At 63.1% G+C, this 229,336-nt stretch carries 208 protein-coding genes, 1 tRNA gene and 1 pseudogene (2 of these 210 cut by a window edge); 99 read left to right on the top strand and 111 right to left on the bottom strand.

Annotated elements, in window-relative coordinates; translation table 11 throughout:
• Together M4J39_RS02045 and M4J39_RS02040 are read right to left on the bottom strand one after the other, a co-directional pair.
• A protein-coding gene (locus M4J39_RS02045; protein ID WP_251726068.1) for a hypothetical protein crosses the window boundary here: on the bottom strand, nt 1-1,754 show its 5' portion. Its footprint begins 430 nt before the window's first position; 1,754 of the gene's 2,184 nt are visible here — the first part of the coding sequence; it begins with the start codon at nt 1,752-1,754; its stop codon lies beyond the left edge, outside the window.
• 134 nt (nt 1,755-1,888) lie between these two features.
• Nucleotides 1,889-3,058, bottom strand: a complete 1,170-nt coding sequence (locus M4J39_RS02040; RefSeq protein WP_251726066.1) for a hypothetical protein — start codon at nt 3,056-3,058, stop codon at nt 1,889-1,891.
• A 286-nt stretch (nt 3,059-3,344) separates the two neighbouring features.
• Here M4J39_RS02040 and M4J39_RS02035 point away from each other — a divergent pair, with 286 nt between their 5' ends.
• Complete coding sequence (locus tag M4J39_RS02035) at nt 3,345-5,003, top strand: EAL domain-containing protein (RefSeq protein WP_371875364.1); 1,659 nt, start codon at nt 3,345-3,347, stop codon at nt 5,001-5,003.
• A gap of 29 nt (nt 5,004-5,032) precedes the next feature.
• Here M4J39_RS02035 and M4J39_RS02030 read toward each other — a convergent pair whose 3' ends face one another.
• The 4 genes from M4J39_RS02030 to M4J39_RS02015 all read right to left on the bottom strand — a co-directional run bounded on the left by M4J39_RS02030 (nt 5,033) and on the right by M4J39_RS02015 (nt 9,393).
• The gene (locus M4J39_RS02030) at nt 5,033-5,317 is read right to left on the bottom strand and encodes a DUF6455 family protein (protein WP_251726062.1); all 285 of its coding nucleotides are present in this window, start codon (nt 5,315-5,317) and stop codon (nt 5,033-5,035) included.
• A 308-nt stretch (nt 5,318-5,625) separates the two neighbouring features.
• Nucleotides 5,626-7,113 carry a glycerol kinase GlpK gene (gene glpK / locus M4J39_RS02025; protein ID WP_251726060.1) on the bottom strand — a complete coding sequence of 496 codons (1,488 nt, stop codon included), beginning with the start codon at nt 7,111-7,113 and terminating at the stop codon, nt 5,626-5,628.
• Between the two features lie 85 nt (nt 7,114-7,198).
• Complete coding sequence (glpD, locus tag M4J39_RS02020; protein WP_251726058.1) at nt 7,199-8,692, bottom strand: glycerol-3-phosphate dehydrogenase; 1,494 nt, start codon at nt 8,690-8,692, stop codon at nt 7,199-7,201.
• A gap of 233 nt (nt 8,693-8,925) precedes the next feature.
• Nucleotides 8,926-9,393 (bottom strand): Lrp/AsnC family transcriptional regulator, encoded by a 468-nt coding sequence (locus tag M4J39_RS02015; RefSeq protein WP_251726056.1) that lies wholly within the window; start codon nt 9,391-9,393, stop codon nt 8,926-8,928.
• Between the two features lie 163 nt (nt 9,394-9,556).
• Here M4J39_RS02015 and M4J39_RS02010 point away from each other — a divergent pair, with 163 nt between their 5' ends.
• The 3 genes from M4J39_RS02010 to M4J39_RS02000 all read left to right on the top strand — a co-directional run bounded on the left by M4J39_RS02010 (nt 9,557) and on the right by M4J39_RS02000 (nt 13,079).
• A complete protein-coding gene (locus M4J39_RS02010) occupies nt 9,557-10,729 on the top strand; it encodes an amino acid aminotransferase (protein WP_251726054.1) in 1,173 nt (390 codons plus the stop codon).
• A gap of 27 nt (nt 10,730-10,756) precedes the next feature.
• A complete protein-coding gene (locus M4J39_RS02005; RefSeq protein ID WP_251726052.1) occupies nt 10,757-12,427 on the top strand; it encodes a thiamine pyrophosphate-dependent enzyme in 1,671 nt (556 codons plus the stop codon).
• A 220-nt stretch (nt 12,428-12,647) separates the two neighbouring features.
• The gene (locus M4J39_RS02000) at nt 12,648-13,079 is read left to right on the top strand and encodes a hypothetical protein (protein ID WP_251726051.1); all 432 of its coding nucleotides are present in this window, start codon (nt 12,648-12,650) and stop codon (nt 13,077-13,079) included.
• 524 nt (nt 13,080-13,603) lie between these two features.
• Here M4J39_RS02000 and M4J39_RS01995 read toward each other — a convergent pair.
• Nucleotides 13,604-14,473, bottom strand: coding sequence for a DMT family transporter (locus M4J39_RS01995; protein WP_251726049.1), 870 nt, complete (start codon nt 14,471-14,473; stop codon nt 13,604-13,606).
• A 339-nt stretch (nt 14,474-14,812) separates the two neighbouring features.
• On the opposite strand from M4J39_RS01995, the gene M4J39_RS01990 reads away from it, so the two are divergent.
• Nucleotides 14,813-15,604 carry an IclR family transcriptional regulator gene (locus M4J39_RS01990; RefSeq protein ID WP_251726047.1) on the top strand — a complete coding sequence of 264 codons (792 nt, stop codon included), beginning with the start codon at nt 14,813-14,815 and terminating at the stop codon, nt 15,602-15,604.
• Nucleotides 15,605-15,606: 2 nt separating this feature from the next.
• Here M4J39_RS01990 and M4J39_RS01985 read toward each other — a convergent pair whose 3' ends face one another.
• Together M4J39_RS01985 and M4J39_RS01980 are read right to left on the bottom strand one after the other, a co-directional pair.
• Nucleotides 15,607-16,032, bottom strand: coding sequence for an AlpA family transcriptional regulator (locus M4J39_RS01985; protein ID WP_251726045.1), 426 nt, complete (start codon nt 16,030-16,032; stop codon nt 15,607-15,609).
• Nucleotides 16,033-16,170: 138 nt separating this feature from the next.
• Nucleotides 16,171-17,127 (bottom strand): phosphoribosylaminoimidazolesuccinocarboxamide synthase, encoded by a 957-nt coding sequence (locus tag M4J39_RS01980; RefSeq protein WP_251726044.1) that lies wholly within the window; start codon nt 17,125-17,127, stop codon nt 16,171-16,173.
• Between the two features lie 153 nt (nt 17,128-17,280).
• Here M4J39_RS01980 and M4J39_RS01975 point away from each other — a divergent pair, with 153 nt between their 5' ends.
• Nucleotides 17,281-17,832, top strand: a complete 552-nt coding sequence (locus tag M4J39_RS01975) for a hypothetical protein (RefSeq protein ID WP_251726042.1) — start codon at nt 17,281-17,283, stop codon at nt 17,830-17,832.
• Between the two features lie 7 nt (nt 17,833-17,839).
• On the opposite strand, the gene M4J39_RS01970 is transcribed toward M4J39_RS01975, so the two are convergent.
• On the bottom strand, nt 17,840-18,433 hold the full coding sequence (locus tag M4J39_RS01970; RefSeq protein WP_251726040.1) for a DUF2585 family protein: 594 nt from the start codon (nt 18,431-18,433) through the stop codon (nt 17,840-17,842).
• A gap of 140 nt (nt 18,434-18,573) precedes the next feature.
• Here M4J39_RS01970 and M4J39_RS01965 point away from each other — a divergent pair, with 140 nt between their 5' ends.
• Nucleotides 18,574-19,068: a GNAT family N-acetyltransferase gene (locus tag M4J39_RS01965; protein WP_251726038.1), complete on the top strand. Its 495-nt coding sequence runs from the start codon at nt 18,574-18,576 to the stop codon at nt 19,066-19,068.
• 144 nt (nt 19,069-19,212) lie between these two features.
• Here the strand turns inward: M4J39_RS01965 and ygiD are convergent, their stop codons facing one another.
• The 8 genes from ygiD to rpoZ form a co-directional block, all read right to left on the bottom strand.
• Nucleotides 19,213-20,025, bottom strand: a complete 813-nt coding sequence (ygiD, locus tag M4J39_RS01960) for a 4,5-DOPA dioxygenase extradiol (protein WP_251726036.1) — start codon at nt 20,023-20,025, stop codon at nt 19,213-19,215.
• A 288-nt stretch (nt 20,026-20,313) separates the two neighbouring features.
• Nucleotides 20,314-21,336 (bottom strand): LacI family DNA-binding transcriptional regulator, encoded by a 1,023-nt coding sequence (locus tag M4J39_RS01955; RefSeq protein ID WP_251726034.1) that lies wholly within the window; start codon nt 21,334-21,336, stop codon nt 20,314-20,316.
• Between the two features lie 273 nt (nt 21,337-21,609).
• The gene (gene era, locus M4J39_RS01950; protein WP_251726032.1) at nt 21,610-22,536 is read right to left on the bottom strand and encodes a GTPase Era; all 927 of its coding nucleotides are present in this window, start codon (nt 22,534-22,536) and stop codon (nt 21,610-21,612) included.
• Nucleotides 22,537-22,657: 121 nt separating this feature from the next.
• Nucleotides 22,658-23,353 (bottom strand): ribonuclease III, encoded by a 696-nt coding sequence (gene rnc, locus M4J39_RS01945; protein WP_251726030.1) that lies wholly within the window; start codon nt 23,351-23,353, stop codon nt 22,658-22,660.
• A gap of 3 nt (nt 23,354-23,356) precedes the next feature.
• Nucleotides 23,357-24,112, bottom strand: a complete 756-nt coding sequence (gene lepB / locus M4J39_RS01940; RefSeq protein ID WP_251726028.1) for a signal peptidase I — start codon at nt 24,110-24,112, stop codon at nt 23,357-23,359.
• A gap of 148 nt (nt 24,113-24,260) precedes the next feature.
• Complete coding sequence (gene acpS, locus M4J39_RS01935; RefSeq protein ID WP_251726026.1) at nt 24,261-24,683, bottom strand: holo-ACP synthase; 423 nt, start codon at nt 24,681-24,683, stop codon at nt 24,261-24,263.
• Nucleotides 24,684-24,686: 3 nt separating this feature from the next.
• Nucleotides 24,687-26,897, bottom strand: coding sequence for a bifunctional (p)ppGpp synthetase/guanosine-3',5'-bis(diphosphate) 3'-pyrophosphohydrolase (locus tag M4J39_RS01930; protein ID WP_251726024.1), 2,211 nt, complete (start codon nt 26,895-26,897; stop codon nt 24,687-24,689).
• A gap of 210 nt (nt 26,898-27,107) precedes the next feature.
• Complete coding sequence (gene rpoZ, locus M4J39_RS01925) at nt 27,108-27,491, bottom strand: DNA-directed RNA polymerase subunit omega (protein WP_251726022.1); 384 nt, start codon at nt 27,489-27,491, stop codon at nt 27,108-27,110.
• A gap of 515 nt (nt 27,492-28,006) precedes the next feature.
• Between rpoZ and M4J39_RS01920 the strand changes: the two genes are divergently transcribed.
• Together M4J39_RS01920 and M4J39_RS01915 are read left to right on the top strand one after the other, a co-directional pair.
• Nucleotides 28,007-28,585 carry an NYN domain-containing protein gene (locus M4J39_RS01920; protein ID WP_251726021.1) on the top strand — a complete coding sequence of 193 codons (579 nt, stop codon included), beginning with the start codon at nt 28,007-28,009 and terminating at the stop codon, nt 28,583-28,585.
• A 193-nt stretch (nt 28,586-28,778) separates the two neighbouring features.
• The gene (locus M4J39_RS01915; RefSeq protein WP_251726019.1) at nt 28,779-29,459 is read left to right on the top strand and encodes a uracil-DNA glycosylase; all 681 of its coding nucleotides are present in this window, start codon (nt 28,779-28,781) and stop codon (nt 29,457-29,459) included.
• A gap of 24 nt (nt 29,460-29,483) precedes the next feature.
• Here the strand turns inward: M4J39_RS01915 and dnaE are convergent, their stop codons facing one another.
• Nucleotides 29,484-32,936 carry a DNA polymerase III subunit alpha gene (dnaE, locus tag M4J39_RS01910; RefSeq protein WP_251726017.1) on the bottom strand — a complete coding sequence of 1,151 codons (3,453 nt, stop codon included), beginning with the start codon at nt 32,934-32,936 and terminating at the stop codon, nt 29,484-29,486.
• A 137-nt stretch (nt 32,937-33,073) separates the two neighbouring features.
• Nucleotides 33,074-33,223 carry a hypothetical protein gene (locus M4J39_RS01905; protein ID WP_251726016.1) on the bottom strand — a complete coding sequence of 50 codons (150 nt, stop codon included), beginning with the start codon at nt 33,221-33,223 and terminating at the stop codon, nt 33,074-33,076.
• A gap of 331 nt (nt 33,224-33,554) precedes the next feature.
• Between M4J39_RS01905 and xth the strand changes: the two genes are divergently transcribed.
• Nucleotides 33,555-34,337, top strand: a complete 783-nt coding sequence (gene xth, locus M4J39_RS01900) for an exodeoxyribonuclease III (protein WP_251726014.1) — start codon at nt 33,555-33,557, stop codon at nt 34,335-34,337.
• Nucleotides 34,338-34,415: 78 nt separating this feature from the next.
• Here the strand turns inward: xth and M4J39_RS01895 are convergent, their stop codons facing one another.
• Nucleotides 34,416-35,309 carry a tetratricopeptide repeat protein gene (locus M4J39_RS01895; protein ID WP_251726012.1) on the bottom strand — a complete coding sequence of 298 codons (894 nt, stop codon included), beginning with the start codon at nt 35,307-35,309 and terminating at the stop codon, nt 34,416-34,418.
• 773 nt (nt 35,310-36,082) lie between these two features.
• Here M4J39_RS01895 and M4J39_RS01890 point away from each other — a divergent pair.
• On the top strand, nt 36,083-37,561 hold the full coding sequence (locus M4J39_RS01890) for a YdiU family protein (protein WP_251726010.1): 1,479 nt from the start codon (nt 36,083-36,085) through the stop codon (nt 37,559-37,561).
• Between the two features lie 18 nt (nt 37,562-37,579).
• On the opposite strand, the gene M4J39_RS01885 is transcribed toward M4J39_RS01890, so the two are convergent.
• On the bottom strand, nt 37,580-37,951 hold the full coding sequence (locus M4J39_RS01885; RefSeq protein ID WP_251726008.1) for an arsenate reductase: 372 nt from the start codon (nt 37,949-37,951) through the stop codon (nt 37,580-37,582).
• Between the two features lie 289 nt (nt 37,952-38,240).
• Here M4J39_RS01885 and M4J39_RS01880 point away from each other — a divergent pair, with 289 nt between their 5' ends.
• The 23 genes from M4J39_RS01880 (at nt 38,241) to M4J39_RS01770 (ending at nt 60,159) form a co-directional block, all read left to right on the top strand.
• Nucleotides 38,241-39,338 (top strand): hydrogenase small subunit, encoded by a 1,098-nt coding sequence (locus M4J39_RS01880; protein WP_251726006.1) that lies wholly within the window; start codon nt 38,241-38,243, stop codon nt 39,336-39,338.
• A 60-nt stretch (nt 39,339-39,398) separates the two neighbouring features.
• Nucleotides 39,399-41,189: a nickel-dependent hydrogenase large subunit gene (locus M4J39_RS01875; protein WP_251726005.1), complete on the top strand. Its 1,791-nt coding sequence runs from the start codon at nt 39,399-39,401 to the stop codon at nt 41,187-41,189.
• A gap of 28 nt (nt 41,190-41,217) precedes the next feature.
• Nucleotides 41,218-41,931: a Ni/Fe-hydrogenase, b-type cytochrome subunit gene (gene cybH, locus M4J39_RS01870; protein WP_251726774.1), complete on the top strand. Its 714-nt coding sequence runs from the start codon at nt 41,218-41,220 to the stop codon at nt 41,929-41,931.
• Nucleotides 41,932-41,936: 5 nt separating this feature from the next.
• Nucleotides 41,937-42,500, top strand: coding sequence for a HyaD/HybD family hydrogenase maturation endopeptidase (locus tag M4J39_RS01865; RefSeq protein ID WP_251726003.1), 564 nt, complete (start codon nt 41,937-41,939; stop codon nt 42,498-42,500).
• A gap of 12 nt (nt 42,501-42,512) precedes the next feature.
• Nucleotides 42,513-42,806: a HypC/HybG/HupF family hydrogenase formation chaperone gene (gene hypC, locus M4J39_RS01860; protein WP_251726001.1), complete on the top strand. Its 294-nt coding sequence runs from the start codon at nt 42,513-42,515 to the stop codon at nt 42,804-42,806.
• Nucleotides 42,807-42,898: 92 nt separating this feature from the next.
• The gene (locus tag M4J39_RS01855; protein WP_251726000.1) at nt 42,899-43,723 is read left to right on the top strand and encodes a glycosyltransferase; all 825 of its coding nucleotides are present in this window, start codon (nt 42,899-42,901) and stop codon (nt 43,721-43,723) included.
• A gap of 10 nt (nt 43,724-43,733) precedes the next feature.
• The gene (locus M4J39_RS01850; RefSeq protein ID WP_251725998.1) at nt 43,734-44,174 is read left to right on the top strand and encodes a hydrogenase accessory protein; all 441 of its coding nucleotides are present in this window, start codon (nt 43,734-43,736) and stop codon (nt 44,172-44,174) included.
• Complete coding sequence (locus M4J39_RS01845) at nt 44,171-44,974, top strand: hydrogenase expression/formation protein (protein WP_251725996.1); 804 nt, start codon at nt 44,171-44,173, stop codon at nt 44,972-44,974. The genes M4J39_RS01850 and M4J39_RS01845 overlap by 4 nt, the downstream gene beginning before the upstream one ends.
• Nucleotides 44,971-45,156 carry a rubredoxin gene (locus M4J39_RS01840; RefSeq protein WP_251725994.1) on the top strand — a complete coding sequence of 62 codons (186 nt, stop codon included), beginning with the start codon at nt 44,971-44,973 and terminating at the stop codon, nt 45,154-45,156. Before M4J39_RS01845 ends, M4J39_RS01840 begins: the two co-directional genes overlap by 4 nt.
• Nucleotides 45,146-45,634 (top strand): [NiFe]-hydrogenase assembly chaperone HybE, encoded by a 489-nt coding sequence (gene hybE / locus M4J39_RS01835; RefSeq protein ID WP_251725992.1) that lies wholly within the window; start codon nt 45,146-45,148, stop codon nt 45,632-45,634. Before M4J39_RS01840 ends, hybE begins: the two co-directional genes overlap by 11 nt.
• A gap of 11 nt (nt 45,635-45,645) precedes the next feature.
• A complete protein-coding gene (locus M4J39_RS01830; RefSeq protein WP_251725990.1) occupies nt 45,646-46,629 on the top strand; it encodes a hypothetical protein in 984 nt (327 codons plus the stop codon).
• Complete coding sequence (hypA, locus tag M4J39_RS01825) at nt 46,622-46,963, top strand: hydrogenase maturation nickel metallochaperone HypA (RefSeq protein WP_251725988.1); 342 nt, start codon at nt 46,622-46,624, stop codon at nt 46,961-46,963. Before M4J39_RS01830 ends, hypA begins: the two co-directional genes overlap by 8 nt.
• Nucleotides 46,963-47,940 carry a hydrogenase nickel incorporation protein HypB gene (gene hypB / locus M4J39_RS01820; protein ID WP_251725986.1) on the top strand — a complete coding sequence of 326 codons (978 nt, stop codon included), beginning with the start codon at nt 46,963-46,965 and terminating at the stop codon, nt 47,938-47,940. The genes hypA and hypB overlap by 1 nt, the downstream gene beginning before the upstream one ends.
• 7 nt (nt 47,941-47,947) lie before the next feature.
• Nucleotides 47,948-50,212 carry a carbamoyltransferase HypF gene (gene hypF, locus M4J39_RS01815; protein ID WP_251725984.1) on the top strand — a complete coding sequence of 755 codons (2,265 nt, stop codon included), beginning with the start codon at nt 47,948-47,950 and terminating at the stop codon, nt 50,210-50,212.
• A 3-nt stretch (nt 50,213-50,215) separates the two neighbouring features.
• Nucleotides 50,216-50,458, top strand: a complete 243-nt coding sequence (locus M4J39_RS01810) for a HypC/HybG/HupF family hydrogenase formation chaperone (protein ID WP_251725982.1) — start codon at nt 50,216-50,218, stop codon at nt 50,456-50,458.
• On the top strand, nt 50,455-51,609 hold the full coding sequence (hypD, locus tag M4J39_RS01805) for a hydrogenase formation protein HypD (protein WP_251725980.1): 1,155 nt from the start codon (nt 50,455-50,457) through the stop codon (nt 51,607-51,609). The genes M4J39_RS01810 and hypD overlap by 4 nt, the downstream gene beginning before the upstream one ends.
• Nucleotides 51,606-52,652, top strand: a complete 1,047-nt coding sequence (gene hypE / locus M4J39_RS01800; protein WP_251725978.1) for a hydrogenase expression/formation protein HypE — start codon at nt 51,606-51,608, stop codon at nt 52,650-52,652. Before hypD ends, hypE begins: the two co-directional genes overlap by 4 nt.
• A 312-nt stretch (nt 52,653-52,964) precedes the next feature.
• Nucleotides 52,965-54,983, top strand: a complete 2,019-nt coding sequence (gene hyfB, locus M4J39_RS01795; protein ID WP_251725977.1) for a hydrogenase 4 subunit B — start codon at nt 52,965-52,967, stop codon at nt 54,981-54,983.
• A complete protein-coding gene (locus M4J39_RS01790; protein ID WP_251725975.1) occupies nt 54,974-55,927 on the top strand; it encodes a respiratory chain complex I subunit 1 family protein in 954 nt (317 codons plus the stop codon). Before hyfB ends, M4J39_RS01790 begins: the two co-directional genes overlap by 10 nt.
• The gene (locus tag M4J39_RS01785; RefSeq protein WP_251725974.1) at nt 55,927-56,589 is read left to right on the top strand and encodes a hydrogenase-4 component E; all 663 of its coding nucleotides are present in this window, start codon (nt 55,927-55,929) and stop codon (nt 56,587-56,589) included. The genes M4J39_RS01790 and M4J39_RS01785 overlap by 1 nt, the downstream gene beginning before the upstream one ends.
• Entirely contained in the window at nt 56,586-58,055 is a 1,470-nt protein-coding gene (locus M4J39_RS01780; RefSeq protein ID WP_251725972.1) for a hydrogenase 4 subunit F, read from the top strand. The genes M4J39_RS01785 and M4J39_RS01780 overlap by 4 nt, the downstream gene beginning before the upstream one ends.
• Nucleotides 58,056-58,059: 4 nt before the next feature.
• Complete coding sequence (locus M4J39_RS01775) at nt 58,060-59,622, top strand: NADH-quinone oxidoreductase subunit C (RefSeq protein ID WP_251725970.1); 1,563 nt, start codon at nt 58,060-58,062, stop codon at nt 59,620-59,622.
• A 15-nt stretch (nt 59,623-59,637) separates the two neighbouring features.
• On the top strand, nt 59,638-60,159 hold the full coding sequence (locus M4J39_RS01770; RefSeq protein WP_251725968.1) for an NADH-quinone oxidoreductase subunit B family protein: 522 nt from the start codon (nt 59,638-59,640) through the stop codon (nt 60,157-60,159).
• On the opposite strand, the gene M4J39_RS01765 is transcribed toward M4J39_RS01770, so the two are convergent.
• The 5 genes from M4J39_RS01765 to yajC all read right to left on the bottom strand — a co-directional run bounded on the left by M4J39_RS01765 (nt 60,156) and on the right by yajC (nt 64,453).
• Nucleotides 60,156-61,007: a phytoene/squalene synthase family protein gene (locus tag M4J39_RS01765; RefSeq protein ID WP_251725966.1), complete on the bottom strand. Its 852-nt coding sequence runs from the start codon at nt 61,005-61,007 to the stop codon at nt 60,156-60,158. The genes M4J39_RS01770 and M4J39_RS01765 overlap by 4 nt on opposite strands.
• The gene (locus tag M4J39_RS01760; protein WP_251725964.1) at nt 61,007-61,414 is read right to left on the bottom strand and encodes an Mth938-like domain-containing protein; all 408 of its coding nucleotides are present in this window, start codon (nt 61,412-61,414) and stop codon (nt 61,007-61,009) included. The genes M4J39_RS01765 and M4J39_RS01760 overlap by 1 nt, the downstream gene beginning before the upstream one ends.
• A gap of 31 nt (nt 61,415-61,445) precedes the next feature.
• Nucleotides 61,446-62,399 carry a protein translocase subunit SecF gene (gene secF / locus M4J39_RS01755; RefSeq protein WP_251725962.1) on the bottom strand — a complete coding sequence of 318 codons (954 nt, stop codon included), beginning with the start codon at nt 62,397-62,399 and terminating at the stop codon, nt 61,446-61,448.
• 21 nt (nt 62,400-62,420) lie between these two features.
• Nucleotides 62,421-64,031, bottom strand: a complete 1,611-nt coding sequence (gene secD / locus M4J39_RS01750; protein ID WP_251725961.1) for a protein translocase subunit SecD — start codon at nt 64,029-64,031, stop codon at nt 62,421-62,423.
• A gap of 74 nt (nt 64,032-64,105) precedes the next feature.
• Nucleotides 64,106-64,453, bottom strand: coding sequence for a preprotein translocase subunit YajC (gene yajC, locus M4J39_RS01745; RefSeq protein ID WP_251725959.1), 348 nt, complete (start codon nt 64,451-64,453; stop codon nt 64,106-64,108).
• A gap of 318 nt (nt 64,454-64,771) precedes the next feature.
• Between yajC and M4J39_RS01740 the strand changes: the two genes are divergently transcribed.
• Together M4J39_RS01740 and M4J39_RS01735 are read left to right on the top strand one after the other, a co-directional pair.
• A complete protein-coding gene (locus M4J39_RS01740; protein ID WP_251725957.1) occupies nt 64,772-65,650 on the top strand; it encodes a DUF815 domain-containing protein in 879 nt (292 codons plus the stop codon).
• 27 nt (nt 65,651-65,677) lie between these two features.
• Nucleotides 65,678-66,157 carry a hypothetical protein gene (locus M4J39_RS01735; protein ID WP_251725955.1) on the top strand — a complete coding sequence of 160 codons (480 nt, stop codon included), beginning with the start codon at nt 65,678-65,680 and terminating at the stop codon, nt 66,155-66,157.
• A gap of 84 nt (nt 66,158-66,241) precedes the next feature.
• Here M4J39_RS01735 and M4J39_RS01730 read toward each other — a convergent pair whose 3' ends face one another.
• The 13 genes from M4J39_RS01730 to M4J39_RS01670 form a co-directional block, all read right to left on the bottom strand.
• Entirely contained in the window at nt 66,242-67,525 is a 1,284-nt protein-coding gene (locus M4J39_RS01730; protein WP_251725953.1) for a M23 family metallopeptidase, read from the bottom strand.
• Nucleotides 67,526-67,688: 163 nt separating this feature from the next.
• Entirely contained in the window at nt 67,689-68,339 is a 651-nt protein-coding gene (locus M4J39_RS01725) for a protein-L-isoaspartate(D-aspartate) O-methyltransferase (RefSeq protein ID WP_251725952.1), read from the bottom strand.
• 103 nt (nt 68,340-68,442) lie between these two features.
• The gene (gene surE, locus M4J39_RS01720) at nt 68,443-69,198 is read right to left on the bottom strand and encodes a 5'/3'-nucleotidase SurE (RefSeq protein ID WP_251725950.1); all 756 of its coding nucleotides are present in this window, start codon (nt 69,196-69,198) and stop codon (nt 68,443-68,445) included.
• A gap of 22 nt (nt 69,199-69,220) precedes the next feature.
• Nucleotides 69,221-70,516 (bottom strand): serine--tRNA ligase, encoded by a 1,296-nt coding sequence (gene serS, locus M4J39_RS01715; RefSeq protein ID WP_251725949.1) that lies wholly within the window; start codon nt 70,514-70,516, stop codon nt 69,221-69,223.
• 39 nt (nt 70,517-70,555) lie between these two features.
• Nucleotides 70,556-71,356: a twin-arginine translocase subunit TatC gene (tatC, locus tag M4J39_RS01710; protein ID WP_251725948.1), complete on the bottom strand. Its 801-nt coding sequence runs from the start codon at nt 71,354-71,356 to the stop codon at nt 70,556-70,558.
• On the bottom strand, nt 71,353-71,856 hold the full coding sequence (gene tatB, locus M4J39_RS01705) for a Sec-independent protein translocase protein TatB (protein ID WP_254004740.1): 504 nt from the start codon (nt 71,854-71,856) through the stop codon (nt 71,353-71,355). Before tatB ends, tatC begins: the two co-directional genes overlap by 4 nt.
• Nucleotides 71,857-71,930: 74 nt before the next feature.
• The gene (locus tag M4J39_RS01700) at nt 71,931-72,128 is read right to left on the bottom strand and encodes a twin-arginine translocase TatA/TatE family subunit (protein ID WP_251725946.1); all 198 of its coding nucleotides are present in this window, start codon (nt 72,126-72,128) and stop codon (nt 71,931-71,933) included.
• A gap of 135 nt (nt 72,129-72,263) precedes the next feature.
• Entirely contained in the window at nt 72,264-72,896 is a 633-nt protein-coding gene (gene scpB / locus M4J39_RS01695) for an SMC-Scp complex subunit ScpB (protein WP_251726773.1), read from the bottom strand.
• Between the two features lie 86 nt (nt 72,897-72,982).
• Entirely contained in the window at nt 72,983-73,798 is an 816-nt protein-coding gene (locus tag M4J39_RS01690) for a ScpA family protein (protein ID WP_251725945.1), read from the bottom strand.
• A 30-nt stretch (nt 73,799-73,828) separates the two neighbouring features.
• Complete coding sequence (gene nagZ, locus M4J39_RS01685) at nt 73,829-74,845, bottom strand: beta-N-acetylhexosaminidase (protein WP_251725944.1); 1,017 nt, start codon at nt 74,843-74,845, stop codon at nt 73,829-73,831.
• Between the two features lie 76 nt (nt 74,846-74,921).
• Complete coding sequence (locus tag M4J39_RS01680; RefSeq protein WP_251725943.1) at nt 74,922-76,442, bottom strand: SPOR domain-containing protein; 1,521 nt, start codon at nt 76,440-76,442, stop codon at nt 74,922-74,924.
• Nucleotides 76,443-76,502: 60 nt separating this feature from the next.
• Nucleotides 76,503-78,254 (bottom strand): arginine--tRNA ligase, encoded by a 1,752-nt coding sequence (gene argS / locus M4J39_RS01675; protein ID WP_251725942.1) that lies wholly within the window; start codon nt 78,252-78,254, stop codon nt 76,503-76,505.
• A 45-nt stretch (nt 78,255-78,299) separates the two neighbouring features.
• Nucleotides 78,300-79,532 carry a deoxyguanosinetriphosphate triphosphohydrolase gene (locus M4J39_RS01670; protein ID WP_251726772.1) on the bottom strand — a complete coding sequence of 411 codons (1,233 nt, stop codon included), beginning with the start codon at nt 79,530-79,532 and terminating at the stop codon, nt 78,300-78,302.
• A gap of 150 nt (nt 79,533-79,682) precedes the next feature.
• Here M4J39_RS01670 and M4J39_RS01665 point away from each other — a divergent pair, with 150 nt between their 5' ends.
• Nucleotides 79,683-79,994, top strand: a complete 312-nt coding sequence (locus M4J39_RS01665) for a HesB/IscA family protein (protein ID WP_371875389.1) — start codon at nt 79,683-79,685, stop codon at nt 79,992-79,994.
• 8 nt (nt 79,995-80,002) lie between these two features.
• On the opposite strand, the gene M4J39_RS01660 is transcribed toward M4J39_RS01665, so the two are convergent.
• Entirely contained in the window at nt 80,003-80,980 is a 978-nt protein-coding gene (locus M4J39_RS01660; RefSeq protein WP_251725938.1) for a quinone oxidoreductase, read from the bottom strand.
• Nucleotides 80,981-81,006: 26 nt separating this feature from the next.
• On the bottom strand, nt 81,007-82,218 hold the full coding sequence (locus M4J39_RS01655) for an MFS transporter (protein WP_251725937.1): 1,212 nt from the start codon (nt 82,216-82,218) through the stop codon (nt 81,007-81,009).
• A 312-nt stretch (nt 82,219-82,530) separates the two neighbouring features.
• On the opposite strand from M4J39_RS01655, the gene M4J39_RS01650 reads away from it, so the two are divergent.
• Together M4J39_RS01650 and M4J39_RS01645 are read left to right on the top strand one after the other, a co-directional pair.
• Nucleotides 82,531-82,606 (top strand) — tRNA-Lys (locus M4J39_RS01650).
• Between the two features lie 191 nt (nt 82,607-82,797).
• The gene (locus M4J39_RS01645) at nt 82,798-83,286 is read left to right on the top strand and encodes a DUF421 domain-containing protein (RefSeq protein ID WP_251725935.1); all 489 of its coding nucleotides are present in this window, start codon (nt 82,798-82,800) and stop codon (nt 83,284-83,286) included.
• Between the two features lie 81 nt (nt 83,287-83,367).
• Here M4J39_RS01645 and M4J39_RS01640 read toward each other — a convergent pair whose 3' ends face one another.
• Entirely contained in the window at nt 83,368-83,520 is a 153-nt protein-coding gene (locus M4J39_RS01640; RefSeq protein ID WP_251725933.1) for a hypothetical protein, read from the bottom strand.
• 199 nt (nt 83,521-83,719) lie between these two features.
• On the opposite strand from M4J39_RS01640, the gene M4J39_RS01635 reads away from it, so the two are divergent.
• From M4J39_RS01635 to M4J39_RS01615, 5 genes are all read left to right on the top strand, one after another.
• Nucleotides 83,720-85,024 carry an MFS transporter gene (locus M4J39_RS01635; RefSeq protein ID WP_251725932.1) on the top strand — a complete coding sequence of 435 codons (1,305 nt, stop codon included), beginning with the start codon at nt 83,720-83,722 and terminating at the stop codon, nt 85,022-85,024.
• Nucleotides 85,025-85,318: 294 nt separating this feature from the next.
• On the top strand, nt 85,319-86,470 hold the full coding sequence (gene fucO / locus M4J39_RS01630) for a lactaldehyde reductase (protein WP_251725930.1): 1,152 nt from the start codon (nt 85,319-85,321) through the stop codon (nt 86,468-86,470).
• A gap of 141 nt (nt 86,471-86,611) precedes the next feature.
• Nucleotides 86,612-86,857 (top strand): DUF2249 domain-containing protein, encoded by a 246-nt coding sequence (locus M4J39_RS01625; protein WP_251725928.1) that lies wholly within the window; start codon nt 86,612-86,614, stop codon nt 86,855-86,857.
• 3 nt (nt 86,858-86,860) lie between these two features.
• Nucleotides 86,861-87,211: a metal-sulfur cluster assembly factor gene (locus M4J39_RS01620; protein WP_251725926.1), complete on the top strand. Its 351-nt coding sequence runs from the start codon at nt 86,861-86,863 to the stop codon at nt 87,209-87,211.
• 188 nt (nt 87,212-87,399) lie between these two features.
• Nucleotides 87,400-88,470, top strand: a complete 1,071-nt coding sequence (locus M4J39_RS01615) for a hypothetical protein (protein WP_251725925.1) — start codon at nt 87,400-87,402, stop codon at nt 88,468-88,470.
• A 13-nt stretch (nt 88,471-88,483) separates the two neighbouring features.
• On the opposite strand, the gene M4J39_RS01610 is transcribed toward M4J39_RS01615, so the two are convergent.
• Together M4J39_RS01610 and mfd are read right to left on the bottom strand one after the other, a co-directional pair.
• Nucleotides 88,484-89,692 (bottom strand): GGDEF domain-containing protein, encoded by a 1,209-nt coding sequence (locus tag M4J39_RS01610; RefSeq protein WP_251725923.1) that lies wholly within the window; start codon nt 89,690-89,692, stop codon nt 88,484-88,486.
• Nucleotides 89,693-89,815: 123 nt separating this feature from the next.
• The gene (gene mfd, locus M4J39_RS01605) at nt 89,816-93,451 is read right to left on the bottom strand and encodes a transcription-repair coupling factor (RefSeq protein WP_251725922.1); all 3,636 of its coding nucleotides are present in this window, start codon (nt 93,449-93,451) and stop codon (nt 89,816-89,818) included.
• Between the two features lie 321 nt (nt 93,452-93,772).
• Between mfd and M4J39_RS23005 the strand changes: the two genes are divergently transcribed.
• The gene (locus M4J39_RS23005; RefSeq protein WP_251725920.1) at nt 93,773-95,005 is read left to right on the top strand and encodes a diguanylate cyclase domain-containing protein; all 1,233 of its coding nucleotides are present in this window, start codon (nt 93,773-93,775) and stop codon (nt 95,003-95,005) included.
• A gap of 6 nt (nt 95,006-95,011) precedes the next feature.
• On the opposite strand, the gene M4J39_RS01595 is transcribed toward M4J39_RS23005, so the two are convergent.
• Complete coding sequence (locus M4J39_RS01595) at nt 95,012-95,305, bottom strand: succinate dehydrogenase assembly factor 2 (protein WP_251725919.1); 294 nt, start codon at nt 95,303-95,305, stop codon at nt 95,012-95,014.
• Nucleotides 95,306-95,482: 177 nt separating this feature from the next.
• Between M4J39_RS01595 and M4J39_RS01590 the strand changes: the two genes are divergently transcribed.
• On the top strand, nt 95,483-96,892 hold the full coding sequence (locus M4J39_RS01590) for an MFS transporter (RefSeq protein ID WP_251725917.1): 1,410 nt from the start codon (nt 95,483-95,485) through the stop codon (nt 96,890-96,892).
• 3 nt (nt 96,893-96,895) lie between these two features.
• Here M4J39_RS01590 and cysN read toward each other — a convergent pair whose 3' ends face one another.
• The 3 genes from cysN to M4J39_RS01575 form a co-directional block, all read right to left on the bottom strand.
• A complete protein-coding gene (gene cysN / locus M4J39_RS01585) occupies nt 96,896-98,824 on the bottom strand; it encodes a sulfate adenylyltransferase subunit CysN (protein ID WP_251725915.1) in 1,929 nt (642 codons plus the stop codon).
• Nucleotides 98,824-99,732, bottom strand: coding sequence for a sulfate adenylyltransferase subunit CysD (gene cysD, locus M4J39_RS01580; protein ID WP_251725914.1), 909 nt, complete (start codon nt 99,730-99,732; stop codon nt 98,824-98,826). The genes cysN and cysD overlap by 1 nt, the downstream gene beginning before the upstream one ends.
• A 249-nt stretch (nt 99,733-99,981) precedes the next feature.
• Nucleotides 99,982-101,007, bottom strand: coding sequence for a LacI family DNA-binding transcriptional regulator (locus M4J39_RS01575; RefSeq protein WP_251725912.1), 1,026 nt, complete (start codon nt 101,005-101,007; stop codon nt 99,982-99,984).
• 308 nt (nt 101,008-101,315) lie between these two features.
• On the opposite strand from M4J39_RS01575, the gene M4J39_RS01570 reads away from it, so the two are divergent.
• The 5 genes from M4J39_RS01570 to M4J39_RS01550 all read left to right on the top strand — a co-directional run bounded on the left by M4J39_RS01570 (nt 101,316) and on the right by M4J39_RS01550 (nt 107,635).
• Nucleotides 101,316-102,581 (top strand): ABC transporter substrate-binding protein, encoded by a 1,266-nt coding sequence (locus tag M4J39_RS01570; protein WP_251725911.1) that lies wholly within the window; start codon nt 101,316-101,318, stop codon nt 102,579-102,581.
• A gap of 246 nt (nt 102,582-102,827) precedes the next feature.
• Complete coding sequence (locus M4J39_RS01565; RefSeq protein ID WP_251725909.1) at nt 102,828-103,814, top strand: carbohydrate ABC transporter permease; 987 nt, start codon at nt 102,828-102,830, stop codon at nt 103,812-103,814.
• Complete coding sequence (locus tag M4J39_RS01560) at nt 103,814-104,644, top strand: carbohydrate ABC transporter permease (protein WP_251725908.1); 831 nt, start codon at nt 103,814-103,816, stop codon at nt 104,642-104,644. The genes M4J39_RS01565 and M4J39_RS01560 overlap by 1 nt, the downstream gene beginning before the upstream one ends.
• A gap of 125 nt (nt 104,645-104,769) precedes the next feature.
• Nucleotides 104,770-106,431, top strand: coding sequence for an alpha-glucosidase family protein (locus tag M4J39_RS01555; protein ID WP_251725906.1), 1,662 nt, complete (start codon nt 104,770-104,772; stop codon nt 106,429-106,431).
• A 94-nt stretch (nt 106,432-106,525) separates the two neighbouring features.
• Nucleotides 106,526-107,635 carry an ABC transporter ATP-binding protein gene (locus M4J39_RS01550; protein WP_251725905.1) on the top strand — a complete coding sequence of 370 codons (1,110 nt, stop codon included), beginning with the start codon at nt 106,526-106,528 and terminating at the stop codon, nt 107,633-107,635.
• A 37-nt stretch (nt 107,636-107,672) separates the two neighbouring features.
• Here the strand turns inward: M4J39_RS01550 and M4J39_RS01545 are convergent, their stop codons facing one another.
• A complete protein-coding gene (locus M4J39_RS01545; RefSeq protein ID WP_251725903.1) occupies nt 107,673-108,662 on the bottom strand; it encodes a transporter in 990 nt (329 codons plus the stop codon).
• Nucleotides 108,663-108,869: 207 nt separating this feature from the next.
• A complete protein-coding gene (locus M4J39_RS01540; RefSeq protein ID WP_251725902.1) occupies nt 108,870-109,220 on the bottom strand; it encodes a RidA family protein in 351 nt (116 codons plus the stop codon).
• Nucleotides 109,221-109,511: 291 nt separating this feature from the next.
• On the opposite strand from M4J39_RS01540, the gene M4J39_RS01535 reads away from it, so the two are divergent.
• Together M4J39_RS01535 and M4J39_RS01530 are read left to right on the top strand one after the other, a co-directional pair.
• Nucleotides 109,512-110,327 (top strand): YdcF family protein, encoded by an 816-nt coding sequence (locus M4J39_RS01535; RefSeq protein ID WP_251725901.1) that lies wholly within the window; start codon nt 109,512-109,514, stop codon nt 110,325-110,327.
• Nucleotides 110,328-110,629: 302 nt separating this feature from the next.
• On the top strand, nt 110,630-112,300 hold the full coding sequence (locus tag M4J39_RS01530) for an MFS transporter (protein ID WP_371875362.1): 1,671 nt from the start codon (nt 110,630-110,632) through the stop codon (nt 112,298-112,300).
• 59 nt (nt 112,301-112,359) lie between these two features.
• Here the strand turns inward: M4J39_RS01530 and M4J39_RS01525 are convergent, their stop codons facing one another.
• From M4J39_RS01525 to M4J39_RS01515, 3 genes are read right to left on the bottom strand one after another with little or no spacing between them, the layout of a single operon-like run.
• Nucleotides 112,360-114,027, bottom strand: a complete 1,668-nt coding sequence (locus tag M4J39_RS01525; RefSeq protein WP_251725900.1) for a thiamine pyrophosphate-binding protein — start codon at nt 114,025-114,027, stop codon at nt 112,360-112,362.
• A 58-nt stretch (nt 114,028-114,085) separates the two neighbouring features.
• Nucleotides 114,086-114,883, bottom strand: coding sequence for a 4-hydroxy-tetrahydrodipicolinate reductase (dapB, locus tag M4J39_RS01520; protein ID WP_251725899.1), 798 nt, complete (start codon nt 114,881-114,883; stop codon nt 114,086-114,088).
• A gap of 4 nt (nt 114,884-114,887) precedes the next feature.
• The gene (locus M4J39_RS01515) at nt 114,888-116,408 is read right to left on the bottom strand and encodes an aldehyde dehydrogenase family protein (protein ID WP_251725898.1); all 1,521 of its coding nucleotides are present in this window, start codon (nt 116,406-116,408) and stop codon (nt 114,888-114,890) included.
• A gap of 141 nt (nt 116,409-116,549) precedes the next feature.
• On the opposite strand from M4J39_RS01515, the gene M4J39_RS01510 reads away from it, so the two are divergent.
• From M4J39_RS01510 to M4J39_RS01500, 3 genes are all read left to right on the top strand, one after another.
• A complete protein-coding gene (locus tag M4J39_RS01510) occupies nt 116,550-117,464 on the top strand; it encodes a LysR family transcriptional regulator (RefSeq protein WP_251725897.1) in 915 nt (304 codons plus the stop codon).
• Between the two features lie 184 nt (nt 117,465-117,648).
• Nucleotides 117,649-118,539 (top strand): hypothetical protein, encoded by an 891-nt coding sequence (locus M4J39_RS01505; RefSeq protein ID WP_251725896.1) that lies wholly within the window; start codon nt 117,649-117,651, stop codon nt 118,537-118,539.
• 118 nt (nt 118,540-118,657) lie between these two features.
• The gene (locus tag M4J39_RS01500; RefSeq protein ID WP_251725894.1) at nt 118,658-119,365 is read left to right on the top strand and encodes a glutathione S-transferase family protein; all 708 of its coding nucleotides are present in this window, start codon (nt 118,658-118,660) and stop codon (nt 119,363-119,365) included.
• Between the two features lie 69 nt (nt 119,366-119,434).
• Here M4J39_RS01500 and M4J39_RS01495 read toward each other — a convergent pair whose 3' ends face one another.
• Nucleotides 119,435-119,830 (bottom strand): helix-turn-helix domain-containing protein, encoded by a 396-nt coding sequence (locus M4J39_RS01495; protein ID WP_251725893.1) that lies wholly within the window; start codon nt 119,828-119,830, stop codon nt 119,435-119,437.
• A 76-nt stretch (nt 119,831-119,906) separates the two neighbouring features.
• Between M4J39_RS01495 and M4J39_RS01490 the strand changes: the two genes are divergently transcribed.
• A complete protein-coding gene (locus M4J39_RS01490; RefSeq protein WP_254004739.1) occupies nt 119,907-120,230 on the top strand; it encodes a nuclear transport factor 2 family protein in 324 nt (107 codons plus the stop codon).
• A complete protein-coding gene (locus tag M4J39_RS01485; protein WP_251725891.1) occupies nt 120,227-121,009 on the top strand; it encodes an oxidoreductase in 783 nt (260 codons plus the stop codon). The genes M4J39_RS01490 and M4J39_RS01485 overlap by 4 nt, the downstream gene beginning before the upstream one ends.
• Nucleotides 121,010-121,048: 39 nt before the next feature.
• On the opposite strand, the gene M4J39_RS01480 is transcribed toward M4J39_RS01485, so the two are convergent.
• Entirely contained in the window at nt 121,049-121,915 is an 867-nt protein-coding gene (locus tag M4J39_RS01480; RefSeq protein ID WP_251725890.1) for an NAD(P)H-dependent oxidoreductase, read from the bottom strand.
• 93 nt (nt 121,916-122,008) lie between these two features.
• On the opposite strand from M4J39_RS01480, the gene M4J39_RS01475 reads away from it, so the two are divergent.
• From M4J39_RS01475 to M4J39_RS01465, 3 genes and pseudogenes are all read left to right on the top strand, one after another.
• Nucleotides 122,009-122,923, top strand: coding sequence for a LysR family transcriptional regulator (locus M4J39_RS01475; RefSeq protein WP_251725889.1), 915 nt, complete (start codon nt 122,009-122,011; stop codon nt 122,921-122,923).
• A 179-nt stretch (nt 122,924-123,102) separates the two neighbouring features.
• Nucleotides 123,103-123,822 carry a DUF4396 domain-containing protein gene (locus M4J39_RS01470; RefSeq protein ID WP_251725887.1) on the top strand — a complete coding sequence of 240 codons (720 nt, stop codon included), beginning with the start codon at nt 123,103-123,105 and terminating at the stop codon, nt 123,820-123,822.
• Nucleotides 123,823-123,837: 15 nt separating this feature from the next.
• Nucleotides 123,838-124,029 (top strand): annotated as a pseudogene (locus M4J39_RS01465) (LysR substrate-binding domain-containing protein); the annotation flags it as partial.
• Nucleotides 124,030-124,141: 112 nt separating this feature from the next.
• Here the strand turns inward: M4J39_RS01465 and M4J39_RS01460 are convergent.
• Nucleotides 124,142-125,161, bottom strand: coding sequence for an MBL fold metallo-hydrolase (locus M4J39_RS01460; RefSeq protein WP_251725885.1), 1,020 nt, complete (start codon nt 125,159-125,161; stop codon nt 124,142-124,144).
• A 421-nt stretch (nt 125,162-125,582) separates the two neighbouring features.
• Here M4J39_RS01460 and M4J39_RS01455 point away from each other — a divergent pair, with 421 nt between their 5' ends.
• Entirely contained in the window at nt 125,583-126,038 is a 456-nt protein-coding gene (locus M4J39_RS01455) for a MarR family winged helix-turn-helix transcriptional regulator (RefSeq protein WP_251725883.1), read from the top strand.
• Between the two features lie 191 nt (nt 126,039-126,229).
• Here M4J39_RS01455 and M4J39_RS01450 read toward each other — a convergent pair whose 3' ends face one another.
• Nucleotides 126,230-127,633, bottom strand: coding sequence for a DUF2254 domain-containing protein (locus M4J39_RS01450; RefSeq protein ID WP_251725881.1), 1,404 nt, complete (start codon nt 127,631-127,633; stop codon nt 126,230-126,232).
• A gap of 298 nt (nt 127,634-127,931) precedes the next feature.
• Between M4J39_RS01450 and recQ the strand changes: the two genes are divergently transcribed.
• Nucleotides 127,932-129,728, top strand: coding sequence for a DNA helicase RecQ (recQ, locus tag M4J39_RS01445; RefSeq protein ID WP_251725879.1), 1,797 nt, complete (start codon nt 127,932-127,934; stop codon nt 129,726-129,728).
• 15 nt (nt 129,729-129,743) lie between these two features.
• On the opposite strand, the gene M4J39_RS01440 is transcribed toward recQ, so the two are convergent.
• The 4 genes from M4J39_RS01440 to M4J39_RS01425 form a co-directional block, all read right to left on the bottom strand.
• Complete coding sequence (locus M4J39_RS01440; RefSeq protein ID WP_251725878.1) at nt 129,744-130,256, bottom strand: GNAT family N-acetyltransferase; 513 nt, start codon at nt 130,254-130,256, stop codon at nt 129,744-129,746.
• Nucleotides 130,257-130,351: 95 nt separating this feature from the next.
• Nucleotides 130,352-131,977, bottom strand: a complete 1,626-nt coding sequence (locus tag M4J39_RS01435) for an ABC-F family ATP-binding cassette domain-containing protein (protein WP_251725876.1) — start codon at nt 131,975-131,977, stop codon at nt 130,352-130,354.
• Nucleotides 131,978-132,159: 182 nt separating this feature from the next.
• Complete coding sequence (locus M4J39_RS01430; protein ID WP_251726769.1) at nt 132,160-133,941, bottom strand: SLC13 family permease; 1,782 nt, start codon at nt 133,939-133,941, stop codon at nt 132,160-132,162.
• A gap of 579 nt (nt 133,942-134,520) precedes the next feature.
• Nucleotides 134,521-135,417 (bottom strand): LysR family transcriptional regulator, encoded by an 897-nt coding sequence (locus M4J39_RS01425; protein WP_251725874.1) that lies wholly within the window; start codon nt 135,415-135,417, stop codon nt 134,521-134,523.
• A 72-nt stretch (nt 135,418-135,489) separates the two neighbouring features.
• On the opposite strand from M4J39_RS01425, the gene M4J39_RS01420 reads away from it, so the two are divergent.
• The 3 genes from M4J39_RS01420 (at nt 135,490) to M4J39_RS01410 (ending at nt 137,948) form a co-directional block, all read left to right on the top strand.
• On the top strand, nt 135,490-136,008 hold the full coding sequence (locus M4J39_RS01420) for a phenolic acid decarboxylase (RefSeq protein WP_305884113.1): 519 nt from the start codon (nt 135,490-135,492) through the stop codon (nt 136,006-136,008).
• A 45-nt stretch (nt 136,009-136,053) separates the two neighbouring features.
• Nucleotides 136,054-136,263: an SDR family NAD(P)-dependent oxidoreductase gene (locus M4J39_RS01415; RefSeq protein ID WP_251725873.1), complete on the top strand. Its 210-nt coding sequence runs from the start codon at nt 136,054-136,056 to the stop codon at nt 136,261-136,263.
• Nucleotides 136,264-136,391: 128 nt separating this feature from the next.
• A complete protein-coding gene (locus M4J39_RS01410) occupies nt 136,392-137,948 on the top strand; it encodes a carboxylesterase/lipase family protein (protein ID WP_251725871.1) in 1,557 nt (518 codons plus the stop codon).
• A gap of 980 nt (nt 137,949-138,928) precedes the next feature.
• On the opposite strand, the gene guaA is transcribed toward M4J39_RS01410, so the two are convergent.
• Nucleotides 138,929-140,503 (bottom strand): glutamine-hydrolyzing GMP synthase, encoded by a 1,575-nt coding sequence (gene guaA / locus M4J39_RS01400; protein ID WP_251725869.1) that lies wholly within the window; start codon nt 140,501-140,503, stop codon nt 138,929-138,931.
• 305 nt (nt 140,504-140,808) lie between these two features.
• On the bottom strand, nt 140,809-142,074 hold the full coding sequence (locus M4J39_RS01395) for a TIGR03808 family TAT-translocated repetitive protein (protein ID WP_251725868.1): 1,266 nt from the start codon (nt 142,072-142,074) through the stop codon (nt 140,809-140,811).
• Nucleotides 142,075-142,232: 158 nt separating this feature from the next.
• Between M4J39_RS01395 and M4J39_RS01390 the strand changes: the two genes are divergently transcribed.
• The 3 genes from M4J39_RS01390 to fba all read left to right on the top strand — a co-directional run bounded on the left by M4J39_RS01390 (nt 142,233) and on the right by fba (nt 144,999).
• A complete protein-coding gene (locus M4J39_RS01390; protein WP_251726767.1) occupies nt 142,233-142,655 on the top strand; it encodes a helix-turn-helix domain-containing protein in 423 nt (140 codons plus the stop codon).
• A 105-nt stretch (nt 142,656-142,760) separates the two neighbouring features.
• On the top strand, nt 142,761-143,717 hold the full coding sequence (gene pfkB / locus M4J39_RS01385; protein ID WP_251725867.1) for a 1-phosphofructokinase: 957 nt from the start codon (nt 142,761-142,763) through the stop codon (nt 143,715-143,717).
• A 217-nt stretch (nt 143,718-143,934) separates the two neighbouring features.
• On the top strand, nt 143,935-144,999 hold the full coding sequence (gene fba, locus M4J39_RS01380) for a class II fructose-bisphosphate aldolase (protein WP_251725866.1): 1,065 nt from the start codon (nt 143,935-143,937) through the stop codon (nt 144,997-144,999).
• A 79-nt stretch (nt 145,000-145,078) separates the two neighbouring features.
• Here fba and M4J39_RS22880 read toward each other — a convergent pair whose 3' ends face one another.
• Nucleotides 145,079-145,213 (bottom strand): hypothetical protein, encoded by a 135-nt coding sequence (locus M4J39_RS22880; protein ID WP_256469655.1) that lies wholly within the window; start codon nt 145,211-145,213, stop codon nt 145,079-145,081.
• A gap of 488 nt (nt 145,214-145,701) precedes the next feature.
• Between M4J39_RS22880 and M4J39_RS01375 the strand changes: the two genes are divergently transcribed.
• Together M4J39_RS01375 and M4J39_RS01370 are read left to right on the top strand one after the other, a co-directional pair.
• Nucleotides 145,702-146,163, top strand: coding sequence for a peroxiredoxin (locus M4J39_RS01375; protein ID WP_251725864.1), 462 nt, complete (start codon nt 145,702-145,704; stop codon nt 146,161-146,163).
• Between the two features lie 129 nt (nt 146,164-146,292).
• Nucleotides 146,293-147,594, top strand: coding sequence for a peptidoglycan DD-metalloendopeptidase family protein (locus M4J39_RS01370; RefSeq protein ID WP_251725863.1), 1,302 nt, complete (start codon nt 146,293-146,295; stop codon nt 147,592-147,594).
• A 93-nt stretch (nt 147,595-147,687) separates the two neighbouring features.
• On the opposite strand, the gene prfB is transcribed toward M4J39_RS01370, so the two are convergent.
• The 3 genes from prfB to M4J39_RS01355 all read right to left on the bottom strand — a co-directional run bounded on the left by prfB (nt 147,688) and on the right by M4J39_RS01355 (nt 152,926).
• A protein-coding gene (prfB, locus tag M4J39_RS01365; protein WP_251725862.1) for a peptide chain release factor 2 occupies nt 147,688-148,819 on the bottom strand; the annotation gives its coding sequence in 2 pieces (ribosomal slippage) (nt 147,688-148,749 and nt 148,751-148,819; 1,131 coding nt in all).
• 171 nt (nt 148,820-148,990) lie between these two features.
• Complete coding sequence (locus tag M4J39_RS01360; protein ID WP_251725861.1) at nt 148,991-151,468, bottom strand: penicillin-binding protein 1A; 2,478 nt, start codon at nt 151,466-151,468, stop codon at nt 148,991-148,993.
• 222 nt (nt 151,469-151,690) lie between these two features.
• Nucleotides 151,691-152,926, bottom strand: a complete 1,236-nt coding sequence (locus tag M4J39_RS01355) for an N-acetylmuramoyl-L-alanine amidase (RefSeq protein ID WP_251725860.1) — start codon at nt 152,924-152,926, stop codon at nt 151,691-151,693.
• An 832-nt stretch (nt 152,927-153,758) separates the two neighbouring features.
• Here M4J39_RS01355 and M4J39_RS01350 point away from each other — a divergent pair.
• Complete coding sequence (locus tag M4J39_RS01350; RefSeq protein WP_251725859.1) at nt 153,759-156,407, top strand: ribonuclease E/G; 2,649 nt, start codon at nt 153,759-153,761, stop codon at nt 156,405-156,407.
• 188 nt (nt 156,408-156,595) lie between these two features.
• On the opposite strand, the gene M4J39_RS01345 is transcribed toward M4J39_RS01350, so the two are convergent.
• A complete protein-coding gene (locus tag M4J39_RS01345) occupies nt 156,596-157,744 on the bottom strand; it encodes a pyridoxal phosphate-dependent aminotransferase (protein WP_251725858.1) in 1,149 nt (382 codons plus the stop codon).
• A gap of 148 nt (nt 157,745-157,892) precedes the next feature.
• Here M4J39_RS01345 and M4J39_RS01340 point away from each other — a divergent pair, with 148 nt between their 5' ends.
• From M4J39_RS01340 to accC, 5 genes are all read left to right on the top strand, one after another.
• On the top strand, nt 157,893-159,251 hold the full coding sequence (locus M4J39_RS01340; RefSeq protein WP_251725857.1) for a M48 family metalloprotease: 1,359 nt from the start codon (nt 157,893-157,895) through the stop codon (nt 159,249-159,251).
• Nucleotides 159,252-159,286: 35 nt separating this feature from the next.
• The gene (locus M4J39_RS01335) at nt 159,287-160,051 is read left to right on the top strand and encodes a DsbA family protein (RefSeq protein WP_251725855.1); all 765 of its coding nucleotides are present in this window, start codon (nt 159,287-159,289) and stop codon (nt 160,049-160,051) included.
• 157 nt (nt 160,052-160,208) lie between these two features.
• Nucleotides 160,209-160,652, top strand: coding sequence for a type II 3-dehydroquinate dehydratase (gene aroQ, locus M4J39_RS01330; protein WP_251725854.1), 444 nt, complete (start codon nt 160,209-160,211; stop codon nt 160,650-160,652).
• Nucleotides 160,653-160,678: 26 nt separating this feature from the next.
• On the top strand, nt 160,679-161,161 hold the full coding sequence (gene accB, locus M4J39_RS01325; RefSeq protein ID WP_251725853.1) for an acetyl-CoA carboxylase biotin carboxyl carrier protein: 483 nt from the start codon (nt 160,679-160,681) through the stop codon (nt 161,159-161,161).
• 8 nt (nt 161,162-161,169) lie between these two features.
• Nucleotides 161,170-162,522, top strand: coding sequence for an acetyl-CoA carboxylase biotin carboxylase subunit (gene accC, locus M4J39_RS01320; protein ID WP_251725851.1), 1,353 nt, complete (start codon nt 161,170-161,172; stop codon nt 162,520-162,522).
• A 76-nt stretch (nt 162,523-162,598) separates the two neighbouring features.
• Here accC and pncB read toward each other — a convergent pair whose 3' ends face one another.
• From pncB to M4J39_RS01290, 6 genes are all read right to left on the bottom strand, one after another.
• Nucleotides 162,599-163,903, bottom strand: a complete 1,305-nt coding sequence (pncB, locus tag M4J39_RS01315) for a nicotinate phosphoribosyltransferase (protein ID WP_251725849.1) — start codon at nt 163,901-163,903, stop codon at nt 162,599-162,601.
• Nucleotides 163,904-164,176: 273 nt separating this feature from the next.
• Nucleotides 164,177-164,899: a TerC family protein gene (locus M4J39_RS01310; protein ID WP_251725848.1), complete on the bottom strand. Its 723-nt coding sequence runs from the start codon at nt 164,897-164,899 to the stop codon at nt 164,177-164,179.
• Nucleotides 164,900-164,981: 82 nt separating this feature from the next.
• Nucleotides 164,982-165,698 carry a phosphatidylcholine/phosphatidylserine synthase gene (locus M4J39_RS01305; protein ID WP_251725846.1) on the bottom strand — a complete coding sequence of 239 codons (717 nt, stop codon included), beginning with the start codon at nt 165,696-165,698 and terminating at the stop codon, nt 164,982-164,984.
• 158 nt (nt 165,699-165,856) lie between these two features.
• Complete coding sequence (locus tag M4J39_RS01300; protein ID WP_251725845.1) at nt 165,857-166,594, bottom strand: DUF2182 domain-containing protein; 738 nt, start codon at nt 166,592-166,594, stop codon at nt 165,857-165,859.
• A gap of 87 nt (nt 166,595-166,681) precedes the next feature.
• Nucleotides 166,682-167,560, bottom strand: coding sequence for an OmpA family protein (locus M4J39_RS23000; protein ID WP_251726766.1), 879 nt, complete (start codon nt 167,558-167,560; stop codon nt 166,682-166,684).
• A gap of 1,181 nt (nt 167,561-168,741) precedes the next feature.
• Nucleotides 168,742-169,635 carry a lysophospholipid acyltransferase family protein gene (locus tag M4J39_RS01290; RefSeq protein WP_256469653.1) on the bottom strand — a complete coding sequence of 298 codons (894 nt, stop codon included), beginning with the start codon at nt 169,633-169,635 and terminating at the stop codon, nt 168,742-168,744.
• Nucleotides 169,636-169,784: 149 nt separating this feature from the next.
• Here M4J39_RS01290 and M4J39_RS01285 point away from each other — a divergent pair, with 149 nt between their 5' ends.
• On the top strand, nt 169,785-170,747 hold the full coding sequence (locus M4J39_RS01285) for an AEC family transporter (RefSeq protein WP_251725843.1): 963 nt from the start codon (nt 169,785-169,787) through the stop codon (nt 170,745-170,747).
• 4 nt (nt 170,748-170,751) lie between these two features.
• Here M4J39_RS01285 and M4J39_RS01280 read toward each other — a convergent pair whose 3' ends face one another.
• The 18 genes from M4J39_RS01280 to M4J39_RS01195 all read right to left on the bottom strand — a co-directional run bounded on the left by M4J39_RS01280 (nt 170,752) and on the right by M4J39_RS01195 (nt 190,084).
• The gene (locus M4J39_RS01280; RefSeq protein ID WP_251725841.1) at nt 170,752-172,116 is read right to left on the bottom strand and encodes a pilus assembly protein TadG-related protein; all 1,365 of its coding nucleotides are present in this window, start codon (nt 172,114-172,116) and stop codon (nt 170,752-170,754) included.
• Between the two features lie 52 nt (nt 172,117-172,168).
• On the bottom strand, nt 172,169-173,785 hold the full coding sequence (locus M4J39_RS01275) for a ribonuclease J (protein WP_251726764.1): 1,617 nt from the start codon (nt 173,783-173,785) through the stop codon (nt 172,169-172,171).
• Between the two features lie 220 nt (nt 173,786-174,005).
• A complete protein-coding gene (locus M4J39_RS01270; protein ID WP_251725839.1) occupies nt 174,006-174,767 on the bottom strand; it encodes a biotin--[acetyl-CoA-carboxylase] ligase in 762 nt (253 codons plus the stop codon).
• 13 nt (nt 174,768-174,780) lie between these two features.
• Nucleotides 174,781-176,208 carry an NADH-quinone oxidoreductase subunit NuoN gene (gene nuoN / locus M4J39_RS01265; protein WP_251725837.1) on the bottom strand — a complete coding sequence of 476 codons (1,428 nt, stop codon included), beginning with the start codon at nt 176,206-176,208 and terminating at the stop codon, nt 174,781-174,783.
• 11 nt (nt 176,209-176,219) lie between these two features.
• Nucleotides 176,220-177,746, bottom strand: a complete 1,527-nt coding sequence (locus tag M4J39_RS01260; RefSeq protein WP_251725836.1) for an NADH-quinone oxidoreductase subunit M — start codon at nt 177,744-177,746, stop codon at nt 176,220-176,222.
• A gap of 2 nt (nt 177,747-177,748) precedes the next feature.
• Nucleotides 177,749-179,845 (bottom strand): NADH-quinone oxidoreductase subunit L, encoded by a 2,097-nt coding sequence (gene nuoL, locus M4J39_RS01255; RefSeq protein WP_251725835.1) that lies wholly within the window; start codon nt 179,843-179,845, stop codon nt 177,749-177,751.
• Nucleotides 179,846-179,853: 8 nt separating this feature from the next.
• Nucleotides 179,854-180,162, bottom strand: coding sequence for an NADH-quinone oxidoreductase subunit NuoK (gene nuoK, locus M4J39_RS01250; protein ID WP_026783452.1), 309 nt, complete (start codon nt 180,160-180,162; stop codon nt 179,854-179,856).
• Between the two features lie 45 nt (nt 180,163-180,207).
• Nucleotides 180,208-180,819 (bottom strand): NADH-quinone oxidoreductase subunit J, encoded by a 612-nt coding sequence (locus M4J39_RS01245; RefSeq protein WP_251725833.1) that lies wholly within the window; start codon nt 180,817-180,819, stop codon nt 180,208-180,210.
• A gap of 66 nt (nt 180,820-180,885) precedes the next feature.
• Entirely contained in the window at nt 180,886-181,374 is a 489-nt protein-coding gene (gene nuoI, locus M4J39_RS01240) for an NADH-quinone oxidoreductase subunit NuoI (RefSeq protein ID WP_101288253.1), read from the bottom strand.
• Nucleotides 181,375-181,447: 73 nt separating this feature from the next.
• Nucleotides 181,448-181,693 carry a hypothetical protein gene (locus tag M4J39_RS01235; RefSeq protein ID WP_251725832.1) on the bottom strand — a complete coding sequence of 82 codons (246 nt, stop codon included), beginning with the start codon at nt 181,691-181,693 and terminating at the stop codon, nt 181,448-181,450.
• A 10-nt stretch (nt 181,694-181,703) separates the two neighbouring features.
• On the bottom strand, nt 181,704-182,750 hold the full coding sequence (nuoH, locus tag M4J39_RS01230) for an NADH-quinone oxidoreductase subunit NuoH (RefSeq protein WP_251725830.1): 1,047 nt from the start codon (nt 182,748-182,750) through the stop codon (nt 181,704-181,706).
• 10 nt (nt 182,751-182,760) lie between these two features.
• Complete coding sequence (nuoG, locus tag M4J39_RS01225; protein WP_251725829.1) at nt 182,761-184,857, bottom strand: NADH-quinone oxidoreductase subunit NuoG; 2,097 nt, start codon at nt 184,855-184,857, stop codon at nt 182,761-182,763.
• A gap of 75 nt (nt 184,858-184,932) precedes the next feature.
• Entirely contained in the window at nt 184,933-186,222 is a 1,290-nt protein-coding gene (gene nuoF, locus M4J39_RS01220) for an NADH-quinone oxidoreductase subunit NuoF (protein ID WP_251725827.1), read from the bottom strand.
• Nucleotides 186,223-186,253: 31 nt separating this feature from the next.
• A complete protein-coding gene (nuoE, locus tag M4J39_RS01215) occupies nt 186,254-187,312 on the bottom strand; it encodes an NADH-quinone oxidoreductase subunit NuoE (RefSeq protein ID WP_251725825.1) in 1,059 nt (352 codons plus the stop codon).
• The gene (locus tag M4J39_RS01210) at nt 187,312-188,496 is read right to left on the bottom strand and encodes an NADH-quinone oxidoreductase subunit D (protein ID WP_251725824.1); all 1,185 of its coding nucleotides are present in this window, start codon (nt 188,494-188,496) and stop codon (nt 187,312-187,314) included. Before M4J39_RS01210 ends, nuoE begins: the two co-directional genes overlap by 1 nt.
• A gap of 12 nt (nt 188,497-188,508) precedes the next feature.
• On the bottom strand, nt 188,509-189,126 hold the full coding sequence (locus M4J39_RS01205) for an NADH-quinone oxidoreductase subunit C (RefSeq protein WP_251725822.1): 618 nt from the start codon (nt 189,124-189,126) through the stop codon (nt 188,509-188,511).
• 23 nt (nt 189,127-189,149) lie between these two features.
• Nucleotides 189,150-189,728, bottom strand: a complete 579-nt coding sequence (locus M4J39_RS01200) for an NADH-quinone oxidoreductase subunit B family protein (protein ID WP_251725820.1) — start codon at nt 189,726-189,728, stop codon at nt 189,150-189,152.
• Complete coding sequence (locus tag M4J39_RS01195; protein WP_101288262.1) at nt 189,719-190,084, bottom strand: NADH-quinone oxidoreductase subunit A; 366 nt, start codon at nt 190,082-190,084, stop codon at nt 189,719-189,721. Before M4J39_RS01195 ends, M4J39_RS01200 begins: the two co-directional genes overlap by 10 nt.
• A gap of 269 nt (nt 190,085-190,353) precedes the next feature.
• Between M4J39_RS01195 and M4J39_RS01190 the strand changes: the two genes are divergently transcribed.
• The 6 genes from M4J39_RS01190 (at nt 190,354) to sseA (ending at nt 195,909) form a co-directional block, all read left to right on the top strand.
• On the top strand, nt 190,354-191,580 hold the full coding sequence (locus tag M4J39_RS01190; protein WP_251725818.1) for a threonine ammonia-lyase: 1,227 nt from the start codon (nt 190,354-190,356) through the stop codon (nt 191,578-191,580).
• Between the two features lie 80 nt (nt 191,581-191,660).
• The gene (locus tag M4J39_RS01185; RefSeq protein ID WP_251725816.1) at nt 191,661-192,134 is read left to right on the top strand and encodes an RDD family protein; all 474 of its coding nucleotides are present in this window, start codon (nt 191,661-191,663) and stop codon (nt 192,132-192,134) included.
• 192 nt (nt 192,135-192,326) lie between these two features.
• Nucleotides 192,327-193,100 carry an arginyltransferase gene (locus tag M4J39_RS01180; RefSeq protein ID WP_251725814.1) on the top strand — a complete coding sequence of 258 codons (774 nt, stop codon included), beginning with the start codon at nt 192,327-192,329 and terminating at the stop codon, nt 193,098-193,100.
• Between the two features lie 162 nt (nt 193,101-193,262).
• Nucleotides 193,263-194,294: a cysteine synthase A gene (locus tag M4J39_RS01175; RefSeq protein WP_251725813.1), complete on the top strand. Its 1,032-nt coding sequence runs from the start codon at nt 193,263-193,265 to the stop codon at nt 194,292-194,294.
• Nucleotides 194,295-194,307: 13 nt separating this feature from the next.
• Nucleotides 194,308-195,042 carry an alanyl-tRNA editing protein gene (locus M4J39_RS01170; RefSeq protein WP_251725812.1) on the top strand — a complete coding sequence of 245 codons (735 nt, stop codon included), beginning with the start codon at nt 194,308-194,310 and terminating at the stop codon, nt 195,040-195,042.
• A gap of 21 nt (nt 195,043-195,063) precedes the next feature.
• Nucleotides 195,064-195,909 carry a 3-mercaptopyruvate sulfurtransferase gene (sseA, locus tag M4J39_RS01165; protein ID WP_251725811.1) on the top strand — a complete coding sequence of 282 codons (846 nt, stop codon included), beginning with the start codon at nt 195,064-195,066 and terminating at the stop codon, nt 195,907-195,909.
• On the opposite strand, the gene M4J39_RS01160 is transcribed toward sseA, so the two are convergent.
• Complete coding sequence (locus M4J39_RS01160) at nt 195,849-196,565, bottom strand: DUF502 domain-containing protein (RefSeq protein ID WP_251725809.1); 717 nt, start codon at nt 196,563-196,565, stop codon at nt 195,849-195,851. The two genes, sseA and M4J39_RS01160, sit on opposite strands and share 61 nt — an antisense overlap.
• 244 nt (nt 196,566-196,809) lie before the next feature.
• Between M4J39_RS01160 and M4J39_RS01155 the strand changes: the two genes are divergently transcribed.
• Entirely contained in the window at nt 196,810-197,625 is an 816-nt protein-coding gene (locus M4J39_RS01155; protein ID WP_251725807.1) for a hypothetical protein, read from the top strand.
• Nucleotides 197,626-197,654: 29 nt separating this feature from the next.
• Here the strand turns inward: M4J39_RS01155 and M4J39_RS01150 are convergent, their stop codons facing one another.
• On the bottom strand, nt 197,655-198,041 hold the full coding sequence (locus tag M4J39_RS01150; protein WP_251725805.1) for a hypothetical protein: 387 nt from the start codon (nt 198,039-198,041) through the stop codon (nt 197,655-197,657).
• A 213-nt stretch (nt 198,042-198,254) separates the two neighbouring features.
• Here M4J39_RS01150 and rimO point away from each other — a divergent pair, with 213 nt between their 5' ends.
• Nucleotides 198,255-199,589, top strand: coding sequence for a 30S ribosomal protein S12 methylthiotransferase RimO (rimO, locus tag M4J39_RS01145; protein WP_251725803.1), 1,335 nt, complete (start codon nt 198,255-198,257; stop codon nt 199,587-199,589).
• A gap of 9 nt (nt 199,590-199,598) precedes the next feature.
• Here the strand turns inward: rimO and M4J39_RS01140 are convergent, their stop codons facing one another.
• Genes M4J39_RS01140 through nrdR form a run of 5 tightly spaced genes read right to left on the bottom strand, consistent with a single transcriptional unit; the run spans nt 199,599 to nt 204,302 of the window.
• Entirely contained in the window at nt 199,599-200,813 is a 1,215-nt protein-coding gene (locus M4J39_RS01140; protein WP_251725802.1) for an ArgE/DapE family deacylase, read from the bottom strand.
• Nucleotides 200,810-202,084 (bottom strand): allantoate amidohydrolase, encoded by a 1,275-nt coding sequence (locus tag M4J39_RS01135; RefSeq protein ID WP_251725800.1) that lies wholly within the window; start codon nt 202,082-202,084, stop codon nt 200,810-200,812. The genes M4J39_RS01140 and M4J39_RS01135 overlap by 4 nt, the downstream gene beginning before the upstream one ends.
• Nucleotides 202,081-202,590: a 2-oxo-4-hydroxy-4-carboxy-5-ureidoimidazoline decarboxylase gene (uraD, locus tag M4J39_RS01130; protein WP_251725799.1), complete on the bottom strand. Its 510-nt coding sequence runs from the start codon at nt 202,588-202,590 to the stop codon at nt 202,081-202,083. The genes M4J39_RS01135 and uraD overlap by 4 nt, the downstream gene beginning before the upstream one ends.
• Before the next feature lie 51 nt (nt 202,591-202,641).
• Complete coding sequence (ribD, locus tag M4J39_RS01125) at nt 202,642-203,835, bottom strand: bifunctional diaminohydroxyphosphoribosylaminopyrimidine deaminase/5-amino-6-(5-phosphoribosylamino)uracil reductase RibD (protein WP_251725798.1); 1,194 nt, start codon at nt 203,833-203,835, stop codon at nt 202,642-202,644.
• 8 nt (nt 203,836-203,843) lie between these two features.
• Nucleotides 203,844-204,302 carry a transcriptional regulator NrdR gene (nrdR, locus tag M4J39_RS01120; RefSeq protein ID WP_251725797.1) on the bottom strand — a complete coding sequence of 153 codons (459 nt, stop codon included), beginning with the start codon at nt 204,300-204,302 and terminating at the stop codon, nt 203,844-203,846.
• A gap of 57 nt (nt 204,303-204,359) precedes the next feature.
• Between nrdR and M4J39_RS01115 the strand changes: the two genes are divergently transcribed.
• Nucleotides 204,360-204,929 carry a GNAT family N-acetyltransferase gene (locus M4J39_RS01115; protein ID WP_251725796.1) on the top strand — a complete coding sequence of 190 codons (570 nt, stop codon included), beginning with the start codon at nt 204,360-204,362 and terminating at the stop codon, nt 204,927-204,929.
• Nucleotides 204,930-204,966: 37 nt separating this feature from the next.
• On the opposite strand, the gene wrbA is transcribed toward M4J39_RS01115, so the two are convergent.
• The gene (wrbA, locus tag M4J39_RS01110) at nt 204,967-205,566 is read right to left on the bottom strand and encodes an NAD(P)H:quinone oxidoreductase type IV (protein WP_251725794.1); all 600 of its coding nucleotides are present in this window, start codon (nt 205,564-205,566) and stop codon (nt 204,967-204,969) included.
• Nucleotides 205,567-205,783: 217 nt separating this feature from the next.
• Between wrbA and M4J39_RS01105 the strand changes: the two genes are divergently transcribed.
• Together M4J39_RS01105 and M4J39_RS01100 are read left to right on the top strand one after the other, a co-directional pair.
• On the top strand, nt 205,784-206,812 hold the full coding sequence (locus tag M4J39_RS01105) for an Atu2307/SP_0267 family LLM class monooxygenase (RefSeq protein WP_251725793.1): 1,029 nt from the start codon (nt 205,784-205,786) through the stop codon (nt 206,810-206,812).
• Between the two features lie 148 nt (nt 206,813-206,960).
• Nucleotides 206,961-207,149, top strand: a complete 189-nt coding sequence (locus M4J39_RS01100) for a hypothetical protein (RefSeq protein WP_251725791.1) — start codon at nt 206,961-206,963, stop codon at nt 207,147-207,149.
• A gap of 88 nt (nt 207,150-207,237) precedes the next feature.
• Here M4J39_RS01100 and M4J39_RS01095 read toward each other — a convergent pair whose 3' ends face one another.
• From M4J39_RS01095 to M4J39_RS01055, 9 genes are all read right to left on the bottom strand, one after another.
• Complete coding sequence (locus M4J39_RS01095) at nt 207,238-208,416, bottom strand: FAD-binding oxidoreductase (RefSeq protein ID WP_251725789.1); 1,179 nt, start codon at nt 208,414-208,416, stop codon at nt 207,238-207,240.
• A gap of 203 nt (nt 208,417-208,619) precedes the next feature.
• On the bottom strand, nt 208,620-210,164 hold the full coding sequence (metG, locus tag M4J39_RS01090; protein WP_251725788.1) for a methionine--tRNA ligase: 1,545 nt from the start codon (nt 210,162-210,164) through the stop codon (nt 208,620-208,622).
• An 87-nt stretch (nt 210,165-210,251) separates the two neighbouring features.
• A complete protein-coding gene (locus tag M4J39_RS01085; protein ID WP_251725787.1) occupies nt 210,252-211,304 on the bottom strand; it encodes a DNA polymerase III subunit delta' in 1,053 nt (350 codons plus the stop codon).
• Nucleotides 211,294-211,953 (bottom strand): dTMP kinase, encoded by a 660-nt coding sequence (gene tmk, locus M4J39_RS01080; protein WP_251725786.1) that lies wholly within the window; start codon nt 211,951-211,953, stop codon nt 211,294-211,296. Before tmk ends, M4J39_RS01085 begins: the two co-directional genes overlap by 11 nt.
• The gene (locus tag M4J39_RS01075; protein WP_251725784.1) at nt 211,934-213,109 is read right to left on the bottom strand and encodes a D-alanyl-D-alanine carboxypeptidase family protein; all 1,176 of its coding nucleotides are present in this window, start codon (nt 213,107-213,109) and stop codon (nt 211,934-211,936) included. Before M4J39_RS01075 ends, tmk begins: the two co-directional genes overlap by 20 nt.
• A gap of 109 nt (nt 213,110-213,218) precedes the next feature.
• Nucleotides 213,219-214,619 carry a septal ring lytic transglycosylase RlpA family protein gene (locus M4J39_RS01070; RefSeq protein WP_251725783.1) on the bottom strand — a complete coding sequence of 467 codons (1,401 nt, stop codon included), beginning with the start codon at nt 214,617-214,619 and terminating at the stop codon, nt 213,219-213,221.
• Between the two features lie 322 nt (nt 214,620-214,941).
• Nucleotides 214,942-217,203 (bottom strand): DNA topoisomerase IV subunit A, encoded by a 2,262-nt coding sequence (gene parC / locus M4J39_RS01065; RefSeq protein WP_251725782.1) that lies wholly within the window; start codon nt 217,201-217,203, stop codon nt 214,942-214,944.
• A gap of 89 nt (nt 217,204-217,292) precedes the next feature.
• Nucleotides 217,293-217,769: a Cys-tRNA(Pro) deacylase gene (ybaK, locus tag M4J39_RS01060; protein WP_251725781.1), complete on the bottom strand. Its 477-nt coding sequence runs from the start codon at nt 217,767-217,769 to the stop codon at nt 217,293-217,295.
• Nucleotides 217,770-217,796: 27 nt separating this feature from the next.
• Nucleotides 217,797-218,588: an alpha/beta fold hydrolase gene (locus tag M4J39_RS01055; RefSeq protein ID WP_251725780.1), complete on the bottom strand. Its 792-nt coding sequence runs from the start codon at nt 218,586-218,588 to the stop codon at nt 217,797-217,799.
• Nucleotides 218,589-218,745: 157 nt separating this feature from the next.
• On the opposite strand from M4J39_RS01055, the gene M4J39_RS01050 reads away from it, so the two are divergent.
• The 8 genes from M4J39_RS01050 to M4J39_RS01015 all read left to right on the top strand — a co-directional run bounded on the left by M4J39_RS01050 (nt 218,746) and on the right by M4J39_RS01015 (nt 224,533).
• A complete protein-coding gene (locus M4J39_RS01050) occupies nt 218,746-219,249 on the top strand; it encodes a hypothetical protein (protein ID WP_251725779.1) in 504 nt (167 codons plus the stop codon).
• Between the two features lies 1 nt (nt 219,250).
• Nucleotides 219,251-220,480, top strand: coding sequence for a DUF2325 domain-containing protein (locus tag M4J39_RS01045; RefSeq protein WP_251725778.1), 1,230 nt, complete (start codon nt 219,251-219,253; stop codon nt 220,478-220,480).
• An 85-nt stretch (nt 220,481-220,565) separates the two neighbouring features.
• Nucleotides 220,566-221,018, top strand: a complete 453-nt coding sequence (gene nikR / locus M4J39_RS01040) for a nickel-responsive transcriptional regulator NikR (protein ID WP_251725777.1) — start codon at nt 220,566-220,568, stop codon at nt 221,016-221,018.
• 96 nt (nt 221,019-221,114) lie between these two features.
• Nucleotides 221,115-221,876, top strand: coding sequence for a DUF4198 domain-containing protein (locus tag M4J39_RS01035; protein WP_251725776.1), 762 nt, complete (start codon nt 221,115-221,117; stop codon nt 221,874-221,876).
• Nucleotides 221,877-221,897: 21 nt separating this feature from the next.
• Entirely contained in the window at nt 221,898-222,524 is a 627-nt protein-coding gene (cbiM, locus tag M4J39_RS01030; RefSeq protein ID WP_251725774.1) for a cobalt transporter CbiM, read from the top strand.
• The gene (locus M4J39_RS01025) at nt 222,521-223,078 is read left to right on the top strand and encodes a carboxypeptidase-like regulatory domain-containing protein (RefSeq protein WP_251725773.1); all 558 of its coding nucleotides are present in this window, start codon (nt 222,521-222,523) and stop codon (nt 223,076-223,078) included. Before cbiM ends, M4J39_RS01025 begins: the two co-directional genes overlap by 4 nt.
• The gene (cbiQ, locus tag M4J39_RS01020) at nt 223,068-223,823 is read left to right on the top strand and encodes a cobalt ECF transporter T component CbiQ (protein WP_251725772.1); all 756 of its coding nucleotides are present in this window, start codon (nt 223,068-223,070) and stop codon (nt 223,821-223,823) included. Before M4J39_RS01025 ends, cbiQ begins: the two co-directional genes overlap by 11 nt.
• Nucleotides 223,823-224,533 carry an energy-coupling factor ABC transporter ATP-binding protein gene (locus M4J39_RS01015; protein ID WP_251725771.1) on the top strand — a complete coding sequence of 237 codons (711 nt, stop codon included), beginning with the start codon at nt 223,823-223,825 and terminating at the stop codon, nt 224,531-224,533. The genes cbiQ and M4J39_RS01015 overlap by 1 nt, the downstream gene beginning before the upstream one ends.
• On the opposite strand, the gene M4J39_RS01010 is transcribed toward M4J39_RS01015, so the two are convergent.
• Nucleotides 224,530-225,540, bottom strand: a complete 1,011-nt coding sequence (locus M4J39_RS01010) for a LacI family DNA-binding transcriptional regulator (protein ID WP_251725770.1) — start codon at nt 225,538-225,540, stop codon at nt 224,530-224,532. The genes M4J39_RS01015 and M4J39_RS01010 overlap by 4 nt on opposite strands.
• A gap of 459 nt (nt 225,541-225,999) precedes the next feature.
• Here M4J39_RS01010 and adhE point away from each other — a divergent pair, with 459 nt between their 5' ends.
• Nucleotides 226,000-228,675, top strand: a complete 2,676-nt coding sequence (adhE, locus tag M4J39_RS01005) for a bifunctional acetaldehyde-CoA/alcohol dehydrogenase (protein WP_251725769.1) — start codon at nt 226,000-226,002, stop codon at nt 228,673-228,675.
• A 208-nt stretch (nt 228,676-228,883) separates the two neighbouring features.
• Nucleotides 228,884-229,336, top strand: the 5' portion of a protein-coding gene (gap, locus tag M4J39_RS01000; protein ID WP_251725768.1) for a type I glyceraldehyde-3-phosphate dehydrogenase. Its footprint extends 558 nt past the window's final position; the window shows 453 of its 1,011 coding nt (coding positions 1-453); its start codon is at nt 228,884-228,886; its stop codon lies off the right edge, out of view.

The following is a 229,336-nucleotide window of genomic DNA, read 5'->3' as shown; positions in this document are numbered from 1 at the left end:
GCCTTGAGGGTCAAATCCTCCAGATGCAGATCGCCTTTGTCGGCATCCCAGGACAACGTCAGACCGCCGGATATGTCGAGGGTTTCGTACCCCATGCCGGTCATTTCGGAAACGACCGTCTCGTCGGACAGCAGGGCCACCGGCAGAGACAGTGAGGTGAACGTGAAATCGCCGCGTTGAGGCAGGGTACCCAGATAATCGCCGCTGGTCAGGGCGAGCGAGTCGAGCCCCACGGAGCCGAGCGGCGACTCGACCGACAGCGCACTGAGTTCGATGAAACCGACGGAGGTGCCGCCGTTGACGATGGCATCGCGCATCGCTTCGCCGGAGGGCTGTCCGCCCTCGGATGCGCTCTGCCCGAGCTTGAGAAGGGAGGCAAGCGAGCCGAAGCGGATATCCTGGAGGGTCAGCAGAGAAAGACCAAACTTCGTGGACGTCTCCTTGGCCGTAGCGCTGATGTCGCGCAAGGTGAACGCACCGATGCCGTTGCCGTTGATGTCGTTGCCATCGAAGCTGTTGATCGCAACGTCGACGCTGTCGTCGTCGGTCTTGACTTCAAGCTTGCTGGCCCGAACGAAATTCACGCCCATCAACTGCGTGTAGTTGGGCAGGACGGTAGAAATGAACGAGAAGGGATCGGCCTCGATCTGCTTGGGATCGTCGAGCGCTTCAAAGATCTGCTTTATCACCGGCTGGTCGGTCTGACGCAGATAAACATTGTTTGCCTCGATGTTGCCGATGCTCGCAGTCGCATTCTCGAATGTCAGGACAAGATTGTTGACGCCATACTGCGAGTAAACGACACGCTCCTTGCCGTCACCGATGCCATCGACATACCTGGAGGGATCGAGCGCTTCAAGCGCCTTGCCAAAGTCCGCGCCGATCACATACGTGCTGTCGATGGTCATCGATTTGAAGGGCGACGTCTCGTCTTTCGGCTTTTGTTCGGCCGAGTTGAGGCCGGCCCTTTCGACGCGACCATCGTGCATTCCCGACAGGTATGACAAGGAGTACGTCGAAACGGAGTCGCCTTCCTTCATTCCGCTTGTCTCGATGCGGACGCTGTTCATCTCGGCCCAGTCGGCTCGGATTCCCATCATCCAGTCGGCATAGCGGAACATGTTCTCGTAGATCGGCCGTCCCGAGGGCAAGCTCTTCGGCGGCGGCGGCAAGACAAGCCTTTCAACAAGAAAAGACTCGGCGGACATCGAATAATCCACTACAGGCGGCTGTGTCTTCTCTTCACCGGCCTCGGCGGTTGCTTCGGGTACGGCCTCTTCTTCGCCCGCCGGATCGGTGGCGCGGCTCTCTTGCATTTTCTTGACGGGTTTCTGTTTCGGAGTCGGCGATGTCTCCGTCTTGCCGATCTCCTCGCTCACGCCCGACTCCAGCGCGACCAAGCCCGGGAACCACTTGCCGACGTCGAAGTGGAGATCGACTGAGTAGTTCGTGGCGCGAACCGCGTGGGCGGCGAAGGCATCGCCCGGCGCAACGCGAGGATCCTCGACGGAGATCTCGTCGAAACGAACGGCGATCAAATCATCATCGAGGTCGCCGATGCTCACGTCAGACAGCGTCACGGTTTGCGTTGCCGGGTCGAAATTGCTCTTGCCAACGGTGACCGGCAGCCCGAAAGCCGTGGAGGCAAGCCACTGCCGCACCAGGGTCTCTCTGGGCGTCTCTGCATGGACAAGCGAAGGGCAAGCAAAGGCGGCAAGCGCCAAAGCCGCCCCAATCGAAGCGCTGGTTCTCATCGACGATCCTCCCGGATACGCGGTATCTGGGCCGGCTTGGCGGCCCGTCTTCTTGCTAGCGAAAAACACAAACAGTCGCGTCGGTGCGTAGCCATGAAAGGGTGACCCGGCCCGTTGGGAGGGCCGGGCCCCGATCAGTTCGCGTCGGTGCCTTCGCCCGCTTCGTCGTCTTCGGTTTCCGGCTGGTTGGCGATCACATCCGCCTTGAGAACGTCAGGCAGCGTCTGGGGAGCGGTCTGCGACGTGGAGAGGAGTTCCATCAGCGCGATCGGCGTTGCCGGCTTGGCGGTGATCGTCAGGTTCTTGGGGTCCTTCAGGAAGGTGGTCACGCCCTGGGCCAGCTTGTCCTGAAAAGGCTGGTTGCCAATCGACGACAGGAGCAGGGGCAGGGCGCCGGTGATCTGCCCCACGAAGGCAGCCGGCTCTTGTCCCATCTGCTTGGCCTGCTCGGCGATGACACGACCGGCCAGCGAGGCGTCGCCGTAGTAGACCGAAGCCTCCTTCAGCGTAACCTTGCCGAAAGCGTCCTGCGGCGGATTGGGCTGCTTGAGTTCCTTGATGACGTCGGCGGTAAGGCCGCCGAAGGTTCCGGCCAGCGTCACGGTGCCGAGGTCGGTTCCATCGACGGTGATCTCGTTCACGACGAGGTCACCGCTCGCTTCGTCGAGTGAACCGGAGCCATAGAATCCCAGGATCAGCTTGTCGTACCCCATGGCCTTCAGCTGGGCGCCAAGTTGCCCGCCGGCATCCATTGCCATCGGATCGACGTCGATCCCTTCGACGGAAATGTCGATGGCATGCGGCACGTCATTGGCAAAATCGGAGAGATCGACGTTGGCGCTGTCGATCGTTACGGGCACCTTACCGTCCTGCGTGATCGAAATATCCATGATGGAGACGGCGTCCATCCGGTTGCCCTCTTCCTTGCCGGTAAAAACGGGCGCGGTAAGCTCGAGGGAGGAAGCGGTAAAGTTGTCGCCCTTGTCGGTCGCGTTGATGTTCTCGGCCAACAAGGAGTCGGCACTCAACGTATCGCCTTCAACAGTGGGATTGGCAAAGGTCAACACTGCAATCTTGGTCTCGCCGCCGTCGGAGGACTTGATCGACACGTTGTTGTAGACGACTCCAGCATCCGACTGGGTCGGCTCTCCCAACGTGAAGGTCGCGCCCTTGTCTTCCGACAGAAGTTTGGTCAGGGCCGCGGTCACCTGCTCGGGCGTCGCCGCCGAGAAGGCAGGCCCCGCGAAGCCTGCGGTCAATGCAACGACAGCCACGGTAAGGGACCAGCGACTGGAAATCGTCATTTCATACTCCCAATAAGTCTTTATCGAAAAAGAGAGATAAGGCACGCTTTTCGAGACCGGCATTGTGGCTAAATGACGGTCGCCGCACAAGCCATGCCTCCGACCAATTTTGGCAGCCACGTCGGTGATCTCGCTCTCTCCAAAGAAAAGAACGGTCCGCTCGGTTTGGGAAACCATTTCTTCATCCAGCCCCAACAAGATGAATTATTGAAATGGCGGTATCTGTTTCCGCGAGCAAGAACACGGAGCCGTCGCGCGGCTGGGCTAAAGACCGAATGGAAGCGATGTGAAGTTCAGGTGGTTGAAATGGCTCAGGCTTCTTGCTTTGTCGGCGGTCGTCACGACCGTTCCGATCGCGGCCGCGGACTACGTTCTTTCCCAGCATGCCCTTTCGGTCGGACAGGCCGAGGCTGATTCCATGGCCGCGCGCTATCTGGCGCGTGCGGAGACGACCGTTGCCGAAGCGCTCCGGGTGCTTGCCGATCTCCGGACCAGCGGTCGCATCACCTGTGGCCTCGCCGATCGCACCGCATTCGGAATGACGGCCTTCAACTCGGAGTTCATCGTGCAGATCGGCCTGACCGACGAGGCAGGTACGCTGATCTGCGGCGAACCGATGGGTGCGCTCGCCGCTCCAGCCCGACTACCGGTGGCGGAGAAGGGCGATCCCTCGGTCATGCTGTCGGTGCTGAGCGACGGCAAGGACAAGCGGCAGGCTGTGGTTACGCTGCGTGTCGACGACCGCCTGCGTCTCGTGGCCCGTCTCGCTTCGCGATCGCTCGATATCGAGGCCGGCGCCAGCTATTTCGAGGACGCCAGCGTTACCTCCATCTATCTCGACGACGGTTCGGAATGGAGCAAGTTTTCCGGCAAGTGGACGGAGAGCGACCAGTCGGCGGCGCTGGTATCGACAATTTCCTCGGAACGCTACCCGATCAAGGTTCGGGTCGCGGTCGACGAGATGGCGGCCCAGAAGTCGATCGTCGGTCTTCGGGCTATCACCATCATCCTGTCGACGCTCGCCGGCCTCGGTGTGTTCATCATCGTGACCTGGTCGATGTGGCGCCAGTCCGATGGCGACAGTTTCTCCCGCGCCGTCGACAATCACGAGTTCATTCCTTACTACCAGCCCGTCTTCGACCTGATGACCGGCGAAATCCGCGGTTGCGAGGTGCTGGTCCGCTGGTTGCGTCCCGACGGAACGATGGTGGCGCCAGGCCAGTTCCTGCCCTATGCCGAGGCGACCGGCGCCATCCGGGACATAACCCGCCAGCTCATGACGCAGACAGTGGCTGACGTCTCCGACATCTACGACAAGAATCCAGGCCTCAAGCTGGCGATCAACCTGACGGCCATGCATTTCAACGACCTTGAGATCATGGACGACATCAAGCGGATCTATGGCAACTCGAAGATTCGCTACGAACAGCTCTGCTTCGAGGTCACCGAACAGCATCCGCTCAAGGACCTGGCGCTGTCGCGCGCCATCATCGGGCGTATCCAAGCGCTCGGCGCTTCGGTCGCGCTCGACGACGTCGGCACCGGGCACGGCGGTCTAGCCTATCTTCAGAAGCTGGGCGTCGACATCATCAAGATCGACAAGATGTTCATCGACCACATTGGCACCGACCATTCGTCCCAGACGATCGTCGACACCCTGGTCGAACTCGGCCATCAGCTCGGCCTCGGGATCGTCGCGGAAGGCGTCGAACGCCCGGACCAGGTCGAGCATCTCAAGTCGATCGGCGTTGTCCAGGCGCAAGGCTACATTTACTCGCCGCCCATCCCCGTGAAGGCCTTCCGCGAGTTCGCTCTCAAGTCGCTCGAGCGCTCCAAGTCAGGCCTCGGCGCCCGCACGGACAAGCCGGTCGAGGTGTCCGACAGTTTCGCCTCGCTGACCGTCTCGGTCGATGACGAGGGTGAAGACGAAGCCAGCGCGGCCTGATTGCCGCCTGCCTGTTATCGTATTCGACCTCAGAAGGACGAGTTGGCAGCGTCGTTGCTGATCTCTTCGAAGAGATCGGCATTTCGACAGAACTTCGGCGGATGCACGGCGCCGCGAATTGCCGTGATGTCCAACCACACCTTGCAGGCTTCAAGTTCGGTGCACTCATGGCACCGATCGGCGGCCAGCTTGCGCTCAATGCCTTGCAAGAACTGGTCGGAATCAAGCGTCACCGCCATGCGGCGCATGAGCTCCGGCTCCTGGTCGCAACCGCAACCGTCGCCGCCCGTCTTGGAGGACGATTTGTCGATCATTCTAACCTCCACGTTCACGCTATCCGATGCTTCATGATTAGCCTCAAGGCAAGTCTCGGCGATGACATGGATCAAAACTACGTGGATGTGATTGCCCAGGCACGATCCGGCCAAGTCGAATGCGCATCCGGTTGACGTCATCTAAAGGAAAGAACGTTCCGGCTGCTCGTGTTGACAATCAATCCCATCTCAGGCTCCGCGAAAATACTATAGGGAGATGAGCAAGAATTAGGCAGAGAGGGGCAAGCACGAAGCGCCGTCGCAAAGCGACCCGTCAAACTGTTCAAGGGTGACGGGCCGCTCCGTTTTCAGGTCGTCAGGGTCCGCTTCACGGCATCGGCCCAGCCGGCAAGCTTCCTCTGCCGCGCGGCTTCGTCCATCTGCGGGGTGAAGCGTCGGTTGCGTTTCCAGCTGGCCGAGAATCCCTGCATGTCGGGCCAGACCCCAGCTCTGTGTCCGGCCAACCAGGCGGCACCGAGGGCGGTCGTTTCCAGGACCAAAGGCCGATCGACCGGTGCGTTCAGAAGGTCGGCCAAGCGCTGCATGGTCCAATCGCTTGCCACCATTCCACCATCGACGCGCAGCACGGTCTCCGACGATCCCGTCCAGTCGCGTCGCATCGCCTCGAGCAGATCGTGCGTTTGATAACAGACCGCCTCCAGTGCCGCGCGGGCAATCTCGGCCGGGCCGGTGTTGCGCGTCATGCCAAAGAGCGCGCCGCGCGCTTCGGCATCCCACCAGGGAGCGCCAAGTCCTGTAAAGGCCGGCACCAGATATACGTTCTGGCTGGGATCGGCGTGGTCGGCCAAAGCGCCTGCCTGGTCCGAGCGCTCGAAGAAGCGCAGCCCGTCGCGAAGCCACTGCACCGTGGCGCCGGCCATGAATATCGAACCTTCCAGGGCATAGGTGACTTTCCCGTCAAGGCGATAGGCAATGGTCGAAAGCAGCCGGTTGGAAGACCTGACGATTTCGCTGCCCGTGTTGAGCAGCGCGAAACAACCGGTGCCGTAGGTCGACTTCAGCATGCCAGGTGAGAAGCAGGACTGACCGACCGTGGCGGCATGCTGATCTCCGGCAATACCCCGGATCGGAATGGCCACGCCAAAGAGATCGGGATCGGTTTCCCCGAAATCGGCGGCGCTGTCACGCACGTCGGGCAGAACGGACCGCGGCACACCGAAGAGGCGAAGGAGATCGTCGTCCCAGTCTCCGGCGGCGATATCGTAGAGGAGGGTGCGGGAGGCATTGGTGGCGTCCGTGGCATGCACCCGCCCCCCGGTCAGGCGCCAAAGCAAGAAGGTATCAACGGTGCCGAACGCCAATCGCCCGGCCTCGGCCGCCGCTCGGGCACCCTCGACGTTGTCGAGCAACCAGGCGATCTTGGTGCCTGAGAAATAGGGGTCTAGCAGCAGGCCGGTCTTCTCGCGCACCATGTCCTCGGCACCGTCGCCCCTCAGCTCAGCGCAGCGATCCGACGTACGGCGATCCTGCCAGACGATGGCGCGATGGATCGGTTTGCCGGTTTCGCGATCCCAGATCAGCGTTGTCTCGCGCTGGTTGGTGATCCCGATGGCCGCGATGTCCTGCGGCGAGACGGCGGCCCGGGCGAGGGCATACTGCATGGTTTCCAGCGTAGTGTGCCAGATGTCCTCCGGCTCATGCTCGACCCAGCCCGAATCTGGAAAGTGCTGCGGGAACTCCTGCTTGCCTACGCCTTTGACACGATATTCCTCGTCGAAAACGATGGCCCGCGTCGACGTGGTGCCTTGATCGATCGCGAGTACGAATGCGGCCATGGTCGGTCTCCTCCCGTCCCTTGGTTTGCTTGAGTTTTAGTTGCTTGCCGAGCCGGTGCAAGTGCGCCCTCGGCTCCTCCCCCGGTCAGCGCAGATTGGCGATGAAGGCGTCGATTTCCGCCGGCGCGGTCTCGGTCATGCGAAGACCGAGCTTGGTGCGCCGCCACAAGATGTCCTCGGCGCTCCTCGCCCACTCATTGCGGACGAGATATCGCACCTCCGCCTCCGTGAGTCCGGCACCGAAGTCGCGACCAAGATCGGCGGTGACGGCGACCCCCGCAAGGATCTCTTCGGTCTTGGTGCCATAGGTATGGACCAGTCGTTCGACCAGGCAGGGATCGATGCCTGGGCGGCTGGCGACGATACGCGCCCGGTAGGCGCCGATGTCGCCAGAGGGCACGTTGCCGCCCGGCAAAGTTGCCCCTTTCGTCCAGGGAGCGCCTCGCGCACCAAGTGCGCCTTCGATCAGAGTCAGCGCGCTTTCGGCGAGACGACGGTAGGTGGTGATCTTGCCTCCAAACACATTGAGCAGCTTTGGCTCGTTCTCCTCACCGGCAAGTTTCAGCACATAGTCACGCGTCGCCTCCTGTGCCTTCGAGGCCCCATCATCGTAAAGCGGCCGAATGCCAGAATAGGTCCAGACGATATCGGCCTCTGTAATCGGCGTCTTGAAGTACTCCGAGGCGGCAGCCGTGAGATAGGCGATCTCCTCGGCCGTGATGCGCACGTCGGTCGGATCGCCGGAGTAATCGCGGTCGGTGGTGCCGATCAAGGTGAAGTCGCCCTCATAGGGAATCGCGAAGATGATGCGCCCGTCGGCATTCTGGAAAATATAGGCGCGGTCGTGATCGTAGAGTTTCCGCACGATGATGTGAGAGCCCTGAACCAGGCGGACGTGTCGCGCTTCGGGCGTGCCGGCAGCCGATCGCAGGACCTCATCGATCCATGGCCCGGCGGCGTTGACCAGCAGACCTGCGGTCACCGTAGCGTCCTTTCCGGTTTCCACGTCTCTGAGCGTCACAATCCAGCAATCCTCGGCGCGAGCAACCGCCGTGACGCGCGTGCGGGTAAGGATGGTGGCGCCATGGGCTGCGGCATCGGAAGCGTTCAGCACGACGAGTCGGGCATCCTGTACCCAGCAGTCGGAGTATTCGAAACCGCGCTCGTATTCGCCTTGCAGCGGCTTTCCCGTTACGTCCGAGCGAAGATCCACCGATCGGGTGACCGGCAAACGTCGGCGTCCGCCGAGATGATCGTAAAGAAAGAGACCCAGCCGGAGCAGCCAGGCCGGCCTGAGACCTCTGTGATGCGGCAAGACGAAACGCAGTGGCCATATGATGTGAGGCGCCATGGCCCAAAGCACTTCGCGTTCCGTCAGTGCCTCCCGAACCAGGCGGAACTCGTAATGCTCAAGGTAACGGAGACCGCCATGAATCAGCTTTGTCGAAGCGGATGAGGTACCGGAGGCGAGATCGTTCATCTCGGCGAGCAGCACGGAGTAACCGCGCCCAACGGCGTCACGCGCAATGCCGCAGCCGTTGATGCCGCCACCAATTACCAGGATGTCCACATTCGCCATCGCCGTCTCCGCCAATCGCGTCCTTTTCGTAGACGCTTTCAATTGGTTGCGATGCTAGCAAATATACGAAATCATATGAAGATAAAACGAATGTCTCCGCATTGTTTTTGGGGTGGCGGGCTTGGAGCCGGAAAGCGCAGACAAAAGCACGCGCCAAGCCGCCCCGCGAGCTCTTGAGCAAGCGACGCCAAGGTTCATGGGCGGAACAGAATACAAGCGGGGTAGGGCGGATCTTACGCGCGGATAGGCACCGTCGTCGTACGCTTGATGGCCTTCAAGGCCACGAAGGAACGGAGCGAGGCGAAACCTCCGACGGCGGTGATCAGACGCTCAATGAGACTGGCCAGCTCACCCAGGTCCTTCACCATGATCTTCAAAAGGTAATCGGCGTCGCCCGTCTGCGACCAGCACTCCACAACCTCGTCGGCAGCGTCCACAAAGGCCCGGAACGCCTTGCCCGTTTCATCGTCGTGGTTGCGAAGCCCCACCAGCGTGTGCGCGATGATGTTGATGCCCAGTCTTTCCGGATCGAGGATCGCCACGATGTCGCGAACATAGCCGTCGCTCCTGAGGCGCTGCAGACGGCGGGCACACTGGGTAGGGGAGAGGTGCACGATTTCCGACAGTTCCGCCTGGGTCATGTCGCCTTTCGTCTGAATGGCGGCAAGAAGGCGCAGGTCGAACACATCCAACTCTTCCAAGGCGCGGAACTCCGAAAGCGACTGCGCAAGAAACATGCGTGAGCGGGCGGCATAATGCTGAAAATCTTCGCCGCGAGCAATTGCCTTTCAGGAAATCGCAGAGATATTTCCACCGAACCCCGATAAGGTGGATCCGTTCACCGCCAGCCGGATAGGCCCCAAAATGTTTGACACCCTTCCCGAACAGCCCGCCGACGCCTTGCTTGCCCTCATCGGACTTTACCGGGCCGATCCCCGTCCACAGAAGCTCGACCTCGGCGTCGGCGTCTACCGCGACGACAATGGTGTCACGCCGATCATGGCGGCGGTTAAGGCCGCCGAGAAGGTGCTTCTCGATACGCGAACCACCAAAGCCTATCTCGGGCCGGAAGGCGATCCGGCTTATACCGATCTCCTCAAGCCGATCGTCTTCGGCAAGGATCCGGGCGATTGCGTCGTCGGCATCCAGACCCCCGGAGGCACCGGCGCCGTTCGGCTTGCGGCGGATCTGGTGGCTTTGGCACGTCCCGACGCCAAGATCCTCTACGGCGCCCCGACCTGGCCGAACCATCTTCAGATTCTCAACGCCACGCGTCTCAAGGCGGTGCCGCATCCCTATTTCGACGTGAAGACGCAGACAGTGAACGTCGCCTCGCTGGTGGCGGCAATCGAGGGCGCGTCGGCTGGCGACATCGTTCTGCTTCACGGTTGCTGTCACAACCCGACAGGTGGCGAGTTGGAGCCAGAGGATTGGCGGACGGTGCTGAAGGCGCTGCAGGAAACCGGCGTGGTTCCGTTGATCGACTTCGCCTATCACGGCCTCGGCAAGGGACTCGAGGGCGATGCCTATGGCGTGCGTCTGCTGACGGATAACCTCGATGAGGTGATGGTTGCCTATTCCTGCGACAAGAACTTCGGCCTCTATCGCGAGCGCGTCGGCGCCCTTTATGTCAAGGCACGCGACGCCAAGACGGCCTCGGTGGTGATGTCCAATCTCGCCGCCTTCAGCCGGGTATCCTGGTCGATGCCGCCGGACCACGGCGCCGCCATCGTTCGCACCATTCTCGAAGATCCCGAACTGACACGCGTCTGGCGCGAGGAAATCGACCGCATGGGCGCGCGCGTTCGCGGCGTGCGCTCGGCGCTCGCGGCAGCCGGTCCGGGCCTCAAGGCTCACGAAACGCAGACCGGCATGTTTTCGACGCTGGCGCTCAGCACCGAACAGGTTCTTGCCCTCAGAAAGGACCATGCCGTTTACATGGCAGGTTCGGGTCGGATCAATGTCGCCGGTCTCCATGTTCGCGACATTCCATCCTTCGTGACGGCTCTCAAGGCCGTGGGTTACCCCGTCGACTGACCAACCGGCCCTTTCGGGAGGAAGACCATGCTGCAAGTCCGTGACGCCGTCTCCGGCGGTCGCGCGATCGTTGACGCGCTTATCGCCAATGGTGTGGACACCGTCTTCGGCCTGCCGGGTGCGCAGACCTATCCGCTTTTCGACGCGCTGGCGCTGTCGACGGACAAGATCCGCACCTACAGCGCCCGTCATGAACAGGCCTCAGGCTACATGGCCTTCGGTTACGCCCGCTCCACCGGTCGTCCCGGCGTGTTCTCCGTGGTTCCGGGGCCGGGCGTTCTGAACGCTGGCGCGGCTCTGATTACCGCTCTCGGTTGTTGCGCGCCGGTCCTGATGATCACCGGCAATGTTCCTTCGACCTTCGAGGGCAAGGGACGTGGGCATCTCCACGAGGTTCCCGATCAACTCGGCCTTCTGCGACGCATGACCAAATGGTCGGCTCGGATCGAGCGCGTCGAGGATGCGCCGGCGCTCGTCAATCAGGCTTTTCGAGAGATGCTGACAGGCCGTCCCGGTCCGGTTGCTCTCGAAATGGCATGGGACAGCATGGCGGCAACGGCGGTTACGGAGTTTCTTGGCGGTGCGATTCTGCCCTCGCCGACGGAACCCGAGGCTGCGGCGGTCGAAGCGGCGGCAAGGCTGCTCGTCGCGGCTCGTCGACCGATGATCATGACCGGCAGCGGCGCCCAGCATGCCGCGGAGGAGGTGAGGGCGCTCGCCACCCTACTTGATGCGCCCGTGACGGCCTTGCGTGGCGGTAGAGGCATCATGTCGGAAAGCGAGCCACTTGGCCTCTCATCGGCCGTCGCCCATCGCCTCTATCCGGAAACGGACGTCGTGCTGGGCATCGGCACGCGGCTGGAACTGCCGACCATGCGCTGGACCGGCATGATGACCTATCATGAGCGCCTGCCCGGCGGGCGCAAACTTGTCCGGATCGACGTTGACCCCGAGGAAATGATCCGCCTCAAGGCCGACGCATCCATAGTCGCCGATTCCAAGGTCGGAGCCCGGGCGCTGACTGATGCGATCCGTCGCCTCGCGATGGATGCTCACAGACGCGATGGCGCCGTCATTCGCACCGAGATCAGCGCCGCCAAGGAGACCGTGGAAGCCGAAGTTGCGCGAGTTCAGCCCGAAGTCGACTATCTCAAGGCGATTCGAGCGGCGTTACCGGACGATGGCTTCTTCCTGACCGAGCTCTGTCAGGTTGGTTTTGCGTCCTACTTCGCCTGGGACGCCCGGCTGCCTCGAACCTATGTCAGCGAGGGGTATCAGGGCACGCTCGGCTACGGTTTTCCGACGGCTCTCGGCGTCAAGGTCGCCAATCCCGATCGCAAAGTCATCACCGTCTGCGGCGACGGTGGGTTCATGTTTGGCGTGCAGGAGTTGGCAACCGCGGCACAGGAGGGAATAGGCGTGGTGACCGTGGTGTTCGACAATGGCGCCTACGGAAATGTCCGCCGGGACCAGAGGACCCGTTTCGAGGGGCGCTTCATCGCCTCGGAACTCCAGAACCCGGACTTTCTCAAGCTGGCCGAAGCTTTCGGCATCGAAGCGCATTCGGTCGAATCGCCGGCCGAGTTGGCCGCCATACTGCCCAGCGCGCTCGCAGCCGAGCGGACGGTGCTCGTCCGCGTCGTTGTGCCGCCCGACGGAGAAGCGTCTCCCTGGCCATTTATCCATCCCGCGCCTTGAAAGATGTCATTCGCATGCCGTTGATGACCCATTAACATCTTCTCTGGTTTAGTGGCCGCCGCCTGAAGATGGGAGCGGCCACGCTCAGACAAGTGGCGGCGACGATTGTCATGCACATCGTTAAAAATTTAACGATGGCAAGAACACTCCTTTCAGGTCCTCGAGATAGACTTCCTTCGATGATCCGGATCATCCGCTATCCGGCGCGAAAGGACAGATCATGGATATCGGGAGCGTAAAACCGGTCCTTACCGGTGTGACCTCGCCGGTGCCGAGAACGCCGACCGAGCAGAACCAGTCGACGACAACCGACCTCAGCGCGGAAAAGGCCGTCAAGGTTGCCGAGAAGACGGATGGCAACACCGTCGAGACGGCAACGGACAAGTCCGAAGGGCAGGGTACAGGCGCGGCTTCGGCCAACTCCTTGACCAAGGCGAACACCGTCAAGACCAGTCCACTCGATCAGGTATCCGGCTTCGAGGTGTTGATGTCGGATCAAAGCAAGGCGACGGAACAGCCTGTCGATTCGCCCGGGAATACCGCGGTTGTTCAGGACAGCCAGGAGTTCGCCATGCGCATGCAGGCGATGATCGAAGCCTGGGAGGGAACGGGCGGAACACCCCGGACCTCGGCTATCGACCGCACGCTCTGAACTTCGTTCGTTCAAATGAAATCGGCGCCTCATCAGGGCGCCGATTTTTTTCGTTCATTTCCAAGTAAGCCCTGGCTCAATGGTCAGTCGAGACAACGGACGTCAGGGTGTTGTGGCGGGCGGCGTGGCCGGAGCGGCCGGTGTCTCAGGCGTCGTCGGCGCCGGAGTTGCCGGCTCGGCAGGAGCAGCCGGAGTTTCGGGCGCAGGGGTCGCCGGAGTGGCGGGAGCAGCCGGAGTTTCAGGCGCAGTGGTCGCGGGAGCAGGCTCGGCGGGGGCCGCAGGTGCACTGGACGTGGCAGGCGGTGGAGGCGTGGTGGTGCCGGTGTTGCCCGAGAAGTAGACGATGGCGCCAATCACCACGATGACCGCAATGACGACCCAAATAATTGAAGATCTCTTCATAGGGTGTTCTCCTATCGCTTGCTGAAATCCGAAAGCACCGAAGAACAAGAGTCCGCCAGCGCCGCATACAACAAACGAAGATTGCGCATGATGGTTCCGCCCGGAAAAGGGGGCGCGGACCGCTATTGCACGGGTGGTGCCGGCATCGCAGGCATTCTCTGCCGGATCCGCTCGCGGTGAGCCGAATATAGGCCCGAGCCAGCAATCAACGCTGACCCTAGAAGGGTATAATAGCTCGGGAAATCGCCGAAGAACAGATAGGACAGAATACCGGCCGACACCAGTTGCACGTAGGTAATGGGCGCCAGCAGCGAGAGCGGCGCCAACTTCAAACCGGAAATGAACAGCATGTGGGCCAGCGTAAAGCTCAAGGAGCCACCGATTCCGTAGGCGAGCTCCCGGCCGGTGGGGATGTGAAACACGGGCAGGACCAAAAGCGTCGATACGCCAAGGCCGATCAGGCCGGTCCACATGAACGTGACTTCAGTTGGTTCGCTCTTCATGAGGCGCGTGAAAAGCGCCCCCAATGCCCAGGCCGTCGCCGATCCGAGCGGAAAGAGCGCTGCGAGTTGAAAACTGTCAGTGCCCGGACGAACGATCAGCAACACACCCGAGAACCCGACCACCGCCGCCAGCCAACGGCGAATCCCGACCATCTCCCCCAGAACGAAGATGGAAAGCACCATCACGATAATGGGCGAGATAAAATGGATAGCCGTGTTGGAGGGAACGTCGAGATAGGCCAAGCCCAAGATGAAAAAACTGGTGGAGGCCACGGCAGCGAGGCCGCGACCGATCTGCAAGAGATAGCTTGCCGGCCGAAACACAGACAGGCCGCGGGATGACAGGGCCCAGGGAAACGCCACCAGAAACAGCACGAAGTAGCGAAACCAAGTCGCGAGCTGGGCGGGTGCCGTTTCCTTCATCAGCTTGGCGCCAACGTCGCCCCCGGCGAAGAAGATCGTCGAGCCAACAACCAGCAGAATGGCCAACAAAGTCCGCTCCGTGTCCCGAGACGGCTGCGATGGCGCCTCTCCAGACGTTTCGGGAAGGGTTGGCATGGGCGGCTCCGGGGCTCAGACCGACGTTTCCACCGGACCGTTCAAACCCCTGACAGGAAGGAAAAGACAAGGCGGCAAGAAGCGGAACGATCGCCGGCTGCGTGGTTTGTGCAAGGAGTCGGTCTTTGGCGCAAGCGAATTTCCCGTCGTCATCCGGCATTGTCATTCAACGAATGCGACTTTTTATACATATCCACGTGTCGCCACGGATGGCCGGGTTTTCCGCACGTCGTAAGCTTGTCACCGATGACAATTCTATGAGGGCGGGCAATGGTCCGTGAAGAAGGTAAAGATACAGCCGCATCACGCCGCGCGGTTGCCGTTCCGTCATTGCGAAAGGCAGTGATGATTCTCGATCTGATCGGTCGTCGTGGCAGACTGGCTTTCTCGACGATTCAAAAGACGCTCGATCTCCCGAAGAGCACGACACATCAGCTTCTCAAGGCTCTTGTGGACATCAGCGCCGTCCAGCTTCAGGCCGATGGCCGATTCGTGCTGGGGCCGAAGATTTGCGAACTGGGATGTCTCGGCATCCGCCAGCGAACCATTGACAGCCTTTCGCTCAAGCATTTGGAATTGTTGGCCGGTCAGTCGGGATTCCGTTGCGAGATCGCCACATTCGAGGGACGGGACGCCGTGGTTCTCGCCAGTGCGCGCCCCGGAGGCGACGCTCGCTGCTCAGGATACGAAGGCATGCGCTGGCCCCTTAACCGAGCGGCAACGGGCAAGGCTTTATTGGCCTTCCTCGACGAAGCGGACAGAATGCGTCTGCTCGCCGATCTCGACTGGACGAAGGCGACACCACGCTCCATTGCATCGCCGGACGCCATGCGTCGGGAACTCGAGCTTATACGGCAGCGCGGCTGGGCTCTTGACGATCGTGAAGTCCTCGACGACACGTCCTGCATCGCTGCGCCGGTTTTCGATGGTCGTAATCGTGTGGTGGCTGCCATAGCCACCGTCGGTCAGGCAGATATGATCACGCCGGAGCGTTACGAGATGCTGGCCGGATTGGTCCGCAACGCCGCGAATGCCGTATCGCAAGACGTTCGGGAGGCTTGAACTCAGCCGCGTTCGGCGATGCGGGCACGCACCCAGGCGTGGATTTCGGCATCGACGAAAGCGATACGGCTCTCGCCAAGCCTGACCGGCTTGGGAAAGGTGCCGGCCGCCATCATGCGCTTGATCGATGACACCGAAAGCGTGGTCATGGCCGAGGCCTGCTTCATCGACAGGAGCGTTGGCGTGGCGGAGGTTGCCGGCTTTGCTTTCCGACCGGGAGCGGGCGTCGGCTCGGCGGCGTCCGACGATGCCGTTGCAAACGCCGCTTCCGTGGTCGCCTGCAGGGCGTGTACGGGGTTCTCGGTGGCGGTGGCACGCACCGGTTCGGGCTTCCGAAGCACCGAAGTCAGCTTTTCCAGTGTGTCGAGCGCTCTTTTCAGGCCCGGATTGTCATCGAGCGGAGTGGCCCCGCTGGCGATCTGCCCCATGATTCTGCCCCAACCCCAGTGTCGATACGGCGGCCCAAGCCGTATTAGTCAAATCTGACAGTAGCATAACCTTGGATTGGTTCACAGGAGGTTGCCAAGTGGCCCGCCCCGCCGACGGCCGCCGCCGCCCCATCTCGCTTAACGAACGAAATACGGGGCCAGGTTTGATCTCACCCGCTCGAGAGGCGTCTCGCCGGAAAGGTCCGGCACGAAACTCTCGCCTGTAATTGCCTCGAAAGCATCGATGTAGACCTTCGAGGTCTCGGCAATCAGGCTTTCGGGAATCTCGGGAATGGGGTCCTTGTAAGGATCGCAACGCGCTCCCACCCAGGCACGGATGAAATCCTTGTCGAAGCTCTTTGGACGGCGTCCTGCGGCGAAATCCTCGGCATAGGAGGCGGCAATCCAGTAGCGGCTCGAATCGGGGGTGTGGATCTCATCGGCCAGTACGATCGTGCCGTTGCCGTCGAGCCCGAACTCGTACTTGGTATCGGCCAGGATGAGGCCGTGAGCGGCGGCGATCTCGGCGCCACGCGCATATAGCTTCAGCGCATAGTCGGACACCGTGGCCCATTGCTCGGGCGTCAACAGCTTCTTGGCCACGATCTCCTCGCCGCTCAGCGGTTCGTCGTGGCCGCCGTCGAAGGCCTTGCTGGTGGGAGTCAGGATCGGGGAGGGCAGCTTCTCGTTGTCATGGAGGCCGTCGGGCAGCGTCAGTCCGTACATGTGTCGCTCGCCGGCCCGATACTTGGTCAGCACCGATGTGCTGGTGGTGCCGGCAAGATAGCCGCGCACGATCACTTCTACCGGCAGAATGTCGAGCCGCCGACCGATCACGACATTGGGGTCGGGGTAGGCGATGACATGATTGGGACAGATGTCGCCGGTCGCGTCGAACCAGAAACGCGCGGTCTGCGTCAGGACCTGCCCCTTGAAGGGAATGGCCGCCAGCACGCGGTCGAAGGCGCTGATGCGATCGGTGGCGATGATGATGCGGCTGCCATCCGGCAGGTCGTAATTCTCGCGCACCTTGCCTTTGTAGTAGTTCGGTAGTTCTGGAACAAAGGCGTCGGCGAGAACGCGATCGAGGGCCATCGGTGCCTCCTTGACGGACGGGGCCGCGAAGCGGCTGCCAGTGCTGGCCGCTCAATAGAACATCGCGGAAGAAACTTTAAGCCGAACTTGCATGCCGGGGCTCGCCAAGCATAGATTGATTCGATTCATACAATCGTCGCGAGGGAGAGGATCGTGAACCGCATTCGCGTCGCCGTCGACATGGACGAAGTCATCGCGGACACGTACGGTGCCATGCTGGGCTGGCTGATCGAGCGGCATGGACCGCGCTGGAGCCCGGAGACGCTCCATGGCCGACAGCTTTTCGACATGCTTGAGCTGGACGCCGCGGATGCGCTGAGGGAGGCCATGCATGACGGAGCCTTCTTTGCCGAGCTGCCGGTCATCGACGGCAGTCAGGAGGCGCTCTCGGCGATCGCGTCCCGTTGCGAGCTGTTCATCACCTCGGCGGCCATGGAGTTCCCCAACTCGCTCGGCCCGAAGTTTCTCTGGTTGAGGCGGCATTTCCCGTTCGTCGACCCGCTCAATATCGTCTTCTGCGGCGACAAGAGCGTCATCGCCGCCGATTGCCTGATCGACGACAACGCCCGCCATTTCCAGCGGTTCGGCGGGCAGGGGATCGTCTTCTCTTCGCCGCACAACGCGAACGTTACCGGCTATCCACGCATTCGCCATTGGAACGAAGCTATCGGGGTCTTGGCGGAGGTTTTTCCCGGCGCGCTGTGAAAGGGCCTTACTCCTGTGAGGGGGCGCCGTAGACGCCACCTTCCGCCTGCCATGCGGAGATCGCCTTGCTTGGCATGAGGAGCTGAACGACATTGAGCGTCAGATTGTCTCGGATCATCACGCCTGTGAACAGCTCGGCAGCGAGCGCTAATGCTATGCTTGCACGAACGGGCAGCCGGGCCGCGATCCAGAACCCGAGCAGCATGGCCAGGGTATCGGAGAGCGAGTTCAGGATGCTGTCGCCGGAGTAGCCCTGCGCCAGCGCCTGCTCGCGATAGCGGTCGATCACGGGCGGCGAATTCTCGATGAGCTCCCAAGCGACTTCGATGCCGAGCGCCAAGGCCACTGCGAGGACTGGAGACCAGTGCCCTCGAAATACCAGACGGCCGAAGGCGAAAAACAGCATGCCATGAATGACATGCGAAGGGGTGTACCAGTCGGTGAGCTGTTGCGAGTTCTCCTGGCTGAGAACGGTGCCGGTCCAAAGACGCACGGTGCCGCAGGCACAGATTGGCGGCTGCCCCATGACAAAGAGAATAGCTGCCTGCGCAACGAGGGCAATGGCGATAACGAGGAGAAGAATCCTGAGGGTCGGCGCCACGAACGTCTCCGATTTTCAAAGCCGGAGAGTTGCATATCGTACTTTCTTGCCTATCTCAACAAAAGCAAATAATCTATTGAAATTAAACTGTTTTAGTAGCGAGCGTGCCCGTGCTTGATAGAGAGTTTCTCATCCGTCCAATGTCGGTCGACGACGCGGCCGAGTTCAACCGGGTGGTCGGCGTCGTGGCCCGCGAGCGTCGCTATCTGAGATTCGTCGACGCGCCGCCAATGGACGGCACCATCGAGTTCCTGCGGGAGAGCCTCGGCGCCGGCAATCCGCACCTGGCTGTCGTCGTCGATGGAAAGCTGGTCGGCTGGTGCGACGTCTGCCGCAGTTCGTTCGAAATCGAGTCCCATGTCGGCAGGCTCGGCATCGGGCTGTTGCCTGCGTGGCGCGGCAAAGGCCTCGGCAAGGCGCTGCTCGATACGGCCATTGCCGCCGCCGAGCGGTCGGATTTCAGTCGGATCGAGCTCACGGTGTTTTCCGACAACCTCCGGGCAATAGCGCTCTATGAGGCGAGCGGGTTCATTTGCGAGGGCACAATGCGCGCGGCAGCCCGCTTTGGCGACGAGTACCGGGACGTCATACAGATGGCGCGGCTTGGATCAGCGCTACCAAAGCCCTGGGAGTAACCGGTTTTGCCGACATACTAGGTTCCATAATATCGATTATGCGAATCGCAGATCAGAGCAGTCTTCCAGCTCCCGGCTCTCCCCGCCTCGACGACCGGCCATTCCAGGTGCCATCGGTGGCAAAGGTTCGCTCGCACCGAGGCGTCACGCCAGCATGAACGACCGCATGGAGATCGAGCCGAGATCGATGCCCTCGTTGAAGAAGCTGAGCTCGTCGGCCTTGTCGGCAACGGCCAGAGGATAGAGAGCCGGGAAGAAATGTTCGAACGTCGGATGCGACAGCTGGGCTATGCGCCCCAGCTTCGGCGCGTCGACGACCGACTTGTAATCACCCTTGGCAATTGCTTCGGCCATGCGGGCGTCAAACGCCTCGGCCCAATCGTAAGCCGGCCCGCCTCCCCAGGCGATGGCCCGAAGATTGTGGACGAGGTTGCCGGAGCCGATGATCATCACGCCGCGCTCACGCAAGGCCTTGAGTTCTTCGGCCAGCCCGAAATGCGCCTCGGACGAACGGCTGAGATCGACCGACAACTGAAACACGGGAATGTCCGCTTTCGGGAACATCTGGATCAGCACCGACCAGGCGCCATGGTCCAGACCCCAGCGTTCATCCGGTTCGATGTGGTGGTTCTTCACGAGATCGATGGTCGCCTCGGCATATCCCGGAGCCCCTGGCGCCGGATAGCGCTGGGCGAACAGCTCATCCGGAAAGCCGCCGAAGTCGTGGATGGTAACGGGATGCTCCTTCACGTGCACCAACGTGACGCCGCGCGTCATCCAGTGGGCAGATACGACGAGGATCGCCTTGGGCACGGGCAAACGAGCGCCCAGCGCGCGCCAGGCGCGGCTATAAGGGGTGTCCTCGATGGCGTTCATCGGGCTGCCATGACCGATGAAAAGCGTCGGCATGCGGGGAGTCGTGGGAAGATCGGCAAAGTGGCGACCGAGACCAGCCATGATCGAGTTTTCCTTCCGGAGGCCTCCCCCCGCCAGCTGCCCGCGAGGTTTGCCGTTCTCACGGCGTACGGAGACACCGTGTTCGGCTAGAATTTAGAAACACTTCGAAACGGAAACAAGATCGTCTCTTGTGGCTATATTGTCTACCAAAACTGAACATTACGATCGCTGCTCGGTTTGTTTTCTACGTCACCAACGACCGCCTCAGCCGCGCTGAAATCGCCCAATTGTCCATGCGACGGTTCGAGCCAGGATTCGGCCGTTCGCGCGACCAGAGCGCACCGATCACTAGATTTGTCGACAGGAGTGCCGCTCGACAAGGGGACAGGGCACCAAAACCTGCGGAGGAACCGGCCCCTCGGATTCTCCATTGATCCGGGCGAGCAAATCCACGGCGGTGCGCCCGATCTCGAAATAGGGAAGCGCCACGGACGTCAGCATGGGTTTCAGCGTGTGGGTGATGATCGTCATGTCATCAAACCCCATGACCGACAGATCTTCGGGTACGGACAGTCCAAGCGATGCGGCTGCGGCATAAACCTGCACGGCGATCTGATCGTTTCCGCAGATGATGGCGGTGGGGCTTTCGGCGCGTCGCAGCAAGCCAAGCGACGCATCATAGGCGACGAGATCTTCTCCCCCGTCGGGCCGAGTGACGAAGCCCGGAACCTCCAAGGATGGATCGTAGAACAGTCCGCTCTCGGCGAACGCGGTGCGATAGCCGGCTCCCCTCAGCACCGTGGCACGCAAAACCGGGCTGAGCGAGACAATGCCAATGCGCCGATGGCCAAGCTCGATCAGATGGCGCGCCTGCATATAGCCCCCTCCCTCATCGTCAGGGACGACCGAGCAGTGACTACGCCTGGCCGAGTAGCAGTTGGCGAGCACAATACCCCGCTCGAAATCGGGAGCGCCAAGATCGACGGGCCTGTGATAAGTGGTGGCATAGACGGCACCGGCCACCTTGTGAGCCCTGAAAACCTTCCAATACTCATTTTCCTGCTTGGGATCGCCATCGGTATTGGCGATCAGCATGGTCCGCGCCTGTTCCCTCAGCCCCGATTGGGCGCCGCGGATGATATCGACCGAATATGGGGTGGTCGCCACCGCGTCCGTCATGACGCCAACGACCGAAGAGTGGGACATCCGCATCATACGCGCCGCATGGTCCGGGACGTAGTGCATCCGCTGAATGATTTCGGAAACGGCCTCGCGCGTCTTCACATTGACCGCCGGGTCGTCATTCACGACGCGTGACACGGTTTTCGGGGATACACCGGCCTCCCGAGCGACATCCTTGAGCGTAACCAACGTCCCCTCCCTCGGCCCGATTGACATCGCTGTCAGTTGCAATAGAAAACCAGGTTGTGACACCGATGTCAATCCACCCCTGATGCGACTATAGCCGAGTTCCCGCCAAAACGAGCCTTTGCCAACTCAGCTACGCCTTGTCCGTATGGACAGACAAATGTGAGATTTCTAGCGCCCCGAGACAACAGAGGACAATCGCAACTCGATGAGCGCAAAGCAGCGAGGCGAAAAAGCCGGGTCGGGTGGCAGTAACGTGCCCTCCCCGCCTTCCACTCAGTGGCGAGGGTAGTTTAGCCCCATTTCGCGATACCGCTCGGGATCTTCCGCCCAGTTCTCGCGTACCTTGACATAAATGAAGAGGTGAACCGGGCGCTCCAGGATTTCGGTCAGTTCCTTGCGAGCGGCCATCGAGATGGCCTTGACGGTTTCACCGCCCTTGCCGAGGACGATCTTCTTTTGGCTTTCGCGCTCCACGAAAATAGTCTGCTCGATCCGAGCGGACCCATCCTTCTGATCCTTCCACTGATCGGTCTCGACCGTCGAGGAATAGGGCAGTTCGTCGTGGAGACGCATGAACACCTTCTCACGGGTGATCTCGGCTGCCAGCATGCGCATCGGCAGATCGGACAGCTGATCTTCGGGATAGAGCCACGGTCCCTCCGGCACGCGCGATGCCAGATGGGCGAGCAGGTCGTCGGTGCCCGAACCATTCAGCGCCGATACCATGAAGGTCGCCTCGAAACCGACGCGGGCGTTGAGATCGGCAGCCAGGGCCAGCAGGCTCTCCCGCTTCACCGTATCGATCTTGTTGAGAATCAGAACCTTGGGATGCCGGAGCTCGCCGAGCTTCTCGACGACCTGCGTCACTTCCTCGGCCAAACCGCGCTTGGCGTCGACCAGTAGACAGACGACATCGGCGTCGGCCGCCCCCGACCAGGCGGTATCCACCATGGCTCGGTCGAGCCGGCGCTTCGGCGCAAAGATGCCCGGCGTATCGACAAAGACCACCTGCGACGAACCATGCATGGCGATGCCCCGCATGATGGCCCGCGTCGTCTGCACCTTGTGGCTGACGATCGACACTTTGGCGCCGACCAGACGATTGAGCAGCGTCGATTTGCCGGCGTTGGGCGCTCCGATCAACGCAACGAAGCCAGCGCGAGTGGGGGTATCGACGGACGGGGCGGCTTCATCGGTCATCGCGTCTCTCTCCGGAGGCGGAAGGTTGGCCAAGATTATGTCATTCCTTTTCAGCTGAATAGCGGACGGAAGGGCGGATCGGCCTCAAACGGACACACAGGCTACGGTCACGGCGACCGTCTCAACCCGCCCGTTTGGCCAGCGCCTCCGCAGCGGCGGCCTGTTCGGCATCGCGCTTCGACTTGCCTTGCCCCTCGCCCGCAGCTTCGCCGTCGATGGTGACCATGACGCGAAACGTTGGCGCATGGTCGGGACCGGAACGCTCGACGATCGAATAGCTTGGAAGCCCCTGCCCTCGCCCCTGCGCCCACTCCTGAAGGAGCGTCTTCGAGTCGCGCAACGGGCCGCTCAGGCTTTCCATTCGAGGCTTCCAGTTGCGCAGCACGAAGTCCTTTGCCGCGTCGAAGCCGCCGTCGAGGTAGATGGCGGCGATCACTGCCTCGGCCACATCGCCAAGGATCGCTTCCTTGCGGCGACCACCCGATTGGCGCTCGCCGGCGCCGAGCCGCACGACCGAGCCAAGATCAAGATCGGTGGCCACCTCGGCGCAGGTCTCGCGTCGAACCAACTGGTTCAATCGGCGAGCGAGATCACCCTCCTCTTCGCGCGGATAGGCGGAAAACAGCATTTCTGCCACCACCAGCGCCAGCACGCGGTCGCCGAGGAACTCGTGTCGCTGATAGCTCTCGTGGGCAACCTGATCGCCGGGCACGGAGCTGCGATGGGTAAGCGCTCGCACGAGGCCGGTGCGGTCCTTGAAACGATACTGGAGGCGCCCTTCGAGCGCCTCCAGAACTTGTGCCTGATGGTTGTTCATGGATCAGTTCAGCATGGAAAGCATGCGGTCGACCCGCACCGTCCAGGGCCAGGTCCAGACCATCCAGGGCTTGGCGCTTTGGTCGATGGAGAAGAAGATGACCTGCGCCTTGCCGACCAGATGGTCGAACGGCACATAACCGACGCCGGATCCGTCGATGCGACTGTCGGCGGAATTGTCGCGATTGTCGCCCATCATGAAGTAATGACCCGGCGGCACTTCGAACTCGCGGGTGTCGTCACCGGCAGTGGTGCCCATGTCGAGCGTATCGTAGGAGACGCCATTCGGCAGGGTCTCGCGCCAGATCTGCGCTTTGATTTCGTTGCCGAACGGCCCTTTCTCCATGAACTCGCCGGTGTTTTCCCGCTTCACGGGCTGCCCGTTGATGTGGAGAACGCCACCCTTCATCTGGATCTTGTCGCCCGGCAGGCCGACGACGCGCTTGATGTAGTCCGTCGAATGGTCGGCCGGCAGCTTGAAGACGACGATGTCGCCGGCCTTGGGAGCACTCGCCCAGATGCGTCCCTCGAAGGGAGCGAGGCCGAACGGGAATGAGTACTTGCTGTAGCCGTAGGAGTATTTCGACACGAACAGGTAGTCGCCGATGAGCAGGGTGTGCATCATCGACCCCGACGGAATCGAAAAGGGCTGAAACAGGAAGGTGCGCACCACAAGCGCAAGAAGCAGGGCCTCGACGATCACCTTGACCGTCTCCCAAAAACCGTCCTTGGATTCCGCGCGCTGTTTGGTCGCCGACATATGGCTGCCCTTCAATCGATGTCTCGGCCCGGCTCCCCGCGTCGGCGCCGAAGCAGCCGATCCGCGGCGGCCCGGATCTCGGCGCCTTTTATCGGAGCGGCACCGGCGACGCAACGAAAAGCCGAAAAGCAAGCCGAATTGTGGCGCCTCACGCACTGCTGCCGGTCGGCCAATCGGATGGCCAGGCCGAAATCACCACAAAGGCCTGCGCCAGGGGATAGTCGTCGGTGATGGTCACGTCGATGCGGGGGATGAGCCCCGTTGGCGTCAGCGCCGCCAGCCGCGCCGCCGCCGAGCCTTCGAGGCGCATGGTAGGCTGACCGGTCGGGAGATTGACGACCCCCATCTCGCGCCAGTTGACCCCCATGCGAATACCCGTTCCCAAGGCTTTGGAACAGGCTTCCTTCGCTGCGAAGCGCTTGGCATATGAAGCAGCTCGATTTGCCCGGCGGTCCGATCGCTCCCGCTCGACATCGGTAAAGACTCGCCGGACGAAACGGTCGCCGAAGCGTTCCAGCGTCTTCTCGACGCGACGAATGTCGATGAGGTCCGAACCGATACCGATGATCATGGGCTATCCGTTGACGCGATCGACCTTGCTGACGTTGTTCAGGACGCGCAGTTCATTGAGAATCTGGGTCAGGTGCTTGATATCCCACACCTCAAGATCCACGACGATCTCGTGAAAGTCGGGGGTGCGGCGCGCCATGCCGATGTTGTCGATGTTGCCGTCGCTGTCGGAGATCGCCTTGGCAATGCGGGCCAAAGAACCGGGCTCGTTGAACGACTGGATGGAGATCCGCGCCGGAAAGCGGATCGGGTCTTCGCTGTCGATATCCCAGCGCACGTCCAGCCAGCGGTCGGGCTTGTCTTCGAAGGCAACAAGCGCCGGGGACTGGATCGGATAGATGGTAATCCCGACATCCGGCTCGACGATACCGACGATGCGGTCGCCGGGCACGGCGCCGCCGTTGGGAGCGAACCGCACCGGCAGGTCGGCCGCCACCGTGCGGATCGGCAGGCCATGGGCGCGGATCGAGTCGGAATCGCCGTGAAACTTGACGCCGGCCTGGGCGGCGAAGGAGAACCACCCCCCCTCCTGCCGCTGCGTCGCCGTCTGCCGCGCCGCCCGCTCCTCGCGATAGTCGGGGAAACACGCCTTGAGCACATCGGTCGACGGCACTTCGGCACGACCGACCGCGGCGAGCAAATCTGGCACGGTGGGCTGCGAAAGCCGAGGCAGAGCCTGCTCAAGCAAAGCATCGGTGAGCTCTCTCCCCTCACGGGAGAAGACGCTTTCCAGCACCTGCCGACCAAGCGCGGCGAACTGCTTGCGCGTCGCCTCGCGCGTCGCCCGACGAATGGCGGCTCGTGCCTTGCCGGTAATGGCGATGGTCTCCCAAGTCGGCGGAGGCACCTGCGCCTTCGAACGGATGATCTCCACCTCGTCGCCGTTCTTCAGCTCTGTGACCAACGGTGTGATGCGGCCGTTGATCTTGCAGCCGACGCAGGTGTTGCCAATGTTGGTATGAACCGCATAGGCGAAGTCGATCGGGGTGGCGCCCCTCGGCAAGGCGATCAGCAGCCCCTTCGGCGTGAAACAGAATACCTGGTCCTGGAACAGCTCCAGCTTGGTATTCTCCAGGAACTCTTCGGGGCTCGCGCCTTCCGACAGCGCCTCCACGGTCTGGCGAAGCCAGGCATAGGCTGCCGTGTCGTCGGCAAGCTGCGGCAGATGGCCACCTTCGCTGATCTTGTCCTTGTACAGGGCATGGGCGGCGATGCCGTATTCGTTGACCTGCTGCATGTCGTGCGTGCGGAACTGCAGTTCGACGCGCTGACGGTGGGGGCCGACCACGGTCGTGTGTAGCGACTTGTAGCCGTTGGGTTTCGGCGTGGAGATATAGTCCTTGAAGCGCCCGGGCACGGTCCGCCACAGCTGATGGACGACACCCAAGGCCCGGTAGCAGGTGTCGACATCGTCCACGAGAACGCGGAACCCATAGATATCGCTAAGCTGTTCGAAGCCAAGCTGCTTGTCGATCATCTTTCGAAAGATCGAGTAAGGCTGCTTGCGACGCCCCTTGACGGTCGCGACGATGCCGCGCGCCTCGAGGTTCTCGTGAAGTTCCGTCTCGATGTCGGCGATGAGGTCCTTCTGCAAGGCCTCCATCTCGTCGAGGCGGGCCTGGATGGCACTGAAGGCGTCCGGGTGCAGAGTCTTGAAGGCGATATCCTCAAGCTCGTCACGCATGTCCTGCATGCCCATGCGGCCGGCGAGCGGCGCATAGATCTCCATCGTCTCCTCGGCGATGCGGCCGCGCTTGCCCTCCGGCGCAAAGTGCAGCGTCCGCATGTTGTGAAGACGGTCGGCGAGCTTGACCAGAAGGACGCGCAGGTCCTCGGCGATGGCAAGCAGCAGTTTCCTGAGATTTTCGGCCTGTGCCGTGCGCTTGGACACCAGATCGAGCTTCTGGAGCTTGGTGAGACCCTCGACAAGTTGACCGATCTCGACGCCGAACAGCTGGTCGATTTCCTGTCGCGTCGCGTCGGTGTCTTCGATCGTGTCGTGAAGAAGCGCGATGACGATCGTGGCGTCATCCACCTTGAGATCGGTCAGGATGGCCGCAACTTCGAGGGGATGGGAAAAATAAGGGTCGCCCGAGTCGCGTTTCTGCGTGCCGTGCTTCTGCATCGCATAGACGTAGGCGCGGTTGAGCAGACCCTCGTCGCAATTGGGGTTGTAACGTTGCACCCTTTCGACGAGTTCATACTGCCGCATCATCGGGGACGGTCACTCCTCTCTCCCGCGGACGCCCGAATCCAAACTCGGGCCAGCGTCAAAAACAAAGCTATAGCAACACCAAGCCGGAAAGTAGCTCATTCACTGGGGCATCGAAGGAAAAGCGCTACAAGGCTTTTCAATCCGTCGCCGACAAACAAAAACGGGCGAACCGCAACCGGTCCGCCCGCGAAAAACCGCCGTGAGAAGCAATCAGATCTCTTCGACCTTTTCGGGGGGAACCATGCTCTCAAGACCCCGGAGCAGATCCTCCTCGGACATCTGGTCGAAGACGATCTCGTCGTCATCCGCGCTATCACCAGGCGCGCCGATCAGGCCGGCCACAGGCTCCTGCTCCGGCTCGTCCACCTCGACGTACTTCTGAAGCGAATGGATCAGGTCTTCCTTGAGATCCTGCGGAGACACCGAAGACTCCGCGACCTCGCGCAGGGCGACGACCGGATTCTTGTCGTTATCGCGATCAACCGTCAAAGGGGAGCCGGACGATATCATGCGGGCGCGATGGCTGGCCAACAGCACCAGCTCGAAGCGGTTGTCCACCTTGTCGATGCAGTCCTCGACCGTGACGCGTGCCATAGTCCAACTCCAGATCTAGAAACGAAATTCGCTCGCACGGACGGCATCCCGTCCGGCAAGCGTCCAGATAGCGCAATTTCCGCCACCAGCAACACCACCCCAGCGACGCGAGGTAATGCAGCCGAACTCAAGGTGTAGATATGCGGAGGGGAGGCGAAAAGCAAGCGGAGATGCGCGCCAGCATCCGCCGCAGTTCACACGGCGAGCACTCACGGCAGCCTCAAAATTCGGTGATCCAATCTTTTTCGTTACAAAACAGGTCTGCCAATGCATCCGCCCTTGGTCGAATTGGCGACCTTTTCTGGCATTTTTCGTGGGAATCCTCCGGATGAACTCATTTTAACTTGGTTGTTTGGCCGAAACTTGCTAACAGGCGGACTAATGTGCCAATTCTAGCGGGCCGAAACGATGCGCGCTGATAGCGCGCTCTGATAAATTTCTTCGAACGCGCAAAAACAGATCAGCAGAACGAAGAGTTATAAACGACCGCCGGTTGTGAGGTAAGATAAAAACTAATGTTTGACGAACGCGAAAAAATAGCCCTCTTCATCGATGGTGCAAATCTTTACGCGACTGCCAAGGCTCTCGGATTTGATATTGACTACCGTAGGTTGCTAAAAGAGTTCAGTGCTAAAGGATACCTCCTGAGGGCACTGTATTACACCGCACTCGCTGAAGACCAGGAATATTCCTCTATCCGCCCATTGATCGACTGGCTCGATTACAATGGCTACAAAGTTGTGACCAAGCCGACCAAGGAGTTTTTCGATTCCACCGGCCGGCGCAAGGTCAAGGGTTCGATGGACATCGAACTCGCGGTCGACGCCATGGAACTCTCCGAGCACGTCGACCATATCGTGCTGTTTTCCGGTGATGGCGATTTCCGCTCTCTGGTGGAAGCCATCCAGCGGAAGGGCCGCAAGGTTTCGGTCGTCTCGACATTGCAGACACAGCCGGCAATGGTAGCCGACGAACTGCGCCGTCAGGCCGACCACTTCATCGACCTCGCCAATCTCTCGGGGCGTATCAGCCGGGATCCGACGGAGCGTCCGGTGCGAGCCTCCGATCGCCCCAGCGCGACCGACGAAGCCTGATATCGACCTGGAGTAGCCGGCCGTTGACCGGCTTTTCCGGGCGAGGTTGCTGCGCTCCCGGCAGGAGAGGCACGGCAGCCCGGAACTGCTCCCGGTTCATCAATGATCGCCGACATCTCAGAGCCGGGTTATCGTGCGCGCCGAGCAGGCGCCGCTCATTCGCGGCCATTCCCGGATGCCTTAGGAGAGTTGCATGTCAAGCCGACAGGCCCTCGTCGATTCCCTGGGACATCCGACCGAGCCTGACCGGGACTGTAGTCTCTGCCCTCGCCTCGTCGCTTTCCGGAATGCCCAGCGCCAAGCACATCCCGACTGGCACAATGCGCCGGTGCCGACTTTCGGAACCTCAGACGCTCGCCTGCTGATCGCCGGCCTCGCACCCGGCCTCCGGGGAGCCAACCGCACAGGACGCGCCTTCACCGGCGATTATGCCGGCGACCTCCTTTACGAAACGATGGGCGAATTCGGCTTTGCACGAGGCGTTTATCGAGCCGATCCCGATGATGGTTTCGAGCTGGTCGACGCCGCCATCAGCAACTCCGTGCGCTGCGTGCCGCCGGAGAACAAGCCGACCAATGACGAGATCAATACCTGCCGGCGTTTCTTTGCTGCGACGCTGGCCGGTTTCTCAAGGTTGTCGGCGATCATTGCCCTGGGCAAAATCGCTCACGACCAAATGCTGAAGACGCTCGGGGTGCCGCTCGTCCGCCACAAGTTCGCCCATGGCGCCGTGCATGAGCTCGAAAGCCTACCTGGTATTCGTCTGTATGACAGCTATCACTGCTCCCGCTACAACACCAACACGGGCGTGTTGACGCCGGACATGTTCCGAACCGTTTTCGCTGCCGTACGCCGGGACCTCGACAACCGCTAGACGCGTCGTCTCCGATGGCCGGTCCTACGCCAGCTCCACGTCCACAATGCCGTCGACGGCCCGAAGCGCACCGGCAAGCTGGGGCGACACCCGGTATCCGCCCGGCAGCTTGACCTCCACCTCCCCGCGCCCACCGTCACCCAGCACGATCAGCGATACGTCTCCCTCCCCGCCAGGCTTCAGCACGTCGCGAAGAGCCGGCAGCGGTTCGGCGTCACGCAGGAAAATGCGAAGCGCATTCTGCAGCTTGCCAGCCGCCTGATCGAGCGGCTCCACGGAATCGATGCGCACCGAGATGCCCTCAGGCTTGTCCTCGGCATTGACCAGCAGGATCACCGACTGACCGGGCTCCAGCAGGCTACGGAAATGGGCGAGCCCCTCCGAGAAAATGACCGCCTCATACTGGCCGGTGGGATCGGAGATGCCGATGATGCCCATCTTGTTGCCGGTGCGCGTCTTGCGCTCCTGCTTGGCGACGATGGTCCCGGCAAGCCGTCCGGCCGATGCTCCTCGCTTTACCGATGCCGAGAACTGCGCCCAGGTCTGCACCCTCAGGCGACCGAGCAGCGCTTCGTAGGCGTCGAGCGGATGGGCGGACAGATAGAAGCCGATGGCCGTGTGCTCGCGCTGCAGCTTCTCTTCAGGCAGCCAGTTGGGAACCGACGGCAGGCGGACCGGTTCCGGCTCACCTCCACCGCCAAAGAGCTCGTTCTGCCCGCTTTGCTGCTGCTCCAGCCTGTGGGCCGCGGCGGCCATTACCCCGTCGAGCCCTTGGAACATCCGGTTCCTGTTCGGTTCCAGACAATCGAAGGCGCCGGCCGAGGTGAGCGCCTCCAGAATGCGTTTGTTCATCGCCTTGGGATTGATGCGACTGGCGAAATCGGAGACCGACCGGAATGGCTTGTCCCCCCGCTGCTCGACAATATGCTCGACAGCCGCCTGACCGACGCCCTTCACGGCCGCAAGTGCGTAGAGGATGTGCTTGCCATCCACTTCGAACACCACGTCGGAGCGATTGACCGACGGTGGCTCGACGGTAATGCCGAGGCGGATTGCCTCGCGGCGGAAGTCGTTGAGCTTGTCGGTATTGGTCAGTTCGAGCGTCATCGACGCTGCCATGAACTCGACGGGATGGTTGGCCTTGAGATAGGCCGTCTGGTAGGCGACCAACGCGTAGGCGGCGGCATGGCTCTTGTTGAAGCCGTAGTCGGCGAACTTTGCCAACAGATCGAAGATGGTATCGGCGAGCGCCTTGTCGATACCGCGCTCGACGGCGCCATCGACGAAGCGAACCCGCTGCTTGTCCATTTCCGCCTTGATCTTCTTGCCCATGGCGCGTCGCAACAGGTCGGCTTCGCCGAGCGAGTAGCCCGAAAGGATCTGGGCGATCTGCATCACCTGTTCCTGGTAGACGATGATGCCGTATGTCTCCTTCAGCACCGGCTCGATGGAGTCATGCAGATAGTCCGGCTTTTCGAGGCCGAACTTGCGGGCGCCGTAAACCGGAATGTTGGCCATGGGACCGGGCCGGTAGAGCGCGACGAGAGCGATGATATCCTCGAAGCGGTCCGGCTTGATGTCGGAAATGGCCTTGCGCATGCCCATGCTTTCCAGCTGGAACACGCCGACCGTCTCGCCATGGGTCAACAGCTCGTAGGTCTTGGGATCGTCGAGCGGCAGCGCCGACAAGTCGATCTTCACGCCCTTGCGCTCGATGAGATCGACAGCACGCCTCAGGACCGTCAACGTCTTCAGGCCGAGGAAGTCGAACTTGATGAGGCCCGTGCTCTCCACCCATTTCATGTTGTACTGGGTGACCGGCATGTCCGAGCGCGGATCTCGATAGAGCGGCACCAATTGGTCGAGCGGGCGGTCGCCGATGACGATACCGGCGGCATGCGTCGATGCATGCCGGTACAAGCCCTCGAGCTTGATCGAAATGTCGATCAAGCGGTCGACGACCGGGTCCTCGCGTGCTTCCTTGAGCCTTGGCTCGTCCTCGAGCGCCTGCACCAGTGTCACCGGATGGGCCGGGTTCTGCGGCACCAGCTTGCAGAGCTTGTCGACCTGGCCGTAGGACATCTGCAGAACGCGACCGACGTCGCGCAGCACGGCGCGTGCCTGAAGCGAACCGAAGGTGATGATCTGCGCCACCTGCGCGCGACCGTACTTCCGTTGAACGTAGCGGATGACCTCTTCGCGGCGGTCCTGGCAGAAGTCGATGTCGAAGTCCGGCATCGAAACGCGCTCGGGATTGAGGAATCGCTCGAACAGGAGGGCGAACCGAAGGGGATCGAGGTCGGTGATGGTGAGCGAGAAGGCGACCAGCGAACCGGCGCCCGAACCACGGCCGGGCCCGACGGGAATGCCGTGCGCCTTGGCCCACTTGATGAAGTCGGCCACGATCAGGAAGTAGCCGGGGAACTTCATGCGGGTGATGATGCCGAGTTCGAACTCCAGACGCTTGTGATAGTCCTCGAGCGTCAGCCCCGGAGCGAGGCCATGGCTCTCGATGCGCCGGGCAAGTCCCTCCCAAGCCTGGCGAGCCAGTTCGTCCGCCTCCGCCGCCTCGGCCGCGGCGACATCGTCGACGTCGGCGCCAGCAAAGCGCGGCAGCAGAGGCTTGCGCTTCGGTGCCCTGACCGCGCAACGGCGGGCGATCTCGATCGTGTTCTCGAGCGCCTCCGGCAAATCGGCGAACAGCGTCTGCATTTCGGCGCGCGACTTGAAATAATGCTCCTCGGTCAAACGTCGGCGATCGTCCTCGGCGACCATGCGACCTTCGGAAATGGCGATTAGCGCGTCATGCGCCTCGTAGTCGGCACGCGCCGGGAAATAGCATTCGTTGGTGGCGACGAGAGGCAGACCGCGAGCATAGGCCAGTTCGACGAGTTGAGGCTCGACCATGATCTCTTCGGGCGTGCCATGTCGCTGCAGCTCGACATAAAGACGGTCGCCAAACAGCTCCTTGAGCAAAGCGAGGCGACTCTCTGCCTGGGGCATCAGGCCGGCGGCGATGGCCTTGTCCACCGGGCCGCCGGGGCCGCCGGTCAGCGCAATGATGCCACCGGTCAGCCCCTCGAACCGGCCGATCGGCAGATTGGCGGGCGCGCCCGGCTCCGATTCCAGGAAGGAGCGCGACATCAGCACGGTCAGGTTGGCAAATCCCTCCGACGTCGCCGCAATCAATACAAGCGACGGCAAGGCCGGTGCCAGACCGCCGGGACGGCGGCGATCAGGGCTGTCGTCACCGAAATCAACTGCGATCTGACATCCGATGATCGGCTGCAGCCCCTTCTCGATGGCCTTCTCCGAGAACTCCAAGGCGCAGAACAGATTACCAGTGTCGGTTATAGCCAGCGCCGGCTGATTGTCGGCCACGGCCAGCTTCAGCGCCTTGACCAGGGGGAGCGCCCCTTCGAGCAGCGAATAGGCGCTGTGAACGCGCAGGTGAATGAAGCCGACGTCGCCAATCATTACCATGTTCCGGTTGGAGGCCGACCCTCAAGACGGTCGGATCGGCGCCAACAGGCTATCCCATCCGGTCTGACGATCGGAGTGTTTTCCTGACGGAACAGCCACCTTGTGGAAAACCCCCACCCCGATCCAGCGGCTCACACCAGCATGTCGGCCGAACTCAGCACCAGCACCAGCATGGTGCCGAACAGGACCAGAGCGCCGAGGGCGGCCACGTCGCGGACGATTGCCGCCGAGGCGATTGCCGAAGCAAGACGCTCGTGCGGCGACCGCGTAAAATCGCGCACCGTTGGCGCTTCTTCTGGCGAGAATCCAGGCAAAATCCAGCCTGCACGCGGCAATGATCCCCTTTTGTTCTCACAACACGACACGTGGTTGTAGCGGATACCGACCGCACATTCGATCTCGCCGATGGAAACCCTGGCACTTATCACAGTCATCCTCGCCTCCACGTTCCGTGTTGGAACTCATATTGTTCTATATTTGTTCGCGAGTCAAGCGTGCCCTTAACCTAGATCAAAATACAATAGTTCTTGTAACGTTCACGGGCGTGTGAGAAGGATTCCCAAGGGCGCGGCGGTGGAGTCGGCGCCAAAACGGCGGGCCGGAGGAGTTCGAATGCGCGTTGCCACATGGAATATCAACGGTGTCCGGGCGCGTGTCGAAGCTGCTTCGGCCTGGCTGGAGAAGAGCCGGCCCGATATCGTCTGTCTTCAGGAGATCAAGTGCGTCGACGAGGCATTCCCGACGGAGGTGTTCGAACGGCTCGGCTACAACGTTGCCCTGCACGGCCAGAAAGGATTCAACGGCGTGGCGCTGCTGTCGCTTCTGCCGCTTGACGAGGTTCGGTGCGGTTTGCCGGGTGACGACGGCGACGTTCAGTCGCGCTACATCGAGGCGGTCGTATCCATCCCCACCGGCAGCCTGCGCGTCGCCTCGATCTACCTGCCCAACGGCAATCCTCCCGATACCGACAAGTATGTCTACAAGCTCGCCTGGATGGAGCGTCTCAGGCGCTACTCGGCAGCACTGCTCGCGCTTGAGGAGGCCACTCTGCTCTGCGGAGACTACAACATCATTCCCGAGCCGCGTGATTGCCACGACCCAGCTGTCTGGGCGGGCGATGCACTTTTCTTGCCGAAGAGCCGCGCCGCGTTCAGATCCATCGTCAACCTAGGCTGGACCGATGCCCTGCGAGCCGTCGACGATCGAGACGGCCGCTACACCTTCTGGGACTATCAGGCCGGCGCCCGCCAACGGAACTGGGGCATAAGGATCGACCATATCCTGGCGTCCCCCCAGGCCGCCGATCGAATCGCCGGCGTGGAAGTCGAGGATGAGGTTCGAGACTGGGAGAAGCCGTCCGATCACGTGCCGGTCGTCGTGGAACTCAGACTCTGACGTCGAAGTTCACTGCCAGAGCACCAAGCAAGAATCGTCACGGTGACGCGGCCGACGCCACTCCGGCCAAGGAAAGGCTCAGCGCGTTGCCGAAGCTTCGATCGGGCGTTCCGAAGGGGCGGCATAAGCCTGGGCAAAAGCGGCGTCGTTGTCCATCAGCCACTGATCGGCCAGAGCGATGGCCTTGCGGCGCTCATCCTCGCTCGCCAGCGAGAAGGCCTCTTCATGTGCGGCACGGATCGCCGCGTCGTCGTGATGCATGAGTTCGGCGCGCTTCAGGGCAATGGTCAGCCACATCAGGCCGTGCACCGGATTGGGCTCGATCTGGTCGCCCTTGACCAGCATCTCGCCGAGCTTGGCCTGAGCGTCGACCTGCCCCTTGCGCGCGGCAAGCAAGAACCATCGGGCGGCTTGACGAGGATCCTGATCCACACCGACACCGTCGAGATACATGGATCCGAGCTTCAACTGGGCAAGCGCGTCGCCGAAATAGGACGCGGCGTAGGTAAAGATCTCTCGGGCGCGATTGACGTTGGGAACGATAGCCGTGTCGGCTATTCCAGTCAGATAGTAGGACCCCACCTCGACGAAGGCGCTTGAAACGAAAGGCGCATCCGGAGAAGACGGCGAGTCCTCGCCGTGGGCCGAAATCAACTGGCTGAAGAACTCGAAGGCCTTCATGTCGTCTTCGGCGACGCCGTCACCCTTGGCGTACATGCGGCCGAGCTTCCACTGCGCGGCGGGGTGACCGCTCTGGGCCGCGGCGAGAAGGCCGGTGACCGCTTCGCGTTTGTCACCCGAGTAATAGGCCCGGGTCGCCTCGCGCAGCGTGGACATAGTGGCGGCATCGCAACACGCATCCTGCCTCGCGGCGGATTGCGGATCGAAGGCCAAGGCCTGCGAGCCGAACATCACGCCCAGAGACAGGGCGAGGGAAACCTTGCAGACGTTTCTGACACAGACACCCGACATGTTCACTCTCGGCGTTCCGCCCCGCCCGCTTTCCGGCCAGCGATGCCTGAGCATCGCGCCATCCACGAACCTTCCGTGGGACAAGGACGCTTGGCAACGGCTGCCACCCACGCTTTCCCACGCTTGTTATACAGCGATAAGGTCAGGTTCGTTTATGGCTGAATAGGGGCAATTTATGCCTAACGATTTCTGATTTCGCGAGTTTGATGGTCCTGTTGCGGATTCAACACAGCCGTCGCTACCCCAAGACTGTGGCTTGGCGCAATCGCGTAACCTTTCGGACCCGACTCCTCGGCTGGTCTCACATCTTGCCCCAGACAACGCCCAACCGCAGGATAACGATTCCGGCCAAGGCTCTTCCGCGCCTGGGCCAGAGAGCGGTGCAAGGATACGGAATCGGCTGCGAGGTGGGGTGGGATAGCCACGTTCGCTCCATGCACCGTTTCTCAGCCACAAGCCTAGCGCCCCTTTCAGCCGGCCCGGCCTATGAATATATATTTTTCAATATGTTATAGACCTTTATTGAAGTTACTCATCAAAGTAAAAACTACTCGATGTCTATTATTCCTGTTTATCATTTTCGCTTAACTGACTGATTCTGTTCTATCCACTTTGTTGATCAGAATGCCGATCAAACCGGCTTGTGGCGAGTAGCCCCCTTGCGGTGTGACGCCCAGAACTCTACGTAGAATACCCATGAGCCGGCCAACCGTCCGGTGACCGCCCCACGTTGCCAAGACCGTCGCCGATGGTTGGGATTCGAGGAGCCGTTCTTGCCGCTCGCGATCGCATTCGACAACAGCTACGCCCGTCTGCCTCCCCGCTTCTACGAGCGGGTCCGGCCGGAACCGGCTCCCTCTCCGGGGTTGCTGGTCCTCAACACGACGCTCGCGGCGGAACTTGGTCTCGACCCTGAGGCGCTTGCCTCGCCCGAGGGCGTCGCCGCGTTGTCGGGCGCTGCAGTGCCGGAGGGGGCCGATCCCATTGCCCTTGCCTATGCCGGCCATCAGTTCGGCCATTTCGTACCCGCGCTCGGCGACGGCCGGGCCTTGCTGCTCGGCGAATTGATCGCCCGCGATGGCCGGCGCCTGGATCTGCAGCTGAAAGGCTCCGGTCGAACGGCTTTCTCACGACGCGGCGACGGCAAGGCGGCGGTTGGGCCCGTACTCCGGGAATACCTGATCAGCGAAGCGATGGCGGCGTTCGGCATCCCGACGACCCGTTCTCTGGCTGCCGTCGCCACCGGCGAGACGGTTCTGCGCGAACGCCCTCTTCCGGGCGCCGTGTTGACCCGCGTTGCGACAAGTCACGTCCGAGTCGGCACCTTCCAGTATTTCGCCCATCGTTCCGACGTGGATGGCGTCCGCCGCCTCGCCGATTACGTAATCGAGCGGCTCTATCCCGACATCTCCGGCAGCGACGCCCCTTATGCCGCGCTTTTCGAGAGCGTCGTCCAGCGACAAGCCCGGCTGATCGCGCTTTGGCTGTCCGTCGGTTTCATCCACGGCGTGATGAACACCGACAACATGGCGATCTCCGGCGAGACCATCGATTACGGCCCATGCGCTTTCCTGGACGCCTATGAGCCAAACCTGGCGCTGAGCTCCATCGACAGGCAGGGGCGTTATGCCTATGGACGACAGCCGCAAATCGCCCAATGGAACCTCGCCCGGCTCGGAGAATGCCTGTTGCCACTCCTCTCCGACGACCGGGACAAGGCGGTTGAGATCGTCGTCGAGCGTTTAAGCGGGTTTGCCGGCAAGTTCGAGTCGGCCTATTTCGGGCGGTTTCTCGAAAAGCTTGGCATCGCCCAAGAGCGTAGTGGAGACCGCGAGCTGGTCACCGAACTGCTCTCGCTGATGCAGGTTGGAAAGGCCGACTTCACCCTCACCTTCCGCCGTCTCGCCAACCTGACCGACCCCGATGCCGATACCGAAGCCTTCCTGTCGCTTTTCGGCGGCAACGCCGGTCTCGAACCCTGGCTGACAAACTGGCGGGCACGGCTCGCAACAGGCGGCCGTTCCCCCGCCGAGTCCGCCGCGGCCATGCGGGCGATCAATCCGGCAGTCATTCCCCGCAACCATCAAGTGGAAAAGGCGCTCGATGCCATCATCGACGGGAGCGACGGCGCCCCCTATGTTCGCCTGCTGCAGGCGGTGACGCGCCCGTTCGAGGATCGCCCGGAAGATGCGGATCTGGCCTTGCCACCGCGCCCGGAAGATCGCGTGATGGCGACCTTCTGCGGCACCTGACCGACGTCCGCCCCAATCCTATGGTGCAGGATTGGACGGATCGAAGCTTGCCGTAAAGGACTCGTCCGAAAAGCCGATGACCAGCTTGCCGCCATCGGCCTCGATGATCGGGCGGCGGATCATGCTCGGCTTTTCGATCATCAAGGCGATGGCGCGTTGATCGTCGAGGCTTGCCTTGGCGGTTTCGGGCAGGCCGCGAAACGTGAGCCCGCTCTTGTTGGCAACGTGCTCCCAGCCTCCGGCGCGCGACACCCAGCTCGCAAGCTTGTCAGCGGTGACGCCCGACTTCTTGTAGTCATGAAAGCTGTAGGCGACGCCGTGTTGGTCGAGCCAGGCAAAAGCCTTTCTCATGGTGTTGCAGTTCTTGATTCCATAGACGGTAATGGGCATCGCTTTACCTCTTGGTTGTACTGGGCTCGCCGGAACAAAGTCGCACACGGGCGCCGATCCATACGGGAAGACACCTATCCGTTCCGCTCACTCTCAAACTATCCCGTTATTTCAACGACGAAAACCCGGCTCGTGTAGTCATCACTACGATTTGTGATCTGGACCCATTCTGAACTGAAGGCTAAGCAGCATGAGCGATTGCTAATGTTCTCGAGTCGCGGAGCAGGACGTCGTTTCCGACGCTTGAGCGACCGGTCTTCGGCATTGGTTCGCTATTCGGGGGAACAGCATGGGTTCGGCGACCGAGACCTTTTACGACGTGATCCGGAGGCAGGGGATCACGCGACGGAGCTTTGTCAAATTCTGCAATCTGACGGCGGCGAGTCTCGGGCTTGGCCCGGTGGCGGCCACCCAGATGGCCCGGGCCCTGGAAACCAAGCCGCGCATCCCCGTCATCTGGATGCACGGGCTAGAATGTACCTGCTGCTCGGAAAGCTTCATCCGCTCGGCTCATCCGCTGGCCAAGGACGTCATCCTGTCGATGATCTCTCTCGACTATGACGACACTCTGATGGCCGCCGCCGGCCATCAGGCCGAGGCTATCCTCCAGGAAACCCGCGAAAAGTACAAAGGCGGCTACATCCTCGCCGTGGAAGGCAATCCGCCGCTCAACGAAGACGGCATGTACTGCATCGACGGCGGCCGTCCGTTCGTCGAGAAGCTGAAGGAGATGGCCGGCGACGCCATGGCGGTGATCGCCTGGGGCGCCTGTGCGTCCTGGGGTTGCGTGCAGGCGGCCAAGCCCAACCCGACTCAGGCGGTACCAATCGACAAGGTGATCCGCGACAAGCCGATCATCAAGGTGCCCGGCTGCCCGCCGATTGCCGAGGTGATGACCGGCGTCATCAGCTACATCCTAACCTTCGGCAAGATGCCCGAGCTCGACCGCCAGGGGCGGCCGAAGATGTTCTATTCGCAGCGCATCCACGACAAGTGCTATCGTCGCCCGCATTTCGATGCCGGCCAGTTCGTCGAGAGCTGGGACGACGAGAGCGCCCGCAAGGGCTACTGCCTCTACAAGGTGGGCTGCAAGGGACCGACTACCTACAACGCCTGTTCGACGGTGCGCTGGAACGGCGGAGTCTCCTTCCCCATCCAATCGGGTCACGGCTGTATCGGTTGTTCCGAAGACGGCTTCTGGGACAAGGGGTCGTTCTACGACCGCCTGACCACCATCCGGCAATTTGGCGTCGAGGCCACGGCCGATCAGATCGGTCTTCTGGCAACCGGCGCGGTGATCGGCGGCGTGGCCGTCCACACGGCCGCGACGGCGGTGAAGCGCCTCACCAGCAAGCACGACCCCCATCGTCGCAACGATCAGCAGTAACAGCCCGGCGCGCGGGCGCCCAGCGCTCCGCCGGCCCTCACATGAACGGGACACTTTTCCATGGGCATCGAAACCCCCAACGGCTTCAAGCTCGACAATGCCGGCCGTCGCATCGTCGTCGATCCGGTCACGCGCATTGAGGGTCACATGCGCGTCGAGGTGAACGTCGACGCCGACAACGTCATCCGCAACGCCGTTTCCACCGGCACCATGTGGCGAGGCATCGAGGTTATCCTGAAGGGCCGGGACCCGCGCGACGCCTGGGCCTTCACCGAGCGCATCTGCGGCGTCTGCACGGGCACACACGCGCTGACCTCGGTACGAGCCGTCGAAAACGCGCTCGGCATAAACATTCCCGAGAACGCCAACTCGATCCGAAACATCATGCAGCTGACGCTTCAGGTGCATGATCACCTCGTCCACTTCTACCATCTGCACGCGCTCGACTGGGTAGACGTGGTGTCGGCGCTGTCGGCCGACCCAAAGGCAACCAGTGCACTCGCACAGTCTATTTCCGATTGGCCACTCTCCTCGCCCGGCTATTTCCGCGATCTGCAGGGGCGTCTCAAGAAATTCGTCGAAAGCGGACAGCTCGGCCCGTTCAAGAATGGCTACTGGGGACATGCCGCCTACAAGCTGCCGCCCGAAGCCAACCTGATGGCCGTGGCCCATTATCTGGAAGCGCTCGACTTCCAGAAGGAAATCGTCAAGATTCACACCATCTACGGCGGCAAGAACCCGCATCCCAACTGGCTGGTGGGCGGCGTTCCCTCGCCGATCAACGTGGACGGCACCGGCGCCGTCGGCGCCATCAACATGGAGCGGCTCAACCTGGTCTCGTCGATCATCGATCAGACGATCGCCTTCACCGAGCAGGTCTACCTGCCTGACCTCAAGGCCATCGGTTCCTTCTACAAGGACTGGCTGCACGGCGGTGGCCTGTCGTCGACCTCGGTGATGAGCTACGGCGACATTCCCGAGCACGCCAACGACTATTCGGATGCTTCACTCAAGCTGCCGCGCGGCGTCATCCTCAACGGCAAGCTCGACGAGATCCATCCGATCGACCTCGGCAACCCGGACGAGGTGCAGGAGTTCGTCACCCACTCCTGGTACAAGTACCCCGACGAGACCAAGGGGCTGCATCCCTGGGACGGCGTCACCGAGCCGCATTTCGAGCTCGGCCCCAACGCACGCGGCACCAAGACGAACATCGAGGCGCTGGACGAAGCGGCGAAATACTCCTTCATCAAGTCGCCACGCTGGAAGGGCCACGCCGTCGAAGTGGGACCGCTGGCCCGCTACGTCATCGGCTACGCCCAAGGCAAGGCCGAATTCAAGGAACCGGTCGACAAGCTGCTCACCGACCTCGGCCTGCCGCTCACCGCGCTATTCTCGACGCTAGGCCGCACGGCCGCACGGGCCCTCGAATGCCAATGGGCGGCGCGCGAACTGCGCTACTTCCAGGACAAGCTCGTCGCCAACATCAAGGCAGGCGACCTTTCCACCGCCAATACCGACAAGTGGACGCCGGACACCTGGCCGAAGGAGGCGAAGGGCGTCGGTTTCACCGAGGCGCCGCGCGGCGCGCTCGGTCATTGGATCAAGATCAAGGACGGCAAGATCGACAACTATCAGGCCGTTGTCCCCACCACATGGAACGGCTCGCCGCGCGATCCCGAGGGGAACATCGGCGCCTTCGAGGCGGCGCTGCTCGACACGCCGATGGCCGATCCCGAGCAACCGCTTGAGATTCTGAGGACGCTGCACTCCTTCGATCCATGCCTTGCCTGCTCTACCCACGTGATGAGCGAAGACGGGCAGGACATGGCAACCGTCACCGTCCGCTGAGGGCAACGCCATGGCACATGACGCGAAGATGCTCACCGGCGTGATGGACGCCACCGACGACGTCATCGTCGCCGGCCCGTCCATCTATGTCTACGAGGCGCCGGTGCGCCTCTGGCACTGGGGCAACGCCCTCTGCATCACCATTCTGGCGGTGACAGGCTATTTCATAGGTTCGCCGCCGCCGACCATGCCGGGCGAAGCTTCGGACAGCTTCCTGTTCGGCTATATCCGCTTCGCCCACTTCGCTGCCGGGCAGGTGCTGGCCGTGGCCTTTCTCGCCCGCATTCTCTGGGCGTTCTGGGGCAACAAGTACTCGCGCCAGATTTTCTATATTCCGGTATGGGAAAAGACGTGGTGGAAAGGCATCATCCGCGAAGCACGTTGGTACCTTTTCCTTGAAAAGGAACCCTACAAGTACATCGGCCACAATCCGCTTGCTCATACGGCCATGTTCGCGATGTTCACGCTGTTCAATCTCGGCATGATCATCACCGGCTTCGCGCTCTACTCGGAAGGCACCGGTCGCGACAGCTGGCAGGCCAAGGCTTTCGGCTGGGTGTTCGACATCTGGCCGAACTCTCAAGACATCCACACGCTGCATCACCTGGGCATGTGGGTGATCGTCATCTTCGCCATCATCCATATCTACGCCGCGGTGCGCGAGGACATAATGAGCCGTCAGACCATGATCTCCACCATGATCTCCGGCGAGCGGCAGTTCCGCGACGAGCGCGAGGGATAAGCGGCATGAGCGTGTTGGTCTTGGGAATCGGCAACATCCTCTGGGCCGACGAGGGCTTCGGCGTTCGCGCTATCGAAGCCTTCCATCGGCTCTATTCCATGGCCGATGGAGTCGATCTGCTCGATGGCGGCACGCAAGGTCTCTACCTCGTCAATCATGTTGCCGAGGCCGAACGCCTTCTGGTGTTCGATGCCATCGATTACGGCCTTGCGCCCGGCACGCTGAAGGTGGTGCGGGGGGATGAGGTGCCGAAATTTACCGGCGCCAAGAAGATGAGCCTGCATCAGACCGGCTTTCAGGAAGTTCTTTCCGCAGCCGACCTCATGGGGCACTATCCAGGCGATATCGCCCTGATCGGCTGCCAGCCGCTCGACCTCGAAGACTGGGGCGGGCCATTGACCGCTCCGGTCGCCGCCAGCATCGAGCCGGCGATCGCCCTTGCGGTCGACATTCTATCGGGCTGGGGCGTCCCCCCGGTCCGGCGCGAGTTTTCCCTTCCTCCGGAAGGCGGCCTGCTTGCCAACGACATCGATCGGGTCGCCTACGAGCGACCGCGTGCCGCTGGTTGAGGGAACCGAAACATGTGCCTTGGCCTGCCGATGACCGTCGTCGATGGCGACGACTTTTCCGCTCTCTGCGAATGGCATGGAGAGACGCGGCGGGTCTCGACGCTGCTGGTCGGCAAACAGGCGCCCGGAGCCCGGTTGCTCGTACACCTCGACAGCGCCATTCGCGTGCTTGACGACGCGGAGGCCGAGGCGATCAGCCTTGCGCTCGATGGCCTCGCGGCCGCTGCGGAGGGGCGCCCCTTCGAGCATCTTTTCGCCGATCTCATGGACCGTGAACCGGAACTGCCTGTTCATCTCAGGAAATGAGGGCGCTCGGTCTGGAATCTTACGATAGCAATGGGCGCCGGCCGGGCTAGTCTTCCTGTCCAGTATCTGCGAAGCACCGAGGACGTGTCAGTATGAGTGCCAAGATCAAGCATGTTTTCCTAACACGCTTCAACGTGCCTTCGCCGGGGCGGGAACTCTACCTCCGCTCTCAACCGGGATGGTTGGCCGATCGGTTTCGCCTGTTCCGCGACTATTGCTTGCCGAGCGTCGCACAGCAGACGGAAACGGATTTCGACTGGGTGATCTTTTTCGATCGGGAGACGCCCGCCGAGTTCAAGCAGGTCATCGGTGATCTTCAGAGGGTTTTCCCATTTCATGCCGAGTTCACCGATCTCTTCATGATGCCGGAGATCATTCCGGCCGTTCTGCCTCGATATGCGGACAGCGACTGGCTCTTGACCACCCGTCTCGACAGTGACGACATCCTGGCCGTCGACCATGTCGCCCGGCTCCGCGAAGCGGCGCGAGCGGGCGCCGCCCAGGTGTTCAATTTTCCAAATGGCGCAATCCTTTCGGCAGCCAGCACCACACCGCGTCTCTATCGGATCGTCGACCGCAAGAATCCTTTCGCCTCACTGCTGGAGCCAATGGCGCTCGACGCCCGGACCATATGGGGCGAGATTCACGTCAACATCGCCCGATTGGCACCGGTCCGACAGATCGAAGGACGTCCGGCTTGGTTGCAGGTGGTCCACGGCGGCAACGTTTCCAACCGGATCAAGGGGACACGGGTCCGCCTCGAGTCCATGGCCGACCTGTTTACGACGATTCCAGCGCTTCGCGACGCCGAAGGTGAAAACGACTTTGAAATTGCCGCCGAGAACTACCTCCTTACGCCGTGGCGCCAGACGCGTGGTGTCGGTCGTTACGTCGTCGCTCGATTGAAGGGGCTGTGAGACCAAATCCATGTCCGCATTGATCGCCGCACTCGCAAACCGCCACGGCTTGCCGACCATCGACGCCGATATGCTCGACGCCTTCCTTGCGCCTGCCCCCGGCGAGCCGGACCATGCGCTGTTGTTCTTTACCGGCGACCCCGACCAGCGGAGCGACAGCGGTGACGTTGCCGTGGTGCTGCCGGAGCTGCTGTCCGCCTTCCATGGTCGTTTCCGGGCGGGCGTGGTCGCCCGATCGGCCGAAACGACGCTGAAGTCGCGCTGTCGGGTCGAGGTTTTTCCGTCGTTGGTCGTATTGCGTGATCAAACGGTGCTCGACGTGTTGCCTCGCATTCGCGACTGGAGCGAATATCTCGACCGTCTCGAAGCTGCGCTAAAAGAGGACGCACCGGCATTTGCCGCTCCAAGCCGCATCGAGATTACTGCAAATGCTCGGAGGGACGAGGCATGACGACGGATCTTCCGACAACCGGCCGAACCACGGGCACCGGTACCCTCGCCTTTCTGGCGACGTCCGACGCCGAGGCGCTGATTGCTCGCTGCCCCAGTGTCGCCCGTCTTCTTCCGGACATGGCGGCGGCGCTTGAACGGCAAACCGTGACGGCCCCTGGCTTGCTGTTCGACCTCGCCCCCTTGACCGATGACGAAAGGCGGCTGCTCAATGAGATCCTCGGCGAGGGCGAAGTGGCGGCCACGGTAGCGCTTCCGGACGGAGTGATGGCCGAGATTGTCGAGAGCGTCTTTGCCGGCCTCTGGCGCGTCCGTTTCCTGGGCTCCGATCACACGATCATCGCCGACTATGCCGAAGTCTCAGCCGTGCCGCAGGCGGTGCGCCGCGCCGCGGCGATGACGCTGCCGAACCTCGATCTCGGGGCCCTGCCGGACGGCGTGATGAATGCGCCGGCGGTTTTGGCGGAAATCGCCGATCGCGCTGAACAATACCGACCGGGCGAGCCCAACCACGTCATTTCGCTGACATTGATGCCGATGCTGGCGGAGGATCTCGAGCTTCTGGTCGATCGGCTCGGAACCGGCCCGATGAAAATCGTCTCGCGCGGTTATGGCAGCTGCCGCGTCCAGGCGACGGCCATCCACAATGTCTGGTCGGTACAGTTCTTCAACGCCATGGACGCCATCCTGCTCGACACCATCGAGATCGGCGACGTTCCGACCGCAGCGCAGGCAGCGATGGAGGACTTTCGCGACTCGGCCGTCCGTCTCCGCGAGATCGGCGAGGCCTACTTCCAATGACTTCTCGCCATAAAGATCGTTGGGAGTGCGGTGTCTGCTGGACGGTGTATGATCCGGCCGAGGGAGACGACGTGGCGCAGGTGCCACCGGGCACACCCTTTCAGGCATTGCCGGAGGACTGGCACTGTCCGAACTGCGACGGATCCAGGCTCAGGTTCATGAGGATCGACGATGATCGCTGATGCGCTCCTGTCCGACCTTGATGACGAGGGACTTGTCCGCCGCCTCGAGGATTTCTGGCGAGCGGCCGACAACCGCATGTCCACCCTCCCCGTTCACAATCCGGCGCTTGCCGTCATGGTGACACCGATCCGGCGCTTCGGCCGCTTCCGCTTCGCAGCGGTGGTCGCGCCTTGGTGCATGGTCGTCGTCGCCGTACCCGACGGCGGCATCACACTGCCGCCCGACGGTGTCACGCTGAGGCTTGAGTTACCGGCCGGCGAGGTCGATTTCGTGGTGGCATCTATGGAGAACGCCGGCCGCTATGGCACGGCGTCGCTGTTCTCGCCGATGGATGAGTTCGACGATCAAGTAGTCGCCGAAGAGGTCGCCTTGGCCGCTCTGGACGAACTGTTGCATGAATCGGAACCATCGGACGTCGGGCCGCTCTCCATCAGCCTGGACCGCCGCCGCCTTATGGGCTTCGGACACGGCGGGTAGGAGGTCGGGTCATGAGCGGCTTTGATCCAGGCAGAGTGACCGTCGGCTTTTCCCTAACGAATGGCGTGGTCACCGCGGCCTCGATCCGCTCGGCACGACCGTTGTCGCTAGCCTCGCGCTTTGCCGGACGACCAGTCGAGCAGGCGGTTGAGGCGGTTGGTCTCGTCAATGCCGTCTGTGGCGTCTCGCACGCCGCAGCACTGACTTTTGCCGCTGCGATGGCCGGCCAGCGCACCATTTCGAGGGACGTGGCGGAGCGTTGGCGTGTTCGTTTGGCGGCGGAGCGGGTCGCCGAGCATTTGCGCGAGCTGGTTCGTCTGGCTCCCGTCGCGGCCTTCCCCATTGTGCGCGAAGCACTTGAAGCCGCCCGCAAGGCGGCTCGGACCGGAGTCGCAGGCGAGGACATCCGAGCCATCGGGGCTGCCTTCGGTCTCGTGCCCGAGTGGTTGCCGGCGTTGCCGGACCACCCCGCCCAGCCTGATGCGCTGACCTCCTTCGACGATGAGGCCGTCGCGGCCGCGCTGGTGGAGGATGCCGAGTTTTCGGCCCGCCCCTTCCTCCCAGGCCGGCACCCCGAAACTGGCCCGGCGGCCCGCCTCGGCTGGTCCGCTTCCGTTCAAGGCGCGACGGACGCGGCCCGTCTCGTCGAGGCGGAGGAGGCGCTCGGTCTTCTTCTTGGCGGAGCCAGTAACGAGGGAGATTTCGGCCACTGGCTTACTGCAAATCGGACGCAGAACCATACGGGATACGCCTCAGTGGAAAGTCCACGCGGCAGGTTATATTATTCTGCCGTGGTGCAAGGAGATGGACGGCTCCGAGACGCCCGCGTTGTCGCCCCCACGGAATGGAACTTCCATCCCGACGGACCGTTTGCGCGTGCCCTCGTTGGGTTCCGGCCGGAAGGCGATCCGGTTCCGGCGATCGCCCGGTTGGCGGCGCGATTCTCTCCCTGTGTTGCCGTTGACGTCGTCCCTGAGGGGGCACTCGATGCATGAGATGTCGCTTTGCGAGGCGGTGGTGGAGATCGCCGTCGAGGAGGCGAAACGAAACGGTGCCAAGCACATTCGGTCGCTGGTTCTGGAGGTGGGCGTATTTGGCCATGTCGACCCCGACGCCTTGGCTTTCTGCTTTTCGGCCGTCAGCCACGGGACCCTTGCGGAGAATGCAAGGCTGGTCATCGAATGCATTCCCGGCAGTGGCTGGTGCCTCGATTGTGCTAAGACCGTGCCGATGACCGAACGCTTCGGCGCCTGCCCGGAATGTGGGCGCCGGCACGTGCAGATGAGCAGCGGTGACGAGCTCAGGCTGCGCGAACTGGAGGTGGAGTGATGTGCAAGGATTGCGGTTGCGGGTCGGGCGGTACCGGCTACAGGATCAACGGCAAGACGCCGGCGGAGCTTCATGGCCATCCCCACGATCATCCCCACGATCACGAGCATGGCCACGATCATCACCATCACGACCATGCTCACCCGCATGAGCACGACCATTCCCATAGTCATGATCATGACCACCATCATCACGACCACGATCACTCACATGATCACGGGCACTCCCATGATCACGGGCACTCACATCACGTACATGCCGCACCGCTTGCCGCCGTGCATCGGCCCGACATCGACAGCGAGCGGGTGATCCGCATCGAGCGCGACATCCTCGCCAAGAACAACGACGCCGCCCGGCAGAACCGCGCCCGTCTCGCGGCCACCGGCACGCTGGCGCTCAACCTGATGTCGTCGCCCGGTTCGGGCAAGACGACGCTTCTGGTGCGCGCCATTGAGGACCTGAAGGCAAAGTTCCCGATTTCCGTCATCGAGGGCGATCAGCAGACCGAGAACGACGCGGAGCGCATCCGCGCGACCGGCGCCCGGGCGGTTCAGATCAATACCGGCAAGGGATGCCATCTCGAAGCGGGCATGGTTGGCGCCGCGCTCGACGACATCAAGGCGGAGCCAGGTGGTCTTCTGTTCATCGAGAACGTCGGTAACCTTGTCTGTCCGGCCGGTTTCGACCTCGGGGAGGCGCACAAGGTGGTCGTACTCTCGGTCACCGAGGGGGAGGACAAGCCGCTGAAATACCCCGACATGTTTGCCGTCGCCGATCTCCTTCTCCTCAACAAGGCCGATCTGCTGCCGCATCTGAAGTTCGACGTCGGCAAGTGTCTCGCGGCAGCGCTCACGGTCAACCCGCACCTTCAGACACTGGTGGTCTCCGCCGAAACCGGCGAGGGAATGGCCGCTTTCTATGCCTGGATCGAAGCGCGGGCGAGCCTGTCTCGGGCTGCCGCTGTCGCGCAGGCCTGACGAGACGATGACCGCCGTGCCCACTCCCGACGCCTTCGCCTCCGTGGCTCGCCTTTTCATCAAGGTGAACGGCGCGGTGCAGGGTGTGGGCATGCGCCCCTTCGTCCATCGGCTGGCGACGGAGTGCGGCCTGACCGGTTATGTCCGCAACGGTGCGGACGGCGTCACCATCGAAGTGGAAGGCGTGCGCGTCGAGGAGTTTGCGCGGCGCCTGGGTTCGGAAGCGCCGCCGCTGGCCCGCATCGACACGGTCCATCGTAAGAACATGCCAGTGACTGGCGACACCGAGTTCGTCATCAAGGAGAGCCTCGACGGCGAGACCATGACGCGTATCGTGGCCGACGCGGCCACCTGCGATGCCTGCCTTGCCGAACTTTTCGACCCGTCGAGCCGCTACTTCGCCTATCCCTTCGTCAACTGCACCCACTGCGGGCCGCGCTACACCATCACCCGTCGCCTGCCCTACGACCGGCGGCAGACGTCGATGGCCTCGTTCCCGATGTGCCCGGATTGCGCCGTGGCCTACACGGACGTCCGCGACCGGCGGTTTCATGCCGAACCGGTCGCCTGCCCAGCCTGCGGCCCGAAGCTCAGCCACTCAGTCGCCGAGATCGCGTCTGCCATCCGGGCCGGCCGCATCGTGGCGCTGAAGGGTATCGGCGGTTTCCATCTCGTCTGCGACGGCCGCAACGCGGAGGCTGTGTCGGCGCTCCGGACAAGAAAGGCGCGCGAGTTCAAGCCTTTCGCGCTGATGGTGGCCAATGTCGCCTCCATCCCGGCCATCGCCGAAGCGTCGCCGGAGGAGCGCGCGCTCTGTTCGTCAACCGCCCGGCCGATCGTGCTGATGCGGGCGAAGCCCGACGTGCTGGCGCCCGCCGTCTCGCCCGGCCTCTCCCGCGTCGGCGTCATGCTGGCCTACGCACCGGTGCATCACCTGTTGTTTGCAGCGCTCGCCGATCATGACTTCGCCGGTCACGATCCGCATGCTGCCAACGACTTCGTTCTGGTCGCCACCTCAGCCAACCCAGGTGGCGAGCCGCTGGTGGTGGACGACCAGGACGCGACCCAGCGTCTTGCTGGCATCGCCGACCTGATCGTCACGCATGATCGGGCCATCGTCGTGCGCGCCGACGACAGCGTTACCCAGATCATTGCAGGAGCACCATCGTTCCTGCGCCGTGCGCGCGGCTACGTACCCGAGCCGATCGCTCTCTCCGAAGACGGGCCGGCGACGCTTGCCCTCGGTGCGCACCTCAAATCCACTGTGACGCTGACGCGCGGGCGTGAAGCTTTCGTCTCCCAGCATGTCGGCGACCTCGACACCGCCGAAACGCTGAGATTCTACCGCGAGACCATCGCCCATCTCACCGATATCGTCGGCGTTAAGCCCGAACTGATCGCTTCCGATCTCCACCCGGACTATCGCTCCAGTCAGATGGCGGAGGAGTTCGGCTTGCCTGTCGTGCGCGTGCAGCACCACGCGGCGCATGTGGCGGCGGTGGCAGCCGAAGCCGGAGTTGATGGCCCGGCACTCGGCCTTGCCCTCGACGGTCATGGTCTTGGAGACGATGGCGGGGCCTGGGGCGGCGAGTTGCTCGCGGTCGATGGTGCGACACACCGCCGCCTCGGCCATCTCGCTCCGCTACCACTGCCAGGCGGCGATCGCGCCGCTCGCGAGCCGTGGCGGATGGGAGTCGGCGCCCTGGCCGCTCTCGGACGGGTTGATCTCGCATCGGTGCTTTTCCCGGACCGATCCCTGGCCGGCCCGCTTGCCAACCGCGTTGCCTCGGGCGCCGAGCGGCTGTCCACGACCTCGCTCGGTCGATTGTTCGATGCGGCGGCGGCGCTACTCGGCGTCCGGTCCGTGCAGGACTACGAGGGGCAGGCGGCGATGGAACTGGAGGCGCTGGTCGATGAACCTGCAGTCCTGGACGGCGGCTTCACCTTGGAAGATGGCGTCCTGTCCTTCTCGCCACTTCTTGCCCACTTCGCCCTCGCCCGCCCCGACGCCCGCACCGGCGCATCGCTGTTCCATGGCACGCTGATCGACGGCTTCGCCGCCCTCGCCCGTCATGGCGCGGCGGCCGCCAGCCTCACGGAGATCGCGCTCGGCGGCGGCTGTCTGATGAATCGTGTTTTGGCCGCAGGACTTTCGACCGAGCTAGTCAAGTCCAACCTCACTCCCCTCCTCGCCCGGCGCCTGCCGGCCAACGATGGCGGCCTTTCCTTCGGGCAGGCCGTCCTCGCCCGCCGAGCCTTCTCGGAGATCTGACCCATGTGCCTTGCCGTTCCCGCCCTCGTCACCGAGATCCTGCCCGACAACATGGCCAAGATCAGCCTTGATGGCGTGTCGATGACAATTTCCGTCGCGCTGGTGAAGAACGTCGCCGTCGGTGACTACGTCATCGTTCACGTCGGCTACGCACTTTCCAAGGTCGACCCCGACGAGGCACGGCGTACCCTCGATCTGCTCGATGAGGCGCGCGGCGTGGCGGTGGCGGCCGGAGGTGCTCTATGAAATACGTCGACGAGTATCGTGACGGCGACAAGGCGCGTGATATCGCGGCGGCCATCGCTGCCGAAGTACGGCCCGACCGCTCATACGCCTTCATGGAGTTCTGCGGCGGGCACACGCACGCCATCTCCCGCTATGGCATCGAGGATTTGCTGCCCGCCAACGTGCGCATGATCCACGGCCCCGGCTGTCCGGTCTGCGTCCTGCCGATCGGCCGCATCGACGACGCCATCCGTCTCGCAAGGCGACCGGAGGTGACGCTCTGCACCTATGCCGACCTGATGCGCGTGCCGGCCTCCGGCGGCCTCAGCCTGATGAAGGCCAAGGCGGCAGGCGCCGACATCCGCATGGTCTATTCCTCACTCGACGCCATCCGCATCGCCGAGGCCAATCCCGAGCGGCAGGTGGTGTTCTTCGCCATCGGCTTCGAAACGACGACGCCGCCGACTGCTGTGGCGCTGAAGACTGCCGAGGCCAAGGGCCTCAACAACTTCTCGATCTACTGCAATCACGTGCTGACGCCGGTCGCCATGCGGGCCATTCTCGACATGCCGCCGACGCCGGATGAGCCGCCGATCGCCATCGAGGGCTTCGTCGGGCCGTCCCACGTCTCGACCATCATCGGGATGGAGCCCTACGAAGTATTCGCCCGGGACTATCGCAAACCGGTGGTCATCGCCGGCTTCGAGCCGCTCGATGTGATGTACGCCATTCTGATGCTTGTGCGTCAGGTCAACGAGCAGCGAGCCGAAGTCGAGAACCAGTACATTCGCGCCGTCCGAGCGGATGGCAACCGCGTCGCCATCGACCTCTGCGACGAAGTGTTCGAGCTGCGCGACAGCTTCGAATGGCGCGGACTTGGCGCCGTGCCGAGGAGCGCGCTCAAGCTGCGCGACGCCTTCGCCTTCTACGATGTCGAAAAGCGCTTCGCCATCGAGACGCAGCCGGCCGAGGACAACCCCGCCTGCGAATGCGGCGCCATCCTGCGCGGGCAGAAGAAGCCGGCCGACTGCCGCCTGTTCGGTACTGTCTGCACCCCGGAAACGCCAATCGGGGCCTGCATGGTGTCGTCGGAAGGCGCCTGCGCCGCCCATTGGACCTATGGACGCTTCCGCACCCGTCAGACCGATGCGGACCTCCGGAGAAGCGCATGAGCAAGACCTTTCGTCGCAAGCTCGACCTTAAGAACGGGCGTGTCGACATGAGCCACGGTGCCGGTGGCCGCGCCATGGCCGAGCTGATTTCCTCGATCTTCAAGGATGCCTTCGGCAACGAGCTGCTCGATCAGGGCAACGATCAGGCGAGCTTTCCGACACCGGTCGGCGGCCGCATGGTGATGACGACCGACGGCTATGTGGTGTCGCCGATCTTCTTTCCGGGCGGCGACATCGGGTCGCTCGCCGTGCACGGAACGGTCAACGATCTTGCCATGGCCGGCGCGAAACCGCTTTACCTTTCGGCGAGCTACATCATCGAGGAGGGCTTCCCTTTCGGCGATCTGAAACGCATTGCCGAGTCCATGGGGGCAGCGGCCAAGACGGCCGGCGTGACGATCGTCACCGGCGATACCAAGGTCGTGGAGCGCGGCAAGGCGGATGGCGTGTTCATATCGACGGCCGGCGTCGGCGTTGTGCCCGACGGTCTCGTGCTGTCCGGAGACCGGGCCAGACCGGGCGACAAGGTGATCGTTTCCGGGTCGATGGGCGATCACGGTGTCGCCATCATGTCGAGCCGCGAGAACCTTACGTTCGAAACGGAAATCCTGTCGGACAGCGCGGCGCTCAACGGTCTCGTCGAGGCGATGGTCGCTGTGGCCGGTCCTCACCTCAGGCTGATGCGCGACCCGACACGCGGGGGGCTCGCCGCGACACTCAACGAGCTCGCCCACCAGTCGGGCGTCGGCTTCCGCATTGTCGAGGATCGCATCCCCATCAAGCGCCAGGTCGCCGCCGCCTGCGAACTTCTGGGGCTCGACCCACTCAACGTCGCCAACGAAGGCAAGCTCGTCGCCGTCGTGGCACCGGAGGCCGCTGACAGATTGGTGGAAACGATGCGGGCGCACCCGCTTGGCGCGGATGCGGCCATCATCGGTGAAACGGTCGAAGACGATCAGCACTTCGTGCAGATGACCACCGGCTTCGGCGGCGGTCGCATCGTCGACTGGCTGGCCGGCGAACAGTTGCCGCGCATCTGTTGATCGAGGCGACGTCGCGACATCCGTGCAACAGCGCCGCGGCGTCGATCCAACTGAATTGATTGAATACCAACAAACAATTCCCGAGCCGCAGCCGACCCGGTATGCTTCGCGCCATCCTTTGAGTCTTCAATGACAGCCGCCTCGTCCGTCACCGATATCGATCGGGCCGGGATCGCGGCTCCCGCACCGGTCGGAGCGGGTTCGCCGGCGCCGACAGGCGCCTCGACGAGCAGATGCGCAAGCAGTCTCGCGCGTTGACCTCACGGAGCCGCCGGAAGCGGTCCGAAACCCGTTCGGGGTATGAAAGTGACAATGCCGATCGCAGCGGCCCTTCTGAGCGTCGCCGGGCTTGCCGGCGTCGCCGTGGTTGCGCCGATCCTCGTCGCCCGGCGCATTGCCTTGGCGACCTCCATCGTCTACGGCGCGAGCTTCGTTCTTGCCGCCGTGTTGCTTGTTTGCGGACTGTCGGCCCTTCTCGGCGGAAGCGCCTTCCAGGGTGCCGTCCACTTGCCGATCGGCCTGCCATGGATCGGCGCCCATTTCGTCCTCGACCCGCTCAGCGCCGCCTTCCTTGTGATCGTCGACTTCGGCGCCATGATCGCCTCGTTCTATGCCATCGGCTACGGTGCCCACGAAGAGGAGCCGGGGCGTGTGCTGCCCTTCTATCCGGCCTTCCTCGCCGGCATGAATCTAGTGGTGCTCTCGGCCGACGCCTTCGGCTTCCTGGTCGCCTGGGAGTTCATGTCGCTCAGCTCGTGGGCGCTGGTCATGGCGCACCACCACGACGCGGAAAACCGGCGTGCCGGCTATGTCTACCTGCTCATGGCGTCGTTCGGTACATTGATGCTGCTGCTCGCCTTCGGTCTGCTGGCCGGCCCGGACGGCGACTATATCTTCTCGGCCATCCGCACCGCCGCGCACGTCCCCTGGCTTTCCGGGCTGGTACTGGTGCTGATGTTGCTGGGAGCCGGTTCCAAGGCGGGTCTCGTTCCCTTGCATGTCTGGCTTCCGCTCGCCCATCCGGCCGCGCCGAGCCATGTGTCGGCGCTGATGTCGGGCGTTATGACGAAGGTCGCCGTCTATGCCTTCATCCGTGTCGTGTTCGATCTGGTCGGCGAGCCAGCGTGGTGGTGGGCGGTGACCGTGCTGACGCTGGGCGCAGGATCGGCCGTGCTCGGCGTTCTGCACGCCGTCCTCCAGCGCGACCTCAAGCGCCTTCTCGCCTACTCGACGGTCGAGAACGTCGGTATAATCTTCATCGGGCTCGGACTGGGTCTGGCCTTCAAGACCAACGACATGACCGGTGCTGCCGCCCTCGCAGTCACCGCTTCGGTCTTTCACGCCTTCAACCATTCCCTGTTCAAAAGCTTGCTGTTCTTTGGGGCCGGCAACGTGCTGACCGGCTCCGGTGAACGCGACATCGAGAAACTGGGTGGCCTCGTTCACCGAATGCCCGAGACGGCCTATCTGTTTCTCGGCGGCTGCCTTGCCATTTCGGCCCTGCCGCCGCTCAACGGCTTCGTGTCCGAGTGGCTGATCCTGCAGGCAATCCTTCTCAGCCCTGATCTGCCGCAGTGGGCATTGCGCTTCCTGGTGCCCGCCTCGGGCGCCATGCTGGCGCTTGCCGCTGCGCTCGCCGCCGCCTGCTTCGTGCGGGCCTTCGGCATCACCTTCCTCAGTCGCCCCCGTTCGCCGGCCGCCGAGACGGCGCACGAGGCGAGCCGCTGGCAAATCCGGGCGATGTATGCCCTCATGGCTCTTTGCCTTGTAGCCGGCGTCTTTCCCGGACCGTTTCTGGATGCCCTGTCCCCGGTGTCGCAGTTGCTGGTGGGTGGCGCCATGCCCAAGCAGCCCATCCTGCCGCATTTCTCGATCATCCCGATTTCCGAGAGCCGAAGCTCCTATTCCGGCTTCCTGGTGTTCTTCTTCATTCTGATGGCGAGCTGGGCAGCGATCCGCGTCATCCACAACTTCGCCTCGCGAGCCATACGCAGGGCGCCACCCTGGGATTGCGGCTTTCCCGATCCTTCGCCGGCAACGCAATACACGGCCGACAGCTTCGCTCAACCGATCCGCCGCGTGTTCGGCCCGATTGCCTTCCGGGCCAAGATCGGCCAGGCGATGCCGCCACCCGGCGACATGGCGCCCGCTCGCCTGACGCTGTCGCTCCGTGATCTGGTCTGGGAGTTCATCTATGCCCCCCTCGAAGGGGCCGTTCTCTACGCAGCCGAACGGCTCAACGTTCTGCAGTTCCTGACCATTCGCAGCTATCTCAGCCTGGTTTTCGCGGCGCTGGTCCTTCTTCTCGTGCTGGTGGCAACATGGGCCTGATCCTCGCCATCCTTGTCCAGGGCATCCAGATGATACTGGTGCTGGCGCTTGCCCCCGGTCTTGTCGGCTTCACCCGCAAGGTGAAGGCGCGCCTCCTTCGTCGACAGGGTCCTTCGATCCTGCAACCCTATCGCGACCTTCTGCGCCTCGTGCGCAAGGAAGCCGTTCTGGCGGACAACGCCTCGTGGCTGTTTCGCAACGCGCCCTACCTGATCTTCGCCACCACCTGGGTCGCTGCGGCGCTGGTGCCGACTTTCGCCACCGGGCTGCATTTCTCGTGGGCGGCCGACCTTATCGCCATTACCGCGCTGCTCGGCTCGGCGCGCTTCTTCCTGGCGCTCGCCGGCATGGACATCGGCACCGCCTTCGGTGGCATCGGGTCGAGCCGGGAAATGCTGTTTTCGACATTGGCCGAGCCGGCGATGATCATGATCGTGTTCACGGTGGCGCTGGTCGCCGGCTCCACCCAGCTGTCGACGGTGGCCGCCTTCATGGTCGACCACAGCACGTTGCGCGTCTCTCTCGGTCTGGCGTTGATCGGCCTGATCATCGTGGCACTGACCGAGAACGCCCGCGTGCCGGTCGACAATCCGGCGACCCACCTTGAGCTGACAATGGTGCACGAGGCCATGGTGCTTGAGTACTCCGGACGTCACCTCGCGGTGATCGAGCTCGCATCCGCGCTGAAACTGCTGCTCTACATTTCCCTGATCGCCTGCATTTTCGCCCCCTGGGGCATGGCTCGCCAGGACGATGGTCTGATCGGGATGGCAATCGGCGCCGTCACCTGGATCGGCAAGCTCGCCGTCGGCGGCTTCCTGATGGTTCTGTTCGAAACGGCCATCGCCAAGATGCGGGTATTCCGCGTGCCGGAGTTCGTCGGCGGGGCGCTGATGCTCGGCCTGCTTGGCACGCTGTTGCTGTTCGTCTCGAGGAGCTTCTGATGGAACGCTTCTCCCTTGATGCCGCGCATCTCCTCGCCGGCGGCATGGTGTTGGTGAGCTTCATGATGCTCTACCAGAACCGCATCCTCGGCCTTCTCAACGTGTTCGCCGCCCACGCCGTGGTGCTGTCGCTGTCGGTTGCCTGGCAAGCCTACGTCCAGGCGGCACCGCATCTCTTCGTGACCGCCGCCATCGCACTGCTTCTCAAGGCGATCACCATCCCGGTGGCGCTGCACCATATGGTGCTGCGCCTCGGCGTCCATCGCGATATCGAGACGGTGGGCGGCATCGGCCCGACCATGCTGATGGGCATGGGCCTTGTGGCGCTGTCTATGGTCGTCATGCTGCCCGCCGCCGCCGAAGCCGACCCGATCGCCCGCGAGGATCTCGCGCTCGCCCTGTCGGTCATCCTGCTCGGCCTGCTGATGATGGTGACGCGCCAGAACGCCATCAGCCAGATCGTCGGCTTCATGAGCCTTGAAAACGGTCTGGTCCTGGCAGCAACCGGTGCCCGCGGCATGCCGCTGGTGGTGGAAATCTCCGTCGCCTTTTCGGTGCTGGTCGCCTTCATCGTCATCGGCGTCTTCCTGTTCCGCATTCGCGAGCGTTTCGACACCATCGACACCCAGGCTCTCGACGACTTCCGGGAGGGCCGGGAATGACCGCCTTTCTCCATCAGTTCCCGTTCGCTCCCATCGATGCCGTTCTGGTGGTGCCCGGTATCGCCGCCCTGCTCCTTGCGCTGATCCCGCAGTACAAGCTCGGTTCCCGCGTCAACATGCTGGCCTCGGGCCTCACCTTCCTTTGCGCGTTGACGCTCCTCATCGAGCGCCCAGATCCGGCGGTAAGCTTCCTGTTCGTCGACGACCTCAACGTCGTCTTCATCGTGCTCGGCACCTTCGTCGGCTTCACCACCTCGATCTTCTCGGCGAGCTACATCGGTCACGAGATCGAGATCGGTCGTCTGAAGCCGGGCTACATCCGTTTCTATCACGGCATGTATCAGGCGCTGTCCTTCTCGATGAATCTCGGGCTGACGGCCAACAATGTCGGTCTGATGTGGGTGGCGGTCGAACTCGCCACGCTGACCACCGTGCTGATGGTCGGCCTCTACCGCACGCAGGCGGCGCTGGAAGCGGCCTGGAAATACTTCATCCTGGGCTCGGTCGGCATCGCGCTGGCACTGTTCGGGACCATCCTGATCTACATGGCCGCCCGACCGGTGATCGGCGAGGGCCACGACGCCATGGTGTGGACGACGCTGATCGCCAATGCCGCCGCCTTCAGCCCGGAACTTCTGAACGTCGCCTTCGTGTTCCTGATGCTCGGCTACGGCACCAAGGTCGGTCTCGCGCCATTGCACGCCTGGCTGCCCGATGCCCATGCCGAAGGTCCGACGCCGATCTCGGCGGTGCTTTCCGGCCTTCTGCTCAACGTGGCGCTCTATGCGCTCCTGCGCTTCAAGATGTTGCTCGCCGCCAACCCCTTCGCCGTGGCGCCGGGGCCGCTTCTTGTGACCCTCGGTCTCGTGTCGCTGATCTTCGCGGCCTTCATGCTGTACCTCCGGCGCGACATCAAACGCCTGTTCGCCTATTCGTCGATCGAGCACATGGGACTGATCGCCTTCGCCTTCGGCATGGGCGGACCGCTCGCCAACTTCGCCGGTCTCCTGCACATGACCATGCATTCGCTAACGAAATCGGCGATCTTCTTTGCCGTCGGTCAGGTGGCGCAGGTCAAGGGCACGCAGAAGATCGCCGATATCCGAGGCCTCACGGAGAGTCATCCGACGCTGGGCTGGAGCCTTGTCGTCGGTGTCGCCGCCATCGCCGGCCTGCCACCCATGGGCATCTTCACCAGCGAGTTCCTGCTGGTGAGCTCGACATTCGCGCGCGAACCTTTGCTTGCCATACCTCTGGTCGTCGGTTTGCTTCTGGCATTTGGCGCCCTCATCTGGCGGCTCACCGGCGTGGCCTTCGGCAAGCCGTCGTCAAGTGTCGTCGATGCCGGTCGGCGACCGTCGATGCTGCCGCTCATCATTCATCTCGTTCTGGTCCTGATCGCCGGCATCTACCTGCCGGGGCCATTGGTGGCCTGGTTCCAGAACGTCGCCAGGATGCTGGGGTGAGATCATGAGCACGCTCCGCACCGCCCTCCTGAACACGGCCCTCACCATCGAAGAGCAGAGGCCCTGGCCGCGCATCACCGTCGATGTCGATACCTGGCGGCAGGCGACACTGGCTATTGCCGCCGGCAACGCCACCCTCTCCGGCCTCTGGGCCGAACCCGGCGCCGTGCATATGGCGCTGCTCGACGATGAGGACGGCGCCCTGATGGTGCTGACCCTCGCGACGCCAGATGGCCGCTTTCCGTCAGTCGGTCTCACCCATCCGCCTGCTCAGCGCTTCGAACGGGCGATCGTCGACCTCTACGGGTTCGTTGCGGACGGCATGCCGGATGACAGGCTCTGGCTCGATCACGATCGCTGGGGCGTTCGTGCCCCACTCGGCTCAGCTGCCTTTGTCCCTGCCGACGGCTCGGCCTATGCTTTCCTCAAAGCCGAAGGCCCGCCGCTGCATCAGATCGCCGTCGGCCCGGTGCACGCCGGCATCATTGAACCAGGACATTTCCGCTTTTCTGCCAACGGTGAGATCATCGTTCGCCTTGAGGAGCGGCTGGGTTACGTCCACAAGGGCATTGAGGGACTGCTCACGGACACGACGCTCGAAGCGGCGGCAAAGGTGGTCGCCCGCGTTTCGGGCGACAGCACGGTGGCCTACTCCCTGGCGTTCGCACGAGCAGCCGAGGCGGCCCTGGGCGTCGGCGTGCCGCAAAGGGCGATATGGCTGCGCGCCCTGATGACCGAGCTCGAGCGGCTCGCCAACCATCTTGGCGACATAGGCGCCATCTGCAACGACGCCGCCTTCGCGCTGATGCTCGCCCATTGCGGCATGCTCCGCGAAGAGGTGCTGCGTGCGGCCAAGGCCGCCTTCGGCCATCGGCTGATGATGGACCGTATCGTTCCTGGCGGGGTCACTGCCGATCTTCATGACTCCGGGGCGATCAAAGCGCTGACCGCTTACATTCGCCAGCGTTTTCCTCGTCTTGTGGAGCTCTACGACAACACGGCTTCGTTGCAGAACCGAACCGTCTCGACGGGGCGGCTCTCAGCCGGTCTCGCCCGTCGTTTCGGCGCCGGCGGTCCGATCGGCCGTGCCTCTGGCCGGGCTTTCGACGCTCGCAAGGCGCCCGGCTATCCGCCTTATGGCGATCTCGACTTCAAGATGGCGGTTCGGGACGCTGGCGATGTCGATGCCCGCATCTGGGTGCGCATCGACGAGGTCTACGAGAGCCTCGAACTGATCGAGCAAATCGTCGACCGCCTGCCACCCGGTCCGATCGCCTATCCGCTGGCACCGGCGCTGCGCGAGCGCAGAGTTCCCCAGGCCGGCGGCCTTGCCAACGAGCCACGCGATGGAGCGACCGAAGGACTTGCCTTGATCGAGAGCTTCCGTGGTGACGTGCTGGTATGGCTCAGGACGGATGAGACCGGCCGGGTACTGAGAGGAACCGTTCGCGATCCCTCGGCCTTTCAGTGGCCGCTTCTGGAGGCTGCGATCGAAGGCAATATCGTTGCCGACTTTCCCCTCTGCAACAAGTCCTTCAACTGCTCCTATTCCGGCCACGACCTTTGAGACGGAATCTCGACCATGCGTAGAATGTTGCTCGAAGGGCTTTTTCGGCGGCCGGTGACCGAAGGGACGCCGGCGGTCAATGACGCCGAAGTCGACGCTCTGGCTGAACGGCTCGGGGTGTCCGCCAAGACGCGCCTCGGCCGCAGCCTGTCCATCCGCGAAGTGGATGCCGGATCTTGCAACGGCTGCGAGCTGGAGATTCACGCTCTCAACAACAGCTACTATGATGTCGAGCGCTTCGGTCTGCGCTTCGTCGCCTCGCCCCGCCACGCCGACGTGCTGATGGTGACCGGACCGGTGACGGCCAACATGCGTGAGGGCCTAGAGCGCACCTATGCCGCCACGCCGGCCCCCAAATGGGTGGTTGCGGTGGGCGACTGCGGCGCCGGTTGCGGGGTATTCGGCAAAAGCTATGCGGTGATAGGCGCCGTGTCCGACGTCATCCCGGTCGACCTCGTCATTCCCGGCTGCCCGCCGGAGCCGATCGACATGCTGAAGGGGCTGATCGGCCTCATCGAGGCGAGCGCTCGCGGCTAGAGCCGCCGACCGAACCACCAGAGAATCAGCGGTTTGCGCCAAGCAGCGATTTCAGCCACCGGACCGTAGACTGGCGTCTTGGCGAGGGCGGCGAGATAGGGGCGAACGAAGGCAAGCGGTAGAAAGGCCGGCCTTGCTCTTGGATCGGTCTCGGCAAAGGCGGAAAGCGCCTTCTCGAGGTGACTGGTGGCGCTATCCCTGAGGTTGGCCAGAACGCCAGCCAGTTCCTCGGCCTTGCGACCGTGGCGCACATCGTCCGGTTCGATTCCGGCCGCTTTCAAGAGGTCGGCAGGAAGGTAGACCTGGTTGCGGCGCGCATGGATCGGCAAGGCGCGCATCAGTCCCGTCAGGGCATAGGCGACGCCGGCATGACCGGCAGCGTCGGCCGCCTTCGGATCGGCACCCTCGCAGAGCACCTGCGCCACTTCGAGAAACAGGACCGATGCCGTCTCTCCGGCGTAGCCTTCGAGATCGTTCAGCGTCGGCATGGCGTCGTCGTAGAGATCGAAACGTCGCGCATCCAACAGGTTGACGAAGCCCGATCGCCGCAACGAAAAGCGGCGAATGGTATCGATCAACGCGGCGGCGACGGGGTGTCCGGCGACGTCCCCCCTCGCCTCGCCCTCGATGGCGTCGATCCACCATTGCAGGCGAATCTCACCTGGCATCGCTTCGTGGATGCTCTCGCGGATGCGCGCAGCCTCGTAGGAGAAAGCATGAATGGCGAAGGCGTGCCGACGCTTGTCCTCGGGTAGGAGCCCGTCGGCAAGCCAGCGGTCTCGATCGTGGTCGCGAACGAGACCTTCGCAATAGCGGTAGGCATCGTTGAGGCGGTCCAAGGGCGCCATCAGTCGACCGCCAGAAGCGCGGCGGCGAACCGGCGTCGTTCACCCAGCATCACATTGAACAATCGGATGGCGGCCCCGGTAGACATGGCCTCATGCTTGACGCCACGTGCGCTCAAGGCTTCGGCCAGGCTGCGTGCGACCGGAATGAGGTCACGGCCGGTGCCGACGAGCAGCATGTCGATGTCCGCCGCCTCTTCGATAACCTGAGCCAGACTGTCGAGAGTGATGTCGGCAGGGGAAACCGCCGGCCAGCCATGCACCCCCGACGGCAGGATCAGGATCGATCCTCGGTGCGACATCCCGCCAAATCTGAAGCCACCGTTGCCGTAAGCCTCCACCGGCACCTGCTCGGGCAGGTGCTGCTCGCGGCGTTCCAGTGCACGGCCTCGCGGCCCGAACAGCTTCATCGGCGGCGCTCCCGAGAAGATACGCCCAAACTCACGCCGGCTCGGCGGCCTCTTCGGCGTCATCCTCGGCCTTTTTCGTCGACTTGTCGCCGGCCAATTGCGGATCGAGGAAGATCAGGACCGGAGCGGCAATGAAGATCGACGAGTAGGTACCGATCAGCACGCCGAACAGCATCGACGCGGTAAACGAACGAATCACCTCGCCGCCGAAAATGACCAGAGCGGCCAGCGCGATGAGCGTTGTCAGTGCGGTATTGGTGGTACGCGTCAGCGTCTGATTGATGGCGAGGTCGAGGAGAACAACCAGATTGAGGCGTTTGTACTTGCGCCTCATCTCGCGGATTCGATCATAGACCACGACCGTATCATTCAACGAGTAGCCGACGATGGTCAGGATGGCGGCGATGGACGAGAGGTTGAACTCGACCTGCGTGACGGCGAAGAAACCGATGGTCAGGACGACGTCGTGCAGCGTCGCGATCACCGCACCGAGCGAGTACTGCCACTCGAAGCGGAACCAGACGTACACCATGATGAGGCACAGCGCAGATATGATGCCGAGAATGCCGTTCTGGGCCAGCTCGCCAGAGACGCGCGGGCCAACCATTTCGGTGCGGCGATAGTCGACGCTGTCACCGAGAGCAGCTTGGACCTTTGTGACGACGGCGGCCTGCGCCTCGTCGCCGCCTTCCTGACGGGCGATGCGGATCAGCACGTCATCGTCGGTGCCGAAGGATTGGACCTGGACCTCGCCGAGGCCCAGTCCATTGAGCTGGCTGCGAATCCCTTCAAGGTCGGCAGGACCGGATTTTGTCTGGATTTCCATGAGCGTACCGCCCTGGAAATCGATGCCGGTGTTCATGCCGTGGGTGTAGAGAACCACAAAGCAAAGAACCGACGCGATGCCGGAGACGAGGAAGCTCCACTTCCTCCACCGCATGAAGGGGATCTTGGTGTCGTCGGGAAACAGGCGAAGCAGGCGCATGATGGAGCCTCGGGGTCCGGATCAGAGCGGAACGACAGACGGCCGCCGATAGCGGACCCAGGTCGCCACTACCAGTCGGGTGAAGGTAATGGCGGTGAACATGGTAGTGACGATACCGATCACGTGCGTGACGGCGAATCCCTTGACGGGACCGGAACCCATCTGGAACAGCACGATGGCTGCGATCAACGTCGTTATGTTGGCGTCGAGAATGGTGCCGAAAGCGCGACGGAAACCGGCGTCGATGGCCGAGACCGGCGATCGGCCCAACCTTTGCTCTTCGCGGATTCGCTCGTAAATCAGCACGTTGCTGTCAACCGCCATGCCCATGGTAAGCACGATGCCGGCGATGCCGGGCAGCGTCAGGGTCGCCTGCAATATGGTGATGATCGCCATGATCAGGACCAGATTGACCACCAGGGCGAGGTTGGCGAAGACGCCGAACAGACCATAGGACGCCAGCATGAAGATAACCACGGCCACAGTACCGATCAGCGCGGCCCGCTCGCCGGCGGCGATCGAGTCCGCGCCGAGCCCCGGACCAACGGTTCGCTCCTCGGCAACCGAAAGCTTGGCCGGCAGAGCGCCGGCACGGAGCAGCACGGCGAGATCGTTGGCCGTTTCGACCGTGAAGTTGCCGGAAATCTGGCCCGACCCCTGGGTGATCGGCTCATTGATGCGCGGCGCGGAGATGATCTCGTCGTCGAGTACAATGGCGAACAGCCGGCCGACGTTGTCGGAAGTCACCTGGGCGAACTTCCTGGCACCGGACGTCGACAGGCGGAAGGAAACCACCGGCTCGTTGGTCTGGCTCTGGAAGGACGTCTGGGCGTCGGTGAGGTCCTCACCAGTCATCAACGGCGTCTCGTCGACGACCATCGGCATGCCGCCTTCCTTCTGCTTCAGAAGGATTTCGCCTGGCGGCAGGTTGCCCTTCGCCGCTTCGTCGGCCGACACGTTGAGGTCGACGAGATGGAAGGTCATCTGGGCGGTACGGCCGATGATGTTCTTGAGGCGAGCCGGATCCTTCTCGCCTGGCGCCTCGACCAGAATACGATCGGAACCCTGGCGCTGGATGGACGGCTCGACGGCCCCCATCTGATCGACGCGCCGACGGATGACCTCGATCGACTGCTGAACGACGGTGCCGAGTCTCTTGTCGAGACCGGTTTCGGAGAACCCGAGGCGCATCAGGCCATCGGAGCCTTGATCGAGCTGAAACTCCGTGACGGCAGTCCCACCGAGGGCGCCGGTCGACAGCGGATTGAGCAAATTGCCCAGACGCTTCGCGGCTTCCTCCACCTTGTCGGCGTCGCGGATCTTCAGCTGGACCACATCGCCCTGAATGCCGAGCCCCGTATAGCCGATGCGCGGATCTTCGCGCATGGCCTGACGAATATCGCCCTCGAGCGCCTTGAGCCGCTTCTGCTTGTAGTCGTTCACGTCGACCTGATAGAGCAGATAGACGCCGCCCTGAAGGTCGAGGCCGAGGACCACCTGTCGTCCCGGGAGCCACGAGGGCCAGTAAGTCTTGATCTGGTCCGAGGTGAGGTAGTTGGGGATCAGGACCACGAGAGCGACGAAAATCGTCAGGAGAATCGTGGTTACCTTCCAGCGGGAAAAGTAGAGCATTTGCTGCCTCGGACCTTATTGGCCGAAAGCGGGCAGCCATGCTGCCCGCTGTCCATCTTGTTCCGAACGATCGGTCAGTTGCCTTCCTTGACGGGCTCGCCCTTGCTGCGAAGCTGCTGGACGAGACCAGAGGCAACGCGGACCTGCACCTTGTTCGTGCCGTCGCCGACATCGAGCAGCAGTTCGTTGTCGTCGACCACCTTGAGGATCTTGCCGATCAGGCCACCCTGCATCACGACCACGTCGCCGCGCCGCAGGTTCTTCAGCATGTCGCGATGCTCCTTGGCCTTGCGCTGCTGCGGCCGGATGAGCAGGAAATACATGATGACGAAGATCAGGATGAAGGGCGCAAACTGGATCAGGAAGTCGGCGCCACCGGGAGCGGCACCGGCCGCCTGCGCAAAGGCTGGGGTCACGAACATCAGGTCAACTCCATTGGCCTGCCACCGCCCGCGAGCCGGACCGACGAGGCACTGAGACATCGAAGAGCGGCGAACCGGCCATTCGAAAGTGGCCGGAATATACCTAGGCCGAAGGACTTTGCAAACCAAAGCTATGCACCGCCAGCTACCGATCGGCCTCTCTAGGTAGTCTCCGGCAGGAAATGCGACGAAGCGTACCGGAAACAGCCATCGCAGGTTTGCATCGGCCTATGGGCAGGGCTAGAGAATGCTTCGGAGTACCGCGCGGTACACAGGCGTGTGCTCAGGCATGTACCAGCGGGACAGAGGAGCATGAACGTGAGCGCTTCCCCCATCGAAACACTGAACGCCCACCTGGAGCGCATAGCCGACCTTCTCGAGCGGCTTGCACCCGCCCTGCCCGACAAACCCGACCTCGACGCGAGCGATGCGTTCGTGTTCATAGCAGAACCGGCCTCGTTGCAACCGGTCGGGCGCGTCAACCGGGTCGACATCGCACTCCTCAAGGGCATCGATCGCAACCGCGACATGATCGTCGCCAACACCGAGCGCTTCGCTCGCGGCCTTCCCGCCAACAACGTCCTTCTCTGGGGCGCTCGCGGCATGGGCAAGTCCTCATTGGTGAAAGCATCCCAGGCGGAGGTCAATCGGCGGCTCGCCGACCGATCCGGATTCACACCGGTGAAGCTGATCGAGATCCACAGGGAAGATATCGAGAGCCTTCCCGCTCTGATGAAAATGCTGCGTGACAGCCCTCATCGCTTCATCCTGTTCTGTGACGACCTTTCGTTCGACCACGGGGACACGTCATACAAGTCGCTCAAGGCCGTGCTGGAAGGCGGCATTGAGGGGCGGCCGGACAACGTCGTGTTCTACGCGACGTCGAATCGTCGCCACCTCCTGCCGCGCGACATGATGGAGAACGAGCGGGCGACGGCGATCAACCCCGGCGAGGCGGTTGAGGAGAAGGTGTCACTGTCCGATCGCTTCGGTCTATGGGTCGGCTTTCACAACTGCTCGCAGGAGGAATACCTTGAGATGGTGCGCGGTTACGTCGCGGCGCTGGAACTCGAAGTCGACGCGGATGTTCTTCGAGCGGAAGCTCTGGAATGGGAGCGGACGCGTGGCGCACGGTCGGGCCGAGTCGCCTGGCAATATGTCCAGGACCTTGCGGGCCGGCTCAGGCTTGGCGACTGATCGGTGCGATGTGGGAGGAGATGAGAGATGAGGCAGGTCATTGCGGTAGGCATCCTCGCCCTGCTCGCGGGCTGCGTATCGTCACCGGTGCCGGTCGTCTACAAGACCGGGTCCAGCTTCGCGGAGCGGCAAGCGGCGGCCGATCAATGCCGCATCGAGTCGCTTGAGAAAATTCCGCAAGCCATGGTTACGGTCGTTCGACCGCCGGAATACAGACCTGGATTTACCGAGTGCCGGGAAGACCCGGTGAGCGGTCGTCGCTACTGTCGCGAGACCGGCGGATTCGTCTATCCCGGCAGCAGCCATACGCGGGACGTCAACGCCGAACTGCGGGAACGCTATATCGGCGGTTGCCTGCGGCGCGCCGGATTTGACGTGATTGCCAAGCCGATCTGTGGCGGCGATGCCGGAGCCGCCTACGTGGCAGGCCGCGACAATCAGGCACCGGCTGCCTCGCTCGCCTGCGTCACAGAGGATGAGCGGGTCATACCGCGCGATTGGCGCTGAGCGTTCCCTGGGATCGCTCGAATAAAAAGGCCGGCGGCCGAAGCCGCCGGTTGAAGGAAATGTGCTGTCTGTACTGACGATCCGTCAGCCGCTGAGATAGGGCAGAGGATCGACCGGACGATTGCCGTTGCGGATCTCGAAGTGCAATTGCGGCCTGCTGACATTGCCGGTGGCGCCGACCTTGGCGATGGTCTGGCCGCGAAGGATGCTGTCCCCACGCTGAACCAGCACTTCACTGGCATGGGCATAAGCCGACACGAATCCATTGGGATGCTTCACAAGCACCAGATTGCCAAAGCCTTTCAGCTCGTTGCCGGCGTAGATCACCTGGCCGCCCTCGGCCGCCTTGATCGGCGTTCCCTCGGGCACTTCGATGTTGATGCCGTCATTGCGTTCGCCGCCGGGCTTGACGCCGAAGGCGGAAATAACGCGGCCACGCACCGGCCAGCGGAAGCTGCCGTCTGCGGCGCTTTCAACACCAGACGACGTCGGCGTGGTCGTCTTTGCGCTGGGCTGGGTTTGGCTTGGAGCCAACGCAGCGGTCTGCTGATTGGCCTGCTTGCCGGGTGCATTGCCGGCCGGAGGCAACAGGCCTGGCTTGGCATCCGTCGCCGTGGAGCTTGGCGCCATGGCCACAGCGGTAGTCGGAGCGCGTGCAGGCTTGCCCGGCGCGGCTGCTGCGACCTCGCTAGACACCGACTTCGGCACCGGCGGCTTCACGGGCGGCAGCTGCCCCAAAACCTGAGGTCCGGGCGCTGTTGTCGCGGCGGCAGGAGCGGCAACGGCGGCCGTCTGTTGACCGTAGGCGGGGATGACAATGTTCTGGCCAGGCGTCAGCTGAGCCCCGGCGACAAGACCGTTGGCGGCGAGAAGAGACGACTCGGCGACGCCATAACGGCGGGCAAGTACCTGCACGGTATCACCCGGCTTGACCGTGATGGCGGTGCCGTTCGAAGGCGTCCAGGGCTGGGTGCCGGTGGCTGCCCCGGTCGTCGGCAGCGAAGCGGTCTGGTTCGGACGAACGTAAGCACCATTGTTGACCACGGCGCCCGGTGCCGGCGGCAAGGTGCTGGAAGACACGGACCCCGATGAGGGATAGGTGGAGGCTGGCGCAGCATAGGTCTGCTGCGGGTAGGCCGGTTGCGCATAGGCGGGCTGCGCGTAGGTCGCCTGGGCGTTTATGGATCCGGTCGGCATCGGATCGGCGCGCCCAATGATCTGGTCCTGGTTGTCCGTTTCGGCAAACACGTTTCCGAAGCGGCTGACGTCGCCGCTGCAGCCGGCCGAAAAGCCGGCCAGTATGGCAACGGCGGCAACCTGGGCCAGGAAGCGGGAGGTCCGGCAGATCGCTAGGTTACTCATGATCATCAGGTCTCGCCTGCTCGACTTCAACTGTAATGATTAAGCCGCAGTAACGTTGATAAAGGCTTAAAGCGACAAGACATCCGGCATCGAGCGGCTTCCAGACTCTCGGAAAACGGCGGATTTCCTCAAGACTTTCGGTGAACGAGCGCGGCTTGAGAGTTGGGACTCAGAGCCGCCGGGCCACACCTTCCCTCAACGGGAACTGCCGGATCGCGCCAAGCTCGGCCCGATGAAACAGACGCCCATCGCGCGAGATTCGCACCAGCGTCTGCGTGTGGCCGACTCCCACCGGGGCGACCAGAATCCCCTTGTCGGCGAGCTGATCGAGGAGCGCCGTCGGCACCTTCTCAACCGCTCCATCGACGAGGATGCGATTGTATGGCGCGTGGCGAGTGAAGCCCTCGAGACCATCGCCGAGAAGGGTGATGACGTTGGATATCCTAAGCGCCGAAAGGCGGTCCTCGGCGATATCGATCAGGCTGCGAAACCTGTCCATCGTCACCACCTGGGCGGCGAGATGGGCGAGAATGGCCGCCTGAAATCCTGAACCGCAGCCGACCTCAAGCACCCGATCGCTTGGCTCGACGGCCAGCGCGGACACCATCAAGGCCACGGTGGAGGGGGCATTGATGGTTTGACCACATTCGATGGGCAAGGATCGATCGAGATAGGCGCTCGCCTGGTGGGATGCGGCCACGAACATCCGACGTGGAACGAGCTCAAGGGCACGCAACAGCCGGGTATCGGTGACACCCATGCCGCGGAGCTTCATCGTCAGCTCCGCGATCGCCACCTTGTCCGGCTCAAAAGGCCTCATCGACACCATTCTCTCGCGCAATGCCGCAAAACATGAATTGCGACGCTGCATTTATGACGGAGGTGTCAAAAGTAAGACGAACAGCCTTGAAAAAGGGTTTCGATCAGAACAGGGCCTGCAGTTTCTCCATGGTCGCCATGTCCGTCAGGTCGAGGCGAAGCGGACTGACGGAGACCTTGTTGCGCGAAATCGCAAACGCGTCGGTCCCTTGCGCGCAGAGCATCTCGCCGCGCCGGAAGGTCAGCCAGTAATAGGGCTTGTGGCGGGCATCGATTCGCTTCTCCACGTCGATGCCATGGTCGTAGGCGAAGTTTCCCTGCCGCGTCACTTCGACGCCCGCCACCTCTGATGGTCGACAGTTGGGGAAGTTGACGTTGATGAACGTGCCGTGGGCAATCCCCTGCCCCGTCAGCTTCCTGAGAATATCCGGCCCCAGGGCTTCCGCGGTCTCGAAGGGAATGCGCCCGACGAAATCCTCGTAGGCCTGGCTCAAGGCGACCGCGGGTATGCCGAGCAACGTCGCCTCGATGGCGCACGCGACGGTTCCCGAATAGGTGACGTCATCGGCCATGTTGGTGCCGGCATTAACGCCCGACAGCACGAGATCGGGACGCTCAGGCAGGATGTGGCGAACGCCCATGATGACGCAGTCGGTCGGCGTGCCGCGCACGGCAAAGCGGCGGTCGTCGATCTTGCGCGCCCGGAGCGGGTCGTGCAGCGTTAGCGAGTGGGCGAAGCCGGACTGGTCCGTCTCGGGAGCGACAACCCAGACGTCGTCGCTCAAGGCACGCGCGATGTTCTCGAGTGCCACGAGGCCCGGCGCATGAATACCATCATCATTGGAAATCAGGATGCGCATGGTCGGACCTTCCGTTTGACGATCAAGCTTTTTCAAGGCGCGCAACGCCGCCCATCAGAGGCAGCAGCACATCCGGGACGGTCACCGAGCCATCCTCGTTCTGCCAGGTCTCCATGACGGCAATGAGGGCGCGGCCGACGGCGACGCCGGAACCGTTGAGCGTATGCACGAAGCGGGTGCCCTTGGGCTCGCCGGTCGGACGATAGCGGGCGTTCATGCGGCGCCCCTGGAAATCACCGCAGACAGAGCAGGACGAGATCTCCCGGAACTTCTTTTGGCCGGGTAGCCAAACCTCGATATCGTAGGTCTTGCGGCTGCCGAACCCCATGTCGCCGGTGCAAAGCGTCACGACGCGATAGGCGAGCCCGAGGCGCTTCAGCACCTCTTCGGCGCAGGCAAGCATGCGCTCGTGCTCTTCGATCGACTTTTCCTGGGCGGTTATGGATACGAGCTCCACCTTGTTGAACTGGTGCTGACGCAGCATGCCGCGCACGTCGCGACCGGCGGACCCGGCTTCCGAACGGAAGCACGGCGTCAGCGCGGTGAAGCGCAACGGCAGATCCTTCTCTTCCAGGATCTCTTCGCGAACGAGGTTGGTCAGGGGCACTTCGGCCGTCGGGATCAGCCAGCGACCATCGGTCGTCTTGAAGAGATCCTCGGCAAACTTGGGCAGTTGACCGGTGCCGTACATCACCTCGTCGCGCACCATCAGCGGCGGGATCACCTCGGTGTAGCCATGCTCGATGGTGTGCAGGTTGATCATGAACTGGCCGAGTGCGCGCTCGAGGCGGGCGAGATGGCTCTTCACCACGGTGAAGCGGGCGCCAGCCAGCTTGGCCGCGCGCTCGAAGTCCATCATGCCGAGCCCTTCACCAAGCTCGAAATGTTCTCTCGCCCAGTTGAACTGGCGCGGCTCGCCGAAGCGGTGATGCTCGACGTTGGCATTTTCGTCCGGCCCGTCGGGCACGTCGTCAAGCGGCGTGTTGGGAATGACCGACAGAGCGGCATCGAGGGCGGCATCGAGTTCGCGCTCCTTCGCCTCGCCGTCCTGGATGAAGGACTTGATGCGCGCGACCTCTTCCATCAGTTCGGCGGCGCGAGCCTCGTCCTTGGTGGCCTTGGCCTTTCCAATCTCCTTGGAGGCAGCGTTGCGGCGCTCCTGCGCCTCCTGCAGCGACTTGATGTTGACCCGGCGCGCATCATCGAGACGGATCGCCTCCGACACGGTGGCTTCGGCGAGGTCCGCCGACTGGTTGCGACGCATCAGGGCGTGCTTCAGGGCTTCCGGATTGTCGCGAATCCACTTGATGTCGAGCATTGGCTTTCCCCGCGCGGCACGTCCGCCGGAGCCCTCGCATCAGCCTTCGGTGGTGGAGACGTCCCGGGACTCGCCGCGCTTGTTGATGTACCTGACGGCAATGATGGACACTTCGTAGAGAAGCATCGTCGGAACCGCAAGCAGGATTTGGCTCATCGGGTCGGGCGGCGTCAGCACGGCGGCCACGACGAAGGCGAGCAGGATGGCGTATCGACGCCAGGACTTGAGCCCGGCCTCAGTGACGACCCCAACGCGACCGAGCAGCGTCAGCACGACCGGCAACTGAAAAACGATGCCGAAGGCGAAGATCAGCGTCATGATCAGGCCAAGGTATTCGGACACCTTGGGAAGCAGTTCGATCGCCGCCTGGCCGTTGCCGCCGGCTTGCTGCATCGAGAGAAAAAACATCATGATGGTGGGCATTACAAAGAAGAACACCATCAGCGCGCCGAGCAGAAAAAGGATCGGCGTCGCGACAAGGAACGGCAGGAAGGCTTGCCGCTCGTGCTTGTAGAGGCCGGGCGCCACGAACATGTAGATCTGGTTGGCGATCACGGGGAAGGCAACGAACAAGGCGCCGAAGAGGGCGAGTTTGAGCTGTGTGAAGAAATACTCCTGCGGCGCGGTGTAGATGAGCTTCACGCTCTGCTCGGCTCCGGCCGCCCGCTCATAGGGGATGACCAGGATGTTGAAAATGTCCTGGGCGAAGAAGAAGCAGAGCAAAAAACAGACGAGGATTGCCGCGACCGACTTGAGAAGGCGCGATCGCAACTCGGTGAGATGCTCGATAAGGGGCGCCTTGGACGCCTCGAGCTCGTCTTCTTCCTGCTTGGTGGTCATGCGCTGCCCCCGCGCTTTTCATCGGAAGCCGTCGGCCCGGACACTTGTGCCTCTGTCTTCTCGGCATCGGTCGGTGACGCCATTTCCACCGGTGAGGCCGCCTCTGCCGATCCTTCCGATCCGATCGGGGCTTCGACTGCGGGCGGTAAAGAATCGGTCGAATCCGGACGCGTGACTGACGTGTCGGCCTTGGGCGGAATTGGCGCCATCACCGACTTCTTGAGGTCGTCCCCGAAATTACGCACGGGATCGAAAGTCTTCTTGAGATCGGTCAGCGGATTGGCACTCTGAACGCTGCTCTTGATGTCGCTCAGGTCGGCCTCTCGCTCGGCCTCGCGTAGCGCCTGGCTGAACTGCGCCTGCATGTCGCCCGCCATGCGCCGCGCCTTGCCCACCATCTGGCCGACGGTCCTGAGCAGGCGCGGCAGATCCTTGGTAGGAAAGACGATGAGCGCCACGATGGCGATCACCAGGATTTCCGTCCAGCCGATATCAAACATCGTTCACACGTCCGCCATCGGCGCCCATCACACCATTCGGGTGCGAGACCCTGAAAAGAACGCACCGCGACCGATCAGGTCCGGGGGGCGTCGTCCGTCTTGTTCTCGACGGGCTTCGGCGGCGTTTCCTCGTCGTCGGACATGCCCTTCTTGAAGTTCTTGATACCCTTGGCGAAATCACCCATCAGCTCGGGGATCTTGCCACGGCCACCGAACAGGATAAGGACCACGACCAAGACGATCAGCCAATGCCAGATGCTCAACGAACCCATTTCTGTCTCCTGAGGGCGCACGCCCAAAAGTGGCGGCACTCTTGCACAACGAACGCCCTGTCGCAAGAAACCGCGACAACGCTATGAAGGAAATCCGGCTTTCTCAAGATGACGCCGAGCCGATCCGCCAGAACCTCACTCTTCAGGCGGCAAAGGCGCATAATCCTGGAAATCAAGCTCGGTCAGGGGATCCTCATCGGGCATCAAAGCATCCGATGCATTGGGGACGGGAACGCGAAAGCCCGGCGGCACCGCGCCCTCCAGGAATCCGGCTGCCTTGAGATCGTCAACGCCGGGAAGATCGGTTACCGCATCAAGGCCGAAATGGACGAGGAAGGCTTCGGTGGTGCCGTAGGTGAGCGGACGTCCCGGCGTACGACGGCGGCCGCGCATCCTGATCCAGCCGGTTTCCATCAGCACGTCGAGCGTGCCCTTGTTGGTGGATACGCCGCGAATCTCCTCGATCTCCGCGCGAGTGACGGGCTGGTGGTAGGCGATGATGGCGAGCGTCTCCAGCGCGGCGCGCGACAACTTCTTCGGCTCGACCTGCTCCCGCGTCAGCAGGTGGGCAAGGTCGGGCGCCGTCCGGAACATCCACTTGCCGGCCACTTCGACAAGGTTCACGCCCCGAGACGCGTAGATGGTGCGAAGATCGGCCAGCACCTGGGGTACGTCGGTGCCGGGCGCAAGGCGTTCGGCAAGTTCATCGGCGCCGACCGGTTGCGCCGAGGCAAAAAGGATCGCTTCGGCGCCACGAATCGCCGTCATCCAGGCTTCGTACTCGGCAGGGTCGCGATCGCCGGCAAACAGCCGCAGCTGACCGTGCGGCGTATCGTCGCCGAGGCTCGAACGGTTCATTGGTCGCCCTCCTCCGGCACGTCCGGCTTGCCCTGTCCCTTGCGCATGTAGAGAGGAGCAAAAGGTCCCGACTGCATCAACTCCATCCGCCCTTCGCGCACAAGTTCCAGTGACGCAGAAAAAGCCGAGGCGCGAACGGTGGCCCGCGATTCCGGACCGGTCATGTAGCGGATGAGATAGTCATCAATGGGTGTCCAATCGGGAATCGCTCCGATCAGGCGTTCCAGAAGATCGCGTGCATCGGCCAGCGCCCAGACCTGCCGCTTTCGGACCGTATGGACGCGCACCATGTCGCGCTGGCGCTGTCGGCCGTAGGCGTCGAGCAGATCGAAAAGGCTCGCTTCCCAGAGCGAGCGTCTCACGAGACCCATTTCTTCCGGCGCGCCGCGCGGCAATACGTCGCGCCCCAAGCGCGAACGGTCGACGAGACGCTCCGCCAGGATGCGGATTCCCTCAAGCCGCTTAAGCCGCATCGCCAGCATGCCGGCGAGTTCCTCGGCGGAAGGTTCGTCTCCAGGGGCTTCCTCGGGCGGCAACATCAGGCGCGACTTGAGATAGGCAAGCCAGGCAGCCATGACGAGATAATCGGCGGCGAGTTCCAACCTCCGTTCACCCAACCGCTCGATGAAGGCCAGATACTGATTGGCCAAAGCGAGGATGGATATGCGGGCGAGGTCGACTTTCTGGTTGCGCGCCAGCGTCAACAACAGATCGAGCGGCCCTTCGAAGCCGTCGAGGTCGACCACGAATGCCTCTCCGGCTGTCGCATCGATATCGAGCCGGGTTTCGCTCCACTCGTCGGTTGTCGCCATGGAAGGCCGTTTCACCCCGCGTTGCGCCACTCACACAGCGACGGCGTCGTAAGCGGCCAGCGCAGCGTCGAGCCGGGCAAGAACGCCATCGGGATCATCATGCGGCGATCCCCCGCGCGCCTTCAATGCCCTTTCGGCCCGTGCCGCCGCTTTTCCAACGAGTTCGGGCGCTTCGGCGGCAACGGCCGCCATCTCGATCATGTCGCCCGAACAATGAAGCGCGATATCGCAACCGGCGGCGAGCGTCGCCCGCGCCCGCTCCGCCAGCGTTCCCTTCAGCGCATTCATCGACAGATCATCGGAAAAAAGAAGACCATCAAAGCCAATTCGGCCTCTGACAACTTCCTCGATGACAACGCGAGACTGCGTCGCGGGGTGAACCGGATCGATGGCGGTATAGACCAGGTGGGCGGTCATCGCCGCCGGCAGATCGGCAAGGGCTGCGAAAGGCATGAAATCGGCGGAGGCAAGGCTTTCGAGATCGGCATCGACTACCGGCAGCTCGTGATGGCTGTCGACCTTGGCGCGGCCATGCCCCGGCACGTGCTTGATGACCGGCAGCAGGCCGGCCGCCATCAGCCCATCAGCAAAGGCCCGGCCAGCTGCGGCGACGAGATCCGGTCGTTCGCCGTAGCTTCTGTCGCCAATGGCCGGGGTCATATCGGGTGTCGCGATGTCGAGGCAGGGGGCACAGTCGACATCGATTCCAACCGCAGCCAGATCGTCACCGATCAGATGGGCGACGTCGGCGATCAACCTGTCGTCGCCGGCCAGTCCCGCCGCTCCGGCGAGGCGTCGGCCGGACGGATACTTGCGCCACAGAGGAGCCGTCATGCGCTGAACGCGCCCCCCTTCCTGATCGATCAGAACCGGGGCCTGCCAGCTGACGGCATCGCGGAAATCTCCGGTCAGGCGCTTCAACTGGTCGGGGCTTTCAACGTTGCGGCGAAACAGGATGAGTCCCCAAGGCGCGGCCTCGGTCAGAAATGCGCGTTCCTCGGCAGAAAGCACCGTCCCCTTGAGTCCGGTCACAAAAGCGCGAGACATGGGCATCTCTCCAAATGACAGGCCGCGCCGAATGCCATCCGGCACCTCGACGCGGCCAATGATCGTCCATCGACATTCAGCGTGCGATCAGGCAGTCACCGCCAGCCGAACGTAGCTGTTCGCAAAGCTCCACCGCGGCGCTCTTGGTCGGCGCCCCGACGCGCGCCCGATAGTAGACGCCCTTCGAGCCCAGATCGGCCCTCTGAATATCCACCGAGGCCGCCCCCAGGATGGAGGGATACTTGCGCTGGAGCGAGGCAAACGCGGAGCGCGCCGCGTCTTCGCTCCGTTGCGACGACAACTGCACGTAGGCGCCGGCCTCTCCCGACGTGGGCGCCGCCTGAGTGGCGGCCGGCAGACTGGCCACCTCGGTCGGCGCAGCCGGCTGCGGCTGTGACGCGGCGGCCGTCAGATCGAGCGGCCCGGATGACGGCGCGGCCGAAGGAGCCGCCGGCTTGACGGGAGGCAGCGGAGCCGACGCGTCGGTCGGCACCGATGCCGTCGTTTCAACGGATGGATCCGCCTCCGGATTGGCCAGGGCGGCGAGATTGATCGGCATCGGCTGCCCGGAGGCGTCTGTCAGATTGCTCGACGGCAGACCTTGCGGCGTTGATGACGCATCGGAGGCGACGGTTTGGTTGTTCGAGGCAAGAGGCGGCAACCCGATTCCGACATCAGTGTCGTCGTTCGGCGTGTCGCCCGCGGTCTCGCTGCGAGCAATGATCTGGCCTGCGCCATCGCTGGCCGGCAACGAAGCGCCCCCAGCGTTGCCCGCCGTATCCGCCGGCGTCTCGATCAAGGAACCATCGGGGCGAACCAGGACCGTACGAACGCGGCGAGGCCCGGTTTCATTGGGATCGAAGCCCGTCGGAAGCTCTGCCTCGACCTCCTGACCATCGGGGAGCGTGATGCGCGAAACGTGCGGCGTGACCGCCGGCAGCGCGGGCACGTCTCCGCTGCGGGCGACAAGTCGCTCCTCGCTCTTTGGCGGCGTACCGCCAACGGTATCGTAGACCGAGGCACCTTCTGCCGAGGCAACCACTTCCTGGGCGTTGGGGTCGGGCTTGACCTTGTACGGGCCGTCGGGCGCCATGACCACCACTGCTTCGCCGAAGCCGGCACCGCCACCGAAAAAAGCCCAGCCGGCAAAACCCGCAGCCAGGACAAGAACGGCGGCCGCGGCGGCCGTCATGAGACCGCGACGACCACGCGCATCGGATTGCTCGGCTTCGACGCTTCCCGCGTGCGGCGGCAGAACGCCAAACTCGTCGACGACAGGATCGACGCCATCGCGCTCGAACTCGGCCATGAACTCGTCGAGCGCCTGATCGTCCCAGGGATCATACGCCGTGCTGGCCTTGCGAGTGTTGACAGGCTTGTAGACCTGGCCGGTGCGAACATCGACCGGATTCATCGAAGCAATATCCTGCTCCAGCTCGGCCGCGAGGGCGTCGACGAACTGGTCCATGTCGGCTTCGCTAGCTTCGCGACCGTTCAGGATATCCCGGTAGTAACGCTCATCGTCGGCAAGGTGATCGCTATCGACGGACACGGCAGGCCGCATCGGCGATTGTTCGGCTGCGCTGCTCCTAACCATCGGCGTAGCTCTTCCCGTCTTTCTTCGCCACCGCCAGGACCGAACGATCCGTCGAGGCTACTACCTCATCTCTTCGGGCGCGTTGACGCCAAGAACCTCAAGGCCCGAGGCAAGAACGTTCCGGACAGCCCTGACCAAAGCCAAGCGCGCGTGGGTCAACAGTGGTTCATCAGGGTTAACAAAACGCAAACTTACATTATCCTTGCCGGCGTTCCAGTGGCCATGGAAGTCACTCGCCAGCTCATACAGATAAAAAGCGACGCGATGTGGCTCGTGCGTATCGGCGGCGGCATCGATAATGCGGGGAAATTCGGCCAACTTCCGGATCAGCGCCAGCTCGCTCGGATCGGCTAGCAGCTCAAGCGGCGCGGTCGAATCGTCGGCCGCAGCGACATCCGGGGCCACTTCGCGCGCCTGACGCAGGATCGAGTGGCAGCGGGCGTGGGCATATTGGACATAGAAGACCGGGTTGTCCTTGCTCTGCTCCTTCACCTTCACGAAGTCGAAGTCGAGCGGCGCGTCGTTCTTGCGCATCAGCATCATGAAGCGCACGGCATCGCGTCCGACTTCCTCGACGACATCGGCGAGCGTGACGAAATCGCCCGAGCGCTTGCTCATCTTCACCGGCTCACCGCCGCGATAGAGCTTCACCAACTGGCAAAGCCGGACGATCACCTCGATGGTTCCGCCGGAAATGGCGCTTCCCACGGCTTCCAGACGCTTCACGTAGCCGCCGTGATCGGCGCCGAGAATGAAGATCATCTGCTTGAAGCCACGCTGATACTTCGAGCGCATGTAGGCGACGTCGGCGGCGAAGTAGGTGTAGCTGCCATCCGACTTGACCAAGGGGCGATCGACGTCATCGCCTGCCGTCGAGGAGCGAAACAGCACCTGCTCGCGATCTTCCCAATCCTCGGGAAGCTGCCCCTTGGGCGGCGGCAGGCGACCGTCATAGACCAGATCCCGCTTGCGGAACTCCTCGATCATCTCGGCGATCTCGGAGGGCTCGCTGCCGCGCGGATCGTGCAGGGTCTTCTCGGAGAAGAACAGGTCGTGCCGAACGCCCAGCAAGGCCAGGTCGGCGCGGATCATGTCCATCATCATGTCGACGGCGAGCTTCTTGACCACCGGCAGCCATTCGGCCTCCGACATCGTCAGGAGACGATCGCCCCAGGTGGTCTTCAGCGCCTCGCCGACTGGCTTCAAGTAGTCGCCGGGATAGAGCCCTTCCGGTATCTCGATGGTCTCACCCAGAGCTTCGCGATAGCGCAGGAAAGCCGACCGAGCCAGGACATCGATCTGTCCGCCGGCGTCGTTGATGTAATACTCCTTGGTGACGTCGAAACCGGCCTTGGCCAGCAGCCGGGCGAGCGCGTCGCCAACCACGGCGCCGCGGCAATGGCCGACATGCATGGGACCGGTGGGATTGGCCGAGACATACTCGACGTTGACCTTGAGGCCGTTGCCGAACCGGGTGGCGCCAACATCGAGCCCCTGGGCGAGCGAGGTCTTCAGGAAGCCCGTCCAGAATGCCGGCGACAGGCGAAGGTTGATGAAGCCGGGCCCTGCCACCTCGACCGCTTCCACATCCGCATCGCCCCTCAGAACGGCGGCGATCTCCTCGGCGAGGTCGCGCGGCTTCCGACCCAACGGCTTCGCCAGGAGCATGGCGGCGTTGGTGGCGACATCGCCATGGCTCGCATCGCGCGGCGGTTCGACGGAAACGCGGGAAAGCGCATCAGCCGGAACGTCAAGCGGCAAGGAAGCGATGGCCGAGCGAATGCGCTCGCCGAACACCTGGAAGATATTCATCGGGTACCTCGTGGGAGCCGGATTTCCGGCCGATCGGCGAGGGGCCTAGCGCAATTCCGGCGTATCGTCAAACCAGCGGCGATGCTCCTGGATGGCGAAGCGGTCGGTCATGCCGGCAATATAGTCGCCGACCCGCCGGGCAAGAGCCGTATCGTCTCCCGCGTCGAGATCGCTTCGCCACTCCTCGGGCATGAAGTCAGGGTGGGCCACGTAGGTGTTGAACAGGTCCCTGACCACGCGATCGGCGTCGTGTCGCACCCGCATGACTTCGGGATGCCTGTACATGCGAGGGAACAGGAACCCCTTGATGGCGGCGTCGATGGCGGCCATTTCGTTGGAGAACGTCACGATGGTGCGGCCAGCCTGCCGAATGTCGTCGGACGAGCGGGGGCGAAGTTCCGCGAGCCGGTTGACCGACGCGACGATGACGTCCTCCACCATGGCGGTGATCAGCCGGCGCGTGATCTCGTGGATGGTACGGTGCCGATCAAGCCCCGGATACTTCATCCCGATCGCATCGAGGAATCCACCGATCAGCGGCATCGGCCGAAGATCGTCGAGAGAAAACAGTCCGGCACGGAGCCCGTCGTCGATGTCGTGCGCGTCATAGGCGATATCGTCGGCAATCGCCGCACACTGCGCTTCGGCGCTGGCATATGTGTCGAGCTTAAGCGAGTGGAGGCCGGGATAGGCGAGAAGGGCCACCGGCAGCCCCCGCTCGGCATGACGACCGATCGGCTTGCCGTCCTTGTCGGTCAGCGGACCGTTGTGCTTGACGAGTCCCTCCAGCGTTTCCCACGACAGGTTGAGCCCATCGAACTCGGCATAGGAGTGCTCGAGCTCGGTGACGGCCCGGAAGGACTGGGCGTTGTGGTCGAAACCGCCGAAGTTTGCGAGGCAGGCGTCGAGCGCATCCTCGCCCGTATGTCCGAAGGGCGTATGACCAACGTCGTGAGCCAGTGCCAGCGCTTCGGACAGATCCTCGTTGAGTCTCAGGGCGCGGGCGAGCGCGCGGGCGATCTGAGCCACTTCCAACGTGTGGGTGAGGCGGGTTCTGTAGTGATCGCCTTCGTGGAAGACGAAGACCTGCGTCTTGTGCTTCAGCCGCCGGAACGTCGTCGAGTGGATGATGCGGTCGCGGTCGCGCTGGAACGGTGTTCGTGTCGGGCTCGCCGGCTCTGGATAGCGCCGCCCCCGACTTTCCTCGGGATGAGTCGCAAAAGGCGCCAGCGGCTCCGTACCAAACCCCAGACTTGCCACTGTCGCCTCCCGAAGCATTATCCGGTCAATGCAAATCCGCATGACGGGCTCTCGCAGCCGTCATTTGACTTTGCCATCCGCTGCCTTACGTATGTCAGCAGGGTTCACACTTTCAAGTCATTCGAGATTCTAGGGACCGCCATGGAAGCTCTCGCCGCCAATATCAGCATGACCGCCGGCGCGGCGCGCCGGATCTCCAAGGTGCTTGAAAAGCAGCCAGGCAAGACCGCATTGCGAATCTCGGTCGAAGGTGGTGGCTGTTCGGGCTTTTCCTATCGCTTCGATCTGGTGGACGGCCAGAACGAGGACGATGTCGCCGTGACGCGCGATGGCGCCACGGTGCTGATCGATGCCGTCTCGCTACCGTTCATGGATGGCTCGGAGATCGATTTCGTCGACGATCTGATGGGGCAGGCGTTCAAGATCAACAACCCGAACGCCACCTCAAGCTGCGGCTGCGGTACCTCGTTCGCCGTCTGATCCGGCTCCTAGACCGTCAATAGCGTCGAGCCCACGGTTTCGCGTGCCTCCATCGCCTTGTGACAGGCGACGGCGTTCGCCAACGTGAACTTCTGCCCGACGCTTACCTTCACGACATCATTGCGGATCTGCTCGAACAGATCCTCGGCGCAAGCGTCGAGGGTGGCTCGTGTTGCGGTATAATGCCCGAGGGTCGGCCGCGTCACGTAGAGCGAGCCTTTCTGTGACAGAATGCCGAGACCGAACTCCGACACCGGCCCGGACGAGTTGCCGAAGGAGACGAACAGGCCCCGTGGCTTGAGGCAGTCGAGCGAAGCGGGAAACGTGTCCTTGCCGACCGAGTCGTAGACCACATCACACATGGCTCCACCGGTGATCTCGGCCACGCGGGCAACGAAATCCTCCGTACGGTAGTTGACGACGTGGGTATAGCCACAAGCCCTAGCGATCTCCGCCTTCTCCGCCGAGCCGACGGTGGCGATGGAGGTGGCGCCGAGCGATTTCAGCCACTGGCCGGCTATCTGGCCGACGCCACCGGCACCTGCGTGGAACAGCACGGTGTGGTCGCGCGTCACCTTGAAGGTCTGGCGCAGCAGATACTGCACTGTCATGCCCTTCAGAAGGCTGGCCGCCACCGTGAAGCCGTCGATGTCGTCGGGAACGCGAACGAGCTTCTGGGCCGAGATGATGTGCGCCTCACTGTAGGCGCCTACCGATCCGGCATAGGCGACACGATCGCCGGGGCGGAACTGGACGACGCCCTCCCCCGCCTTCTCGACAATCCCGACGGCCTCGGCGCCGGGGATGAACGGCAGGCCACCGGGCGCGGGATAAAGGCCCTTGCGGTAGTAGGTGTCGATGAAGTTGACGCCGATCGCGGTGTGCTTCACGCGCACCTCCCCCGGGCCGGGCGCACCAACCTCGACCTCCTCGAAGGACATCACCTCGGGTCCGCCCGTCTCGCGGATGACGATCGCCTTCACCATGACCTGCACTCCCGATTAGCTTGAGACTACGTCGCGGAAGCGTTGGTACCACCAAGGGCGGCGGGCTCGCCAATCATCTTTTGTTGGCCGGCGGGATCGCTCGCCGGCGGATCGGCCTCGCGGGCGAAGACACCGGACATCGCCACGAACGGCAACATCAGCAGGAAGGCTGCGGTCAGGCCGAAGTGCTCGGCAACGAACCCGACACCAGGCGGCGCCAGCAGGAAAATAGCGGTGATGATCATCGACATCGCCGCGACGTTGCGCGCTGCGTCACCGGGCTTGTCGCCAGCCGCGGCCACGCCGATGGGCATCACCAACGATACGCCGACACCCATCAATGCCAGCGACAGGCCGGAAATGGCGATGTGCGGCGAGAAGATGAAGCCGACAAGCCCGACGGCCGTCGTGGTCGCACAGACGCGAACGATGCTCGATGCGCGATAGCGAGCCCGGAACCAGTCGCCGGCCACACGGCCGACGAACATGGTCAAAGGGAACGTCCCGTAGGCAACCGAGGTCCAAAAGGGACTGGGTTGCAGTTGCTCGCGGAGAAACAGGGTACCCCAATCGTAGACGGCGCCTTCGGCCAGGGTGACGCCGGTCGCCATGATGCAAAGCCCGATCAGGCCGACGCTCGGCAACGTGAAGAGTGGCAGCTTGGCAGCCTCGACGGGGCGGACGATGCGCTCGTACATCGGGTTCGGCAGAAGAAACGCGATGCCAACGCACGCGAGAACGCCCAGCGAAGCCATCATGGCGAGGTGCCAGACGAGCGGCACGCCGAACTGACCGAACAAACCAGCCGAAAGCGCACCGGCGACGAAGCCGAGGCTCCAGTAGCCGTGACATTGCGCCATATACTTGCCGCCGGTGGTCGCCTCAAGACGCTGGACCCCGGCATTGCCACCGATCTCGAACAGCGTGTTGCCGGCACCGGCGAAGAACAGCACGACAGCCAGCACCATCCAGTGACCGGCAAGCCCGATGCCGAGCAGCATCATCGCCGCCAGCACCAGCCCCCAGACGCCGACGCGGGCCGCAGCAAAGCGATCCATCAATGGTCCGGCGATCGGAGCCGTGACCAGCGCGCCGACCGGCCCCAGGAAAAGCGCCAGCCCCATGGTCGCCTTGTCGACGCCGAGATGGGCGAGCAGATCCGGCATGCGGGTCAGCCAGTTGGCCGTGAGGAAGGACGAGCCGAAGTAAAGGGTACCGATGCGCAGGGCGGTAAACACGGGTATCCCCGATAGAATGGGAATATGGCGGACCTGTTTGCTTGACCGCCACGACGCCTTTCTCGATAAAACGATTCAATCGGCCTCGGCAATGCCAATCGACGGGACCGGGACGGTTCCGCCGTCGATGGCGCCACCGCCGTGCCATCTTGGACACACCCGAAGAGCACCCGACTTTGGAAGGCCTCGGAAAAACGCCCTGCCCTCGGTTGCCATGTCGGTTCCGGTCGAGTATGTGAAAGCCCGTTCGCGCCGCCCCCGTTGCGGGATATACTCGGCGTCAGGCGACGATGATCGCCGTGATCAAGGTGGGAGCGCGTAGCTCAGTTGGTAGAGCACGTGACTTTTAATCATGGGGTCGAGGGTTCGAGTCCCTCCGCGCTCACCAATCTTTTTATTATCCGCCCCTGAGACATGGGGTTGTTTACGTCCGTGGCACGGGGAACAACCTCGTGCCGAACGCGTTGTCCAGGGCCTACGGCATCTCCGGCGGGATCGGACGAAGTCCGTCCGCGATGCGCGGCTTCGCGCAGATAAGCTTTTCCTGCCGCAACGGCTGCCACCAACGGAGATTGGTCTATGGACTGGCAATCCGTGTTCTTGAGCGACTGGAGGAGCATGGGGCGAATGCTCGTTGTTGGCGTCCTCGCCTACACAGTGCTTGTCGTTTTCCTGAGGCTCTCGGGGAAACGTACGCTCGCCAAGCTTAACGCCTTTGACCTGGTCGTTACCGTGGCGCTGGGATCGACATTATCTGCCGTTATCCTTCAGAAAAGCATTTCCCTGGTCGAAGGTGCGACCGCGCTTGCGCTTCTTATTGCCATGCAGTTTCTCGTCGCTTTCACCTCTGTCCGCTGGAAAGCATTCGCGAAAGCGGTTCGATCCGAGCCGACCCTTCTGGTCCGTCACGGCGCGTTCTGTCGCGCGGCAATGCGGTCAGAGCGCGTGACAGAAGCCGAAGCCATGAGTGCGCTCCGCGCAAACGGCAGCCAGAGTATCTCCGACGTCGAATCGATGATCCTGGAAAGCGACGGTACAATCAGCGTGGTCTTGGCATCGAAGCCTTGAGGGCCGTTTCCACCTTCGTCAGGCGTTCCAACGGCTCGCGCTGGGCGAGTGAAGCTCCTGTGCCGGCAAGGAGCTATCTGCCTAGAAGTCGTAGGTGTGGCGAACGGTAATCCGCCGACGTTCCTTGCGCAGGAGGAAGCAGCTTGAGGCGCATCCTTCGCTCCAGGCCCGCGGCACCGGATGACGGCACCGGATGAACGGACACTTGACGGCGTCCTGTGACAAATCGCTCATGATCCCTTCTCGCTTTGGTCGTCAGGCTGGTAGCGCTATACCATACGACTTTAGTATTAGTCACCCTTGTGACGATCACGAAGTCGCGTTCGCCTTGTCACGGATAGGCGGAATGTTCAGGCTCGGTAAACGTTCGGTTTTCCTACCTGCGACTTTGGTCTATGAAAGAGCACATCAGTCCTCGACTTGAGGTGCCGTCATGCCAGTCGCCATCGATTCCGCCCTTGACCAAGCCGGCATCGGCCCATTCCAGCGGCGCCTTCTCGGTATCTTCGGCCTCGTCTGGGCGGCGGATGCCATGCAGGTGCTGGCGGTCGGTTTCACGGCCCCATCGATCGCCGCCAGTTTCGGTCTTTCGGTTCCGCAAGCGCTGCAAACCGGCACTCTGTTCTTCTTCGGCATGATGCTTGGAGCGGCGTTGTTCGGCAGGCTTGCCGATCGCATCGGCCGCAGGCGGGTTCTGCTGGTCACCGTTGCCTGCGACGGCATCTTTGGTCTTGCCTCGGTTTTTGCTCCCAACTTTGGGCTTCTGCTCGTGGCACGCTTTCTCACAGGCGCCGCCGTGGGGGGAACGCTGCCGGTCGATTATGCCATGATGGCGGAGTTCCTTCCGTCAGACCGGCGCGGGCGTTGGCTGGTGATGCTGGAAGCCTTCTGGGCGATCGGCACGGTCGTTGTGGCGCTCGCCGCCTGGGCCGCCGCCTCGGCCGGCCTGCCGGATGCGTGGCGTACCATCTTTCTGATCACCGCCATACCGGCCTTGGTCGGCTTCTGGTTGCGACTGATGGTCCCGGAATCACCGCTCTATCTTTTGCGCAAGGGGCGGAACGAAGAGGCGCGCGCCGTCATCGATCGCGTTTTGACGACCAACGGTAAGGCGCCGCTCTCGGAGCCCCTGGCGGCCGGCGAGACATCCGAGACCGTCAGCCTCCTGTCGCCGGCCTTGAAAGCGCGAACGGTGCTGATGCTGGCCATCTGGTTCCTGGTGTCGCTCAGCTACTATGGCGTCTTCACCTGGATGCCGGCCCGCCTCGCCGGCGAGGGCTTCGGCTTCGTTCGCGGCTACGGCTTCCTCGTCATCGTGGCGCTGGCCCAGATTCCCGGCTACGCGCTGGCCGCCTGGGGCGTCGAACGAGCAGGTCGCAAGCCGACATTGATTGCCTTTCTGCTGCTATCGGCGGCCGGCTGCGTCCTTTTCGTCGTCGCTGGCAATGCAGCGCTGGTGGCAACGGCCATCCTGCTGATGAGCTTCTCTCTGTTGGGCACATGGGGGGCGCTTTACGCCTACACGCCGGAACTCTATCCGACAGCGGCGCGCGCGAGCGGCATGGGCGCCGCCGGCGCCATGGCTCGGCTGGGCGGCCTGTTGGCGCCCTCCCTTCTGTCGTTGCTCGTCGCCCGAAGCTTTGGGGCTGCCGTGGCGCTGTTTGCCATATTGCTGGTTCTTGCAGCGGTCGCCGCTTCGCGGATCGACGCCGAGACGAGGCAACAGGCCCTCGACTGATCAATTCAGAACGCTGCACCGCTTTCGATGCCTTGGCAGCCGAAGCGTTCGGAATCTGCTTTGCGGATTCCTACCCTCGGCTTTGTGGATAATTTTCAAAACCAATCATATTCGATCAAAATCTAGGGGTTCATGCGGGGTTGTGAGCGTCCCGAGCAGCCAATAGCTTTCAGTTTGGTTCAGGCCTCGGCCAATTTTCAGCGCCGGGGTCGACGTTCACGACGCCGACAAGCTGACGCTCACGCGCTTCGATCGTCGGCGGGCCGGCAAATGCGGCCTCAGGAGGAACTGAGCATGTCCCATCGCATGATTCTCAACGAGACATCCTATTTCGGCGCCGGCGCTCGCGCCGAAATGATCGGCGAGGTACAACGCCGCGGCTACAAGAAGGCGCTGGTGGTCACCGACGCAGTGCTGGTGAAGGCCGGCACGGTGGCAAAGGTGACCAGCCTGATGGATGCAGCCGGCCTCGCCTACGAGCTGTTCGACAAGGTGATGCCCAACCCGACCATCGGCGTCGTCAAGGACGGCGTCGCCGCCTTCGCCAAGGCCAAGGCCGACTATCTCGTCGCCATCGGCGGCGGCTCGCCGCAGGACACTGCCAAGGCGATCGGCATCATCACCAACAATCCCGAGTTCTCCGACGTGCGCAGCCTCGAAGGCGTCGCGCCCACCAAGAAGCCGTCGGTGCCGATCATCGCGCTGGCCACCACCGCCGGCACCGCCGCCGAGGTGACCATCAACTATGTCATCACCGATGAGGAGAAGCGCCGCAAGTTCGTCTGCGTCGACCCGCATGACATTCCCGTGGTCGCCATCATCGACAGCGAGCTGATGGCCACCATGCCGACGCCGCTCAAGGCCGCTACCGGCATGGACGCGTTGACCCATGCCATCGAGGGCTACATCACCAAGGGCGCCTGGGAGCTGTCCGACGCGCTGCACATCAAGGCGATCGAGATCATCGGCCGGTCGCTTCGCGCCTCCTGCGCGGGCGACGCCAAGGGCGTCGAGGACATGGCACTCGGCCAGTACGTGGCCGGCATGGGCTTCTCCAACGTCGGTCTCGGCTTGGTGCACGGCATGGCCCATCCGCTCGGCGCCTTCTACAACACGCCGCACGGCGTCGCCAACGCGGTGCTCTTGCCGACGCTGATGGCCTACAACGCCGACTACACGGGCGAGAAGTACCGGGCGATCGCCGCCGCCCTCGGCGTCAAGGGCACCGAGACCATGCCGATCGCCGAGGCGCGCAAGGCGGCGGTGGCGGCGGTTGAGACGCTTTCGAAAGATGTCGGCATTCCGGCCAAGCTCTCGGAAGTCGGCGTCAAGGCCGAGGACATCCCGGCGCTCGCAGAGGCGGCCTTCGCCGACGTCTGCACCGGCGGCAACCCGCGCGATACCAACGTGTCGGAAATCGAAGCACTCTACAGGTCGATCCTCTGACGGAACCGGCCTTGCTTATGCAGGTTGACGGCGCCCTCCGGGGCGCCGTTTGCATTTCCGGCCACGAAGTTTGCGGCGCAACAATGAGGGCAATCGGCCCTGAGGGTAACGTTCGGACAACAAGCAATGGAGAGTCCGCCGATGTCCCTTGATACGGTTACCCCAGTCACCACGCTCGACGTGCGCCGCCTGCCCTGCGAGCTGCGCCGCGCCACCATCATCGAGAGTTTCGACGCCCTTGAGCCGGGGCAGTCGATGGAAATCGTCAACAGCTTCGATCCGGTGCCGCTGCGCCAGCATTTCGAAGAACGCACCCTGGTCGGTTTCGGCTGGGACTACCTGGAACAGGGCCCGGAGATCTGGCGCATCCGTCTGACCCGGAGATAAGCCATGAAGTCTGAGATCCTCGCCGCCCTCGCCACCGTCGACGACCCCGAACTCGGCATCGACATCGTCTCCCTCGGCCTTGTCCGTCGTCTCGACATCGGCGAGGGCACCGTCACCATCGAACTGATGATGACGACGCCAACCTGCCCGCTCGGCGGCCTGATCGCAGAAAACGCCCGCGTCGCCGTGGAACGCGCAGTCGGAGCCGGGTGGACCGTGAGCGTCACCATCGACAAGGCCGCAGTCTGGTCGCCCGAGCTCGCCGACCCAAGTGTTCGGTCTCGCTTCGAACGTCAGCCATCACGGTTCGAAGCGGCGGTATCGAAGTTCGCCGCCGGCCTGTTCGGGCGCTGAGAACGAACGCGTTCTGAGTCCGCTCGCCAGGCTATAGCCTTTTACCCCTCTCTCCAACTCTCCCCCACAAGGGGGGGAGAGAGCACGGCTCGGTTCTTTCCAGAGCTTATCAGCTCTACGAACCCTCTCCCCATAGTGAGGGAGAGTTGGAGAGAGGGGTATTCCCGATTATTCCTCCGGATTGCACTATGAAACTCACTCCGTTTCTCCGCATCGCCCTGGCCGTAACGGCGGCGGCGTCGCTGATCGCTGGTCTCACAGGCGGCCTTGCCCGACTAGGCGTGGTCGCCCCGGTCGGCGATACGGCGGACATGCACGGAGCGATCATGGCCTCCGGCTTTTTCGGCACCTTGATCTCACTGGAGCGGGCGGTTGCCGACGGGCGCCTCGCAGCGCTGCTGGTCCCCGCCATGTCGGCGGCCGGCGCCGTTCTGCTGCTGTCGGGCTATGCCGAGGCGACGGCACCGTTGTTCCTCATCGCCGGCCTAGGTCTGACGATGCTGACCGGCCTGGCCACATGGAAGCTGCCGACATTGTTCACCGGGCTGATGACGGCCGCCGCTGCGCTATGGCCGCTTGGAACCCTCTACTGGATGCTTGGCCGCACGCTGCCGGAAGTCGGTTATGTCTGGCTTGGCTTCCTCATCCTGACCGTCGTCGCCGAGAGGATCGAGCTGTCGCGACTGCTCAGGCCGACGCTGGCCGCCCGTGCCCTGCTGGTTCTGCTCGTCGCGCTGTTCGCCTTGGCACTCGGACTGGGTCAGCCATGGAACGGCTCGATGCTTCTGTCCGTGGCGCTTGCCGGTATCGCACTCTGGCTGCTCCGGGAGGACATCGCGCTCCGTACCGTTCGCACCAAGGGTTTTGCGCGCTTCTCCGCCCTGCTGCTGATCTCAGGCTATGGCTGGCTGATCGTTGCCGCCGCCTGCCTGACGCTATTGCCGCCCGGCGAGACCCTTTACGGCCACGACGCCGCCATCCACGCCATAGCCGTCGGCTTCATCCTGTCGATGGTGTTCGCCCACGCGCCGATCATCCTGCCGGCCGTCACAGGCGCTCCGGTCCGCTATGTGCCGATCCTGTATCTGCCGGCGATTCTGCTGCAACTGGCGATCGGCCTGCGCATCGTCTTCGACGCCATGGACGCCACCGAACGACTATATTGCCCGGCATGGCTGACCATCGTGGCCATCGTGGCCTACGTCGCCCTGTTGCTCGGCACCATGGCGGTCCGGCCAAAAGCGATCCGGGCCCAATAAGCCGAACGCGCCCTCAACCGGCCTTCAGCCAGTCGTCCACTATCCGATCGTGCAGGGTTGACGAGGCGCGATAGGCGCGACACCGGTTCCGTCCGACGCGCTTGGCCTCGGTGAGCGCCGCGTCGGCGGCCACCATCAGAGAACCGATATCCGCACCGACGTCGGCAACCGCCGCCACGCCGGCGCTGGTGGTGAGCGGAACATGCTCGCCATTCTCGGTCAGGAGCCTCAGCTCTTCGGTCCGCCGGCAAAGATACTCGGCGATCGACAGACCGACGTCGAGCCTGATCGATGGCATGAACAGGGCGAACTCCTCGTCGCCAACCCGGGCGACGATGTCGGGGGCGCGCACCTCGCGATTCAGGACCTGGGCGAAAGCCTTCAGAGCCCGATCGCCTTCATCCCGACCAAAGCGGTCGTTGACGAAACGGAAGTGATCGAGATCGAACAGCATCAGTACGCCGCGTTCGCCACCGCCCTGTATCAATGCTTCGGCGGTGCGGAAGAATGCCGCTCGATTGGGCAAGCCTGTCAGCGCATCGATGTCAGACGATTTCCGGTGGAAGCGAGCATCCCGCTGTGCGAGCAAGGTCAGCATGGCCACGACGAGGAACAACGTGAAGAGTAGTGCTTCCAGCACGCCGAAGATGAACAGGGGCGACTGGTCGAACGCCGCGCCAAAACCGAAATCGGGCGCGATCACCAAAAGCGGCACCCGAAGCGCATAGAGCGCCCCATGAGCCGCAAACAACGCGGCGGTGGGCAAGCGGGCCGGCAGCGGCTCGATGCGCCGACGTTGCAGAAGCTTCCAGGCGATCGCTAGAGAGTAGATGGCCATCACCAGCGCCGCCAAAGCCCCGTGCAGGGCCGGCTCGTCGCGCAGGAAGGGAACGGCGACGAATGGAAGCCAGGCGACCGCGCCGATGGCCGCCTTCCAGACGGCGGGCCGGCAGCCTTCGAACAGCTGGAAACCGAGCCAAATCAGTCCGTAGGCAAACGCCAGCATGGCATTGCCGAACAGCACAGCCGTCCAGTCGGGCACAACCGGGCGCAAGATGTAGAAGGCGCAGGCAACGGCGCCGAACCACAGGGATGCCGACCAGACGACCAAGGCGTAGGTTCGCCGCTCCGTCAGCCAGATAAGCCCAAACGCCGTGCCCGCGGTCATGCCGCCGAGCACGCCAATCAATAACAGGGTCGGAACGCTGATCAACTCGGCCATGACGACCTCCACGCCACTGAACCGCGGGGTCACCTTTCGGGAAGAGCTATTCCAATACTCGATTGTGTCAGAAAAGTGTAGAATTCAGAGCTGCGGCCCAAGAATTTTTCATTCCGCGCAAGATTAACGCCGACCCTTTCCTTTGATCGAACTCAGAGACGGATAGCGCCCCTTGGCTACCGGCGCAGGTGGCGGCGGTGGCGGAGTCGGCTTGAGTTTCAGTTTCTGCGGTTCAAGCGGCGCCAGAGTCTTTGGCGCCCCGGATTTGGCGTCTTCGACCATGCGGACGAGCTTGAGCAGAACGGCCGCCGTCCCCCGGAGACGCTGCTCGGCCTCAGGCCAGTCGCGAGCCAGGACGATCTTCTGATCCGGCCTTATCTTGGCAAGTGATCCCTGCTCGCCGATGTACTGGACCAGGGCCGCCGGGTTTTCGAACTTGCCGTCCCGGAAGGAGAGCACCAGCCCCTTCGGGCCGGCGTCGATCTTCTCGATGTTCGCCTTGCGGCAGAGACTCTTGATGGTGATGGTCTTCAGAAGGTGCTCGACTTCCTCCGGCAGTGGACCGAAGCGATCGATCAGCTCCGCGCCAAAGGCGTCGATGGAGCCGCCGTCCTCCAGTTCGGCGAGACGCCGGTAGAGGCCAAGGCGAAGCTGAAGATCGGGCACGTAGTGATCGGGGATCATCACCGGCGTGCCGAGCGTGATCTGCGGCGACCACTGGTCCTCGACCACCTCGTCGACGATGCCGGCCTTGAGCTGGGCGACGGCCTCTTCCAGCATCTGCTGGTACAACTCGTAACCCACTTCCCTGATGTGGCCGGACTGCTCCTCGCCGAGCAGATTGCCGGCGCCGCGCAGGTCGAGGTCGTGACTTGCCAGCTGGAACCCGGCGCCCAACGTGTCGAGCGATTGCAACACCTTGAGCCGACGCTCGGCGACCGAGTTGACGCGGTTTTCCGGCGGCGTCGTGAAGATGGCGTAGGCGCGCGTCTTGGAACGGCCGACGCGGCCCTTCAGCTGGTAGAGCTGGGCGAGACCGAACATGTCGGCGCGGTGAATGATCAGCGTGTTGGCGGTCGGAATGTCGAGGCCGGATTCGACAATCGTCGTCGAGAGCAGGACGTCATACTGGCCTTCGTAGAAGGCGGTCATGATATCCTCGAGCTGCGTCGCGGCCATCTGTCCATGCGCGACGGCCACCTTCACCTCCGGCACGTGTTTCGCGAGGAACTCGTTCTGGCTGGTGAGATCGGCAATGCGAGGGCAGACGTAGAACACCTGCCCTCCCCGGTACTTCTCTCGGAGAATGGCTTCACGAACGATCAGGGGGTCGAACGGCGTGACGAAGGTGCGGACGGCGAGACGATCGACCGGCGGCGTGGCGATCAGCGACAGTTCGCGAACGCCGGTCAGCGCCAGCTGCAGCGTGCGCGGGATCGGCGTGGCGCTGAGCGTCAGTACATGCACGTCGGACTTCAGCTCCTTCAGCCGCTCCTTGTGCTTGACGCCGAAATGCTGCTCCTCGTCGATGATCAGCAGGCCGAGATCCTTGAACTCGATGCCCTTGGCGAGCAGCGCATGCGTGCCGACGACGACATCGACCGTGCCGTCGGCGAGGCCGGCCTTGGTGGCCGCGAGGTCCTTGGACGGCACCAGACGCGAGGCCTGCCGCACGTTGATCGGCAGCCCCTTGAACCGTTCGTGGAACGTGCGGAAATGTTGGCGCGACAACAGCGTGGTGGGCACGACGACGGCCACCTGCTTGCCGCTCATGGCCGCCAGGAAGGCGGCCCGCAGCGCCACCTCGGTCTTGCCGAAGCCGACGTCACCGCAGACGAGACGATCCATCGGCCGACCCGAGGCAAGATCGCCGGCCACGGCCTCGATGGAGTTGAGCTGATCCTCGGTCTCGTCATAGGGGAAACGAGCAGCGAAATCGTCGTAGAGGCCTTCGGGCGGCGACAGCACGGGAGCGGTCTTGAGCAAACGGGCAGCGGCCGTCTTGATCAGCTCGTCGGCGATCTCGCGGATGCGCTTCTTCAGCCGCGCCTTGCGCGCCTGCCAAGCGCCGCCGCCCAGCTTGTCGAGCTGCGCCTCGGCGTCGTCGGAGCCGTAGCGGCTGAGCAGTTCGATATTCTCGACCGGCAGGAACAGCTTGTCACCGCCAGCATAGACGATTTCCAGGCAGTCATGCGGCGCGCCTGCCGCCTCGATGGTCTTGAGGCCAACGAAGCGGCCGATGCCATGATCGACGTGGACAACGAGATCGCCCTCGGCGAGACTTGTCGCCTCCTTGATGAAGTTCTCGGCCTTCTTGCGACTCTTGGCCCCACGCACCAGCCGATCGCCCAGCACGTCCTGTTCGGCGATCACCACGAAACCAGGCACCTCGAAGCCGGTCTCGATGCCGAGGATGGCAAGCGGCAACACGCCTGAGGGCGCTTTCAGCGCCGCATCGAGATGGGGAGCGAGTTCGGTTACCTGACCACCATGATCACGGATGACTTGCGCCAGGCGATCGCGCGACCCTTCCGACCAGCAGGCGAGGATCACCCGGCGCTTGTCCTGTCCGAGTGCGGCGATATGCTTCACCAGAGCGTCGAAGATATTGACGTCGCCGGCCGCCCGCTCGGCGGCGAAGGAGCGGCCGGTTTTACCGCCGAAATCAACGACCTTAACCGACGATTGTTCGGGACGGTTGAACGGTGTCAGGCGAGCGACGGCGCGCCGGGCGAGAAGCCCCTGCAACTCGCTCTCGGCGAGGTAGAGCGTGGTCGGCGGCATCGGCTTGTAGGGAGCGCCGGAACCGCCCGTCTTCAGCGTATCGAGCCGAGCCTCGTAATGATCGACGACGGCTGTCAGGCGCTCGTTGATGGCTTCGTCCACCAGCGGATCGACCATGACGGGCGCATCCCCGGTGTAGTCGAACAATGTGCCGAGCCGTTCGTGGAACAGCGGCAGCCAGTGTTCGATACCGGCGTAACGCCGCCCCTCACTGACCGCCTCATACATCGGGTCCCCCGAGGTGGCGGCGCCGAAGGCGGCGACATAACCTTGCCGGAACCGCTTGATCGAGGCCGGCGTGATCTGCACCTCGCTCATTGGCACGAGATCGAGGCGTTTCAGCTGCCCGGTCGAACGCTGGCTCTCCGGATCGAAGGTTCGGATGGATTCGAGCTGGTCGCCGAAGAAGTCGAGGCGCACCGGCGCTTCGGTTCCCGGCGCAAAGAGATCGAGAATGCCGCCACGCACGGCGTACTCGCCGGTATCGCGCACCGTTGACGACCGGGAGAACCCGGCGTCCTCCAGCCAGGCTGTGAGCTTGCCCATGTCGGCGATGTTGCCGGGCGCCAGCGTCATCACCTGACCCGACACCATGGAAGGTGGCACCACGCGCTGAACCAGCGCGTTGACGGTGGTCAGAAGCACGAAGGGCCTGGCGTCGCCGGCATGCGCCGCCAGCTCCGACAGGGTCGTCATGCGTCGCGCCACGACGGCCGGGGTCGGCGACACGCGATCATAGGGAAGGCAGTCCCAGCCGGGAAACTCCAGCACGCCGACTTCCGGAGCAAAGAAAGCCAGAGCTCGCTGAAGCTGCTGCAATCGCTGGCCGTCACGCGCAATGTAGACCGCATCGAGACCCTTCCGCTGCTCCGAACGCACCAGTTCGGCAAGCGCAAGCGCTTCGGCACCATCAGGAACGGCGGCAACCGTGAGGGCGGAAAAGTCGGACAGCAGGCTGGACCAGGGTGTGGGCATGGCGAAGGGATATCGGCTCACGGGAGGAAACGTGATCTTCTAAAGCATCCCACAGCAAAAGAAAACCCCGTTACGGAACAATAAACCAATAAATTCCAATGAGTTAGCAAAGAGAAGGTCGAGACGAGCCTCAAATTACCATGGCAAGCCCGTTGGGCGACATGGTGGTGTGCGCGACGTTTACGCCTTCTTCAGCAAACTCGCACTTCCCCATGTCACTTAGGTAATCTGCTTAAGGAAGAGCATATATAGAAGGCTTCAGGGCTCGACCTTCTCCCGGTAGGCGATTTTTGGTTGGCTGACGCCGAAAAGGACCCCTTCGTGAGCACGCTTCTCTATATTCCGTCCCTGCTGATTGCGGCTGCCGTGACTGTTGCCTGCGTCTCCGTCGGCCATATCATGATCTGGCGGGGTACGCGCAACGAAACCAGCATTCCACTCTGGGGCGCCGCCTACGGTCTCTGCACGTGCGCCATGATAATGGTCGGTCTGCGAGGCAGTATCCCTTACTTTCTGTCCATTGTCGTCAGCAACGCCCTGCTGTTGGTAGCAGTTGGCCTCCTCTGGCTCGGATACCGACGCTTCATCGGAAAGACCGCTCGCCACGACCTTCTTCTGGCCCTGCTCGGAGGACTTGTCTGGCTCGGTTTTGCCTGCGACCGGCAGTTCTTCGCCGACATCAACACCAGGACTCACGTGGTCTCGGCCATTCAGTCCGTTTACCTTTTCGCCGTTGCCGTCGATCTCATCAACCACAAGCGAAAGGAGCCGTTGCCGGCACTGTCGCTTACGGTAGCGGCCATCGCTGTCCAGCAACTATTGTTGATCGTGCGGACCGTGCATTTGCTGATCACACCGCTCGATGCGAGTACGGCTACCCTCCCCTCGGGCACACCGATCGCATTGACCCTGATCGGATCGGTCGGCTTCGTCGTTTTCCTGGGGCTCATGCAGCTCGCGCTGGTCGGGCAACGTTCGGAGAAGCGGTATCGCGTCGCAGCCGAAACCGACGGGCTGACGGGTCTCGCCAATCGTCGGCGGTTCCTGGGCGAGGTGTTGTCGCATCTGAACGACAACCCCGATCATGGTACCCTTGTCCTGTTCGATCTCGACTATTTCAAACGCATCAACGACACCCATGGCCACCTCACGGGGGATCGAGCTCTCGTCGAGTTCGCCCGCATTCTGGCCAAGGCAACTCCCGACGGGGCGATCGCCGCGCGAATCGGAGGCGAGGAATTTGCCCTGTTCCTGCCCGATGGAGACGCCACGAAAGCAGCAGCCCTCGCAGACGGCATCCGCCAGCTCACACATGCCTTCGAGCTGGGGACCGACAGCGACAGCCTGAGAGTGACGGTCAGCGTCGGACTTGCCGATATCGCAGAGGTCGGCTCCGATTACGAGATGCTGCATGGAGCGGCAGACGTCGCGCTCTACGAGGCCAAGCGCGAGGGCCGTGATCGCGTCGCCGTCTATCGCTGGGAGCCGCCGCAAAGGCAAACCGCGGCGCCAAGCCAACTTGACCTCGGTCAGTTCGCCTCTTCGCCTGTCTGAACGGACTCAACCGGCAATCGGATGCGTTTGGGCGAAAGCCAGTACCTTGGCAAGCACCCCCTTCGGGGCGCTATGAGGTATCGGCGCTTTGCCAAGTATCCAGCCGAACAGTTCACGGTCATCGACTTCGAGCAGGGCCTCGAACTCGTCGAGCTCCTCTTCCGTCAGATCGCCTATGGCGGCGTCGGCGAAGCGACCAAGCAGGAGGTCCAGTTCACGCGTGCCGCGATGCCACGCATGATAAAGGGTTTTCCGGCGCCGGGGCGAAAGGTCTTCGGACGTTCGGCTGAGCCCGGACATCGGCGTTTCTCCAGGAATCGATGAGGAGTTCGGCTCACGAAGCGCATCCTCGCCTGGCGACTGTTAGCCGATTTTTCCTGTGAAAGTAAACGATCATCGGTTGTCCGCCATACCCGTGACTGCCGAAGGCTGCTATAGGAGGCGGCCTTTTTCGCTATTGCCTTGGCCTTTCTCGTCATGAACTCTCCTTCTTCCGGCCGTTGGTCCGAACTTTTCGCGCCGGCTTACCTTGCTGCCTCGCTGACATTGATGCTCGCGGCGGCCATTTTCGCATTCAACGCGTTCCTGGTGTCGACGGCGATGCCGACCGCGGTGGGCGAGTTGCACGGCGAGGCCTACCTGTCGTGGACGCTTACCGTCTACATCGTCGCCTCGATTACGGCGGGCGCTTCCGCTCCGCTCCTCAAGGCGCGCTTCGGCGCACGGCGGTGCCTGTTCGTGGCAAGCGGCGTGTTCGCCCTCGGCACGCTCGCCGCCGCCCTTTCTCCAAGCATGGAGCTGGTGCTGGTTGGCCGCGCCGTGCAGGGCGCCGGCGAAGGTCTCGTCGCCGCCGTTGCCTTTGCGCTGATTCCGCAACTCTTTCCGTCGCAACTGGTCGGAAAGCTGTTCGGCGCCGAAGCGATCGTCTGGGCCGCCGCGGCTTTCGGCGGCCCGGTTCTGGCCGGCATCATCACCGAGTTCGTCAGCTGGCGAGCGGCCTTTCTGATCAACCTGCCGATCGTCGCCATGTTTCTGGTACTGGTCCACATGGCGGTACCCCAGGACGTGCGCGATCACGACGCGGGCCTGTTCCCGGGCCTCAGGCTTGGACTTGTTGCGCTTGGCATGATGGCAATCTCGGTCGCCGCCGTTGCGCTGGAAGAGCCATGGCAGGCCGCCCTCGTCGTGGTCGGCGCCGCCATATGCCTGACTGTCGCCGTACGCATCGACCTGTCCGCTCGGGTGTCAATCCTGCCGCGCGGCGCCTTCGGCCTTGCAAGCGTACCGGGGCTCGGCCTCTGGACGATCTTTCTCCTGCCGCTCGCCCAATCGGTCACCGGCGTGTTCCTGGTTTACGCCGTACAGCATCTCTGGGGATATGGACCGGCCATAGCCGGCGGCATCGGCGCCATTCTGGCCGTCGCCTGGAGCACCGGAGCGGTGATCGTCGCCAATTACGACGGCACGGGAAAGCGCCTCGCATTTGTCGCCATCGGCGCATCGGTCGTGACGGCCGGACTGATCATCGGCCTCTCCTCCATGACGCAACAACTTCTGTCGCTGGTCATGCTCGGCCAACTGGTCACCGGTCTTGGAATGGGGGTGGCCTGGGGCAGCCTCTGTCAGGTGGTCATGGAAACCCACCCCGAAAGCGAACGCGACAAGGCATCGGCCTTGTTGCCCACCTTGCAATCGGCCGGCTACGCCGCGGGTTCGGCAGTGTTCGGCCTTGTCGGCAATCTCGCAGGCTTTGCGACCGACCGTTCGCCGGAAGGACTCCGCTTCGCGATGATCGTTGCGTTTGCCGCGGCGGTTCTTCTGGCATTGCCGCCACTTGCCCTGACGCTCCGCATGGGCCGGCTTCACAAAGCCGGCCCCGCGTCCTGATCGTCAGATCGTTACCTCGACGCCTGGGATGATTCCGGTGTCCTGCAGGTAGGTCACCACGCGCTCGGCGAGCAGATCGGCGGCGGCAGTCGTGGTGTCGAGGCGAACTTCTGCGCGCTCCGGCGCTTCGTAAGGCGAGGAAACACCGGTGAAGTGCGCGATCTCGCCGGCCCTTGCCTTGGCATATAGACCCTTGGGGTCGCGTGCCTCGGCAACATCGAGCGGCGTATCGACAAACACCTCGATGAACTCGCCATCTTCCACCAGTTCGCGGGCAAGCTGTCGCTCTGCCCTGAAGGGGGAGATGAAAGACACCAGCACGATCAGGCCTGAATCGACGAACAGCTTGGCCGTCTCGGCGACGCGTCGGATGTTCTCGACGCGGTCGGCATCCGAGAAGCCGAGATCGCGATTGAGGCCGTGGCGGACGTTGTCGCCGTCGAGGATATAGGCGTGGCGACCAAGCGCCGTCAGCTTCTTCTCGACGAGGTTGGCGATGGTCGACTTGCCGGCGCCGGAGAGGCCGGTGAACCAGACGACGGCCGGCTTCTGTCCTTTTGCAAGCGCCCTCGTGCGCTTGTCGACGTCAAGCGCCTGCCAATGGATGTTGCCGGCCCGACGAAGTCCATGATCGATCATGCCGGCGCCAACCGTGAGGTTCGACAGTCGGTCTATGATGATGAAAGCGCCCGTCTCGCGATTGACGGCATAGGCATCGAAGGCGACCGCTTCGGACAAGGACAGATTGGCGACGCCGACTTCGTTGAGGGCAAGGCTCTTGGCCGACAACTCGCCGCCGGTGTTGACGTCGATCTTGTGGCGGATCGCCGTCACCTGCGCCGTGACCTGACGGGCACCGATCTTGAGAAGATAGGGACGCCCGGGCAGGAGCGGATCGTCGGCCATCCAGATCAGGTGGGCCGCGAACTGGTCGGCGACCTCGGGCCGATCGATGGCGCCCGACAGCACGTCGCCGCGCGAAATATCGATCTCGTCGGCGAGCGTCAGCGTCACGGCCTCGCCGGCCGATGCGGCTTCGAGGTCGCCGTCGAAGGTGACGATGGACTTTACGGCCGACGTCCGGCCGGATTTTGCCACCACCACGGCGTCGCCGCGTCGCACGGTGCCTGATGCGATGGTGCCCGAGAAGCCTCGGAAATCCAGATTCGGTCGATTGACCCATTGCACCGGCAGACGGAAAGGCCGCTCCGCCGCGTCGTCGTCGACAATCACTGTCTCCAGATGCTCGACCAGCGTCGGGCCGTCATACCAGGGCATTTGAGGACTGCGCTCGAGGACGTTGTCGCCATAGCGGGCACTGAGCGGGATGGCCGTCAGCGCTTTGAAGCCGAGACCGGCGGCGAAGGCGCGATAGTCGGCGACGATGTCCTCGAAGATCGCCCGAGAGAAGCCGACAAGGTCGATCTTGTTGACCGCCAGCACGACATGGCGGATGCCGACCAGTGACGCGATGAAGGAGTGCCGACGGGTCTGGGTGAGCACCCCGCGCCTGGCATCGACCAGGATCACCGCGAGGTCGGAGGTCGAGGCGCCGGTCGCCATGTTGCGCGTGTACTGCTCGTGGCCCGGCGTGTCGGCGACGATGAACTTGCGCCGGTCGGTCGAGAAGAAGCGATAGGCGACATCGATGGTGATGCCCTGCTCGCGCTCGGCCTCAAGACCGTCGACAAGCAAGGCAAGGTCGATGTCGTCGCCGACGGTGCCATGCTTGCGGGAGTCCTTTTCGAGGCTCAGGAGCTGATCCTCAAACAACAGCTTGGAGTCATAGAGCAGGCGGCCGATCAGCGTCGATTTGCCATCGTCGACCGAACCGCAAGTGAGGAAGCGCAAAAGGCTCTTCTTCTCGTGCCGGCCAAGATAGTCGGTAAAAGCGGAAGCGTCCGCGGCGACGTTCGGATCGATGGCGTTCATCAGAAATAGCCTTCCCGCTTCTTCTTCTCCATGGAAGCGCTGTCGTCGTGATCAATCAGGCGACCTGATCGCTCGGATGTGCGGGCGATCAACATTTCCCGGACGATTTCCGGCAGGGTCGCCGCATCGCTCTCGACGGCGGCGGTCAGCGGATAGCAACCCAGGGTGCGGAAGCGAACGCGGCGCAGTTCGGGACTTTCGCCTGAAAGAAGCGGCAGGCGGTCGTCGTCGACCATGATCCACTGGCCACCGCGGTTCACCACCGGCCGCTCGGCGGAGAAGTAGAGCGGTACGATCGGGATCTTTTCGAGCAGGATGTATTGCCAGATGTCGAGTTCGGTCCAGTTGGACAACGGAAAGACGCGGATGCTCTCGCCCGGCCGGACGCGGGAGTTGTAGAGACGCCACAGCTCAGGACGCTGGTTCTTGGGATCCCAGGCGTGGGTATCGGTGCGGAAGGAGAACACCCTCTCCTTCGCCCTGCTCTTCTCCTCGTCGCGGCGGGCGCCGCCAAAGGCTGCGTCGAAGCCATGGGCCGTCAACGCCTGCTTGAGGGCCTCGGTCTTCATGACATTGGTGTAAGCGGAGGAGCCATGGGTGAACGGGGTGATACCGGCGGCCACGCCATCCGCGTTGGTGTGAACCAGCAGATCCAGTCCTTCGGCCTTCACCGTCGCATCGCGGAAGGCGATCATCTCCCGGAACTTCCAGGTCGTGTCGACGTGCAGCAAGGGGAACGGCAGCTTGCCCGGGTAAAACGCCTTGAGCGCAAGGCGCAGCATCACCGAGCTGTCCTTGCCGATGGAATAGAGCATCACCGGATTGCGAAACTCAGCGGCAACCTCACGGATAATGTGAATGGATTCCGCTTCGAGACGCTTCAAATGGGTCAGACGATCCTTGGACACCTGAGCTCACCTCGGCGCGACATGTGTCGCAGCTGCCTTCCCCGGTCCCATTGACCCGAGATCTTAGCGAAGCGGTATCAAGCCCCCCGGACGCTCTCAAGAAAGCGCACACTCCGGCAAAAGCGGAAAAGAGAAAATCTTTCCGTTGGCCATCATTTGCTTTGGCGGAACGCCTGCAACGGCCAACGACATCAATCAGCTACTGCTCCTGGGCTCCATTTTACGGACGGAAACCAGCAGCCTCCCCTGTCAGCCTCGCTCGGGCGCGGCTGCCGTCGATCCGCGCACGATGAGCTGCACCGGCCAAACCTCGGCGACCGTGCCCGGCTTCTGCCCGGCGACGCGAGCCAACGCCATCTCCGCCACGCGGGTGCCGGCTGCTCGGATCGACGAGCGCGTGGTGGTAAGCTGGGGATGAAACTGATCGGCGGGGAACGCAGGCATCTCGTCGTCATGGGCGATGATCGACAGATCGCGCGGCACTTCCAGGCCGAGCTCCGCGGCCGCGCGCAACACGCCAAGCGCGACCAGAATGGAACCGCACAGAATGGCGGTCGGCCGCTCCTCTTTCTCCAGTGCCTGCCGCGCGCTGCGATAGGCATTTTCCGCGGTCATCGGCATGAAATGCTCATCGAGCATATCGTTCGGCAGCCCTGCGGCGGCAAAAGCAATGGCGGCGCCCCGCGAACGATCCTGGGCGAACGTGAAGTGCTCCTCGCCGTTGATCAGCATAACCCGTCGATGACCGAGCTGAATGAGAAAGCTGGTCGCCTGCTGGAAGGCGCCGAAGTTATCGATGTCTATGTAGGAAATACCGGCAGGTTCGGGCGGGCGCCCATGCACGACGAAAGGAAACTTCAGCTCGCTGAGAAGGGAAATGCGTGCGTCGACGGTCTGGGGGGCAGACAGGATGACGACATCGACCGTGCCGTCGCGGGCCAGGCGTCCGAATGTCGCAATCTCATCGCTCGGCGTCGACGGACTGATGAGAATGTCGAATCCCTGCTTGGCGCTGGTCTCGGCCACGCCAGCAAGATATTCGACGAAAAGCGGATCCATGAGCACATTGCGCTCGGCATTGAAGACAACGCCTAATGCGTGGGCACGCCCGGTCGCAAGCCGCCGGGCCGCCGGACTGGGCCGATATCCGAAACGTTGCGCTGCGGCGAGCACGATTTCCCGCGTTTTCTCACTGACCTCGGGATATCCATTGAGAGCGCGACTGACAGTCGTTTGCGACAGATGCAGTTCCGCAGCCAATTCCTTAAGATTCATTATCAATTTCCGTCGTCATCGGAAGCCACCCCATTCTTCCCCCGTGGACCGGGAGCCGACACCGATGCGCCTGCCTTAGCATTTGTAGCGTTATTGTTACAGCCATTGTCCGGCCTGCTTAAAGGATCGGCACGGCCGAAAGCGCGACCCGGTCGCCCGATTTCCTTCCTGCAAACGGTTACATTGACCAGTTGACAGGGAAGCGGCTTTCAAGGATGATCTGAACGTTCAAAGCGCTTTGGAGGTTTCGAGCGCTTCGTACCCAGTTGCGGCATTCGGGAGAAGTGCCGCATTCAAGGGAGGACTTGATGTATCATTCAGCCCTGCGCGCCGGTCTTTTCGCCGGCGCGGTTTTCAGCGCATCCTTCGCGATGGCCGCCGAGCTTGCGATCGTGTCCGGAGACTCCGGCAACGGACTGGCTTTCTTGCAAAGCCAGTTGAAGGAGTTCGAGGCCAAGACCGGCAACACGGTCAAGATCGTGCCGATGCCGCCGTCGACCAGCGATCAGTTCGGCCAATACCGTCTGTGGCTCGCCGCCGGCAATGCGGACATCGACGTCTACATGACCGACGTTATCTGGGCGCCGCAGCTCTCCGACCAGTTCCTCGACCTGACGGATGCCGCCAAGGACGTCGTCAAGGATCACTTCCCGTCGATCATCGAGTCGCAGACGGCCAACGGCAAGCTGGTTGCCATTCCCGCCTTTACCGACGCGCCAGCGCTGTTCTATCGCAAGGACCTGCTCGACAAGTACGGCAAGTCGGTTCCCAAGACTTGGGATGAGATGGCCGCCACGGCCAAGGAGATCCAGGACAAGGAACGTGAGGCTGGCGCCAAGGATCTCTGGGGCTTCGTCTTCCAGGGCAACGCCTATGAAGGCCTTACCTGCAACGCCTTGGAATGGGTGAAGTCGTTCGGCGGCGGCCAGATCGTCGAGGCTAACGGCGACATCTCCATCAACAACGAGAAGGCGGCCAAGGCTCTCGAGACGGCCAAGAGCTGGGTCGGAACCATCTCGCCTCCAGGCGTCCTCGCCTACCAGGAAGAGGAAGCGCGCGGCGTTTGGCAGACCGGCAACGCGGTGTTCATGCGCAACTGGCCCTATGCCTATGCCCTCGGCAACGGTGAGGACAGCGCAGTCAAGGGCAAGTTCGGCGTCGCGACGCTTCCGGCGGCGACGGAAGGCGACAAGCCGGCCGCCACGCTTGGCGGTTGGAACTTCGCGGTGTCCAAGTACTCCAAGCATCCGGACGAGGCGATCCAGCTCGCCCTGTTCCTCGGCTCGACGGAAATCCAGAAGAACCGCGCCATCCAGCAGACAAACCTGCCGACAGTCATGTCGCTCTACGATGATGCCGACGTGGCCAAGGCCGCGCCCATCATCCCGCAGTGGAAAGAGGTGTTCATGAACGCCGTTCCGCGTCCCTCGGCGCCGACCAAGGTCAAGTACAACGAGGTATCCTCGCTGTTCTGGTCGGCCGTGCATGACACTTTGTCGGGTAACGGCACCGCCGCCGAGAACCTCGAGATTCTCGAGGCCAAGCTGACCGAGCTCAAGGGCTCCGGCTGGTAAGCCTACCTTCGCTCGACGGCCGCCCGACTGTCACCCCCCTTGGCGATCGGGCGGCCGGCTCCTTCCGAGTGGCTTGTTCCACTCCCTGCCTGTCTGGATCGGTTTTGGACTGATAGCCGTCGGGCCCCTCCGAACGACCTCAGACAAGAGACGGCTGCCGGAAACCTCTTTCAGGTTCCGGGCTGTGCGTAATCGGCGCCGCCGCGGCGCCAACGATGCCTTCCGCACTCCATTGCAGGATTTGCCATGGCCTCCACCCAATCGACGATCCGGATCGTGCCGGCCGGACACACCAAGCGGGCCAAGTCCGACTTGATGCGCCAGCGGCTGAGGGCCGCAGGCTGGTTCCTGGTTCCGATGCTGATCGCGCTCGCCATCGTCGCCGGATGGCCGCTTCTCAGAACCATCTATTTCTCGTTCACCAACGCCTCTCTGACCAACCTTTACGGCGCCGAGTGGGTCGGCTTCAAAAATTACCTGAACTGGACGGTGCTGAAGAGCGGACGTGTCATCTGGTCCGGCCTCCTTTCCGATCCTGCGTGGTGGAACGCCGTCTGGAACACCGTCCGCTTCTCGATCATCTCGGTGACGCTGGAGACCATCCTCGGGACAGTTGTCGCGCTGGTGCTCAACGCGGAGTTCAAGGGACGCGGCCTCGTGCGCGCCGCCATCCTCATCCCCTGGGCGATCCCGACCATCGTCTCCGCCCGCATGTGGGGCTGGATGCTGAACGATCAGTTCGGCATCATCAACGACGTGCTGCTGACGTTCGGGCTCATCGACCACAAGATCGCCTGGACGGCCTCGTCCGACACGGCCATGATCGCCGTGCTCATCGTCGACGTCTGGAAGACGACGCCGTTCATGGCCCTGCTCATTCTCGCAGGCCTGCAGATGATACCGCGCGACATCTACGAGGCGGCCGCTCTCGATGGCGTTCATCCGGTCAAGACGTTCTGGAAGGTCACGTTGCCGCTGGTGCGACCGGCCCTGATGGTCGCGGTGATCTTCCGTCTGCTCGACGCGATGCGCATCTTCGACCTGATCTACGTGTTGACGCCCAACAGTTCGCAAACGAAGACGATCTCGGTCCTGGCGCGTGAAAACCTGATCGACTTCGACAAGTTCGCCTATGGCTCAGCTCAATCGACCATGCTGTTCCTGATCATCGCGCTGATGACCATTCTCTACATCTGGCTCGGCAAGGTCCGTTTCGACGGGGGAGACCGGTGATGCTCTGGAGCTATACCAAGACCGCCTCTTTCTATCTGCTTGTGGCGATCATCGTCCTCGTCTCGGTTTTTCCGTTCTACTACGCGATCCTGACGAGCTTCAAATCCGGCACGGCCCTTTTCGAGATCAACTACCTGCCGACCCATTTCAGCCTCGACAACTATATCGCGGTGCTGACCACCGGCGTGTTCGTTCGCAATCTCGGAAACTCGATCCTGGTGGCGAGCTCGGTCGTCGTTCTGGCGCTGTTTCTCGCCGTGACGGCGGCGTTCGCGTTGGCTCGCGTCAGCTTCCGCGGCCGTGGCCTTCTCCTGATGACCATCCTGGCGGTTTCGATGTTTCCGCAGATCGCGGTGCTGGCCGGTCTGTTCGAACTCGTGCGCGCCTTCGGCCTCTTCAACACGCCTTTCGCGCTGATCTTCTCCTATACGATCTTCACCCTGCCCTTCACCGTCTGGGTGCTCACCACGTTCATGCGCGACCTGCCGGTGGAGATCGAGGAGGCGGCGATCGTCGACGGCGCCAGTCCTTGGGTCATCATCACCAAGGTGTTCATGCCGCTGATGTGGCCAGCGCTGGTGACGACAGGTCTGCTGGCCTTCATCGCGGCCTGGAACGAGTTCCTGTTCGCGCTGACCTTCACATCGTCCAACGAGACGCGCACCGTTCCGGTCGCCATCGCACTTCTGTCGGGGGCGAGCCAGTACGAGATTCCCTGGGGCCGCATCATGGCAGCCTCGGTCATCGTGACCGTGCCTCTCGTCGCTCTGGTGTTGATCTTCCAGCGCAAGATCGTACAGGGGCTGACGGCCGGCGGCGTCAAGGGCTAGGAAGAGAAGCCGCATCTCGAAGCGGGGCGAACGCCCAAGCTTTGCGTCCGCGCCACAGCTCGAACAAGATGGACCGTGCCGACGCCCTCCCCGCCGGCATCGATGAAAGAGAAAGACCGACATTAATGACGACACTCGAAAAAGCCGTTGCCAGCGTCGATCGGGCCGCCGATCCCGATTGGTGGCGGGGCGCGGTGATTTACCAGATCTATCCGCGTTCATTCCAGGACTCGGACGGCGACGGCGTCGGTGACCTTGCCGGCGTGACCGCTCGCCTCGGCTATCTCGAAGACCTAGGCGTCGACGCCATCTGGCTGTCGCCCTTCTTCAAGTCGCCGATGAAGGACTTCGGCTACGACGTTTCCGACTATTGCGACATCGACCCGATCTTCGGCACGCTCGACGATTTCCGGAAAATGGTCTCTGAAGCGCATCGTCGCGGCATCAAGGTGATCATCGATCAGGTGTTGAGCCACACGTCCGATCTGCATCCATGGTTCTCGGAAAGCCGGAAAGACCAGATCAATGACAAGGCGGACTGGTACGTCTGGGCTGACGCCCAGCCCGACGGCACGCCGCCCAACAACTGGCTGTCGGTCTTCGGCGGCTCAGCCTGGGAGTGGGATACCCGGCGCTGCCAGTATTATCTGCACAACTTTCTGGCCAGCCAGCCCGATCTCAACTTCCACACCCCCGCGGTGCAGGACGCCTTGCTGGACGTGTTGAAGTTCTGGCTCGATCTCGGAGTCGACGGGTTCCGCCTCGATACCGTGAACTTCTATTTCCACGACAAGGGACTGCGGGCCAACCCGCCGCAGACGCGACCGGTGGACACCATCGACGCACCCCGGGTCAACCCTTATCTCCGGCAGGATCATGTTTACGACAAGAGCCAGCCGGAAAATCTCGAGTTCCTGAAGCGCATGCGCAAGCTGCTCGATCAGTATCCTGGCTCGACGACGGTGGGAGAGATCGGCGACGGGGATAGGTCGCTCAAGACGATGATCGCCTACACATCGGGCGGTGACAAGCTGCACATGAGCTATACCTTCGACCTTCTGGGTGGCGAACCATCGCGGGCCTACATCGAGAAGACGCTAAAGACCTTCGAATCCGGCGCCGGCGATGCCTGGCCCTGCTGGGCCCTGTCCAACCATGACGTCGTCCGCTATGCGACGCGTCATCTACCCTATGCGCAGAACCCGGCCCAGCAAGGCAAGCTGATGGCTACCCTGCACCTCAGCCTGCGCGGATCGGTCTGCATCTACGAGGGGGACGAGCTTGGGCTCCCGGAGGCCGATCTTGCCTTCGAGGATCTGGTCGATCCCTATGGCATTCGCTTCTGGCCCGAATTCAAGGGTCGCGACGGCTGTCGGACACCGATGGTCTGGGAAGCCGAGGCCGCCAACGCTGGATTCTCGACCGGCAAGCCGTGGCTGCCGGTGCCGACGGTCCATCTGGCCAAGGCTGTCGACCAGCAGGTCGGCAATCCCGACAGCCAGTACGAGCTCTACAAGGCGATGATCGCTTGGCGCAAGACGAGCCGGGCCCTCACCAAGGGATCGGTGCGCTTTCTCGAGTCCGATGGCGATGTTCTCGCCTTTCTGCGCGAGGCGGGCGACGACAAGGTGCTCTGCGTCTTCAACTTCGGCAGGACCGGAGCGGGATTTCCCGTGCCTGCCAATCTCTCGGTAGCGGCAACCGCCGACCTCGGCTTTGCCTCGAGGGTCGTCGAGGGCATGGTGACGCTGCCGGCCGAAAGCGCCTTTGTCGCCAAGGTAAGGTGATCTGACGAGAAAGCCGGCCGCCTTGCGAAGGGCGGCCGGGTTCCAGGAACAGGGGTGGGAGACCCCTTCGGGAAAATCGCGGGAGGAGTTGCGCATGTCTGCCGGACTGAAGCTCAAGCAAGTCAAGAAGGCCTACGGCTCCGTGCAGGTGCTGCACGGCATCGACCTGGACATCAAGTCCGGCGAGTTCGTCGTCTTCGTCGGCCCCTCGGGCTGCGGCAAGTCGACGCTTCTCCGGCTCATCGCGGGCCTGGAGGATATCACCGAGGGAACGCTCGAGATCGGGGATGCCGTCGTCAACACCCTGCCACCCTCAAAGCGTGGCATCGCCATGGTGTTCCAGAGCTACGCGCTCTATCCGCACATGACGGTCTACGAGAACATGGCCTTCGGCCTGAAGCTCGCGAAGGCGTCGCAAGGCGAGCAGGACCGGCGCGTGCGGGAAGCGGCCGAGATGCTTCAGATCACGCCCTATCTCGACCGCCTTCCCAAGCAGCTTTCCGGCGGTCAGCGCCAGCGCGTCGCGATCGGCCGAGCCATCGTCCGCGACCCCAAGGTCTTTTTGTTCGACGAACCCCTCTCCAACCTCGACGCGGCGCTGCGCGTTGCGACGCGCCTGGAGATCGCCAAACTCCACGAGCGAATGGCCGATACCACCATGATCTACGTGACGCACGATCAGGTCGAGGCGATGACCCTCGCCGACCGCATTGTCGTGCTCAACTACGGCGTGGTCGAGCAGATCGGTACGCCCATGGAGCTCTACCACACGCCCGAGAATCTGTTCGTGGCGCGCTTCATCGGCTCTCCGGCCATGAACATCGTCTCCGCCACCATTGCCAGCACCGGCGCGCCGGCAACGGTGCAGCCCGACACCGGCAATCCGGTTGTCGTCAACGCGGAGGTCGCCGCCACTTACCTCGACGCCAAGGCAACCTTCGGTGTCCGGCCGGAAGACCTGACGCCCACCGACGGGCCAGGCCTCTTCACCGGAACCGTTTCGATCGTCGAGAAACTGGGCGAGGTGACGTTGGTTTATCTCGACACTGGTCTTCCGGAGCCGATCACCGTCAAGATCGACGGCGATGTGGAGATCGCCAAGGGCGCTACGCTCACGGTGACCGCGCCCGCCGACCGGCTGCATCTCTTCGATGACAATGGCGCCGCCTTCCCGCGCATGCGGCTCTCGAACGCCGCGGCTTGAACGAGGTTCGGCCGTCCTTCTGGGCGGCCGTCGCCTTTCAAAGAATACCGACCCGTTTCAGGAACCACCAAGCACCCCACACGGAACAGCCGCCGAGCGCGAAGGCGAGCAGTGTGCCGAAGTGCTCGCCGGCGAAAGGCAGGCCTCCGGTGTTCATGCCGAAGAATCCCGTTACCAGCGTCGGCGGCAACAGGAAAGCGGTCATGATCGAGAGGATGTAGAGGTGGCGGTTGGTCTCCGACGAAATCTTGGAGTCGATTTCTTCATGCAGAAGGCGCGCCCGGTCTTGCAGGCCCTGCATTTCCTGCGACGCCGAGCCCAGCAGATCGGCCAGTGTTTCGGCCATTTCTATCGTGCCGGTCGGCAAGGGATCGGGGTCGTCCCAACGCTGATAGCGGCGGAATAGCGCCACGGACGCCCTGAGCTGACGGTTCAGCCGGACCACCGTGCGCCGAACAGGGCCAAGACGGCGGCGCTCGTCGCGCGGTGCCGTCTCGAACACATAGTCCTCGATCCGGTCGAGCTCGTCTCCCATCTCGATGATGAGGGCGTCCACCACCTTCTCGAACTCGGTCACGACGGCGGCGAACACGCCAACCGTCTCGTGAATGGCAAGGCCGCGGTCTACCGCAAGCCGCGCCGCCTCAACGCACCGCAATGGATGCAGGCGAGCCGTGACGATCAGTCGCTCCGACGCGGCAAAGCGGAACCATCCGATGTCATTGGTCTCATAATCGAAGGCGCGTTCGATGTCGGTGAACACGCCGTGCAACACGCCGTCATCGGATGCCAGCACGACGTGATTGTCCCGATCGGTCAACGTGGCCCTGGCCGCTTCCGGAAGATCGGGGAAGCCCTCCAGGAACTTCGGCACCCGAGCGTCACTGAGCGCCAGATGCAGCCAGACGAACCCATCATCGACGATCAACTCATCGCGCGGCGTGGTCGGCGGCAGCGGGTGGCCGGCGCCGGTCGCAGCGTCGAAACGATAGGCCCAAACAAATCCGGGAATCTCGGGGGCAAGCAAGAACCGGGCACTCCTGACAGGCACGGCGAACCGCGTTTTTCCTGATAACACGCGAGGGTGACGGTCTTCCACTCCAGCTGCAACGCAAGCGGTCGGCCAATGTTCGAGCCATCGGGACTGCGAGCGTTCGGCGTCGGATCGGGCATCCGCCCATCCGACCGGTCGGCCGAGGGCGGATGCTGGCGTGAAAGGAGTGCGCTAACCGGATCAGTCCGGCAGGGCGGCCGTGATGATGAACTCGACCTTGTACTCCGGAGCGGCCAGCTTGGCCTCGCCCGTGGCGCGGGCAGGTGTGTTGCCCGGAGCAACCCAGGATTCCCACACTTCGTTCATGGCGGCAAAGTCGGCCATGTCGGCCAGCCAGACGATGGCCTGCAACACGCGCGTCTTGTCGGTGCCGGCAGCGGCGAGCAGGCGATCGACCTCGGCCAGCGCCTCGACGGCCTGCGACTTGACGTCTCCCTTCGGCGAGCCGATCTGGCCGGCAAGATAGACTGTCTTGTTGTGGACGACGGCATTGCTCATGCGCTTGCCGGGCTCGATGCGGGTGATCGCCATGGCGGGACTCTCCGATTCCTGGGGCGGGCGGCCCATCCGCCCGCAAGGTGATTGTTGCCTATCTTCTCGGCAGATTGCCCGCAACAGGAAAACCGATGGCAACCCGAACCGGAAACGGTCTCCAAGGCAAGCGGAGATCCGTTCGTCGTCACACTCGCGTCCCTGGATCGATTAGGGCCTTCCAACTTCCCCTGATGAGCGCTGCAACGGATGGTGAGCCCCTCTCCTGCCCCTTACAACCGATGTCGGGTCGGTCGTCCTCCCGGCGGACCGCCAGACGCGGAGCCCCTCATGTCCTTTTTCGGTCTTTATGGCCCGCTCACGGCCGACGACATAGTCGCGATCAACACTGTCGCCCGCTTTCTGGCGCTCGACGATCTCGGCGCGGCGGACAAGGGCACGCCCCCGGCTTTCGACTTGGTAGTGCTGGCCGGTAACGCACTGTTGTGGACGCTGGAAGGCGCTGTGAAGACGGCGCGCGCAACTGGCGTTCCGTTGTTGATTTCCGGCGGAATCGGTCATTCGACGGGGCTGCTGGCAACCGCCGTCGACGCCCACCCCGTCTATCGGAAGGCACTGGCCGGCCAGACCTCCGAAGCGCGCCTGCTTGGCGACATTGCCGCCGTGTTCCTCGGGCTCGACCAGTCCCGGCTGCTTCTCGAGGACGCATCGACCAACTGCGGTGAGAATGCCCGCTTCACCAGACGTGTCCTCGACGGACTGGGACTGGCGCCCGGCGCCATGCTGCTCGTGCAGGACCCGCTGATGCAACGACGGACCGATGCCTCCTTCCGGCAAGCCTGGGAGGACGCCCAATGCCCGAAGATCGTCAACTGGCCGGTGCAGATTCCGCAGCTCGGTTACCATGCAGGTCGCATCGACTATCTCAACAGCCCGAACAGCAAGAAGTGGACGCCGGAAAGGTTCATGTCCTTGCTGACGGGGGAAATTCCACGCCTCGTCGATGATGAGAACGGCTACGGTCCGCGCGGCAAAGGCTTCCTGCCGCATATCGACATTCCCCGCGAGGTGTTGGCAGCCTGGCGACACATCATGGGGTCCGGCAAGTTCGACACTTCGGCTCTGGGACGACCGGTCGGAGGCTAGCCCATGACGGCAGCCAAGACGCCACCCGCCTGGTAGATGCCAGGGAGTCGTTCGGAAAGGCGACCACTGCCGATCAGACTGTCTCGACCCATTTGACCGCTTTCTCAATGCACGGGGCAGCCGTCGCTGCGCTCATGGTCCGATCATTTCGTTGGTAGACTAAAGATTCCGCGTAGGTATCTTCACGCACAACTCCCGCATACGTAGTATTACGCCTCACCGCCGAGTCTGGGTGGAGCTGGCCGTCGTTTCCGACCGCTGGACAGACCGGGGTGAAGCATCACGATTTGGGAGGATTACCGATGACAGCAGTCAGTGTCGACCCGACGAAGTCGCCAGGTTCGACCACGATGACGAAAGAAGAGCGGCGCGTCATCTTCGCCTCGTCGCTCGGAACCGTCTTCGAGTGGTACGATTTCTATCTCTACGGATCCCTGTCAGCGGTCATCGCCGTCCAGTTCTTCTCCGGCGTCAATCCGACGGCAGCGTTCATCTTCGCTCTGCTTGCCTTCGCGGCCGGCTTCGCGGTTCGTCCATTCGGCGCGCTGGTGTTCGGCAGGCTCGGTGACATGATCGGTCGCAAGTATACGTTCCTGGTCACCATCCTGATCATGGGTGCCTCGACGTTCATCGTTGGCATCCTGCCCAATTATGCGACGATCGGAATCGTGGCGCCGGTCATCCTTATCCTGCTTCGCCTCCTGCAGGGCCTGGCGCTCGGCGGAGAGTACGGCGGCGCGGCGACCTATGTGGCCGAGCACGCACCCGACCATCGCCGCGGCGCCTACACGTCCTGGATCCAGACCACGGCCACGCTCGGGCTGTTCATGTCGCTCTTGGTCATTCTCGGATGCCGCGCGGCGATGTCGGCCGATGACTTCAACACCTGGGGTTGGCGCATTCCCTTCCTTGTCTCGATCCTGCTGCTGGCCATCTCCGTCTGGATCCGCCTGAAGCTCAACGAGAGTCCGGCCTTCCGACGCATGCAGGACGAGGGCAAGACCTCCAAGGCGCCGCTGACCGAAGCCTTCGGCCGCTGGAAGAACCTCAAGGTCGTCCTGCTGGCCCTGTTCGGCCTCGTCGCAGGTCAGGCGGTGGTCTGGTACACGGGCCAGTTCTATGCACTGTTCTTCCTGACGCAGACGCTCAAGGTCGAAGCACAGACAGCCAATCTCCTGATCGCGGCGTCACTTCTGCTTGCAACGCCCTTCTTCGTGATCTTCGGCTCTCTGTCGGATAGGATCGGCCGCAAACCGATCATCATGGTCGGCCTGCTGCTTGCCTGCCTTACCTACTTTCCGATCTTCAAGGGCATTACCCATTATGCCAACCCGGCCCTGGAACAGGCCATTGCCAGCGCACCGGTAACCGTCGTCGCCGACCCGAACGAGTGCTCCTTCCAGTTCAATCCTGTGGGAACAGCGAAGTTCACCACCTCCTGCGACGTTGCGAAGTCCGCCCTCGTGAGGGCGGGTGTACCTTACGAGAACGAGGCGGCGCCTGCGGGCACACCGGCCACGGTGAAGATCGGGGCGACCTCGGTCGCTTTTGGCACCGAAGCCGGTGCCGACGGGGCCACGCCCGCGCAGGTGTTCAGCAAGTCGCTGACCGATGCCATCACGACCGCCGGCTACCCGGCCAAGGCCGACCCTGCCCAGATCAACATCGTCATGGTGACGCTGCTGCTCTTCGTTCTGGTTCTTTACGTCACCATGGTCTACGGCCCGATCGCCGCCATCCTGGTCGAAATGTTCCCGACCCGCATTCGCTACACGTCGATGTCGCTGCCCTACCACATCGGCAATGGCTGGTTCGGCGGCTTCCTGCCGACAACCGCCTTCGCCATGGTGGCGGCCACCGGCGACATCTACTATGGCCTCTGGTACCCGATCGTGGTGGCGGCGGCCACGCTGGTGATCGGCGTGCTGTTCGTCCGTGAAACCAAGGACAACGACCTGCACGCCGATTACTGACCTGCGAGAAGCCTGACAGCGGGGCCCGGCCACAGTGGTCGGGCCCATTCTGTTTCAGATCAGCTGCGACCGGCGAACTGATCCAGCGTCTTTGCCGGCGTCACTGCCTGCGGGTCGAGGAAACAGTGGACGATCGCAGGCTTGCCGGAAGCCACCGCCCGTTCAAAGGCGGGCGCGAATTCGGCCGTTGCCCGAACGGTCTCGCCGTGTCCTCCATAGGCGCGCGCCAAGGCCGCAAAATCCGGATTCTTCAGCGAGGTGGCCGACACCCGACCGGGGTATTCCCGCTCCTGGTGCATGCGGATGGTGCCGTACATGGCGTTGTCGATGACGACGACGACGACCGGAATGTCGTATTGCACGGCGGTTGCAAACTCCTGGCCGTTCATCAGGAAGCAGCCATCGCCGGCAAACGCGACGACCGGCCTTTCGGGGAACTGACGCTTGGCCATGACACCGGCCGGCACCGAATAGCCGACCGATCCCGACGTCGGCGCCAACTGACCGGTGAAACTGCGATAGCGCCAGTAGCGATGCACCCAGATGGCATAGTTGCCGGCGCCATTGGCGATGATCGTCTCGGACGGCAGGTGTTCGCGCAGCCAGACCATGGCCTCACCATACTGAAAGTCACCCGGCAACACGGCGGGCTTGTCGGTCCAGGCCAGGAAATCGGCCCGAGCCGTCTTCGTCTCCGCCGACCAGGGGATTTCGACCGGCGGGTGGACAGTGGAGAGCGCCGAGGCGAAGGCGTGCGGACTGGCGACGATGCCGAGCGCTGGCTGGTAGACGCGGCCGATTTCTTCCGGGTCGGGGTAGACATGGATCAGCGTCTGCCTGGGCTGGGGTATGTCAATGAGCGTATAGGACGAAGACGGTGACTCCGACAGACGACCGCCGATGACGAGAAGCACATCGGCCTCGCGAACGCGGGCGGCCAGTTTCGGGTTGGGGCCGAGACCGAGGTCGCCGGCATAGTTCGGATGATCGGCCGGGAACAGCGAGGCGCGACGGAAGCTCGTGGCAACCGGCAGGTCGAAGCGCTCGGCAAACCGGATCACCTCGCGGCGCGCCCGCTCGCTCCATCGCGAGCCCCCCAGAATGACCAGAGGGCGTTTGGCGTCCCAGATCAGCTTCTGCAACCGCGCGAGATCGGCAAGCCCCGGCCAGATCTCCACCGGCTCGACGATCGGCGCATCGGCCACTTCGGCCGTTTCGGTGAGCATGTCCTCCGGTAGCGACACCACCACCGGTCCGGGCCGGCCCTGCATGGCGACGCGGAAGGCGCGGGCGACCAGCTCGGGTATGCGGACGGGATCATCAATCTCGACGACCCACTTGGCGACGGAGCCGAACACCGCCTTGTAGTCCATCTCCTGGAAACAGCCCCGCTCCAGCATGCCGCGCTCGGCCTGCCCGACGAACAGGATCAGCGGCGTCGAGTCATGTTCGGCGATATGGAGCCCGGGCGCGGCATTGGCGGCGCCAGGGGCTCGCGTTACGAAGCAGATGCCAGGCTTGCCGGTGAGCTTGCCGTAGGCATCGGCCATCATGGTGGCGCCGGCCTCGTTGCGGCAGACCAGCACGTCGATCGAGCTGTCGTGCAGCGCATCGAGGGCGGCGAGATAGGACTCGCCCGGTACGCAGGTCAGCCGTTCGACGCCCTGTCGGACCAGTTGATCGACGAGGATTTGACCGCCGGTGCGGGACGGGATGGACGAGGACAAGATTCAGAACTCCCCAAACGACCGGTGCGCAACCGGAATGTCGAGACTATCGAGACGGTCAGTCGATCAGCAGGTCAAGTCCGCGCCGTAGGCCGGCCTGCTCCCGCACCCGCCGCACGGCGAGCAGCGTTCCCGCCACATAGGGCGCGGCATCGGAGCCGGCATCGTGGCGAATGAGGAGGCGTTCGCCCGACGCGCCGAACTGGGCCTCACAAGACAGCACATAACCCGGCATACGCAGCGAGTGCACCTGCACAGCGCCGACGGTGCCGCCACGCGTTTCGCGGACACCACCAAGTTCGTTCACCGGTTTCGACGTGGCCGGCCGACGCACAGCGGAAAGCCGTTCGGCCAGCTCGCGCGCCGTGCCGGATGGCGTATCGGGCTTGCCGGCCGAGGCGTAGTCGATCACCTCGACGTCGGCGACGTGCTTCGCGGCCATCAGCGCGAACTTGGTCATCAGCGTGGCGGTAATGGAGTAGTTGCCGGCAGCGAACACGCCGACGGGCTTCGCCCGCGCGGCCGCGTCGATTTCCGCGTAATCGTCAGCCGATAACCCCGAGGTGCCGATGACCACGGCGACACCGGCCGAAATCGCCGCGAGGGCGTTGGCTTTCACGACCTGTGGGGCGGTGTAGTCGACAAGCGCGTCGGCTCCCGTCCTCAGCGCTTCCTCGACAGTGGCGACCACCGTCACACCGACGGCCGATCCGCCCAACGCCTCGCCAAGATCGCACCCGGCGGCCGAGCGGGCTACGGCGCCGACCAGCACCAGATCCTCGGACGTGAGAACCGCCCTGGCCACCGCACTGCCGGTCCATCCGGTCGCGCCGGCCACGATGACACGGATCGGCATGGGATCACTCCACGTCGAAGCTGACGCCCTGCGCCAACGGCAGGTCGCGGCCATAGTTGATGGTGTTGGTGGCCCGGCGCATGTAGGCCTTCCAGGCGTCGGAGCCGGCCTCGCGGCCACCGCCGGTCTCCTTCTCGCCGCCGAAGGCGCCGCCGATCTCGGCGCCCGACGGACCGATGTTGACGTTAACGATGCCGCAATCCGATCCTCTAGCCGACAGGAACGTCTCGGCCTCGCGCAGGTCGTTGGTGAAAATCGACGACGAGAGCCCCTGCGGCACAGCATTGTGCGCCTCAAGCACGGCATCGAAGTCCGTGTAGCGCATCACATAGAGAATGGGCGCAAAGGTCTCCGTCATGACCACGTCCGTCTGTGCCGGCATTTCGACCAGAGCCGGACGCGCATAGAAGGCGTTACCCCCCAGCTCTTCTTGGGTGCGCTCGCCACCATGAACAGTTGCGCCGTCGGCCCGCGCCTTCCCGAGGGCTTCTTGCATGCGGTCGTAGGAGGCCTTGTCGATCAACGGCCCGACCAGGGTGCCGGCCTCGCGCGGATCGCCGATCGTCACCGACGCATAGGCCTTCCTGAGGCGTGGCAGCAGGCCGTCGTAAACGCTGTCGTGGACGAACAGGCGCCGCAGCGTCGTGCAGCGCTGGCCGGCCGTGCCGATCGCGGCGAAGGCGACGCCACGCACCACGAGGTCGAGATCGGCACTGGGAGCGACGATGGCGCCGTTGTTGCCGCCGAGCTCCAGAATGGCACGGGCGAAGCGAGCCGCAAGGCGCGGCGCCACGGCGCGTCCCATGGCCGTCGACCCGGTCGCCGACACGGCGGCAACCCTGGTGTCATCGACCAGCGCCTCGCCGATCTCGCGTCCGCCGATGATAACCGCTGAAAGACCAGCCGGTGCCCCCGCCTTGGCCGCCGCCTTCTCGAACAGCGCCTGCGTGGCAAGCGCGGTGAGCGGTGTCTTCTCCGACGGTTTCCAGATGACGGTGTCGCCACAGACCAGGGCAATGGCGGCGTTCCACGACCATACCGCAACCGGGAAGTTGAAGGCCGAAATGACACCGACGACGCCGAGCGGGTGCCAAGTTTCCATCATGCGATGGCTCGGCCGTTCGGTGGCGATTGTGAGCCCATAAAGCTGACGGGAGAGACCGACCGCGAAATCGCAGATGTCGATCATCTCCTGCACTTCGCCGAGGCCTTCGGAAACGATCTTGCCGGCCTCGATGGTGACGAGGCGGCCGAGATCGGCCTTGGCCGCCCGCAGTTCCAGGCCGAACAGGCGGATCAGTTCGCCGCGCTTGGGCGCTGGCACGAGACGCCAGTTTCGGAAAGCCTCTTGCGCGGCCGCGATGGCGCCATCGCACTCGGCCGCATCGGTTTCACGAACCTCGGCAATCCGTTCGCCGGTAATCGGCGACGTGACGACCAGGCTACCACCCGTGTGGGCGCTTTCTGGAACACCAAGGCGGGCGAGCAGGTCGGTGGTTTCCTGAACAAGGCTGGAAGCGGACATCGGGCACTCTCGTCGGCGCCGCCGGCCAGCGGCACGGCGGGGATGGGGCTGAATGACCGTAAGTTATTGTCCCGAGCCCCCTACCCTGCAAACGATCATTTCTGGTAGGATCATGAGGAAAACTCATGACTGGACGAACAAATGGCCCGCGATCTTCTGCCGTCGATCGGTGCGCTGGTTGCCTTCGAAAGCGCCGCGCGCCATCTCAGCTTCTCGCGTGCCGCCGCCGAGTTGCATTTGACGCAAGGCGCCATCAGCCGGCAAGTTCGCGAGCTGGAAACCCGGCTTGGCGTGCCGCTGTTCGAGCGCATCAGCCAGCGCGTTTTCCTGACCGACGCCGGCGAAGCCTACCGACAGGAAGTGACGCGCATCCTCGCCAACCTTTCGGCTGCGACCGAACGCACGATGGCCAGCGCCAGCGGCGCCGAGGTGCTCAATCTCGCCGTGCTGCCCACCTTCGCCGCGCGCTGGCTGGTGCCCCGGCTGCCTAAGTTCCTCGCGGATCACCCGCAGGCGACCGTCAACTTCGCGGTGCGCAACGAGCCCTTCTCCTTTGCCGACGCGTCACTCGATGCCGCGATCCATTTCGGCGAACCCACATGGCCCGGCGCGGTGTGCGAGTTTCTCTGCACGGAGGAAGTCTATCCGATCGCATCCCCGGCAACACGCGACCGGTTTGGCCTCGACGATGCCGCCGCCATTGCTCAAGCGCCGCTTCTTCATCAGTCGAGCCGACCGACCGCCTGGGCCGACTGGTTCGCCGCGGGCGGTTTGCCGACCGCGGGTTCGTATCGGGGATCTCGCTTCGACCAGTTCTCGATGATCGCCGAGGCCGCCGTCGCCGACATGGGCGTGGCATTGATGCCCCGGTTCATGATCGAGGCGGAGCTTGCATCCGGCCGGCTTGTGTTGCTCACGGAACGACCGCTGGGGGCCGGCAAGGCCTACTGGTTCGTCTATCCGGAAGCCAGGGTCCGCTCGCGGCTCGTCAGGGCGTTCGGCGAATGGCTGAAAGCCGAGACGGCCACGCCGGCGGCACCGTTCGCGTCCGCCTGAGTCCGTCCGCCAGCGCCTTCCGACAACACCGCAGACGGCCATCCGCAACCGCCAAGCTGCCGCCGGACGGAACCTTTCTCGCTTCGCTGCACTTATTAGGCCATGGTCCTCTCCGTCCGCAGCCGACGGCACGGGACCTGTCATTGAGACGGACACTCCGCCACTCATGCGACAGGAGAACATCATGGCCTCATCCCTTCTTGCGTCCGATAGCGCGCCAGCCGTCGAGTCGTCTTCTTCTTCGACCAGCTGGGGAGCAATCATCGCCGGCGCCGTCTCAGCTGCCGCCCTCACCTTCGTGCTCATGCTGCTTGGCTCGGGGCTCGGTCTGGCGATGGTCTCGCCATGGACGAACCAGGGCCCGGGCATCACGACGTTTGCCGTCTCCGCCGCTATCTGGATGATCGTGGTGCAGTGGCTTTCAGCGGCTCTCGGAGGGTACATGACCGGCCGGTTGCGGGTGAAATGGGTTGGCCTCCATACCGACGAGACATTCTTTCGCGACACGGCGCACGGGCTGCTGGCCTGGGCTCTGGCAACGCTGCTCGTCGTCTTCCTGGCGGGTTCGAGCTTGACGTCGGCCGTCGGAACGGGGGTGCGCACGGCCTCGAACGTCGCCTCCGGAGCCGCCATGGGCGCGTCGGCTGGGACCATGACGAGCGCCGATGACGACATCGGCGGCACGGCGACTTCCTACTTCGTCGATAGCCTGTTCCGATCCAACGATCCCTCTCGCCTTGCCGCTCCCGGAGCGGAAGGCGACGCAGCGGCGGCAGCCCAAGCCTCGCGTATCCTGATCGCAAGCGCGGCCGCAGGCGAGATGGCCCCGGCCGACAGAGCCTATCTTGGCCAACTGGTGGCCGCCCGTACCGGCCTTTCCGAAACGGACGCGAATGCTCGTGTCGACGCGGTGATCGCTCAGGTCGAACAGACCAAGGCCAAGGCACAGGAGGCAGCCGACACGGCTCGCAAGGCAGGGATCGCCTTCGCCTTGATGGCCGCACTTTCCTTGGTGATTGGCGCGTTCATTGCCAGTGTAAGCGCTGCCTTGGGCGGACGGCTGCGCGACGAGTGAACCAAAGCGAGCCTTTGCGGCCCGGAAGAGGTAATCTCGACGGCGATCGCTCGGTCGCCGTCGAGCCGCGTTCTGACCCAAGCCGGCCGATGGCCATCTTTCGAGGGGAGAACCTGCGATGTCCGATTACGAACTCTACTATTGGTCCGTTCCCTTCAGAGGCCAGTTCGTGCGAGCCGTTCTCGCTCACGCCGGAAAAAGCTGGAGCGAAGCCGGCGATGTGGCGATCTCGGACCTGATGGGTGCCCCTGTGACGAGAATGCCGGTTCCGTTCATGGGGCCACCCTTGCTCGTCGACAAGAAGGCTGGCTTCGCCATCGCCGAAATGCCGGCCATCATCCTTTATCTCGGTGAGACCCTGGACTTGCTGCCAAAGACGCCCGCTCTTCGCGCCATGACCATGAAGACCGTGAACGACGCCAACGACGTGATCGATGAAATCACGTTGGACGGCGGTCGCGAGATGTGGACGGAAAAGCGATGGCAGGACTTCGTCCCCCGCCTCAAGAAATGGATGACGCTTTGGGAAGAAACCGGCGAGCGCCATGGCCTGAAGTCCGATTCCGGCTATCTGCTCGGCGGTGATCAGCCGGGGATCGCCGATGTCGTCACTTCGACCCTGTGGTCGACAATGGCCGATCGATTCCCAGTCATCGGGGCGATCCTCGGCGAGAACGCTCCCAAGACCGCCGCCTTGACGCGGCGGGTGGCCGCACTGCCGCCGTTGGCCAAGCTGGCCGCCAAAGCCCGGGAAGACTATGGCGAAGCTTACTGCGGCGGCCGGATCGAGATGTCTCTTCGCAAGGTTCTGAACGCGCAGAACTGAGCGTGCAGTCCGCTTGGCCATCCGGCGCGAGGCATCGTTCGCCCCCACGTCAGCCGCTCGGACGCGAAATCAAGCCTGTGGATCGTCGGAAGCGTCTGTTTCCGGACGACTGGCGGCCCATGTGAGCAACGCATCGAGAGCTGGGCATAAAGCCTGTCCCCAGTCCGTCAGTGCATACTCGACCTTGGGAGGAACCTGATGGTGGACGATGCGGCGGACGATGCCGTCGCCCTCCATCTGGCGGAGCTGCTGGATCAGCATCTTCTGGGAGATTCCAGGAATGGCGCGTTCAAGATCGGAGAAGCGCATGACCCGGCCACCGAACAGGTGAAACAGGATCACCAGCTTCCACCTGCCCTCCAGCAGTTTCAGTGCCTGTTCGACGCCCTCGGCGGCCGTCTCCCGCGTATAAGCCTGGGGCTTACTTTCCGGTGAGTACCTAACTTTTTCGTGCGTTCTTGTCATTTCGTAAGGCTAAAGCCATTTTCCGCCTTACGCAATCCGCTGGCCAGCTGGAAGCGCCAACTCGAGGACAAACATCATGATCAACCTTCCAGCACCGATCTCAGACTACTTGGAGGCCGACAGGACGGATGGCGATGGCATAGCGAACTGCTTCACCAATACGGCGGTCGTCAAGGACGAAGGGCAAACCCATGAAGGGCGCGAGGCAATTCGATCCTGGCGACGTGAGGCCTCAACGAAATATAACTACGTCAGCGAACCCCAAACCGTCACTCAGGATGGCGATAGAATCGTCGTCACCAGCCGCCTGACCGGCAACTTCCCGGGCAGCCCGGTGGATCTTCGCTTCTTTTTCCGCCTTGATGGCGACAAGATCGCCGAACTGGAGATCAAGCCGTGAGCTTCGATCTTCAACTTGCCGGCCGTCGTGCACTCGTGACGGCCGGGACGAAAGGCGTCGGCGCGGCCGTTGTCTCCACTCTCGTGGCGGCCGGCGTCAAGGTCATCAGCACGGCGCGATCCATACCGGATGCCTCCTCTGACGGCGTTCACTACGTCGCAGCCGATATGTCCACCGCCGAAGGCTGTACCGCCGTTGCCGAAGGTGTTCTCGATCACCTCGGCGGCGTCGATATCATCGTCAACGTGTTGGGCGGCTCTTCGGCGCCTCCCGGTGGCTTCGCCAAGCTGACCGACGACGTTTGGGCAAGAGAGCTCGCCCTCAACCTCATGCCGGCCGTGCGCCTCGACCGTGCGCTCCTGCCGTCGATGATCGAACAAGCATCCGGCGTCATCATCCACGTCACGTCGATCCAGCACGAACTTCCGCTTCCGGACTCCACGACGGCTTATGCGGCAGCAAAGGCTGCCCTCTCGACCTACAGCAAAAGCCTGTCCAAGGAGGTGGCATCCAAGGGCATTCGGGTCGTTCGCGTCTCACCGGGATGGGTCGAAACGGAAGCCGCCGTGGCGCTGGCCGACCGTCTGGCAGCCGATGCCGGCACCGATCGCGAGGGCGGCAAGCAGCTCATCATGAATGCGCTCGGCGGCATTCCGATCGGACGACCGACCGGGCCACGAGAAGTTGCCGACCTCATCGCCTTTCTCGTATCGCCGCGTGCCGGCGCCATCACGGGGACCGAGTTCACCATCGACGGCGGTACGGTCCCCACCGCCTGAGACAAGCAACGGCGGAATGCGAACAAGTGCCAAGCCGAGCTAACCGCCTTGGCTTGGCTCCACCAGCAGGGAACGCGGTGATCTGTCGGCCGCCATGCCTTCGATTGCTCCATCCGCCGGCCCGCTTTGGCGCAGATGCAGCCCGAACCCCAACGCCTCGGGAGAGGCCAGATCGCGACGTAAAATGAGGCTCGGAATGTCATAGTCTCCGCCGTTCTGCCGGCGGTAGGCAATCGGCTCTGCGGTGCCGAGTGTCCGCATCCTCTCCCTGAGGTCGGTGCTTATGGCCGCAAATCCTCGCGCGTCGAGCCGATCCACGCGGTAGGCAACGAACGGCGGCAGCACGTCGAAGCCGGGATAGTAGAGAATGCCATGGTTGATCGGAAACAGCAGGTCATCGATTGGCCCGTTGATCCCTCGTGGCGAATAATGCTCTTCCCAGCCTCCCGTCGTCACGATGAGCATCGCTCTCTTGCCGACGAACCGGCCCTCGCCAAAGCGATCGCCCCAATGGCGATCGCTGTGTTCGCCGACGCCATAGGCAAAACCATAGGCGTAGACGCGATCGATCCATCCCTTGAGGATAGCCGGCATCGAGTACCACCAGAGCGGAAACTGGAGAATGACGGCGTCGGCCCAGTCGAGCTTGTCCTGCTCGGCTTTCACGTCGTCGGTCAACGCGCCGGCTGCGAAGCATTGGCCGGACGCGGCGGCGACTTTCAGGCGCTGCTCGGGGGCAAGCAGAGGAAAATCGGCTCGATCGACCGCAGACTTCCAGTGCATCGCGTAGAGGTCCGACACCTGCACCTTGTGGCCTTCGGCCTGGAGTTGGCCGATCGCCACATCGCGCAAGGATGCGGCGAGCGACTGCGGTTCAGGATGGGCAAAGACAATAAGAACGTTCACGGGAGGACCTCCGGTCGATGATTTCGACCGGCAAGGTAGGCCCGCCCCGAATATTCCGATACATCAATGGAATGGATATGATATTGCCGAAATATGGATAGATCGGACATCACATTGGAGCGGATGCGCACCTTCGTGCGCGTCGCCGAACGCGGAAACCTGTCGGCCGTTGCCCGTGAACTGGGAACCGGCCAATCGACGGTGACCCGGCATTTGCGCGAACTTGAGGAAGCCGTCGGCGCATCTCTGCTCAGCAGGACGACCCGTCGTGTCGCGCTGACCGAGGAAGGCGGTCGCTATTACGACCAGTGCATCCATATTCTCCGCCTGGTCGAACAGGCCGCCGATGGTGTTCGCGACACGCACGACGCACTCTCGGGCACCGTTCGTCTGTCTTGTACGGCGGCGCTTGGCGTCATGCACATCGCGCGGCTCATTTTCGCCTTCCAGAAGAACCATCCCGGCATCAACGTCGATCTCAGTCTGACCGACGAGCGCATCGATCTCGTAAAGGAGGGCGTCGACATTGCCCTCCGTCTGGGGCCACTCGCGGACAGTTCGATGAAACTGCACCATCTGGCGGAAAGCACGCGACTTCTGGTCGCCGCACCCGGCTACCTCGACCTGCATGGCAGGCCCGTCAAACCGGCGGATCTCGCGGCGCATAACGTCATCCGCATGTCGAACGTGGCTGGCAGCGAGGCTATGACACTCGTCGGGCCTGACGGCGCTCGTCACACGGTCTCGGTCAAAGGCGACCTGAAAGTGGATCACGGCCTCGCCGCGCGCGAGGCCTTCAGGAGCGGACGCGGTATCGGGTCGGCACACCGCTGGCTGGTGGACGACCTACTTGCGAACGGCGAACTGGAAGCATTGCTGCCGGACCATTCTCTCCCCACCACCCCGCTCAACATGCTGATGGTGCCGCAACGCTCCACGGTGGGACGCGTACGCCTGATGATCGACTACCTTGTCGGAGAGATCAGGCGATTGCCGGGCATGAGCTAAGCGCCCGTGCTCACCCGACATTCCGAGACAGGCCGCCCTTGGAGCTAATCGGCGTCACGGGCGATCTGTCCCATTTCAATGGAACCTCCGAGCGAAAGGGCGGTTTTCCAGAAAGCAGCCTGACGACAGGTCGTGCGCATCATCAAGAGTGAGAACAAGAAAGATGGAACGGAGATCCCATGGTTCCCGCTTGGCTTCACACAACTGCGCTGTTGTCGCTTGCGGCGGGTTTCGTGATCGCATTTTGGATCGGCGTTGATGAATGGCGCCGTCCGCAACGAATGTGGATCATGAATCTGGTCTGGCCCATAACAGCGTTGTTCGGCACCTTCATCACACTCGTCGGCTACCTTCTCTATGGTCGGCAACCGGCAAAAAGCGACACCAAGGAGAGCGACGACAGGCCGAAGGAAGAGATACCTTTTCCCGTAATGGTCGCAAAAGGTGCTACCCATTGCGGAAGCGGCTGCACGATTGGCGATCTTCTTGCCGAGTGGCTGGCGTTCTCGGTTCCAGCGGTCGCAGTCTGGTTGGGATGGAACACTCTTTTCGAAGAGAAGATGTTTGCCGTCTGGATCCTGGACTTCCTGTTCGCTTTCGCCATCGGCGTCGCATTCCAATACTTCACGATCAAGCCCATGCGGCAGTTGAGTGTTCGGCAAGGTCTCATACAGGCGGTCAAGGCAGACGCGCTGTCGCTCTCAGCCTGGCAGATCGGCATGTACGCTTTCATGGCCTTCGCACAGTTTCAGATCTTCCGCGGCCTTCTCGGCGTTCCGCTTGAGGTAGCCACCCCAGAGTTCTGGTTCATGATGCAAATCGCGATGCTCTTCGGCTTCATCACCAGTTATCCAGTAAACTGGTGGCTTATGAGCAAGGCGATCAAGGAACGCATGTGAGCCGAGGCCGCCGTCGCCGACATGGGCGTGGCGTTGATGCCCGGGTTCATGATCGAGGCGGAGCTTGCATCTGTGTTGCTTACGGAACGGCCGCTGGGGGCCGGCAAGGCCTACTGGCTCGTCTATCCGGAAGCCAGGGTCCGCTCGCGGCTCGTCCGGGCGTTCGGCGAATGGCTGACAACCGAGTCAGCCAACCGCCGATTATGAGCCTGGGTGCTAGAGCAATTTCAGCAAAAGTGGAAACCGGTTTTGCGTCCGAAATTGCGGCGAAACAAATAGTTAGAGCGCTTTCGGCGAACCAGGGTTTGCCGGAAATGCCCTAGAATCTGTCTAGGTCTTTAGCAATAAAGACCCGACCATCGTAACCCTCAGATATTTCCTTTTTCCACTTCTCAGTATTCTTCTCCGAAATCGTTAGCCCACCAACTAGATGAGTTGTTACAACCTCCTTCACATTTGCTTCACGCGCCATTTTGGCAATCTCGGAAGTGGTCAGATGATGCGCTAGAAAATGCTCTTTGATCTGCTCTTGTTTAGCAGCAGCGGCAGCGCTACCCGGTTTCTTCAGCCGCCCAAGTGCTTCGTCGAGATCAATGAGCTCAGTCACCAGCAAGTCGGCCCCGTTAGCGAGTTTGACGACATTGGCACTTGGACCCGTATCTCCTGTGTAGACGATGATGCGCTCCTTAGTTTCGAAACGGAACGACAGGGATTGGTATTTTCTATCTTCCGGGCTTCCATCAATGAAAGAATAGTGAGTATTTTTCGCGACCTTCAAAGTGAAATCATCCAATTTTACGACATCACCGTCTTCTATTTCATGCACCTGAACGAGCTCGTCAGTCGGAATGCTTTCCTCGCCAGGCACCCCATATGCGGCCTCCATGGCGGGCTTCATGCCTTTCAGAATTCCTGCTACCGTTTCCTCGATCCCCGGAGGGCCGTAAACCTGAAGCGGTTTCCCGGCATTGAGCTGAAAGCGCAGCCCAAGCGCAGCCATAAGGCCTCCGGTATGATCGAAATGAAGATGACTAATAAACACGTTGTCGATGTCCCGCAGTGACACGTTTACAGCGGCCAGTCTACTTGTGAATCCATCGCCTACGTCCACGAGCGAATATGAACTTCCGGCTTTCAGCAGATTAGACGGTTCTGTCCGGTCGGCCTGCGCCAAAGGCCCACCATTTGTCCCGAGCGTGACGAAAACGGCCTGGCCATCCGATGCGAGTTCGGCCGGCTGATCGCCTGCATATGTGATCGTTGGTACAGCAGCGAGGCAGGCGACAAGCGCCAATCTCGTCGAGAGCTTGGAGAGCGATTCAATGCCAATGCGATTCATGAGGGTGTCCTTCAAGTGAGGCTGGCGGCGGACAGGTGACCGCCGTTATGTGAGGACTATGAGAAGATAGTTGATAAAGTCAACCCTAGCTGATCGCGGGCCGGTCCCTCGCGTGAAGAGGGCCCGCCATCAAGGTGGCGGACATGTGCAATCGCTGGTTCACCAAGGGGCGGAGTTGGTCGGCACGGCGGAGCAGGAATCGGGATGGCCTCCGGGGAGGTGTGCCGTCGGCGCGGGATCAGTCCCGTTGGCAGTCTCACCCGCTCCCGGCGAACGCTGGAGGTTGGACTTCCTTTCGGATAAGCAATCCGAAAGCCCGCGCCGCCGCTCGCCAGACTTTGAACCATCAGCTATGGAGGCACTGGACTCTGGCCGGAAGATGGGAGTTGCCTGGCTCAGGTCAACCCGAAAGGAGCCTGCTTTGGACACCGACATTATTGACGGATTGAGCGATGTTGTCTTCGACTTCTATGTAAGACTACGGGCCGATGCAGTCTTTCAAGACAGTCACACTGCTCCATTTGAAGCCAGGCTGCTTGCGATGATCGAGCAAGCGCCTGGTATTACACAGCAACACCTGATCATCCGGACCAATCGTGACAAAGCCCAGATTGCCCGCCTAATCAAAGCAATGGGCGAGAAGGGCCTCATTCAACGTGTACCTGATTCAAAAGACAGACGTGTTTCCAGGCTTTATCTCACGACGGATGGAAGGGCACTGCATGCAGCCGTTCGGAAACGTAGAACGATGCTTCTTGAGGATATGCTCAGCGAGTTTGCAAGTACGGAACTAGAGAGCGTAAACACGTTTATAGAAAAATGGCGGGAAAGGTTTACTGAGCGTGTGGCTGATCAAACCGCGGTAGCGCCACGTTGAGTTCTCCGCTTCATAGCGATCTGATCTTAAGGTGAAAGGGCGGTTTTCCAGAAAGTGGCGCAATTACCGGCAAGAGCGGCATAGATCACTATCTTTGAACGACCGGGAGCCAAGGCTCACGCCCTCACTGTTGGGGGCTTAGTTCTGCAACGCGCGGCCAGAACCGCTCGGCCTGAGATATCGGCTCTCGTTCACGCGAGTCCTCCCAGCCACGCAGCCTGATCGCGCAGACGGCGCTTGTAGTCCGGCTCCGCCAGAATGCGACGGAACTCGCCGCAACGCTCGGCGATCGGTTCGAAGTTCGAATCGTTCAATGCCTGCCGAGACAACGTCTCCAGTTTCGCGGCATAGGCGCCCAATGCGGCAACCCGGCCCGGATCGTCACAATCGATCGAGATCTGCGCAAGCACATGAATGAACCGCAGGGCTGTCGTCACATCTCTCGCGCAGTACTGCATCAGCGAGCCCAGCGACTGGCCGAGGAACCCCTCGAAGGTTTCGGGATGGGCGATAACGCGTAACCTGCCGTCTTCATCCAGCCGAAGATGCGAAGGCAGCGATCGCCGCGCGAGTTCGGACAGCGCTGCACCCAGCCAGTCCAGGCAAGTGATCGCTGTGAATGGGTCATTGACACCCGGCGACAGCGCTCGGGCGGCAATCTCGACCAACTCATCGATCAGGAAGCGAAGATCCTGGAGCGCGGATCTCTTGGCTCCAATCCCGAACAGTTCCTGAACAGCCTCGGAAACGTCTTGATCGCACCGTCCCGGAGGCCAAGCCTCCACCAACGTTCGGCCGGCATGCACAAAATCACCGGGTTGGTATTGCAAGCGCAGCACCAGATCATGTTCGCTCGCAAGCTCCATGATCGTATCGTTATCGATCATCTGGATATAACCGGTCTTGGAAGCCGTGAACTGAGCTCGATCGGCAGATTCGTCATCCGTCGCATCCGCACGGAGAGCGATTGGTACCTCAGCGTCGCGGTCGCCAGTATCGCCCCCCTCGCCAATGAAGGTGGGAAATCGCCGATTGATTTCATGCAACAGACGGTCGCCGACTTCCTCGATCACGTTGTTGATGTGCAGTTTGCTCGGTACGTGATGGATGAAGAAGATCAGAACCGCCAGCGAGCAAAGCGCCAGCAGCACGCCAACCAGCAGGGCCATGTTTGGCACGAAGCCGGCGGCGTCGGATTCCTCAGGGGAACGGATCGTGCGCAGCACCAGCAGGCAGTAAAGAAAGGTCGCGATGAACGTACCCAGGGTCACCTGGTTGCCACGATCGGACATGAAGTTGCTGAGAAGGCGCGGCCCGTACTGGCCGGACGCGTAGACGACCGCTGCGATCGTGACTGAGAAAACGGTGCCGGCGACGGTAATCATCGACCCGCCGATCGAGGACAAGACCTGTCGCGCACCATCGGGTCGCGAAGCCTGAAGCCAGGCAAAGCGATCCATCCATGCCGCCCCCTCATAGCTGTCAAGCGCAATCATGCCGCCAGCCAGCACAATCGCCGCAAATGCCATGAGCGTGGGTACGAACCAGTAGCTCTCACGGAGATGGTCGGCCAGTCGAAGAAGCTGCGCTCGCATGGATAGCCCTTGGCTGAGGAAGGATGACGGTCCGTCTGATGGCTATTCTGAAAATGACCGAGGGCCACGGTCAGTTCCCCGAGTTTTCATATTATGAGCGAAGAGCCGGGAAGCATCTTTCTCGACTGCGGGAGCTCACCGCCTCCATGCCCCCCATCAGCCTTGTTCCAGGATTGGGCAAGGAATACCGCGAACACCCTTTCGAGTAACCTGGGAAAGCGAGCTTGATGCTGGGCCGAGCGGCTTGGCGCTGAACCTGCTATGGAACGCGGTCCTTGCAGTATCTCTCCGAGTCGCCGTGACCGCCGATCCCTTGCACATTCTGAAAGCCGTCTATGGCTACGACGCCTTTCGCGGCCCCCAGGCCGCCATCATCGATCATGTCGTGGCCGGCAACAACGCTTTCGTACTCATGCCAACGGGCGGCGGAAAGTCGCTCTGCTACCAGATACCGGCGCTCGTCCGACCCGGCATGGGTCTGATCGTCTCGCCATTGATCGCACTGATGGCCGACCAGGTCGCCGCGTTGCGCCAGGCCGGCGTCAAGGCGGCCGCGCTGAACTCCGACCTGCAGGGGGACGAACGCCACGCCCTGTGGAGAGACATATCGAGCGGTGGGCTCGATCTCCTTTATGTCGCCCCCGAAACGCTGCTGAGATCCGACATACTGGAACTCCTGCATTGCACCCCGCTGTCACTGATCGCCATCGACGAGGCGCATTGCCTGTCGCAGTGGGGACACGACTTCCGTCCATCGTATCGTCAGCTCGACTCGCTCGTCGCGGAGTTTCCGAATACGCCTCGCATGGCGCTGACGGCGACGGCCGATGCACCGACGCGCACGGAAATCCTGTCGCATCTCCAGATCGCCGAAAGCGATGCTTTCATCGCCGGGTTCGACCGTCCCAACATTCGCTACGCGATTGCCGAGAAGGACAACCCCAGGGCGCAGCTGAAGCGTTTCTTGAAGGAGCACGCGGGCGAGAGCGGCATCGTCTACTGTCTTTCGAAGCGAAAGACGGAGGAAACGGCTGCGTGGCTCTGCGGGCAAGGCTATGCCGCACTGCCCTACCATGGCGGCATGGACAAGGCGGAGCGCCAGGCAAACCAGACGCGCTTTCAGCGCGAGGAGGCCATCATCATTGTGGCCACCATCGCCTTCGGCATGGGCATCGACAAGCCCGACGTGCGCTTCGTGGCCCATCTCGATCTGCCCGGCAGCATCGAGGCCTACTATCAGGAGACCGGACGCGCGGGACGCGACGGTCTGCCATCTGAAACGCTGATGCTCTACGGCTCCGAGGACATCGTCCTGCGCCGCCGGTTCATCGAGGACTCCGACGCGCCGGAACAGCGCAAGCGAATAGAACGACAGAAGCTCGATGCGCTGCTGGGCCTCGCCGAAACGGCCGGCTGCCGGCGCCAGGCCCTTCTTTCCTATTTCGGTGATCACTCCGAGCCTTGTGGAAACTGCGACACCTGCGCGGAGCCGCCTGATCTGTTCGACGGGACCACCGCCGCGCTGAAAGCGCTGTCATGCATCTACAAGACCGGCGAGCGCTTCGGGCAGGCCTACATCGCCGAGGTTCTGTTGGGGGAAGCGAACGAACGCATCGCCCAGTTCGGGCACGATCGCATTTCGACCTACGGCATAGGCAAGGAGCACGACGACCGGACCTGGCGCGCGATTCTGCGCCAACTCATCGCGCTTCGTCTCGTCGATGTCGACCTGGGCGGTCATGGCGGTCTGTCGATCTCGGAGGCTGGGCGCCGGTTCCTGCGCGAACGTCCCACACTGATGCTGCGCGTGCCGACCAAGCCAAGGGCTGCGAGGACGAAAGGCGCCCAAAAGGCGCCGGCCATGCTGTCCGAGGCCGACCAGAGCCTGTTCCAGGCCCTCAGGGAGAAGCGCACCGAGATCGCCCGCGCCCAGAACGTTCCGCCCTATGTGATCTTCCACGACAAGACGTTGGTCGAACTGGCCGCCGCTCGTCCCGGTTCGCGATCGCAGATGGCGAAGATCCCCGGCGTCGGAGAGGCCAAGCTGGATCGCTATGGAGACGTCTTTCTCGCGGTGGTCGCGGAACACGAGTGACAATCGCAGTCGCCGCTATAGCTGCATCACCATGGCGCAACGCAGTTCCACAGGAATGCCGGCCTTCCCCTCGTTCTCGATAACCTTGAGCAGTCGCGGGGTTATTGCATCGTCCGCCAAGGTACGGAAGCCAAGGCGTTGATAATAAGGCTCATTCCACGGCACGTCGCGAAACGTCGTCAAGGTCAGGGCCTTCGCCCCTCTCTCTGCCGCGGTCCGGCCTGCCGCTGCGATCAGCCTCCGCCCGATGCCCTGTCCCTGCCAATCGTGATGCACCGCGATCTGCCAGATATGCAGGCCGTCCGGCGTCAGCTCTCCGTTCAGGAAACCGACGACTCCAGATTCCCAATCTTCGGCGACCAGGGCAACGCCTTGAGCAATCAAGGCCCGGTGCTGATCCGCCGACTGCACGGTGTCATCGGCAATCCACTCCAGCCCCGGCCATTCGCGAAAGATCGCGCCGGAACTCCGCTCGATGTCCGGGAGGTCGTCTGCGTCCTGATCCGACGCCGCTCGGATGGAAATCATAGGTCGAAATCCAAGAGTGTCTGTGTTCACCGATATGTAGCGCGGGTTCCCCGTGGCTTGCCTCACCTCGCTGCCGGAGGAGTACCCATCCCTTTTCAACCTGGGTGGAGACCCGGAGCTTCCTGACCCGTGCGGGCCACATAGTCGACATAGCCACCGCCGAACTGATGGATGCCCTCCGGCGTCAACTCGAGCACGCGGTTGGAGAGGGCCGAAAGGAAGTGGCGGTCATGCGATACGAACAGCATGGTGCCCTCGAACGTCGAAAGAGCCGAGACCAGCATTTCCTTCGTCGCCATGTCCAGATGGTTGGTCGGTTCGTCGAGCACCAGGAAATTCGGCGGATCGTACAGCATCTTGGCCATGACCAGACGCGCTTTCTCGCCGCCGGAAAGTACGCGGCAGGGCTTCTCGACGTCATCGCCGGAGAAGCCGAAGCAACCGGCGAGGGTGCGCAAGGCACCCTGCCCCGCCTGCGGGAAAGAGCCGTCCAGCGACTCGAACACGGTTTCGTCGCCGTCGAGAAGATCCATCGAATGCTGCGCAAAATAGCCCATCTTGACGCTGCTGCCGATGGTCACCGTGCCTTGGTCCGGCTCGGTTGCGCCGACCACCAGCTTCAGGAGCGTCGATTTTCCGGCGCCATTGGCGCCCAGAACGCACCAGCGTTCCTTGCGCCGCAGCTGGAAGTCGAACCCTTGATAGATCGGCTTGTCCCCATAGCCCTTGTGCACGTTCTTGAAGCTCGCAACGTCCTCGCCGGAGCGCGGTGGGGCGCGGAACTCGAACTGGATAGACTGGCGTCGCCGGGGCGGCTCCACCCGTTCGATCTTGTCGAGTTTCTTCACCCGGCTCTGAACCTGCGCCGCATGCGAGGCGCGCGCCTTGAAGCGCTCGATGAACTTGATCTCCTTGGCGAGCATCGCCTGCTGGCGCTCGAATTGCGCCTCGCGCTGTTTTTCCCCAAGCGCCCGCTGCTGTTCGTAGAAATCGAAGTTGCCCGAATAGGTCGTGAGCGATCCGCCATCGATCTCCACGACCTTGCCGACGATGCGGTTCATGAAGGCCCGGTCATGTGAGGTCATCAGCAAGGCGCCGTCATAGTTCTTGAGAAAATTCTCGAGCCAGATCAGGCTTTCAAGATCGAGATGGTTGCTGGGCTCGTCCAGCAACATGCCGTCGGGCCGCATCAGCAGGATGCGGGCGAGCGCCACGCGCATCTTCCAGCCGCCGGACAGCAGGCCGACGTCGCCGTCCATGCGCTCTTCCGTAAAACTCAGGCCAGCCAGCACCTCGCGCGCCCGCGCGTCGAGCGAGTAGCCGTCCAGTTCCTCGAAACGCCCCTGCACCTCTCCGTAGCGCTCGATGATGGCGTCCATGTCGCCAGCCCGATCCGGATCGACCATGGCAGCCTCGAGCTCGGCCATTTCGGCCGCGAGCGCGCTCACCGGCCCAACGCCATCCATTACCGCCGCGACGGCGCTCTGGCCCGACATTTCGCCGACATCCTGGTTGAAGTAGCCGATCGTCATGCCGGTATCGATCGACACCTGGCCGTCATCGGGCCTGTCATCGCCGACGATCATCCGGAACAGTGTGGTCTTGCCGGCGCCGTTCGGTCCGACCAGACCGACCTTCTCGCCTTTCTGGATGCTCATCGACGCATCGATGAACAGGATCTGATGGCCGTGCTGCTTGCTGATGCTATCGAGACGAATCATGAAGCCCGTGCTGACTTGAAGGGGAAGCGGAAGGGAGCTGTGGAAGCTGCGCAAATAAGGCAATCGATCGACCGCGTCGATGGCCGCCTGCGCCTGACGCTCACAAAAAGCGTAAGCCTCAAGCCCAACGAGAAGATGTCTACCGGACGGACATCCGAAGACAACCTGAGCCGACCAGGGGCTCAAACGCCATAGTAGAAATAGATCGCGGAGCACGTCGCCAGACCGACAATAATGTTCATCGGCAGCCCGATCTTGACGAAGTCACTGAAACGATAATTGCCAGCGCCATAGACGAGCGTGTTGGTCTGGTAGCCGATAGGTGTTGCGAAACTGGCACTTGCACCGAACATTACCGTGACGACCAGCGCCCGCGGTTCGATACCCAGTTGCTGGGCAAGGCCGATGGCGACGGGGGTGAAAATCACCGCAACGGCGTTGTTGGTCACGCACTCGGTCAGAACCGAGGAGAGCGCAAAGACGAGGAGCAAGACGACGAAGGGTGACACCTGCGCCATGATCGGCAAGACCGCGTCGACCACGAGCGTCACCGCGCCTGTCTCCTGCAGCCCCTGGCCGATGGCAAGCATCGAGAAGATGAGGATCAAAATCCCGCCGTCGATCGATCCCCACGCCTCATCCGCGTCGATGCAGCGCAAAATGAGGATGGCCGGCACAGCGATCATCGCCAGGATTCCGATGTCCATCACGTTCAAGGACGCAAGGACCACAACGAGCCCCAGGGCCAGAAGCGCCAGCGGCGCCTTGGTGGGGCGAAAGGCGCGTGCCGTGGAGCGAGTGACCGACACCAGTTCGCTCTGGTTCGAGAGTTCGTCGAGCGCCTCGGCCGTGCCTTCGAGCAGAAGTTTGTCTGCCGGCCGGAGCCTCACGTTGCCGAGATCCGGGCCCGGTACGTGCCGGTGTCGGTGGGCGGCGATGACCCGCACACCGAAGCGACGGCCAAGGGCAAGGTTGGAGAGGAGCGTCCCGTGGCTCAATCGGCCAGGTGCGACGACCGCTTCGACAATAACTCTTTCGCCGTTGCCCGTGATGCCTCGCCGTTGGCCCACGCGCAGTCCTTCGCGGTCATTCAGCGTGAGGAGTTCGGCCGACTTGGCAAGGACGATCACCCCATCCCCCTTCTTCAGAGTGATGCCCTGAAAATCCTTGCGCACGACCTTGCCGTCCGAGCGAACGCCGACGATGCGCAGGCCCGCCTGCTTGAAGTCGGCAATCTCGCCGATTGGCTTGTCGGTGTAGGGCCCGTCCGAAAGCACGGTCAGCTCTGAGAGAAACTCCGCCTCGTCCAGGCTGTCCAAATCGCTCGCCTCGTCTCCCCGATCCGGCAAGAGGAACTTTCCGAGCGCGAGCATGGTCAGGATGCCGGTCAGGGCTGTTGTGAGACCAACCGGCGTGATTTCGAAAAGCGAGAAGGGTTCAAGGCCATGCGTGCGCGCGACGCCATCGACGAGCAAGTTGGTGGATGTGCCGATCAGCGTCAGGGTGCCGCCAAGAATGGCTGCGTAGGATAGCGGGATAAGAAGTCTCGTCGCAGCCAGGTCGAGCGCGGCCGCCAGCCGAATAACGATCGGAATCAAGACCAGGACCACAGGCGTGTTGTTCATGAAGGCTGAGGCCACAAGTGCCGTCATCAGAAACACGGCAAGCGCGAGCTTTGGGTGTTTCCTGGAGCGGTCAAGCACGACGCCGGCCACACTCTCAAGAACACCGGTTCGCACCAAAGCACCGGTGAGAACAAACATGGCTCCGATCGTCAGAGGCGCCGAGTTGGAGAACACCCCCATCGCTTTTTCGGGCGGCACGAAGCCAAGCACGATGAAGATGGCAGCCCCTCCGGCCGCAGTGACGTCAGCCGGATACTTCTCCCAGACGAACATCGCAAACAGGGCGACCACCAACCCAAGCGCGATCTCGGCCTGATAGCCCGCAAGAAGCTCCATCATCACTTCGCCGCGCCCTCTCATGTTCACGAGCTAAACGCAAGACCATAGTTCCGGTTCACGGCCAAGACGCTGCCGGCGATCGGCATTCTACGACTTGAAGACGTTCACTGCTGCGACGCCATTATAACGTACTGTTCTTACTTGATAAAAACGACTCTCAGTGACGTCATACCGTCACATGGATCATCAAAAAAAGCGCTTCTGAAATACTAGTTTCTTGGCGCTCTCAGCGAGAACGTGGTTTCGCCATCTATCGCTACGCGCAGCAAGAACGTTCGGCCAGACATCACAGGCTCACCATCGCCGTCGATACGACCCACTATGCCGAGAGCGATTGAGCAATTCACAAACATACCGTCACGCCACCGGCTACGGATTCGAGCGCAACGAGGCGCGTTCGATCGCGTTGCCCCCCTCCCCCCTGTTCCGAGATCGCGACCAGACTTGCGCCACGCAGATCGAGCTCCCAACGGACTTACTCCAGTGCACTGAGGCCAAACTACCCAGTAGCAGCCACGATCATGGCCAAATATCGCACCACAACGATGCGCTGTGCATCACTTACGTCGTAACCTCGGACTAGAGGCGTCCATTGGAAGACAGCAGCTGAGCAAAGTGCGCGAGCGCGCGATCCCTCCCATCGCCTAGTTCAGGCGCACTGATCGCCAAGGGGTAGGTTCTTATGTCCGGCTTTTCCAGGGCAAGCCGGACAAGCCGATTGTTGGCAAGATCCGTCTCAATGAGATGCTTAGGCAGCCAGCCGAAGCAGTGCCCCCGACGCGCCGCGTCGACTGCAGCTTCGATGGAGTTCATCCGCCAGACTCTGCTTCGGCCCTGATGAACCCCGCTTGCTCGATCGAAACCGTAAATTTCTAGTCGATGGTAGTGAGCAAGAGTCGCAACACTGATTGGACGATCTGCTATGGCTAACGGGTGCCGCGGATGGGCGACGGCGACCAGTTCAACTCGCGCAATTATTTCTGCCTGCTTGGCGCCGGGCGCTGCCACCAGAATTGCAAGATCATAATCCGCCCAATTGACAGTTTCGATATTCTGCCGGACGGTCTCGTACAGGTCGATCGATACATGGGGCCACTCGGCGGCGAACCCTTCGATTGCGTTCAGCAACCGCTCCCTGGGAAATAAGGTGTCAAACAACAGCCTTATCTGAAGTCGCTCTCCGCGAGCGGCTGCAGCACTTCGGCGTTCAAGCCGGCGGAGGTCCTCGATCAGAGGCGTGACTTCGGCGAGAAGAGTGGCTCCTGCCGAAGTGAGCACGGCACGCCGTCCGTCGATGCGGAGCAGATCGACGCCGATGGCGCCGCGCAATCTCGCCAGCGCGTAACTAATCGTCGACTGGCTGCGGTTCAGTGCGGCGGCGGCCGCTGCGAAACTCCCGGTATCCACGACCGAACGCAGGACCGCCCACTGCTCGAGCGTCGACCGAGGTATAGAGCAATCGGATTTTTCGATCATTTAGACCCAATATCACAACGAGAAATCCGATTCAAATGGCCATACAGTATGGTCAGCACAAAGGAGCCTTCTATGTCTGACCCCTTCGAATCCACCCGACCGGACGAACTGACGGCCTTCATCGGCAAGCACTTCATCTATACTTATGAAAATGGCTGGCAGTATGAGCTGTATGTCAAGAACGAGCGGACGATCGACTACCGCATCCATAGCGGAATGGTTGGCGGCCGTTGGGTCCGCGATCAGGAGGCGCACATCGTCCGGCTTTCGGACGACGTCTTCAAGATTTCCTGGGATGAGCCGACCGGCACCACCGTCAGCGTGGCGTTCAATCTGACGACGCACATCATCCACGGTGTGATCTTCTTCCCGCAATGGGTCGCCCAAGACCCGAAGAAGACCGTGTGCTTCCAGAATGACCACTTGGACGAGATGCGCGCACTTCGCGATGCCGGTCCGACCTATCCCAAGCTCGTTATCGACGAATTCGCTGACGTCACCTTCACCGAGGACTGTGGCGCCGACGATCAGACCGTGATCTCCTGCGCTCCGTCGGAACTTCCCGAGGGCTACGCCGCGCGGCGGCACTAATCCCATCGTCCATTCGAGCCAATACCAAACAAAAGAGCGGCTGGGATGTCCGAAGGGCAGTTCAACGATCACATTGTCATGGTGACGGGTGCGACGACAGGTATCAGTCGGGTAATCGCTCTGGCCTTTGTGCAACAGGGCGCGAGGATCATCATCGGTGAAGTGGACGTCCGCGACGAGGACAGGGTGGTGACCATCACCGCCGCGGGTGGATATGCTTGTTTCGTCGAAACCGATGTTTCGCAGGCCACCTAGGTCCAGGCGCTAGTCGACACCATCTGAAGCCGCCGGTGTATCTCTCACGTCCGATCCGCAATGAGGAAGAGAGACGCTGAATGTAAGTGCTTCTTTTCTGGCTTTTTGACGCGGATCAGGAGATCGAAATGACCTTTCTTCCTTTGTCGCGCCGCACCCTATTCGGCGTCGGCACGGCCTCGCTGCTTTCCTTAGCGCTTCGCTCCACCCCTTCGATCGCCGCGACCGGGCAGCCCGTGGTCTCCCTCCGCGACGGCCGCGTGCGTGGCGTGCGTACGGCAGGCGTGGCATCGTTCAAGCGGATTCCCTACGCGGCCAATCCGTTCACAGCGGCAACGCGCTTTCAGGCGCCCAAGCCGGTTGTGCCCTGGGAGGGCCTCCGCGACGCCACTGCCTTCGGCCCGCCGCCGCCCCAGCCGAGTCGCGACCCGCAACCTGTGTTGTTTGGTGGCCCCGACGACTTGACGCTGAATATCTGGACACCGGATCCGGACGCCAAGGGACTACCCGTCATGGTGTGGATCCCGGGTGGCGCGTTCGTCCGGGCGGATGCCGGCGAAGCGGCCTATGACGGGACGCGGTTTGCTGCCGACGGCATCGTCGTCGTGACAGTCAATTATCGCGTCGGTGTCGACGGCTTCATGGCGATCGAGGGCGCACCGGCCAATCGTGGCCTTCTCGATCAAATCGCTGCACTGAACTGGATCCGGGACAACATCGCGGCCTTCGGTGGTGACGCGACCAATGTCACGTTGTTCGGTCAGTCGGCCGGCGCGGAGAGTGTCGCCATCTTGCTCGCCTCCCCAAAGGCGGAGGGCCTGTTCAAACGCGCGATCCTACAAAGTCCGCCCATGCAGGCGATGACCAGTGACGACGCCAAACGCGTGACGGATGTCTTCGCCAAGGGACTGGGTGTGGCGCCGACTGTGGCCGGACTCAGCGGTGTGCCGTTCGACACGCTCATCGCGGCAATCCAAGGTTTGGAGGCGGACCTCAAGGACCGCGCGAAATGGGGGAAATTGTCACTCGGAGGCACAGCCTTCCTGCCGGTGATCGATGGCGATATGCTCGGTGCCTCGCCGATCGACATGCTCGCGCGTGTGCCCAAACCGGGCATCCCGGTCATTGTCGGCAGCACGGACCAGGAGGCACGGATCTACATGGTCCCGGGAGGTGCTATCGATCACGTTACGCCGCAAGCGATCGACCAGCTCATCGACGAGCTGAAACTGCCCGCCGCTACGTTCGACGTCTACCGGACCGATCCGGCCAATGCCAACATCGGCGATCTCTACACGGCGCTACAGTCCGATTACACGTTCCACATGCCGGCGCTCCGGATCGCCGAACTGCTCAGCGGCGATCGGCGGACTTGGCACTATAATTTCTCCTGGCGGTCCCCGGCGTTTGGCGGTCGCCTCGGCGCGGCGCATTTCGTGGATGTGTCGTTCAGTTTCGACACCTTGTCATCGGACCAGGCGAAAACCTTTGTCGGCGCCAATCCTCCGGCCTCTCTGGCCGAAGCCATGCATGGCGCCTGGGTTGCCTTCGCCAAGACCGGTGATCCTGGTTGGCCTACCTACGACCTCGCCACTCGGACGACAAAGCGCTTCGATGCCACGTCGAGCCTCGTCAATGATCCGGAGAGGGCGATGCGCGATCTGTGGAAGGACGTCGCGTTTTGATGAAGGAGCGGATGCGCGGTGCGCGGGGGGCTTTCCGGAAACCTTCTGTGTTCGCGTCATGCCGCTTTCACGGGCGTGGAGGTCGATGTCGGAAGGGCTGAGCCGATCGCTCGCACAGCACGGCTCATACACCGGCGGATGACGCCAACCGAGATTACATGCCCTTGGTGCATCATCGGGCATCACCGCTTGGACAAGATTCTGGCGGAGCGCTTCCCTGATCTGGAAGTGGGCATCCGTCAGCATCCCGTCCTTCTGCTTCCAGATGCACTGGCGGAAGGTCTCTACATTCCCGACTTGCTCCGCAAGCGATACGGCATGACCGCCCCCCCAAGGCCGCGTTCGCTCGGCCTGAAGCGGAGCCACGCGCCTCTGGCCTCGACCGCCAGCTCTGGACCTACAGGACCCAGCCGGCGCACGGGCTGATCTTCTTGGCGGCGCGGGCGCGCGCCACACAGCACCGGCTCGCGGTCGCGATCACCGTCACCCATTTCCTGCAAACAAAGAACATCTCAGCCCCGGATGTCTTCGCGGATATCGCGTTGGCTTAAGGGTTCGAACGCGAAGAAACCCGGACGCTGCAGACATGTCGAACGGGAGGCGGCCCGATCGATAGAGGCCGGGGTCAGGTCTGTGCCTCACTTCGTTTTCGGCGGGCGCATCGCCATCAACGGGGGACTGAGCGAAGGCGAGATTGCATCCACCCATCCAACAGGCTGTCAGTGTCGCCGCTCAGGGCAAGCAGCGATCCGGGCACCATCGCTGCATACACTCAGGGTCCCGCCCGCAAAGGCCGATGCCTGATCAAAGTCGATCGCACACCCTAGCCGAGTGACGAAAAGAACCCGCGCGTCGGGGTATAGTGCGAGTCCTCAGCATGGCCAGTCGTGGAACATGCTCGATCAGCCTTCACAGCTATCGAAACGCCTCTTCGCCGATACCCCGACACACTATCCCACAGTATCCGAAAGTACGCCCCGTCATTCCCACTCGATCGTGCCCGGCGGCTTGCTGGTCACGTCGTAGACGACGCGGTTGACGCCCTTCACCTCGTTGATGATACGGGTGGCGGCGCGGCCGAGGAAGCCCATATCGAAGGGGAAGAAGTCGGCCGTCATGCCGTCGACCGAGGTGACCGCGCGCAGGGCCAGGACGCGATCGTAGGTTCGGCCGTCCCCCATGACGCCGACGGTCTGTACCGGCAACAGCACCGAGAACGCCTGCCAGATCTGGTCATAAAGGCCGGCCTTGCGGATCTCGTCGAGATAGATGGCGTCGGCCTTCCTGAGGATGTCCAGCTTCTCGCGCGTCACGCCGCCCGGCAGGCGAATGGCAAGACCGGGTCCGGGGAACGGATGCCGGCCGATGAAGCTGTCGGGCAGGCCGAGTTCGCGACCAAGGGCGCGCACCTCGTCCTTGAACAGTTCGCGCAGCGGCTCCACCAGCTTCATGTTCATGCGCGCCGGCAGGCCGCCGACGTTGTGGTGGCTCTTGATGGTGACGGACGGGCCGCCGGAGAAGCTGACGCTCTCGATCACGTCGGGGTAAAGCGTGCCCTGGGCCAGGAAGGTCGGCGCGCCGCGACCATCGGCGGCGATTTTCTTCGCTTCGGCCTCGAACACCTCGATGAACAGGCGACCGATGGTCTTGCGCTTCTTCTCCGGGTCGGCCTCGCCTTCGAGCTGGCCGATGAAAAGATCAGACGCATCAACGTGCACGAGCGGGATATTGTAGTGATCCCTGAACATGCCGACGACCTGCTCGGACTCGCCCTGACGCATCAATCCGTGATCGACGTAGACGCAGGTGAGCTGGTCGCCGATCGCCTCGTGGATCAGCACGGCCGCCACCGAGCTGTCGACGCCGCCGGACAGCGCACAGAGCACGCGCTCCTTGCCCACCTGCTCGCGGATCTTGGCGATCATCTCGGCGCGATAGGCCGACATCGTCCAGTCGGACTTCATGCCGACGATCCGGTGCACGAAGTTGGCCAGAAGCTTGGCGCCGTCGGGCGTATGCACCACCTCGGGATGGAACATGGTGGTGTAGTAGCGCCGCCGCTCGTCAACCGCGATGGCAAAGGGGGCGTTCTCGGAGATGCCGATCACCTCGAAGCCGTCCGGCGCCCGCGTCACGCGATCGCCGTGGCTCATCCACACCGGATAGCGCTTGCCGACTTCCCACAGCCCCTCGAACAATGGCGACGACTTGAGAATCTCCACATCGGCCCGGCCGAACTCGGCGGCATGTCCGCCCTCGACGCTGCCGCCGAGCTGAACGGCCATGGTCTGCTGGCCGTAGCATATGGCAAGGATCGGAACGCCGCTTTCGAAGACTGCCTGCGGCGCGCGCGGGCTGCCGTCGCGGGTCACGGAATCGGGGCCGCCAGAAAAGATCACGCCCTTCGGTCGCAGTTTCTCGAAGGCCGCCGCCGCCGACTGGTAGGGATGGATTTCGCAGTAGACGCCGGCTTCTCGCACCCGGCGGGCGATGAGCTGCGTCACTTGGCTGCCGAAATCGATGATCAGCAGGCTGTCGTGGGCGGGCTTTTCCATGGAAGGAACTCTTTCCGGTAAGGGGCCAGAAGGATCAAGCGGTTCCGCTAAGCCGAATCCGCTCGCCGGGCAAGCGGAAAGTCGCGGATATCGGCGGCTTCTGCCCGATGTCCAAGGTCGCGCCGCGAACTTGGACAACTCGGCGGCCGTCACACGCGGTCGCCGGGAACGAATGAAGGCACTTTGTCCACAGCCTACCCACAGGACACGGACAGCAAGCGCACAGCTTTTGAAGAGATAACCGCACAGTTTTCTCGGCTGGAGATCCACAAATGGTCCCCAGCTTCGCCACAGCTTGTCCCCGCTCAGGCCACTCGGTTTTCCCCAACCGTGAGGCCGGGCCATGCGGCTGCGCCGACCCGCGTCAGGTCGTCGGTGACGAACTCCGCGAAGCGCATGCCGCGGACCGCGCCGCCGGGAACGTCGACCAAGAGGTTGCCGGTAACGATCGTGGCCTGCTCGGATGCGAGCACCGATACGCCAATTCCCGTGCCGGCCCGCCTAATCACGTTGCCCGAGGCGACGACATTGCCGAGCATCGCCCCCCAGCCGAGCGAGAGGCCGAGATGCGGCGCCGCTTCGACGACGTTGCCCGTCACCGAGCCATGCGTCTCGACGTGGATTCCGACGCCTCCTGCCCGTTTGCCAGCCGCCCCGACCGCAGAAGCCTCGACGATATTGCGGACGACGTTTCCCTCGACAAGCGACAGACGATCGCCGCCGTCCGCGAGCAGCGCGATGCCGAGCACTGCGCCATCGATCGCGTTGTTGCTGACAGAGGTCCCGGCCGACGCGGCATCGGCCACGATAGCTGCCCCCTTGATGGCCTGGAGATCGTTGCCTGCGACCCGAACGGTGCCGGCTGAAGAGAGGCTGATGCCCGCTTCACCGACTCCATGGATGCGGTTGTCGCGCACCGTCGAGCCATCGTCACCCACCATCCATCGGCGCAGATGAATGCCGCCGCCGGCACAATCGCTCACCGTATTGCCCGCGATCGTCGTGGCGTTGCCTTCCGTCGACATGATGCCGACACCGCCGGCGCCTGAAACGCGACAATCCCGAACGCTTCCGCCCGTCCGCGTCAGCGAGACGCCGTGACCGGCGCTGCCCTGAACCGTGAGACCTGCAAGGTCGGCATCCTCGACGAAAGCCAACGACAGGAGACCGTCATCCTCATCGGACAACATGCGATTGGCCCCATCGAGGACAAGCCCTTCAAGCGAAAGCGTGCGCGCCTCTTCCGCATAGAGGAATCGCCCGCCGCCCGAATAGACGAGATGCGTTTCTCCGGGAACGCCGACGAGACGGGCGCGATCCGGCAGGCGGATGTTGGCGACTTCGTAGCGGCCGGCTGGAATGCGGAGCGGACGACCGGCGGCGGCGGCGCGATTGATGGCGGCCTGCAGCTCGGCGCTGCGATCCCCTGTTCGTCGAGCGACCGGACGTGTTTCGGGTACAGAGAGACTGCCGCGCAGCTCTGACAGATCGATACCGAGCGTGCCGGAACGGGCCACCGCCGGCAGGGCGAGGCTCGTGATCGTCCCGAACAGGAACGTGCGGCGGTTCATGAGTGCCTCCGGCGGACAGACATGCCATCTATAGAGCAAGCTCCGTTCCAGCCGCCCTGGAGGCCGGGATGATCATCGCGAATCCTTGATGTCCGATCGCCTTGCTTTTGCCGTCCGGAGGACACATCCTCTAGTCGCTAGAGGAGTAAGTGCGCATCATGACGGATATGCCAATCGGTGAAGTTTCCCGGCGCAGCCAGGTGAAGGTACCCACCATCCGCTATTACGAGCAGATCGGCCTCCTTCCGGCGCCACCACGGAGCGAGGGGAACCGCCGCCTTTATGGTGCGCGCGACCTGCGGCGCCTCTCGTTCATCCGCCATGCCCGCGACCTCGGTTTCGAGATCGATGCGATCCGGACTCTGCTGACCTTGCAGGACAACCCAAGCCTGCCCTGTGCGGAAGCCGACAGCATCGCGCGCGACAAGCTTGCAGAGGTCAACGCCCGTATAGAAAGCCTGATGGCGCTGAAAGAGGAACTGGAAGCAATGGTGGGCGGTTGCGGGCATCGCTGCGTCGGCGAATGCAGGGTGATCGAGGTGCTGGCCGATCATCACAAGTGCCTGCACGCGGAGCATTGAGCTGGCGGGCGGCCATTTCCAGGCCGAGGGGCTTGCCGAAACGTCACCATCCTGCGAAACCGCTATATAGTAGACGCCAGAGATGTTTTCGCTTCGGAGCCGACAATGACCTCGCCCATCATCACCGTTACGCTCAATCCGGCGATCGACCTCACCGTCACGCTCGATGATCTGACGCCCGGCAAGGTCCATCGCGCCCGTGCGGCGCAGTCGAATGTCGGCGGTAAGGGCATCAATGTTGCCGGCTGCATCGCCGACTGGGGCATTCCCGTCGTAGCGACCGGTGTGCTCGGTCGCGGCAACGACGCCACCTTTACCGATTTCTTCAAGGACAAGGGCATCCAGGACCGGTTCGTCCGAACCGCCGGCGATACCCGCACCAACATCAAGATCGCCGACGTCGTCACGGGAACCACGACGGACATCAACCTGCCGGGTCTGACCTTTGACGACGAGACCTACGACATGGTGCTCGACGTGCTGCGACGCGAGGTGATCGAAGCGGCGTTGGTGGTCCTCGCCGGCTCGTTGCCGCTCGGCCAACCGGCGAGCGTCTGGGCAAGGCTCACCGCCGACCTCTGTCTCCTTCGGTGCCGCGTCGTTCTGGACACCTCCGGCGCGCCGCTCGCCGCCTCTCTCGCCGCACCCCGCGAAAGCTTGCCGTTCGCCGTCAAACCCAACCGGCTGGAGTTGGAAGCGTGGGCAGGACGACCGCTCACGGAAGTGGCCGATATCGTTGCCGCCGCCCGCGAAGTTCAGGCGCTCGGCATCGAGCTTGTCGTCGTTTCGCGCGGCGAGCAAGGCGCCATCTTCCTGCGCGGCAACACGGCGTTGTCGGCACGGCTACCCGTTGTCAATGCGCTGTCGACGGTTGGCGCCGGCGATGCCATGGTGGCCGGCATCGCGTCCGCGCTCGCCGACAACCTCGGCCTTGAAGCTCTGGCTCGCCGCGCCGTGGCCTTCGCAACTGCCAAGCTCGGTCGAATCGGACCTCACCTCCCATCGCCCGACGACGTGCGCCAACTGGCCCGCCGGGTCGACGTCGCCGTGCTTGCCAGCTGACCTCCGGGGCAGTATTTTGCCCGTGGAGGAAAACACGAATATTCAGCCGAACTATCAATTGCGTTCACGATTTTTTGGCGCGACCGGCGGTCTGAACCGAACTCACCTCTGGTAAATCGTGCTAAAGTCGTAGATATGAGCCAGTCTGTTTCGCCAGTCGCACGCGATAGGCGGGAAGGGCTCGGGACCACAGAAGAATTCGCGAAGGAGTTCCCTTATGGCGCTGGTTTCACTGCGGCAGTTGCTCGATCATGCCGCCGAACATGGCTATGGCATGCCGGCTTTCAACATCAACAACATGGAGCAGATGCTGTCCGTCATGGCCGCGGCCAAGGAGACCGACAGCCCGGTGATCATGCAGGCTAGCCGCGGCGCCCGCGCGTTCGCCAACGACATCGTGCTCAGCCACCTGATCAAGGCCGCCATCGAGCTTTATCCCGACGTTCCGGTCTGCATGCATCAGGACCACGGCAACTCGGAAGCCACCTGCCTCTCGGCCATCACCAACGGTTTCTCGTCGGTCATGATGGACGGCTCGCTCAAGGCCGACGGCAAGACCCCCGCCGACTTCGACTACAACGCCAACGTTACCGGCCGTGTCGCCGAACTCAGCCACATGGTTGGCGCGTCGACGGAAGGTGAGCTCGGAGTGCTCGGCTCGCTCGAGACCGGCATGGGTGACAAGGAAGACGGCCACGGGGCCGAAGGCGTGCTCAGCAAGGAGCAGCTCCTCACCGATCCGGACGAAGCGGTGAAGTTCGTCAAGCGCACCAAGGTCGACGCCCTGGCCATCGCCATGGGCACCAGCCACGGCGCCTACAAGTTCTCCCGCAAGCCGACGGGCGACGTGCTCGCCATCTACCGCATCAAGGAGATCCACGAGCGCATGCCGAACGTGCATCTCGTGATGCATGGCTCGTCGTCGGTTCCGCAGGATCTGCTCGACATCATCAACGCCTACGGCGGCCAGATGCCCCAGACCTTCGGCGTTCCGGTCGAGGAGATCGTCAACGGCATCAAGCACGGCGTGCGCAAGGTGAACATCGACACCGACTGCCGCATGGCCATCACCGGCGCCATCCGCAAGTTCTTTGCCGAGAAGCCGGCCGAGTTCGATCCGCGCTCCTTCATGAAGCCGGCCATGGCCGCCATGCAGAAGGTCTGCAAGCAGCGCTACGAGGAGTTCGGCGCCGCCGGTCACGGCTCCAAGATCAAGCCGATTCCGCTTGCCGACATGGCCAAGCGCTACGCCTCGGGCGAGCTCGACCCCAAGATCGCCTGATCGGACAGCTTTCGAGTTTGAGGACGGGGCGCTTCGGCGCCCCGTTTGCTTTTGGAGGCGACTTCATCCGGGGACGGGACTATGCGACCGCGTCGAGCGCCGGATCGCGTATCAGGAAGCGAACGACGCCATGCTCGGCATCGGCTGCCGCAATCCGCACACCGACCTTGGGACGCCCGTCGCCGACGTTGATGCGTCCGCAAACCCCGATCATACAAGTGAAATCCTCTTCGACATCGGCCTCTCCCTCCACGGACAGGCTTCCATCTCTTCGGAATCCGGCACTGACCCGGCATACGACTGGAACGGGCGGCCGGCCTTCAAACTCCAGAAGGGTGGCAAACCCTCGAATAGCTGACGCAACCACGGCTCATTCCTCCCTCGAAAGAATGGAGGACACTGGGCTTGAAGCCCGTGCAAAACGGCTCAAAATTGAAACTTGTTCTACAAACTACGGTATATTTGCTTATATCCTTTCGTTTGAAAAGTACAATTTTTGGTGGGAATATCCTGCCGACGTTTGCGCTTTGTCATGAACGGCTTGCGGATTGGAGACGAGCCGCGCGCTCTTCGAAATCGGCCTCGCACTCAGGCGCGACGGTTCTCGCGAGGGCCGTTTTCCGTCCAGCAGGTTGCGGACGAGCTCTTGCTCAGACGCTTCGAGCGGAGGATAAGAGGCAAACGCAAAATCGGAGGCCACCTATGACCGTTGCCGTGGGATCCCCTGCCCCAGATTTCACCCTGCCTACGGACCAGGGCGAGCTGTCACTCGCAGCGCTCAAGGGACACCCCGTCGTCGTCTATTTCTACCCCAAGGACGACACATCGGGTTGCACGCGCGAGGCAATCGGCTTTTCGTGTCTCGCCGACGAGTTTGCGAAGGCCGGCACCACGGTGATCGGGATATCGCCGGACACGGTGGAGAAGCACGGCAAGTTCCGAGTCAAGCACAAGCTGACGGTGGCGCTCGGTTCCGATCCCGATCACAAGGTCGCTGAATGCTATGGTGCCTGGGGCGAGAAGTCGCTCTATGGCAAGAAGTACTTCGGAATCATTCGCTCGACATTTCTGATTGGTCCGGATGGGACCGTGGCAAGAACCTGGCCGAAGGTTAAGGTCGAGGGGCATGCCGAAGAGGTCCTGGCAGCAGCCAAGGCATTGTAAATAAAAACTTTTCTGCAGGACATCGCCGCTTCAAGCCTTCATTAACCCTAACGGTCTCTAATCGCTCCCAAGGAGTTCCGCTCGCCGCATGCGGCGGTGCGGTCGGTTCCCGCCTGGAGCGTTGCGTTGATGAGACCACAAGCCGCAGATCGATACCGTAGCCAAAGCTCGGCGAGACGCATCGTCATCATCAGCCGAGACAACACGCGCACCTATACGTTCAGCCCGCTGGCCCTGTTCGGCGGCCTGACGCTTTTCCTGGCGGTTTCACTCGGCTTCCTGGCTGCCACTACCTATCTGGTCTTCCGCGACGATCTGTTCGATCTGGTGCGCGAGCGCAACGCCAACATGCAACAGGCCTATGAGGATCGTATCGCCCGGCTGCGGTCGGAGATCGACCGCATCTCCAGCCGGCAGATTCTCGACAGCGTGGCGATGGACGAGAAGGTCGAGAAGATCATGTCCGTTCAGCAGGGAATCGCGGATCGCCAGCGCGCTGTCGGTGAACTGATCGACAAGGCGCGAAGCATCGGCCTCATAGACGACGGCAACACCGCGGTTCCCGCCGACAGACGCGCCGCGCTGGCGCCGACCGACGTGACCGGATCGATCAACGCCTACGCCGACGCCGGTCGTGCCAGCCTGATCGACCGCCAGTTCGACGCGTTGACCTCGGCCACAGGGGTCCCCGCGATTCCCAAGGCGGACCTCCGTACGCCCGATGGCAAGCCGGACTTCAAGGCGATCTCCAAGCATCTGGCCGCCGTCGACGCCGAGCAGGCGAAAGCCGTCGAGGCGATTGCCGAGGCCGCCAACTCCCGCGTTGACGAAGCGGTGGAAGTCATTGCCAACGCGGGTCTGCATGTGAACGTGCCGGAAGCGCCGGACGGCACCGAGGACGCGGTCGGAGGCCCCTATGTTCCCCTCGCGGGAGCACAAGCGCTCACGGCTGCCATGCAGGACGCCGATCAGGCCTTCGACCGAATGGCGCGCGTCAAGGCCGCAGCGGCCAAGCTGCCACTCATTCGTCCACTACCGGGCGGCGACATGACTTCGAACTTCGGCTCGCGCCGGGATCCCTTCCTCGGATCGCTGGCGTTCCACGCCGGCATCGACTTCCGTTCGCCGACCGGCACCGATATCAAGCCGACGGCGCCCGGAATCGTCACGGTTGCCGGCTGGTCGGGTGGTTACGGCAATCTCGTCGAGATCGATCACGGCAACGGCGTCACCACGCGCTATGGTCACATGTCGCGCATTACCGCCCGTGTCGGCGACCGGGTGACGCGGGACACCGTGATCGGAGAGGTGGGCTCCACCGGCCGATCCACCGGCCCACATCTTCACTACGAGACACGCGTCGACGGTGCGCCGATCAACCCCGTCAACTACATCAATGCGGGCAACAAGCTGGCAAATCTTCTTCCCTGAGGGTTTGTCGAAGCCTTCCGGACATGAAAAAGGCGGGGCGTTTCGGCGCCCCGCCTTTGTCATTCCTGGCTCAACACTCTCGTGTCGGCAATCTCAGTCGATGTCCGAAATCTCGGCCGGCTGCTTGCCGAAGGCGCGCTGGGCCAGCGCCGCCTCCATGAAGCCATCGAGATCGCCGTTGAGCACGTCTGACGGCGAGGTGCTCTCGACACCGGTGCGGAGATCCTTGACCAACTGGTAGGGCTGCAGGACGTAGGAGCGGATCTGGTGGCCCCAGCCGATATCGGTCTTGCCGGCCTGCTCGGCGTTGGCCTTCTCCTCGCGCTTCTTCAGCTCCGCTTCATAGAGACGGGCACGCAGCATGTTCCAGGCGGTGGCCCGGTTCTTGTGCTGCGACCGCTCAGCCTGACAGGCGACAACGATGCCCGAGGGATAGTGCGTGATGCGCACTGCCGAGTCCGTCGTGTTGATGTGCTGACCACCGGCGCCCTGAGCGCGGTAGGTATCGATGCGGCAATCACTTTCGTTGATCTCGATCTCGATCTTGTCGTCGATGACCGGATAAACCCAGACCGAGGAAAACGATGTGTGCCGCCGCGCCTGGCTGTCGAAGGGCGAAATGCGAACGAGGCGATGCACGCCCGACTCGGTCTTCAGCCAGCCGTAGGCGTTGTGGCCCTTGATGAGCACCGTGGCGCTCTTGATGCCGGCCTCTTCACCGTCGTGAACTTCCAGGACCTCGACCTTGTAGCCGCGCTTGTCCGCCCAGCGCGTGTACATGCGCAGGAGCATGTTGGTCCAGTCCTGGCTTTCGGTACCGCCGGCACCTGAGTTGACTTCGATGTAGGTGTCGTTGGCATCGGCCTCGCCGGACAGCATCGACTCCACCTGCTGGCGAGCGATCTCGTCCTTGAGACCACGCAACGTGTTCTCGGCATCAGTGACGACGGTGGCGTCGTCCTCCATCTCGCCGAGCTCGATCAGCTCGATGCTGTCCTTGAGGTCGCGGTCCAGCTTGAGATAGCCGTTGATTCGGTTCTCAAGATCGGTCCGCTCGCGCATGATCTTCTGCGCGCGCTCGGGATCGTTCCAGAGAGTCGGATCTTCGACGAAACCGTTCAGCTCGGCCATGCGCTGCTGGGAGGCATCCCAGTCAAAGATGCCTCCTCAGCAGGGCCATACCCTGCTTGATCTCGTCGACGATGGCCTCGATTTCGGCTCGCATGTATGTGAGCTCCGGTCAGGAGGTTGAGTTGGCGCCGAGGCCAAAGGCATCGACGGGCGCCCGTCGTCGATCACGGGCGCGGCGGACCATAGGAACGGAAGTCGTCGATGTAAACCCACCGACCTCCATTCCGTCTTTTGTCAGGCCTGATGTGCTCTCAACGTCCTGCCGTCAATAGAGGCCGCCGGTACCGCTCACCGCCGCCTTGTCGGCCTCGGAGTTGACCTCGGTCGGCACGCCCCAGGCCATGCCATCACCACCGATGACCGAATAGACGTCGGACGGACCGGTTCCGGGCTTGAAGGCCTCGATGATCGCGCTTTCGCCCTCATAGGCCCGCATTCCGGTCTTGCGATCGATCGGGATCAGCACCATGCCCTCGGGCACCTTGAACTCCTGAGGCGGCTGACCGGCCAGAGCCTGCGCCATGAAATCGCGGAAGACGGGCGCGGCCATCGTGCCGCCAGTCGCGCCATGCCCCATGGGCTTCGGCGTGTCGAAGCCCATGAAGATGCCGACAGTCAGCTCGGGCGTGAACCCGACGAACCAAGCGTCCTTCTCGTCGTTGGTGGTGCCAGTCTTGCCGGCGATCGGACGATTGAGGCTCCTGACCGCCGCAGCCGTGCCGCGCTGGACGACGCCTTCCATCATGGAAGTGATCTGGTAGGCGGTCATCGGATCGAGCACCTGCTCGCGCTCATCGATCAGCTGTGGCTCGTCCTGTCCCTTCCAGTCGCTGGAATTGCATCCCTCGCAGACGCGTTGATCATGCCGGTAGATGGTGCGACCGAAACGATCCTGCACGCGGTCGATCAAGGTCGGCTGAACGCGGCGCCCGCCGTTGGCAATGATGGCGTAGGCATTGACGAGCCGCATCACCGTCGTCTCGCCGGCGCCGAGCGACATGGCCAGAACCGGCTGCATGTTGTCGTAAATGCCGAACCGTTTGGCGTATTCGGCGACGAGCGGCATGCCCATGTCCTGGGCAAGGCGCACGGTCATCAGGTTGCGTGACTTCTCGATGCCGGTCCGGAGCGTCGAAGGACCGCCGTAACCGCCGCCGTAGTTCTGCGGCCGCCACATGCCGAGGCCCGGGCCCTGGTCGATCTCGATCGGCCCATCCATGATGACCGAAGCCGGTGTGTAGCCGTTGTCGAGAGCGGCCGAGTAGACGAAAGGCTTGAAGGACGAGCCGGGCTGGCGCATGGCCTGGGTTGCCCGGTTGAACTCGCTTTCGGCGAAGGAAAACCCGCCAACCAAGGCACGCACGCGGCCCGTGGTCGAGTCCATGGCTACCAAGGCGCCGGAAATGCCAGGGAACTGGCGAAGCCGATAGGCTTCCAGCGTCCCGATGGCGGTCCCGGTCTTCTCGACGTAGATGACATCGCCGACCGACAGGACATCCGAGGCAGTCTTCACCGCCGCCCCCCGCTTGGGGCCGGTCTCCCACTTCGCCCATTTCAGCTGGTCGAGCGGGATGATACCCTCGATGCGCTCGTCATTCACTTTTCCGGTCGGCCCCTTGGAGGGCTGCAGGCCGATTCGGGCGGCGTCGCCGTCGAAGCCGAGCACGACGGCAAGGTTCCACTCGGGCACATCGGATATAGCCGCCTCGGCGGCCAACGGGATGCCCCAGTCGCCGGAGACGTCGATCTGCCTCTTGGAGCCGCGCCAGCCGTGCGCCTCGTCATAGCGCAAGAGCGCCCGCTGAAGCACACCCCGGGCGATAACCTGCATCTTCGGGTCGAGCGTCGTGCGGACGGATAGGCCGCCTTCGTAAAGCCCCTTCTCGCCATACATGGCCAGTAGGGAGCGCCGCACTTCCTCGACAAAATACTCGGAAGCGAACACCTTGGCCGACTGGTTGCGCTCGGCAATGACGAGCGGTGCCTTCATGGCGGCATCGCCCTCCTCCCGCGTCGCATAACCGTTCTCCACCATCTGCTGGATGACGTAATTGCGGCGTTCGATAGCGGCCTGACGGCTGCGGTAGGGATTGTAGTTCTCCGGCGCCTTCGGAAGCGCGGCCAGGTAGGCCACTTCTTCCAGCTTGAGGTCGGCCAGGGGTTTGTCGAAATAGGCCAGCGAAGCTGCCGCGACACCGTAGGAGCGGAAGCCGAGATAGATCTCGTTCAGGTAGAGCTCGAGGATCTGATCCTTGGTGTAGGCCTGTTCGATCTTCAGGGTCAGCATCGCTTCGCGAATCTTGCGATCGATGGTGCGCTCGTTGGTCAGCAGGAAAACCTTGGCGACCTGCTGCGTGATCGTCGAAGCGCCAACCATGCGCTTGTTCGAACCGGAAACGATGGTGTCGATGTTCTTGACCGCAGCCCCGGCGAGGCTGACCAGATCGATGCCCGGGTGAGTGTAGAAATCCTTGTCCTCGGCCGAGATGAACGCCTGCTTCACCCGATCGGGAATCATCTGGATCGGCATGAACAGACGGCGTTCATGAGCATATTCGGAGGCCAGCTCGCCGTCAGCGGCGTGGACGCGCGTCACGACCGGCGGCTGGTAGTTGCGCAGCTGGTTCGTGTCGGGCAGATCGGAGCTGAGGGAATGGATGTAGACGGCAACGCCGCCGGCGGCGACCAGGAACAGCAGCGCCGCGATCGAGAAGACCCAGCCGAAGAATCTTACGAAGATCATAGTCCGTCCATCATTCCCGTCGACACCAGCCGCGCCGGCGTACCTGTCCGTCTCGGCGGCATGACAAAGCCCGGTTCGTCCGGCTGCCATGCTTCAGCTTTTGGGTCAGCCGATATCTCAAAACGCCGCAGAATGCGAATGTTTCCGTGAGCGCGGACGTTCGCCGCTCTTTGTGGCAAAGGCTGGGCCGTGGCGTTGCCTCATGGCAACAATCCGCGTCCGCTATTTGCCGAGATAGGCGTATTTCTGGCCGAAGAAACGCAGAACCGCCTGCGTGACGGCTTCGGCAACGCGAGATCGCCATTCGTCCGAAGTGAGCAGCTTCTCGTCCTGATCGTTGGAGAGATAACCGATTTCCACCAGAACCGACGGCACGTCATGGGCCCGCAGGACCTGAAAACCTGCGGAGCGGTGCGGATTCTTGATCATCCGGGTCGCGGTGGCAAGGTCGCTGACGAGTCCGTTGGCAAAAGCGGCCGAGAAGTTTCGCGTTTCTCGCCGCGTGAGATCGACCAGGATATCTGTCACTTCGTCGGCCTCCTGTTGCAGATCGAGGCCGGCGATGAGGTCGGATGCGTTTTCCTTGGCCGCGAGCGCTGCCGCCTCTCGGTCGGAGGCCTTGTCGGACAGCGTGTATACGGTTGCGCCGCGCACCGACCCTTCGTGCTCGGAATCGGCGTGGATGGACAGGAACAGGTCGGCTGCGTGGTCACGACCAAACTGCACGCGGGCAGCGAGAGGCAGGAAGGTGTCATCTGTCCGCGTCAGAAGAACCGCGACCTTCCCGGTCCGTTCGAGGTTCTCCTGCAGCTTCTTGGCAAAGGCCAGGACGATGTCCTTCTCGAGGACGCCTGACGCGGAGACGGTTCCCGCATCGACTCCGCCGTGCCCGGCATCGATGACGACCAAGGGCTTTTCCCGCTTGCTGCGATCGGGCGGCGGCAGTTGGTCGGCCTTCTGCACCGGCTGGTTGGCACTGTCGCGGGCAAGCTGGCTTTTTCGCAAATCCTCGTCGAAGGCGGCAGCGGTCGTCTTGAGAAGATCGAGGACCATGCGAGCCGGCTGGTCCTCGACGGCCGACAACAGAAAGGCCTTGTCGATCTTCACCGGACCGGTAACGTCCAGCACGATACGTGATCGGCCGGCCGCAAACTGCCCGTAACGCCAGTCGCTTACGAGCCCTCGCCCGGCGGAGCCGGTGCCTGGCGGCAGGCGGAAGTCGACCTCGGGCAGATCGATGACGACACGGTAGGGATCGGCAAGGGTGAAGGCGCTGAGGTCGATCTCTCCGGAAAGATCGAGCACGAAGCGGGTCCGACTCTCGTCACCGACGACGCGACCGTCCGTTGCCACCGGGGGATCGCCGGCGAGAGCGACGTGCGTCAGGCAGACCAGCGTCGCCACGGTCAGGACGACGACGCCGAGAAAGACTGCGAAGCGGTTTACAACGGTCGTCAAATGATCGCTCCAACGATCCCATGAGCGGCCCAAACTGCCACAGACCGACGAGATGGCAACTCCCCTCACCCTCGCGGACGCATCTTCCCAGGATCTGCAGCATTCCTTGAACACTACCTAGGCCAATTTGGTTAACCATTTCCAGTCCCCCACCGATCGGGACGGCGAACACTTCACATTGCGAGGAATTGATTGGCGGCCTATTTGATCGCCTTGCATATGGGACTTCACGCAAGTAATAAGGGATCGGAGCCCGAATCCTTGCTCTCGGTACTTGAGAGCGTCCAGCCGGTTCACCTTCTGCTTGAAATGCAGGAGGAATGTGACCGGCAGTCGAGGGCCGAGAGGTCAGCGCAGCCGCCGGTTGGTTTTCCGGTCAATGCGCGGAACCCGGCCCTTCGCTCGTTGTGTTTCGCCCGGCCGTGCGCCGCGTTGCGGGAATGCATATGAGGACGCCCGTAGATCAACCGGAAAGATCGGTGCTTCGGTGCACGGCCACTCAGGCCGCCCAACAAGGCATTCGTCGTCGTTCCCCCGTATTGGCTTTGCCGAGCGGGTTTTTCAGGAGCGACGGTGTTGAAAAGAAAGAACGTGCCGGACGTGAAAGTCGTGAGGCCAAAGCAAATCGTCGAAAAGGCAGGATGGCGCAATGCATCTGCCGCTTCCCGATTTGCGGCTTCGGTTGGTCCGGCGCTTTTCCCTATTCCCTTACCCCTTATCGACGGCCGGTGCGGCTCCTTCCAGCGCGCGGCGATTCCAGGAACGGCTCCCAGGAGTCTTCCATCGGTGTCGCGGCGGTGCCGAGGGCGCACACGGCCGGGAGTCAGACTTAATGGCAAACAAGATGCTGATCGATGCCACCCACCCGGAGGAGACCCGGGTGGTTGTGGTGCGTGGACACCGCGTTGAGGAATTCGATTTCGAATCGGCGACCAGGAAGCAGCTCAGAGGAAACATCTATCTCGCCAAGGTGACGCGCGTCGAGCCGTCCCTGCAGGCAGCCTTTGTGGAGTATGGCGGCAATCGCCACGGCTTTTTGGCTTTCTCCGAGATTCACCCGGACTACTACCAGATCCCGCAGGCGGATCGTCAGGCTCTGATCGAGGCTGAAGAGGCCGAGGAGCGTGAAGAGGCCGAGCGGCGCGCCCGGATGCACCGTGACCGGCAGGCGCGTGCCCAGGCGGCGAAAGCTGCGGCCCGTCCCGCCGAGACCGTGAGCGAGACGCCCGCCGAGGACGGCGAGCCGCAGCCGGTCGAAGCGGCGAGCGTCATCGAGGCAACTCCAGTCATCGAGCCGGTCGACGACGAAGTGCCCACGCTCGAGACGGGCGGCATCATCGACATTCACGACGACCAGTCGGTCGAGACCATCAATGACGATGGCGAAGAACGGACGAGCGACGACGAGGAAGAGCACGTCGAGAGCGTCGGCGCCGAAGACGCGCTGGAAGAGGTGCCTGAGCGCCGCGTTCGTCGTGCCCGTCAGTATCGCATCCAGGAAGTCATCAAGCGGCGCCAAGTGCTGCTGGTCCAGGTCGTCAAGGAAGAGCGTGGCACCAAGGGTGCCGCGCTGACCACCTATCTTTCTCTGGCCGGCCGCTATTCGGTACTGATGCCCAACTCCGGCCGGGGTGGCGGCATTTCGCGCAAGATCACCAACGTGCAGGACCGCAAGCGCCTCAAGGAGATCGCCCACGAGCTCGACGTGCCGGAGGGCATGGGAGTCATTCTCAGGACGGCCGGCGCCGCCCGGACAAAAACCGAGATCAAGCGCGACTTCGAGTACCTCCTTCGCCTGTGGGAGAACGTCCGCGAGCTGACGCTTCGCTCGTCCGCGCCGAACCTCGTCTACGAGGAAGGTTCGCTGGTCAAGCGGTCGATTCGCGACCTCTACAACAAGGACATCGACGAAGTTCTGGTGGCCGGCGAAGACTCCTACCGCGAGGCCAAGGACTTCATGCGCATGCTCATGCCGAGCCATGCCAAGAATGTTCAGCCCTATCGCGACCCGATCCCCGTCTTCGGCCGCTTCGGCGTTGAACCGCAGCTCGATGCGATGTTCTCGCCCCAGGTGACTCTGAAGTCCGGCGGCTATCTCGTCATCAACCAGACCGAAGCGCTCGTCGCCATCGACGTCAACTCGGGCCGGTCGACGCGCGAGCACAACATCGAGGACACGGCGCTCGCCACCAACCTCGAGGCTGCTGAGGAGGTGGCTCGCCAGCTCCGCCTGCGCGACCTCGCGGGCCTCATCGTGATCGATTTCATCGACATGGAAGAGGCCAAGAACAACAAGGCGGTCGAGCGCAAGCTCAAGGACTGCCTGAAGAACGATCGTGCCCGCATTCAGGTGGGCCGCATCTCGCACTTCGGCCTGATGGAGATGAGCCGCCAGCGCATTCGCACCGGCGTGCTGGAAGGCTCCACCGAGCTCTGCCCGCACTGTCTGGGCGCAGGCATCGTCCGCTCCACCGAAAGCGTGGCGCTGCACGTGCTGCGCTCGCTCGAAGATCTGCTGATCAAGGGCGTGACGCATCACCTGACCGTCCGCACCCGGTCCGCGGTGGCGCTCTACATACTCAACCAGAAGCGCAAGCACCTTTCCGATCTGGAGACTCGCTTCGGTCTCACGATCACCATCTCGGCCGACGAGCACCTCGGTTCGCAGCATTTCGCCGTAGAACGCGGCGAGATCATCCTCAACCCTGCGCCGCCGCCGGCCGCGCCGACGCTGACGCCCGAAAGCGTGCAGCCGTATGACGAGGACATCGACGAGGATATCGAGGAAGAGGACGACGAGGAGGCCGAGGCCGAGAAGACCCAATCGTCCCGTGAAGAGCGCGGCGACGGCGATGCCCGCCGCAAGCGTCGGCGGCGTCGCCGCCGGCGGACGGAGGGCGGCGAAGCCGCCAACGGTGACAGCCAGGATGCGGCCGGAGACGGCGCCGAGCAGTCCTCTCCCGAGGGCGACGACGAAGGTTCCGAAGAGGACGACCGCGAGGCCCGCGCCGAGGGCGACAGCGAGGGCGAACAGCGCCGCAGGTCGCGTCGTCGCGGCCGTCGCGGTGGCCGCCGTCGGCATCAGCTTGAGGAAGACGTCGGCTCCGAGTCCACGGCCACTGCCCAGGATGGCGAGCCTGCTGCCACCCAGACGGCGGGAGATGAGGCTGAAAGCGGAACCGAAGCCGAAGTCCTCCCCGTTGCGGATGCTGCCGAAGCGGGAGCGACGGTTGCTCCGAGTGTGGTGAACGACGAGCCTGTGGAGACGCTGGCTGACGAGAGCGAAGAGGCTCCAGCAGAGGTGTCGGAGGCGGCTGCGCCTGCCCATACGCCGCTTGAAAGCGTCGCGGAACTGGTAGAGAAGTCGATCGAGGCCAACGAGCCGGTGCTGCAACCCGAGCCGGAACCCGAGCCCGAGCCGGAACCCGAGAGCAATCACCCGAAGAAGACGGGCTGGTGGCAGCGCCGCTCCTTCTTCTGACGGGAGCGCACGGAACATCGATCGAGACCGCCCCGGTCCATCCTGGGCGGTCTTTTCGCATCTGTCGCATCGACATTGCATGTCGACCAATCGATCGAGGTCGACCCATACCGACAACGCCGACACGAACGGAGCCCCGGCGTGGCGACGCAAGGTACCATGGCCTGGATGGAGGCGAGCGTGCGCGGCTATTTCAGCCAGGCGCCAATTCGTTCGCAGGCTTCCGCGATCTCGTCGGTCCGTCCGGCAAAGGAAAAGCGAACATAGGACGAGCCGCGCCCGGTATCGAAGTCGAGCCCTGGAGTCGCCGCGACGCCCGCCTCGTGCAGCATGCGGCGACAGAAATCGAGACTGTCGTTGGTGTGGCGGCTGACATCGGCGTAGAAATAGAAGGCACCGTCAACCGGCAGAAAGCGATCGAGGCCGATCTCGGGCATTCGCCGTAGAAGCAGTCGGCGGCTGGCCTCATAGCCGGCCTTGACCGCTTCGAGTTCCTCGCTGGCCTCGAAGGCACCAAGGGCGGCGCGTTGCGACAACTCCGACGGCGAGATGAAGAGGTTCTGGGCGATACGTTCGACCGGCCGCACCAGGCGTTCCGGCAACACCATCCAGCCGACGCGCCAGCCGGTCATGCAGAAATACTTGGAGAAGGAGTTCACGACCACGACGTCGTCGGAGAACTCGAGCGCCGTCACCTCGTCGCCGGCATAGACGAGGCCGTGGTAGATCTCGTCCATGACGAGGGTGATCTTCATGTCCCGACAGGCACCGACCAGCGCCTTGAGACCTTCGCGCGTCATCATGGTTCCCGAGGGATTGTTGGGGCTCGCCACGACGATTCCGGCGAGTGGCCGTTCCGCATGCGCCTTCTCGATTGCGGCAGCGCTCGCCTGCCAGCGCGCGTCGGCGGTCGTCGGGATCTCGACGACTTCGAGGCCGAGCGCGGTCAGGATGTTGCGATAGGCGGGATAGCCCGGAGTCGGCAACCCCACGCGATCGCCAACATCGAACATGGCAAGGAAAGCGAGATTGAACGCGCCCGACGAGCCTGCCGTGACCGCGACCCGTCCGGCCGGCACGTCGACGCCATAACGATCGGCATAAAGGCGTGCGATACGGGCGCGCAGATCGGGAATGCCAAGCGCCTCGGTATAGCCGATGCGGCCGCGATTCAGCGCTTCTTCGGCGGCGGCACGAACGGCGGCCGGCACCGGTGTACCGGGTTCGCCGAGTTCCATGTGAAGGATGCTTCGGCCCTCGCGGGCAAGGCGATTGGCGTCGGACAGTACGTCCATGGCGAGGAAAGGAGCCACATCACTTCGTCGCGAAACCCGCATTCTCCCCTCGCCTCCAAGATTTTGCCAGAGATGGATCGCAATGTATCGTGGGTTGGGCGCGTCTGATTTTTCCGTTGCGCCCGGGACGCGTTCTGCCCTTTATCAGGCTACGGACACACTGACGAGACTTCCGATAGTGAATCGCGCGATGATGAAGAGCTTCCGCCGCACCTCCGTCGCCGTCGTCACAGCGGCGGCGCTCGCATTTTCGTCCACTCTACCCGCGCTCTCCGTCGAGAGGAGCCGCAGTATATCGCTGCTGCGCGACGCGGAAGCGGAAGCGCTGATCGCCGACTACACGCGCCCCCTGCTGAAGGCGGCCGGCCTCGGCGCAGCCACGGTCCAGGTCAAGCTGGTCAATGACGATACCTTCAATGCCTTCGTCGCCGACAGCCGGCATATCTTCGTCAACGCCGGGGCCATCATCGACTCCACGACGCCCAACGAACTGATCGGCGTGCTGGCGCACGAGATCGGTCATCTCGCAGCGAACCATCTCGCCCAACTGCGAGCGGAGATCCGCCGAATGCAGATTCTTTCGGCGCTCGCCATGCTGGGTGGCGTCGCGGCGGGTGCGGCGGGCGGCGGCGGCGGGGCGGTGGGTGCCCTGGCCACAGGCGGAATGCAGTTCGGCCAACGTGGCCTCCTGATGTATGCTCGCGAGAACGAGACCGCCGCCGATCAGCTGGCGCTGAAGTATCTTGCCCAAACCGGTCAATCGGCAAAGGGCATGCTGGACACCTTCAAGCGCTTCGCCGATCAGCAGATGTTCATGTCGGCCCATATCGACCCGTATATCCAAAGCCACCCCCTGGCCGCCGACCGCATCGCCATGATCGACGAGATGGCCCGCAAGTCGAAATACTTCGACAAGGCCGACAGTCCGTCGCTCCAGGCGCGGCACGATCTCGTTCGGGCCAAGTTCGCCGCCTTTACTCGCAACGCCCAAAGCGTGATGCGGCTCTATCCACCGTCCGACACCAGCCTTGCCGCCGATTATGCCCGCGCCATCGTCGCCTACCGCTTCGCCGACTCCAAGTCGGCGATCGGCCGAATGGACGCGCTGATCAAGCGATCCCCCAACAACCCCTATTTCTGGGAACTCAAGGGGCAGATTCTGCTGGAGACCGGCAAGCCGAGAGAGGCCTTGGCGCCCCTCAGGAAAGCCGTGTCGCTGGCGCCGAACGCCGGCCCCATCCGCGTCCTGCTGGGTCAGGCTCTTGTAGGCACCGGGGACGGCAAGCTGACCGACGAGGCGATCGCCATGCTCACCAAGGGTATCGGCGACGACCCGGACCAGCCCGTCGGCTATCGGCAGCTTGCCATCGCCTATGCGCGCAAGGACAACATCGCCATGGCCGATCTTGCCTCCGCGCAAGGGAGCTTCGCCTCGGGCGACATCGAGACCGCCAAGAAATACGCCATCCGCGCGCAGGAGAAGCTGAAGACCGGCTCGCCGGCCTGGCTGCGCGCCGACGACATCATCACCTACAAGATACCAAGATAACCAGGCTTCCACCGCCTGGAACGAGGAGCAGTCGCATGTTTGCCCATTTCCGGAAAGTACTGTCGGCCACGCTGGTCGCTGCGGCTCTCCTTCCCTTCGCCGCTTCCGCCGAGGAGTTCACCGACAGCCAGAAGGCAGCGATCGGCGACGTCGTGAAGTCCTACCTGCTCGAGCATCCCGAAGTGATCACCGAGGCCCTGCAGGCGCTCGAAGCGCGCAACAAGGCAGCCGAGGAGCAGGGACGGGTCGACGCCATCCAGGCGAACAAGGAGGCCATCTTCTCTTCGCCGTACCAGGCGGTCCTCGGCGATCCCAACGCGAAGATCGCCCTGGTCGAGTTCTTCGACTACAACTGCGGCTACTGCAAGAAGGCCCTTTCCGATACCCGCGCCATCCTAGACAAGGAAAAGGACGTCAAGATCATCCTCAAGGAGTTTCCCATCCTGAGCGAAGGATCGGTCGAAGCGGCCAAGGTAGCGGCGGCCGTCAACATTCTCGACCCCAAGGCCTACGAAGCCTTTCACTTCGAGCTGATGGGAATCCGGGGTCAGGCCGACGGCGACCGCGCGCTGGCGGCGGCGGCGAAGGCCGGCCTCGACGAAGCGAAGGTAAAGGAGACGGCCGGTACGCAGGCGGTCGCTGAGGCGATCAACCACTCCTACGATCTCGCTCGCAAGCTCAACATCAACGGCACCCCCGCCTACATCATCGGCGACGAGATGGTCTATGGCGCCGTCGGCTTCGCCGACCTGAACCGCAGAATCGAGGCCATGCGCACCTGCGGCAAGACGACCTGCTGATCTTTGGTCGGGGCTGGACATAACCTCGCCCTACAGACGGGGATGAATCGGCGCTGCCTCTTTTTTTCGGAGCGGCATATGCCTATAAGGAAGCCGGCCAACGCCCACCGGTGGGTTGCGGCCTCCCCTGTTCCGGCCTTGAAAGGGAACCGACCGATTGCCCATTGAAGCGTTCATCCTCAACGGACCGAACCTCAATCTTCTCGGAACGCGAGAACCGGGCATCTACGGATCGCTGACCCTTGCCGACATCGAGGCGAACTGCCGCGAGAAGGCTGCCGAGCTGGGGTTTTCAGCCGTCGAGTTTCGTCAGTCCAACCATGAGGGCGTCCTCGTCGACTGGATCCAGGAAGCGGGACGGCGCGGTGCCGGCGTGGTGATGAACCCCGGCGCCTATACGCACACCTCAATCGCCCTCCACGACGCGATCAAGGGGACCGGTGTTCCCCTGATCGAAGTTCATATTTCCAACGTCCATGCCCGCGAGAGTTTCCGGCATCGATCCTTTGTGTCGCCCGTGGCGGCCGGAGTGATCGTCGGCCTTGGCCCTCTTGGCTACACTCTCGCGCTCGAAGCCCTCGCCGGTCTCCTGAAAGGGTGACCGCCGTCCCAATCCGGTGAGAACCGATGCCCCAGACCTTTGACTACGAACTGATCCGCCAGCTTGCCAACATCCTCGACGAGACCAACCTCACCGAGATCGAGGTGGAGCAGGAGAAGCTGAAGATCCGCGTGGCTCGGACGGCGGCGCCGGTCACCATTACCCAGGGTGGCGGCTGGGCCCCGCCGAGCGCGATGCCTGCGGGGGGCGCCCCTGTCGTCGCCGCGGCGCCCGTGGCCGTCGAGGCGCCGAAGGCCGCCGATCCCGCAGCCAATCCCGGTGCGGTCCCCTCACCGATGGTCGGCACCGCCTACCTGGCTCCGGAGCCGGGCGCGCGATCCTTCGTCGAAGTTGGCGACACGGTGAAGGAAGGCCAGACGGTGATGATCATCGAGGCCATGAAGCATCTCAACCACATTCCGGCGCCGCGCGCCGGCCGCGTCACCGCCATCTTCGTCGAGAACGGCCAGCCGGTCGAGTTCGGCGAGCCGCTGCTGATCATCGAGTGACCGGCCCCATGTTCGAGAAGATCCTCATCGCCAACCGCGGCGAAATCGCCCTTCGGGTGCTGCGCGCCTGCAAGGAGCTCGGCATCGGCACCGTCGCCGTCCATTCGACGGCCGACGCCAACGCCATGCACGTCCGCCTCGCCGACGAAAGCGTCTGTATCGGCCCGGCGCCAGTGCGCGAAAGCTACCTCAACATTCCCAACATCGTCGCGGCCTGCGAGATCACCGGCGCCGAAGCGGTTCACCCCGGCTATGGGTTTCTCAGCGAGAATGCCCGCTTCGCCGATATCCTGGCCGCCCACAACATTGCCTTCATCGGGCCTTCGGCGGATCACATCCGCATCATGGGCGACAAGATCGAGGCCAAGGCAACCGCCAAGCGCCTCGGCATCCCGGTGGTGCCCGGTTCGGATGGCGCCGTCGAATCCGAAGAGGATGCCCTGCGCATCGCCGCCGAGATCGGCTATCCGGTTCTGGTGAAGGCGTCGGCGGGTGGCGGCGGTCGCGGCATGCGCGTCGCCATGACCGAAGCAGAACTGCCGTCGGCGATGTCGGCCGCCAAGACCGAGGCGAAGAACGCCTTCGGCGACGACGCTGTGTACATCGAGAAGTACCTCCTGAAGCCGCGCCATATCGAGTTGCAGGTTCTGGGTGACGGCCAGGGCAATGCGGTACATCTCGGCGAGCGCGACTGCTCGCTGCAGCGCCGCCACCAGAAGGTCATGGAAGAGGCCCGCTCGCCGGCCCTCAATGACGACGAGCGCGCCAGGATCGGCAACATCGTCGCCAACGCCATGGCCGAGCTGAACTATTCCGGCGCCGGCACGATCGAGTTCCTCTACGAGAACGGCGAGTTCTACTTCATCGAGATGAACACCCGCCTGCAGGTGGAACACCCGGTGACGGAGATGATCACCGGCATCGATCTCGTCAACGAGCAGATCAAGGTGGCCTCGGGCCAAGCGCTGGGCTTCCGCCAGTCGGACGTCCATTTCAACGGCCACGCCATCGAATGCCGCATCAACGCGGAGAACGCCGCCACGTTTGCGCCGTCGCCCGGCAAGATCACTTATTGGCATCCCCCGGGTGGATTGGGGGTTCGCGTCGACAGCGGCGTCTATCAGGGCTACACGATCCCACCCTACTACGACAGCATGATCGGCAAGCTGATCGTTCACGGTCGCAACCGTGTCGAATGCCTGATGCGCCTGCGGCGCTGCCTCGATGAGTTCGTCGTCGACGGCATCGACTCTACGATCCCGCTTTTCAACCACATGCTAAAGAACGCCGACATCATTGATGGCGCCTATGACATCCACTGGCTGGAGAAGTGGCTGGCGACCAAGCCTTTCGAGGCCTGACAGGACCAAGCCGAAACAGCCTAAGCCGAGATGCAAGACGCCGCCCTCACGGGCGGCGTTGACGTATCAGCCGAAGTTACACGAGCACAGGTCGCTTGACCCGTCCCGCATCGCCGAACACCCGCAGATAACGGGCGATCTCGGCCGGATCGCCTGTTGCCTTTTCCGGGTTATCGGAAAGCTTCACGGCCGGTCGCCCGTTCACCTGCGTCACCTTGCAGACAAGAGAGATCGCATCGAAGTCGTCAGTCGGCTGTGGAGCGCAATCCTGGAAATCGTTGGTGAGGTTGGTTCCCCAGCCAAAGCTCATGTGAACGCGACCGCGGAAGTGGGTGTAGACGCGTTCGATCTCCTCGACGTCGAGACCGTCGGAAAAGACGATCAGCTTGTCGCGCGGATCCCTCCCCTTCGACTTCCACCAGGCGACGATCTCCTCTCCACCTTCGACCGGATCGGCGCTATCTGGACGGAACCCTTTCCAGTCGGCAACCCAATCCGGCGCGTCGCGCAGAAAGGACGCGGTACCAAAGGCATCCGGCAGAACCACCAGCAGGTTGCCGTCATAAAGCTCCTGCCAGTCGCGCAGTACCCGATAAGGCGAATGGCGCAACTCGTCCTCGGTGTCGGCAAGGGCGGCCATAGCCATCGGCAACTCATGAGCGTTGGTGCCGATGGCCTCGAGGTCGCTCTTCATCGCCAACAGAACGTTTGACGTGCCGATGAACGACGGGCCGAGCCCTTCTTTCAGCGCGTTGACGCACCAATCCTGCCAGAGATGCGAATGGCGGCGACGGCTGCCGAAGTCTGCAATCTTGATGTCCGGAAAGGCTCTGAGTCGCTCCACCTTGCTCCACAGCTTGGCTTTGGCGCGCGCATAGAGAACGTCGAGTTCGAAGCGGCGCATGGTCTTCATCACCGAACGAGAGCGCAACTCGTTGATGATGGCCAGCGCCGGGATTTCCCACATGGTCGTGTGGGTCCAGGGCCCGTGGAACTCGAGATGGTACTGGCCGTCGGCCTTCCTGAGTTCGTAAGGTGGCAGCTGAAAATCGCGCAGAAATTCCAGATACTCCGGCGCGAAGATCTGCCGCTTGCCGTAGAAGGTGTTGCCGGCGAGCCAGATCCACTCCTTCTTGCCGATTCTAAGCGAGCGCGCATAGTCGAGCTGGGCCCGAAGCTCGCCCTCGTCGATGTCGTCGGCCAGACGGATGCTGCTTGCCCGATTGATCAGGGAGAAGGTGACGTCGACGTCGCGGTAACGCTTCCAGATCAGCTGCTGCATCAGGAACTTGTAGATGTCCGTGTCGAGCAGACTGCGGATGATTGGGTCGAGCTTCCAGTTATGGTCGTGAACCCGCTTGGCGATATCGGTGGTGCTCATCGGTCAATACCCGTGACGAAGCGAGGCGACCCATGAACGTCGAAAAACGCCGACGAGGCGCCACCTGACAGAGGGGTAGCCTGAAACGATCTAGAACCCAAGCGAAATCCGTATAAACGCCTAGTCGGTCGATCGCGAGACTGGACGGGTCCGCCTCGAAACCGATGTGATAACAAACGGACAGAGCGGTCCATGCCACCTTGAAATCGCACAATGCAAAGGGCGGGTGGATCGAGCCGCCGCCCTCTTTCACATTCTCGATTTCCCTCGCCCTCAGGCCTTGGCCTTGCGACGCTTGCGGCTGGCCAGGATGTTGATCATCTCGACGCCCGCCGAGAAGGCCATGGCGAAGTAGATGTAGGCACGCGGCACGTGGAAGCCGACGCCGTCGGCGACCAACGATACGCCGATCAAGAGAAGGAATGAGAGGGCCAGCATCTTTGTCGTCGGATGCTTGTGAATGAAGTTCGATATCGGCTCGGACGCCACGAACATGATGATCATCGCGATGACGACGGCCAGAATCATCACCGGCACGTGCTCGGCCATGCCAATCGCCGTGATGATGCTGTCGATCGAGAAGACGATATCGATGGCGATGATCTGCGCCACGGTGGCGCCGAAGGCAGCGTGGACCACGTTACCGCTGTCGTCCTCCTCCCCCTCTATGCCGGCGTGGATCTCGTGCGTCGCCTTGTAGAGCAGGAACAGGCCGCCAGCGAGAAGGATGAGGTCGCGCCAGGAGAAGTCGTGTCCGAACAGGGAGAACACCGGCGCCGTCAGCCCGATCAACCATGACAGGGTAATGAGGAGCAGAATTCGGAAGACCAGCGCCATCGACAGGCCGAGCGCCCTCGCCTTTCGCGCGGCGTCCGTCGGAAGCCGACTGGTCAACACTGAAATGAAAACGAGATTGTCGATCCCGAGGACAATCTCCATGACGGTGAGAGTCAGGAGGCTGGCCCAGGCACTGGCGTTGAAAACGAGATCAAGCATTGAGGCGGTCAATCCCAAAGATGGCCGTCGGCGTCGCTGAGTTCCGAGAACATGAGAAAGGCGCTAGCTGCCTTTCCTCGCGTCAAGCTTTTCCGGTGCCAAAGAACTTGTCGATAAATTGCTGCACGGCCGCGACGAACGTCAGGTATGCCGTGGAAAGCGCCAGACCGATCTCAACGCCGATCGGCGGATTCAGTTCCCACGCCAGCGCCGCTGCCGCGAACAGGAACCAGACCAGCGTCACCGCAAGCGTCAGCGGCCGCCACTTCTCGACCCGCACCGGATGCACGAAGGCGATCGGGGCAAATGTCAGGATTGACAGGGCGACGGTGATGCCGATGACCGCGAACTGGTTGAGATCGAAGACGAAATAAAGGAAAACCACGCCGTTCCAGACCACGGGGAAGCCCCTGAAGGCGTTGTTTTTCATCTTCATGCGGGTGTCGCCAAAATACATCGCCGACGTGAAGACGATGATTCCAGCCAAGGCCAGGGCAATGGGAATCGAGGTGAACCCGGCCGTTGCGACGGCGAGCGCCGGCAGAAAGGCATAGGTCACGTAGTCGACCACGAAATCCAAGGCCGCGCCGGAGAAGGTCGGCAGACGGCTTTCGACGGACACCTTGCGCGCAATGGGGCCGTCGATGCCATCGACGACCAGCGCCAAGCCGAGCCACATGAAGAAGGTCGGCCAGTCCAGATTATAGGCGGCGAAGGCCGCCAGCATGGCCAGGACGATGCCGCTCGCCGTGAAGGCGTGGACGGCAAGGGCGATCAACGCATTTTGATGCCTGGTCACAAGTGTCAGTTCCGTCATCGCGCGCCGCTCCTCTCGTCCGAACCGACGGCCGGGCCGAGAGCCATCATGAACGGACGAAGCGCGTCGCCCGACGGAGCCCAAAAGATCATCGCCCAAAACCTTACCGATCCTGCCGGATGGTTACATCTGGTGACAATCTACCCGATGACGAGGCCGCTCGCCAAGATGACACTGGCAAGAATGAACAAAACCCCGAGGAAATACGTCAGCCAGACACCACTAATCAGCTTTTCCACGCCCATGAGAGCGCCGAGGATGGCCATGGCGGCCAGATTCATGAGCCCGGTGGCGAACATCACCGCCATCATGGCCCAGCAACAGCCGAGGCAGGCAAAGCCTTCTTCGACCCCGATCCTGAACGCGGCACCCGCCCCGACCTCCACATCGGAGACACGCGGATTGCGGCAGCGAAAGAGACAAGCCCATTTCAGGGGGGTGAACTGGTATATGCCCGCGGCGATCAGGATGGACGCTGAAAGCGCGACACCGGCCGGCGCCATATGCGGCGCGAGAGCACCAAGATGGATGAGACCGATCTGGATGGCCATGGCCACTAGGGAGGCCGCCAGCCAGATTGTCGTATAACCGGCGATCACGGCCATGGTGCCGGCTCCCACCGTATCGGCGTATGCCCTGAAGGTGGGGGCCGCCGTCGGCAGCATCATGGCGAAGACCATGGCCACCCACATGGCGAGTCCCAGCGCAAGACCGCCGGCGCTGAGATAGTCCTCCATCGCCGGCATCAGGGCCTCCGCCAGCCCCTCATTGGCGACGGAAGCGATCAACCACAGCCAGCCTGCGGCGGCCATGAACAGAACGGCAGCCATTGCAAGGCGACGTGGATGATTGCCGAGCGCGGCGGCGAAGCGGTTCATCAGGGTGCGTTACCGATCAAAGCAAAACCCCGTCCATGGCGGACGGGGTTTCCTTTTAGCGGACAAGAGCGATGCGGAGCAATCGTCTCACGGCTGACCGTTGGTCGAGAGCAGCGGGGTGATGCGACGCACGGTGACGCGGCGATTGGCGCGCTCCGCTCGTTCCGTCCGGACCTTCAGATAGCTCTCGCCATAGCCTTGCGTGACGAGGTTCTCTGGCGGGATGCCGTAGTGGTCGGTCAGGACGTTGGCGACAGCCTCGGCGCGCCGATCCGACAGCGAGAGGTTGTCCACCACCGAACCGACGGCGTCGGTATAGCCCTCCACGAGGAATACTTCGTTCGGGTTCCGGCGCAGCGCCGCATCAATGCCACGGGCGACCGCCTCGATGCCCGGCACCTGACTGCTCTCTACCGCCCATGCTCCGCTGGAGAAGGTGATGGTGTCGAGATCCACCGACCTGACCCGCTCGCGAAGATCGGGGCTGTAGATCACCTGGTCGAGCGTGTACTCCGGCTGCACTTCGACAAGCGGGGGAGCGGTCAGCGCCTCTTCCACGTAACGCGGCGGGGCGGAACGCATTTCCACGCGATAGCGTTCGCGCGGCAGATCATAGGCGGGCGGCGGCGGCAACCGCACGACCGGATGCCACGCGGGCTCGTCGACCGGACCAGGACCAAAGCTGCGATTGTCGAACAGAACATGGACCCCGCCGTCACGGTCCCGGCGTTCACGCCGGATCATCATGCCGTTGGAATCATAGAGCGTCCGCACTTCGCCGCCGTGACGCGTATCCACGATGACCTCTCGCCCGCCACCACGAGTGCGCCGCTCGCGATAATCGCGATCGTCCCGGTCGAAACGAGACCGGTCGTCATGGCGGATCACGGCCTGCTCGCCACTCTGGACGATAACGCGGCCACCGGGTTCCACCGTCACGCGGACGCCGTCCTCGTTGCTGATCACCCGACGCTCTCGTCGGACATCACCAATGTTGCCGGCCCTCTGATCGACGCTCCTGTCGATGGCCTCCGCCGTGGCGGCGCCTGGGTTGCCCAACTTTTCGATGAGCGCCGGCGGAGGAGCCTGCCTTTCGGCATTCTCAGGAGGCATCGGCGGCTGATCGCCTGGCTGAACCGGGGGCGGAGGCGGTGTGTCGCCCGCGCCGGCGTCAGGCACCGGCGGACGCGGAGGCTCGGGGGTTTCTCCCGGCTGAAGCGGTTCTGAAGGTGTCTGTTGAGTCTCGGATTCGGGAGCCGGGGTAGCCTTCGGCTGCGGAGCAACCGGTTCCGATGGAGACGACTCGGGCTGCGGCTCCGAACTCGGTGCCGGCTCGGTCTCTGGTTTGGGGGGGGCAGCCTCGGGCTCGTCGGTTGGACGCTCGGCCTCCGGCTCACTGCTCTCCGGCTTGGGCTCGGGGCTCGGGGTCATCTCGGGCGCCTCTTCCGGAGCAGGCTTGGGACTCTCCACGTCCGGCTGAACTGCCGGTTCCTCAGGTTGGATTGCAGGCTCGGAGGCAGGCCCCTCCGGCCGAACTTCCGGCTCAGGTTGGGGCGCGGGTGTTTCCGCCTGCGGCTCGGATTGCTCTGGCTGGACTTCCGGCTCGGGCTGGACCTCCGGCTCGGGGTGGACCTCCGGCTCGGGTTGAATTACCGGAGCCGGCGCTTCGGGCCGAACCTCCGGCTCCGGCGCGGGGGGAACGGCATCCGGCTCGGGGAGCGGCTGCTCGGCTTGCGGTTGGGCTTCGGGCTGCTTGGGGGCAACCTTCTCCGGTGGCACGCAGGTGGGATCGCCAGGCTCGCAAGCGGGTACGGGTTCGATCTGGGCCAGAAGGAGGGGCCCCTCCTCTGCACGGGCAGCCGCCTGCGAGACGATCTGCGACAGCGGCACGATCGCACAGGCCAGCAACAGCTTTCTCAGTCGAGTCATGAAATCCTCCAGCCTTCCTTGTGCCGTCCCGGAGTGCGGAGCCCGGACATTGCCGGGACCGCAGCTCGGCGCGTCAGCCGTTGAAACCGACGGGGACGGCCTTCGGTTCCGGAGCTTGCCCGGCCAATGGGGCATCAATCGGAAGGAAGGAGGCGAAAGCGTGTCAATTCAGAGATTTGACATGAATGCAGGATGAACGGGCGCCGACCCACCAGAAGTCAGAGTCCGAGCTTGGGCCACTTGCGTGTTGCCCACATCCACTGGCCGGGCTCGTCCCGTATCCACGTCTCGAACGTGGCGTGAAGGGCGAGCGTTGCCTGCTCCACATCGGCCTCGGGATCGTCGGTGTTCGGCAGCTCCAGGCGCTTCCCATCAATGCGGAACCGCGCCCCATCGACACGCAGGCAATGGGCCACGACCAAAGGCAAGCCTAGCCGCCTGGCCAGCGTGACGGGCAGCTTCGACAGAAGCGCCGGATGGCCGAAGAACGGAGACACAATGCCGTTGCCGTCCGGCAAATCCGCCATCATGGCAATCGCCGCCCCGCCCCGTGCCAGCGACCGCATTCGCAACACCGAGGATGTTCCAGCCGCCACCAACCCGGCCGGATATGCCGTTTCTCGGCGCGACCGAAAGTATGCTTCCGAGAGTGGGTTCTTGAGCGGCCGATAGACACCGACCAACGATTTTCCTACGTGGGCGCTGCCAACAGCGAGCAGTTCCCAGTTCCCCTGGTGCAGAGAGCAGAAAACCGCACCGCCCACCCCGATCGCCTTGATGTCTTCGGCCAGTTGTTCGCTCATGGCAATCCGCTCGGGATGACCGACGATGTCCGGAAGGAGAAGCCCTTCGGCGAAGGTGCGTCCGAGATTCTCCCACATGTCCAGCAGAATGCCGTTCCGCTGTGCCGAGGTGAGTTCCGGCATGGCTAGGGCGAGATGCTGGTCCGCCCGCGCGTGGCGCGGGTTGAAGCGAGCAACCCATCTCCAGATGCGCCCCATGAAAGCCGATGCACGATCGACCCCGAGGAGGGAGAGCAGCGCCACGACCACCCGCAACGCGGCATACTCAAGCCAAAAGCCGGCTTGCGTTCTGGCCTGTCGATAATCCAACGCGTCTAAGCCTCTCTACGGACGAGACGAGAAATGGGCGGTGCCTCTACGTTCGCCGCCTGAATCGTGCGAAGAGCTGTTACTCCATTTCTTACCCTCCCTCCACCCCGTAGCCGCCACGAGGCGGACGTTCCGGCGATCAAACATTCATGACCCAGGTTCTGGCGCTGGCCATGCCGTTCTTCGGCATCATTCTCATCGGCTTTCTGGCGGGGAAGCTGGCCCGCCTGCCCCGCGCCGGGCTTGCCTGGCTGGATTTCTACCTGATCTACGTCGCGTTGCCGGCACTGTTCTTCGACATCCTGTCCCGAACACCGCTTCACGAGCTGGCGCGCGGTTCCTTTGCGCTTGCCACCACCACCTCCACCTTCGTCACTTTCATGATCGCCCTTCTCGTCGGCCGGGCGCTGACCGGAGCCGGCATGCGCATTGCCGCGCTTCAAGGTCTCATCGGTTCCTATGCCAACGTCGGCTACATGGGGCCAGCGCTGACTCTGTCGGCCCTGGGCAGCGCGGCGGCCGCACCGACCGCATTGATCTTCTGCTTCGACGTCGTACTGATCTTTTCTTTGCTGCCGACGATGATGGCTGTCTTCGGCGAAGAAGAGCGGCCGATAGGCGCCACCGCCGCGCTCATCCTGCGAAGGATCTTCACGCATCCCTTTATTCTGGGCAGTATTGCCGGCGTGTTGGGCTCCGCTTTCGCCATGCAAGTGCCGGAGGCGGTCGCAACCACCGTCACCATGCTGCGCGCTTCGGCTGCGCCGGCCGCCCTCTTCTCGATCGGTGTAACCGTCGCCTTGCAGCCGGCGAGCCAGCCGCATCGCGAACTGCCGGCCCTTGTTGCCGTCAAGCTTCTTGTGCATCCGCTGATGGCCTGGACGATGGTGACGCTGGTGGGCGGCTTTCCGCCGGTCTGGGTACACGCGGCCATACTGATGGCCTGCCTGCCGCCGGCGGCGACCTGCTACGCCGCCGCGCAGCAGTACCGACTTTATGTCGAGCAATCGGCCAGCGGCATCCTCATCGGCACTGCGGCCTCGGTAGTGACGGTGACGGTAACGCTATATCTGGTCACTCACGGTCTGGTGCCGATCTTCGGCGCTCCCTGAGCGGCTATTGGGCGATGCGAAGGGCCGACAGCTTGTCGCCGATGGCACCAAATGCAGTAATAATATCACCTGCGGTTGCCGCGTTAAAATAATTATCGTCAGAACTAGCACATGACTTTAGTACAGATGCGTTCCCCTGAATAACCAGCACTGTGTAAATAGTAACCCCAGCAGATTTTGCGGCATTACATACTAAAGTCATCCTCTGATCAACCGATGACGCGCTTGACTTTCCATTTCCTCCAAAGCGATTCTCTGTATTGTCACCATCCGACAAGAGGATGATTGCATCCTGGTACTCGAAGTTAATGTCCTTGGCTGGTGCCGCAATCGGCGAGGTCTGCTGCAACGATTGCCAAGCCCAGACCAGACCAATCGTCTGATTGGTGGACCCGTTGGATGTCATGGCTGTCACGGCCGACTTCAGCGCAGACCAGTCGTTGGTCATCGGCGTCAGGGCAGATGGGCATGCGGAATACTGATCAACGAAAAACTTGGTTTTATATTTATTTGCATCTGGAACGGAAACCGAAATATCGTAATCCTTCTCGCGATCGCCGACACAGCCATTCCATTTTGATTTGTCGGTTCCGTACGGATATAGTTTCTCGCCGTAATCGCATGTACTGGAGTTGTAGTTGACACACACCCCTCCCCAGTACAACCAGGTTGCATTCTTGTTGGACTTACCCACATTAACGTCGCGATTAAATGGAATAATAGAAACATAGATGTCACCATCGGATGTCGACTGCGACTGCAGCTGGTCAATCAAGTTGTTCGTCGCTGTCTTCAGCGCCGACATTTTCCCAGAATAGGCCATTGAGCCAGTATTATCGAGAGCAAGCGCCACGCGCAGGCGCTTCGACGACCAAGCGGACTTTGACTGGACTGCCAGCGTCTCAGAGGTGATTCCGACGAGATTGAGGAAAGTCATTGGGACAGTTCCACTCGCCGACGCGGAGATTACGGCACCGTTGGCCTTGGTGAAGGTGGCGGATACGGTGACGCCCTCGGCCTTGCCGGATGGAAAGTTGACGTGGAATATCTGGTCGGCCCGCGCGTCGAGCTCGGTCTCGGTCAGCTTGGCCGCTTCGGAGGACAGTGCCAGAACCGTGGCATCGAGCGAGTGCTGCATCACCTCGCGCGCATCGGCCAGTCGCGCGTAGTCGACTGCCGCCCCGATACCGACAAGAAGGGGCACCAGACAGACGGCGAAAGTGATCGCCACGTTGCCGTCCCGACAGGCTAAAAACCGACGAGTTCCCATGGTCCCTCCTGAACCACAGGATAACGTCGGTTGGCCTAACAACAGATTGCGGGAATGGTGAGAATTTAAGACGATGTGACGATTTTCGTCGCCGATCACCGGCGTTTCCCGCCGCAAGAGATGAGTGCCTGCCGGCACTCCGCCTCTCGGCTCAGTCCACCCTCAGCACCGTCACCTCGGTGATCGGCTTCTTGCCCCAGCGCTCGTTGGCCGCCGCCCGAATCGACCGGCGCACCGCTTCGGCCACGAGATCCTCGTCCTTGCGGCGGGCCTTGGGAATGGAGACAAGACAGCCATCTACGGCGGCGGCGAGCACGTCCTCGAAATCCTCGCCCTTGTTGTCGGTCTCCGGCAGGCCGAAACAGTTGAGGCCGTATTCGCCGAGGATGTCGCCGCGCCCGTTCATCAGCAGCGTGCAGACGACGACGCCGGCAAAACTCATCTTGCGCCGCTCGACGACGCCCGAGCCTTCCGGATCGCGAACCAGGCTGCCGTCCTTGACCAGAATGCCGAAAGGCACGTGACCTATGGCCTTCGGCTCGTCGCCGGGCAGGAGGCGCAGCATCTCGCCGTTCCTGGTTCGCGCCACGCTCGGCACGCCGGCCTCGCGGGCGAGCCTCTCATGAGCGGCGAGATGGACGGCCTCGCCATGCACAGGCACGGCGACCTTCGGCTTGACGAGACGATAGAGCTCCATCATCTCGTCGCGGCGAGGATGGCCCGAGGTGTGCACCAGCGCATCGCCGTCGGAGACGATTTCGACGCCCTGCTCGACCAGCTTGTTCTTGATGGCGCCGACGGCCTTCTCGTTGCCGGGAATGGTGCGCGAAGAGAAGATCACCATGTCGCCGCGGTTCAGGGTAATGTTGCGGTGGTCGCCGGCTGCGATCTTGGCAAGCGCGGCGCGCGCCTCGCCCTGGCTGCCGGTGACGATGGCCATCACCTTGTCGGACGGAAGATAGCCGTAGGCTTCCTCATCACGGAACGGCGGCAGCCCCTCGAGCATGCCGAGTTCACCGGCAACGTCGAGCACCCGCTTGATGGCGCGACCGACCACGACGACCTCGCGATCGTTCTTGGCGGCGGCCTCGGCAATCGAGCGGATACGACCGAGGTTCGAGGCGAAAATGGTGACGGCGACGCGCTTCTTCGCTCTGGCGACCACCTCGGCCAGCCCATGGGCGACCTCGCCTTCCGACGGGCTGCGCCCGGCCCGGACGGCATTGGTGGAGTCGCAGATCATGGCGTCGACACCCTCGGCACTGATCTCGGCGAGCCGCTTCATGTCGATCGGTTGACCGACGCGGGGGTCATGGTCGATCTTCCAGTCGCCGGTGTGCAGCACATTGCCCATCGGGGTGCGGATCAGCACGGATGTCGGCTCGGGCAGCGAGTGCGACATGGCAATCAGCTCGATGTCGAACGGGCCGATGGAGAACCGCTGCCCCTGTTCGACGACGCTGGTCGGCACGCGCGGCGCGTTCGGCTCCATCTCGCGCTTGGCAGCGTGCAGGGCAGCGGCAAAGGGCGTCATATAGACCGGCACACCAAGACGCGGCCAGAGGTCATAGACGGCGCCATAATGATCTTCATGGGCATGCGTGATCAGAATGCCGACCAGATCATCCTTGTAGGCCTCGATGAAGGAAATGTCGGGCAGAAGCAGATCGACCCCGGGAAGCTCGGGACCGGCGAAGGAAATGCCACAGTCCACCATCAGCCACTTTCGGTCGGCTTCGGGTCCGAGGCCGTAGAGCGCGAGGTTCATGCCGATTTCGCCAACGCCGCCCAGCGGCAGGAAAATGAGCTCGTCGGCCCCGCTCTTCTTTTTCGTCACAGAGTATCTCCAATTCGCCGACCCCTGCCGGCGCGCACTTGTTCTTTCGTTTGTCGGGTTCTACGTGGACGCGAAAGGCGGCCGCGTCAAGAAATCTCTCGGAAGAGGACACTCGACAACGAACGATCGCACCCTGAGCCGTCGAATAGCGTCAGGAACGACCGAAGAACACGTCGCCAGCTGAGATCGCCTCCAGCCCGCCGTCGTGACGCAGCAACAACCGCCCTTCCGCGTCGAGACCGGAAAAGACACCGGCTATCTCCCGCGTGGGCAGGCGTACCGTGATCGCCTCGCCAATACCCCGTGCACGGTCGAGCCAGGCTTCGCGAAGAGAGGCGAACTCGCCAGCCTGCCACTCGGCGAGCCGACGGGCCATGGCCGCCGCCAGGAGCGCGAACAGCGCCTCGGGTTCGGTAGGATAACCGGCAGCGGCCAGATCCGTAGCGCTGTAGAGCGTAACGTCAGGATGGTGGTTGCAGTTGATACCGATCCCGGCCACGACCACCCTGCCCTCCGGCGTGCTCGATGCCTCGATCAGGATGCCGCAGATCTTGGCGCCGGCGTAAAGGACGTCGTTCGGCCATTTGATGGCGAGATCGGCTCTGGCAAAGGGCGGCAACGCCGCCGCAACAGCATCGTGAACAGCAAGCGCGACTACAAGAGGCAGTTCGCCGAGCCGCGCCTCCGCAATGGGATCGCGCAGCATCAGCGAAGAATAGAGATTGCCCGGCTCTGATGTCCAGATCCGTCCCCGCCGTCCACGTCCGGCGGTCTGGCGGCGGGCGACCACCCATAAACCCGACGCCGCGCCCTGCCGCGCCCGTTCGAATGCCTCGGCGTTGGTCGAGCCGACCGCGTCGAGGTGGATGGCCGTATAACCCGCGGGACAAACCAGCCCCGAACCTTCGTTCATCGTGCCGACCGCCTCAGAACAGCGTACGCGCGGCCGCCAGCGCCGCGTCACCAAGCGGTCCGAGCACCAGCGCAAAAGCGGCGACGAACAGGCCGGAGATGCCCAGCACCGCCTTCATCTCGCCCCCCATCGGTTCGAAGGCGCCCTTCGGCTCGTCGAGGAACATGATCTTGACGATGCGGAGGTAGTAGTAGGCGCCGACGACCGAGCTGAGGATGCCGATCACCGCCAGCCAGTAGAGGCCCGAGTTGATGGCGGCGGCGAAGACGAAATACTTGCCGAAGAAGCCGGCGAAGGGCGGGATGCCGGCCAGCGAGAACATGATGATGCCCAGGAGATAGGCCACCATCGGATTGGTGCGCGACAGGCCGGCGAGGCTGTCGATGTCCTCGGTCATCACGCCATCCCGCCGCATGGACAGGATCACGGCGAAGGCGCCGGCCGTCATGGCGAGATAGGTAGCGAGATAGATGAGGATGCCGTAGACGCCGGCTTCGGATCCGGCCGCGAGGCCGACCAGCGCATAGCCCATGTGACCGATGGAGGAGTAGGCCATCAGCCGCTTGATGTTGCGCTGACCGATGGCTGCGAAGGCGCCAAGGATCATCGAGGCCAGAGACATGAAGGCGACGATCTGCTGCCACTCGGCCTTGACCGGCTCCAGCGCTTCCATCACGACGCGGACAAACAGCGCCATGGCGGCGATCTTCGGGGCGGCGGCGAAGAAGGCGGTGACCGGCGTCGGCGCGCCTTCGTAGACGTCCGGCGTCCACATGTGGAACGGCACGGCCGACACCTTGAAGGCAATGCCGGCGGCGACGAACACGATGCCGAAGGTGAGGCCGAGCGAGGCCTGACCGCTGGCAGCGGCCGTGGCGATACCGGCAAAATCGACGTGGCCGGTGAAGCCGTAGATCAGCGAGGCGCCGTAAAGAAGCATGCCCGAGGAGAGCGCGCCAAGAACGAAATACTTGAGGCCGGCCTCGGTCGAGCGGCCGTCGTCGCGGTGAAAGGAAGCGACGACGTAAAGCGCCAGCGACTGAAGCTCCAGACCGAGATAGACGGCGATCAGATCGCCCGCCGAGATCATCAGCAGCATGCCGACGGTGGCGAGCACGATCAGTACCGGCAGCTCGAAGTGGAAGAACTTCTCGGCAACGGCGAAGCGCTGCGTCATGACCACCGCCAGCGCCGAGCCGATCAGCACCAGGACCTTGAGGAACCGGCCGAAGCCGTCCACCACGAAGGCACCGTCGAAGGTGGTACCATCGCGGCCCACAATCACCGCCACGGCGGCAATGATCAGCAGCAATGCCGACAAGCCGGAGACGAAGCCTGCACGCTTCTCACCGCCGTAAGCGCCGAGCAGGAGCAGAAGAAGGGCGCCGACGGCCAGGAGAATCTCAGGTCCGGCCAGGGCAAAATCGGGAAGTGCGGTCATTGTCTATGCCCTCAGCGGATCAGCGGCAGCGGCCCGGCCGAAGCGGTCTGGCCGGCGGCGTCGATCGCCGCATGGACGGAGCGAAGGAGCGCTTCCAGGGAAGCGGCCGTGGCGTCGAGCACCGGCATCGGGTAGACGCCGAACAGGATCACCAGCACGACGAGCGGCGCCAGGATGCCGATTTCGCGCGGACTTAGGTCCATCATCGCCTTGAGGTTCGCCTTGGTGAGCGAGCCCCAGACGACCCGGCGGAACAGCCAGAGGGCGTAGGCAGCCGACAGGATAACTCCGAGCGCCGCAAAGGCGGCCACCCAGGTGTTGACCTGGAAGGCGGCCGACAGCGTCAGGAACTCGCCGATGAAACCGGACGTTCCGGGCAGACCGACGTTGGCCATGGTCATGACCATGAACACCGTGGCGTAGGCCGGCATGCGGTTGACCAGACCGCCGTAGGCGGCGATCTCGCGGGTGTGCAGGCGATCGTAGACGACGCCGACGCAGAGGAACAGCGCACCGGACACGAGGCCGTGGCTGAACATCTGGAACACCGCGCCTTGGAGGCCCTGCGTGTTCAGCGTGAAGATGCCCATGGTGACAAAGCCCATGTGGGCGACCGACGAGTAGGCGATCAGCTTCTTCATGTCCTCCTGCACCAGCGCCACCAGCGAGGTGTAGACGATGGCGACCACCGAGAGCGTGAAGATGAAGGGCGCGAGATCAACCGACGCCAGCGGGAACATGGGCAGAGAGAAGCGCAGGAAGCCGTACCCGCCCATCTTCAGGAGAATGGCGGCCAGCAGGACCGAGCCGGCCGTCGGCGCTTCGACGTGGGCATCGGGCAGCCAGGTATGCACCGGCCACATCGGCATCTTCACCGCGAAGCTTGCGAAGAAGGCAAACCACAGCCACCACTGCATGGTTGCCGGGAACGGATGGTTGACCAGTTCGGTTATGTCGGTGGTACCGCTCTGCCAGTACATCGCCATGATCGCCAGCATCATCAGGACCGAGCCGGCCAGCGTGTAGAGGAAGAACTTGTAGGAGGCGTAGACGCGGCGCTGGCCGCCCCAGATGCCGATGATCAGGAACATCGGGATCAGGCCACCCTCGAAGAAGACGTAGAACAGCACGAGATCGGTGGCGCAGAACACGCCGATCATCAGCGTCTCGAGCACCAGGAAGGCGATCATGTACTCCTTGACGCGAACCTGAACCGACTCCCAGCTCGCCAGGATGCAGAAGGGCATCAGGAAGGTCGTGAGCAGAACGAACAGGATCGAGATGCCGTCGACGCCCATGCGGTAGGCGAAGAAGCTACCCGACCAGCCGGCCGCTTCGGTCAGCTGGAAGCCGGGGTTCTTCGGATCGAAGCCCGTCCAGATTCCGATCGACACCAGGAAGGTCGCGACTGTGGTGATCAGCGCCACGCGCCGGATGTTGAGGATCGCAGCCTCGTCCTGCGCCCGGATCATCAGGATGAACAGGGCGCCCGCCAATGGCAGGAACGTGGTCAGCGTCAGAAGCGGCATTCCGCTCATACTCATTGTCCCCCGGCGAACATGGCCCAGGTGATCAGGGCGGCAACGCCGATCACCATGGCAAAGGCATAATGGTAGACATAACCGGTCTGCAGGCGCACGACGCGGGCGGTGACGTCCTGCACGCGGGCAGCCACTCCGTTGGGTCCGAGCCCGTCGATGATGGCGCCGTCACCCGTCTTCCAGAACAGGCGACCGATGGCGAATGCCGGACGGACGAAGATGAGGTCGTAGAGCTCGTCGAAGTACCACTTGTTGAGCAGGAACTTGTAGAGCACCGGCAGCGCGGCGGCGAGCTTCTTGGGCAGCGCCGGGTTCAGAATGTAGAACCAGTAGGCGACGGCGAGACCGACCAGCATGGCCAGGAAGGGCGAGACCTTCACCAGGAACGACACCTCGTGCATGGCGTGCAGGATGTGGTTCTCCGGCCCATAGAAGAGCGCCCCCTTCCAGAACTCCGCCTGCTCCTCGCCAACATACTGGCCGTAGAACACCATGCCGGCGAGCACGGCGCCAAGCGACAGCACGCCAAGCGGGATCAGTACGACCAGCGGGCTCTCCTTGGCATGATCGTAGACGTCCTTCGGCGCGCGGCTCGAACCGAAGAAGGTGAGGAAGACCAGGCGCCAGGAATAGAAGCTGGTGAAACCGGCGGCGATCACCAGCAGGACGGCCGCGAGACCCGAGACCGGGTTGTGGCCGGCGAAGGCGCTCTCGATGATGGCGTCCTTGGACAGGAAGCCGGCAAAACCGATCTCCGTGCCGGGAATGCCGACGCCGGTGATGGCGAGCGTGCCGAGTGTCATCGCCCAGAAGGTCAGCGGAATCTTGCTCCGAAGGCCGCCCATCGAGCGCATGTCCTGCTCGTGGTGGCTGGCCATGATCACCGAGCCGGCGCCAAGGAACAGCAGCGCCTTGAAGAAGGCATGGGTGAACAGGTGGAACACGCCGGCGCCGTAGGCCCCGACACCGAGCGCCACGAACATGTAGCCGAGCTGCGAACAGGTCGAATAGGCGATGACGCGCTTGATGTCGTTCTGAACGAGGCCGACGGTTGCCGCGAAGAAGGCGGTGACGGCGCCGACCAGCGTGACGACGGTAAGCGCCGTCGGGCTGAGGTCGAACAACGGCGACAGGCGCGCCACCATGAACACGCCGGCGGTCACCATGGTGGCGGCATGGATGAGGGCCGACACCGGCGTCGGGCCCTCCATGGCGTCCGGCAGCCAGGTGTGCAGCAGGAACTGCGCGCTCTTGCCCATGGCTCCCATGAACAGCAAGAGGCAGATCACGGTGATGGCGTCCCACTCACCCCAGAGGAAATGAAGCGTCTTGCCCTCGACGGAAGCGACGTTGGCAAAGATGTCGGTGAAGCCGATGGTCCCGAACATCACGAAGATGCCGAAGATGCCCAGCATGAAGCCGAAATCGCCGACGCGGTTGACGACGAAGGCCTTGATGGCGGCCGCCGAAGCCGAGGGCTTCTTGTACCAGAAGCCGATCAGAAGGTAGGAGGCGAGACCGACGCCCTCCCAGCCGAAGAACATCTGCACGAGGTTGTCGGCCGTCACCAGCATCAGCATGGCGAAGGTGAACAGGCTGAGATAGGCGAAGAAGCGCGGCCGGTCCGGATCCTCGGCCATGTAGCCCATCGAGTACAGGTGGACCAGCGACGAAACGGTGTTCACCACCACCAGCATGACGACGGTCAGCGTGTCGACGCGGAAGGCCCAGTCGATCTGCATGGCACCGGAGGTAATCCAGGTCAGCACTCGGATCGACTGCGTCTCGTGTTCGCCGAAGCCGACGGAAATGAAGGCCACCCAGGACAGGATCGCCGAAACGAACAGCAGGCCGGTGGTCACCAGTTCGGCGACGCGAGAACCGGGCGCGGCCGGCTCGGCGGCGTGATGATGGTCGTCATGACCGCCGTGGGCGTGGTCGTCATGCTCGGCATGAACCGCATGATGATCGTCGTGGTGACCGTGGGCATCATGGCCGCCCTCGGGTGCGGGCACGGTGGCCGCCGCGCCCCAGAGCGCAATGGCGCCGGCAATCAGGAAGCCGATGAGCGGAAGGAAGACGATGAGGGAATACATCTCTTGCGTCAGCCCTTCATCACGTTGATGTCTTCCACCGCGATGGAGCCGCGGTTGCGGAAGAATGCGACCAGAATGGCAAGGCCGATGGCGGCCTCGGCGGCGGCGACCGTCAGCACGAACAGGGCGAAGACCTGTCCGACGAGATCGCCGAGGAAATGCGAGAAGGCGACGAGGTTGAGGTTGACCGCCAGAAGGATCAACTCGACGCTCATCAGGATGACGATGACGTTCTTCCGATTGAGGAAGATGCCGAGCACCCCGAGCGTGAACAGGATCGCCGCGACCGACAGGTAGTGGGCTAGACCGAGCGTCATGGCGTCAACCTTCCTTGTCCGTGGTGGAGTTGTGAGAACGGATCGTCACAGTCCCCTCCCCGGCTCGACATGCTTGACTTCGATGGCGGTGGCGCGGGTGCGCGCCACCTGAACGGAAACGTTCTGGCGCCGGACGGACGCGCGATGGCGCAACGTCAGCGTAATGGCGCCGATCATGGCCACCAGCAGCACGAAGCCGGCGACCTGGAAGAAGTAGACGTAGCGCGTATAGAGCAACTGGCCGAGCGCCAGCGTGTTGGTGACCCGGTCGGGGTCGGGGATCGGCGCGGAAGCGGTGGCCGTGGCTTCCGGCGCGAACACCCAGGCGCCCGCCACCATCAGAAGCTCGGCCAGGAAGATCAGCCCGACCAGCACGCCGATCGGCAGGTACTGCATGAAGCCCTGACGGAGCTCGACGAAATCGACGTCAAGCATCATCACCACGAACAGGAACAGCACCGCCACTGCGCCGACATAGACGACGATCAGCAACAGGGCGAGGAACTCGGCGCCAACTAGCATGAACAGGCCGGCCGCATTGACGAAGGCGAGGATCAGGAACAGCACCGAATGCACGGGATTGCGCGAGGAAATCACCATGACCGCCGAAGCGATGGTGACCGCCGCAAACAGATAGAAGAACAAGGCCTGTATCATCTCGCTTCGTCCCCGATGCGCCCGTCGGCGCGTCCAATCCCGTCAGTCTTGCCGTTCGGCCATCGCTCAGCGGTAAGGTGCGTCGGCCGCGATGTTGCGGGCGATCTCCCGCTCCCAGCGATCGCCGTTCGCGAGCAGCCGCTCCTTGGAGAAATAGAGCTCCTCGCGCGTCTCGGTGGCGAACTCGAAGTTCGGCCCTTCGACGATGGCATCCACCGGACAGGCTTCCTGGCAGAAGCCGCAGTAGATGCACTTCACCATGTCGATGTCGTAGCGCGTGGTGCGACGCGTGCCGTCGTTGCCGCGCGGGCCGGCCTCGATGGTGATGGCCTGCGCCGGACAGATCGCCTCGCAGAGCTTGCAGGCGATGCAGCGTTCTTCGCCGCTCGGATAACGGCGCAAGGCGTGCTCGCCACGAAAGCGCGGGCTCAAGGCCCCCTTCTCGAAGGGGTAGTTGATGGTCGGCTTCGCCTTGAAGAAGTAACGCATGGCGAGGAAGAACCCCGATACGAACTCCTTGAGGAGGAAGGACTTTGCCACCTGGCTGAGTTTCATCGCACCCGCTTCCTTCATTCCCGGACCAGCATCGCCGCACGGCGATGTCGGCCGAAATCATGTTCCGTCGCCATCAACCCGGCGCCTGAAGACCCGTTCCCGCCACCGAAACGCCCAGCCACCAGCCGAGGGCGGCGAAGACGATGGCGTTGACGACGAACAGCACCTTCATCAAAAGGTCCGCCCGCCGCGGCTCGATCAACCCCGGCCGGCGTTCCAGCGCCCGCCGCACGACCGATGCGATCACGCCGTAGTCGACGAGACCGACACCGATCCCGACCGCCGCTCCAACCACGCCCGCGAGCGACAGGTCCATCATACCCTCCCCGTCAGGCCGCCCAGCCGGTCAGCTGCAGCACGCCGGCCACCAGCACGACGTAGACGAGCGACAGCGGCAGGAACACCTTCCAGCCGAGACGCATCAGCTGGTCGTAGCGGTAACGGGGGACCATGGCCTTGGCCATGGCAATGAAGAAGAACATCAGGACGGCCTTCGCCAGGAACCAGACGATGCCCGGCACCCAGGTGAAGGGTGCGACGTCGATCGGCGGCATCCATCCACCCATGAACAGTAGGGCCATCATGGCGCACATGGTGCAGATGGCGACATACTCGCCGAGCATGAACATCATGTACGGCGTCGAGCCGTATTCGACCATGTAGCCGGCCACCAGTTCGGACTCGGCTTCGGCGAGGTCGAAGGGCGGACGGTTGGTTTCCGCCAGCGCCGACACGAAGAAGACCACGAACATCGGCAGGAGCGGCAGCCAGTACCAGTTCAGGAAGGAAAGCCACGGCAAGCCGATCATCGTTGCAAGGCCGGTTTCCTGAGACCGGACGATGGCCGAGATGTTGAGCGAGCCGGCGCACAGCAGCACCGTGATGATCACGAGACCGATCGACACCTCGTAGGAGACCATCTGCGCCGCGCAACGGAGGGCCGAGAGGAACGGATACTTCGAGTTGGACGCCCAGCCGCCCATGATGGCGCCGTAGACGCTGAGCGAGGAGATGGCGAGGATGAAGAGGATGCCGACGTTGATGTCGGCAATCACCCAGCCATCGGCCACCGGCACCACCACCCAGGCCAGCAGGGCGAGCGTCGTCGTGACCAAAGGCGCCAGCAGGAACAGGCCCTTGGCCGACCCCGAGGGTATGACCGGCTCCTTCAGCACGAACTTCAGAAGATCGGCAAACGACTGGAACAGGCCGAACGGACCGACCACGTTGGGGCCGCGGCGGATCTGCACCGCCGCCCAGATCTTGCGATCGGCCAGCAGGATGAAGGCGACGATGACGAGCAACAGCACCAGAAGCAGCACGCTCTGAGCGGCGATCACCACGACGGGCCAGACGATATCGGACCAGAAGCTCATGGGGCGTCTCTCATTCCGCTGCGATGGACTGCCCGGAGCGGGCGAGCGCCGAGCACTCGGCCATCACCTTGGAGGCGCGGGCAATCGGGTTGGTGAGGTAGAAGTCGGCGATCACCGGAATGAAGGGTTCCGGCCGAACGATGCCGCCGAGCGCGGCGAGCGAGGCTATGGCCTCTGGCTCGGCCGCCGGGATGGTATCGATCGCGGCGAACTCAGGATGGACGGCATAGAGCTTCGCCCGGAGCTGGGCCAGACTGTCGAACGACAGCTTGCGGCCCAGCACTTCCGATAGCGCGCGCAGCACCGCCCAGTCCTCGCGGGCCTCGCCCGGTGGGAAGGCGGCTCGGTTGCCCAGTTGGACGCGTCCCTCGGTGTTGACGTAGGTGCCCGACTTCTCGGCGTAGGTCGCACCGGGCAGGATGACGTCGGCGCGATGGGCGCCGGTGTCGCCGTGACTGCCGATGTAGACGACGAAGGTGTTCGGGCCGAGATGCTGCGCACCGAATTCGTCGGCGCCCAGCAGGAACAGCACGTCGAGCTCGCCCTTGGTGGACGCATCGATCATGCCGGCCACGTCGCGACCGCCCTCGCCCGGCACGAGGCCGAGATCGAGCGCGCCGACGCGCGAGGCGGCGGTATGCAGCACCGAGAATCCATTCCAGCCCTCAGTCACGGCACCGACGTTGGTCGCCAGCTTGGCGGCGTGCGACAGCAGTGCCAGCCCGTCATGGCGAACGAGCGCACCCTGCCCGACGATGATGAGAGGCTTCTCTGCCCCCTTCAGCACGTCGAGCGCGCCGGCGTCGAGATGTTGAAGCGCAGCCGGGTCGTCGCCCAGGTGGACATGCGGATAGGTGAGATCGACGGGCGCGCCGATGGTGTAGACCGGCAGCTTGCCGCCGCTTGCCCGCCAACGCTTGCGGATGCGGGCATTCAGCACCGACGCCTCATGCCGCGGATCGGCGCCGATCATCAGGATGGCGTCCGCATCCTCGATGCCGGCGATGGTGGCGTTGAACACGTAGCTGGCGCGGCCGAACTTCGGATGAAGGGCCGTGCCGTCCTGCCGACCATCGACCGAGGCAACGCCGAGCGCCGCCATCAGCTCGCGAAGCGCAAACATCTCTTCGACGGAAGCGAGATCGCCGGCAATGGCACCCATGCGCTCGGGCGTGCTCGACGTCACGCGGGTGGCGATCGTCGAGAAGGCGTCGGCCCAGGAGGTCGCGCGGAAACGACCGTCGACCTTCACATATGGACGGTCGAGGCGCTGAGTCCTGAGGCCATCCCAGATGAAGCGCGTCTTGTCGGAGATCCACTCCTCATTGACCGCCTCGTTGAGGCGGGGCAGCACGCGCATCACCTCGCGGCCACGCACGTCGACACGGATGGCCGAACCGACGGCATCCATCACGTCGACGGACTCGGTCTTGGACAGCTCCCAGGGACGGGCGTGGAAGGCGTAGGGCTTGGAGGTCAGCGCGCCGACCGGACAAAGGTCGATGACGTTGCCTTGAAGTTCCGACGACAGCGCCTTTTCGAGATAGCTGGTGATCTCGGCGTCCTCGCCGCGGGATATAAGGCCCATCTCGGCGATGCCGGCCACTTCCGTAGTGAAACGCACGCAGCGGGTGCAATGGATGCACCGGTTCATCGACGTCTTGATCAGCGGCCCGAGGTACTTGTCCTCGACGGCGCGCTTGTTCTCGATGAAGCGAGAACCTGAAACGCCATAGGCCATCGCCTGGTCCTGCAGATCGCACTCGCCACCCTGATCGCAGATCGGGCAGTCGAGCGGATGGTTGATCAGCAGGAACTCCATCACGCCCTCGCGGGCCTTCTTGACCATGGGCGAGTTGGTCAGCACCACCGGCGGCTCGCCATTGGGGCCGGGCCTGAGATCGCGCACGTTCATGCCGCAGGAGGCTGTCGGCTTCGGCGGGCCGCCCTTCACTTCGACGAGGCACATGCGGCAGTTGCCGGCGACCGACAGGCGCTCGTGGTAACAGAAGCGCGGGATCTCGGCGCCCGCCGCCTCGCATGCCTGCAGCAGCGTCAGCTCCGGAGCCACATCGATCTCGATCCCGTCGACGATCAGTTTTGCCATGTCGACCCAACCCTCGCTGGAGCCGCGCCGCCCATAGCCGGCGGCCGCCCTTCAAACTCGATCAAACCCATCCGCTCACTCGGCAGCCATGCCGTGCTGGGACACGTAGTCGTCGATCCGCGCCTCGATCACCGGCCGGAAGTTCCGGATCAGCGCCTGCACCGGCCAGGCGGCCGCATCGCCGAGGGCGCAGATGGTGTGCCCTTCGATCTGCTTGCTCACCTGGAACAGCATGTCGATTTCCTCGCGCGCGGCGTTGCCCTCGCGCATGCGTTCCATCACGCGCCACATCCAGCCCGTGCCCTCGCGGCAGGGCGTGCACTGGCCGCAGCTCTCGTGGCGGAAGAAGTAGGAGATGCGCGAGATCGCCGCGATCACGTCGGTGGACTTGTCCATGACGATCAGGCCACCGGTACCGAAGCTCGACCCAATGGAGCGCATGCCGTCGAAGTCCATCTGCGCGTCCATGATCTGATCGGCGCGAACAACCGGGCACGAAGCGCCGCCGGGGATCACCGCCAGGAGATTGTCCCAGCCGCCGCGAACGCCACCGGCGTGCTTCTCGATCAGATCCTTGAAGGGAATGCCGAGTTCCTCCTCCACCACACAAGGCGTGTTGACGTGGCCGGAGATCATGAACAGCTTGGTGCCCTTGTTGTTGTCGCGACCGAAGCTGGAGAACCAGGCGGCGCCGCGTCGCATGATGGTCGGCGTCACCGCGATGGACTCGACGTTGTTCACGGTCGTCGGGCAGCCATAGAGACCAACGTTAGCCGGGAACGGCGGCTTCATGCGCGGCTGGCCCTTCTTGCCTTCGAGGCTTTCAAGGAGAGCCGTCTCCTCGCCGCAGATGTAGGCGCCGGCGCCGTGATGGACGAAGACATCCATGTCCCAGCCCGAACCGCAGGCGTTCTTGCCGAGCAGGCCCGCGTCGTAGGCCTGATCGACGGCGGCCTGCAGCCGCTGGCGCTCGCGCACGAACTCGCCGCGGACGTAAATGTAGGCGGCGTGTGCGCCCATGGCGAAGCCGGCGACGAGACACCCCTCGATGAGGGTGTGCGGATCGTGCCGCAGGATCTCGCGGTCCTTGCAGGTGCCGGGTTCGGACTCGTCGGCGTTGACGACCAGATAATGTGGCCGCCCATCCGACTGCTTGGGCATGAAGGACCACTTGAGACCCGTCGGGAAGCCGGCGCCACCGCGCCCGCGCAAGCCGGACGCCTGGATCTCCTTGATGATGAAGTCGCGCCCCTTGGCCAGGATATCCTTGGTGCCGTCCCACTGGCCGCGCTTCAACGCGCCCTGCAGGCCCCAGTCATGGCGCCCGTAGATATTGGTGAAGATGCGGTCCTTGTCCTGCAGCATGACTGAGGTTCCCAGGGTCTTCGGTTCGATCTCAGACGGGCTTGTCGCCGTCCTTGTTGGACGGCCGCCAGCCGGTGGCCAGCTTTGACGACTGCTCGATCCACTTGTCGCGGAAAGCTCGGCCGCGGAAGCTGCCGAGATGCTGGTCGATCCATCTGAGGTTCATTTCATTCCAGCCGGCGATCTGGTCGTAATGATAGACGCCGAGGTTGTGCAGCATCTCTTCGAGCTTGGGACCGACGCCATAGATCAGCTTGAGATCGTCGGCCTTGCCCTCGCGCGCCGCTTCAAACAGTTCCGGCTTGTGGAGATCCGGCACTTTCTCGCCATCGGCCTGTCCCTGGGCCTCGACCACCTTCGGGATGGGCTTCTCGGCCGCCGGCTTGGCCGCGGCGGGAGCCGGAGCTGCGGGCGCCGGAGCGGCCGGAGCGGGCGTCAGTTCCTCGCGATCGAAGGCGCGGTACTTGCCGACGACAGAACCGTCGTAGAGCGCGCCGTCGGTCAACGTCGTATCGCCACCCTCGGGCGCCGAGAAGAAGCGGCCGTTCTGCGGGCCGGGCGCCGGCGGATTGCCGGCGGCAAGGCCGTCGATCAGGGCGTTGAAGGTTTCGGCGGTCAGGTCCTCGTAGGTGTCCTCCCCGACCGTGACCATCGGCGCGTTGACGCACGCACCGGCGCACTCAACCTCTTCCCACGAGAAATCGCCGTCGGCGGAGAGCTCGAAAGGATGGGCGGCAAGTCGGTTCTTGCAGATGCTGATGATCTCTTCGGCGCCGCGCAGGCGGCAGGGCGTGGTGCCGCAGACCTGGATATGCGCCTTGCGGCCTACCGGCGACAGCTGGAACTGGGTGTAGAAGGTAGCGACCTCCAGAACGCGTATGTCCGGCATGTCGAGCAGCTTGGCGACGGCCTCGATCGCGGGGCGGCTGATCCAGCCCTCCTGGCTCTGCGCGACCATCAGCGCCGGAATCACCGCCGAAGCCTGACGCCCCTCGGGATAACGAGCGATCACCTTCTGCAGATAGGCGGCGTTCTCCTCGGTGAAGGCGAAGCTCTCCGGCTGGTCGGGATGAAGACGACGGACGGACATCAGCGATCCACCTCACCAAACACGATGTCGATCGAACCAAGCACAGCCGACACGTCGGCCAGGAGATGGCCGCGACAGAGAAAATCCATGGCCTGAAGATGAGCAAACCCGGGTGCGCGAATCTTGACGCGATAGGGCTTGTTGGTTCCGTCCGACACCAGGTAGACGCCAAACTCGCCCTTTGGCGCCTCGACGGCGGCGTAAACCTCGCCCTCGGGCACCCGGAAGCCTTCGGTGTAGAGCTTGAAATGGTGAATGAGGGCTTCCATCGAACGTTTCATCTCGCCCCGGCGCGGCGGAGCGAACTTGCCCTGGAGCGTCTGAACCGGCCCCTTCTCGACCTTCAGCAGAGCGATGCATTGCTTCATGATCCGCACCGACTGCCGCATCTCTTCCATGCGGATGTGGTAGCGGTCGTAGCAGTCGCCGTTCTTGCCGACGGGAATGTCGAAGTCGAGTTCGCCGTAGATTTCATAAGGCTGCGACTTGCGAAGGTCCCATGCAGCGCCGGAACCACGCACCATCACACCCGAGAACCCCCACTTCCAGGCATCTTCCAGGCTGACGACGCCGATATCGACGTTGCGCTGCTTGAAGATGCGGTTCTCCGACAGGAGCGCGTCGAGATCGTCGACCGTCCCCAGGAAGGGATCACACCACGCCTCGATGTCGGCGATGAGCTGCTCGGGCAGATCCTGGTGGACGCCACCCGGACGGAAATAGGCGGCGTGCATGCGCGAGCCCGACGCACGCTCATAGAAGATCATCAGCTTCTCGCGTTCCTCGAAGCCCCAGAGAGGCGGCGTCAGGGCGCCGACGTCCATCGCCTGGGTCGTGACGTTGAGAAGGTGAGAGAGGATGCGGCCGATTTCCGAATAGAGGACGCGTATGATCTGCGCGCGTCGCGGCACAAGAATGCCGGCGAGCCGCTCGACGGCCAGACAGTAGGCGTGCTCCTGGTTCATCGGCGCGACGTAATCGAGTCGGTCGAAATACGGCAGCCCCTGCAGATATGTGCGGGCTTCGATCAGCTTCTCCGTGCCGCGATGAAGAAGACCGATATGCGGGTCGACGCGTTCGACCACTTCGCCGTCCAGCTCCAGCACGAGGCGCAACACGCCGTGAGCGGCCGGATGCTGAGGGCCGAAGTTGATGTTGAAATTTCTGACCTGGGCTTCAGGCATCGATCGCGCGCCTCAGTTCGTCTTGACCTTCTCGTCACCCGGCAGCACGTAGGTCGTGCCCTCCCAAGGCGACAGGAAGTCGAAATTGCGGAATTCCTGGTTGAGCCTGACGGGCTCGTAGACGACGCGCTTCTGGGTGTCGTCGTAGCGAACCTCGACGTAGCCCGTCATCGGGAAATCCTTGCGAAGCGGATGCCCGTCGAAGCCGTAATCGGTGAGGAGGCGACGCAACTCGGGGTGATCGGAAAACAGAATGCCGAGAAGGTCGTAAGCCTCGCGCTCGAACCACAGGGCGCCCGGGAAAACCGAGGTGATCGACGGAACCGGCGTCGCCTCGTCGGTCGTGACCCGAAGGCGCAGGCGGGCGTTTCGGGTCGGCGACAGCAGGTGGTAAACCACGTCGAAACGATCGGCACGCTCCGGATAGTCGACACCGCAGACATCGATGATGTTGATGAAGCCGAGATCCGGCGCATCACGCAACCGCGTCACGACATCGACGATACGTTCGCGGACGACCGTGGCCGTCACCTCGCCGAAGGCGACATTGACCGACAACGCATCGGCGCCGAGCGCATTGCCAACGGCCAGCGCCAGTTCGCCGATCAGATCGTTCGGGGCTTCGCTCATGTTTCACCCAGCCTCGTTTTCGCTCAGCGCTCGATGGTGCCAGTGCGCCGGATCTTCTTCTGAAGCAGCAGCACGCCGTAGAGCAGAGCCTCGGCGGTTGGCGGACAGCCGGGCACATAGATGTCGACCGGTACGACGCGATCGCAGCCGCGCACCACCGAATAGGAATAATGATAGTAGCCGCCGCCGTTGGCGCAGGAGCCCATGGAGATGACGTAGCGCGGCTCCGGCATCTGGTCGTAGACCTTGCGGAGCGCCGGAGCCATCTTGTTGGTCAGCGTGCCGGCGACGATCATCACGTCCGACTGACGGGGCGAACCGCGCGGCGCGAAGCCGAAGCGTTCGACGTCGTAGCGCGGCATCGACACCTGCATCATTTCGACGGCGCAACAGGCCAGACCGAAGGTCATCCACATCAGCGAGCCGGTGCGCGCCCAGTGAATGAGCTCTTCGGTGGACGTGACAAGCCAGCCCTTATCGGCCAGCTCATCGTTGATCCCTGTGAAAAAACCGTCGTCAGAGCCGATCGGCTTACCGGTACGGGGATCGAGAATTCCCTTGGGAGCGGGCGACACCAGCGTTTCTTTCGGGCTCAGTCCCATTCCAGCGCCCCCTTCTTCCACTCATAGGCAAAACCGATGGTCAGCACCCCGAGGAAAACCATCATCGACCAGAAGCCGAACACCCCGACGTCCTTGAAGGCGACGGCCCAGGGGAACAGGAAGGCGACTTCCAGATCGAAGATCACGAAGAGGATCGATACCAGATAGAATCGAACGTCGAACTTCATGCGGGCGTCGTCGAAGGCATTGAAGCCGCACTCGTAGGCCGACAGCTTTTCCGGATCGGGATTCTTGAAAGCCAGCAGGAAGGGCGAGACCAGAAGCGCCAGACCGATGGCCAACGCCACACCGAGAAAAATGATCACCGGCAGGTAGTCCCGAAGGAGTTCGTCCATTGTGACCTCGTTGGTTCGGACGCAACCCATTTGCACATCGCGACAATTTGGTTGGGAGTCGCGTGGGGTCGCCGAATTGCTTGTCGCACGGTTAGCGGATAGACCTTCACTTCGCAAGGGCGTCGAAGGTTCCTTTCTAAGGTTTATTACGCTCAGGGGTACCCCGGAGACAATCCACGAAACTTGACTTAAAAACGCATGTTTTTGCAAAGGGATATTGCCGCCTCTCCTCGCCATGCGCTGTGAGAGGGAAAAGCGTGGAAAAACATATGGTCGCCAACGAACAGTCGATCACGATCGACAGAATTCGCGCCGCCAGAAACGCGATTTCAGGTCAGGTGATGCATACCCCGTTCCTGCCGGCGCCTCGTCTCGGCCGGCTGACCGGGGCAGAGGTGTTCGTCAAGTACGAGAACCTGCAGGTAACCTCGGCCTTCAAGGAACGTGGGGCGCTCAATCGCCTGTTGGCCCTCTCGGCCGACGAGCGGCGTCGTGGCGTTATTGCTATGTCGGCCGGCAACCATGCGCAGGCCGTTGCCTACCACGCGGTGCGGCTCGGCATCGAGGCGACCATCGTCATGCCGGTGACCACGCCGCATGTCAAAGTGTCGGCAACAGCCGGCTACGGCGCCCGCGTCATGCTTGAGGGCGAGACGGTGGCCGAGTCGGCTCTGGCCGCCGCGCGCATCGGAACGGATGAAAACCTCGTCTTCATCCACCCTTACGACGACATCGACGTCATCGCCGGCCAGGGCACGCTGGCACTTGAGATGCTTGAAGAGCGGCCGGATCTCGACGTCATCGCCATACCGGTCGGCGGCGGCGGCTTGATTGCCGGAATGGCGACAGCGGCCAAGGCATTGAAACCCGACATCCGCCTGGTTGGCGTCGAAACGCGCATGTATCCGTCGATGTGGGCGGCTCTGAAGGGCATCGACGCCATGGCCGGCGGGGCGACACTGGCCGAAGGCATCGCGGTCAAGGTTGCCGGGCAGAGGACGCTGCCAATCGTACGAGAACTCGTCGACGCCATCGTCCTCGTCGACGAGAGCCATCTCGAACGGGCGGTCAACGCCTATCTGACGCTCCAGAAGACCATGGCCGAAGGCGCCGGCGCAGCCGGGCTCGCCGCAATGTTCGCCGAGCCGGATCTTTTCCGTGGCAGGAAGGTTGGACTGGTGCTTTCGGGAGGCAACATCGACCCGCGCATACTCGCCTCGATCATGATGCGCGAGCTGGCCCGCGAGGAAAGGATCGTCGCCATCCGTCTCGCCATTCCGGACCGGCCCGGCACGCTCGGCGCCATCACCACCCTGATCGGCGATGCCGGCGGCAACATACTCGAGGTGTCCCACCGGCGAACCGTGCTGGAAATACCGGCCAAGGGGGCATCGCTGGATATCACCCTTGAGGCGCGCGACGGGCACCATGCCGAGGAGATCATCGCCGCTCTCAGGGCGAAGGGATACGGCGTCGAGCGAAAATCGGCGGAATAGGCGGCCATTCGCGCGTGCGGCGCATTGAACTCGCGGACCGCATTCCCATATGCGGCTCATCGTTCTTCAGGGAGATTCCCATGTCCAACCGGACCTATGACGCCGCCGATTACATCGTTGACGAGGGGCGCCCCGGCCCCAGAGCCGTCGATGGTATCCGCACGCGCCGTGTCATTGCCTTCCTGATCGATGCCGTCATCATCGCCTTGCTCACCTTCGCCGTCGGCGTGGTGGTATTCTTCCTCGGCATCTTCACTCTCGGCCTCGGCTGGCTGCTCTACCCGATCCTCTGGCCGGCGGTGGCGCTCGTCTACTGCGCCTTCTCGCTGGGAGGTCCCCTCTCGGCCACGGTCGGCATGCGGACCCAGGGCATCGAAGCCCGTTTCATGGACGGCAGCCGCCTCAACCCCGGCATCGCCGCCATCCACGCGGTGCTGTTCTATTTCTCGATTTCGGTCCTGACACCCTTGGTCCTGCTGGTGTCGCTGTTCACCGAGAACAAGCGCCTGCTGCACGACATCGTGCTCGGCGTCGTCTTCGTCAATCGCTATTGACCGGTACGGACTGTGCCGCGTCATCGACAGGCCGTCCGACGCTGTGAGCCTCCGCGCCTTGAACATCCGTATGCGCCGTGGCTTGCCGGCAAATCCTGGTGGGTTCGGACAAATCGCTTCCGTTGATCTTGGTATCTCGCCAGAGCCGGCGAAAGATGCCAAGATCGACCGAAGCAGACCGACCAAGAACCCATGACGCAACACCCAACCGACGCGCCTCAATTCTTTCTGACCGCGCCGTCCGCCTGTCCCTATCTGCCGGGCAAGACGGAACGGAAGGTGTTTACGCACATGGTCGGCGAGCGTGCCGCCGCGATGAACTCCATCCTGAGTCACGGCGGTTTCCGCCGCAGCCAGAACATCGCCTACCGGCCGGCCTGCGAGGAGTGCCGCTCCTGCGTGTCCGTGCGCGTCCGCGTCGACGACTTCCGACCCGACAAGAGCCAACGGCGCAACTATTCGCGCAACAGCCACCTGGTCGGCGCGGAACTGCCTCCGGCGGCGACGGGCGAACAATACTCTCTCTTCCGATCCTATCTCGATGCGCGCCATGCCGATGGTGGCATGGTGGACATGACGGTGGGAGACTATGCCGCAATGGTGGAAGAGACGCACGTGTCGACCATGATGATCGAGTACCGTCGGCGCGGCATCAACACATTCCTGAGCGGCATGGGCGATGGGCCGCTGATCGGCGCCGCACTGACCGATGTGCTGATTGACGGTCTGTCGATGGTTTACTCCTTCTACGAGCCCGACATGCAAAGGGACGGGCTCGGTACATTCATGATTCTCGATCACATTGAACGAACGCGGCGGCGAGGCCTGCCCTACCTTTACCTGGGGTACTGGGTGCAAGGCTCGCGCAAGATGGACTATAAGCGTCGCTACAAGCCTCTCGAGTACCTGACCTCCAGCGGATGGGCGGTGCTGCCCGATGAGCCGGCGGAGAGCGAGTTCGCGTAAACAATATTCACCCAAAAGCCCGGAGCAATGACCGACCGGTTGGACTCGGTGTTTGCCCAGGCTTTTGTTTTGTATCCACTTTCTGTGGAACGCCTGCACCCCGGGGCGGGTTGCTCGGTTTGTTCCGCCGACCTTCCGACGGCAGTCCCATGGAGATGCCCAGTGACCGCTAGTATTCTCGACACCATCGGCAACACGCCGTTGATCCGTCTTCGTCGTGCTTCCGAAAAGACGGGTTGCGAGATTCTCGGCAAGGCGGAGTTCATGAACCCTGGCCAGTCGGTGAAAGACCGCGCCGCCCTCTACATCATTCGCGATGCCTTGAAGGCCGGACGCCTGCAACCGGGCGGCACCGTCGTGGAGGGTACGGCGGGCAACACCGGCATAGGCCTCGCGCTGGTCGGCAGTGCGCTCGGCCTCAAGACGGTCATCGTCATTCCAGAAACGCAGTCGCAGGAAAAGAAGGATTACCTTCGAATGGTGGGCGCCGAGCTGGTCGAGGTACCGGCCGTTCCCTACCGCAATCCCAACAATTATGTGAAGCTGTCCGGTCGGTTGGCCGACCAGCTCGCCAAGACCGAACCGCACGGCGCGATTTGGGCCAACCAGTTCGACAATGTCGCCAACAGGCAGGCCCATATCGAGACGACGGCCCGCGAGATCTTCGAGCAAACGGACGGCAAGATCGATGGGTTCATCTGCGCCGTCGGCTCGGGCGGCACCTTGGCCGGCGTCGGCATCGGCCTCAAGGACATGAAGCCCGACGTGAAGATCGGGTTGGCCGATCCGCATGGGGCCGCGCTGCACGCCTGGTATACGACCGGCGAACTCAAGGCAGAGGGCTCTTCAATCACCGAGGGCATCGGTCAAGGTCGCATAACCGCCAATCTCGAAGGCGCGCCGGTGGACTTTTCCTGCCGCATCTCCGACGAGACCGCGCTCGCCGAGCTGTTCGACCTGGTGGAACACGAAGGGCTCTGCCTCGGCGGCTCCTCCGGAATCAACGTCGCCGGCGCCATCGCTCTCGCTCGCGAGCTTGGCCCGGGACACACCATCGTCACCGTGCTTTGCGACGGTGGCGCACGTTATGCGTCAAAGCTGTACAACCCGACGTTTCTGAGGAGCAAGAATCTGGCGGTACCGAGTTGGCTAGATGCTCCGAGGAAATTCAGGCCGCCGTTCGAGGCGGCATGACAGAGGACTTACGATGACCGAGGCTCTGTACCTCGATAACCCTTACCTGGAACTCGCCGAGGCGACGGTGACTGCCGTCGGCACGGATGGGGGCCTCTACGTCGACCGCGCGATCTTTTACCCGCAAGGCGGTGGCCAGCCTGGCGACCGCGGATCGATCGAATGGGGGACCGGGTTCAGAACCAACATCAAGAACTCCATGTATAGCGCTGATCGGTCATCGATCATTCTTGTTCCAGAATCCGGGCAGGAGTTACCGCAGTTTGGGCAGACGATCATTCAGCGCCTCGACTGGGCGCGCCGCCATGCCCTGATGCGGATGCATACGGCGATGCATCTTCTTTCAGTGGTGCTGCCTTATCCCGTCACCGGCGGTCAGGTGGGCGTGGAGGAAGGCCGGCTCGACTTCGATCTTCCCGAAGGGGAGACGGTCGACAGGGCTTCGGCCACCGACGCCCTCAACGCGCTGATCCGCGCCGACCACGCCGTCACCACCGAGTGGATCACCGACGCGGAGCTGGCCGAGAATCCCGCTCTCGTCAAGACGATGAAGGTGAAGCCGCCAACGGGTGCCGGCCGAGTGCGCCTGGTACGCATCGGGACCGACGTCGACCTTCAGCCTTGCGGCGGAACGCACGTCAAATCGACCGGCGAGATTGGCGAAGTGCAGATTGCCAAGATCGAGAACAAGGGCCGCCTCAACCGTCGTGTCCGTCTTCGGTTCGCCCCAGCGACCGAAGCCGCTTGAACTCAATCTCCGGAGGTTCCGATGCCCGTGCATCCAGACGCTCACTTCGTCACCGCCGACTGGCTCCTGCGCCACATCGACGATCCCGATGTGATTGTGGTCGACGGCTCCTGGCACATGCCGGCAGCCGGTCGCAGCGGCCGGTCCGAGTATCTCGCGAGCCATATTCCGGGAGCGGTCTTTTTCGACCTCGATGCCATTGCCGACACCACATCGTCCCTGCCGCACATGTTGCCGACGCCGGATGCGTTTGCACGCGCGGTGGGAGCGCTCGGTATCGGCAACACGCAGACCATCGTCGTCTACGACAGCGTCGGTCTTTTCTCGGCGGCCCGCGTCTGGTGGAGCTTCCGGATCATGGGCGCGCGCGACGTCGTGCTGCTCGACGGCGGCCTTCCCGCCTGGATTGCCGCCGAGTACCCGCTCGAAGCCGGCGAGGTGTCTCGCGCACCGGCAACGTTCACGCCTCGCTTCGATCCGACGACCGTCAAGAATTTCGATGAGGTAAAGTCATCGCTCGGTGGCGGCACGCAGATCGTGGACGCCCGCTCGGCCGGCCGTTTTCATGGACGCGACCCCGAACCGCGCGCCGGTCTTCGGTCCGGGCACATGCCCGGCGCCATCAACTTGCCGTTCGGAGAGGCGATCGAGGGCGGACGACTGAAGTCGGCCAGCGATCTCCGGACCTTGTTCGCAAGTCGCGGCATCGATCCGAGCAAGCCGGTAATCGCCAGCTGCGGCTCGGGCGTGTCGGCAGCGGTGATTGCGCTCGCCCTCGACCTGCTCGGGGCACGGCAGGTTGCAATCTACGATGGCTCGTGGACCGAGTGGGCGGGACGCTCCGATGCGTCGGTGGTGACCGACTGACGGGAACCGCCTTTCGACAGCGTCCGGATGAGGCTCTCGGCCGCGTCGGCCGACTGCGCGGTGACGAGGCCGAAGGAAATGACGAACTTGGCGGCATCCTCGACGGTCATGTCGAGAATGACCACATCCTCGCGCGGGATGAAAATGAGATAGCCGCCGGTCGGATTGGGCGTGGTCGGCACATAGACGGTGAGCATGTCGTCGCCGCCCTCCAGCCGATCCGCGACCTCGCCGCGCGTCGCGCCGGCGACGAAGCCTATGGTCCACACGCCAGCATGCGGAAAACGCACCAGCGCCGCCTGTTTGAAGGCATTGCCCTTGTCGGCGAGCACCGACGAGAAGATCTGCTTCAATCCCTTGTAGAGATTGCGCACCAGCGGCATGCGATCGACCAGCTCTTCGGAGAACGAAAAGATCGAGGCGCCGACGATGTTGGCGGTCAGGAACCCAATGAGCGTGATGACGATCAGGGCGACTACCAGGCCATAGCCCGGGACTCGAAAGGGCAGATAAGTGTCCGGATTGTAGGCGAGAGGCAAATAGGGTTTCACCCAGCTGTCGATCCACGACACCATCGACCAGGTGATGTAGATGGTGATGCCGGCCGGCCCGGCCACCAGCAATCCGGTCAGGAAGTAGTTCCTAAGTCTCGTCACGCTCCCTGCCCTTCCGATTCACCGCCCAGTCATACCCCATATTGCCCATGCATCGGGAACAAGTGAAGTTTCGCGTCCACAGGCTTGCCTTGTCACGCCGCCGATGACGCAATCGTGAAACACTCGTGGGTAAGCACGACAACAGACGTCGGCAGCGACTCATTGTCCTTGAGTGAATCGGCTTCCTCATCCTTTATGGAAGAGACTGGCCGAAATGCGGCCTTTCGGCGTTTGGGGTGTTCTCGTGAACGGCGAGCGTGACGACAGATATGGCGGCGGAAACGGGGTTCCCGGTTCCGGCTCCTTTGCGTTGTCGGTGTGGTTCGCCATCGCGGGGCTGGCGGTGATGTTTGCCGTCGTCGCCCTCGTCTACGGCAATCCGGTTCGCGAGACGCCCACACCGCCACCACGTCCCGTCGCCTCGGGAGGCGGAGCAACCCTTCTGCGAGGCACTCCGGCCCCAGAACCGAGCTCGATCGCAACGACGTCGAGCGGCCGCAGCGACATGGTGGGCGCGCCAACGCAAGACGCCGACATCGCCACCGAGCTTGCGAAGGTGCGGATCGAGAACGCAGCGCTGCGGCAGACCACCGAGCTTCTGCGCGGTCAGATCGACGCCCTGTCGGAGCGACTCGGCAAGATCGAGGGGCGTTTTTCGGAGATGACCGGCAGCATCAGCGGAGCCCCCTCGGCGCCGACGCTCGGCACGACGAGTGGGCTGCCGTCGTCGACGCGCAGCTTCGACGATCTTGTGCCGCCTGACGGCAACTCGCAACGTGAAGCGGCCTACACCCAATTCGGCATGGAACTCGGCGCTTACGGCGACCTCACCACGCTCAAGAGCGCGTGGTCGGACCTCGTGAGGCAGTATCCTGCGCTATTTGAAGGGCTGGATGGCCTGGCCACCATCCGCGACCGCGGCGGCCGTACCGAGTTGTTGCTGATCGCCGGTCCGTTCCGCAATGCCGCCGAAGCAGCGGAGCGCTGCGGCAAGGCCGAAGCGTCTGGCATCAAGTGCCTGCCCGCCTTTTACCTGGGGCAGCAGCTGTCGATGCATTGAGGCCGGTTCGCAGACCGACCTCGCGGTTGTCAGGGGAGCTTGGCCGGGCAGGCAGTCGCCGGATCGACCGAGTAGGGATCGCAGACCGACGGCTCGACAGGCTTGAACGCGGATTCGGTTTCCTGAATGAGTGCCTGCGCCTCTTCGTTCTGCTGCTGGCGCGCTACCGACAGGGCCATCACAGTCGACATGTTGTCGGAGGGCATCCGGTAACCGCGGCTCTGTGCCGCGAGCGCCGCGGCCAGCGCCGCCTGCTCGTTGGCATCGCGAACGATGGGCTTTTCGGCCTGGGGCTCACTGGAAGCCACGGAGAGAAAATCGGATGGCCCGCTTGCACATCCCCCCAGGGTGAGGACGGCAAGAACGGCGGTCGTGGCCGCAAGCGGCCATGAAGAACGGGACGTCGGGAAGCGCATGAAGCCTCGATACTCGTTATTGTCTGGATCATACACTAGCGGCAAAGTCTTTGCGATTTCCTTTTTGATGCGCCGTAAAAGGTGATCGTCGCGTGAAGATCCACGTTACCATTCGGGCCGTTCAACTCCGGCAAATTCTCTGCCTCCCATCTTGACGGCACTGCAAAAGCTCTCCATGCATCTCGGCCTCAAAAGCTCAGGATTTCACGGCCAATGACCACTGACGCCCGCTCCGACATTGCACCGAAGATCTCCTTCGTCAGCCTTGGCTGCCCGAAGGCCCTGGTCGATAGCGAACGGATCGTGACGCACCTGAGATCGGAAGGTTACGAGATCGCCCGCCGCCACGACGGAGCCGACGTCGTCATCGTCAACACCTGCGGCTTCCTCGACAGCGCCAAGGCCGAAAGCCTCGACGCCATCGGCAAGGCGATGGCCGAGAACGGCAAGGTCATCGTCACCGGCTGCATGGGCGCCGAGCCCGAGCAGATCCGCGATGCTTTCCCCGACGTTCTCGCGATCACAGGCCCCCAGGCCTACGAGAGCGTGATGAGCGCCGTTCACGAGGCCATTCCACCGGCCCACGATCCCTTCCTCGATCTGGTGCCGCCGCAGGGCGTCAAGCTCACGCCGCGCCATTACGCCTACCTCAAGATCTCCGAGGGCTGCCACAATCGTTGCAGCTTCTGCATCATCCCGAAGCTGAGGGGTGACCTCGTGTCGCGGCCGGTGGTCGACGTGCTGAAGGAAGCCGAAAGGTTGGCCAACGCGGGCGTCAAGGAGCTGTTGGTCATCTCGCAGGACACCTCCGCCTACGGCGTCGACATCAAGTATCAGTCCGGCATCTGGAAGGACCGGGAGATCCGCGCGCGCTTCTACGATCTGGCCGATGCACTCTCCGAGTTCGGCATCTGGGTGCGCCTCCACTACGTCTATCCCTATCCGCATGTCGACGAAGTCATCTCGCTGATGGCCGACGGCAAGGTTCTGCCGTATCTGGACATCCCCTTCCAGCACGCTTCCCCCAACGTGCTCCGCGCCATGCGCCGGCCGGCACACCAGGAGAAGACGGCCGAGCGCATCGCCAAGTGGCGCGAGATCTGCCCGGACCTCGCCATCCGCTCCACCTTCATCGTCGGATTCCCCGGCGAGACGGAGGAAGATTTCGAGATGCTGCTCAACTGGCTGTCGGAGGTGAAGCTGGAGCGGGTCGGCTGCTTCAAGTACGAGCCCGTCAAGGGCGCGGCCGCCAACGACCTCGGCCTGCCGCTGGTGCCGCCGGAGGAGCAGGAGCGCCGCTGGCACCGTTTCATGGCCCATCAGCAGGGCATTTCGGCCAAACTGTTGCAGCGCCGCGTCGGCAAGCGCATCCCGGTCATCATCGACGAGGCGAATGGCACGGTCGCCAAGGGCCGCTCCAAGTGGGACGCACCGGAAATCGACGGCTCCGTTCACCTGACGAGCCGTCGCCCGATGCGCGTCGGCGACATCGTCACCGCCAAGATCGAGCGCGCCGACGCCTATGATCTCTGGGGCACGGTGGGCTGAGCGCCCTCCTCACGGCGTGAGGAGGTCTTTCAGCGTCAGCGCGATCACTTCGGTCGCCGCCTTGAGATCCGAAAGCTGGACGTGCTCGTCGGCCGCGTGGGCGTTGGCTTCCAGAATCGAACGCGGACCAGCGCCGTAGAGAACCGTCGGGATGCCGGCCGCCGAATAGTGGCGGGCGTCGGTGTAGAGCGGCACGCCGGTCGGCTCTACGGCAACGCCGAGCACTTGCTCGGCATGCGCCGAGATTGAAGCCACGAGCCGGTCGGCACCGGGCAGCTCGCGCAAGGGTTCGGCCAGCATGATCCGCCGGCACTCCACCTCCAGCCCGTCAATCTTGGGCGCCGCCGCCTCGATCAGCGCCACCAGATTCTTCTCGACATCGGTGCCGATTTCCTCCGGAATGAGGCGGCGGTCGAGGCGCAGCGCGACACGATCGGGCACTACGTTGGTGTTGATGCCGCCGGATATCAGGCCAACCGTCAGCTTCGGCGAGCCGATGCCTTTCTGGGCCGAAACGGTGCCGCCGAGACGATGTCGCTCCTCGTAAACCGCCTTCAGGATCGGAACGGCGTGTTCCAGCGCGTCGACGCCGGTCTCGGGCATGGCCGCATGGGCCTGCTTGCCTCGGATGATGATCTCCATATGCAGCACGCCGTTGTGGGCGGTGGTGATGGCGTAGGAGAAACCGGCGGAAATGGCGTAATCGGGCTTCGACAGGCCCTGCTCGATCAGGAACGCCGGGCCGACGAAGCCGCCAGCTTCTTCATCAAAGGTGAGATGCAGTTCCACAGTGCCGTCGAGCGGCAGCTCGGAGGCAATCAGTGCCTTCAGTGCGAAGGCGTAGGTGGCGAAATCCGACTTCGAAACGGCGGCACCGCGACCATAGATCGCACCGCCCTTTTCTTCCGCCCCATAAGGCTGCATCGTCCAGCCCGAGCCCGGGGGCACGACGTCACCGTGGGCATTGAGGGCGATCACCGGTCCCTTGCCCGTGCCGAAAACATGGCGAACGATCAGGTTGGTCACCGAGCGCATGCCGTTCTGGCGGACGAAGGGTTCCGGCACCGGATGCCGCTCGACCCGGAATCCGAGGGCTTCGAGCCGGTCGGCGGCCGTCTCGGCGATCGGCGCGCAATCGCCGGGCGGATTGTCGCTCGGCACTCTCACCAGCGCTTTCAGGAAGTCGACCTCGGCGGTGAAGGCGGCTTCGATGATGGCTTTCATATCCGATCCCCTGAAGATGCGGCGTCTGTCGCCAGCCGCTCGATGGCCCTGATCAAGGCTTCCACGGCGAGTCCCATGTCGTCAACGGCGGCGAACTCGGCCGGATTGTGACTTATACCGCCACGGCAGCGCACGAACAGCATTCCGACATCCGTTAGGTGAATCATGGCGTGGCCGTCATGGCCCGCGCCCGAGGCGAGCCTTCGGCCCGGGAGCCCGAGATCGCCAGCGGCGGCGGCAAGAGCTTCCTGGAGACGCGGAGCGCAGGGAGTCGTCGGGCTTTCGTAGAACTTATCCATGGCGACCGAAACGCCGCGGCGAGCGGCGATCGCCTGGAAACGCGCGTCCAAATCGGCAATGGCGGTGAGGCGCGGCGCATCGGCATCGGCACGAATGTCGAGCGTGAAGATCACCTCGGCCGGAATGACATTGACCGCTCCGGGCCTTGCGGTGAGGCGTCCGACGGTTGCGACCATCTGATGGGCTTGACCGGCGCGGGCCACATCCTCAATGGCCAGAATCATCTCCGCACTGGCGGCGAGAGCATCGCGGCGCAGGAGCATCGGCACGGTACCGGCGTGGCCTGCCTCGCCGGCGACAGTCACCGAAAAGCGCGACTGGCCGGCGATGGAGGTCACGATGCCGATCGGCAGCCCCTCGGCTTCCAGTACCGGGCCCTGTTCGATGTGCACCTCAAGATAGGCGAGCGCTTCCTCTCGAGCGTAAGCAGCGGAAGCGATCGCTTCCGGGTCACCACCGAAAGCCAGAAGAGCGTCGCGCAACGGGACGCCATCGGCATCCCGCGCCTCGAGATCGGACGGTACAAGACAACCGGCCACCGCCGAGCTCGAGACGAGCGTCGTCGGGAACCGCACGCCCTCCTCGTCGCCGAAGGCCAGCACGTCGATGCCGAACGGCAGCTCGATGCCGCGCGCCCGGATCTCCTCGGCCGCGAGGATGCCGGCGACCACGCCCAGCATACCGTCGTACCGGCCAGCATTCACCACCGTATCGATATGCGAGCCGATCAGCAGGCGCCGGTTGCCCGCCCGTCCCGGCACCGTCGGCTTCAGACGGCCGCGCGCCGTGCCAAGCGCGTCGAAGCCGACGTCGAGACCGGCGGCGCGCATCCATTCGGCGACGTGATCGGCCGCCGCGCGGTGCGCTGGCGAGAGATAGAGGCGGGTAAGGTTGGCGTCGTCGTCGCTGAAGGCGGCGAGTTCGGCGAGCATCGCCTCGGCGCGGACGCCGAGTTCTATCGGTGTCCTCACGATGCGACCCGGTCTTCGATCCTGAAGCGGAAGATGCGCACGATCTCGTCGAGCGCACGTTCGAACTCCGTGTCCGGGCTGTTGCCGAGGCGCTCCTCGAACGAGGCGAGAATGTCCGCCTTGGTCGCCCCGCGCACCGCCAGAATGAAGGGGAAGCCGAAACGCTCCCGGTAAGTCTTGTTGAGCGTCTCGAAGCGCGCGAACTCCTGTGGCGACAGAGCATCGAGCCCGGCGCCGGCCTGTTCGCGGCGGGAATCGTCGGCGATGGACTTGGCCTTGGTGGCGAGATCGGGATGGGCGTTGATCAGTGCGAGCTTGGCGGCGCGGCCAGCGGCGCGCAACACCTGTTCGAAGGCGGCAACGATGGCGTCGCGATCCTGGAAGGGGCGCATTTCCTCGGCGGCCTCGGCCACCCAGGGAGAATGCTCGGCCACGTCGCCAAAGGTGGCCATGAAGGCCTTTGCACCCAGGCCATTCACGTCCTGGACAGTTGTCTGAAGGGTCATCGCGGTCCCCATTCGCGCTTACAAATCATTAACTGCAAGAGGTTGGCAAAATCACAGAGGTTCCGCAATAGGCCTCCGGATAGGCCTTACGGGTAGACGAATGTCATGAATCGACGTCCGGCCGTCGATGCGGGCAAGATGCAACAGCCGGTCCTCACCGAACGATCGGCCGGAAACGATGCGGAAGGCGCCGGGATCGGACAGCTCGGTCAGGGGCAGTTCGGCAATCTCGCCGCCGATGGTATCGCCGGAGACGACCACGGTCGCCTCATCGACCATTCCCGCTTCGATCAGTGACCGCGACAGACGAGCCCCGCCCTCGGCCAGTACCGAACTGATGCCGAGGCGGCCCATCTGGAACAAGACATCGGCCAGGTCGAGGCGACCGGAGGCCTCGCGCTCGGCGGTCAGCACCAGAACGCCTCGCTGGAACAAGGCCTTCACCCGTTCCTCGGGCGCATCGGGCGCCACGAAGATCCAGGTCGGCGAGGTTCGGGCCAGCGCAACGACGTTGGAACTCACCGGGGTGCGCGCCTCGGCATCGACGATGACGCGCACGGGAGACCGAGTCTCGCAACCCGGCAGGCGCGCCGTGAGACGTGGATCGTCGGCCACGACGGTGCCATAGCCGACCATGACGGCATCGTGCAGAAGGCGAAGGCCGAAACCATGGGCGCGCGCGGCGGCGGAAGCGATCGGTCGCGTGCCCTCGCCGGTGCATTCGACACAACCTTCGGCGCTGAGCATGAGCCGAAGGTGAACATGTGGCCTGTCGAGACGCGACCGGGCGATATGGCCGGCATGCAACAGCGCCGCCTCGCCGGCATGCACGCCGCTCGTCACCCTGATGCCGTTCCGCTCGAGAACGGCCAGACTGCGGCCGGAGTAGCGTGGATCGGGATCTTCGATACCGACCACGACATGGGCAACCCCGGCATTGACCAGCGCAGTGACGCAGGATGGCGCGGGACCGCCGTTGAGGCAGGGCTCCAGCGTCACGTAGAGCGTGGCGCCGCGCGCTCTCGCCCCGGCGGCGGCCAGCACCAGCGCCTCGGCATGAGGGCGGCCGCCGGGCGCCGAGACGGCACGGGCGATCACCTCGAAGCCGTCGGGCGCCTTGCGCACGAGAATGGCGCCGACGGAAGGGTGAGGCCGGGCGACGCCGGCATTCCGCCAGCCAAGGGCGATGGCGGCGGCCATGAAGCGACGGTCAAGTTCGGTCGGCTGCCCTCGGGCCACCGTCATCGCCGCCCTCACTCGCTGTCGGCGTTGAGTTCGCCAAGCACGCTCTCGAAATCCTTGGCCTCGCGGAAGTCGCGATAAACGGAGGCGAAGCGCACGTAGGCGACGTCATCCAGCGTCTTCAGGCCTTCCATGACCAAGCGGCCGATTAAGCCGGCATCGATCTCGCTCTCGCCCATGCTTTCGAGCTGGCGAACGATTCCGTTGACCATCCGCTCGACCCGCTCGCCCTCCACCGGACGCTTGCGAAGCGCGATCTGGACCGACCGCATCAGCTTGTCCCGATCGAAGGGTACGCGCCGGCCCGACCGCTTGATGACGGTCAGCTCGCGAAGCTGAACGCGCTCGAAGGTGGTGAAGCGCCCCCCGCAGGCGATGCAGACGCGACGGCGACGGATGGCGGTGCCATCCTCGGTGGGGCGGCTGTCCTTCACCTGGCTGTCTTCGTTGCCGCAATAAGGACACCGCATGGGGCTCACTCTCCGTCGAATCTGATAAAGCGGCACTATATCGATGCGGGGTGGACGATGCCACAGAGCCGAAGGACACGGGCGCCGGAGATCGAGACCGACCGGCTGATTCTGAGAGGTCACCGCCGCGACGATTTCCCTGCCCTTTCCGCCATGTGGGCCGACCCGGAGGTGACCCGCTTCATTTCCGGGCGGCCGGCGACGGAACACGAGAGCTGGATGCGCTACCTGCGCTACGCAGGCCACTGGATCGTCATGGGGTACGGCTTCTGGGCAGCCACACTGAAGGATACCGGCGCCTTCATCGGCGAAATCGGGTTCTCCGACTTCAAGCGCCCCATCGACCTGCCGGTGCGAGGCCTGCCGGAAGCCGGCTGGGCCTTCGTGCGGTCCGCCCATGGTCAGGGACTTGCCGGCGAAGCCCTCTCGGCCTGCCTTGCCTGGGCCGACAAGGTGGCGCGCTTCCCGCTCACCACCTGCATCATCGAGCCGCAGAACGCGCCGTCGATCCGGCTGGCCGAACGAGCCGGCTACAAGCAGGCCGCCGTCATTGCCGGAACGGAAGGTACCCCGGTCGGTCTTTACGAGCGCGCACGCCCCAAGAACAGACAATCCCCGGAATCCTGAGATCCCGGGGCGCATATCGTTTAGCGGACGGATACGATCAGCCGAATAGCTTGGCCGTGATCTTGGCGACGTGGGCGCCCTGATAGCGCGCGGCTTCCAGCTCGATCTCGGACGGCTGACGAGACCCGTCGCCGTCGGTGATCGTGGATGCGCCGTAGGGCGAGCCGCCCTTGACGGCTTCGACACCCATCTGCCCCTGGAAGGCATAGGGAAGGCCGACGTAGACCATGCCATGGTGAAGGAAGGTGGGGATCAGGCCAAGGATGGTCGACTCCTGACCGCCATGCTGGGTCGCCGACGCCGTGAAGGCCGAAGCGACCTTGCCGACGAGCTTGCCCTGGGCCCAGAGCGCGCCGGTCTGGTCGAGGAAGTTGCGCATCTGCGAGGCAACGGTGCCGTACCGGGTACCAGCGCCGATGATGATGGCGTCGTAATCGGCGAGCTCATCCGGCTTGGCGACGGGAGCCGCCTGATCGACCTTGTAATAGGAGGCCTTGGCAACGTCCTCGGGGACCAGCTCCGGCACACGCTTCACATCGACCGTGGCACCGGTCGAGCGGGCACCTTCGGCGACGGCATTGGCCATCGTCTCGATGTGTCCGTAAGCGGAATAGTAAAGCACAAGCACCTTGGCCATATTGAACGATCCTCAATGAAAGCCGGCCCAGCCGGCGAAAGTGGTGCCTTGAACTTAGCCCTTCGAGCGGTTACGCAAAGTCACGTAATGGGCGACACATCTTCCACCCAGGGTGAACGATCCACCCCTTTTCGCTGTTCATTTGTGCGTCCACATTGATCGACAATCGTCGTCTGCGCCCGCGCGGCGCGCCCTTCCTCAATTGCGGGAACCGATCATGGAATTCGGCATCGACAGCTTCGTCTCGACCACCTGGACTCCGACCAGCAAGACCGGCGATGCCGAACGCATGGCGCGTCTTCTCGAGGAAATCGAAGCGGCGGACGCAGCCGGGCTCGACGTCTTCGCCATCGGCGAGCATCATCGCGAGGAGTATCTCGCCTCGGCCCCGGCGGTCATCCTGGCCGCCGCCGCTGCGCGGACGAAAGCCATTCGCCTTGCCAGCGCGGTCACGGTGCTGAGCTCCGACGATCCGGTGCGGGTGTTCCAGCAGTTTGCCACGCTGGATCTGATTTCCAACGGCCGGGCCGAAATCATCGTCGGGCGCGGCTCGTTCATCGAATCTTACCCGCTGTTCGGCTTCGACCTCAGGAACTATGACGAGCTGTTCGCCGAGAAGCTCGATCTGCTGCTCACCATTCGCGACAACATCAATGTGACCTGGTCGGGCGAGCACCGGGCTGCGCTGACCGGCCAGGGCGTCTATCCCCGGCCGGTGCAGAAGCAACTGCCTGTGCGCATCGGCGTCGGCGGCACGCCGGCTTCCTTCGCTCGCGCCGGCTTCCTGGGACTGCCATTGGTCGTTGCCATCATCGGCGGCGAGCCGCACCGCTTCCGACCGCTGATCGATCTCTACCGCCGGGCGGGCGCCGAGGCCGGCCATCCGCCCGAGACGCTCAGCGTCGGCGTTCATGCGGTGGGTTTTCTCGCCGATACATCCGAAGAGGCCGCCGACATCTATTGGCCGGGCTATGAGCGGACTTTCTCGAAGATCGGGCGGGAACGCGGCTGGGGGCCGACGACCCGCGCTCAGTATGACGCGCTGCGCGGGCCGACGGGTGCGCTGATGATTGGCGGTCCCGACGAGATCATCGCCAAGATCCGCCATGTCAACGAGTCGCTCGGCGGCGTCGACCGCATCACCTTGCTGCTGCAAGGTCAGGAGTTGCCGCACGCCGCGGCACTCCACTCGATCGAGCTGCTCGGCAACAAGGTCAAGCCGGCGGTGAACGGCGGCACCGCCTGACCCGCTCCCCCTTCGACGCGGTCCGTCGCGCTGATGACGGACCCGTCCTGGCGGTCGTTCAGTTTTGAACGATGGTTTACAAAATCGGGCAATATGAATCGTTTTTTCGGACGCCTATATGCTTCTCCGGCAATCACCGGAGGCGACCATGCAAGACATCCTGACGTTCATCATCACCCGAGAAGGTCTCCGCCGACCCAGGCAAACCCACACCGCCGAGGCCGACCGGCTGTTCTATGACACGGCGGCACCGTTCGCCGCCAAGATCCACGCCGCCCGTCAGCGGCTGGCGCGTTGGCGGCACCGGCTGCCCCGGCGCGAGACAGCCGGCGGTTGATCGAGGGATCGAGTCCGCCCGGCGCGGCCGTTGGACCGATCGAAGGGCGGAACGAAGGCCGGCGGGACCAAGCCGCCGGCCTTTCCATTCATACGATGTTCTTTTCCCTGACCTGTCGCCCATCGCGGACACGCGTTGGCGACAACTCCGAAAGATCGAGGCTGCGATAGCCGCCATAGACGACAAGTTCGCTGAGCCCGCGGCCGACAGCTGGTGCTTGCTGCAATCCGTGGCCTGAGAAGCCGTTGGCAAGCAGGAAGTTCGGCAGTTCCGGCATGGCGCCGAGCAGCACGTTGTCGTCGTGCGCGCACATGTCGTAGTAGCCGGCCCAGGCGGCGCCCGGCTTGATGCGCTCGAAGGCGGGCACGCGAGTCGCGATGGTCGGCCAGATGTAGTCCTCGAACAGGTTCCAATCGACGTCGAAATCGTCTTCCACCTCTGGGTCGTCCTCGGCCGATGGCGCCCAACCGCAGATGAAGCCATCGCTGTCACCGCGCACATAGGTGCCGTTGGGATCGATCAGGAGCGGACAACGCTCGATCCGGTCCTCCGCCTTGAAGGTGAAGATCATCCTCTTCTTCACCTCGATGGGAATGTCGATGCCGGCCGTGGCAGCGAGCTTGCGACCATCAGCGCCGGAGGCATTGATCACCATGCCAGCAGAAATCACCTCGCCGTCTTCGAGACGAACACCGGTTGCCCTACCTGTCTCGACTTCGATGGCGGCGGCACGGGCCGGGCGGTACTCGACGCCAAGCGATCGCGCCTTCCGGCGAAAGGCCTGCATCATTCCATAGCCGTCAAACCACCCCTCGCCGGTCCTGCCGTAACAACCGGCCGAGAGATCGTCGACGCTGAGCCAGGGAAAGGTGGTGGCAAGAGTGTCCGGTTCCAGAAAAGCAATGTCGGCGCCCAGTTCGACTTGCAGCTTGTGATTTTCGGCGAGCGTGTCCCGCCCGGCATCCGTGGCAAGAAACAGATAGCCATCCTCGTGAAAGCCGATGTCCGGCCTGTCGCCATCGACCTCAAGCAGATCGCCGATGTTTCGAATGAACTCAATGCCGTATAGGGAAATCTTGATGTTCACCGCCGTCGAGAACTGCTGGCGGATCGAGGCGGCCGACAAGGCGGATGCGCATTTGCGATAGGACGGGTCCTTTTCGAGGACCAGCACCTTGCCGGAGAAATCGGGGTTGGCGGCAAGATGATAGGCAGCCGACGACCCCGTAACGGCGCCGCCGACGATCACGACATCATAGTGAGGCATTTGAGAACCTGAGATTGCCTTCGGGGGTTGGGCCACCCGGTAAGGCCATCAGAAGTTCTGCTTATCGCGCTGTCAAGCGGGCGACCGCCCAACCCTCTGGCAAGCGCTGCACAAACATTGCGCCAATGCCTTCAACGGCGGCTTTGCCTCGTTCTACGGGCGTTCCCGGGCGAGATTCGCCCGGGAACTCAAGCGGAGCGACGTCAGTCGGCCGCCTTTTCCACGTACCGCGGGAAGATGCCGACAGGCGCCGGCAGCTCGACCCCACCCGCGAGAGCAGCGCCCTCGCCCAGGCTGTCGAAGGCGCGCCGATCGGCCGGCACGGCCAGAAGGTCGAGCAGCTTCTCCATCGACGCCGGCATCACCGGCTGGATCAGGATGGCGACGTTCCGAAGCAGTTCGGCCGTCACCCACATGATCGTGGCAAAGCGCGCCTCGTCGGTCTTGCGGACCGTCCACGGCGCCTCGGCGTCGAAGTAGCGGTTGGCCTCGCCAAGCACGCCCCAGATGGCATTTAGCATCTGGTGGATCTGCTGCCCCGCTATGGCCTCGCGGCAAACCGGCAGCAGACCATAGACGCTCGCAAGGATCGTCCGGTCGGCGTCGGTGAGCGGCCCCGGCGTCGGCAGCACGCCGCCAAGGTTCTTGGCGATCATCGACAGCGAGCGCTGCGCGAGATTGCCGAGGTTGTTGGCGAGATCGGAGTTCATCCGTCCGACGATCGCCTCGTGGCTGTAGTTGCCGTCCTGACCAAAGGAGACTTCGCGCAGGAAGAAGTAGCGCACCGGATCGAGCCCGTAGGCGTCGACCATCTCCTTCGGGCCAACGACGTTGCCAAGCGACTTCGACATCTTCTCGCCGCGGTTGAACAGGAAGCCGTGGGCGAAGACGCGCTTGGGCAGCGGCACGCCGGCGCTCATCAGGAAGGCCGGCCAGTAGACCGTGTGGAAGCGGACGATGTCCTTGCCGATGATGTGCAGCGCCGGCCAGTAGTTCCGGAACAGCTCGCTTTCGACGTCCGGATAGCCGAGCGCCGTGATGTAGTTGGTCAGCGCATCGACCCACACGTACATGACGTGCTTGTCATTGCCCGGCACCGGAATGCCCCAATCGAAGGTGGTGCGCGAGATCGAGAGGTCCTTGAGCCCGCCCTTGACGAAGCTCATCACCTCGTTGCGGCGCTCATCGGGGCCGATGAAGTCCGGCTGCTCCTCGTAGAGCTTCAAGAGCTTGTCCTGATACGCGCTGAGGCGGAAGAAATAGCTTTCCTCCTCCACCCATTCGACAGGCGTGCCTTGCGGACCGAAACGGATTCCATCGTCGGAGACGACGGTTTCCTCTTCGCCATAATAGGCCTCGTCGCGCACCGAGTACCAACCGGCATACTTGTTGAGGTAGATGTCGCCGTTCTTCTCCATCGCCTTCCAGATTGCCTGACAGGCAATGCGGTGACGCTCCTCGCTGGTGCGGATGAAGTCGTCGTTGGACAGGTTCAGAAGACGGGCCATCTCCTGGAAACGGGCCGAGTTGCGGTCGGCGAGCTCGCGGGCGGTAATGCCCTCCTTGCGCGCCGTCTGCAGCATCTTGATGCCGTGTTCGTCGGTACCCGTCAGGAAGCGCACGTCATGTCCGTCGAGCCGCATGAACCGCGCCATCACGTCGGTCGCCATCGCCTCGTAGGCGTGGCCGATGTGAGGAGCCCCGTTGGGGTAGCTGATCGCGGTCGTGATGTAGAACTTCGGTTTCATGAGTTCGCTTCAGGGTTACGATGGTGCCGGACGGAAGGTCACAGGGCGTGTCCGAAAGGAACGCCGACGGCACAGCTCTGTGAATAGCTACTTAGCTACGCATCCCGCAAGGCTTTGCATCACCGAAATCACCGCCTGCCGGCGATCGAGGTTGATGCCGTCGGTCTCGGCGACGATGCGGTTCACAGTTTCCCAGGCGACGGCATAGCCGTTGAGACGGTCGACGCCGCTCCGCAGCGTGAGCCGCATGTGTTCGGAAAGCCAGCCACGGGCGAGATCGGCGCAGAGATCGAAACTGTCGGCGCCCTTGCGGCCGGCCACCGCGTCGGCGAAGCGGTAGAGGCGGGGCCGATCCAGGCGCGGAAAGCCATCGGCGAGCGATCGGAACAGGCGATAGATCTCGAGGCCGTCGTTCTCGATGCACTCGATCGCGCGGCGAACCGACCCTTCGGCCAGCGCCGCCAGCGCCGGCTTGTCGCCCTCGGCCACCGTCAGGCCAAGAGAGGTCAAGGCGGCATCCAGATCGTCGGGAACGAGGGGATCGAGCGACAGGCGGCGACAGCGCGACCGGATGGTCGGAAGAAGCCGGCCCGGAGCGTGGGAGAGAACCAGAAACAGCGACCGTTTCGGCGGTTCCTCCAGCATCTTGAGCAGCGCATTGGCTGCGGAGACGTTCATGTCGTCGGCGGCGTCGACGATGGCGATGCGATAGCCATCGACGCCCGCCGCGTTGCCGAAAAAGCTCACCGTCTTGCGGATTTCGTCGACGGTGAGCTGCGTCTTGACCTTCTTCGCCTTCTCGTCCCAGGGGCGACGGAGATGCAGGAGATTGGGATGGGCGCCCGTCGACACCATCGCGGCAACGCGATCGTCGGTCGGCAGCAGGCCAGAGGCCGGCGGCGGCGCCTCCGCAGGGTCGGGATGGCTCAGAACGAAGCGGGCGAAGCGGAAGGCCAGCGTCGCCTTGCCGATGCCCTTGGGCCCAGTCAGCAGGATGGCGTGGTGAAGCCGGCCGCCGGCGTAGCCCTCATGCAGCTCGGCAGCGGCAACGGAATGCCCGATCAGTTCCGTCTGTTCACGTGGCAGCGGCAGACCTTCCAGCCAATCGGCCTCGGTGGCGCGATCGTCCTCAATCGCCACGGGCATCCTCCCCGTCGAGTCCGAACCGGTTGGCTACCAGCGCCAGGATCTCGGCGGATACCACGTCCTTGTCCCGGCTTCCGTCGACGATGACGCAACGCTTCGGAAACCGGTCGGCGAGCGCGAGAAACCCCTGTCGCCGCGCTTCATGGACCGCCACCGTGTCGCTCTCGAAGCGGTCCGCGCCCTCCGAACGATGGCCGACCCGGGCAAGTCCGACCGAGACGGGTACATCGATGATGACGGTGAGATCGGGAATGGTCGAGCCGATGGCGGCGTCGATGAGACCATCGACGACATCGGCGGGCAACCCGCCGGCGGCACCCTGATAAACCCTGCTCGAGTCGGCAAAGCGATCGCAGACGACGAAGGCGCCACGCCCGAGAGTCGGTTCGATCAGTTCGGCAACGTGATCGATACGCGCGGCGGCGAAAAGATAGGCCTCGCCCAACACGCCAAGAGGCTTGGCCCGACCGGACAGGAGAAGGCCGCGAATAGTCTCGGCCGCAGGCGAGCCACCGGGCTCGCGCGTCAACACCACGTCAAGGCCACGCGCACCGAGAGCCGCCGCGAGGCGCTTCGACTGCGTCGACTTGCCGGTGCCCTCGCCTCCCTCGAAGGTGATGAATCTACCCCTGGTGCCGCCCACGCAATGCTCCCAAGTTCACGATATCCTCGATCGATATAGACCCGATCGTCCTGTACCACCAGCCGGCGAACATTTCCGTGAACCCATCGACCGCACGGTCGCGAATCTCGCCGCGCTCGACATCGGCAGCCGCTTCGAGCGGTACCGACTGATAGAGACGGTCGCCGACGCGCACCTCAAGACGGGCGATCGGTGCTCCGCGTCTGACCGGCGCCGGCACGGGCCCGTCATAAACAACGGTCAGGCGAAACTCCGAGCGATCGCCGGTCGGCAGCGTCAAGGTCACCGGAGCGCCTCCCGACGCGATGACTACCACATCGGATGCGTTGCCGCCGAAAATCTTGACGCGGCCAATCTCCGCCTGAGCCGGATAAACCTCGAACCGACCGTATTCCGAGAAGGCCCCTTCGATCAGCGCCTTGATGTCCTTGTCGCGATCGGTGAGCGACGCATAACCGCTCACGGCCAGCGTAACGCGACGATCGCCGCGCCCGGCCGTCAGCAAGGCGCCGAAGCCGGCCGCTTCGTCGAACGCCAGCACCATGCCGTCAACGCCCGGAAGTTCCTTCACGAAGCGCGTCTTGTTGGTCTGGTTGATCTTGTTCCAAAGAAACTCCGGCTGGCTGTAAAGCGCGTAGCGGTCGGGGTAGGTCGCCCTGACATGACCGGCCAGGGTCAGCATGTCGGCGAGCGTGGTCTTGGCTTCCGGATCCGGATAGCCGGTCGGATTGGCGAACCGGCTGTCCCTGAGGCCGATCCTCGCCGCATAGGCGTTCATCCGCGTCGTGAAGGCGGCTTCCGAGCCGGAAAGCCCCTCGGCCAGAGCGATGGCGGCATCATTGGCGTAGTCGACGACGAGGCCGCGCAGAAGATCGCCCACCGGCACGAAGGATTTCACGGCCGCGAACATGGTGGTCACGCGGGCCGGCGCGCCGCCGGTCCTCCAGGCATGTTCGCTGATCGGATAAAGCGTGGCGTCGGTCACTTCGCCGGTCTTCAACGCCTCGAAAACGACGGCGGCGGTGACGAGCTTGGCAAAGTTCGCCGGCGCGAAGGGGTGTTCCTCGTCCTTGGCAATCAGCAGCGAACCGGTCGTCTCGTCGTGCAAAGCCACGCGCGGTGCGACGCTTTCAAGCGCGACGGCTGGACCGGACATGAGACCAAAAACCAGAAGGAACGGCAGAACGAACCCACGCATGACGACGAAACGGGCCTTTCGCTTCCGGTATCTACACGCCGGATTCCCCTCGCCGCGCGTCATAGCCTCAGCGCAGGAGACGCGCTCCGTCGATGCCGGCCGCCTCGGCAGCGGCAATCGCGCGATCCGGAGTGACGGTCAGCGACGTGAGGCGCATCAGCTTCATCGCACGGCCGCTCACGGAAATGTCGGTCACGACGGCCGTTCCATAGGCAGAAAGCGCGGCGCTCACCTTGGCAACATTGTCCGGATTGCCGAAAACACCAAGCTGAACCACCGGTCCCGACAGCTCGTGCGCGACGGCCGGCTTCGGTTCGGCCAGCCCCTCAAGCTTGCTCACGAGATCCGACAAGCCGGTTCCCGCTCCTATGCCGTCGACGGCCTGATAGGCCTGCGACACGCGGTCGGCGGCATAGCCAGACGCGTTGGGCGGCAGTGGCGGCAGCGCCACGTCGCCGAACATGACCGTCGGCTGGTAAGTATTGGCGTCCGGAGCGGCATAGCTCATGCGAGGCTGCGGCAGCGGTACGGTTTGGGTGAAGGCGGCGGGCGTGAGAGCGGCAACCTGCGACTGGCCGACGAAATCAGCCGGATCGGCGGATGCGATCGTCACATAATCGAACGTCTCGACCGGACGAGGCATCGGCACGACGTCAATGGCGGGAGCCGGCGTACCGACGGCATCGGCCGGAGCAGCGGCGGCCATCACGGCAGGGGCCGCAACCGGTGCGGCTTTCGGAGCGTCCGAACCGTCGAAGACGTGCATCATCGTCTTCACACCCGGCAGGGACTCGACGGCGGCCAGCATGACATTCGGCTTTTCGGCCTGCGGTTCGTTCAGCGACGGGCCGCGATAGGAGGCAAGCAGGAAGGCGCTGTCGTCGCCCTCGGTCGGCGCCGGGCCGATATACTCGACGCGAACCTTTGCGACACCGGCGCGCTTGACGCCGAGCATGTCGGCGGCGCGCTGCGACATGTCGAGAACGCGATTGGAATGGAAGGGTCCGCGATCGTTGACGCGAACGATGACCGAACGTCCGGAAGCCAAACTGGTCAGGCGCGCATAGGACGGCAGTGGCATGGTGGGATGGGCGGCCGAAATCGACGCGGCGTCGAAAACTTCACCGTTTGCAGTGCGGCGACCATGGAAATCGGTGCCGTACCAACTGGCAAGACCAACCACCTTGTAGTCGGGATCGACTCTCGGGACATAGGTCTTGCCGGCGATCTGATAAGGCTTACCGACCATGGCGCGACCGCCACCCTTCGGCACCGCCTCGCCCATGGCAACCACGCGTGGGCTGGGCGCAACGCCATACTTGGGATCGACCTTCGCCTTGGCGGACTTCAGAGGGCCTTGCTCGGTTGTTCCGCAGCCCGCCACGCCGATCGCCAGAACAAGTGATGTGGACATCACCGTCAACAGCGTTTTCGTCGTCGAGCGCGTGCCGTTTCGCCCTGCAGTCATTCCGTACGCCTTGCCGTTCGAGCACTCATCACCATCGCAACTCCGGGGCCTGCGGGCCTCCGAGGTCTTCCAAGACGGAGCGTCGCACCGAAGTGCGTTTGCTCACTTTAGAACACCATCCCTAACCTCTTGTTAAAGATGAGATGGCGGCTCGATGATGAATCCCCTGGTCAATCCCTAGCGCCCGATCCCCGCAAAGGAGACCGGCAGCGTGCAATATGTACATTCGTTCGGCAGGTCCGTAAAGGCAGCAAAGACTGTGGCCAACGGGTTTCGTACACACCAAATGTAGTACTTAATCGTTACAGCCCAGGGCGACTCGTCAGAGTCCCCTTGGACCGAAGCTGTTCGATTTCGGGAATCCCAGCGGCGGCAGCCGTCCGGCGGTCGCACGATCGCCGATCCAGTCGGCGAGGTCGGTCATCGTCCGCTGGAACACGCGACCCGAAGCATCGGTCCAGACGAGACCGGCATCGGCCGCGAACACACGCGCATCCGAAACGCCGCCATCCTTGTATTTCTGAAGGCGCACGCCCTTGCCGCGCCCCATCTCCGCCACCTGGACAAGCGGGAATATCAGGAACTTGCGGTTCTCGCCGATGATGGCGACGTGATCGCCTTCGACAGGAACCATCAGCCTGGCCTTCTGACCGGCCGATACGTTCAGCACCTGCTTGCCCTTGCGGGTGGTCGCCACAAGGTCCGTCTCGGCAGTAATGAAGCCATACCCGTCCGACGACGCCACGAGAAGCTTGCGTCCGGGCTTGTGCACGAAGACATCGACGACATCGGCGCCATCGTCCATGTCGACCATCAGCCGGATCGGCTCGCCGGCGGACCGGCCGCCGGGCAGCTTGTCCGCCCCGAGCGTGAACACCTTGCCGTTGTCTGCGAAGACGATCAGCTTGTCGGTTGTTTCCGCCTTGAAGAACAGCTTCAGCCCGTCGCCGGCCTTGAACTGAAGGCCGGAAACGTCGGAAATGTGCCCTTTCAGCGTGCGAATCCAGCCCTTCTCGGAGACGACGACGGTGATCGGTTCGCGCTCGATCAGCGCCTCCATCACGTCGTCGACGGCGTGAGCGGACCCGTCGCCGAAGCTGGTGCGACGCTTGCCGATCCTGCTGTCGGGGCCGAATTCCTTCTTCACCTCGCCGATCTGCCAGCGCACCGTCTTCCACTGCTTTTTCTCGGAGCCCAGCAGATCCTCGATCTCGGCCTTCTCCTTGGAGAGTTCCGCGTGTTCCTTGCGGATCTCCATCTCCTCGAGCTTGCGCAGATTGCGCAGGCGCATGTTGAGCACGGCATCGGCCTGCGTCTCGGTTAGGCCGAACGCGCGGATCAACTCGACCTTGGGCTCGTCCTCCTCGCGGATGATGCGGATCACCTCGTCGAGATTGAGATAGGCGATGATGAAGCCTTCGAGCAGCTCCAGGCGAGCGTTTATCTGGTCGAGGCGATGCTGCGAGCGGCGGATCAGCACCTCGCGACGATGCGCAAGCCATTCGACCAGCACCTGCCGCACGCCGAGCACGTTGGGCACCTGGCCACGCGACAGCACGTTCATGTTCATCGGGAAGCGGCTTTCCAGCTCCGACAGGCGGAACAGCGCTTCCATCATCAGCTTGTCGTCGACGTTGCGCGACTTCGGGACGATGACGACGCGGACGTCCGTCGTCGATTCGTCACGGACGTCCTCGACGAGCGGCACCTTCCGATCGGTGATCAACTCGGCAATCTTCTCGATCAGCTTGGCCTTCTGGACCTGATAGGGAATCTCGGTGATCACCGCCTGCCACATGCCGCGATCGAGATCCTCGCGGTGCCAGCGAGCGCGAACCCGGAAGCCGCCTCGACCCGTCCGATAGGACTCCAGTATGGACTCGGCGCTTTCGACGATGATGCCGCCGGTCGGAAAGTCCGGTCCCCTGATCGGTCCCAGGTCGCGATTGACGAGCCCCTCCACCGGGGTCTCCGGCGCGTCGATCAGCTTGATGGCGGCGTCGCAGATTTCCGCGACATTGTGGGTCGGAATGTTGGTCGCCATGCCGACGGCGATGCCGGCGGAACCGTTGGCGAGAAGGTTCGGAAAGGCGCCCGGCAAGACCACCGGTTCCTTGTCGGCCTGATCATAGGTCTCGCGGAAGTCGACCGCGTCTTCGTCCAGCCCGTCCAGCAGCAGGCGGGCGACCTCGGTCATGCGCGCTTCAGTGTAGCGCTGGGCGGCGGCGCTGTCGCCGTCGATATTGCCGAAGTTGCCCTGGCCATCGACCAGCGGATAGCGTTGGGAGAAGTCCTGTGCGAGACGCACCATGGCTTCGTAGACCGCGCCGTCGCCGTGCGGGTGATACTTACCGATGACGTCGCCGACCACGCGAGCACACTTCTTGAAGGCGTTCCCCGGATCGAGGCGCAGGAGGCGCATGGCGTAAAGGATGCGCCGATGCACCGGCTTCAGGCCATCGCGCACGTCGGGCAATGCCCGGTGCATGATGGTCGACAGCGCATAGGCGAGATAGCGCTCTTCAAGCGCTTCACGAAGATTGATCGGCTCGATGCCGTCGGAGGGAATCAGTTCCTTGCCCATGGCACGATGGGTAGAATCGCCCCCGCCCAAGTGCAACAGAATGGCAAGCGGTTATCCGCCGGCGTGCACGTTTTGTCCCCGGATTAGTGTCAATCCGCCACGAGCGGCGCCGCCTTGGCATCGAGCGCCTTCACCGCGTCGGCCGGCTTCAAGTGAACCTGAAGGCCGCGCTGGCCGCCGTTCATGTAGACCGTATCGTGGACGAGAGCCGCTTCCTCGAAGGCGGTGGGCACGCGTTTCTTCTGGCCGAAGGGCGAAATGCCGCCGACGTGGTAGCCGGTGACGCGCTCGGCATCGGCGGGCTTCATCATCTGGGCCGATTTGCCGCCAAAGGCCGCTGCGAGCTTTTTCATGCTGACTTCATGGTCAGACGGCACGACGACGCAGACGGGTTTGCCGTCCACCTCCGCCATCAGCGTCTTGAGGACGCGGAACGGTTCGGCGCCGATCGCTTCGGCCGCCTGCATGCCGATACGGTCGGCGTCGGGATCATAATCGTAGGTGACCGTCTCATAGGCGACGCGCGCCTTGTCGAGGAACTGGGTGGCGCGAGTGGTGCGGGACATCGAAGAGCCTCTTGCGGCGAACGGAACTCAGGCGGAAAGCCCGGCCAGAAAATCGGGAAGCCGGCGATTGACGGCGACGGCCGCTTCGACATGCGGCAGATGGCCGACGTCCGGAATGACACAGCGCTCACCGCCGACGGCAGCCAGGCGATCCTCGTCGAGCGGATTGACGGCATCGCCGGCGCCCCAGATGACGAGACGCGGCAGGCCGGCCTCGGCCACCTTGTGGAAGGCGGCATCCGCCTCGGCGGAAATCGCCTTCATTTCCGAGGCGATGCGCGACAGCGCGGCGCGCCGGCCGGGTTTTTCAAGTTCGTCGAGCATGTAAAGCGCCAAGCGCCGATTGGCGAGGCTCTTCCTGACGAACAGGCGCTGGAGCAGATGCTCGGTTGCCTCGACGTCGGTCAGGGTCGGCAAGGTTTCCACGAAGACACGCGGCACCGGTCGACCGAGCCCGGAGGCAGCCAACACCGTCAGCGACCTGATGCGGCCGGGATAGCGGGCGGCGAACACGCCGGAGACCGCACCGCCAAGCGAATGACCGACCATGTCGACACGATCTACCCCCGCTGCGTCCAGAGCTCTGCGGATGGCGTCGGCAAAGGCGGCAGCCGACGGCGCCGGCCCCTCTGCCCAGGGCGACGCCCCGTGTCCCGGGAGATCGAGCGACCAGACGTCGGCAACCGCCGACAGGGCTGGCTGATTGGCGGTGAAAGTCCGGCGATCGGCGCCGAAGCCGTGGACGAGCACCAGCGGCGCCCCGTTTCCCCCGGAATGGTGGAGACGGACCTCGAAAGCGGCGGAAGAGTGAGTGGACAATCGCAACTCCGACTGGACGCGCGGACAATCGCAGATTGGCGGTTTGCCATTTGAAGGGCAAGGGCAAACCGTAAGGCTCTAGTCACTTTCACTTATACTTGACTCATAAATTCAAGTTATGCTCCGTATAGGCAAATCCTATCGCTGGAATCCCGCCATGAACGCGCCTCACCTTCCCCCCGAGAGCTGGCTCCCACAGGACGTCGAGGACCTCCTCGTCCTCGTGCGCTTCGTCGGCGCCGAGAAACGGCGCAACCCCGATGACAAATCGGTCGATCACCGACTGGACGCCCTCGCCTGCCGGCGTTTGACCGAGCGCTGCGCGCTGGTGCCCCGTCCACGCGCACCCGGCGGCTACACGGCGAGCCTGGTCGGCGTGTCGCGACTCTATCGCTTTGTTCACGCACCGGTCGGGATTGCTCCGGACATGCCGGTGGACCGCGAAATCGAGGTGCGACGCGTCGTGCTGGAAGCGCTTGACCCGCCCGATCGTACCGAAGTGGAAGCGCGCATGTGCGCGGAGCTCGTGGAGATTCGCGCCGGCATTTTCCGCTGCGCCCACGCGGATCTGTGCGCCGGGCGCGGCTGCCCGTTCGAGCTGGAGGTGTCGGCCGATGCGGTCGACCGCGCGCTCTGCGCCTTGTTGCCCAAGGGAAACTGACATGATGGGCAAGCCCGTCTTCTCGCTGCCGGGGCCTGTCGAGGCAGCCACGTCGCTATCCTCGCTGTCGCCGGACAGGTTGCCTCTTCGCCCTGTTCGTCATGAACGTCCAAAGATCTGGGACCTGCCGAAGAGCTGCCATTGCGTGACGCTCGGCACCTGTCTGACCTTGGCCGAGTTGCGCAAGACGGCAAAGCGGCTCGGCCTCTTCCATGGCATCGAGCTGATGACCGACTACGAACTGCACGGCGCCTTCGTGCATGCGATGTCGAACCGCAACCGCGCCTCCGGGGCCGTCCAGAAGCTTCTCGACGCCAATCACGCGGGAGCGGTGCGCAAGGCGTCGCGCTGTCGCTCCGAGGAGGAGCTTTCGGCCTTCTGGGATCGCGAAGTCGCCGAGGGGCAGATCGCCGGCGCCTTCTGGGCGGTGATGAGCCACGTGCATCTTGGCGGAGCGCTGGAGGTCCGCGTCTTCGGCGAAGTCCACATGATGTCGCATCTCTGTGGCGCTTCGCACCGTGGCGATGCGCGCGCCCGTTCGCTGGCAGAGCAACAATGCGCTGCCCTCGCCCGCCGTCTGGAACAGGCAAATGCGGGGCATGTGGAGGCCCTTGCGGCCCGCGACCGGGAGATCGAGCGGCTGAGCCGGCTCGTTTCGACCATCGAGCCTTTCGTACGGGAAGCGGCGGCGCTGCGCGCCCGCGTCGCCGAGATGGAGAGCGGTAAGGAAGCAGCGCGCCTTGCCGACAAAGCCGAGGACCTCGCTCGGCGGCTCGATCTTGCCCTACGCCGCAACGATCGGCTGGCCGCCGAGGTCAACGTCTTGACCGATCGCCTCGCCGCAGCCGAGGCGCGGACGGACGAGTTGCTCGATCGACTGGCCGAAGCCCCACCCTGCCCAGTCGGCACCTGCGCCGAAGACTGTCCGTTCAACCTCGAAGGACGCTGCATCGCCTACATCGGCGGGCGGCCGCGCACGGTGTCTCGCATGCGCGATCTCGTCGAACGTTGCCGCGGCTCGCTGATCCATCATGATGGCGGCGCCGAACAATCGGCCGAGACGCTTGATGGCGTGCTCGTTCGCGCCGACGTCGTCATGTTCCCCGTCGATTGCGTCAGCCATACCGCCGTCGAGAAGCTCAAGACGATCTGTGGCCGCATGAACAAGACCTACCTGCCCCTCTCCTCGGCGAGCTACTCTTCCTTCGCCAGCGAGCTCGCCCGCGTGTAGGGGGACGAACGGCTATCCCTACCCGGCTCGCCCCTGCTACCCTTCGCGATGACGGCACCAGCCGCCTCGGAATCAGGAGAGCGCCTTGCAGCGGGTAACCATCACACTGGACGACGATCTCGTTGAGGAAATCGATGCCTTCATCGCCCGGCGCGGCTATCAGAATCGCTCGGAGGCGATCCGCGACCTGGCGCGCGCCGGCCTTGGCGAGTTGGCGACAACCGCCGATCCCGAGCGCGACTGCGTCGCCGCCGTCGTCTATACGTTCGATCATGAGAAGAGGGAGCTGGCGCGACGGCTGGCGGCGGTGCATCACCACCACCACGACATGTCGCTCGCCACGACCCACGTCCACCTCGACGAGGCCAACTGCCTGGAGGTGACGCTCCTCAGGGGACGGGCGGGCGAAATCAGCCATTTTGCCGAGCACCTCACCGCCGAACGCGGCGTTCGCTACGGTCGCCTGGTGGTCGTTCCGATCGAGGGAAAAAGCGAACGGCCTGCGACACACGGGCACACGCACGACGCGGTGGACTGAGCCGAGCGCGCGCCAACGCGACCCTAGCCTTTTACCGTATTGCGCAGGTATGATGTTTTTGTATTTTCATCATACCGAAACAAAGCGGGAAATCCAATGCGCACCTTTGCTGCCGCTGCCACGCTGATCGCCCTCGCAACCCCGGCGTTCGCCCATTTCCAGGAAATCCTCCCGTCCGAAGATGTTTTGCCCGATGGCGGCAAGATTACCGTCGATCTCGTCTTTACCCACCCGATGGAACGCGGCCCGACCATGGACATGGTCAAACCGACGCGCGTCGGCGTCGCCACGGAAAATGGTATCGAGGATCTTTCGGGAACCCTTGTCGAAACCCCGATCGACGGCAAGCAGGCTTGGCGCCTCGAGCGCGACATCGCCGCGCCGGGCGCCCAGGTGCTGTTCGTCGAACCCAAGCCCTACTGGGAGCCGGCCGAAAACAAGTACATCGTCCACTACGCCAAGGTGGTGGTTGACGGCTACGCCTCCGGCGAAGGCTGGGATCGTCTCGTCGACCTGCCAGTCGAGATCGCACCACTCGTCCGGCCGACCGGCCTCTGGACCGGCAACCTGTTCCGCGGTGTCGTCCTCAAGGACGGCCAGCCGGTTCCCGGAGCCGAAATCGAGGTCGAGTGGGTGAACGACGGCTCGGTGACGCCGCCCAACGAAGCGTTCATCACCCAGGTGATCAAGGCCGACGAAATGGGCGTCTTTTCCTATGCAATGCCGAAGGCGGGATGGTGGGGCTTCGCCGCGCTGATCGATGGTCCCGAAGCGCAATCCCCGGACGGCAAGCCGGCCGCTACCGAGCTCGGAGCGCTGATGTGGGTGAAAGCGACCGACATGGGTGGCCCAAATTGACGGCCGAACAGGAAGCCTGACATGGCGCACATTCCCGACGGCGTCCTGTCGTTGCCTGTCCTTGCCGTCGGCACCTTGGCCGGTGCGGGCGGCTTGTGGCTTGGCGTTCGCAAGCTCGGTGATCGCGACATCCCGCAGACCGCCCTACTCGCCGCGGTGTTCTTCATTGCCTCGTCGCTGGCCTTCCCGCTCGGCCCAACCTCCGTCCACCTGCTGCTCGGCGGCCTGATCGGCCTGATGCTCGGCTGGAAGGCGTTTCCCGCCATCTTCGTCGGCTTACTGCTTCAGGCACTGCTGTTCGGCTTCGGTGGGCTGACCGTGCTTGGAGTCGATCTCGTCAACATGGCACTACCGGGCGTGCTTCTTGCCATGGCGGTTCGCCCGTTCATCAAAGCCGGGGCCCCGGTCCGTTCGGCCAGTCTTGCCGGCCTTTCGGCCGCGCTGTCGGTCATCGTCACCGCCGGGCTGGTCGGCGTCGAGATTGCCCTCTCGGAGCCGGCGTTCGCGCCGGCCGTCAGCGTGATGGCCATGGCCTACCTGCCGCTGGCCATTATCGAAGCCTTGGTAACAGCCTTCGTGACGCTCTATCTTCTCAAGGTGAAACCGGAGATGATCGGAGCCTCCACATTCATTGGAACAGTCCCGTGATCCGCCGCTTCGCCGTCACTCTCGCCGCGCTCGTCTGTCTCGTCTTGCCAGCCGAGGCCCATCGCCTCAAGCTCTTCGCACAGGTGACCGGCGATACCGTCGCGGGGTATGGCTTCTATATCGGCGGCGGTCGCCCCGAAGGCGCTGAAATCCTGGTGACGAAGCCGGACGGCACGGAGATCGCCCGCCTCAAGACCGGCAAGGACGGCGACTTCACGTTCACGCCGCCAACGCCCGGCCGCTATCGGCTCACTCTGGCCGGCGGCGACGGTCACTTCGCCAGCACCGACGTCTCGACCGACGGAACGCCGGCAGCGCCCTCTCCCACCGCTGTAACGCCCTCGACTTCCGCCATTCCGGCCGATCTCGACGCACGCATCGCCAAAGCGGTCGATGCGGCGGTGGCGCGGCAGATCGGTCCGCTGATGGAGGCCTACGACGCCGCCGACGGCCGGGTTCGCTTCAACGATCTGATCGGCGGCCTTGGCTGGATCATGGGCCTTGCCGGCCTTTGGGCCTGGTTCCGCTCGCGCCGGAGCGGCCATGGCAGCTGATGCGATCGACGCGGCCGCTCGCATTTCTCCACTCGACCGGCTGGACACGCGAACACGCGTTGTCGCCGCCGTACTCCTCGTTCTGGCGCTCGTCAGCCTCAGATCTTGGGCGTTGCTCGGCGCGGCACTCATCGTTGGCCTGTTGTTGACCAAACTCGCCGGCATCTCGACGAGGCAAACGATCCGCCGCCTGATGCATGTCGAAGGCTTTCTTCTGATCCTGTTCGTCGCCTTGCCACTGCTGACCCGGCTTCCGCCGTTCGTCGAGATCGGGCCACTCAGCCTGTCGCTGCCCGGTCTTGAGCGGGCGGTAACGCTGGTCCTTCGCATCAGCTCGGCCGCTCTTGTCGTGTTGCCGCTGATTTCAGGCCTGACGCCCATTCGTCTGGGACATGCTCTCGGCCGCCTCGGCCTGCCGGCGCGTCTCGTCCAGGTGTTCCTGTTTGCCATCCGTTACATCGAGCTTCTGCGCGCCGAGGCGCGGCGCCTTCATGACGCCATGCGACTGCGCGGTTTCGTGCCGGGCACCAACCTCCACACCATGAGAAGCTACGGCCACTTCATCGGCCAGTTGCTGGTCCGGGCCGTCGAGCGCGCCGAGCGGGTGAACGAAGCGATGCGCTGCCGGGGCTTCGCAGGGCGGTTTCCGCTTGTTACGCTGGAGAGGTTCGGGATCGTCGACATCGGCGCTGCCGGGCTGGCCTGCCTTCTCGTTGGCGTGGCCCTGCTCATGGATCGCTTTTGATGACCGCACTTCTCGATCTCTCCGGCATCAGCGTCCGACGCAATGGTCGACTGGTACTCGACCGGGTCGATCTCCGTCTCGAAAGTGGGGAACGGCTTGCGCTGGCCGGCGCCAACGGGGCCGGCAAGACAACGCTCCTGCGCTCCATCGTCGGGCTGGAAACGCTTGAGAGCGGAGAAATCGTCGCCTTCGGTCGCCATCGGCGCGTCGAAGACGATTTTCGCGACCTGCGTCAGAGGGTCGGCTTCCTGTTTCAGGATTCGGACGATCAACTGTTCGCGCCGACCGTCATCGAAGATGTTGCTTTCGGGCCTCTCAACCTCGGCTTCACACCCTCCCAGGCGATCGAGCGGGCGATGACGGTGCTTGCCGACCTCGATCTCCTGTCGCTGGAAAAGCGCGTCACCCATCACCTGTCCGGCGGCGAGAAACGGCTGGTGGCGTTGGCCGGCGTGCTGGCCATGGATCCGGACGTGCTGCTGCTCGACGAGCCGACCAATGCGCTCGATGAGGCTCACCTCGAACGCCTCGCCGCCATCCTCGCCGACCTGCCGGTCGCCATGATCCTGGTATCGCACGACGCGCATTTCCTCGCGACACTATCGACGCGGGCGGTCCTGCTGGAAGACGGAAAGCTGAAACCGGCGGTGGCGCACCGGCATCAACACCGGCACGACCACGTGCACTTCCATCCGATCGACGAGGATTAATCCACGGGCTCGTCGACGAGCCCGGTCACCGGCGCCGTCGAGCCGCGCACGATCAGCCGACCGGAGAGCATCACCTTGCGGGCCGGCGCCTTCGGCGCCTTCAGCCGATCGAACAGCAGCGTCATCGCCATGCGTCCGATATCGCCGACCGGCTGCTCGATGACCGTAAGCCCCGGTCCCACCAGTTCCGACCAGGTTTCGTTGTCAAAACCGGCGATGGCAACGTCATCCGGCGTTCTGAGAACCAGCCGCCGCATTGCCTTGACGACACCCAGCAGCATCAGATTGCTCGATGCAATGACGCCATCCGGCCGGTCGGGGCGGGAGAACACCTTGAGGATTTCGCGCTCGGCGGCCTCGGCACTCGGCGCGACGAAAAAGGCTTCGGACGACAGGCCGAGCGAGGCTGTGGCCGCGAGATAGCCGAGGTGGCGGTCGATAGCGGTCGATGACGTGTTGCCGAACAGACCGACGATGCGACTGCGGCCGATGGCATGGAGATGATGCACCAGGGTAGCTGTCGCCTGATGATTGTCGAGAACGACGCTGTCGTGGCGACCGACCGGTCCGCCCCGGTCGACCAACACCACCGGAAAAGGCAGGTCTTCGTCGGCCAACCGCTCGAGGCTGCCGCGAGTCGGAGCCCAAATGAGGCCGGTGACACGCTCCTCCTCCATGAGACGCAGATACATCGTCTCGCGATCCGTGCTCTCGTCGGTGTTGCAGAGGATCACCCGCATGCCTGAGCGATAGGCCTCATCCTCGACCACACGGCTCAATGCCGTGAAGAACGGGCTGCGAATGTCGGCCACCATCAAGCCGATGGTCTGGGAATGCTGGGAGCGCAACCGACGGGCCGAGAGGTTCGGACGATAGCCGGTCGCCGCGATAGCTTTTTCCACCCGTTCGCGCAGTTCCGGACTAACCGGCCCATTGCTGAAGACGCGCGAGACGGTGGCTACCGAAACTCCGGCCCTTTGGGCCACGTCCTTGATACTAATTGCCATTTTTATAAGGTCCCACGACCTCGTCCGAACTTTCCGATGGCGTCCTCCCCGCCCTGAAAGCCATTGAAAAGGATTACATGAAGCTTGCTCAGGCGCACCAATTTGAAATCAGTAATTTTTCTGATAGGATTCCAAAACGGTTTAGCAAGCCTGGGGAAGACTGCGGCCGAACTCCCCGGAACTCGTCGATTTCACCTTTTCTATCAATGCCCTTTAGAAGAATTTTGGCCGGTCTGTAGTACCACTACGCACTGAGGACTTAATCGGTTCAAGACTTGACCACCGGGCTGAAAACGATCCCATATGCAGCGGGACAAAACAAAGCGGATCACCGAATGGTCCGCAACCGCCTCGCCCTCAGGGTCAGACGCCCAGCCGGCCAGCCGCCAGACAATGGCGAGCTCCGGCGGAACGACAAGAATGCCTTCGGGACGAATGCTTGGAAGACAGGAGAAGAACATGCCAATCAACAGCCCGGCAGATCTCGACGCGCTGGTTTCCCGCGTCAAGCGCGCCCAGCAGATCTATTCGACGTTCTCCCAGGAGCAGGTCGATCTGATCTTCCGTCAGGCAGCCTTCGCCGCCGCCGCCGCCCGTATCCCGCTCGCCATGCAGGCGGCCGAAGAGACCGGCATGGGCGTGGTGGAAGACAAGGTCATCAAGAACCATTTCGCTTCCGAGTACATCTACAACAAGTACAAGGACGAGAACACCTGCGGTGTGCTCGAGGAAGACGAGCTCGGTGGCACCATCACCATCGCCGAGCCGATCGGCCTCATCTGCGGCATCGTTCCGACCACCAACCCGACATCGACCGCCATCTTCAAGGCGCTGATCAGCCTGAAGACCCGCAACGGCATCGTCTTCTCCCCCCATCCGCGCGCCAAGAAGTCGACCTGCGCCGCCGCCAAGCTGGTGCTTGACGCCGCCGTCGCCGCCGGCGCCCCGGCCGACATCATCGGCTGGATCGACACCCCGTCGGTCGAACTCTCCAACGCCCTGATGCGTCACCCCGACGTCAACCTGATCCTGGCCACCGGTGGCCCGGCCATGGTCAAGGCGGCCTACTCCTCCGGCAAGCCCGCCATCGGCGTCGGCGCCGGCAATGCACCGGTGGTCATCGACGAGTTCGGCGACATCAAGCGCGCCGTTGCCTCGATCCTGATGTCCAAGACCTTCGACAACGGCATGATCTGCGCCTCCGAGCAGGCGGTGATCGCCGTCGACAGCGTCTACGACGCGGTGCGCGAGCGCTTCCAGAGCCACGGCGGCTACATCCTCTCCGGCAACGAGCTCGGCGCCGTGCGCAACGTCGTGTTCCCCGGCGGCCATCTCTCTCCCGACGTCGTGGGCCAGTCGGCGGTCAAGATCGCCGCGTCCGCCGGCATCGCCGTTCCCGCCGACACCAAGATCCTGATCGGCGAAGTCGAGAGCGTCGAGGAGAGCGAGCCCTTCGCCCACGAAAAGCTGTCGCCGACGCTGGCCCTCTATCGTCGTCCGGACTTCGAGGCCGCCGTCGACGCCGCCGCTGCGCTGGTCGCCCTTGGCGGCATCGGCCACACCTCGGTGCTCTACACCGACCAGGACGGCCACAAGGAGCGCGTCGCCGCTTTCGGCGACAAGATGAAGACGGCGCGCATCCTGATCAACTCGCCGTCCGCCCTCGGTGGCATCGGCGACCTCTACAACTTCAACCTGGCGCCGTCTCTGACGCTCGGTTGCGGCAGCTGGGGTGGTAACTCGATCTCCGACAACGTCGGCCCGAAGCACCTCATCAACCGCAAGACCGTTGCGAAGCGAGCCGAAAACATGCTCTGGCACAAGCTCCCCAAGTCCATCTACTTCCGCCGCGGCGCCATCGCCGAAGCGTTCAAGGACCTCGAGGGCAAGAAGCGCGCGCTGGTGGTGACCGACCGCTTCCTGTTCCTCAACGGCTATGCCGACGGCGTCATCGAACTGCTCAAGACCCACGGCATGGACGTCGAGACCTATTATGACGTCGAGGCCGATCCGACGCTCTCCGCCGTTCGCAAGGGCACCGAGCGCGCCATGTCCTTCAAGCCGGACGTCATCGTCGCCTTCGGCGGCGGCTCGGCCATGGACGCGGCCAAGATCATGTGGGTGATGTACGAGCACCCGGAAGTCCACTTCGAGGATCTCGCGCTGCGCTTCATGGACATCCGCAAGCGCATCTACAAGTTCCCGAAGCTGGGCATCAAGGCCGAACTGGTCGCCATCCCGACCACGTCCGGCACGGGCTCGGAAGTGACGCCGTTCGCCGTCGTCACCGACGACTCCACCGGCATGAAGTATCCGCTCGCCGACTACGAGCTGACGCCCAACATGGCGATCATCGACGCCAACTTCGTCATGAACATGCCGAAGTCGCTGACCGCCTTCGGTGGCATCGACGCCGTCACGCATGCTCTCGAAGCCTATGCCTCGGTGCTGGCCAACGAGTATTCCGACGGCCAGGCGCTGCAGGCGTTGAAGCTGCTCAAGGACTACCTGCCGGCCGCCTACAAGGAAGGCGCCAACGATCCGATCGCCCGCGAAAAGGTGCACAATGGCGCCACCATCGCCGGCATCGCCTTCGCCAACGCGTTCCTCGGCGTCTGCCACTCCATGGCCCACAAGCTCGGCGCGGCCTTCCACCTGCCGCACGGCCTGTCCAACGCGCTGCTCATCTGCAACGTGATCCGCTACAACGCCACCAACAACCCGACCAAGCAGACGGCCTTCTCGCAGTATGACCGTCCGAAGGCCCGGGCCCGTTACGGCGAGATCGCAACGCACCTCGGCCTGCATGCCGAGCGCACGCAGCAGCGCGTCGACAACCTGATCGCCTGGGTCGAAGACCTGAAGAAGCAGCTCGACATTCCCGCCTCCATCCAGGCAGCCGGCGTGCCCGAGGCCGACTTCCTCGCCAAGGTCGACAAGATCGCCGTCGAAGCGTTCGACGATCAGTGCACCGGCGCCAACCCGCGCTTCCCGCTGATCTCGGAGCTGAAGGCCATCCTGGTCGACAGCTACTATGGTCGGGCCTATGTCGAGCCGACCGAGCGGGCTGAAGCGGCTGCGGCCCAGCCCGTCGAGGCGGCCAAGCCCGCCAAGGGCCGGAAGGCGGCCGAATAAGGGGCTCAGGGACCTGACGACGGAGGCGGGACACCCCGCCTCCGTTTTGCTTTTGAAGGCTTTAAAACCTTCTGAAGTGACAACTGCAGGTTATCGGCGTACACAGCGGATATCCGGCTTTCCGGAACTATTTTTGCGAGCACCGGAAGTTTCTCAATGAAGAGATTGCGGGATCGCGAAATATAAACAGCCCATCTGGGAGATGAACATGGCAGTAAAGGTCGCCATCAACGGCTTTGGTCGTATCGGTCGTAACGTTCTGCGCGCGATCGTCGAGTCCGGTCGCAAGGACATCGAGGTTGTCGGCATCAACGACCTCGGCCCGGTCGAGACCAACGCCCACCTGATCCGCTTCGACAGCGTTCACGGCCGCTTCCCGCATGAAGTGACCACCGGCGCCGACTGGATCGACGTCGGCACCGGCAAGATCAAGGTCACCGCCATCAAGGACCCGACCACGCTGCCGTGGGGCGAGCTGGGCGTTGACGTCGCCATGGAATGCACGGGCATCTTCACGGCCAAGGACAAGGCCTCGATGCACCTGACCGCCGGCGCCAAGCGCGTCCTGGTCTCGGCCCCGGCCGACGGCGCCGACCTCACCGTCGTCTACGGCGTCAACCACGACAAGATCACCAAGGACCACATCGTCCTGTCGAACGCC

Origin of the sequence: Pleomorphomonas sp. NRK KF1 (assembly GCF_023721755.1) — a bacterium.
Classification (GTDB): Bacteria; Pseudomonadota; Alphaproteobacteria; order Rhizobiales; family Pleomorphomonadaceae; genus Pleomorphomonas.
The sequence above is the reverse complement of the archived record's forward strand: the minus strand, read 5'-3'. Positions and strand labels throughout refer to the sequence as shown.

What these genes read in the sequence shown, in the direction of transcription:
- M4J39_RS01590 (WP_251725917.1), top strand. Translation starts at nt 95,483, where the DNA reads ATGAACTCTCCTTCTTCCGGCCGTTGGTCCGAACTTTTCGCGCCGGCT.
- M4J39_RS01550 (WP_251725905.1), top strand. Translation starts at nt 106,526, where the DNA reads ATGTCTGCCGGACTGAAGCTCAAGCAAGTCAAGAAGGCCTACGGCTCC.
- hyfB (WP_251725977.1), top strand. Translation starts at nt 52,965, where the DNA reads ATGCCGATCGCAGCGGCCCTTCTGAGCGTCGCCGGGCTTGCCGGCGTC.
- nuoG (WP_251725829.1), bottom strand. Translation starts at nt 184,857, where the DNA reads ATGGCAAAACTGATCGTCGACGGGATCGAGATCGATGTGGCTCCGGAG.
- M4J39_RS01730 (WP_251725953.1), bottom strand. Translation starts at nt 67,525, where the DNA reads ATGATCATGAGTAACCTAGCGATCTGCCGGACCTCCCGCTTCCTGGCC.
- M4J39_RS01095 (WP_251725789.1), bottom strand. Translation starts at nt 208,416, where the DNA reads ATGCCTCACTATGATGTCGTGATCGTCGGCGGCGCCGTTACGGGGTCG.
- M4J39_RS01300 (WP_251725845.1), bottom strand. Translation starts at nt 166,594, where the DNA reads ATGAACCGCTTCGCCGCCGCGCTCGGCAATCATCCACGTCGCCTTGCA.
- M4J39_RS01235 (WP_251725832.1), bottom strand. Translation starts at nt 181,693, where the DNA reads ATGATGGACCTGTCGCTCGCGGGCGTGGTTGGAGCGGCGGTCGGGATC.
- M4J39_RS01340 (WP_251725857.1), top strand. Translation starts at nt 157,893, where the DNA reads ATGATGAAGAGCTTCCGCCGCACCTCCGTCGCCGTCGTCACAGCGGCG.
- M4J39_RS01360 (WP_251725861.1), bottom strand. Translation starts at nt 151,468, where the DNA reads ATGATCTTCGTAAGATTCTTCGGCTGGGTCTTCTCGATCGCGGCGCTG.
- lepB (WP_251726028.1), bottom strand. Translation starts at nt 24,112, where the DNA reads ATGTCGGCGACCAAACAGCGCGCGGAATCCAAGGACGGTTTTTGGGAG.
- M4J39_RS01535 (WP_251725901.1), top strand. Translation starts at nt 109,512, where the DNA reads ATGTCCTTTTTCGGTCTTTATGGCCCGCTCACGGCCGACGACATAGTC.
- nrdR (WP_251725797.1), bottom strand. Translation starts at nt 204,302, where the DNA reads ATGCGGTGTCCTTATTGCGGCAACGAAGACAGCCAGGTGAAGGACAGC.
- M4J39_RS02005 (WP_251726052.1), top strand. Translation starts at nt 10,757, where the DNA reads ATGCTGCAAGTCCGTGACGCCGTCTCCGGCGGTCGCGCGATCGTTGAC.
- cysN (WP_251725915.1), bottom strand. Translation starts at nt 98,824, where the DNA reads ATGAACGCCATCGATCCGAACGTCGCCGCGGACGCTTCCGCTTTTACC.
- pncB (WP_251725849.1), bottom strand. Translation starts at nt 163,903, where the DNA reads ATGAGCACCACCGATATCGCCAAGCGGGTTCACGACCATAACTGGAAG.
- M4J39_RS01190 (WP_251725818.1), top strand. Translation starts at nt 190,354, where the DNA reads ATGGTCGCCAACGAACAGTCGATCACGATCGACAGAATTCGCGCCGCC.
- M4J39_RS01635 (WP_251725932.1), top strand. Translation starts at nt 83,720, where the DNA reads ATGCCAGTCGCCATCGATTCCGCCCTTGACCAAGCCGGCATCGGCCCA.
- M4J39_RS01410 (WP_251725871.1), top strand. Translation starts at nt 136,392, where the DNA reads ATGACCTTTCTTCCTTTGTCGCGCCGCACCCTATTCGGCGTCGGCACG.
- M4J39_RS01895 (WP_251726012.1), bottom strand. Translation starts at nt 35,309, where the DNA reads ATGTCGGGTGTCTGTGTCAGAAACGTCTGCAAGGTTTCCCTCGCCCTG.
- hypA (WP_251725988.1), top strand. Translation starts at nt 46,622, where the DNA reads ATGCATGAGATGTCGCTTTGCGAGGCGGTGGTGGAGATCGCCGTCGAG.
- M4J39_RS02030 (WP_251726062.1), bottom strand. Translation starts at nt 5,317, where the DNA reads ATGATCGACAAATCGTCCTCCAAGACGGGCGGCGACGGTTGCGGTTGC.
- M4J39_RS01185 (WP_251725816.1), top strand. Translation starts at nt 191,661, where the DNA reads ATGTCCAACCGGACCTATGACGCCGCCGATTACATCGTTGACGAGGGG.
- M4J39_RS01920 (WP_251726021.1), top strand. Translation starts at nt 28,007, where the DNA reads ATGTTTGACGAACGCGAAAAAATAGCCCTCTTCATCGATGGTGCAAAT.
- yajC (WP_251725959.1), bottom strand. Translation starts at nt 64,453, where the DNA reads ATGTTCGTGACCCCAGCCTTTGCGCAGGCGGCCGGTGCCGCTCCCGGT.
- nuoK (WP_026783452.1), bottom strand. Translation starts at nt 180,162, where the DNA reads ATGACGCTCGGTCTAGCCCACTACCTGTCGGTCGCGGCGATCCTGTTC.
- M4J39_RS01665 (WP_371875389.1), top strand. Translation starts at nt 79,683, where the DNA reads ATGACCGCCGGCGCGGCGCGCCGGATCTCCAAGGTGCTTGAAAAGCAG.
- M4J39_RS01830 (WP_251725990.1), top strand. Translation starts at nt 45,646, where the DNA reads ATGAGCGGCTTTGATCCAGGCAGAGTGACCGTCGGCTTTTCCCTAACG.
- M4J39_RS01780 (WP_251725972.1), top strand. Translation starts at nt 56,586, where the DNA reads ATGACCGCCTTTCTCCATCAGTTCCCGTTCGCTCCCATCGATGCCGTT.
- M4J39_RS01015 (WP_251725771.1), top strand. Translation starts at nt 223,823, where the DNA reads ATGACCGCACTTCTCGATCTCTCCGGCATCAGCGTCCGACGCAATGGT.
- M4J39_RS01690 (WP_251725945.1), bottom strand. Translation starts at nt 73,798, where the DNA reads ATGGCGACAACCGACGAGTGGAGCGAAACCCGGCTCGATATCGATGCG.
- secF (WP_251725962.1), bottom strand. Translation starts at nt 62,399, where the DNA reads ATGCGCCTGCTTCGCCTGTTTCCCGACGACACCAAGATCCCCTTCATG.
- serS (WP_251725949.1), bottom strand. Translation starts at nt 70,516, where the DNA reads ATGCTCGACATCAAGTGGATTCGCGACAATCCGGAAGCCCTGAAGCAC.
- scpB (WP_251726773.1), bottom strand. Translation starts at nt 72,896, where the DNA reads ATGACGGCGATTCGTGGCGCCGAAGCGATCCTTTTTGCCTCGGCGCAA.
- M4J39_RS01885 (WP_251726008.1), bottom strand. Translation starts at nt 37,951, where the DNA reads ATGCCCATTACCGTCTATGGAATCAAGAACTGCAACACCATGAGAAAG.
- M4J39_RS01615 (WP_251725925.1), top strand. Translation starts at nt 87,400, where the DNA reads ATGAAACTCACTCCGTTTCTCCGCATCGCCCTGGCCGTAACGGCGGCG.
- M4J39_RS01965 (WP_251726038.1), top strand. Translation starts at nt 18,574, where the DNA reads ATGTCGGTCGACGACGCGGCCGAGTTCAACCGGGTGGTCGGCGTCGTG.
- M4J39_RS01370 (WP_251725863.1), top strand. Translation starts at nt 146,293, where the DNA reads ATGAGACCACAAGCCGCAGATCGATACCGTAGCCAAAGCTCGGCGAGA.
- M4J39_RS01865 (WP_251726003.1), top strand. Translation starts at nt 41,937, where the DNA reads ATGAGCGTGTTGGTCTTGGGAATCGGCAACATCCTCTGGGCCGACGAG.
- M4J39_RS01640 (WP_251725933.1), bottom strand. Translation starts at nt 83,520, where the DNA reads ATGAGCGATTTGTCACAGGACGCCGTCAAGTGTCCGTTCATCCGGTGC.
- M4J39_RS01245 (WP_251725833.1), bottom strand. Translation starts at nt 180,819, where the DNA reads ATGATACAGGCCTTGTTCTTCTATCTGTTTGCGGCGGTCACCATCGCT.
- M4J39_RS01260 (WP_251725836.1), bottom strand. Translation starts at nt 177,746, where the DNA reads ATGAGCGGAATGCCGCTTCTGACGCTGACCACGTTCCTGCCATTGGCG.
- nuoL (WP_251725835.1), bottom strand. Translation starts at nt 179,845, where the DNA reads ATGTATTCCCTCATCGTCTTCCTTCCGCTCATCGGCTTCCTGATTGCC.
- M4J39_RS01990 (WP_251726047.1), top strand. Translation starts at nt 14,813, where the DNA reads ATGGTCCGTGAAGAAGGTAAAGATACAGCCGCATCACGCCGCGCGGTT.
- M4J39_RS01985 (WP_251726045.1), bottom strand. Translation starts at nt 16,032, where the DNA reads ATGGGGCAGATCGCCAGCGGGGCCACTCCGCTCGATGACAATCCGGGC.
- rimO (WP_251725803.1), top strand. Translation starts at nt 198,255, where the DNA reads ATGACCACTGACGCCCGCTCCGACATTGCACCGAAGATCTCCTTCGTC.
- M4J39_RS01440 (WP_251725878.1), bottom strand. Translation starts at nt 130,256, where the DNA reads ATGATTTCCATCCGAGCGGCGTCGGATCAGGACGCAGACGACCTCCCG.
- M4J39_RS01375 (WP_251725864.1), top strand. Translation starts at nt 145,702, where the DNA reads ATGACCGTTGCCGTGGGATCCCCTGCCCCAGATTTCACCCTGCCTACG.
- fucO (WP_251725930.1), top strand. Translation starts at nt 85,319, where the DNA reads ATGTCCCATCGCATGATTCTCAACGAGACATCCTATTTCGGCGCCGGC.
- nuoN (WP_251725837.1), bottom strand. Translation starts at nt 176,208, where the DNA reads ATGACCGCACTTCCCGATTTTGCCCTGGCCGGACCTGAGATTCTCCTG.
- M4J39_RS01285 (WP_251725843.1), top strand. Translation starts at nt 169,785, where the DNA reads ATGACCCAGGTTCTGGCGCTGGCCATGCCGTTCTTCGGCATCATTCTC.
- xth (WP_251726014.1), top strand. Translation starts at nt 33,555, where the DNA reads ATGCGCGTTGCCACATGGAATATCAACGGTGTCCGGGCGCGTGTCGAA.
- M4J39_RS01680 (WP_251725943.1), bottom strand. Translation starts at nt 76,442, where the DNA reads ATGGTTAGGAGCAGCGCAGCCGAACAATCGCCGATGCGGCCTGCCGTG.
- M4J39_RS01105 (WP_251725793.1), top strand. Translation starts at nt 205,784, where the DNA reads ATGGAATTCGGCATCGACAGCTTCGTCTCGACCACCTGGACTCCGACC.
- M4J39_RS01915 (WP_251726019.1), top strand. Translation starts at nt 28,779, where the DNA reads ATGTCAAGCCGACAGGCCCTCGTCGATTCCCTGGGACATCCGACCGAG.
- M4J39_RS01310 (WP_251725848.1), bottom strand. Translation starts at nt 164,899, where the DNA reads ATGCTTGATCTCGTTTTCAACGCCAGTGCCTGGGCCAGCCTCCTGACT.
- M4J39_RS01205 (WP_251725822.1), bottom strand. Translation starts at nt 189,126, where the DNA reads ATGAGCGAAGCCCCGAACGATCTGATCGGCGAACTGGCGCTGGCCGTT.
- hypB (WP_251725986.1), top strand. Translation starts at nt 46,963, where the DNA reads ATGTGCAAGGATTGCGGTTGCGGGTCGGGCGGTACCGGCTACAGGATC.
- pfkB (WP_251725867.1), top strand. Translation starts at nt 142,761, where the DNA reads ATGACCTCGCCCATCATCACCGTTACGCTCAATCCGGCGATCGACCTC.
- M4J39_RS02000 (WP_251726051.1), top strand. Translation starts at nt 12,648, where the DNA reads ATGGATATCGGGAGCGTAAAACCGGTCCTTACCGGTGTGACCTCGCCG.
- M4J39_RS01450 (WP_251725881.1), bottom strand. Translation starts at nt 127,633, where the DNA reads ATGCGAGCGCAGCTTCTTCGACTGGCCGACCATCTCCGTGAGAGCTAC.
- M4J39_RS01170 (WP_251725812.1), top strand. Translation starts at nt 194,308, where the DNA reads ATGACCGAGGCTCTGTACCTCGATAACCCTTACCTGGAACTCGCCGAG.
- dnaE (WP_251726017.1), bottom strand. Translation starts at nt 32,936, where the DNA reads ATGATTGGCGACGTCGGCTTCATTCACCTGCGCGTTCACAGCGCCTAT.
- M4J39_RS02010 (WP_251726054.1), top strand. Translation starts at nt 9,557, where the DNA reads ATGTTTGACACCCTTCCCGAACAGCCCGCCGACGCCTTGCTTGCCCTC.
- M4J39_RS01790 (WP_251725975.1), top strand. Translation starts at nt 54,974, where the DNA reads ATGGGCCTGATCCTCGCCATCCTTGTCCAGGGCATCCAGATGATACTG.
- hypF (WP_251725984.1), top strand. Translation starts at nt 47,948, where the DNA reads ATGACCGCCGTGCCCACTCCCGACGCCTTCGCCTCCGTGGCTCGCCTT.
- sseA (WP_251725811.1), top strand. Translation starts at nt 195,064, where the DNA reads ATGCCCGTGCATCCAGACGCTCACTTCGTCACCGCCGACTGGCTCCTG.
- M4J39_RS01930 (WP_251726024.1), bottom strand. Translation starts at nt 26,897, where the DNA reads ATGATGCGGCAGTATGAACTCGTCGAAAGGGTGCAACGTTACAACCCC.
- M4J39_RS01115 (WP_251725796.1), top strand. Translation starts at nt 204,360, where the DNA reads ATGCCACAGAGCCGAAGGACACGGGCGCCGGAGATCGAGACCGACCGG.
- M4J39_RS01565 (WP_251725909.1), top strand. Translation starts at nt 102,828, where the DNA reads ATGGCCTCCACCCAATCGACGATCCGGATCGTGCCGGCCGGACACACC.
- M4J39_RS01725 (WP_251725952.1), bottom strand. Translation starts at nt 68,339, where the DNA reads ATGAGGCCTTTTGAGCCGGACAAGGTGGCGATCGCGGAGCTGACGATG.
- M4J39_RS01180 (WP_251725814.1), top strand. Translation starts at nt 192,327, where the DNA reads ATGACGCAACACCCAACCGACGCGCCTCAATTCTTTCTGACCGCGCCG.
- M4J39_RS01415 (WP_251725873.1), top strand. Translation starts at nt 136,054, where the DNA reads ATGTCCGAAGGGCAGTTCAACGATCACATTGTCATGGTGACGGGTGCG.
- nuoI (WP_101288253.1), bottom strand. Translation starts at nt 181,374, where the DNA reads ATGAAACTCAGCCAGGTGGCAAAGTCCTTCCTCCTCAAGGAGTTCGTA.
- M4J39_RS01150 (WP_251725805.1), bottom strand. Translation starts at nt 198,041, where the DNA reads ATGCGCTTCCCGACGTCCCGTTCTTCATGGCCGCTTGCGGCCACGACC.
- M4J39_RS01345 (WP_251725858.1), bottom strand. Translation starts at nt 157,744, where the DNA reads ATGCGGGTTTCGCGACGAAGTGATGTGGCTCCTTTCCTCGCCATGGAC.
- nuoF (WP_251725827.1), bottom strand. Translation starts at nt 186,222, where the DNA reads ATGCTGCAGGACAAGGACCGCATCTTCACCAATATCTACGGGCGCCAT.
- M4J39_RS01700 (WP_251725946.1), bottom strand. Translation starts at nt 72,128, where the DNA reads ATGGGTTCGTTGAGCATCTGGCATTGGCTGATCGTCTTGGTCGTGGTC.
- M4J39_RS22880 (WP_256469655.1), bottom strand. Translation starts at nt 145,213, where the DNA reads ATGATCGGGGTTTGCGGACGCATCAACGTCGGCGACGGGCGTCCCAAG.
- wrbA (WP_251725794.1), bottom strand. Translation starts at nt 205,566, where the DNA reads ATGGCCAAGGTGCTTGTGCTTTACTATTCCGCTTACGGACACATCGAG.
- cbiQ (WP_251725772.1), top strand. Translation starts at nt 223,068, where the DNA reads ATGGCAGCTGATGCGATCGACGCGGCCGCTCGCATTTCTCCACTCGAC.
- M4J39_RS01100 (WP_251725791.1), top strand. Translation starts at nt 206,961, where the DNA reads ATGCAAGACATCCTGACGTTCATCATCACCCGAGAAGGTCTCCGCCGA.
- M4J39_RS01530 (WP_371875362.1), top strand. Translation starts at nt 110,630, where the DNA reads ATGACAGCAGTCAGTGTCGACCCGACGAAGTCGCCAGGTTCGACCACG.
- mfd (WP_251725922.1), bottom strand. Translation starts at nt 93,451, where the DNA reads ATGCCCACACCCTGGTCCAGCCTGCTGTCCGACTTTTCCGCCCTCACG.
- hypD (WP_251725980.1), top strand. Translation starts at nt 50,455, where the DNA reads ATGAAATACGTCGACGAGTATCGTGACGGCGACAAGGCGCGTGATATC.
- M4J39_RS01855 (WP_251726000.1), top strand. Translation starts at nt 42,899, where the DNA reads ATGAGTGCCAAGATCAAGCATGTTTTCCTAACACGCTTCAACGTGCCT.
- rpoZ (WP_251726022.1), bottom strand. Translation starts at nt 27,491, where the DNA reads ATGGCACGCGTCACGGTCGAGGACTGCATCGACAAGGTGGACAACCGC.
- M4J39_RS01555 (WP_251725906.1), top strand. Translation starts at nt 104,770, where the DNA reads ATGACGACACTCGAAAAAGCCGTTGCCAGCGTCGATCGGGCCGCCGAT.
- M4J39_RS01495 (WP_251725893.1), bottom strand. Translation starts at nt 119,830, where the DNA reads ATGACAAGAACGCACGAAAAAGTTAGGTACTCACCGGAAAGTAAGCCC.
- M4J39_RS01270 (WP_251725839.1), bottom strand. Translation starts at nt 174,767, where the DNA reads ATGAACGAAGGTTCGGGGCTGGTTTGTCCCGCGGGTTATACGGCCATC.
- guaA (WP_251725869.1), bottom strand. Translation starts at nt 140,503, where the DNA reads ATGGAAAAGCCCGCCCACGACAGCCTGCTGATCATCGATTTCGGCAGC.
- acpS (WP_251726026.1), bottom strand. Translation starts at nt 24,683, where the DNA reads ATGATCATCGGTATCGGTTCGGACCTCATCGACATTCGTCGCGTCGAG.
- dapB (WP_251725899.1), bottom strand. Translation starts at nt 114,883, where the DNA reads ATGCCGATCCGTGTCATCGTGGCCGGCGCGACCGGATGGACCGGCAGT.
- nagZ (WP_251725944.1), bottom strand. Translation starts at nt 74,845, where the DNA reads ATGTCTCGCGCTTTTGTGACCGGACTCAAGGGGACGGTGCTTTCTGCC.
- M4J39_RS01765 (WP_251725966.1), bottom strand. Translation starts at nt 61,007, where the DNA reads ATGGCGCCCTTGGACCGCCTCAACGATGCCTACCGCTATTGCGAAGGT.
- cybH (WP_251726774.1), top strand. Translation starts at nt 41,218, where the DNA reads ATGCTCACCGGCGTGATGGACGCCACCGACGACGTCATCGTCGCCGGC.
- M4J39_RS01770 (WP_251725968.1), top strand. Translation starts at nt 59,638, where the DNA reads ATGCGTAGAATGTTGCTCGAAGGGCTTTTTCGGCGGCCGGTGACCGAA.
- M4J39_RS01470 (WP_251725887.1), top strand. Translation starts at nt 123,103, where the DNA reads ATGGTTCCCGCTTGGCTTCACACAACTGCGCTGTTGTCGCTTGCGGCG.
- M4J39_RS01760 (WP_251725964.1), bottom strand. Translation starts at nt 61,414, where the DNA reads ATGAAGCTGTTCGGGCCGCGAGGCCGTGCACTGGAACGCCGCGAGCAG.
- M4J39_RS01610 (WP_251725923.1), bottom strand. Translation starts at nt 89,692, where the DNA reads ATGGCCGAGTTGATCAGCGTTCCGACCCTGTTATTGATTGGCGTGCTC.
- M4J39_RS01045 (WP_251725778.1), top strand. Translation starts at nt 219,251, where the DNA reads ATGATGGGCAAGCCCGTCTTCTCGCTGCCGGGGCCTGTCGAGGCAGCC.
- M4J39_RS01050 (WP_251725779.1), top strand. Translation starts at nt 218,746, where the DNA reads ATGAACGCGCCTCACCTTCCCCCCGAGAGCTGGCTCCCACAGGACGTC.
- M4J39_RS02040 (WP_251726066.1), bottom strand. Translation starts at nt 3,058, where the DNA reads ATGACGATTTCCAGTCGCTGGTCCCTTACCGTGGCTGTCGTTGCATTG.
- tatB (WP_254004740.1), bottom strand. Translation starts at nt 71,856, where the DNA reads ATGTTTGATATCGGCTGGACGGAAATCCTGGTGATCGCCATCGTGGCG.
- M4J39_RS01670 (WP_251726772.1), bottom strand. Translation starts at nt 79,532, where the DNA reads ATGCTTCGGGAGGCGACAGTGGCAAGTCTGGGGTTTGGTACGGAGCCG.
- M4J39_RS01420 (WP_305884113.1), top strand. Translation starts at nt 135,490, where the DNA reads ATGTCTGACCCCTTCGAATCCACCCGACCGGACGAACTGACGGCCTTC.
- nuoE (WP_251725825.1), bottom strand. Translation starts at nt 187,312, where the DNA reads ATGTCCGTCCGTCGTCTTCATCCCGACCAGCCGGAGAGCTTCGCCTTC.
- surE (WP_251725950.1), bottom strand. Translation starts at nt 69,198, where the DNA reads ATGCGCATCCTGATTTCCAATGATGATGGTATTCATGCGCCGGGCCTC.
- M4J39_RS01200 (WP_251725820.1), bottom strand. Translation starts at nt 189,728, where the DNA reads ATGGGACTGAGCCCGAAAGAAACGCTGGTGTCGCCCGCTCCCAAGGGA.
- M4J39_RS01475 (WP_251725889.1), top strand. Translation starts at nt 122,009, where the DNA reads ATGGATAGATCGGACATCACATTGGAGCGGATGCGCACCTTCGTGCGC.
- M4J39_RS01510 (WP_251725897.1), top strand. Translation starts at nt 116,550, where the DNA reads ATGGCCCGCGATCTTCTGCCGTCGATCGGTGCGCTGGTTGCCTTCGAA.
- rnc (WP_251726030.1), bottom strand. Translation starts at nt 23,353, where the DNA reads ATGAACAACCATCAGGCACAAGTTCTGGAGGCGCTCGAAGGGCGCCTC.
- M4J39_RS01810 (WP_251725982.1), top strand. Translation starts at nt 50,216, where the DNA reads ATGTGCCTTGCCGTTCCCGCCCTCGTCACCGAGATCCTGCCCGACAAC.
- M4J39_RS01425 (WP_251725874.1), bottom strand. Translation starts at nt 135,417, where the DNA reads ATGATCGAAAAATCCGATTGCTCTATACCTCGGTCGACGCTCGAGCAG.
- M4J39_RS01505 (WP_251725896.1), top strand. Translation starts at nt 117,649, where the DNA reads ATGGCCTCATCCCTTCTTGCGTCCGATAGCGCGCCAGCCGTCGAGTCG.
- M4J39_RS01195 (WP_101288262.1), bottom strand. Translation starts at nt 190,084, where the DNA reads ATGGACGAACTCCTTCGGGACTACCTGCCGGTGATCATTTTTCTCGGT.
- M4J39_RS01785 (WP_251725974.1), top strand. Translation starts at nt 55,927, where the DNA reads ATGGAACGCTTCTCCCTTGATGCCGCGCATCTCCTCGCCGGCGGCATG.
- M4J39_RS01140 (WP_251725802.1), bottom strand. Translation starts at nt 200,813, where the DNA reads ATGAAAGCCATCATCGAAGCCGCCTTCACCGCCGAGGTCGACTTCCTG.
- M4J39_RS01515 (WP_251725898.1), bottom strand. Translation starts at nt 116,408, where the DNA reads ATGTCCGCTTCCAGCCTTGTTCAGGAAACCACCGACCTGCTCGCCCGC.
- M4J39_RS01660 (WP_251725938.1), bottom strand. Translation starts at nt 80,980, where the DNA reads ATGGTGAAGGCGATCGTCATCCGCGAGACGGGCGGACCCGAGGTGATG.
- accB (WP_251725853.1), top strand. Translation starts at nt 160,679, where the DNA reads ATGCCCCAGACCTTTGACTACGAACTGATCCGCCAGCTTGCCAACATC.
- M4J39_RS01845 (WP_251725996.1), top strand. Translation starts at nt 44,171, where the DNA reads ATGACGACGGATCTTCCGACAACCGGCCGAACCACGGGCACCGGTACC.
- M4J39_RS01210 (WP_251725824.1), bottom strand. Translation starts at nt 188,496, where the DNA reads ATGCCTGAAGCCCAGGTCAGAAATTTCAACATCAACTTCGGCCCTCAG.
- M4J39_RS01490 (WP_254004739.1), top strand. Translation starts at nt 119,907, where the DNA reads ATGATCAACCTTCCAGCACCGATCTCAGACTACTTGGAGGCCGACAGG.
- M4J39_RS01540 (WP_251725902.1), bottom strand. Translation starts at nt 109,220, where the DNA reads ATGGCGATCACCCGCATCGAGCCCGGCAAGCGCATGAGCAATGCCGTC.
- M4J39_RS01560 (WP_251725908.1), top strand. Translation starts at nt 103,814, where the DNA reads ATGCTCTGGAGCTATACCAAGACCGCCTCTTTCTATCTGCTTGTGGCG.
- M4J39_RS01070 (WP_251725783.1), bottom strand. Translation starts at nt 214,619, where the DNA reads ATGACTGCAGGGCGAAACGGCACGCGCTCGACGACGAAAACGCTGTTG.
- M4J39_RS01735 (WP_251725955.1), top strand. Translation starts at nt 65,678, where the DNA reads ATGAGGCAGGTCATTGCGGTAGGCATCCTCGCCCTGCTCGCGGGCTGC.
- adhE (WP_251725769.1), top strand. Translation starts at nt 226,000, where the DNA reads ATGCCAATCAACAGCCCGGCAGATCTCGACGCGCTGGTTTCCCGCGTC.
- fba (WP_251725866.1), top strand. Translation starts at nt 143,935, where the DNA reads ATGGCGCTGGTTTCACTGCGGCAGTTGCTCGATCATGCCGCCGAACAT.
- glpD (WP_251726058.1), bottom strand. Translation starts at nt 8,692, where the DNA reads ATGGCGAATGTGGACATCCTGGTAATTGGTGGCGGCATCAACGGCTGC.
- M4J39_RS01875 (WP_251726005.1), top strand. Translation starts at nt 39,399, where the DNA reads ATGGGCATCGAAACCCCCAACGGCTTCAAGCTCGACAATGCCGGCCGT.
- secD (WP_251725961.1), bottom strand. Translation starts at nt 64,031, where the DNA reads ATGCTCTACTTTTCCCGCTGGAAGGTAACCACGATTCTCCTGACGATT.
- uraD (WP_251725799.1), bottom strand. Translation starts at nt 202,590, where the DNA reads ATGACCCTTCAGACAACTGTCCAGGACGTGAATGGCCTGGGTGCAAAG.
- ybaK (WP_251725781.1), bottom strand. Translation starts at nt 217,769, where the DNA reads ATGTCCCGCACCACTCGCGCCACCCAGTTCCTCGACAAGGCGCGCGTC.
- M4J39_RS01275 (WP_251726764.1), bottom strand. Translation starts at nt 173,785, where the DNA reads ATGAACCTCGCGCTCTACGGCCTCGGACCCGAAGCCGACCGAAAGTGG.
- M4J39_RS01460 (WP_251725885.1), bottom strand. Translation starts at nt 125,161, where the DNA reads ATGAATCGCATTGGCATTGAATCGCTCTCCAAGCTCTCGACGAGATTG.
- M4J39_RS01850 (WP_251725998.1), top strand. Translation starts at nt 43,734, where the DNA reads ATGTCCGCATTGATCGCCGCACTCGCAAACCGCCACGGCTTGCCGACC.
- M4J39_RS01775 (WP_251725970.1), top strand. Translation starts at nt 58,060, where the DNA reads ATGAGCACGCTCCGCACCGCCCTCCTGAACACGGCCCTCACCATCGAA.
- M4J39_RS01840 (WP_251725994.1), top strand. Translation starts at nt 44,971, where the DNA reads ATGACTTCTCGCCATAAAGATCGTTGGGAGTGCGGTGTCTGCTGGACG.
- ygiD (WP_251726036.1), bottom strand. Translation starts at nt 20,025, where the DNA reads ATGGCTGGTCTCGGTCGCCACTTTGCCGATCTTCCCACGACTCCCCGC.
- hypE (WP_251725978.1), top strand. Translation starts at nt 51,606, where the DNA reads ATGAGCAAGACCTTTCGTCGCAAGCTCGACCTTAAGAACGGGCGTGTC.
- M4J39_RS01500 (WP_251725894.1), top strand. Translation starts at nt 118,658, where the DNA reads ATGTCCGATTACGAACTCTACTATTGGTCCGTTCCCTTCAGAGGCCAG.
- M4J39_RS01880 (WP_251726006.1), top strand. Translation starts at nt 38,241, where the DNA reads ATGGGTTCGGCGACCGAGACCTTTTACGACGTGATCCGGAGGCAGGGG.
- M4J39_RS01575 (WP_251725912.1), bottom strand. Translation starts at nt 101,007, where the DNA reads ATGAATCTTAAGGAATTGGCTGCGGAACTGCATCTGTCGCAAACGACT.
- M4J39_RS01435 (WP_251725876.1), bottom strand. Translation starts at nt 131,977, where the DNA reads ATGATTCGTCTCGATAGCATCAGCAAGCAGCACGGCCATCAGATCCTG.
- hypC (WP_251726001.1), top strand. Translation starts at nt 42,513, where the DNA reads ATGTGCCTTGGCCTGCCGATGACCGTCGTCGATGGCGACGACTTTTCC.
- nuoH (WP_251725830.1), bottom strand. Translation starts at nt 182,750, where the DNA reads ATGAGCTTCTGGTCCGATATCGTCTGGCCCGTCGTGGTGATCGCCGCT.
- argS (WP_251725942.1), bottom strand. Translation starts at nt 78,254, where the DNA reads ATGAATATCTTCCAGGTGTTCGGCGAGCGCATTCGCTCGGCCATCGCT.
- tatC (WP_251725948.1), bottom strand. Translation starts at nt 71,356, where the DNA reads ATGACCACCAAGCAGGAAGAAGACGAGCTCGAGGCGTCCAAGGCGCCC.
- M4J39_RS01620 (WP_251725926.1), top strand. Translation starts at nt 86,861, where the DNA reads ATGAAGTCTGAGATCCTCGCCGCCCTCGCCACCGTCGACGACCCCGAA.
- accC (WP_251725851.1), top strand. Translation starts at nt 161,170, where the DNA reads ATGTTCGAGAAGATCCTCATCGCCAACCGCGGCGAAATCGCCCTTCGG.
- M4J39_RS01390 (WP_251726767.1), top strand. Translation starts at nt 142,233, where the DNA reads ATGACGGATATGCCAATCGGTGAAGTTTCCCGGCGCAGCCAGGTGAAG.
- ribD (WP_251725798.1), bottom strand. Translation starts at nt 203,835, where the DNA reads ATGACGGTGGCCCGAGGGCAGCCGACCGAACTTGACCGTCGCTTCATG.
- M4J39_RS01395 (WP_251725868.1), bottom strand. Translation starts at nt 142,074, where the DNA reads ATGAACCGCCGCACGTTCCTGTTCGGGACGATCACGAGCCTCGCCCTG.
- M4J39_RS01430 (WP_251726769.1), bottom strand. Translation starts at nt 133,941, where the DNA reads ATGATGGAGCTTCTTGCGGGCTATCAGGCCGAGATCGCGCTTGGGTTG.
- M4J39_RS01010 (WP_251725770.1), bottom strand. Translation starts at nt 225,540, where the DNA reads ATGGCAATTAGTATCAAGGACGTGGCCCAAAGGGCCGGAGTTTCGGTA.
- M4J39_RS01595 (WP_251725919.1), bottom strand. Translation starts at nt 95,305, where the DNA reads ATGTCCGGGCTCAGCCGAACGTCCGAAGACCTTTCGCCCCGGCGCCGG.
- parC (WP_251725782.1), bottom strand. Translation starts at nt 217,203, where the DNA reads ATGGGCAAGGAACTGATTCCCTCCGACGGCATCGAGCCGATCAATCTT.
- M4J39_RS01645 (WP_251725935.1), top strand. Translation starts at nt 82,798, where the DNA reads ATGGACTGGCAATCCGTGTTCTTGAGCGACTGGAGGAGCATGGGGCGA.
- M4J39_RS01035 (WP_251725776.1), top strand. Translation starts at nt 221,115, where the DNA reads ATGCGCACCTTTGCTGCCGCTGCCACGCTGATCGCCCTCGCAACCCCG.
- era (WP_251726032.1), bottom strand. Translation starts at nt 22,536, where the DNA reads ATGACCGATGAAGCCGCCCCGTCCGTCGATACCCCCACTCGCGCTGGC.
- M4J39_RS01570 (WP_251725911.1), top strand. Translation starts at nt 101,316, where the DNA reads ATGTATCATTCAGCCCTGCGCGCCGGTCTTTTCGCCGGCGCGGTTTTC.
- M4J39_RS01335 (WP_251725855.1), top strand. Translation starts at nt 159,287, where the DNA reads ATGTTTGCCCATTTCCGGAAAGTACTGTCGGCCACGCTGGTCGCTGCG.
- M4J39_RS01075 (WP_251725784.1), bottom strand. Translation starts at nt 213,109, where the DNA reads ATGTCCGGTCCAGCCGTCGCGCTTGAAAGCGTCGCACCGCGCGTGGCT.
- M4J39_RS01980 (WP_251726044.1), bottom strand. Translation starts at nt 17,127, where the DNA reads ATGGCCCTCGATCGCGTTCTCGCCGACGCCTTTGTTCCAGAACTACCG.
- M4J39_RS01625 (WP_251725928.1), top strand. Translation starts at nt 86,612, where the DNA reads ATGTCCCTTGATACGGTTACCCCAGTCACCACGCTCGACGTGCGCCGC.
- hybE (WP_251725992.1), top strand. Translation starts at nt 45,146, where the DNA reads ATGATCGCTGATGCGCTCCTGTCCGACCTTGATGACGAGGGACTTGTC.
- M4J39_RS01350 (WP_251725859.1), top strand. Translation starts at nt 153,759, where the DNA reads ATGGCAAACAAGATGCTGATCGATGCCACCCACCCGGAGGAGACCCGG.
- metG (WP_251725788.1), bottom strand. Translation starts at nt 210,164, where the DNA reads ATGAAACCGAAGTTCTACATCACGACCGCGATCAGCTACCCCAACGGG.
- glpK (WP_251726060.1), bottom strand. Translation starts at nt 7,113, where the DNA reads ATGGCCGCATTCGTACTCGCGATCGATCAAGGCACCACGTCGACGCGG.
- cbiM (WP_251725774.1), top strand. Translation starts at nt 221,898, where the DNA reads ATGGCGCACATTCCCGACGGCGTCCTGTCGTTGCCTGTCCTTGCCGTC.